The 225928-nt window shown below is 64.9% G+C and carries 200 protein-coding genes, 2 tRNA genes, 1 CRISPR repeat array and 2 riboswitches (2 of these 205 only partly in view); of the genes, 113 read left to right on the top strand and 89 right to left on the bottom strand.

What is annotated here, in order from left to right; genetic code table 11:
* The 3 genes from AB1Z25_RS07055 to AB1Z25_RS07065 all read right to left on the bottom strand — a co-directional run.
* A protein-coding gene (locus AB1Z25_RS07055; protein WP_486636886.1) for an amino acid adenylation domain-containing protein crosses the window boundary here: on the bottom strand, nt 1-345 show its start. It extends 3546 nt beyond the left edge of the window; only the first 345 of its 3891 coding nucleotides appear in the window; it begins with the start codon at nt 343-345; its stop codon lies off the left edge, out of view.
* 703 nt (nt 346-1048) lie between these two features.
* Nucleotides 1049-1522, bottom strand: coding sequence for a single-stranded DNA-binding protein (locus tag AB1Z25_RS07060; RefSeq protein ID WP_107800189.1), 474 nt, complete (start codon nt 1520-1522; stop codon nt 1049-1051).
* Nucleotides 1523-1569: 47 nt separating this feature from the next.
* Entirely contained in the window at nt 1570-2931 is a 1362-nt protein-coding gene (locus AB1Z25_RS07065; protein WP_253314424.1) for an MFS transporter, read from the bottom strand.
* Between the two features lie 177 nt (nt 2932-3108).
* On the opposite strand from AB1Z25_RS07065, the gene uvrA reads away from it, so the two are divergent.
* Both uvrA and AB1Z25_RS07075 read left to right on the top strand, forming a co-directional pair.
* Nucleotides 3109-5940 (top strand): excinuclease ABC subunit UvrA, encoded by a 2832-nt coding sequence (uvrA, locus tag AB1Z25_RS07070; RefSeq protein WP_227103974.1) that lies wholly within the window; start codon nt 3109-3111, stop codon nt 5938-5940.
* Between the two features lie 142 nt (nt 5941-6082).
* Entirely contained in the window at nt 6083-6529 is a 447-nt protein-coding gene (locus tag AB1Z25_RS07075; protein ID WP_081545504.1) for a VOC family protein, read from the top strand.
* Nucleotides 6530-6584: 55 nt separating this feature from the next.
* Here the strand turns inward: AB1Z25_RS07075 and AB1Z25_RS07080 are convergent, their stop codons facing one another.
* Both AB1Z25_RS07080 and AB1Z25_RS07085 read right to left on the bottom strand, forming a co-directional pair.
* The gene (locus AB1Z25_RS07080; RefSeq protein WP_253314425.1) at nt 6585-7931 is read right to left on the bottom strand and encodes an HD-GYP domain-containing protein; all 1347 of its coding nucleotides are present in this window, start codon (nt 7929-7931) and stop codon (nt 6585-6587) included.
* 159 nt (nt 7932-8090) lie between these two features.
* Nucleotides 8091-8870, bottom strand: a complete 780-nt coding sequence (locus tag AB1Z25_RS07085) for an HAD-IIB family hydrolase (protein ID WP_253314426.1) — start codon at nt 8868-8870, stop codon at nt 8091-8093.
* Between the two features lie 183 nt (nt 8871-9053).
* Between AB1Z25_RS07085 and AB1Z25_RS07090 the strand changes: the two genes are divergently transcribed.
* Nucleotides 9054-9563, top strand: a complete 510-nt coding sequence (locus AB1Z25_RS07090; RefSeq protein WP_253314427.1) for a GNAT family N-acetyltransferase — start codon at nt 9054-9056, stop codon at nt 9561-9563.
* A gap of 83 nt (nt 9564-9646) precedes the next feature.
* Here the strand turns inward: AB1Z25_RS07090 and AB1Z25_RS07095 are convergent, their stop codons facing one another.
* From AB1Z25_RS07095 to AB1Z25_RS07110, 4 genes are all read right to left on the bottom strand, one after another.
* Nucleotides 9647-9901, bottom strand: a complete 255-nt coding sequence (locus tag AB1Z25_RS07095; protein WP_486636887.1) for a hypothetical protein — start codon at nt 9899-9901, stop codon at nt 9647-9649.
* A gap of 188 nt (nt 9902-10089) precedes the next feature.
* Nucleotides 10090-10311, bottom strand: a complete 222-nt coding sequence (locus AB1Z25_RS07100) for a hypothetical protein (protein ID WP_082151202.1) — start codon at nt 10309-10311, stop codon at nt 10090-10092.
* Nucleotides 10312-10742: 431 nt separating this feature from the next.
* Nucleotides 10743-12218 (bottom strand): protein adenylyltransferase SelO, encoded by a 1476-nt coding sequence (locus tag AB1Z25_RS07105; RefSeq protein ID WP_486636888.1) that lies wholly within the window; start codon nt 12216-12218, stop codon nt 10743-10745.
* Nucleotides 12219-12315: 97 nt separating this feature from the next.
* A complete protein-coding gene (locus tag AB1Z25_RS07110; protein ID WP_227103965.1) occupies nt 12316-14595 on the bottom strand; it encodes a YgiQ family radical SAM protein in 2280 nt (759 codons plus the stop codon).
* Nucleotides 14596-15131: 536 nt separating this feature from the next.
* Here AB1Z25_RS07110 and kdoO point away from each other — a divergent pair.
* The 5 genes from kdoO (at nt 15132) to AB1Z25_RS07135 (ending at nt 20885) form a co-directional block, all read left to right on the top strand.
* Nucleotides 15132-15986 (top strand): Kdo hydroxylase KdoO, encoded by an 855-nt coding sequence (kdoO, locus tag AB1Z25_RS07115; RefSeq protein ID WP_107800180.1) that lies wholly within the window; start codon nt 15132-15134, stop codon nt 15984-15986.
* A 98-nt stretch (nt 15987-16084) separates the two neighbouring features.
* Entirely contained in the window at nt 16085-17770 is a 1686-nt protein-coding gene (locus AB1Z25_RS07120; protein WP_107800179.1) for a glutamine--tRNA ligase/YqeY domain fusion protein, read from the top strand.
* 122 nt (nt 17771-17892) lie between these two features.
* Nucleotides 17893-19539 carry a bifunctional UDP-sugar hydrolase/5'-nucleotidase UshA gene (ushA, locus tag AB1Z25_RS07125; protein WP_486636889.1) on the top strand — a complete coding sequence of 549 codons (1647 nt, stop codon included), beginning with the start codon at nt 17893-17895 and terminating at the stop codon, nt 19537-19539.
* 60 nt (nt 19540-19599) lie between these two features.
* On the top strand, nt 19600-20148 hold the full coding sequence (locus AB1Z25_RS07130) for an RNA 2'-phosphotransferase (protein ID WP_486636890.1): 549 nt from the start codon (nt 19600-19602) through the stop codon (nt 20146-20148).
* Nucleotides 20149-20540: 392 nt separating this feature from the next.
* On the top strand, nt 20541-20885 hold the full coding sequence (locus tag AB1Z25_RS07135; protein ID WP_107800175.1) for a fucose-binding lectin II: 345 nt from the start codon (nt 20541-20543) through the stop codon (nt 20883-20885).
* 48 nt (nt 20886-20933) lie between these two features.
* On the opposite strand, the gene AB1Z25_RS07140 is transcribed toward AB1Z25_RS07135, so the two are convergent.
* The 5 genes from AB1Z25_RS07140 to AB1Z25_RS07160 all read right to left on the bottom strand — a co-directional run bounded on the left by AB1Z25_RS07140 (nt 20934) and on the right by AB1Z25_RS07160 (nt 26453).
* On the bottom strand, nt 20934-21740 hold the full coding sequence (locus AB1Z25_RS07140; RefSeq protein ID WP_486636891.1) for a siderophore-interacting protein: 807 nt from the start codon (nt 21738-21740) through the stop codon (nt 20934-20936).
* Nucleotides 21741-21944: 204 nt separating this feature from the next.
* On the bottom strand, nt 21945-22604 hold the full coding sequence (locus AB1Z25_RS07145) for a PadR family transcriptional regulator (protein WP_486636892.1): 660 nt from the start codon (nt 22602-22604) through the stop codon (nt 21945-21947).
* 289 nt (nt 22605-22893) lie between these two features.
* Nucleotides 22894-23514, bottom strand: coding sequence for an outer membrane lipoprotein periplasmic chaperone LolA (gene lolA / locus AB1Z25_RS07150; RefSeq protein ID WP_235089304.1), 621 nt, complete (start codon nt 23512-23514; stop codon nt 22894-22896).
* A gap of 110 nt (nt 23515-23624) precedes the next feature.
* Entirely contained in the window at nt 23625-24731 is a 1107-nt protein-coding gene (locus AB1Z25_RS07155) for a hypothetical protein (RefSeq protein ID WP_107800171.1), read from the bottom strand.
* 129 nt (nt 24732-24860) lie between these two features.
* Nucleotides 24861-26453: an NAD+ synthase gene (locus AB1Z25_RS07160; RefSeq protein ID WP_107800170.1), complete on the bottom strand. Its 1593-nt coding sequence runs from the start codon at nt 26451-26453 to the stop codon at nt 24861-24863.
* A gap of 74 nt (nt 26454-26527) precedes the next feature.
* On the opposite strand from AB1Z25_RS07160, the gene AB1Z25_RS07165 reads away from it, so the two are divergent.
* From AB1Z25_RS07165 to AB1Z25_RS07175, 3 genes are all read left to right on the top strand, one after another.
* On the top strand, nt 26528-27661 hold the full coding sequence (locus tag AB1Z25_RS07165; RefSeq protein ID WP_253314436.1) for a GNAT family N-acetyltransferase: 1134 nt from the start codon (nt 26528-26530) through the stop codon (nt 27659-27661).
* Nucleotides 27662-27723: 62 nt separating this feature from the next.
* A tRNA-Ser gene (locus tag AB1Z25_RS07170) sits at nt 27724-27814 on the top strand.
* Nucleotides 27815-27887: 73 nt separating this feature from the next.
* Nucleotides 27888-27978 (top strand) — tRNA-Ser (locus AB1Z25_RS07175).
* A gap of 56 nt (nt 27979-28034) precedes the next feature.
* Here AB1Z25_RS07175 and AB1Z25_RS07180 read toward each other — a convergent pair.
* Entirely contained in the window at nt 28035-28472 is a 438-nt protein-coding gene (locus AB1Z25_RS07180) for an acyl-CoA thioesterase (RefSeq protein WP_158274317.1), read from the bottom strand.
* A gap of 356 nt (nt 28473-28828) precedes the next feature.
* Between AB1Z25_RS07180 and AB1Z25_RS07185 the strand changes: the two genes are divergently transcribed.
* The 5 genes from AB1Z25_RS07185 (at nt 28829) to AB1Z25_RS07205 (ending at nt 36519) form a co-directional block, all read left to right on the top strand.
* The gene (locus AB1Z25_RS07185) at nt 28829-29590 is read left to right on the top strand and encodes a substrate-binding periplasmic protein (RefSeq protein ID WP_486636893.1); all 762 of its coding nucleotides are present in this window, start codon (nt 28829-28831) and stop codon (nt 29588-29590) included.
* Nucleotides 29591-29888: 298 nt separating this feature from the next.
* Nucleotides 29889-31031, top strand: coding sequence for an efflux RND transporter periplasmic adaptor subunit (locus AB1Z25_RS07190; RefSeq protein WP_107800166.1), 1143 nt, complete (start codon nt 29889-29891; stop codon nt 31029-31031).
* Between the two features lie 10 nt (nt 31032-31041).
* Nucleotides 31042-34176, top strand: coding sequence for an efflux RND transporter permease subunit (locus tag AB1Z25_RS07195; RefSeq protein ID WP_486636894.1), 3135 nt, complete (start codon nt 31042-31044; stop codon nt 34174-34176).
* Nucleotides 34169-35581 (top strand): efflux transporter outer membrane subunit, encoded by a 1413-nt coding sequence (locus AB1Z25_RS07200; protein ID WP_486636895.1) that lies wholly within the window; start codon nt 34169-34171, stop codon nt 35579-35581. Before AB1Z25_RS07195 ends, AB1Z25_RS07200 begins: the two co-directional genes overlap by 8 nt.
* A gap of 176 nt (nt 35582-35757) precedes the next feature.
* A complete protein-coding gene (locus AB1Z25_RS07205; protein WP_227103939.1) occupies nt 35758-36519 on the top strand; it encodes a hypothetical protein in 762 nt (253 codons plus the stop codon).
* On the opposite strand, the gene AB1Z25_RS07210 is transcribed toward AB1Z25_RS07205, so the two are convergent.
* The 6 genes from AB1Z25_RS07210 to AB1Z25_RS07235 form a co-directional block, all read right to left on the bottom strand.
* A complete protein-coding gene (locus AB1Z25_RS07210) occupies nt 36516-36923 on the bottom strand; it encodes a DUF1801 domain-containing protein (RefSeq protein WP_486636896.1) in 408 nt (135 codons plus the stop codon). The genes AB1Z25_RS07205 and AB1Z25_RS07210 overlap by 4 nt on opposite strands.
* A 7-nt stretch (nt 36924-36930) precedes the next feature.
* The gene (locus AB1Z25_RS07215; RefSeq protein ID WP_107799160.1) at nt 36931-37359 is read right to left on the bottom strand and encodes a TOBE domain-containing protein; all 429 of its coding nucleotides are present in this window, start codon (nt 37357-37359) and stop codon (nt 36931-36933) included.
* A 154-nt stretch (nt 37360-37513) separates the two neighbouring features.
* Nucleotides 37514-38221 carry an aspartate/glutamate racemase family protein gene (locus AB1Z25_RS07220; RefSeq protein WP_486636897.1) on the bottom strand — a complete coding sequence of 236 codons (708 nt, stop codon included), beginning with the start codon at nt 38219-38221 and terminating at the stop codon, nt 37514-37516.
* A gap of 45 nt (nt 38222-38266) precedes the next feature.
* On the bottom strand, nt 38267-39145 hold the full coding sequence (locus tag AB1Z25_RS07225) for an alpha/beta fold hydrolase (protein WP_486636898.1): 879 nt from the start codon (nt 39143-39145) through the stop codon (nt 38267-38269).
* A gap of 146 nt (nt 39146-39291) precedes the next feature.
* Complete coding sequence (locus AB1Z25_RS07230; protein ID WP_048411883.1) at nt 39292-39621, bottom strand: DHCW motif cupin fold protein; 330 nt, start codon at nt 39619-39621, stop codon at nt 39292-39294.
* A gap of 84 nt (nt 39622-39705) precedes the next feature.
* Nucleotides 39706-42642 (bottom strand): hybrid sensor histidine kinase/response regulator, encoded by a 2937-nt coding sequence (locus AB1Z25_RS07235; protein ID WP_486636899.1) that lies wholly within the window; start codon nt 42640-42642, stop codon nt 39706-39708.
* A 140-nt stretch (nt 42643-42782) separates the two neighbouring features.
* Here AB1Z25_RS07235 and AB1Z25_RS07240 point away from each other — a divergent pair, with 140 nt between their 5' ends.
* From AB1Z25_RS07240 to AB1Z25_RS07320, 17 genes are all read left to right on the top strand, one after another.
* Nucleotides 42783-43385, top strand: a complete 603-nt coding sequence (locus tag AB1Z25_RS07240) for a response regulator (RefSeq protein ID WP_486636900.1) — start codon at nt 42783-42785, stop codon at nt 43383-43385.
* A 294-nt stretch (nt 43386-43679) separates the two neighbouring features.
* Nucleotides 43680-44495 carry an alpha/beta hydrolase gene (locus AB1Z25_RS07245; protein ID WP_486636901.1) on the top strand — a complete coding sequence of 272 codons (816 nt, stop codon included), beginning with the start codon at nt 43680-43682 and terminating at the stop codon, nt 44493-44495.
* A gap of 154 nt (nt 44496-44649) precedes the next feature.
* Entirely contained in the window at nt 44650-45330 is a 681-nt protein-coding gene (locus AB1Z25_RS07250; protein ID WP_253315547.1) for a hypothetical protein, read from the top strand.
* A gap of 131 nt (nt 45331-45461) precedes the next feature.
* Complete coding sequence (locus AB1Z25_RS07255; RefSeq protein WP_486636902.1) at nt 45462-46172, top strand: fimbria/pilus chaperone family protein; 711 nt, start codon at nt 45462-45464, stop codon at nt 46170-46172.
* A gap of 108 nt (nt 46173-46280) precedes the next feature.
* Nucleotides 46281-48671, top strand: coding sequence for a fimbria/pilus outer membrane usher protein (locus AB1Z25_RS07260; protein WP_486636903.1), 2391 nt, complete (start codon nt 46281-46283; stop codon nt 48669-48671).
* 14 nt (nt 48672-48685) lie between these two features.
* Nucleotides 48686-49243: a DUF1120 domain-containing protein gene (locus tag AB1Z25_RS07265; RefSeq protein ID WP_486636904.1), complete on the top strand. Its 558-nt coding sequence runs from the start codon at nt 48686-48688 to the stop codon at nt 49241-49243.
* A gap of 396 nt (nt 49244-49639) precedes the next feature.
* Nucleotides 49640-50023 (top strand): hypothetical protein, encoded by a 384-nt coding sequence (locus AB1Z25_RS07270; protein WP_486636905.1) that lies wholly within the window; start codon nt 49640-49642, stop codon nt 50021-50023.
* Between the two features lie 276 nt (nt 50024-50299).
* Nucleotides 50300-51013, top strand: a complete 714-nt coding sequence (locus tag AB1Z25_RS07275; RefSeq protein ID WP_486636906.1) for a 5'-methylthioadenosine/S-adenosylhomocysteine nucleosidase family protein — start codon at nt 50300-50302, stop codon at nt 51011-51013.
* A gap of 515 nt (nt 51014-51528) precedes the next feature.
* Nucleotides 51529-51735 carry a hypothetical protein gene (locus AB1Z25_RS07280; protein ID WP_107799149.1) on the top strand — a complete coding sequence of 69 codons (207 nt, stop codon included), beginning with the start codon at nt 51529-51531 and terminating at the stop codon, nt 51733-51735.
* Between the two features lie 185 nt (nt 51736-51920).
* Nucleotides 51921-53249: an amidase gene (locus AB1Z25_RS07285; RefSeq protein WP_486636907.1), complete on the top strand. Its 1329-nt coding sequence runs from the start codon at nt 51921-51923 to the stop codon at nt 53247-53249.
* A gap of 266 nt (nt 53250-53515) precedes the next feature.
* The gene (locus AB1Z25_RS07290; RefSeq protein ID WP_146176616.1) at nt 53516-53827 is read left to right on the top strand and encodes a DUF1484 family protein; all 312 of its coding nucleotides are present in this window, start codon (nt 53516-53518) and stop codon (nt 53825-53827) included.
* 291 nt (nt 53828-54118) lie between these two features.
* Entirely contained in the window at nt 54119-54451 is a 333-nt protein-coding gene (locus AB1Z25_RS07295; protein ID WP_107799146.1) for a hypothetical protein, read from the top strand.
* A gap of 51 nt (nt 54452-54502) precedes the next feature.
* Entirely contained in the window at nt 54503-55126 is a 624-nt protein-coding gene (locus tag AB1Z25_RS07300; RefSeq protein WP_158274268.1) for a thiol:disulfide interchange protein DsbA/DsbL, read from the top strand.
* Nucleotides 55127-55296: 170 nt separating this feature from the next.
* The gene (zapE, locus tag AB1Z25_RS07305) at nt 55297-56460 is read left to right on the top strand and encodes a cell division protein ZapE (protein ID WP_486636908.1); all 1164 of its coding nucleotides are present in this window, start codon (nt 55297-55299) and stop codon (nt 56458-56460) included.
* A 12-nt stretch (nt 56461-56472) separates the two neighbouring features.
* Entirely contained in the window at nt 56473-57054 is a 582-nt protein-coding gene (locus tag AB1Z25_RS07310) for a uracil-DNA glycosylase family protein (protein WP_486636909.1), read from the top strand.
* A gap of 182 nt (nt 57055-57236) precedes the next feature.
* On the top strand, nt 57237-58130 hold the full coding sequence (locus AB1Z25_RS07315) for an alpha/beta fold hydrolase (RefSeq protein WP_486636910.1): 894 nt from the start codon (nt 57237-57239) through the stop codon (nt 58128-58130).
* Nucleotides 58131-58281: 151 nt separating this feature from the next.
* Nucleotides 58282-58761 (top strand): hypothetical protein, encoded by a 480-nt coding sequence (locus AB1Z25_RS07320; protein ID WP_235089256.1) that lies wholly within the window; start codon nt 58282-58284, stop codon nt 58759-58761.
* A 208-nt stretch (nt 58762-58969) separates the two neighbouring features.
* Here AB1Z25_RS07320 and AB1Z25_RS07325 read toward each other — a convergent pair whose 3' ends face one another.
* The 13 genes from AB1Z25_RS07325 to AB1Z25_RS07385 form a co-directional block, all read right to left on the bottom strand.
* Nucleotides 58970-60244: an MFS transporter gene (locus tag AB1Z25_RS07325; protein WP_486636911.1), complete on the bottom strand. Its 1275-nt coding sequence runs from the start codon at nt 60242-60244 to the stop codon at nt 58970-58972.
* Nucleotides 60245-60382: 138 nt separating this feature from the next.
* A complete protein-coding gene (locus AB1Z25_RS07330; RefSeq protein WP_486636912.1) occupies nt 60383-61342 on the bottom strand; it encodes a PDR/VanB family oxidoreductase in 960 nt (319 codons plus the stop codon).
* 51 nt (nt 61343-61393) lie between these two features.
* Nucleotides 61394-62416, bottom strand: coding sequence for a Rieske 2Fe-2S domain-containing protein (locus tag AB1Z25_RS07335; RefSeq protein ID WP_486636913.1), 1023 nt, complete (start codon nt 62414-62416; stop codon nt 61394-61396).
* 19 nt (nt 62417-62435) lie between these two features.
* Entirely contained in the window at nt 62436-62666 is a 231-nt protein-coding gene (locus tag AB1Z25_RS07340) for a recombinase-like helix-turn-helix domain-containing protein (RefSeq protein WP_107799138.1), read from the bottom strand.
* Between the two features lie 27 nt (nt 62667-62693).
* Nucleotides 62694-63668, bottom strand: a complete 975-nt coding sequence (locus AB1Z25_RS07345) for a VOC family protein (protein WP_227103898.1) — start codon at nt 63666-63668, stop codon at nt 62694-62696.
* 104 nt (nt 63669-63772) lie between these two features.
* Nucleotides 63773-65251, bottom strand: a complete 1479-nt coding sequence (locus tag AB1Z25_RS07350) for an aldehyde dehydrogenase (protein ID WP_486636914.1) — start codon at nt 65249-65251, stop codon at nt 63773-63775.
* An 8-nt stretch (nt 65252-65259) separates the two neighbouring features.
* A complete protein-coding gene (locus AB1Z25_RS07355) occupies nt 65260-66090 on the bottom strand; it encodes an aspartate dehydrogenase (protein WP_486636915.1) in 831 nt (276 codons plus the stop codon).
* A gap of 4 nt (nt 66091-66094) precedes the next feature.
* Nucleotides 66095-67759 carry a thiamine pyrophosphate-binding protein gene (locus tag AB1Z25_RS07360; RefSeq protein ID WP_486636916.1) on the bottom strand — a complete coding sequence of 555 codons (1665 nt, stop codon included), beginning with the start codon at nt 67757-67759 and terminating at the stop codon, nt 66095-66097.
* On the bottom strand, nt 67749-68549 hold the full coding sequence (locus AB1Z25_RS07365) for an SDR family oxidoreductase (protein ID WP_486636917.1): 801 nt from the start codon (nt 68547-68549) through the stop codon (nt 67749-67751). Before AB1Z25_RS07365 ends, AB1Z25_RS07360 begins: the two co-directional genes overlap by 11 nt.
* Before the next feature lie 12 nt (nt 68550-68561).
* Nucleotides 68562-69380 carry an IclR family transcriptional regulator gene (locus AB1Z25_RS07370; protein ID WP_107799132.1) on the bottom strand — a complete coding sequence of 273 codons (819 nt, stop codon included), beginning with the start codon at nt 69378-69380 and terminating at the stop codon, nt 68562-68564.
* Nucleotides 69373-70275 (bottom strand): alpha/beta fold hydrolase, encoded by a 903-nt coding sequence (locus tag AB1Z25_RS07375; RefSeq protein ID WP_486636918.1) that lies wholly within the window; start codon nt 70273-70275, stop codon nt 69373-69375. Before AB1Z25_RS07375 ends, AB1Z25_RS07370 begins: the two co-directional genes overlap by 8 nt.
* 12 nt (nt 70276-70287) lie before the next feature.
* On the bottom strand, nt 70288-71043 hold the full coding sequence (locus AB1Z25_RS07380) for an SDR family oxidoreductase (RefSeq protein WP_107799130.1): 756 nt from the start codon (nt 71041-71043) through the stop codon (nt 70288-70290).
* Between the two features lie 46 nt (nt 71044-71089).
* Nucleotides 71090-71974, bottom strand: a complete 885-nt coding sequence (locus tag AB1Z25_RS07385; RefSeq protein ID WP_227103883.1) for a hypothetical protein — start codon at nt 71972-71974, stop codon at nt 71090-71092.
* Nucleotides 71975-72271: 297 nt separating this feature from the next.
* On the opposite strand from AB1Z25_RS07385, the gene AB1Z25_RS07390 reads away from it, so the two are divergent.
* Nucleotides 72272-72820 (top strand): cupin domain-containing protein, encoded by a 549-nt coding sequence (locus tag AB1Z25_RS07390; protein ID WP_337881939.1) that lies wholly within the window; start codon nt 72272-72274, stop codon nt 72818-72820.
* Nucleotides 72821-72909: 89 nt separating this feature from the next.
* Here AB1Z25_RS07390 and efp read toward each other — a convergent pair whose 3' ends face one another.
* The 6 genes from efp to AB1Z25_RS07420 form a co-directional block, all read right to left on the bottom strand.
* On the bottom strand, nt 72910-73473 hold the full coding sequence (gene efp, locus AB1Z25_RS07395; RefSeq protein WP_048412240.1) for an elongation factor P: 564 nt from the start codon (nt 73471-73473) through the stop codon (nt 72910-72912).
* A 62-nt stretch (nt 73474-73535) separates the two neighbouring features.
* Nucleotides 73536-74681 (bottom strand): elongation factor P maturation arginine rhamnosyltransferase EarP, encoded by a 1146-nt coding sequence (gene earP / locus AB1Z25_RS07400; protein WP_486636919.1) that lies wholly within the window; start codon nt 74679-74681, stop codon nt 73536-73538.
* A gap of 331 nt (nt 74682-75012) precedes the next feature.
* On the bottom strand, nt 75013-76314 hold the full coding sequence (locus AB1Z25_RS07405; RefSeq protein WP_107801759.1) for a NupC/NupG family nucleoside CNT transporter: 1302 nt from the start codon (nt 76312-76314) through the stop codon (nt 75013-75015).
* Between the two features lie 276 nt (nt 76315-76590).
* A complete protein-coding gene (gene ccoS / locus AB1Z25_RS07410; RefSeq protein ID WP_019103031.1) occupies nt 76591-76770 on the bottom strand; it encodes a cbb3-type cytochrome oxidase assembly protein CcoS in 180 nt (59 codons plus the stop codon).
* Entirely contained in the window at nt 76770-79205 is a 2436-nt protein-coding gene (locus AB1Z25_RS07415; protein WP_486636920.1) for a heavy metal translocating P-type ATPase, read from the bottom strand. The genes ccoS and AB1Z25_RS07415 overlap by 1 nt, the downstream gene beginning before the upstream one ends.
* A 108-nt stretch (nt 79206-79313) precedes the next feature.
* The gene (locus tag AB1Z25_RS07420) at nt 79314-79979 is read right to left on the bottom strand and encodes a 7-cyano-7-deazaguanine/7-aminomethyl-7-deazaguanine transporter (RefSeq protein ID WP_107799126.1); all 666 of its coding nucleotides are present in this window, start codon (nt 79977-79979) and stop codon (nt 79314-79316) included.
* A gap of 169 nt (nt 79980-80148) precedes the next feature.
* On the opposite strand from AB1Z25_RS07420, the gene AB1Z25_RS07425 reads away from it, so the two are divergent.
* On the top strand, nt 80149-81135 hold the full coding sequence (locus AB1Z25_RS07425; protein ID WP_486636921.1) for an NAD(P)H-quinone oxidoreductase: 987 nt from the start codon (nt 80149-80151) through the stop codon (nt 81133-81135).
* 64 nt (nt 81136-81199) lie between these two features.
* Here AB1Z25_RS07425 and AB1Z25_RS07430 read toward each other — a convergent pair whose 3' ends face one another.
* Nucleotides 81200-82507, bottom strand: a complete 1308-nt coding sequence (locus tag AB1Z25_RS07430; RefSeq protein ID WP_486636922.1) for an enoyl ACP reductase FabMG family protein — start codon at nt 82505-82507, stop codon at nt 81200-81202.
* 119 nt (nt 82508-82626) lie between these two features.
* The gene (locus AB1Z25_RS07435; RefSeq protein ID WP_486636923.1) at nt 82627-83502 is read right to left on the bottom strand and encodes a hypothetical protein; all 876 of its coding nucleotides are present in this window, start codon (nt 83500-83502) and stop codon (nt 82627-82629) included.
* A 139-nt stretch (nt 83503-83641) separates the two neighbouring features.
* On the opposite strand from AB1Z25_RS07435, the gene typA reads away from it, so the two are divergent.
* Entirely contained in the window at nt 83642-85462 is a 1821-nt protein-coding gene (gene typA / locus AB1Z25_RS07440; RefSeq protein ID WP_107799121.1) for a translational GTPase TypA, read from the top strand.
* 260 nt (nt 85463-85722) lie between these two features.
* On the opposite strand, the gene AB1Z25_RS07445 is transcribed toward typA, so the two are convergent.
* Nucleotides 85723-86760 (bottom strand): NAD(P)H-dependent flavin oxidoreductase, encoded by a 1038-nt coding sequence (locus tag AB1Z25_RS07445; RefSeq protein ID WP_486636924.1) that lies wholly within the window; start codon nt 86758-86760, stop codon nt 85723-85725.
* A gap of 115 nt (nt 86761-86875) precedes the next feature.
* Between AB1Z25_RS07445 and AB1Z25_RS07450 the strand changes: the two genes are divergently transcribed.
* From AB1Z25_RS07450 to AB1Z25_RS07550, 21 genes are all read left to right on the top strand, one after another.
* Nucleotides 86876-87067 carry a hypothetical protein gene (locus AB1Z25_RS07450; RefSeq protein ID WP_107799119.1) on the top strand — a complete coding sequence of 64 codons (192 nt, stop codon included), beginning with the start codon at nt 86876-86878 and terminating at the stop codon, nt 87065-87067.
* 144 nt (nt 87068-87211) lie between these two features.
* Entirely contained in the window at nt 87212-87940 is a 729-nt protein-coding gene (gene rpsB / locus AB1Z25_RS07455; protein WP_107799118.1) for a 30S ribosomal protein S2, read from the top strand.
* 69 nt (nt 87941-88009) lie between these two features.
* The gene (gene tsf / locus AB1Z25_RS07460) at nt 88010-88876 is read left to right on the top strand and encodes a translation elongation factor Ts (RefSeq protein ID WP_107799117.1); all 867 of its coding nucleotides are present in this window, start codon (nt 88010-88012) and stop codon (nt 88874-88876) included.
* 92 nt (nt 88877-88968) lie between these two features.
* Nucleotides 88969-89688 (top strand): UMP kinase, encoded by a 720-nt coding sequence (gene pyrH, locus AB1Z25_RS07465; RefSeq protein ID WP_048412252.1) that lies wholly within the window; start codon nt 88969-88971, stop codon nt 89686-89688.
* A gap of 76 nt (nt 89689-89764) precedes the next feature.
* Nucleotides 89765-90322, top strand: a complete 558-nt coding sequence (gene frr, locus AB1Z25_RS07470) for a ribosome recycling factor (RefSeq protein ID WP_107799116.1) — start codon at nt 89765-89767, stop codon at nt 90320-90322.
* Nucleotides 90323-90401: 79 nt separating this feature from the next.
* Entirely contained in the window at nt 90402-91091 is a 690-nt protein-coding gene (uppS, locus tag AB1Z25_RS07475) for a polyprenyl diphosphate synthase (protein ID WP_233246784.1), read from the top strand.
* A 3-nt stretch (nt 91092-91094) separates the two neighbouring features.
* Entirely contained in the window at nt 91095-91901 is an 807-nt protein-coding gene (locus tag AB1Z25_RS07480; RefSeq protein WP_107799114.1) for a phosphatidate cytidylyltransferase, read from the top strand.
* 15 nt (nt 91902-91916) lie between these two features.
* Nucleotides 91917-93101: a 1-deoxy-D-xylulose-5-phosphate reductoisomerase gene (gene ispC / locus AB1Z25_RS07485; RefSeq protein WP_107799113.1), complete on the top strand. Its 1185-nt coding sequence runs from the start codon at nt 91917-91919 to the stop codon at nt 93099-93101.
* Nucleotides 93095-94438, top strand: coding sequence for an RIP metalloprotease RseP (gene rseP / locus AB1Z25_RS07490; RefSeq protein ID WP_227103869.1), 1344 nt, complete (start codon nt 93095-93097; stop codon nt 94436-94438). The genes ispC and rseP overlap by 7 nt, the downstream gene beginning before the upstream one ends.
* 9 nt (nt 94439-94447) lie before the next feature.
* A complete protein-coding gene (gene bamA / locus AB1Z25_RS07495; protein WP_107799111.1) occupies nt 94448-96736 on the top strand; it encodes an outer membrane protein assembly factor BamA in 2289 nt (762 codons plus the stop codon).
* An 18-nt stretch (nt 96737-96754) separates the two neighbouring features.
* Complete coding sequence (locus AB1Z25_RS07500) at nt 96755-97240, top strand: OmpH/Skp family outer membrane protein (RefSeq protein WP_107799110.1); 486 nt, start codon at nt 96755-96757, stop codon at nt 97238-97240.
* A 106-nt stretch (nt 97241-97346) separates the two neighbouring features.
* Nucleotides 97347-98411 (top strand): UDP-3-O-(3-hydroxymyristoyl)glucosamine N-acyltransferase, encoded by a 1065-nt coding sequence (gene lpxD / locus AB1Z25_RS07505; RefSeq protein WP_107799109.1) that lies wholly within the window; start codon nt 97347-97349, stop codon nt 98409-98411.
* On the top strand, nt 98404-98856 hold the full coding sequence (gene fabZ / locus AB1Z25_RS07510; protein ID WP_019100286.1) for a 3-hydroxyacyl-ACP dehydratase FabZ: 453 nt from the start codon (nt 98404-98406) through the stop codon (nt 98854-98856). The genes lpxD and fabZ overlap by 8 nt, the downstream gene beginning before the upstream one ends.
* 2 nt (nt 98857-98858) lie before the next feature.
* Nucleotides 98859-99635: an acyl-ACP--UDP-N-acetylglucosamine O-acyltransferase gene (lpxA, locus tag AB1Z25_RS07515; RefSeq protein WP_235089212.1), complete on the top strand. Its 777-nt coding sequence runs from the start codon at nt 98859-98861 to the stop codon at nt 99633-99635.
* Nucleotides 99636-99640: 5 nt separating this feature from the next.
* Nucleotides 99641-100813 carry a lipid-A-disaccharide synthase gene (gene lpxB, locus AB1Z25_RS07520; RefSeq protein WP_107799108.1) on the top strand — a complete coding sequence of 391 codons (1173 nt, stop codon included), beginning with the start codon at nt 99641-99643 and terminating at the stop codon, nt 100811-100813.
* The gene (gene rnhB, locus AB1Z25_RS07525) at nt 100810-101412 is read left to right on the top strand and encodes a ribonuclease HII (protein WP_107799107.1); all 603 of its coding nucleotides are present in this window, start codon (nt 100810-100812) and stop codon (nt 101410-101412) included. The genes lpxB and rnhB overlap by 4 nt, the downstream gene beginning before the upstream one ends.
* Nucleotides 101409-101900 (top strand): DNA-deoxyinosine glycosylase, encoded by a 492-nt coding sequence (locus AB1Z25_RS07530; protein WP_486636925.1) that lies wholly within the window; start codon nt 101409-101411, stop codon nt 101898-101900. The genes rnhB and AB1Z25_RS07530 overlap by 4 nt, the downstream gene beginning before the upstream one ends.
* Before the next feature lie 55 nt (nt 101901-101955).
* Nucleotides 101956-102168 (top strand): hypothetical protein, encoded by a 213-nt coding sequence (locus AB1Z25_RS07535; protein ID WP_166453119.1) that lies wholly within the window; start codon nt 101956-101958, stop codon nt 102166-102168.
* 83 nt (nt 102169-102251) lie between these two features.
* Nucleotides 102252-102758, top strand: a complete 507-nt coding sequence (gene mobB, locus AB1Z25_RS07540) for a molybdopterin-guanine dinucleotide biosynthesis protein B (protein ID WP_486636926.1) — start codon at nt 102252-102254, stop codon at nt 102756-102758.
* On the top strand, nt 102745-103938 hold the full coding sequence (locus AB1Z25_RS07545; RefSeq protein WP_486636927.1) for a molybdopterin molybdotransferase MoeA: 1194 nt from the start codon (nt 102745-102747) through the stop codon (nt 103936-103938). The genes mobB and AB1Z25_RS07545 overlap by 14 nt, the downstream gene beginning before the upstream one ends.
* A 3-nt stretch (nt 103939-103941) precedes the next feature.
* Nucleotides 103942-104277 carry a 2Fe-2S iron-sulfur cluster-binding protein gene (locus AB1Z25_RS07550; protein ID WP_107799103.1) on the top strand — a complete coding sequence of 112 codons (336 nt, stop codon included), beginning with the start codon at nt 103942-103944 and terminating at the stop codon, nt 104275-104277.
* A 49-nt stretch (nt 104278-104326) separates the two neighbouring features.
* Here the strand turns inward: AB1Z25_RS07550 and AB1Z25_RS07555 are convergent, their stop codons facing one another.
* The 3 genes from AB1Z25_RS07555 to dsbD all read right to left on the bottom strand — a co-directional run bounded on the left by AB1Z25_RS07555 (nt 104327) and on the right by dsbD (nt 107936).
* On the bottom strand, nt 104327-104950 hold the full coding sequence (locus AB1Z25_RS07555) for a LysE family translocator (RefSeq protein ID WP_486636928.1): 624 nt from the start codon (nt 104948-104950) through the stop codon (nt 104327-104329).
* A gap of 28 nt (nt 104951-104978) precedes the next feature.
* Nucleotides 104979-106091, bottom strand: coding sequence for an AI-2E family transporter (locus AB1Z25_RS07560; RefSeq protein WP_107799101.1), 1113 nt, complete (start codon nt 106089-106091; stop codon nt 104979-104981).
* Nucleotides 106092-106181: 90 nt separating this feature from the next.
* A complete protein-coding gene (dsbD, locus tag AB1Z25_RS07565; RefSeq protein WP_486636929.1) occupies nt 106182-107936 on the bottom strand; it encodes a protein-disulfide reductase DsbD in 1755 nt (584 codons plus the stop codon).
* 250 nt (nt 107937-108186) lie between these two features.
* Between dsbD and AB1Z25_RS07570 the strand changes: the two genes are divergently transcribed.
* The gene (locus AB1Z25_RS07570; RefSeq protein WP_107799099.1) at nt 108187-108969 is read left to right on the top strand and encodes an alpha/beta fold hydrolase; all 783 of its coding nucleotides are present in this window, start codon (nt 108187-108189) and stop codon (nt 108967-108969) included.
* Between the two features lie 96 nt (nt 108970-109065).
* On the opposite strand, the gene AB1Z25_RS07575 is transcribed toward AB1Z25_RS07570, so the two are convergent.
* The 4 genes from AB1Z25_RS07575 to AB1Z25_RS07590 form a co-directional block, all read right to left on the bottom strand.
* Entirely contained in the window at nt 109066-110010 is a 945-nt protein-coding gene (locus tag AB1Z25_RS07575) for a hypothetical protein (RefSeq protein WP_486636930.1), read from the bottom strand.
* A 79-nt stretch (nt 110011-110089) separates the two neighbouring features.
* The gene (gene dxs, locus AB1Z25_RS07580; RefSeq protein WP_227103849.1) at nt 110090-111940 is read right to left on the bottom strand and encodes a 1-deoxy-D-xylulose-5-phosphate synthase; all 1851 of its coding nucleotides are present in this window, start codon (nt 111938-111940) and stop codon (nt 110090-110092) included.
* Between the two features lie 13 nt (nt 111941-111953).
* The gene (locus tag AB1Z25_RS07585; protein ID WP_486636931.1) at nt 111954-112850 is read right to left on the bottom strand and encodes a polyprenyl synthetase family protein; all 897 of its coding nucleotides are present in this window, start codon (nt 112848-112850) and stop codon (nt 111954-111956) included.
* Nucleotides 112840-113073, bottom strand: coding sequence for an exodeoxyribonuclease VII small subunit (locus AB1Z25_RS07590; RefSeq protein WP_048412271.1), 234 nt, complete (start codon nt 113071-113073; stop codon nt 112840-112842). Before AB1Z25_RS07590 ends, AB1Z25_RS07585 begins: the two co-directional genes overlap by 11 nt.
* Nucleotides 113074-113328: 255 nt before the next feature.
* Here AB1Z25_RS07590 and AB1Z25_RS07595 point away from each other — a divergent pair, with 255 nt between their 5' ends.
* From AB1Z25_RS07595 to AB1Z25_RS07615, 5 genes are all read left to right on the top strand, one after another.
* Nucleotides 113329-114162, top strand: a complete 834-nt coding sequence (locus AB1Z25_RS07595; RefSeq protein WP_486636932.1) for an SDR family NAD(P)-dependent oxidoreductase — start codon at nt 113329-113331, stop codon at nt 114160-114162.
* Nucleotides 114163-114370: 208 nt separating this feature from the next.
* Nucleotides 114371-116176 (top strand): ABC transporter substrate-binding protein, encoded by a 1806-nt coding sequence (locus tag AB1Z25_RS07600; protein WP_107799094.1) that lies wholly within the window; start codon nt 114371-114373, stop codon nt 116174-116176.
* A gap of 48 nt (nt 116177-116224) precedes the next feature.
* Nucleotides 116225-117166, top strand: a complete 942-nt coding sequence (locus AB1Z25_RS07605) for an ABC transporter permease (RefSeq protein ID WP_107799093.1) — start codon at nt 116225-116227, stop codon at nt 117164-117166.
* A gap of 16 nt (nt 117167-117182) precedes the next feature.
* Entirely contained in the window at nt 117183-118247 is a 1065-nt protein-coding gene (locus AB1Z25_RS07610; RefSeq protein WP_486636933.1) for an ABC transporter permease, read from the top strand.
* Nucleotides 118248-118263: 16 nt separating this feature from the next.
* Nucleotides 118264-119964, top strand: coding sequence for an ABC transporter ATP-binding protein (locus AB1Z25_RS07615; RefSeq protein WP_227107757.1), 1701 nt, complete (start codon nt 118264-118266; stop codon nt 119962-119964).
* Nucleotides 119965-120010: 46 nt separating this feature from the next.
* Here the strand turns inward: AB1Z25_RS07615 and AB1Z25_RS07620 are convergent, their stop codons facing one another.
* On the bottom strand, nt 120011-120556 hold the full coding sequence (locus AB1Z25_RS07620; RefSeq protein WP_107799536.1) for a hypothetical protein: 546 nt from the start codon (nt 120554-120556) through the stop codon (nt 120011-120013).
* Nucleotides 120557-120825: 269 nt separating this feature from the next.
* A complete protein-coding gene (locus AB1Z25_RS07625) occupies nt 120826-122475 on the bottom strand; it encodes a methyl-accepting chemotaxis protein (protein WP_158274290.1) in 1650 nt (549 codons plus the stop codon).
* A gap of 683 nt (nt 122476-123158) precedes the next feature.
* On the opposite strand from AB1Z25_RS07625, the gene parS reads away from it, so the two are divergent.
* The 4 genes from parS (at nt 123159) to cas3 (ending at nt 128547) form a co-directional block, all read left to right on the top strand.
* Entirely contained in the window at nt 123159-123623 is a 465-nt protein-coding gene (gene parS, locus AB1Z25_RS07630; RefSeq protein WP_158274289.1) for a type II RES/Xre toxin-antitoxin system antitoxin, read from the top strand.
* Complete coding sequence (locus AB1Z25_RS07635) at nt 123620-124060, top strand: RES family NAD+ phosphorylase (protein WP_486636934.1); 441 nt, start codon at nt 123620-123622, stop codon at nt 124058-124060. Before parS ends, AB1Z25_RS07635 begins: the two co-directional genes overlap by 4 nt.
* Before the next feature lie 588 nt (nt 124061-124648).
* Nucleotides 124649-125605 carry a BPSS1187 family protein gene (locus AB1Z25_RS07640; RefSeq protein ID WP_486636935.1) on the top strand — a complete coding sequence of 319 codons (957 nt, stop codon included), beginning with the start codon at nt 124649-124651 and terminating at the stop codon, nt 125603-125605.
* A gap of 266 nt (nt 125606-125871) precedes the next feature.
* Nucleotides 125872-128547, top strand: coding sequence for a CRISPR-associated helicase Cas3' (gene cas3, locus AB1Z25_RS07645; protein ID WP_486636936.1), 2676 nt, complete (start codon nt 125872-125874; stop codon nt 128545-128547).
* 109 nt (nt 128548-128656) lie between these two features.
* On the opposite strand, the gene AB1Z25_RS07650 is transcribed toward cas3, so the two are convergent.
* Both AB1Z25_RS07650 and AB1Z25_RS07655 read right to left on the bottom strand, forming a co-directional pair.
* Entirely contained in the window at nt 128657-128929 is a 273-nt protein-coding gene (locus AB1Z25_RS07650; RefSeq protein WP_235089189.1) for a type II toxin-antitoxin system RelE/ParE family toxin, read from the bottom strand.
* A complete protein-coding gene (locus tag AB1Z25_RS07655; RefSeq protein WP_107799530.1) occupies nt 128926-129210 on the bottom strand; it encodes a CopG family ribbon-helix-helix protein in 285 nt (94 codons plus the stop codon). Before AB1Z25_RS07655 ends, AB1Z25_RS07650 begins: the two co-directional genes overlap by 4 nt.
* Nucleotides 129211-129431: 221 nt before the next feature.
* Here AB1Z25_RS07655 and casA point away from each other — a divergent pair, with 221 nt between their 5' ends.
* From casA to AB1Z25_RS07695, 8 genes are all read left to right on the top strand, one after another.
* A complete protein-coding gene (gene casA / locus AB1Z25_RS07660; RefSeq protein WP_486636937.1) occupies nt 129432-130982 on the top strand; it encodes a type I-E CRISPR-associated protein Cse1/CasA in 1551 nt (516 codons plus the stop codon).
* On the top strand, nt 130975-131508 hold the full coding sequence (gene casB, locus AB1Z25_RS07665) for a type I-E CRISPR-associated protein Cse2/CasB (protein WP_227103835.1): 534 nt from the start codon (nt 130975-130977) through the stop codon (nt 131506-131508). Before casA ends, casB begins: the two co-directional genes overlap by 8 nt.
* A gap of 25 nt (nt 131509-131533) precedes the next feature.
* Nucleotides 131534-132670, top strand: coding sequence for a type I-E CRISPR-associated protein Cas7/Cse4/CasC (cas7e, locus tag AB1Z25_RS07670; protein WP_486636938.1), 1137 nt, complete (start codon nt 131534-131536; stop codon nt 132668-132670).
* A gap of 1 nt (nt 132671) precedes the next feature.
* Nucleotides 132672-133334 (top strand): type I-E CRISPR-associated protein Cas5/CasD, encoded by a 663-nt coding sequence (gene cas5e, locus AB1Z25_RS07675; RefSeq protein WP_486636939.1) that lies wholly within the window; start codon nt 132672-132674, stop codon nt 133332-133334.
* Nucleotides 133309-133908, top strand: a complete 600-nt coding sequence (gene cas6e / locus AB1Z25_RS07680; RefSeq protein WP_486636940.1) for a type I-E CRISPR-associated protein Cas6/Cse3/CasE — start codon at nt 133309-133311, stop codon at nt 133906-133908. The genes cas5e and cas6e overlap by 26 nt, the downstream gene beginning before the upstream one ends.
* An 11-nt stretch (nt 133909-133919) precedes the next feature.
* Entirely contained in the window at nt 133920-134837 is a 918-nt protein-coding gene (gene cas1e / locus AB1Z25_RS07685; RefSeq protein WP_486636941.1) for a type I-E CRISPR-associated endonuclease Cas1e, read from the top strand.
* Entirely contained in the window at nt 134818-135153 is a 336-nt protein-coding gene (gene cas2e / locus AB1Z25_RS07690) for a type I-E CRISPR-associated endoribonuclease Cas2e (RefSeq protein WP_486636942.1), read from the top strand. The genes cas1e and cas2e overlap by 20 nt, the downstream gene beginning before the upstream one ends.
* Nucleotides 135154-135222: 69 nt before the next feature.
* A CRISPR array of direct repeats spans nt 135223-136595; the repeat unit is 29 nt; unit sequence GTGTTCCCCACGGGTGTGGGGATGAACCG.
* Nucleotides 136596-137294: 699 nt separating this feature from the next.
* Complete coding sequence (locus AB1Z25_RS07695; RefSeq protein WP_107799522.1) at nt 137295-137498, top strand: cold-shock protein; 204 nt, start codon at nt 137295-137297, stop codon at nt 137496-137498.
* Nucleotides 137499-137711: 213 nt separating this feature from the next.
* On the opposite strand, the gene AB1Z25_RS07700 is transcribed toward AB1Z25_RS07695, so the two are convergent.
* The 7 genes from AB1Z25_RS07700 to AB1Z25_RS07730 all read right to left on the bottom strand — a co-directional run bounded on the left by AB1Z25_RS07700 (nt 137712) and on the right by AB1Z25_RS07730 (nt 143565).
* Nucleotides 137712-138149 (bottom strand): hypothetical protein, encoded by a 438-nt coding sequence (locus AB1Z25_RS07700; protein ID WP_486636943.1) that lies wholly within the window; start codon nt 138147-138149, stop codon nt 137712-137714.
* Nucleotides 138150-138574: 425 nt separating this feature from the next.
* Nucleotides 138575-138745, bottom strand: a complete 171-nt coding sequence (locus AB1Z25_RS07705) for a hypothetical protein (RefSeq protein ID WP_486636944.1) — start codon at nt 138743-138745, stop codon at nt 138575-138577.
* 350 nt (nt 138746-139095) lie between these two features.
* Nucleotides 139096-139941 carry an aminoglycoside 6-adenylyltransferase gene (locus AB1Z25_RS07710; RefSeq protein WP_486636945.1) on the bottom strand — a complete coding sequence of 282 codons (846 nt, stop codon included), beginning with the start codon at nt 139939-139941 and terminating at the stop codon, nt 139096-139098.
* A gap of 78 nt (nt 139942-140019) precedes the next feature.
* Nucleotides 140020-141192, bottom strand: a complete 1173-nt coding sequence (gene argE / locus AB1Z25_RS07715; protein WP_486636946.1) for an acetylornithine deacetylase — start codon at nt 141190-141192, stop codon at nt 140020-140022.
* Nucleotides 141192-141866 (bottom strand): DUF1028 domain-containing protein, encoded by a 675-nt coding sequence (locus AB1Z25_RS07720; protein WP_486636947.1) that lies wholly within the window; start codon nt 141864-141866, stop codon nt 141192-141194. The genes argE and AB1Z25_RS07720 overlap by 1 nt, the downstream gene beginning before the upstream one ends.
* Nucleotides 141863-142285, bottom strand: a complete 423-nt coding sequence (locus AB1Z25_RS07725) for a RidA family protein (RefSeq protein WP_107799515.1) — start codon at nt 142283-142285, stop codon at nt 141863-141865. The genes AB1Z25_RS07720 and AB1Z25_RS07725 overlap by 4 nt, the downstream gene beginning before the upstream one ends.
* Before the next feature lie 11 nt (nt 142286-142296).
* Nucleotides 142297-143565 (bottom strand): flavin-containing monooxygenase, encoded by a 1269-nt coding sequence (locus tag AB1Z25_RS07730; RefSeq protein WP_486636948.1) that lies wholly within the window; start codon nt 143563-143565, stop codon nt 142297-142299.
* Nucleotides 143566-143662: 97 nt separating this feature from the next.
* Here AB1Z25_RS07730 and AB1Z25_RS07735 point away from each other — a divergent pair, with 97 nt between their 5' ends.
* Together AB1Z25_RS07735 and AB1Z25_RS07740 are read left to right on the top strand one after the other, a co-directional pair.
* Complete coding sequence (locus tag AB1Z25_RS07735; RefSeq protein ID WP_486636949.1) at nt 143663-144622, top strand: LysR family transcriptional regulator; 960 nt, start codon at nt 143663-143665, stop codon at nt 144620-144622.
* Nucleotides 144623-144803: 181 nt separating this feature from the next.
* Nucleotides 144804-145058 carry a type II toxin -antitoxin system TacA 1-like antitoxin gene (locus AB1Z25_RS07740; RefSeq protein WP_486636950.1) on the top strand — a complete coding sequence of 85 codons (255 nt, stop codon included), beginning with the start codon at nt 144804-144806 and terminating at the stop codon, nt 145056-145058.
* An 89-nt stretch (nt 145059-145147) separates the two neighbouring features.
* Here AB1Z25_RS07740 and AB1Z25_RS07745 read toward each other — a convergent pair whose 3' ends face one another.
* Genes AB1Z25_RS07745 through AB1Z25_RS07755 form a run of 3 tightly spaced genes read right to left on the bottom strand, consistent with a single transcriptional unit; the run spans nt 145148 to nt 149535 of the window.
* Nucleotides 145148-146530 (bottom strand): aspartate aminotransferase family protein, encoded by a 1383-nt coding sequence (locus AB1Z25_RS07745; RefSeq protein ID WP_486636951.1) that lies wholly within the window; start codon nt 146528-146530, stop codon nt 145148-145150.
* A gap of 54 nt (nt 146531-146584) precedes the next feature.
* Nucleotides 146585-147991, bottom strand: coding sequence for an APC family permease (locus AB1Z25_RS07750; RefSeq protein ID WP_486636952.1), 1407 nt, complete (start codon nt 147989-147991; stop codon nt 146585-146587).
* Nucleotides 147992-148035: 44 nt separating this feature from the next.
* Nucleotides 148036-149535: an aldehyde dehydrogenase gene (locus tag AB1Z25_RS07755; RefSeq protein ID WP_486636953.1), complete on the bottom strand. Its 1500-nt coding sequence runs from the start codon at nt 149533-149535 to the stop codon at nt 148036-148038.
* A 165-nt stretch (nt 149536-149700) separates the two neighbouring features.
* On the opposite strand from AB1Z25_RS07755, the gene AB1Z25_RS07760 reads away from it, so the two are divergent.
* On the top strand, nt 149701-150486 hold the full coding sequence (locus tag AB1Z25_RS07760; protein WP_486636954.1) for a LuxR C-terminal-related transcriptional regulator: 786 nt from the start codon (nt 149701-149703) through the stop codon (nt 150484-150486).
* Nucleotides 150487-150634: 148 nt separating this feature from the next.
* Here AB1Z25_RS07760 and AB1Z25_RS07765 read toward each other — a convergent pair whose 3' ends face one another.
* The gene (locus AB1Z25_RS07765; RefSeq protein WP_107801818.1) at nt 150635-151249 is read right to left on the bottom strand and encodes a trimeric intracellular cation channel family protein; all 615 of its coding nucleotides are present in this window, start codon (nt 151247-151249) and stop codon (nt 150635-150637) included.
* 9 nt (nt 151250-151258) lie between these two features.
* Between AB1Z25_RS07765 and AB1Z25_RS07770 the strand changes: the two genes are divergently transcribed.
* Nucleotides 151259-151525: a hypothetical protein gene (locus AB1Z25_RS07770; RefSeq protein ID WP_486636955.1), complete on the top strand. Its 267-nt coding sequence runs from the start codon at nt 151259-151261 to the stop codon at nt 151523-151525.
* Between the two features lie 43 nt (nt 151526-151568).
* Nucleotides 151569-151751, bottom strand: a riboswitch (glycine riboswitch).
* 1 nt (nt 151752) lies between these two features.
* Nucleotides 151753-151839, bottom strand: a riboswitch (glycine riboswitch).
* 136 nt (nt 151840-151975) lie between these two features.
* Here AB1Z25_RS07770 and AB1Z25_RS07775 read toward each other — a convergent pair.
* A complete protein-coding gene (locus AB1Z25_RS07775) occupies nt 151976-154519 on the bottom strand; it encodes a DUF3141 domain-containing protein (RefSeq protein WP_486636956.1) in 2544 nt (847 codons plus the stop codon).
* Nucleotides 154520-154613: 94 nt separating this feature from the next.
* A complete protein-coding gene (purU, locus tag AB1Z25_RS07780) occupies nt 154614-155480 on the bottom strand; it encodes a formyltetrahydrofolate deformylase (protein ID WP_235089152.1) in 867 nt (288 codons plus the stop codon).
* 230 nt (nt 155481-155710) lie between these two features.
* Between purU and AB1Z25_RS07785 the strand changes: the two genes are divergently transcribed.
* The 29 genes from AB1Z25_RS07785 to fmdA all read left to right on the top strand — a co-directional run bounded on the left by AB1Z25_RS07785 (nt 155711) and on the right by fmdA (nt 193113).
* Nucleotides 155711-156964 (top strand): sarcosine oxidase subunit beta family protein, encoded by a 1254-nt coding sequence (locus AB1Z25_RS07785; RefSeq protein ID WP_486636957.1) that lies wholly within the window; start codon nt 155711-155713, stop codon nt 156962-156964.
* 11 nt (nt 156965-156975) lie between these two features.
* Nucleotides 156976-157272: a sarcosine oxidase subunit delta gene (locus AB1Z25_RS07790; RefSeq protein WP_107799503.1), complete on the top strand. Its 297-nt coding sequence runs from the start codon at nt 156976-156978 to the stop codon at nt 157270-157272.
* Nucleotides 157269-160286 carry a sarcosine oxidase subunit alpha family protein gene (locus AB1Z25_RS07795; RefSeq protein ID WP_486636958.1) on the top strand — a complete coding sequence of 1006 codons (3018 nt, stop codon included), beginning with the start codon at nt 157269-157271 and terminating at the stop codon, nt 160284-160286. The genes AB1Z25_RS07790 and AB1Z25_RS07795 overlap by 4 nt, the downstream gene beginning before the upstream one ends.
* A complete protein-coding gene (locus AB1Z25_RS07800) occupies nt 160279-160971 on the top strand; it encodes a sarcosine oxidase subunit gamma (RefSeq protein ID WP_253315434.1) in 693 nt (230 codons plus the stop codon). Before AB1Z25_RS07795 ends, AB1Z25_RS07800 begins: the two co-directional genes overlap by 8 nt.
* Before the next feature lie 216 nt (nt 160972-161187).
* Nucleotides 161188-162156 carry a dipeptidase gene (locus AB1Z25_RS07805; RefSeq protein ID WP_048412289.1) on the top strand — a complete coding sequence of 323 codons (969 nt, stop codon included), beginning with the start codon at nt 161188-161190 and terminating at the stop codon, nt 162154-162156.
* Nucleotides 162157-162404: 248 nt separating this feature from the next.
* Complete coding sequence (locus AB1Z25_RS07810; RefSeq protein WP_486636959.1) at nt 162405-163466, top strand: HAD family hydrolase; 1062 nt, start codon at nt 162405-162407, stop codon at nt 163464-163466.
* A gap of 208 nt (nt 163467-163674) precedes the next feature.
* Nucleotides 163675-164523 (top strand): glycine betaine ABC transporter substrate-binding protein, encoded by an 849-nt coding sequence (locus tag AB1Z25_RS07815; protein ID WP_486636960.1) that lies wholly within the window; start codon nt 163675-163677, stop codon nt 164521-164523.
* Nucleotides 164524-164849: 326 nt separating this feature from the next.
* Nucleotides 164850-165383, top strand: coding sequence for a DUF5943 domain-containing protein (locus AB1Z25_RS07820; RefSeq protein WP_486636961.1), 534 nt, complete (start codon nt 164850-164852; stop codon nt 165381-165383).
* A 282-nt stretch (nt 165384-165665) separates the two neighbouring features.
* Entirely contained in the window at nt 165666-167726 is a 2061-nt protein-coding gene (locus AB1Z25_RS07825; protein WP_107799496.1) for an NADH:flavin oxidoreductase, read from the top strand.
* Nucleotide 167727: 1 nt separating this feature from the next.
* Nucleotides 167728-169683 (top strand): DUF3483 domain-containing protein, encoded by a 1956-nt coding sequence (locus tag AB1Z25_RS07830; RefSeq protein WP_486636962.1) that lies wholly within the window; start codon nt 167728-167730, stop codon nt 169681-169683.
* On the top strand, nt 169680-170777 hold the full coding sequence (locus AB1Z25_RS07835; RefSeq protein WP_486636963.1) for an FAD-binding protein: 1098 nt from the start codon (nt 169680-169682) through the stop codon (nt 170775-170777). Before AB1Z25_RS07830 ends, AB1Z25_RS07835 begins: the two co-directional genes overlap by 4 nt.
* Nucleotides 170774-171547 carry an electron transfer flavoprotein subunit beta gene (locus AB1Z25_RS07840; RefSeq protein ID WP_486636964.1) on the top strand — a complete coding sequence of 258 codons (774 nt, stop codon included), beginning with the start codon at nt 170774-170776 and terminating at the stop codon, nt 171545-171547. Before AB1Z25_RS07835 ends, AB1Z25_RS07840 begins: the two co-directional genes overlap by 4 nt.
* Nucleotides 171548-171573: 26 nt before the next feature.
* Nucleotides 171574-172860: an aromatic ring-hydroxylating oxygenase subunit alpha gene (locus AB1Z25_RS07845; RefSeq protein ID WP_227103771.1), complete on the top strand. Its 1287-nt coding sequence runs from the start codon at nt 171574-171576 to the stop codon at nt 172858-172860.
* On the top strand, nt 172853-173968 hold the full coding sequence (locus tag AB1Z25_RS07850; RefSeq protein ID WP_486636965.1) for an FAD-binding oxidoreductase: 1116 nt from the start codon (nt 172853-172855) through the stop codon (nt 173966-173968). The genes AB1Z25_RS07845 and AB1Z25_RS07850 overlap by 8 nt, the downstream gene beginning before the upstream one ends.
* Nucleotides 173969-174411: 443 nt before the next feature.
* Nucleotides 174412-175458, top strand: coding sequence for a quaternary amine ABC transporter ATP-binding protein (locus AB1Z25_RS07855; RefSeq protein WP_107799492.1), 1047 nt, complete (start codon nt 174412-174414; stop codon nt 175456-175458).
* Between the two features lie 80 nt (nt 175459-175538).
* Nucleotides 175539-176402, top strand: coding sequence for an ABC transporter permease (locus tag AB1Z25_RS07860; RefSeq protein ID WP_486636966.1), 864 nt, complete (start codon nt 175539-175541; stop codon nt 176400-176402).
* Nucleotides 176403-176520: 118 nt separating this feature from the next.
* Nucleotides 176521-177507, top strand: coding sequence for a GlxA family transcriptional regulator (locus tag AB1Z25_RS07865; RefSeq protein ID WP_107799490.1), 987 nt, complete (start codon nt 176521-176523; stop codon nt 177505-177507).
* Nucleotides 177508-177642: 135 nt separating this feature from the next.
* Nucleotides 177643-178581 (top strand): choline ABC transporter substrate-binding protein, encoded by a 939-nt coding sequence (locus tag AB1Z25_RS07870; RefSeq protein WP_107801816.1) that lies wholly within the window; start codon nt 177643-177645, stop codon nt 178579-178581.
* Nucleotides 178582-178712: 131 nt separating this feature from the next.
* A complete protein-coding gene (fdhA, locus tag AB1Z25_RS07875; RefSeq protein ID WP_253315230.1) occupies nt 178713-179906 on the top strand; it encodes a formaldehyde dehydrogenase, glutathione-independent in 1194 nt (397 codons plus the stop codon).
* Nucleotides 179907-179970: 64 nt separating this feature from the next.
* On the top strand, nt 179971-180600 hold the full coding sequence (locus AB1Z25_RS07880; protein WP_486636967.1) for a hypothetical protein: 630 nt from the start codon (nt 179971-179973) through the stop codon (nt 180598-180600).
* A gap of 85 nt (nt 180601-180685) precedes the next feature.
* On the top strand, nt 180686-182533 hold the full coding sequence (gene asnB, locus AB1Z25_RS07885; RefSeq protein ID WP_486636968.1) for an asparagine synthase (glutamine-hydrolyzing): 1848 nt from the start codon (nt 180686-180688) through the stop codon (nt 182531-182533).
* Between the two features lie 18 nt (nt 182534-182551).
* Complete coding sequence (gene asnB, locus AB1Z25_RS07890; RefSeq protein ID WP_486636969.1) at nt 182552-184399, top strand: asparagine synthase (glutamine-hydrolyzing); 1848 nt, start codon at nt 182552-182554, stop codon at nt 184397-184399.
* Nucleotides 184386-185591, top strand: coding sequence for an MFS transporter (locus AB1Z25_RS07895; protein ID WP_486636970.1), 1206 nt, complete (start codon nt 184386-184388; stop codon nt 185589-185591). Before asnB (AB1Z25_RS07890) ends, AB1Z25_RS07895 begins: the two co-directional genes overlap by 14 nt.
* A gap of 44 nt (nt 185592-185635) precedes the next feature.
* Nucleotides 185636-186328 carry a hypothetical protein gene (locus tag AB1Z25_RS07900; RefSeq protein WP_486636971.1) on the top strand — a complete coding sequence of 231 codons (693 nt, stop codon included), beginning with the start codon at nt 185636-185638 and terminating at the stop codon, nt 186326-186328.
* Between the two features lie 77 nt (nt 186329-186405).
* A complete protein-coding gene (locus AB1Z25_RS07905) occupies nt 186406-186891 on the top strand; it encodes a formate dehydrogenase subunit gamma (RefSeq protein WP_486636972.1) in 486 nt (161 codons plus the stop codon).
* Complete coding sequence (locus AB1Z25_RS07910) at nt 186885-188453, top strand: formate dehydrogenase beta subunit (RefSeq protein WP_235089126.1); 1569 nt, start codon at nt 186885-186887, stop codon at nt 188451-188453. Before AB1Z25_RS07905 ends, AB1Z25_RS07910 begins: the two co-directional genes overlap by 7 nt.
* A complete protein-coding gene (gene fdhF, locus AB1Z25_RS07915) occupies nt 188450-191323 on the top strand; it encodes a formate dehydrogenase subunit alpha (RefSeq protein ID WP_486636973.1) in 2874 nt (957 codons plus the stop codon). Before AB1Z25_RS07910 ends, fdhF begins: the two co-directional genes overlap by 4 nt.
* Nucleotides 191320-191556: a formate dehydrogenase subunit delta gene (locus AB1Z25_RS07920; protein ID WP_486636974.1), complete on the top strand. Its 237-nt coding sequence runs from the start codon at nt 191320-191322 to the stop codon at nt 191554-191556. The genes fdhF and AB1Z25_RS07920 overlap by 4 nt, the downstream gene beginning before the upstream one ends.
* Before the next feature lie 336 nt (nt 191557-191892).
* Complete coding sequence (gene fmdA / locus AB1Z25_RS07925; protein ID WP_486636975.1) at nt 191893-193113, top strand: formamidase; 1221 nt, start codon at nt 191893-191895, stop codon at nt 193111-193113.
* A 114-nt stretch (nt 193114-193227) separates the two neighbouring features.
* On the opposite strand, the gene AB1Z25_RS07930 is transcribed toward fmdA, so the two are convergent.
* Nucleotides 193228-194154 (bottom strand): LysR substrate-binding domain-containing protein, encoded by a 927-nt coding sequence (locus tag AB1Z25_RS07930; protein WP_107799482.1) that lies wholly within the window; start codon nt 194152-194154, stop codon nt 193228-193230.
* Nucleotides 194155-194263: 109 nt separating this feature from the next.
* On the opposite strand from AB1Z25_RS07930, the gene AB1Z25_RS07935 reads away from it, so the two are divergent.
* On the top strand, nt 194264-194872 hold the full coding sequence (locus AB1Z25_RS07935; RefSeq protein ID WP_227103750.1) for an FMN-dependent NADH-azoreductase: 609 nt from the start codon (nt 194264-194266) through the stop codon (nt 194870-194872).
* Between the two features lie 128 nt (nt 194873-195000).
* Here the strand turns inward: AB1Z25_RS07935 and AB1Z25_RS07940 are convergent, their stop codons facing one another.
* From AB1Z25_RS07940 to AB1Z25_RS07960, 5 genes are all read right to left on the bottom strand, one after another.
* Complete coding sequence (locus AB1Z25_RS07940; RefSeq protein ID WP_233246681.1) at nt 195001-195618, bottom strand: hypothetical protein; 618 nt, start codon at nt 195616-195618, stop codon at nt 195001-195003.
* 72 nt (nt 195619-195690) lie between these two features.
* The gene (locus tag AB1Z25_RS07945; protein ID WP_107799480.1) at nt 195691-196479 is read right to left on the bottom strand and encodes a substrate-binding periplasmic protein; all 789 of its coding nucleotides are present in this window, start codon (nt 196477-196479) and stop codon (nt 195691-195693) included.
* A gap of 70 nt (nt 196480-196549) precedes the next feature.
* The gene (locus tag AB1Z25_RS07950) at nt 196550-197335 is read right to left on the bottom strand and encodes a substrate-binding periplasmic protein (RefSeq protein WP_227103747.1); all 786 of its coding nucleotides are present in this window, start codon (nt 197333-197335) and stop codon (nt 196550-196552) included.
* An 80-nt stretch (nt 197336-197415) separates the two neighbouring features.
* Nucleotides 197416-198903: an aldehyde dehydrogenase gene (locus tag AB1Z25_RS07955; protein WP_235089121.1), complete on the bottom strand. Its 1488-nt coding sequence runs from the start codon at nt 198901-198903 to the stop codon at nt 197416-197418.
* A gap of 187 nt (nt 198904-199090) precedes the next feature.
* Nucleotides 199091-199636, bottom strand: coding sequence for a cupin domain-containing protein (locus AB1Z25_RS07960; RefSeq protein WP_048412316.1), 546 nt, complete (start codon nt 199634-199636; stop codon nt 199091-199093).
* A 212-nt stretch (nt 199637-199848) separates the two neighbouring features.
* On the opposite strand from AB1Z25_RS07960, the gene ald reads away from it, so the two are divergent.
* The 4 genes from ald (at nt 199849) to AB1Z25_RS07980 (ending at nt 204666) form a co-directional block, all read left to right on the top strand.
* Nucleotides 199849-200973 carry an alanine dehydrogenase gene (gene ald / locus AB1Z25_RS07965; RefSeq protein ID WP_107799477.1) on the top strand — a complete coding sequence of 375 codons (1125 nt, stop codon included), beginning with the start codon at nt 199849-199851 and terminating at the stop codon, nt 200971-200973.
* Between the two features lie 19 nt (nt 200974-200992).
* A complete protein-coding gene (locus AB1Z25_RS07970) occupies nt 200993-201787 on the top strand; it encodes a gamma-glutamyl-gamma-aminobutyrate hydrolase family protein (RefSeq protein ID WP_107799476.1) in 795 nt (264 codons plus the stop codon).
* Nucleotides 201788-201810: 23 nt separating this feature from the next.
* The gene (locus AB1Z25_RS07975; protein ID WP_107799475.1) at nt 201811-203145 is read left to right on the top strand and encodes a glutamine synthetase family protein; all 1335 of its coding nucleotides are present in this window, start codon (nt 201811-201813) and stop codon (nt 203143-203145) included.
* A gap of 138 nt (nt 203146-203283) precedes the next feature.
* Nucleotides 203284-204666, top strand: coding sequence for an aspartate aminotransferase family protein (locus tag AB1Z25_RS07980; RefSeq protein WP_235089119.1), 1383 nt, complete (start codon nt 203284-203286; stop codon nt 204664-204666).
* 154 nt (nt 204667-204820) lie between these two features.
* On the opposite strand, the gene tssE is transcribed toward AB1Z25_RS07980, so the two are convergent.
* The 16 genes from tssE to tssB form a co-directional block, all read right to left on the bottom strand.
* The gene (tssE, locus tag AB1Z25_RS07985) at nt 204821-205231 is read right to left on the bottom strand and encodes a type VI secretion system baseplate subunit TssE (protein WP_107799473.1); all 411 of its coding nucleotides are present in this window, start codon (nt 205229-205231) and stop codon (nt 204821-204823) included.
* A 2-nt stretch (nt 205232-205233) separates the two neighbouring features.
* Nucleotides 205234-205764: a type VI secretion system lipoprotein TssJ gene (tssJ, locus tag AB1Z25_RS07990; protein ID WP_107799472.1), complete on the bottom strand. Its 531-nt coding sequence runs from the start codon at nt 205762-205764 to the stop codon at nt 205234-205236.
* On the bottom strand, nt 205761-206789 hold the full coding sequence (gene tssG / locus AB1Z25_RS07995; RefSeq protein WP_253315236.1) for a type VI secretion system baseplate subunit TssG: 1029 nt from the start codon (nt 206787-206789) through the stop codon (nt 205761-205763). The genes tssJ and tssG overlap by 4 nt, the downstream gene beginning before the upstream one ends.
* Nucleotides 206786-208561, bottom strand: a complete 1776-nt coding sequence (gene tssF / locus AB1Z25_RS08000; protein ID WP_486636976.1) for a type VI secretion system baseplate subunit TssF — start codon at nt 208559-208561, stop codon at nt 206786-206788. Before tssF ends, tssG begins: the two co-directional genes overlap by 4 nt.
* 52 nt (nt 208562-208613) lie before the next feature.
* Entirely contained in the window at nt 208614-210170 is a 1557-nt protein-coding gene (tssA, locus tag AB1Z25_RS08005) for a type VI secretion system protein TssA (RefSeq protein WP_235089108.1), read from the bottom strand.
* Nucleotides 210167-210532: a hypothetical protein gene (locus tag AB1Z25_RS08010; protein WP_227103731.1), complete on the bottom strand. Its 366-nt coding sequence runs from the start codon at nt 210530-210532 to the stop codon at nt 210167-210169. Before AB1Z25_RS08010 ends, tssA begins: the two co-directional genes overlap by 4 nt.
* A 13-nt stretch (nt 210533-210545) precedes the next feature.
* On the bottom strand, nt 210546-213782 hold the full coding sequence (locus tag AB1Z25_RS08015; RefSeq protein WP_486636977.1) for an ImcF-related family protein: 3237 nt from the start codon (nt 213780-213782) through the stop codon (nt 210546-210548).
* The gene (locus tag AB1Z25_RS08020) at nt 213779-214975 is read right to left on the bottom strand and encodes a hypothetical protein (RefSeq protein WP_486636978.1); all 1197 of its coding nucleotides are present in this window, start codon (nt 214973-214975) and stop codon (nt 213779-213781) included. The genes AB1Z25_RS08015 and AB1Z25_RS08020 overlap by 4 nt, the downstream gene beginning before the upstream one ends.
* 1 nt (nt 214976) lies before the next feature.
* Nucleotides 214977-215240 (bottom strand): PAAR domain-containing protein, encoded by a 264-nt coding sequence (locus tag AB1Z25_RS08025; RefSeq protein WP_107797748.1) that lies wholly within the window; start codon nt 215238-215240, stop codon nt 214977-214979.
* 87 nt (nt 215241-215327) lie between these two features.
* On the bottom strand, nt 215328-215645 hold the full coding sequence (locus AB1Z25_RS08030; RefSeq protein WP_235089102.1) for a hypothetical protein: 318 nt from the start codon (nt 215643-215645) through the stop codon (nt 215328-215330).
* Nucleotides 215646-215656: 11 nt separating this feature from the next.
* Nucleotides 215657-217759, bottom strand: coding sequence for a DUF6396 domain-containing protein (locus tag AB1Z25_RS08035; RefSeq protein ID WP_486636979.1), 2103 nt, complete (start codon nt 217757-217759; stop codon nt 215657-215659).
* Between the two features lie 12 nt (nt 217760-217771).
* Nucleotides 217772-219049, bottom strand: a complete 1278-nt coding sequence (locus AB1Z25_RS08040; protein WP_486636980.1) for an SEL1-like repeat protein — start codon at nt 219047-219049, stop codon at nt 217772-217774.
* Between the two features lie 73 nt (nt 219050-219122).
* Complete coding sequence (locus AB1Z25_RS08045; RefSeq protein ID WP_486636981.1) at nt 219123-221285, bottom strand: phospholipase D-like domain-containing protein; 2163 nt, start codon at nt 221283-221285, stop codon at nt 219123-219125.
* Nucleotides 221282-223993 (bottom strand): type VI secretion system Vgr family protein, encoded by a 2712-nt coding sequence (locus tag AB1Z25_RS08050; RefSeq protein WP_486636982.1) that lies wholly within the window; start codon nt 223991-223993, stop codon nt 221282-221284. The genes AB1Z25_RS08045 and AB1Z25_RS08050 overlap by 4 nt, the downstream gene beginning before the upstream one ends.
* A 57-nt stretch (nt 223994-224050) precedes the next feature.
* Nucleotides 224051-225583 carry a type VI secretion system contractile sheath large subunit gene (gene tssC / locus AB1Z25_RS08055; protein ID WP_107799468.1) on the bottom strand — a complete coding sequence of 511 codons (1533 nt, stop codon included), beginning with the start codon at nt 225581-225583 and terminating at the stop codon, nt 224051-224053.
* Nucleotides 225584-225598: 15 nt separating this feature from the next.
* Nucleotides 225599-225928: the 3' portion of a type VI secretion system contractile sheath small subunit gene (gene tssB / locus AB1Z25_RS08060; RefSeq protein ID WP_107799467.1), read on the bottom strand. The gene runs 177 nt beyond the window's last position; only the last 330 of its 507 coding nucleotides appear in the window; its start codon lies beyond the right edge, outside the window; it ends in the stop codon at nt 225599-225601.

Genomic DNA, 225928 nt, shown 5'->3' on the forward strand with positions numbered 1-225928 from the left:
GTCCATATCGTCGGCCAGCAAGCCGTTCAGCATGGCGGCGTAGGCCTGCTCGGGGTCCGCTTCGGCCGATAGGTCGCGCAAGGAGAAATAGGCGTCGTGCAATTCGGGACGCAGGTGTTGCTGGTATTGGCCGGTGACCGCGTCCATCTCGAAGGCGGCGCGCAGGGTTTCCACTTGTCTGCACACGGTCTTGATGGCCTGTTCCAGCAGCGGGGCCTGCAAGTCGCCGGTGAATTCGATCACATCGCACAGGTGATAATGGAGATTACGGCCTTCCTGGCCGATGGCCAAGCAGACTTCCTGCTGGGCGGCGCTCAGCGGGCAGATCGATTTATCGTCTAGCATAATGTTTCCAATATGGTTTTTACAGTTATTGATATTTATTTAAAATAAAGTTAAGGGCGAATGAAGGCGCGACAAAAAAGAAGGACGCGTCGCCGCTATCGTTGCGGCTTTAGTACGGAATGGGTTTTACGGGCGGCGGATAGGCCCGGAGAGGGGCGGGTCGGTTGGCGACGCCGTGGATTGGCGTGGCTGACGGAGTACGGTGCGCGTTGCGGCGTTTTTCATGGGTGCCCTGCACATGTCGTATAAGACAGGCCGAATATGTCGTTTTGATAATACGTGGAAATTATATCAATACGGCATGAAATTGACACAGTAAAATTCACTCGACATATGTCGGCGAAGTGGATTTGTCTCATTTGTGCAAACGCACATTTTGAGAGCGTCGATATCGGCTCAAGTACAGCCAAAGCTAGACACGGCAGGCGCTTAATGTTCCGAGATAGTACGATGCGGCGCAGCAAGCTGCGCCCTGGCTTGGCGGCGGACAGGGGCGGCGGGAGGGAGATGCATGCCGATTGGCGAACAGAGGAGGAGGCTGACGCGCTTGCCAGCGCGGCGTTCAAGTCCGGCTTGCCTCCGGTCCGGGTAAGCGGGGCGGGCGGGAGTTAGGGCGAAACAGCAAAGAAAAAGACCGAAATCCGGCGCCATCCACTGACGGCGCCCTGTATTTCGGTCTTGTTTGACAGTGACGATCCGGTGTTTAGAACGGAATGTCGTCGTCCATGTCGTCCAGTTGCTTGGGCGCCGGGCGCTGCTCCTGGCGGCGCGGCGCGGGCGGGGCTTCCTGGCGCGGGGCCGGGGCGTTGTAGCCGTAACCATCGTCCATGCCGCCGCCGCTCATGCCGCCGCCGGAACCGCCCATTTCATTGCGGCCGCCCTGCAGGCTCAGTTCATTGACGCGCACGTCCGGGGACAGGCGTTTATTGCCTTCTTTGTCCTGCCATTCGCGCAGGGTCAGTTGGCCGTAAACGGTTACTTGCTGGCCTTTGGCCAGGTAGTTCTTCAGCGATTCACCGCGCTTGCCCCATACCTGGCAGCTGAACCAGTTGGTGCTCTTGCGCTCGCCAAAGCCGATGTCGCTGGCTACGCGGAACGACAGTACCGGCTCACCGCTGGGGGTGTAGCGCAGTTCGGCGTCGGCGGCCAGACGGCCGTCAAAGGTGATGCTGTTCATCAGATGTCTCCGAATAAAAATCTAAATATTTGGCCTGTCGCCGCAGCTCAGAACGTGGCTCCGATCAGGCGCTGCACCGTCGCCTCGTCCCACTGCCGCTGCGATACCTTCAGGTAGGCCACGCGGTCTTCCAACACGACCACGGCTTCATGCACGCCGGTCACGCCGGCCAATTGGCGGGACAGATCGCCGGCGTCGCCACGCCAGTCCTCGCCGATGTGATACATCACCGAGCGCACCGGCTTGGGCGGCCGCATGGCCAGCGACCACAGCAGCCAGGTGAGCATCAGCAGGCTGGTGAAGCCGAACACGCCGGCCGGACCGTAGCGGGTATACAGCCAGCCGCCGACGGCAGCGCCCAGGAACAGGCCAAGGGATTGGGCGGTATTATACACGCCAATCGCGGTTCCCTTGGCATCCGCCGGGGCGATCTTGGAAATCAAGGACGGCAGCGTGGCTTCAAGAATATTGAAGGCGATGAAATACAGGCCCAGCCAGGCTACGATCTGCCAGAAGCTGTCCAGCGCCATCGCCATGCCCAGTTGGGCGGCGGCCATCAGCGCGATGGCGCCGACGAAGACCTGCTTGAGCCTGGCCTTTTTCTCGCCGTAGATGATGGCCGGCACCATCAGCAGGAAACCGATCACCGTCACCGGCAGATACACCTGCCAGTGCTGGGTCTTGTCCAGATGCGCGGTCTTGATCAGCGCGAAGGGGATGGTGACGAACATCGCCATCTGCGCCGCGTGCAAGGCGAAGATGCCGTAATTGAGCTGCAGCAGCTGGGGGTCTTTCAGCACCGCCGGCAGCCGTTTGGCGTTGGCCTCGGTGTCGGAGTGGAAGCGCGAACTGACCGGGTCCGGAATGATCAGCCAGACGCCGATCAGCGCGGCCAGCGACAGCACGCCGGTGAGCGCGAAAATGCCGTTGACCCCGATGTATTTGGCCAAGAGCGGCCCCAGCACCAGGCTGGCGGCGAAGGTGGTGCCGATGGACATGCCTATCATCGCCATCGCCTTGGTGCGGTTTTCCTCGCGGGTCAGGTCCGCCAGCAGCGCGGTGATGGCGGCGGAAATGGCGCCGGCGCCCTGGATGACCCGGCCCACGGTCAGGGTGGCGATGTCGTGCGCGCCGGCGGCGACGAAGCTGCCCAGCGCAAACAGCAGCAAGCCGCCGTAAATCACCTTCTTGCGGCCTATCTTGTCGGAGAGCATGCCCAGCGGCAGTTGCAGCAGGGCCTGGGTCAGGCCGTAGCTGCCCAGTGCGATGCCGATCAGCGTGTGATTGTCCGCGCCTTCCAGGGTTTGGGCGTACAGGGCGAATACCGGCAGGATCAGGAACATGCCCAGCATGCGCAGGGCGTAGATGCCGGCGAGGCCAAGGCTGGCCCGGAGTTCTGTTGCGTTCATTCTTGTGTGCGTCGTTTGTGTTGCTGGCGGGCTGCGGCCTGCGGGCCGCGCCCCATGGTTCTAGTAACGGTCCGGCGCCGTTCCGGATGACGCCGCGCGTTAAAGACTGGTGGAGTCAGACTTGCCAAGTCAGGTATATTAACAGGTTCCCTGACCGACGGTGAGTTACGCTCCAATATGGACAGCATTCGCATTCGCGGCGCACGCACGCACAATCTGAAGAACATCAACCTGGATTTGCCCCGCCACCAATTGATCGTGATTACCGGCCTGTCCGGCTCCGGCAAATCCTCGCTGGCCTTCGACACCCTGTACGCGGAAGGGCAGCGCCGTTACGTGGAAAGCTTGTCTGCCTATGCGCGCCAGTTCCTGCAATTGATGGAAAAGCCGGACGTGGACCTGATCGAAGGCCTGTCGCCGGCGATCTCCATCGAACAGAAGGCCACCAGCCATAACCCGCGTTCCACCGTGGGCACCGTCACCGAAATCCACGACTACCTGCGTCTGCTGTACGCGCGCGTCGGCGAGCCGCACTGCCCGGAGCACGGCGTGCCGCTGTCCTCGCAAACCGTCAGCCAGATGGTGGACCATGTGCTGGCCTTGCCGGAGGAAAGCCGGGTGATGATCCTGGCCCCGGTCATCGTCGGCCGCAAGGGGGAGAATCTGGACTTGTTCGAAGACCTGCGCGCCCAGGGCTTCGTGCGGGTGCGGGTGGACGGCGAAGTGTTTGAACTCGACGCCGTGCCCAAGCTGGACAAGAACAAGAAGCACACCATAGAAGTGGTGATAGACCGCCTGAAAGTGCGCGAGGACATGAAACAGCGGCTGGCGGAAAGCTTTGAAACCGCGCTGCGCCACGCCGAGGGCCGCGCCATCGCCGTGGAAATGGACAGCGCCAAGGAACACTGGTTTTCCGCCAAGTTCGCCTGCCCGGTGTGCTCCTACAGCCTGCCGGAGCTGGAGCCGCGGCTGTTCTCCTTCAACAACCCCATGGGCGCCTGCCCCAAGTGCGACGGCCTGGGCGAAATCACCTTCTTCGATCCGCGCCGCGTGGTGGCGCATCCGGAACTGAGCCTGGCCGCCGGCGCGATCAAGGGCTGGGACAAGCGCAACCAGTTCTATTTCCAGATGCTGATGGCGCTGGGCGAGCATTACGGTTTTTCCGTGGCCGAACTCGCCTTTGAAGACCTGCCGGAAAAAGTGCGCAACGTGGTGCTGCACGGCTCCGGCCGCGACAGCATCGAGTTCAGCTATATGTCGGAGAAGGGCACCAAATTCAGCCGCGCGCATCCGTTTGAGGGCATCATCCCCAATCTGGAGCGCCGCTACCGCGAAACCGACTCCTCCGCGGTGCGCGAAGAACTGGCCAAGTACCAGAACAACCAGCCCTGCCCGCACTGTCAGGGCTCGCGGCTGCGCCTGGAGGCGCGCCATGTCTTCGTCGGCGACAAGACGCTGTACGAGATCAACCAGATGCCGCTGAAGGACACCGCCGGCTTCTTCGCCCAACTGGCTTTCAGCGGCCAGAAACAGGCGGTGGCGGAGAAAATCGTCAAGGAAATCAGCGAGCGGGTGTCCTTCCTCAATAATGTGGGCCTGGACTACCTGAACCTGTCCCGTTCCGCGGACACCCTGTCCGGCGGCGAGGCGCAGCGCATCCGCCTGGCCAGCCAGATCGGCTCCGGCCTGACCGGGGTGATGTATGTGCTGGACGAGCCGTCCATCGGCCTGCATCAGCGCGACAACGACCGCCTGCTGGCCACCTTGATGCGGCTGCGCGACCTAGGCAATAGCGTGATCGTGGTCGAGCACGACGAAGACGCCATCCGCGCCGCGGACTACCTGGTGGACATGGGGCCGGGCGCCGGCGAGCACGGCGGCGAAGTGCTGGTGGCCGGCACCCCGGCGGAAGTGGCCGCCTGCGCCCATTCCGTCACCGGCGATTACTTGTCCGGCCGCCGCCGCATCGCGCTGGGCGGCGAGCGCCGCGAGGTGGATCCGGAGCGCATGCTGCGCCTGATCGGCGCCAGCGGCAACAACCTCAAGGACGTCACCCTGGACCTGCCCTTGGGCATGCTGGTGTGCATTACCGGCGTGTCCGGCTCCGGCAAGTCCACATTGATCAACGACACCCTGTACAAGATCACCGCGCGCGAACTCAACGGCGCCAGCGAAGAACCGGCGGCCTACCAGGACATCCAGGGCCTGAAGCAGCTGGACAAGGTGATCAACGTAGACCAGAGCCCGATCGGCCGCACCCCGCGTTCCAACCCGGCCACCTATACCGGGCTGTTCACCCCCATCCGCGAACTGTTCGCCGGCGTGCCGCTGTCGCGCGAGCGCGGCTACGGGCCGGGGCGCTTCTCCTTCAACGTCAAGGGCGGCCGCTGCGAGGCCTGCCAGGGCGACGGCGTGATCAAGGTGGAAATGCACTTCCTGCCGGATGTCTACGTGCCTTGCGACGTATGCCACGGCAAGCGCTACAACCGCGAAACCCTGGAAGTGCAATACAAGGGCAAGAGCATTCACGAAGTGCTGGAAATGACGGTGGAGCAGGCGTTGGACTTCTTCAGCGTGGTGCCCACCGTGGCGCGCAAGCTGAAAACGCTGATGGACGTGGGCCTGGGCTATATCCGCCTGGGGCAGAGCGCCACCACCCTGTCCGGCGGCGAGGCCCAGCGCGTCAAGCTGGGACTGGAATTGTCCAAGCGAGACACCGGCCGCACCCTGTACATCCTGGACGAGCCCACCACCGGCCTGCATTTCCATGACATCGACCTGCTGTTGCAAGTGCTGCACCGCCTGCGCGAAAGCGGCAACACCGTCGTGGTGATCGAGCATAATCTGGACGTGGTCAAAACCGCGGACTGGCTGATAGATTTGGGGCCGGAAGGCGGCGCCGGCGGCGGTCAGATCATCGCCACCGGCACGCCGGAACAAGTGGCGGCCAATCCGGTCAGCCATACCGGGCGCTACCTGCAGCCTTTGTTGCAGCGCGAGCAAGGCTGATGGCAATCAAGTACAATGCGCGGATAGACAGCTTGCTGTTATAAAGAAATACCGGCGGCGGCAAGGGGCGAACGGCGTCGCCAGCCCAGCTGGACGGCGCGTCGCCCAAGGGCCATCGCATCAAAAACAATATGAGGAAGTCATGCTGACTTTAGGCAAGATCGATCACATCCACATTCGTGTGACTGACGTGCCCAAGGCCCTGAAATGGTATCAGCGCGTGCTGGCCATGGCCCCGGACCCGCGCTACAAGCACATGCGCGAAGGCCCGCACGGAGCGGTGATGTTGGCCAACGCCAACGGCGCGGTGCGCCTGGCGGTGAGCGAAGACAAGAGCGGGGCGGCCAATCATCAGGGCGACATCGCCTTTGTGGTGAGCGGCCAGGATTTTCTGGAGTGGATAGACCAGTTGGCCGGCGAGCGCGTCACCAATCGCGACGGCCAGACCATCGCCCGGGACTCCGTGCGCGATCATCGCTTTTTCTGCTCGCTGTCCTTTGTCGATCCCTTCGGCAATCCGTTCGAGATCGTCAGCTACGATCACACCTGGCTGGTGGGCAAGCTCAAGCTGAACGAACAGCTGGAGTGACAACCGTCATCCGCAACTAAAACCGCCGGTCTTGCGCCGGCGGTTTTTTATGCGCTCAAGACAGCGCGCCCTCCTGGCGCAGCACTTGTTCCAGCGCGGCGAAGCAGGCGGGGTCGATGGCGCTGCCCAGGTGCCGGCGCATGATGTCCAGCGTTTGCGGCGCGGGGGTGGCCGGGTGGTAGGGGCGTTCCGCGTTGATGGCGTCGAAGATGTCCGCGGCGGTGATGATGCGGGTTTCCAGCGCGATGGCGTCGCCGGACAGGCCGCGCGGGTAGCCGCCGCCGTCCGGGCGCTCATGGTGGGCGCCGGCCACCCAGGCCAGTTCGGCGAAGTGTTCGATGCGGCCCAGGATGGCTTCGGTGTAAGCGGCGTGGCGTTTGACCGCCTCCCATTCGTCCGCCTCCAGCTTGCCGGGCTTGTCCAGTATGGTGTTGCTGACGCCCAGCTTGCCCACGTCGTGCAGGAGCGCGCCGCGTTTCAGCCAGCGTCGCCGTTCCTGGCCCAGTTCCAGTTCCGCGGCGATCTGGTCGGCGTAATGGCCCACTCTTTGGCTGTGGCCGGCGGTGAACGGGCTTTTGGAATCCACCACCTGGCCGAAACCCTCGGCGATCTCGTCCAGATAGTCCTCGTCCAGCGGCACCGCGTATTGGGCCGGCTCCAGCCTCAGCACCGCCTGGTCGATGTCGTCGGCCTCCAGCTGCCGCCAGAAGTCCGGCCGGGCGCCTACGCGGCGGAAGGCGGCCACCAGTTCCGGATCGAACCAGCCGCCGGCGCGGCGCAGCGCCTGCTCCAGAGCCGCCTGGCGGCCGTGGGTGATGTGGAACACGTCTATCACCTGGGCCAGCAGCGCGATGCGCGAATTCAGCGGAATGGCGTCGCCGCGCAGCCCCAGCGGCCGGCCGGAGCCGTCCCAGTGTTCGTCCAGCGATTGAATGCCGCGCGCCACGTTTTCATTGAAACGCAGCTGGCGGGCGATGTCGGCGCCGCGGTGGCAGCGGGTGTTGATCAGTTCGTCCGCCATCGTCCTGCCGTGGCGCAGCACTTTGAGAACGGAGGCCGCGCGCCGCGCCCAGCCCTCGCTGTGGGTGCCGGTGTTCTTGAACACAAAGCCCAGTAGCTGCGGCAGGCCGGCACCCACTTGCTTGAAGTCCTGTTTGAAGCTGCGATCGTCGGTTTGGTACAGCTCGCAAATGCGCGCCGCATTGCTGCTGCAGCCCAGGTCCTTGAGCAGGATGGCGTAGTACAAATCCCATAGCCGCTGCGGCGGCAGATCGATGTATTGGCCGATATGCATGCCTATCCAGCAGCTGCGGATGCAGTGGCCCTCGGGCTGGCCTTCGGTGATGTCCAGCGCGTAGCTGAGCGAGCTGATCAGTTCGGACAGCTTCAAGGTGGCGGCCATGGGCGCTCCACGGGGTTGAGGCGGGCAGGGAGACTGCGGGAACCTATTTGGAGCCGCTCACAAAATTTCGCAGAGCACCTGAGGCAAGTCGGTACAACGCGGCATCAGGGTTTTTGTGAGCGGCTCTTACCTTCTTTATCCTCGGCGGAGCGCGTTTTTTCAATCCCGCCACGCCGGCGCGTGCTCGCGGCTCAGCCGCGCGATGGCGTCCACCAGCCGCGCTTCAATGTCCTGGTCCAGCGGCAAGCGCTCGCTGGCCAGTTCCGCCAGCCGCGGATGGGCGCCCACCTGCACCGAGTGGCCGGCGTCCAGGAACATGCTGACGTCGTTGCTGTCGTTGCCGAAGCAGATCAGCTCCTCGGCGGCGATGCCGCATTGGCGCAGCGCGGCCATCTTGCTGACGCCGGCGGCGGTGATGTCGAAGATCTGTTCGTCGGAATGGTGGTGCAGCTCCACGCCGGCGTGGGCGTCCAGTTCCCGGCGCAGGCCGGGGACGTCGGCGCAGGCGGTGATCAGCAGCTTGGCCGGCTGGCGGATGTCTTCGGCGCCGACATGGCTGGCCAGTTTGCCGGGGTCCACCTTGTTGAGGAAGGGGTGGCTGGCGTCGCCGTTGTAGTGGTAGTTCCAGCTCAGGTCCACCAGATAGGACGCGGCGAAGCGTTGCGCCAGTTGGGTGACGTCGGCGAACACCGGGTCCGGGATGGGGTTCAGCCGGTGCAACTGGCCTTGCCGATGGCTCATCGCGCCGTTGGCGCCGATGATCAGCACATCGTGGAAGCGGGCATCCAGCAAGGGCAGGATGTCGCGGTAGGGGCGGGCGGAAGCGAAGCCCAACTGGTGGCCGTGCCGGCGCAGGCTGTCCAGCGCGTCCTGGATGGCCGGGCTGATGGTCCTGCCGTTGAAGCAAATGGTGCCGTCGATATCAAAGATGAAGTGCATGGGGTCTCGCTGCGGGAAGGTGGCGACGGCGGGTTTTTAGCGTCGTTTTATGATGTTTGTATTCTAACTGTCTTGGCAACTCGGGTGAAGCCGCCGCGCTGAATCGAATGCCTCCGGACTTGTCGGCGAGCGGTATCGCCCACATTTTCCTTTTATGACTGTTCAACCTGGAGAGTGCCGCGCATGAGCCAAAACGTTTGTTTGGACCCGTTGACCGCCGCCGATTTTTCCGCCCTGGCCGAACTGGCCGGCGAGATCTGGCATCAGCATTTCATCAGCATGATTAGCCGCGAGCAGATCGAATACATGCTGGCCGGCCGTTATGTGCCGGAAAAGCTGTCCGCCTATCTGGACGCGCCGGACCGCTGGTTTGGCCTGTTGAGGCTGGACGGCAGGCTGGTGGGTTATTGCAGTTACGCGCTGACGGCGACGCCGGGGGAGATGAAGCTGGAGCAGTTGTATCTATTGGCGGAGACGCGCGGCCGCGGCCTGGGCGCTTATATGCTGGACGCGGTGGAACGGGCGGCGCGGCAGCGCGGCTGCCATACCCTGGTCTTGACGGTGAATAAGCACAATGCCGGCGCCATCGCGGTGTACAAGCAGCGTGGTTTTACCTTGCGGGAGCAGGCGGTGTTCGACATCGGCAACGGCTTTGTGATGGACGACGACGTGATGGAGAAGCGCTTGGCTTGAAGGCCGCTGCGTAGTCTTCAAGAGTGGCCAACTGAAGGGCGCAAGGCGGAATGCCTTGCGCCTTTTCCGTTTAGGGGCCGGATTCAGAACCTTAGGGTTCTGTCACGGGTCTCCTCCTGCCACATCGCCTCCAGATAGCTGTGGTACTCATCGGCAATCCAGCCGGCGGCGTGACACAGGCCTTTAAGTTGTACTAGATCCGGGCGCGGCAGCGCGATCTGCTGGCGCATGCTGACCAGCAGCGGGCGCAGTAAATCCAACGCTTCCAGGCCGTTGGCCAGCGCGTCCGCGGTTTCTAGTTTGGAGAGGGGGGCTGCGGGGAGGGGATGTTTATCCATGATGAACTCCTGACATGGCGTTCCGAGGTCACTTTAGCGGTGCGTTCGGAATAGGGCTGAGAAGCCGCGACTGACGAGCGCGGGTTTCGCCTGACAGGTGTGTTCAGCACCAAGAGGGAATCTAGCAGAATGAATAGGAATGGGTAAAGCGATGGGAGGCAATATTTTATCGCCTCCATCAGGTGCAGCTATTTCACCTTGGTTGGCTTGCCCTGAGTTTCCATTAGTTGAGCAAATTTTGTCCACGAGAGACGATGTTTGTTAACCGAGTTACCTGAGGGAAGCCATTCGATGTTGCCTTTGCTGATCAATAGCTTGCCAAGTCTTGTGCTATCAACCTTAACTTCGATCTCAACGTCTTTGTGAAGGATAATTTTTTCACTCAGGTTTAAAAGTACTTGATGAGCCATAAACCATCTCCATTTTTTACGAGGCTAAGTTTAAGTAGGCTGGTTTTAAAGTGTGGTGCACTTAGAGGTAGGGTACCTCTTTGGTAAGCTTTTTGTCATATTTTGATGGTCGGAAGGTTCATCCCGCTCACGTTTTTTAGAGGTGGGTGATCAGCTGCATGGTTGATGAACTAGGCTAAACGCAAAGGAAGGCATGCTTTCGATGTGGCCCAACTCCCTTCATGCCTGCTGACGGGTCCCGGCGGGTAGCCGTAGGCCAGGCTTGCAGGGTGGCCTTTAAGTGAAAAGGATATTTGGCCAAGCAAATACCCTCCTCCTTCTTGCCGGGCAGCCCCGGCAATGAAAACCATCATCCGCGTAGAGGATTCGATATCTTGCCTTGAGCAATACCCTCGGGCCGCAAAGATCGGGAATAGGTTCTAGGGAGTTGCTCAGGTGCCGCAGAAGGTCCGATACCCTTGCGCCACTTCCGGCGCGGCCGGCAGCGTGTAGCGCTCCAGGCCGGCGCGTTCGGTGAAGGGCTGGCGCAACACGTCCAGCAGCGCCAGCGTCGGGCCCATGTCGCCGTGGTCGCTGGCGGCGGCCAGCGCTTCTTCCACCAGGTGGTTGCGCGGGATGTAGAGCGGGTTGGCCTGGCGCAGCGCGGCGGCGCGTTCGGCGGCGGCTTGCGGTTCGGCGTCCAGCCGCTGGCGCCAGCGCGCCAGCCAGGGCGCGGCGGCGGCCGGGTCGTTGAAGAGCTGAGTCAGTGCCTGGTCTTGGCCTTCGGCGGCGTCGGCCAGCCGGCGCCAGGCCAGAGTGTGGTCGGCGTCCTGGCGCGCCAGCAGCGCCAGCCAGTCTTCGGCCAGTTCCTGGTCGATGTCCTGCGCCTGGCTCAGGCCCAGCTTGCGGCGCGCCTGTTGCAGCCAGTGGGCTTGGTAGCGCTCGGCGAAGTCTTCGATGACGGCGGTGGCCGCCGGCACCGCGTTCTTGGGCTCGTCCGGGTCCAGCAGCGGCAGCAGGGTTTCCGCCAGCCGGGCCAGGTTCCATTGGGCGATGGCCGGCTGGTTGCCGTAGGCGTAGCGGCCGCCGCTGTCGATGGAGCTGAACACGGTGGACGGGTGGTGGACGTCCATGAAGGCGCAGGGGCCGTAGTCTATGGTTTCGCCGCTGAGCGCCATATTGTCGGTGTTCATCACGCCGTGGATGAAGCCGGCGTGCATCCAGCGGGCGATCAGTTCGGCCTGATGTTCCGCCACCGCTTGCAGCAGCGCCAGATAGGGTTGTTCGGCGTCGGCCAGTTCGGGGTAGTGGCGCGCCAGGGTGTAGTCGGCCAGCCGGCGCAGCATGTCGCGTTCGCCGCGGAGGGCGAAGTACTGGAAGGTGCCGACGCGCAGATGGCTGGCGGCGACGCGGGTCAGCACCGCGCCGGGCAGCGCTTGTTCGCGGTAGACGGTTTCGCCGGTGGCGGTCACGGCCAGCGCGCGGGTGCTGGGGATGGCGAGCGCGTGCATGGCTTCGCCGATGATCAGTTCGCGCAGCATCGGCCCCACCGCGGCCTTGCCGTCGCCGCGGCGGGAGAACGGAGTGCGGCCGCTGCCCTTGAAGGCGATGTCGCGGCGTTGGCCGTTGCGGTCGATGATTTCGCCCAGCAGCAACGCGCGGCCGTCGCCCAGCGACGGCGACAGGCCGCCGAACTGGTGGCCGGCATAGGCTTGGGCCACCGGCTTGGCGCCGGCCGGCAAGGCGGCGCCGGAGAAGGCGGCGGCCAGCTCGGCGGCGTCGGCCTGGGCGCTGTCCAGGCCCAGCTCTTGCGCCAGTTCGGCGTTCCAGTACAGCAGGGCCGGCGCGGGCGGGAACTCGGGCTTGACCGGCGCGCAGGCGTCGGGCAGGTCGCGGGCGTAGCTGTGGTCGAAGTCGATGTGGATCATGGCGGGCTCGCTGGGCGGGGTATTGGATTGAGACGCCGGCGGCGGGGCAAAGTGCCCGGCCGCCGGCCGGCAAAAAGCCGCCCGTGGGCGGCTGGATTTAACGACTGCGGCCCTTGCCGGCCGGTTTGCTGCCGGGTTTCGCTGGTTTGCCGCGTCCGGCCGGCGCTTGGCCGGCGCCGGGCTTGGCCATGGCTTTGGCCTGCGCGGGCTTGCCGCGCTGTCCGTGACCGGCGGGGGCGGCGGCGCGCTGGCCTGGGGCCTTGTTGCGCGACAGCGGCGCGCCCATGCGGTGGCGCACGGCGGCGGCCTTGTCGCCCGGCGGCGTCGGCGGAATCAGGCAGTGCTTGCTGTGGCCGATCAGATCGCTTCGGCCCATCTGAATCAGCGCGTCGTGGAGGATCTGCCAGTTGTCCGGGTGGTGGTAGCGCAGGAAGGCCTTGTGCAGTTTGCGGCGGTAGCCGTCGCGCACCACGTCCACTTTTTCCGAGCTGCGCGACAGGCGCTTGAGCGGATTGCGGCGGGTGTGCCACATGGTGGTGGCCATCGCCATCGGCGTGGGGGTAAAGGTCTGCACCTGGTCCAGGCGGAAGTTGTTCTTCTTCAGCCACAGCGCCAGGTTCATCATGTCTTCGTCGCTGGTGCCGGGGTGGGCGGCGATGAAGTAGGGGATCAGATACTGTTCCTTGCCGGCCTGGCGGCTGAAGCGTTCGAACAGTTCCTTGAACTTGTCGTACGCGCCCATGCCCGGTTTCATCATCATGGACAGCGGACCGTCCTCGGTGTGTTCCGGGGCGATCTTCAGATAGCCGCCCACATGGTGTTGCACCAGTTCCTTGATGTATTCGGGCGAGCGCACGGCCAGGTCGTAGCGCAGGCCGGACTGGATGTTGATCTTCTTCACGCCCGGCAGCGCGCGCGCCTTGCGGTAAAGCTGGATCAGGTGGCTGTGGTCGGTGTTCAGGTTTTCGCAGATGTCCGGGAACACGCAGGACAGCTTCCTACAGGAGCGCTCGATCTTCGGGTCCTTGCAGGAGAGGCGGTACATATTCGCGGTCGGGCCGCCCAGGTCCGAGATATGGCCGGTGAAGCCCGGGGTCTTGTCGCGGATTTCCTCGATTTCCTTGAGGATGGACTCCTCGGAACGGCTCTGGATGATGCGGCCTTCGTGCTCGGTGATGGAGCAGAAGGTACAGCCGCCGAAACAGCCGCGCATGATGTTGACCGAGTACTTGATCATTTCCCAGGCCGGGATATTGGCGTCGCCGTAGCTGGGGTGCGGGTTGCGGGCGTAGGGCAGGCCGTAGACGTGGTCCATTTCCTCGGTGGAGAGCGGAATCGGCGGCGGGGTCAGCCACACGTCGCGCTCGCCGTGCATCTGCACCAGTGCGCGGGCGTTGCCGGGGTTGGATTCCAGGTGCAGGGTGCGGCTGGCGTGGGCGTACAGCACCGGGTCGTGGGCCACGGCCTCGTAGGCCGGGATGCGGATCACGGTCTTGGCGCGTTCGGCGCGGCGCTTGGCCAGGCGCTCTTCGCGGGATTCGATGCGGATTACCTGCGGCTTGGACGGGTCCTGGTCCTTGGTGGCTTCGGCCGCCTGTTCCGGGATTTCCTGGTAGGGGTTGAGGTGGACGTCCACCTTGCCCGGCAGGTCCACCACGCTGGAATCCATTTCCTGCCATTCTTCATCCGGGCGCCAGCCGTGTGGCACGATGAAGGCGGTGCCGCGCACGTCGCGGATCTCGCTCAGCTTCTCGCCCCTGGCGGCGCGGTGCGCCACTTCCACCAGCGCGCGTTCGGCGTTGCCGTACAGCAGCAGGTCGGCCTTGGAGTTGATCAGCACCGACGGGCGCACTTTCTCGCTCCAGTAGTCGTAGTGGGCGATGCGGCGCAGGCTGGCCTCGATGCTGCCCACCATCACGCCCACGCCGGGATAGGCTTCGCGGCAGCGCTGGGCGTAGACGGTGACGGCGCGGTCCGGGCGCTTGTTGGCCGCGGCGTGCGGGGTGTAGGCGTCGTCCGAGCGCGGGCGGCGGTCCGCGGTGTAGCGGTTGATCATGGAGTCCATATTGCCGGCGGTGACGCCGAAGAACAGATTGGGCTTGCCCAGTTCGCGGAAGGCGTCCGCCGAGTGCCAATCCGGCTGGGCGATGATGCCCACGCGGAAGCCCTGGTCTTCCAGCAGCCGGCCCACCAGCGCCATGCCGAAGCTGGGGTGGTCGATATAACCGTCGCCGGTGATCAGGATGATGTCACAGGAGTCCCAACCCAGCTGCTCCATTTCGGCGCGGGTCATCGGCAGGAACGGGGCGGCGCCGAAGCGGCTGGCCCAGTACTTGCGGTAGGAGGTGATCGGTTTGGCGGCGTGTGCGGTCGTCATGCTGGCAAAAGGCTGAAGTTCAGACAACCCGCTATTATGCCATAGTTGCCGCTTGCTTGTGGATTAAGCGCTTGTTTTTTATTGGAAATTGCCTTGGTTGCAGTAGGGTTTTGCCGCAAGGGCGGTTTTGCCCATCAAAATCAAGGCGCTGCGCGCCCTGGCCGCAGGAACGGGGCGCCGGGGTTCCCACATGACATTCCCCGGCCGCAGGCGTATCCTAGCGGCCCGCTTGCAGGGCCGGTAAACGGCTTGGCGGGGCGGGGCGGCTGCTTAGGGCCTGTTCAAAGTCTGCTGCGCTTCCGTGAGACGCGGCACGGTGAGCGCCGCTGCGAAATGCTCCCGTGCCACGAGCGCATGCCGGGTTCTCAGCGATTTTCGCCAAGTTATGTCTCGCGCGTGCTCGCGGGACTTTATGGACAGGTTCTATAGACGCGGCCGAGGGTGAGCGACTTGTAAAGCGGGTCTGGCCTCGGGCCAGTCGGCTTTGTCAGCCGCTCCTTGCCGCGTGGAAATCATTGTTTCAGCTAGGAGCTCAGATGACGAGCCAGATCGTATGGGTGGACGGCGCGGCGCAAGGCCGCTATGTGGATGAGTTGGAGCAGGGCAAGGTCTTGTATCTGCCCAGCTTCGATTTCAAGCTGCTGGCCGAGGAGGGCCGCTTGCTGGACCCGGCCGTCGCCGATCCCAAACGCAAGAACATCAGCCTGGAGCCGGACAACGGCGCCTTGCACGGCGTGGTGGGCGGCGCGGAACGGGAGGCGGAGGTGCGCGGCTTGATCGCGCGCTACCAGCGGGCCGCCGCGGATCTGGCCGCGCGCTTGTTGCCGGAATATCAGGGCAAGCTGCGCGCGGCGCCCACCAGCCTGCGGCTGATGCGGGTGGAGGACCGTCGGACGTCCTGGCGCAAGGACGATAGCCGGCTGCATGTTGACGCGTTTCCGTCCCGTCCCAATTACGGCGAACGCATTCTGCGGGTGTTCTGCAATATCAACCCCGATGGCGAGCCCCGGGTGTGGCGGGTGGGCGAACCGTTCACCGATATGGCGCGGCGCATGTTGCCGCGGGTGCCGCGGCAGTGGCCGGGTTCGGCGGCCTTGCTGGCGGGCTTGAGGATCACCAAGCGCAAGCGCAGCGCTTACGATCACATCATGCTGCATCTGCACGACGCGATGAAGGCGGACCTGGATTATCAGCGCCAATGTCCGCAGGAAACCATGCCGTTCCCGCCCGGTTGCGCCTGGGTCTGTTTCTCGGATCACGCGTCGCACGCGGTGATGTCAGGCCAGTTCATGCTGGAGCAGACTTTCTGGCTGCCGGTGGCGGAGATGGCCCAGCCGCAGCAGTCGCCGCTGGCCTTGCTGGAGCAGTTGTCGGGCCGGGCTTTGTTGTAAGGCGGCCAAAGGCGGGGCGGGCGAGGCCGGCCCGCTCCCAGCGGGGGCGAAATCGGTTACAATCTTCGATTAGTCATAAACTCGCACCGCACAAAACAATGAGCACGGAAAACAACGCGCCGGTTGTCAGCAACTTCATCCGCAACATCATTGACGAGGACCTGGCCTCCGGCAAGCACAGCAGCATCGTCACCCGCTTCCCGCCGGAACCCAACGGCTTCGCCCATATCGGCCACGCCAAGGCCATTTGCCTGAACTTCGGCCTGGCCGAGGACTACCAGGGCAAGTGCAATCTGCGCATGGACGACACCAATCCGGAGAAAGAATCGCCGGAGTACGTGCAGTCCTTCATCGACGACATCAGCTGGATGGGTTTCAAGTGGGACGGCGACGTGCGCTTCGCTTCCGACTACTTCGACCGCCTGTACGGTTATGCGGTGGAGCTGATCCAGGCCGGCAAGGCCTATGTGGACGATCTGTCCGCCGAGGAAATGCGCCAGTACCGCGGCAGCCTGACCGAGCCGGGCAAGAACAGCCCCTACCGCGAGCGCAGCGTGGAGGAGAACCTGGACCTGTTCTCCCGCATGAAGAACGGCGAGTTTCCGGACGGCAGCAAGACGCTGCGCCTGAAGATAGACATGTCTTCCGGCAACATCAATCTGCGCGATCCGGCCATCTACCGCATCCGCCGCGCGCATCACCACCGCACCGGCGACAAGTGGTGTATTTACCCGATGTACGACTACACCCATTGCATTTCGGACGCCATCGAGGGCATCACCCACTCCTTGTGCACGCTGGAGTTCGAAGACCATCGTCCCTTGTACGACTGGGTGCTGGACAATATCAGCATCGGCTGCCATCCGCGTCAGTATGAATCGTCGCGCCTGGAACTGCTGTATACGCTGACCTCCAAGCGCAAGCTGCTGGCGCTGGTAAACGAGGGCGCGGTGAGCGGCTGGGACGATCCGCGCATGCCCACCGTGGCCGGCATGCGCCGCCGCGGCTACAGCCCGGCCGGCATCAAGCTGTTCGCTCAACGCATCGGCGTGTCCAAGAGCGAAAACATCATCGACATGACCATTCTGGAAGGCGCGGTGCGCGAGACGTTGGAAAACGATTCGCCGCGCGTGATGGCGGTGGTGAATCCGCTGAAAGTGACGCTGAGCAATTACGACGCCGCCGTCACCGCCAGCCGCAGCGCGCCCTTCCATCCGCATCATCCGGAGTTCGGCGAGCGCGAAGTGCCGATCGCCCGCGAGATCTGGATTGAGCAGGACGACTTCGCCGAAGTGCCGCCGCCCAAGTGGCAGCGCCTGACCGTTGGCGGCGAAGTGCGCCTGCGTTACTCCTACGTGATCAAGTGCGAGGAAGTGGTCAAGGACGCGGCAGGCAAGGTGGTGGAACTCAAGTGCAGCATCGACCACGACACGCTGGGCAAGAACCCGGAAGGCCGCAAGGTCAAGGGCGTGATCCACTGGGTGTCCGCAGAACACGCGATTGAGGCCGATGTGCGCTGGTACGAGCGCCTGTTCACCGAGCCGCGTCCGGACGCGGTGCGCGGCGAGGACGGCGAATATCTGGACTTCCGCCAGTTCCTGAACCCGGAATCGCTGAAGCTGGTGCCGACCTATGTCGAGGCCTCGGTGCTGCAGGCGGCGCCGGAATCGCGCTTCCAGTTTGAACGCCTGGGTTATTTCGTCACCGACCGTTACGAGCATCAGCCGGGGGTCAAGGCGGTATTCAACCGCAGTGTGGGCCTGAAGGACAGCTGGAGCAAATAAGCTTGGACGCCCGGCCGGAAGCTGTGCGCGTCCGGCGAGGGAATGACTTTCAGCAATGGCGGGCCCGCGGGTCCGCCATTTTTGCGGCGTGCATGCATTCCAATAAAAACCAAGGATCAACGATGAAACTATCCGTGAAACCGCTTGCCCTGTCCCTGCTGGCCGCCGGCCTGCTCTCCGCCTGCGCCGCCACGCCCGGCAAGGGCAATTATGTCGAAGACAAGACTTACAAGATCACCATCCTGCACACCAACGACCACCACGGCCGTTTCTGGCCCAATAGCGACGGCGAATACGGCCTGGCCGCGCAGAAGACCCTGGTGGACCAGGTGCGCGCCGAGGTCAAGGCCGACGGCGGCTATATGCTGCTGCTGTCCGGCGGCGACATCAATACCGGGGTGCCGGAGTCCGATCTGCAGGACGCGGAGCCGGATTTCCGCGGCATGAGCCGCATCGGCTACGACGCGATGGCGGTGGGCAACCACGAGTTCGACAAGCCGGTACCGGTGTTGATGAAACAGCGCAAGTGGATCAACTTCCCCATGCTGTCCGCCAACATCTACCAGGACGGCAAGCGAATGTTCGACCCGTACGCGATGTTCAATCTGGGCGGGGTGAGGGTGGCAGTGCTGGGCCTGACCACCGACGACACCGCCAAGATGGTGAACCCGGAGCAGGTCAAGGGCATCGAGTTCCGCAGCCCCATCGCCGAGGCCGGCAAGCTGGTGCCGGAGCTGCGCCAGCAGGCCGACATCGTCATCGCCGCCACCCATATGGGCCATTACACCGACGGCCAGCACGGCGTGAACGCGCCGGGCGACGTGGAGATGGCGCGCGCGGTGAAGGGGCTGGATCTGATCGTGGGCGGCCACAGCCAGAACCCGGTGTGCATGAAGGCGGAAAACCAGCGCGACGACGCCTATGTGCCGGGCGCGCTCTGCGCGCCGGACCGCCAGAACGGCGCCTGGATCGTGCAGGCGCACGAGTGGGGCAAATACGTGGGCCGTGCCGATTTCGAGTTCCGCAACGGCAAGCTCAAGCTCTCCAAATACCAGCTGATTCCGGTCAATCTGAAGAAAAGCGTCAAGGGCGCGGACGGTAAGGATCAGAAAGTGCCGTACACCCAGTTGATCGAGGAGGACGGCAAGCTGCGCAACTTCCTGCAAAGTTATCAGAACAAGGGCCAGGCGGCGCTGGATGTGCCGGTGGGGCGGACCAGCGCCAAGCTGGACGGCGACCGCGGCGTGGTGCGCAGCCAGCCTACCAATCTGGGCGTCTTCGTCGGCCGGGTGATGATGGACAAGGTCAAGGCGGACTTCGCCGTGTCCAATTCCGGCGGCATCCGTGATTCGCTGCCGGCCGGCGCGATCAACTACCGCGACGTGCTGAAGGTGTTCCCCTTCGGCAGCACCCTGGCTTATGTGGACCTGAACGGCCAGGAAGCGCTGGATTATCTGAAGGCCGCCGCGCGGATGACGCCCGGCGCCGGCGCCTTCGGCCAGTTCGCCGGCGTCAAGCTGAGCATCGTCGGCGGCGAGCTGCGGCAGGCGCTGATCGGCGGCCAGCCCATCGATCCGGCCAAGACCTACCGGATGGCGATCAACAGCTTCATCGCCGCCGGCGGCGACGGTTACCCGCTGATGAACAAGCATCCGGGCTACGTCAACACCGGCTTCGTCGACGCCGAAATGCTGCGCGAGTACATCGCCGCGCATTCGCCGATAGACGCCGGCGCTTACGCGCCCGGGGACGCGGTGACGCGTAACTGAGCGGCCGTCAACTAGACAGTTCTGCCGCGGCCCAAGGCCGCGGCTTTGAGAAAGAGCCACATGGATTACCAAAACCTAAGCCGAACGGTGTCGCACGCGCTGCGTCACGAGCCCTGGCTGTATGAGTTGGAGTTGGACGAGGCCGGCTGGGTATCGTTAACGGCCTTGCTGGCGGCCTTGCGCCCGGAGCGCGGCGAGTGGCGGGATCTGGCGCTTGTCGACCTGCTTGAGATGATCGCGCGTTCCGATAAGAAGCGACATGAGATCGATGGCGACCGCATCCGCGCGTTTTACGGCCATTCATTGCCGGGAAAATTATCAAAACGGCAGAGCGCGCCGCCCGCGTGGCTCTACCATGGAACGTCGCCGGAAACCGCCGCGTTGATACGGCAAGGCGGCTTGCGGCCGATGGGGCGGCAGTACGTGCATTTGTCGGTGGATACGGAAACCGCGATGCAGGTGGGCGGCCGCAAGGCGGCCGCGCCAGTCTTGCTCAAGGTGGACGCCGCCGCCGCGCATGCGGCGGGAACGGCGTTCTATCACGGCAATGAGATGGTGTGGTTGGCGGATGAGGTGCCGGCCGACTTCATTCTGTCGACAGTCGAGTGAAGGGGGCGATTGGCCGGGCCTGCTAGGCGGCCGTAGACCGCAACCGCAGCCAGGGCTGCGGTTTTTTCTTGCAGGCCTTGCCAGCCATGGCTTAGCGGCTTGCTGACCTTTGGGCCCGGTGAATACGCGGGCGCGCTTGCCTACGGTAATGGAGGCAGTGGCAGCTTGAGACGGAGGGCTTCTTCTGCGCGTCGGCGCGCGGAAACCGGCCTGGGAGCCTGTTCAATGACTGCTGCGCGTCGGCGATACGGCGTTGAAAACAGTTTCGAAGCGCTCATGTGCCAGGAGTGCATGCCGCTTTTTCCGCCGCAACGCCTTGTCTCGCTCTAGTCCGCGAGACTTCAAACAGGCTCTGAGAAGTTTGGCGTTTGAACCCTTACAGGAGAACGACGATGGCTCAGCAAGGCGTATTCACTCTTCCCCCGCGCATCAACTTCGGCGTGACCGCGTTGACCAATGCGGCTTATCAGCAAAACATCACCGTATACGTGGACAACGAGCCGCGCGCCACGTTCAGCGGCAGCGGCGTGGACGACCGCAATCTGGGCACGCGGGTGATCAACTCCGGTTCCGGCGCGGTGAGGGTGGCGGTGACGGTCAACGGCAAGCAGTCCGACCTGGTGTCCAGCCAGGTGGTGTTGGCCAATCGCCTGAACCTGGCCTTGGTGGGCGCGGAGGACGGCGCGGACCAGGACTACAACGATTCCATCGTGGTATTGAACTGGCCGCTGGGTTAAGCGGGTCCGGCGGATGAACAAAGCCCCCATCTCGGGGGCTTTGTCGTGTCAGTCTTCCAGGGTTTCGTGGCTGGCGGCCTTGCCTTCCCGCCAGTAGCTGGCGGCGCGGATGCGGCTCTTGTCTATGCCGCGCTCCTCGCGCAGGTATTGGCGCACCGCGCGGATGGCGTGGTATTCGCCGGCGGCCCAGACAAAGCCTTCGCCCGCCGGCAGCGTCAGCGGCTTGAGCGCGGAGAGCAGCGCGGGCTCGGCGTCGGCGCCTTGGTGCACCCAGCGGATGTCGGCATTGGGATGGGCCGGCAGTTCGCAGCTTTGACCCGCCTCGCTGGTTTGCAGCAGGGCGATGACCTTGGCCGCGGGCGGCAGCTCGGCCAGGCGGCGGCGGATGGCCGGCAAGGCGGACTCGTCTCCGATCAGCAGGTGCCAGTCGAAAGCCGCCGGAATGACCAAGGAGCCGCGCGGGCCGCCTATGCCCAGGTATTGGCCGGGCTTGGCCTGAGCCGCCCAGCTGGTGGCGGGGCCGGCCTCGTGCAGCACGAACTCCAGCTCCAGCTCCAGCCGCTCCGGGTCGAAACGGCAGGGGGTGTAGTCGCGCGCGGTGGGGCGCGGCTGGCCTTCCGGATAAATCAGGGTTTCGTCCACCAGCGCCGGCAGCGCGGGTTTGGCGTCCGGATGCTCGGGGAAGAACACTTTGAGGTGGTCGTCGAAGGAGGCGGTGGCGAAGCCCGCCAGTTCCTCGCCGCCCAGGGTGACGCGGAGCAGCTTGGGGCCGAGCGGGCGGATGGCGCGCACTTGCAGCAGGCGGAAGCGCAGCGGGTGGCGCAGGCGTTGCACGGTCAGATCGGGTGTGGTCATAGAGAATCCTGTCTTGAAATCATGGCTGGGCGGCTTGGGGGCGTGAACAGCTTCTTGGACGCTGTTTACGGCCATGCGAGCAAGAGCGGGGGACTTTGCGGCAGAGAAAGCGGAATGCGCGTACGGCGCATAAGCGTTTCAAAGCGGGTTTCAAGGCCTTGCTGAATCCCTCTCGCCGGTGCGTAACTGGCCGTCAGCACCTTATTAGCCGGTGTCGCCCAGAATTTGCTCACAGGCTTGCCTCAGGATGGCGGCAATGCGGCGTTGTTCGTCCTCGTCGACGTTGGCGGTGCGCATCAGCGCTTGCTTCAAGTCGCCGCGGGCCCGGGTCAGTTCCGGAATCCAGCTGCCGACGGCGTCGTCCGGCGGCGGCATTTCCCCGGTCAGCGCGCGGCGGATCGAGTTCATCTTGCGCGCGATGTGCTGCAGCCGCGCCATCATCCATTCCACTTGTTCGCGGTTCTGTTCCAGATAGTCGCGGCCGGCCTCCGTCAGCGCATAGCATTTGCGCTTGCCTTCCTCGCTCACCGAGATATGGCCCAGTTCTTCCAGATAGGTCAGCGCCGGGTAGACCATGCCCGGGCTGGGGCTGTAAAAGCCGTTGCTGCGGCTTTGCAGCGCCTTGATCAGTTCGTAGCCGTGGCTGGGGCGTTCTTCCAGCAGAGCCAGCAACAGCAGCTGCAATTCGTCGGAGCTGAATTTGCGGCCGCGGGTCATGCTTTCGTCGTCGCCGCCGCCAAAGCCGCCGAATCCTCCGTGTCGGCCATGGCCGCCGTCGTGGCCGTGCCGGGCCATCGCGTGGAGACGATGATGCGCGTTGCGTCCGCCCAGGCGGCGCAGCAGGGTGTCGAGACGGTGAGGCATGGCGGCTCTCCTGAAAATATATCTTAAGATATGTTTTTAGATAGGATAAAGTCAAGCCGGCTCAGCAAGGACGATGAGAATTTGTGGTGTTTTTGGCACGATGCCCGCATCGGCCCACGTCTCGCGAGCAAGAGCGGGACCAGGCGAAAGCGGCTGAGGAGGCGGAGTGCGCAAGAAGCACATGAGCGCTCCGAAGACGTTTTCAAGGCCGCAGCGCTGAAGCGCAGCGACTTTGAACAGGTTCTAAAAGAAAAGCCGCCCGGAGGCGGCTGGAGGGCGGCGGGGCGGCTTAGTCGCCGCTGACCACGTCCACGCCCTTGGGCGGCACGAAGGCGAAGCGGGAGGCGGCCAGCGGCGGGTTCTGCTGCGGCGCGCTGAAGCTGACCTTGGTGTGGTTGCCGAAGCTGTCGGTCAGCTCCATTTCCACCAGCATATTGGCCTTGAAGCCCATGCGGATGGCGCTGAAGCTGTTGTCGGCCTGCTTGGGGCTGGCGGACAGCCATTCCACTTCGCCGGTTTTGCCGGCTTCCTGCAACTGGTAGTTCCGCTCGATGGCGTTGTTGCCGGCCAGCAAGGCCGCCGGGCTGGAGCCCAGCGCCGCGCCCTGGGCCTTGCGGGTGACTTGCGCCAGATCCTTGTCGTAGACCCACAGCGTCTTGCCGTCGCCGACGATCAATTGTTCATAGGGCTTGCTGTACTCCCAGCGGAATTTGCCGGGACGGGCGATTTCCAGCCGGCCGCTGGCTTCCTCGCGCTTGCTCTTGTTGCTGACCACTTGCTTGAAGTCGGCGCTCAGGGTTTTGTTGCCGGCGACGAAGGCCTTGAGCTGGGCGATGGCGGCGGCGTGGGAGGCGGCCGGCAGCGCCAGCGCGGAGAGGGCGACTGCGGCTGAGATCAGTTTCATCTTCATGCGGGGAAATCCTTGCGGTGGGCGGCCCGGGCCGCGTGACCAAGATGGGACCGCCGGGACGGCGCGCGGTTTCCGCGCGCGCGTCGACGGCGACGCCGTTTTGTTAGCGATTATTGCGCGGCGGTTTCTTCCGCGGCCGTCGCCTCTTCGTCGGCCGCCGGCGGCTGGTTGAGCGCGTGCAGCGCCAGGCCCAGCGATTTCAGCCACTCCGGCTTGTCCAGGCGTTCCAGGTCCAGGATGTCGGCCTCGGCGGGCTGGTAGGCGAACACCGGCTTGCCCTGGTTGCTGTAGCGGATGTCGGCGTGGGCCTGACCGCGGAAGCCCGGGCTGTTGAAGCGTATGGTCTGGCGGATGGCCAGCAGGTCGCCGCCGCGGCTGACGTAAAGATCGCTGACGGTGTTGCTGTTCAGCGGATTGGCCTCGGAGGCCTTGATCAGGCTGTCGATCATCTGCAGCAGGCTTTCGCTGCCCAGCGGGCCGGGTTTGATCTGCGGCTTGCGCGCGGCTTCCTGACGCGCGACCTGGATCAGGCCGGCGATGATGTGGGAAGCCAGCTGGTTTTCCTGGGCGCGGTTCATGGCGATGCGCAGCCGGTAGCGCGCGCCCAGTTCCGCGGCGCGCGAGTCCAGCGGCTGGAAGCTGAACGCCTGCTTGTCCACCTTGGCGTAGGCTTCGTCCAGCAGTTTCGGCATCGCCTGGTACATGGCCTGCAGCGGGAAGTTGTCGGCCACGCGCTGCGGCAGCCGCACGCGCAGGAACTTGCCTTCGTAGGCTTGCATTTCCGGCACGAACAGATAGGCGGCGGACGGGTCCACCAGCAAGGACAGGTCCTTGGCGTGGAATTGCAGCGGCAGTTGCACGCTGGTCAGCAGGTTGCGGCGCTCCAGGCGCAGCGCCGGAATCAGTTCCAGTTTGCCGCCCGGCACGTCCAGCGCGGCCTTGATGTTGAGGCGCATGCTACGGGCGATTTGATCGGCGGCGGAGGCGGCGGCCTGTTCCAGCGTGCTGCCGTCTTCCTTGGCCTTGTCGACGTCGGCGACGCTCAGCTCATCGAAGCCGATGTCGGCGTCCAGGTTGTAGCCCTTGCTGTTCCAGTTTTGCAGCATGATCTTGCGGGCTGCCTGGTCGGCGCTTTTGTTGGCGATCGGCGAGACGCAGCCGGTCAGCAGCGCGATGCCGCACAGCGCGGCGCATAGTCCCAGTTTTTTTAGACGCATTATTGTTTCCTTGAGCGAGATTCTGCGCCGGGCGGGTGGGGTCGGTCCGGCGCGAGCCGGACAGTTTAACGCATCCGGCATCGCCTATGTCATGCGCGGGGCCGGGGCGGGGCGGCCCCGGCTGGGGGATCAGCTGAATTTATTGGTGATGGGGTAGCGCCAGTCCTTGCCGAAACCGCGGTGGGTCACGCGCGGGCCCACCGGCGCCTGGCGGCGTTTGTACTCGTTGATCTTCAGCAGCCGCACCACGCGGCGCACATCGGCCTCGGCGTAGCCTTCGGCGATGATGGCCTCGGCGGACAGGTTTTCCTCCACATAGCGCGCCATGATGGCGTCCAGCACCTCGTAGGGCGGCAGGCTGTCCTGGTCGGTCTGGTCCGGGCGCAATTCCGCCGACGGCGGCCGGGTGATGATGCGTTCCGGGATGATCTCGCCTTGCAGATTGCGCCAGCGGCACAGTTCGAACACCAGGGTCTTGGCCACGTCCTTGAGCACGGCGAAACCGCCGGCCATGTCGCCGTACAGGGTGCAGTAGCCGGTGGTCATTTCCGATTTGTTGCCGGTGGTGAGCACCAGCTTGCCGCTCTTGTTGGACAGCGCCATCAGCAGGGTGCCGCGGATGCGGGCCTGCAGGTTTTCCTCGGTGGTGTCCTCGGCCAGGCCGGCGAAGCTGGGCGCCAGCGCCTGGACGAAGCTTTCGTACATCGGCCAGATTTCGATCTCGTCGTACTTCACGCCCAGGCGCTGCACCATGTCGCGGGAATCGGTCACCGAGATGTCCGCGGTGTAGCGCGAGGGCATCATCACCGCGTGCACCTTGTCCGCGCCCAGCGCGTCCACCGCCACCGCCAGCGTCAGCGCGGAGTCTATGCCGCCGGACAGGCCCAGCAGCGCGCCGGGGAAGCCGTTTTTGCCGATGTAGTCGCGCACGCCGGCCACCAGGGTGCGGTAAACGCTTTCCAGCGGGCCGGGCAGAGCCGCCTTGGCGCCGGGCAGCAGATCGCCGCCGTCGAAATCGACGATCAGCAGTTCGTCGTCGTAGGCGGCGGCCTGGGCCACCACCTCGCCGGCGCGGTTGACGGCGAAGGAGGCGCCGTCGAACACCAGTTCGTCCTGGCCGCCGGTCAGATTGACGTAGGCGAAGGGCAGGCCGGTTTCCTCGGCGCGGAAGCGCACCACGTCGTGGCGGGTTTCAATCTTGTTGCGATGGAAGGGCGAGGCGTTGAGCACCACCACCACGTCGGCGCCGGCGTCGGCGGCCTCGGCGGCCGGGTCGACGGACCAGACGTCCTCGCAGATCAGCACGCCCACCTTGGCCTCTCCCTGCTGGAACACCAGCGGCGCGGCGCCCGGGGTGAAGTAGCGGCATTCGTCGAACACTTCATCGTTGGGCAGCAGCATCTTGTGATACTGGCCCAGACGGTTGCCGTCGCGCAGCACGGTGGCGGCGTTGAAGCGATCCGCGCCCATCCGGGCCGGATGGCCCACCACCAGGGTGATGCCGTCCAATTCCAGCAGTTCGTCCAGCGCCTGGCTGCAGGCGCGGTAGAAACTGTCGCGCAGCAGCAGGTCTTCCGGGCTGTAGCCGGTCAAGGCCAGCTCCGGCGTGACCAGCACGTCCGCGCCCTGGGCGATGGCCGCGTGGGCGAGGTCGAGGATTTTGCGGGTGTTGCCGGGGATATCGCCGACAACGGGGTTGAACTGGGCGAGCGCGATACGCATCTTGATAGGGAACCGAATGTTTCGAGATAGATGGAATTTTACCTGATAGACGGCGCAAACGCCCGAGAGGAATCATGGTGTCCTTGCAATTGCACGAGAGAGTGGGCGCCTGGAGCGCGGAACAATGGGCGGGCCTGGGGGAAGGCGGCAATCTGTTCGTGGGCCGGCCGTGGCTGGAGGCGCTGGAGCGGGCGGCTTGCGTGGGCGAGGCCAGCGGCTGGCTGCCCTTGCCGCTGGGTCTGGAGCGGGACGGCCGCTTGCAGGCGCTGGCGCCGGCCTATTTGAAGCGGCATCCGCGCGGCGAATACGTGTTCGACTGGGCCTGGGCGGAAGCCTATGCCCGCGCGGGCCTGCAATACTATCCCAAGCTGGTGGTGGCCTCGCCGTTCAGCCCGGTGGGCGGCCGGCGGCTGCTGGGCGACGCGGCGGCCTGGCCGCAATTGATCGCCGGCCTGGAGCAGGTGGTGGACGAGCACGGCCTGTCGTCGGCCCACGTGCTGTTTCCCGCGCGGGAGGAGGCGCAAGCCCTGGACGAGGCCGGCTGGCTGCTGCGCGAAGGCGTGCAGTTTCACTGGCGCAACCGCGGCTATGCCGACTTCGACGCCTTCCTGGCCACGCTGAGCCGCGACAAGCGCAAGAAGATCCGCCAGGAGCGGCGCAAGGTGGCCGAGGCCGGCGTCAGCGTGCGGGCATTGCGCGGGGAGGCCATCGCCGCCGAGGACTGGGCGTTTTTCTACCGTTGCTATCGGCAGACCTATCTGGAACGCCGTTCCGCGCCCTATCTGAATCCGGCCTTCTTCGCGCTGCTGGCGGAGCGGCTGGGTTCGCATTGCCTGATGTTCGTCGCCGAGCGCGACGGCGCGCCGCTGGCGGCCAGCCTGTGCCTGGTGCAGGACGGCGTGCTGTACGGGCGATACTGGGGCGCGGTGGCCGATATTCCCTGCCTGCATTTCGAACTGTGCTACTACCAGGGCCTGGAGTACGCGATCCGCGCCGGCCTGCAATGCTTCGAGGGCGGCGCCCAGGGCGAGCACAAGCTGGCGCGGGGTTTTGAGCCGGAGCGCACCTGGTCCGCCCATTACATTGCCGATCCGCGTTTCCGCGCGGCGATTGCCGGCTGGTTGCGGCGCGAGCGGGAAGGGGTGGGCGAGTATGTCGACGCCCTTTTTTCTCATTCCGCTTACAAAACACTTGCGCCGGATGAATAGGGCTTATATACTGCGCAGCCTCTGTGAACGAAACGCCAAGCGCCTTGTTTCACGGGGATTCTGGAGAGGTGGATGAGTGGTTTAAGTCGCACGCCTGGAAAGCGTGTTTAGGGTAATACCCTAACGGGGGTTCGAATCCCCCCCTCTCCGCCAGAATCGACAAAAACTGCCCTGGCGGTTTTTTTATTGCTCCGGCCCGACCGGCGCAAACAAGCAAGACACCTCCGGAGAGGTGGATGAGTGGTTTAAGTCGCACGCCTGGAAAGCGTGTTTAGGGTAATACCCTAACGGGGGTTCGAATCCCCCCCTCTCCGCCAAAGCAAGCAAAAAAGCCCTGACTGCATTGTCAGGGCTTTTTCGCGTCCGGCATGCCTCAATCCAGCGCCTGGAAATCCTCGGTTCGCTCCGCCCAGGCGAAAATGGCGCTCAATTCCGGCGGCGGTGCGGTCAGCTTGCGCAGCGTCAGGTCTATCCAGGAGCCGCTGACTTCGTGACGCGCGGCCAGGCGGCCGTCCTCCTTGTAAATCTCGTGGCGGATGCAAAAGCGCTTGCCGTCCTGGCTCAGGCCGGCGATGGCCAGGCGTACGTGAATGCGCTCGCTCAGCCGCAGTTCCTTGAAATACTCGGTCCACTCCTTGAAAATGACCGGGCCGAACCCCAGCGCCTGAAATTGTTCAAAGCCAAAGCCTTGGCCGCGCAGCCATTCTATGCGGGCATGGGTACAGAAATCGGCGTAGGCGGTATGGCGGACGTGCTGGTTAGCGTCGCAGTCGGACCAGCGCACTTCCAGCGGATGGCAAAACGGTTCCAAACCAATCTCCTCGGGCGGCAGCGGTTAGCGTGAAGGCGGGGCGGTTCATGATCTTGGCATTGCCCGCGCGCGGGGGTCAAGCGCTTTGCCGCAAGCCCGCTTGGGCTCAAGTGGCGACGCGGAAAGCCGGCCGCTTGTTCTATGCAGCCCCGCGCATCGAGAAACCGCGCGATCCGCGGCGCGGCGGCTTGGATGGCGCGCCCACGCCGCGTCGCCGTCCCGCAGCGTGACACGAGTCCAGCCGCAGGCGAGGCGCCTTCATGCGCGGTTTGTAGTGTAAAGTTGTCGATATTAAGCATTGGCGCGCGCGGCGTTTGTCCATCTCCGGCTCGCGGCTTCTCGGCGGGAGGGTTCAGATGCAAGCGTGGTTTCGACGAGCCCTGTGCGCGGGCCTGTTGGCCGTTGCGGCGCAGGCGGCCGATGCGGCTCCGGCCCTGCTCATCGCCGTGGAGGACGATTGGCCGCCGTATTCGGCGCGCGGCGCCGACGGCGCCGCGCAGGGGCTGGCGCCGCAACTGGCGCGCGAGGCGTTCCGTCGCCGGGGCGTCGAGGTCCGCTTTGTGCTGGTGCCGTTTGCGCGTTGCCTGATGCTGGCGCGCGTCGGCCGCGCCGACGGCTGCCTCAGCGCCACCATTACCGATGATAATCGCGAGCAATTCTGGTGGCATCAAACGCCGATGTTCACCGAAGAACTGGCCATCTTCGCGCTCGCCGCCGGCGGAGCCGGGCTGGGCCTGAGCGATTTGGCCGGCCGCAGGGTGGGCATCACCCAGGATTACACCTATCCCAGCGTTTTCATGCGCGATCCCAAGATCGTCAAATCGGTGGCTCATTCCGATGAGGACCTGATTCGCATGCTGTTGGCCCGGCGCGTGGACTATGTGTTGATGAACGCGCGCCCCGGACAACTGCGCATCCGCGGCAACCCGTTCGCGGCCGGGCGGGTCCGGCAGGCGGGGCGGATCAGCCAGGATGGTTTCTGGCTGGCTTTCTCCAAGGCGCGGCCCAAGGGCAGGGCGTACGCGGACCAGTTCGAGGCCGGCCTGCGCGCCATGCGCGGCGACGGCAGTTACGAGCGCATGCTTCGCCGCTTTCAGCCTGCGCCGCCGGCGAAATGAGGGCGGCGCGGCGGGCAGGCCGGAGGCCGGCCGCGGCGGCGTCCACGCCGCGCATTTGATTCGCATTCACAACTCTTCACATCGTTTTCCCGCGAATTTACCCGCAATTTACAAAAACGCCGATTTTTAAAAAACACCCTTCACAAGCGGCTGTTTTAATAAGGCACTGCTAAGCCATCCCTAATAAGGCACGGCCCGCGCCTCGCGGGACCGTCCGCGTCTTTGTCGACAAGGCTGCTTGCTTGCGCCCTGGGTTTGCCCGCCATTCCCGAATACCCGCTCATATGGAGAAATAATAATGCGCTATCCGTCGCGGCAGCTATTGTCGCTTGCCCTGCTATTGTCTACGCCGGTCTGGCTGGCCGCTTGCGGCTCGCCGCAGCAAAAGGCCGCCGCCGTCCCGCAAGTCACCGTGGAAACCGCCGCGCCCGGCGATGTGCCGATGACCATGGAACTGGTGGGCGAAACCGCCGGTTACCGCGATATCGAGGTGCGCGCCCGCGTGGGGGGCATTCTGCTCAAGCGCACTTATGTGGAAGGCCAGCCGGTGAAGCAGGGACAGACGCTGTTCCAGATCGACCCCGCGCCGTATCAGGCGCAGCTGGAACAGGCCAAGGGCGCGCAGGCGGTGCAGTTGGCCGCGCTGCAAAAAGCCGACGCCGATCTGACGCGCATCCGCCCGCTGTACCAGGAGCAGGCGGTGTCCAAAATGGATTACGACAACGCGGTGGCGGCGCTGAACTCCGTCAAGGCGGCCAAGCAGTCCGCCGACGCCAAGGTCAAGGAAGCCCAGCTCAATCTGGACTACACCCGCGTCACCGCGCCGATTCCGGGCCTGACCAGCAAGCAGGTGCAATCCGAAGGCAGCCTGATCCGCGTGGACGCCGCCGAGCCGCTGACCACCATTTCCCAGCTCAATCCCATCTACGTCAATTTCTCCATTTCCGAGCAGGACAGCCTCAATTACGAACACAGCCTGTCCACCGGCAAAGTGAGCGCGGAAGACGGCAGCCGCCATCCGGTGCGGATCCGTCTGGCGGACGGCCGCGTCTTTCCGCAAAGCGGCAAGCTGGACTTCCGCGACAACCGCGTGGATCCCAAGACCGGCACCATCAGCGCGCGCGCGCAATTTCCCAATGAAGACGAGCGCCTGCTGCCCGGGCAATTCGTGCGCGTGATGCTGGACCTGGGCGTGCGCAAGAACGTGCTGACCGTGCCGGAACAGGCCGTTGTCCAGGCCCAGGCGGACAATCAGCTGATGGTGGTGGGCGCGGACAACAAGGTGCAGGCCAGAATGGTCAAGCTGGGCGCCCAGGTGGGCGGCCGGGTGGTGATCGAATCCGGCCTCAAGGCTGGAGAGAAGGTGATTGTGGACGGCCTGATGCAGGCCCGCCCCGGCGCCGTGGTCAAGCCAGTGGCCGCCGCGCCGGCCAAGGCGTGAGGAGCTAGCCATGTTCTCGCGTTTCTTCATCAACCGCCCCATTTTCGCCAGCGTGCTGTCCATCGTCATCGTGCTGGCCGGCCTGGCGGCGATGCGCGCGCTGCCGGTGGAGCAGTACCCGCAGATCGTTCCGGCCGTGGTGTCGGTGTCGGCCAACTATCCGGGCGCCACGCCGGAAACCATCGCCCAGACCGTGGCCGCGCCCTTGGAGCAGCAGCTCAACGGCGTGGAAAACATGCTTTACATGCAATCCAGCGCCGCCTCCAACGGCCAGCTCAGCCTCAATGTCTATTTCGCCGTGGGCACGGATCCGGACCAGGCCACCATCGACGTCAACAACCGGGTGCAGGCGGCGATGAAACAGCTGCCGGACGAAGTGCAGCGCCAGGGCGTCACCGTGCGCAAGAAATCCACCTCGGTGCTCAGCGTGATCTCCATCGGCTCGCCCACCGGCCAGTACGACCGCAACTATCTGTCCAATTTCGCCCTGCTCAATGTGATGGACGAGCTCAAGCGCATTCCCGGCGTGGGCGACGTGGCGATGATGGGCGGCACCGACTACGCGATGCGGCTGTGGCTGCGGCCGGACCGCATGGCCCAGCTGGGCCTGACCCCGTCCGACGTGGCCAAGGCGGTGCGCGAGCAGAACGCCCAGTTCGCCGCCGGCAAGATCGGCGCCCAGCCCACCAGCGCGCCCATCAGCTTCACCTACACCGTCAACGCCAAGGGCCGGCTCAGCGAACCCAAGGAGTTTGAGAACATCATCGTGCGCTCGATGCCGGATGGCTCCAAGATCCGCGTCAAGGACGTGGCGCGGGTGGAGATGGGCGGCAACGACTACGATGTGATCGGCACCCGCAACGGCAAGCCCAGCGTGGGCATCACCACCTATCTGCAACCCAGCGCCAACGCGCTCAAGGTGTCCGCCGCCATCGCCGCCAAGATGGAGGAGCTCAAGGTCCGCTTCCCGGCCGGCGTGGACTACACCATTCCCTTCGACACCACCAAATTCGTCAAAGTCTCCATCGACGGCGTGGTGGAAACCCTGGTCGAGGCCACCGTGCTGGTGTTCCTGGTGGTGTATTTGTTCCTGCAGAATTTCCGCGCCACGCTGATTCCCTGCATCGCGGTGCCGGTGTCGCTGATCGGCACCTTCGCCGGCATGCTGCTGTTGGGTTTTTCCATCAATCTGTTGACCCTGTTCGGCATGGTGCTGGCCATCGGCATCGTGGTGGACGACGCCATCGTGGTGCTGGAAAACGTAGAACGCATCATGAGCGAACGCCGCTGCGGCGCCAAGGAAGCCGCGGTGCTGGCGATGGGCGAGGTGTCCGGCGCGCTGGTGGCCATCGTGCTGGTCTTGTGCGCGGTCTTCCTGCCGGTGGCCTTCATGGGCGGCATGACCGGGGTGATGTACAAGCAGTTCGCCGTCACCATCGCCATGTCGGTGATCATTTCCGGCATTGTCGCACTGACGCTGACCCCGGCCTTGTGCGCCTTGCTGCTCAAGCCCGGCCATCACCAGCCGCCGCGCTTTTTCCAGTGGTTCAACCGCGCTTTCGAACGACTGACCGGCCGCTACGTGCTGGGCGTGCTGTTTCTCAACCGCCGTGTCGGCGTCGCCTTCGGCCTGATCGCCGTCGTTCTGGCCGCCACCGTCGGCCTGTATCAGAAAGTGCCCGGCTCGCTGGTGCCCAATGAGGACATGGGCACGCTGTTCGCCAACACCGCCTTGCCGGACGCGGCCGCGCTCACCCGCACCGCCAAGGTCACGGCGGAATTCGACCGGCTGATGATGGCCAATCCCAATGTGGAAAGCGTCACCACCTTCACCGGTTTCGACATCCTGTCCGGCTCCAAGCAGACCAACCGCGGCACCAGCTTCGTCACCCTCAAGGACTGGGGCCAGCGCAAGGCCAAGGGCGAGGATTCCTTCTCCGTGGCCGCCGAGTTCAACCGCCTGGGCCGCACCGTGCAGGCCGGCGTGATGAGCGCCTTCAACCCGGCGCCCATCATCGGCATGTCCACTACCGGCGGCCTGGAAGCCTATTTGCAGGACCGCGGCGACCAGGGCGCGCAAAAGCTCAGCCAGGCGGCGGAAAAACTGCTGGCCGCGGCGCGGCAGCGGCCAGAGTTCGCCAGCGTGGCCACCACCTTCCGCGCCAATGTGCCGCAGAAGTATCTGGACCTGGACCGCGAAAAGACCAAGGCGCTGGGCGTGGACATCAACCAAGTGTTCGACACCCTGCAAGCCACTTTCGGCCAGCTCTACGTCAACGACTTCAACAAGTTCGGCCGTACCTACAAGGTGCAGCTGCAGTCCGAGGCGGACTTCCGCGCGCGGCCGGAAGACATCGCCAATATCTATGTGCGCTCCGCCGAGGGCGTGATGGTGCCGCTGTCCAGCCTGGTGGAGGTCAAATCCAGCTACGGACCGGAGCTGGTGGACCGCTTCAATATCTTCAACGCCGCCAAAATCCTGGCCCAGCCCGCGCCCGGCGTCAGCTCCGGCCAGGCCATCCAGGCGCTGGAAGAGGTGACCCGGCAAGTGTTGGGCAACGATTACGCGCTGGCTTGGAGCGGCAGCGCCTATCAGGAAAAACTGGCCGGCGGCACCGCCGCCACCGCCTTCCTGTTCGGCATCCTGATGGTCTTCCTGATCCTGGCGGCGCAGTACGAGCGCTGGAGCCTGCCGCTGGCGGTGGTGACCTCGGTGCCCTTCGCCTTGTTCGGCGCCTTGCTCGCCGCCGTCATCGGCCATCAGGACAACAACGTCTATTTCCAGATCGGCGTCGTCACCCTGGTGGGCCTGGCCGCCAAGAACGCCATCCTGATCGTGGAGTTCGCGGTACAGCAGCGCCAACAGGGCCTGCCGCTGATGGACGCCGCGCTGGAAGCGGCGCGGCTGCGCTTCCGTCCCATCGTGATGACCTCGCTGGCCTTCATCCTGGGTTGCGTGCCCTTGGTGATTTCCAGCGGCGCGGGCTCCGCCAGCCGCCGCGCACTGGGCACGCCGGTGGTGGGCGGCATGCTGGCCGCCACCTTTATCGCCACTTTCTTCGTGCCGCTGTTTTTCCGCTTGATCATGCAGGCGTCGGAGCGGCGCAAAGCGCCGACTGCGGCGGAGGAGGCCGACAATGTTTAAACGCGCGCTGATGCCCTCATTGGCGGCGCTGGCGCTGAGCGCTTGCGCGGTCGGCCCCGACTACAGCCGCCCCAAACTGGAGCTGCCGGACAGCGGACAGGTCCACATTGCGGCCCAGAACCCGGCCATCGCCCTGGACTGGTGGAAGCAGTTCAACGATCCGGTGCTGGATCAGTTGATCGCCCAAGCCCTGGAACACAACCAGGACCTGGCCGCCGCCTCCGCCCGCGTTGACGAAGCCGCCGCCCAGGCCGGCATCGCCCGCGCCCAGCTGCTGCCGGCGCTGAACGCCAACGCCGGCTACCAACGCGGCCGCGCTTCCAGCACGACAAGCACGCCGGGCGCGCCGCTGGTCAGCGACGTGCGCAACGCCAACCTCACCGCGTCTTGGGAACTGGACCTGTGGGGCAAGCTGCGCCGCGGCAATGAAGCGGCCCGCGCCGACTTTGCCGCCAGCCGCTTCGCCCGCGACAGCTCGAAGCTGGCGATCGCCGCGCAAACCGCGCAGACCTATTTCCAGCTGCGCGCCTACGACGCCCAGCTGGACATCGCCAAGCGCACGCTGCAAAGCCGCGAGGAATCGCTGAAGCTGCAGACCAAGCGCTTCAAGGGCGGCTTGATCTCGGAGCTGGACCAGCAGCAGGCCGAGGCCGAGGCGGCCTCCGCCCGCGCCAAGGTGCCGCAGATCGCCAGCGCGCTGGAGCAGACCGAAAGCGCGCTGGGCGTGCTGCTCGGCCACTCCCCCAAGCAACTGGTGGCCGGCGGCATCCAGCGCGGCCAAAGCCTGGACGCGCTGTCCGCCCCGCCGGAAGTGCCGGCCGGCCTGTCCTCCAGCCTGCTGGAGCGTCGGCCGGACATCGCCGCCAGCGAGCAGCAACTGGTCGCCGCCAACGCCCGCATCGGCGTGGCGCGCGCGGCCTACTTCCCCAGCATCAGCCTGAGCGGGGCGCTGGGTTCGCAAAGCCTATCGCTGGACACCCTGTTCACCGGCCCGACGCGGACCTGGAGCTTTGTCGGCAATCTGGCGGCGCCGGTGTTCAACTTCGGCCAGACCGGCTACGCGGTGGACGCGGCCAGCGCGCGGCAGAAGCAGGCGCTGGCGCAGTATCAGAAGACGGTGCAAAGCGCGTTCAAGGACGCGCTGGACGCGCTGTCCGGCTACGGCGCGGCGCGGGAGATCCAGGCGGCGCAGACCACGCAGTTCCAGGCCTTGAACAAATCGCTGCGCCTGGCCAATCTGCGTTACGACAACGGCTACGCCAGCTATCTGGACGTGCTGGACGCGCAACGCAACAGCTTCCAGGCGGAGCTGGGCCTGGTCAGCGCCAAGCTGGACCAACTGAATGCCGTGGTGGGCCTGTACAAGGCGCTGGGCGGCGGCTGGGAAGCCCCGGCCAAGTCCTGATCCGCTATGTGCAAAGACAAACCCCGCCTTGGCGGGGTTTTTTCATGCTTGGCCTGGGCGCGGGCCGGCGGTCTTGAGTGAATTAAAAACAACATTGGCATATCTGTCAGTGGTGATGTCCGGACCCGCTGCTTACCATGCGCTGCGTTTCGACGTCCCACCCCGCGCGAGGACCCATGGGCACCATCACTCACTCAGACACCCTATATCCGCACTTGTTGACCATGGCCGGGCGCGAGCGCCTGGTGGATGAAGCCTATCAAGTGCACGACGCCGTTTTCAGCGGCATGGACCGGGCGGCCTTCCGCAAGATGGTGTTGCCGGAGTCCGAGCACAGCAGCATCCTGCTGCATCGCGGCGAACACGGTCAGGCGGTGGGCTATTGCGCCGTCCACCTGTTCCAGCGCCGCGCGGCGGGGCGCGAAGTCAAGGTTCTGCGCGGGCAGGCCGGGCTGCTCAAAGACTACCGCGGCCGCAACAGCAATATGCCTTTCCTGGCCGGCTGCATGTTGCGCTACTGGCTGCGCAGCCCGTGGCGGCCCATGTATTTCCTGGGCGCGATGATCCATCCGTCCAGCTTCATCCAGATGCACAAGTACGCCGCCGGCATGTGGCCCAGCCCGGAGCGGGGCATGGAGCAGCCGCTGGCGCGGCTGGCGGCGGAGTTGTGCGGCAGTTTCGGCATGGCGGCGCCCGCGGCGGAGCGCCCCTTTGTGGTGAAGCTGGGCATTTTGACCCGGGACAGCCAGACCGATCGGCAATTCTGGCTGCAGCACCCGCGCCCGGCGGCCCGCTATTTTGTCGAGCACAACCCGGACTACCATGAGGGCCACGGCTTGCTGGCCATGGCCGAGCTGTCGCCGACGGCCATTCTGAACGGCGTGTGGCGTTATCTGCGAGACAGGCGGCGCGCGGCCGCGGAGCGGTCGAGGCTCTAGGCCGGCTTGCTTTTGCCGCCGCCGGCATTGAGCGCGACGGCGGCCAGAATCAGCGCCTTGAACGCCTCCGCGTCCACGTCCTCGCCCTCGCGGATATCGATCGCCCGCCTGGCCTTGCCGTCCAGGCTGGCGTTGAACAGTTGGGCCGGGTCCGGCAGCGCCGCGCCTTTGATGAAGGTCAGTTTGACGACGGAAGTGTAAGACTCGCCGGTGCAGAGGATGCCCCGCAAGGACCAGACCGGGGTGCCCATCCATTTCCATTCTTCGATCACGTCCGGGGCGGCTTCCCGGATCAGCCGCCGCCTCCGCGCCAAGGCCGCGCCGCGCCAGTCGCCGAGTTCGGCGATTCTGCGGTCTATCAGGGCGGAGGCCGGCGCGCGCTCGGCCGCGGAAGAGGGCTTCATGCCGGGCTCAGATCCGGACGCCGACAATCACGTGGGAGGCCTTGAAGAAGGCGACGATGGCTTTGCCGACGGCCAGGCCAAGGTCGTCCGCGCTCTCCTGGGTGACGATGGCCACCAGGGCGTCGCCGCCGTTGAGACGGATTTCGACCTCGGCGTTGACCGCGCCTGGACGCAGCGCGGACACCCGGCCTTCCAGGCGGTTGCGGGTGGAGAGCTTGATGCCGGCTTCGGGATTGGCCAGGATCACCCAGGGGGCCTTGATGATGGCCAGCGCGTCGCAGCCCACGGTCAGGCCCAGGTTGGCGGTGCTGCGCTGGGTGATGACGGCGGTGATCACCTCGCCGCCCGGCAGGGTGAGGTCGATCTCGTCGTTGACCGCTCCGGGATGGATGGCGGTGACTTTGCCGGCGAACTGATTACGGGCGCTGGTGAGCATCGGAGGTCCTTGATGTCGGATGGGTGGGGGCGTCATTGGCGATGTGCGGACAGTATATGCGGAAGCGGGCGGCGCGTTGGCAGCTATTTCGGCCTATGGTTCGTCCAAGGTCTCGCCTGGGTCCGCGAGACCGAGAACAGCCGCGGCTCGGCGTCTATCGCCGGCCAGCGGCGTCCGTGAGCGCGAACTCAAGCGCGGCTTCGACATGAATCCGGGTGGTGTCGAACACCGGCACCGGCACGTCGGCCTGGCTCAACAGCAGCGGAAGCTCGGTGCAGCCGAAGACGATGCCCTCGGCGCCGCGCGCTATCAACTGTTGGATCGCCTCCAGATAAGCGGCCTTGGTGGCCGGCGACGCCACGCCGCGGCCCAGCTCGTCGCGCAGGGTGCGCTGAATGAAATCGCGGGTGTGCTGAGCCTCCGGGATCAAGGTCTCAATGCCGTTTTGCCGCATCTTGTCCCGGAAAAACGGCAGCTCCATGGTGAATTGAGTGCCGAGCAGGCCGACGGTCCGCAGCCGCTGCTTGGCGACTTCCCGCGCCGTGGCGGCGGCGATATGGAGGATGGGGAGGTCCGCGGCCGTTTCCAGTCGCTCGGCCACGACGTGCGCGGTATTGGCGCACAGCACGATGGCCTCGGCCCCGGCGGCTTTTAAATGCAGGCAGCCTTTGAGCAGCAGCGCATAGGTGTGCTCCCAGTCGTCCCAGCCGCGCTGCTGGATATCGTTGAAATTCAGCGAGTAGACGACGCACTCGGCAAAATTGAGGCCGCCCAGGGCCGTGTTGACGCCTTCGTTCAGATAGCGATAGTAATCCAGCGTCGATACCCAGCTGATGCCGCCCAGCAGGCCGAGGGTTCTCATGGCGTTCCTTAAGCTGTTTATAAAAGATATGGAGCGAGGGAGGGATCAAGTCGCTGCGGCGAGCGCGCGGGCCTCGGGTTTTTCCAGCCAGTCCAGCAGCAAGGGCCACACCTCCTTGCTGGCGGAGGAGGAGTGCATCACCCTGGCATGGTTGTAGCCCGCGCTGAACCCGGCCGCGACCGAGCAGAATAGCGCCTGGTTCTCTTGCCCTTTAAAGGCCGCCAGAAACTGCCGGCAGGCGGAGGGCGGGGCAATGAGAGAGTCGTTTTCGGCAAAGACCGCGAGGATGGGCGCTGAGATTTGCGGTAAACGCCGCAGATAATCAAAGCCGTCTGCGCCATTGAAGCGTCTGTGGATGTTCCAGTCAAACCATTGACGCATCATGTGCCAGGACTCGTCCTGAACGCCGATTCCCAGCCTTTTCCCGGGCAGCCTGCCCGTCAGGCGACAGGCTTCCCTCATGCCGATAAGGCGCAGCCGTCGCCAGGGCGTCTGGGCGGCATAGCCTGCTTGGCAGGCGAAGAGCGCTATTTTCCCGATGACTTGGTTGAAATGAGGATGGCGCAACAAGCACATCGCCAGCGCCAATCCCCCTCCGCTGTGGGTCACGCAGTGGAGGCGGGCGATCCCTTCCTCTTCCAGCAGGTAGCGCAGCGCCGCGGCCACGTCAAACAGCGCGACGGTCTCAAAATTAAAAGGAGGCGGGTCCCGCTGGCTGTCTCCGTGGCCGCGCCATTCAAGAATCCAGCAAGTGAATCCCCGCTCCGCCAGATGTCTCGCCAGGCCCAGGCAGATGCGCCTATCCGAAAAAGTGCCGTGCGTCATGAACAGATGACGCGGCTGGGAGGCGGGGCTGGAGATCTTCCACAGCGCCAGGGAGACCTGATCTTGGCTGAGCAGCCGGATGAGCACCTCGTTTGTCATTGCTGGATGTCCCGGTTCCGACGAGCCGCCGCGGCAGGCGCTTGTGGCGTGATCTTTTCAAAGGAAATGGCGTTCGGCGCTTCCTCCCCTTGCCGCAAGCCCGTTCCGAGGGTGCGGCAAAAGGGCGGGAGCCGGCGCGCCCGGCCTTAATCGACGATGAACAGCTTGGCGCCGGTTTCGGTATGGGACAGATGCGGTTCCGCGTCGTCGGCCACCTGGTAGCTGAGGCCGGGCGTCAAGGTGAAGCTGCGGCCGTCCGCCAGCGTGGTGTGCAGCACCCCTTCCAGACACAGCAGAATGTGGCCTTTGACGCACCAGTGATCCGCGCGGTAGCCCGGCGTGTATTCCACCATGCGGACGCGGATGTCCCCGAAGCGCTGGGTGCGCCAATAGGCGCAGCCGGTTTCGCCGGCATGCTGGGTGGGCTCCAGCGCGGACCAATCGCTGATGCCGAATGGAAGATCGGATATTTTCATGGCGGCTCCTCTTGGGTAGGGGGTCTAAGCGCCTGGCCATTGTCGCCGATGTCCCCGGGCCGCGATAGCGGTCTTAGAGCCTGTTCAAAGTCTCGCGTGCGCCAGCGCCTCCAGCCGATCCAGCAGCGCGCCGGTTTCTTCGCGCAGGCCGGCCGCCACCGCTTGCTCGATTTCCGTACACAGCTCCGCCACCGGCGCCAAGCCGGCCATGGCGAAAGCCCCCTTGGTGGCGTGCAACTGCTGCGTCAGCGGGGCGGAGTCCATCTGCTCCAAAGCTTGCCTCATCAGCCGCAGGGAATGATCCAGCGCGTCCAGCAGTTCGGCGCGCCGGGCGGTGGACAAGGGCGCGGGCGGTCTGGCGGCCGGGCGGTCTTCGGCGGGGCGCAAGGCCAGGCGTTTGCGGATCACGCGGTCCAGCTCCTCCAGGGTAAAGGGCTTGAGCATGAGCTCGTCGATGCCGGCCTGAGCGCAGAGCGGCTGTTCCGCGCTGCCGGCCTGCGCGGTGATGGCGACGATGGGGGCGGCGAAGCCGCTGTCGCGTAGCGCCCGGGCCAGGCTGTAACCGCTGATGTCCGGCATGCTCAGATCGGTCAGCACCAGGGCGTAGGCCTGACGGGCGGCCAGCGCCAGCGCTGCGGCGCCGTTGGCGGCGGTGTCCGCCTGATGGCCCAGCTCGCGGAGCTGGTCCTGGATGAGCGCCCGGATCGCCGGGTGGTCGTCCACCACCAGGATGCGGGCCGCCGGCGCGGCTGGTCCGGTCGCGACGGCGGGCGGCTCGGCAGCCGGCGCGGCGGCGCAGGGCGGCAAGGGCAGGGTCACGACAAAGGTGCTGCCCACCCCGGGAGTGGAGGTGAATTCAATTGTGCCCGCCAGCAATTCCGCCAGTTTCTTGCAGAGCGACAGACCCAGGCCGGTGCCGCCGAAGCGGCGGGTGATGGAGGCGTCCGCCTGGGAAAACTCAGTGAACACCTGATCGTGGTACTCGGCGGGGATGCCCACGCCGCTGTCCGTCACGCCGATGCGCACCGGCGAATCCGCGTGGTCGTCATCCTGCGGATAGACCTCCAGCAACACCTCGCCGCTGAGCGTGAACTTGATCGCGTTGCCCAGCAGATTCAGCATGATCTGCCGGACGCGGCCGGGATCGCCCAGATAAGCCGGCGCCAATTGCGCGTCTATCATGCAGGAGAATTCCAGGCCCTTGGCGCGGGCCAGCGGCTCCATGCTGGCCGCCGCTTCGCGGCCGAGCGCGGCCAGATCGAAGGGAATCCGCTCCACGCTCATCAGCCCGGATTCCACCTTGGACAAGTCCAGAATGTCGTTGATGATGGCCAGCAAGGCCTGGGACGAATGATTGGCTACCGCCAGGCGCTGTTGTTGCGGCGCGGCCAGTTGGGCGCGGCCGAGCAAATCCAGGCTGCTGACGATGGCGTGCAGCGGGGTGCGGATTTCATGGCTGACCATGGCCACAAAGGAAGATTTCGCCTGGCTGGCCGCCTCCGCCGTTTGGCGCGCGCTTTCCAGCTGGCGCTCCAGCGCCTTGCGCGGGGTAATGTCCACCACATTGCACAGCAGAACCCGGATGCCCTGGTAATGGGTGGCCATGGTGGTGCTGTGCAGCTCCATGGCGCTGCCGTCCGCCAGCTCAAACTGGATGTCCCGGTGGCAAGGCGTGGTGCCGAGCGGGGACGCGGTCTGGTGGGTGTCCAGCAACTGCAGGTGCAGGGACGAGCGGGCAATTGAACCCATCCGCGTCCATTGCCGCATCACCTCGTTTTCCAGCAGCACCGTGCCGTCCGCGATGGACAGCAGCGTCAGGCCCGAGGGCGCGGTGTCCACCATGATGCGGTTCAGGTTCTCGCTTTCAAAAATGCGCTGGGCGTTGGAAAAAGCCGGTTTGAAGATCTTGCGATCCAGCAACAGAATGAAGGTCCATAAGCAAGTCAAGGCAACCAGCAGCGTGCTGAGATCAATGATCAGCGGCAGCCTCAAATCATTCAGCAGGCTATACCATGGGAAGACTTGAATATGAACCCAGCCCGGGGTGGGCAGACGGGCGCGCAGGATGAACAGGCCGTCGCGGTACTGGATATCGGATACCGCGTCGTTGATTACGGGCAGGTCCATGGCGCGGAGCCTTGCGATCAGCTTCACGCCTTGCTGCGCTTGCCAGCCAAAACTGATGTGAAGCGGCCCCATAGGACTGGCGAGCAAGGTGGTTTCATCGCTGATGTCCGGCCGCCAGGTATTCAGCAAGTTATCGATGCGGATATCCCTGACGAACACGGCGACAGGCGCGCCGTCCACCACGGCGGCCTGCGCCAGACGGATGGCGGGCCGGCGGGTCAGCGGCGCGGCGACGGCGGCCAGCCAAGCCGGCTGACGGCCGGCTTGGCCGTTGGCGGCCGTTGGATTGGGCATATTGGTGAAAGTCCTTTGCCAGAGCGTTTCTTTGCTGCCTAGCTGGGCGGGCGCCGCAGAGGAGAAGCTGGGGGAGATAATCGCCAGAAACCGCTGGTCCGGGCTATACAAAGAAACGGTTACCGATTTTCTCAACTCGCAATCGCCGCCGCACATCGCGCTGGCGGCATGTTCCGCCAGCGCCAGATAGGGCTCGAAACGGGGGGCCGGGTAGGGGGCGGAGAGCTTGCCCAAGGCCAGCATCGGAGGGTGAGCCTGGGAGGCTTGCAGCCAGGCTTCCCCATTCTGCGCGGTGAATTGGCGCTGCAGCGCCGGGCTGGCTTTGGGCAGCGCCTTCCATGCCGTCTCGGCCTGGCTGACCTGGTGGTGGAGATCGATCGCATGCCCTCTGAGCAGTACCTTCAGCGTCGTATTTTCCGCATCGAACATCCGGTGCCGGTCCGCCAGCATTTCCTTGCCGGCCAGCCAGAGCGTCAGCAAGGTTAAAGCCAGCAGCGCCAGAGAAATGGCGACGCCCCCGCCAAACAAAGTAATGCGCTGGATGCGCTGCAGGCGGCTGAGCGGCTGGCTTTGAGGGAAGTTTGAGTTTGAATTGCGCATGCGGTTTCCGGCGGGGGGCTTGGCTGGGCGGTTGACGATTTTCAGGATATTTGCTTAGCTATAAAAATAGAATGTCTTGAAAACAATTGTTTAAATTTCATGTGAACGACATGGCGACAGCGGAAATAAAAGTCTTCTTAGTGGATGATCATCCCTCGGTGCTCAGCGGCTTGGAGCACGCCTTGCAAGGGCAGCGCTCCATCCGCGTGGCGGGCAAGGCCAATAGCGCCACCGCTCTGTGGGACATGCTGGCCAGCCAGCCTTGCGACGTGCTGGTGTCCGATTACTCCATGCCCGGCTGTGAATCCGGCGACGGCGCGGCCATGTTCGAGCGCTTGCGCCGTCTGTACCCGGAACTGGGCATCGTGGTGCTCACCATGATGGACAACGCCCTGGTGGTGCGCTCGCTGCGCAGCCTGGGCATTCACTGCATCCTGAGCAAATCCGACGCCATCGAGCACCTATTGCCGGCGGTGTACGGCGCCATGGCCAAAACGGCCTACTTCTCCCCGGCGGTGGAGCGTTTGCTGGAGGCCGACCACCTGGCCCAGCCCGCCGACAAGCGCGCCTTGACCGCGCGCGAAGCCGAAGTGGTGCGGCTCTTCGTCGCCGGCCTGACGGTGAACGACATCGCGGCCAAGCTCAAGCGCAGCAAGCAAACCATCAGCACCCAGAAGGCCAGCGCCATGCGTAAATTGGGCGCGGAGCGCGACGCGGACCTGCTGCTGCTGTTCAAGCCCTGATACCTTTCTTTTCTCCCGGCGGCCCTTTCTTGGTGCCGCTTCCCCGCCGCGGGTTCCCGCGCATCCTGCGTGTCTGCTAAGGCATAGGCCGGCCAGTATAGTCGTTTTAAGGTGTGATCCCCGCCGCGCGGCGCGCATTTCGTACTGGTCAAATATCCCCCTGCACCGAGCATGGCTAAGCTGCCGGATTGGATTTCGCCTGGGCCTGAAAGACGGCAAGCAGGCGAGCATGGCGTTTATATTGAACTGGGTGCTCTGTAGATGGCGGGTGGCGTTTCAAAGTCTGGTGTGCGCATGGGCGCGTTTAAAAAAATCCTGGCCTTGTTGGCCGCCGTTTTGCTGGCGCTGAGCTTATGGGAGCTGGCGCAGCGATACTTCATCCTCAGCCCCTCGTATCAAACCGGCAAAACCCCGCAAGATTACGGGGTGACTTACCAGGAAACCTGGTTGCCGGTCGCCAAGACGGAAGGCGGCGGCCTGGTGCATGCATGGTGGTTGCCGGCCGAATCGCCCGCCGCGCCGGCGGTGCTGTTCTTGCACGGCAACGACAGCACGCTGCACACCGATGTCGATTTAATCCTCAGCCTGCGCCGGCTGGGCCTGGCGGTGATGGCGATCGACTACCGCGGCTACGGCGACGGCGCCTGGTATCTGCCCTCGCAGCGTTCGGTCTACACCGATGCCAGGGTGGCCTGGCAGGCCTTCAAGAAGCTGGCGCCGGAGGCGTCCAAGCACCTGGTGTACGGCCACTCGCTGGGCGGGGCCATCGCCATGGATATGGCGGCGGTGTCGCTGGGCGTGGACGGGGTGATTATCGACGGCGGCTTCTTGTCCGTCGCGGACATCGCCAAATCCTATACCGCCTCATGGCTGCCGTTTGACGCGCTGATCCGCCATAACTTCTCCTCCTATTCCAAACTGCCGGCCATTGCCGCGCCGAAACTATTCATCCATTGCTCCGGCGACGAGGTGGTGCCGATGGAGTTGGGCGAACGCCTATATCAGCTCAGTCCTCAGCCTAAAGCCAAGTTGTTTATGCAAGGGGGTGATCATGATGCTTGTTATCGGCGTGATAGTGCTGCGTGGGGTGGTGCAATTAAGGGTTTTTAAAAAATGCTGAATCTTATGAGTCTTGAATAGGGCGCTTCAGTGGTGTTTTATGTGAAGTTGAATGGTTTTTGTTGGTTTAGTACTGGTCAGATGTTTTGTTTTGAACTAGAGGAGTACAGTATTTGCTCCTATTAGTTTTTATATTGAGATTGTTATGTTGAATTCAAAAGGTGTGGTTTGTGTGGCAGCTACCTTCTCTATTTTTTGTGCGGGTCTGGCTAAGTCTGAAGGTCCATTGGCGCATGGGCAGTTTGTTTTAAAAGGCACTATTGAGCCGGCGGCTTGTGCCGTGGAATTTTCTGGGGATTCGGTTCAAGATTTTGGAGTGATTGATTCAAAGAGCTTGCAAGGAGGCGAGGGGTTTTGGGCGAAAACTGGTAGCCCTATGCCTTTTAAGGTAAAGTGCGATGCTTTGCAGCAGATGTCTGTTAAATTTTTGGATAGTAATGCCGCCTCCGTTCATGACGAAGTTACAGTGAAGGAAGACAAATTTGGTCTAGGTTTTATTGGGGATGCTAAGGTGGGGTATTTCAATTTTACTGTTTCGGATGCTCATAATAAGGTGAAGGCTGACGGTGAGGAGATGGTTGCGGTTAATTATGGTAGGTCTAAAACCAATGAGGCCGGCTCTTGGAAGCTGGAGCCTACTTCAGACAAGGTTTTCGCTGAGCATTATTATACACCTATAGCGAAAGGTGATGCCTCAGCAACTCCTGTGGACTTTAAGGAGTGGTATTCTGCGGTGAAACCTACTATTTATATTGATAGGAAGTTGGCGGTAAAAGATAAGGCGGAGTTCGAAGGTATGGTGACATTGGAGTTGCATTATCTTTAATGGTTTTTGAGTGATTTTATTGGTTGATGCACAAATGTCTGGTTTGTGAAAAATAGATATTTTGCATGAAATAATTTGACACCCCGGTTGCATAAATTTATGTGCGGGGTGTTGTTTTTGAGAGTGTGTGTATGTACAAGTTGAGAGAAAAGGCAGCAGTGGGTGGGTGTATGGTTATGTTGGTGGCTGCTGCTAATTGTATGGCTGGGGGTATGGAGCCAGAGACCTCAATCTTGTTGCTAAATGAAGCCGACACGGCTGGCGCCATATTGTTGAAAAACACTGATGAGCGGCCATTGCTTCTGTACTCGAAGATTGAAAATCTGCCGGAGGATGGGGATGAGAAACCGCTGGTGATGTTGACGCCACCGGTGGCACGGGTTGAGGCTGGAGAGAGGCAGCAGGTACGTTTTATGCTGCAGCTTAAACAACCCTTAAAAACGCAGCGTTTGAAGCGAGTAATTTTTGAGGGGATACCACAAAAATCAAGAGCGGATCGAGCGCAAGTGGCGATTGCAGTACGGCAAAATCTCCCTTTGGTAATTCATCCAAAAGGCTTGTCGGAAAACCGCGAGCCATGGAAATTATTAAAGTGGTCTTTGAGTGACGGCCAACTGACCTTGGCTAACGACAGCCCTTATGTGGTCCGGATGGCTCAGGTCGTGAATCTCCAGCCGCAGGGCACCGCGGTGCAATTGGAGCGCAGCTATGTGTTGCCGGGGCAGACGCTGTCGTTTCCGGTTACGGATACCGAGGTCGAGGCAGTCAGGCTGTACCCGGCTACTCTGTACGGCTTTAGCGTGGACAGCTACGACGCGCCGTTGACGGCCAAGGCCGGCTAATTGGCGGTTTGGCAAGAGCTCCCTGCCTATTGTGGGCGTGGGGAGACGTGGACGGGCACTCAGCTGCCGGCGAGGCCCTGGAAACGCCGGCCGCTGGCGGCGGCCCTGTTGCTGGCCTTGGGCACGACGCCGTCGCTGGTGCTGGGCGCTGAGGCGGCTGAAGACATGATGTTCAACGCCGATGTTTTGCGCGCGCGCGGTCTGGACCCGGCCTTGGCCGAGTACTTCCGCGGCAAGCCGCGTTTTGCCGAGGGGCGTCAGCCAGTGAGTTTGTCGCTCAATGGCGAGGCATTGGGCGAGGTGGAGGCGGAGTTCGACGCGCAAGGCCAGCTTTGCTTCAGCCCGGCTTTGTTGGAACAGGCGCGCTTGCAAGGGCCACCGCCGGATGAGGCGGAGGGCGTCTCCGTGGCGCCGGCCTGCTACGACTTTGTCGGTGCGTGGCCGCAAACCCAGGTGCAACTGAACCCCAATCTGAACCGAGTGGCGCTGTTGGTGCCCACCGCGGCCATCCTGCCGCAGCCGCAAGAAGAGATTCAGCTGGAAAGCGGCGGCGTCGGCGGCATGCTGAACTACGACCTCAGCGCGAGCAGCTATCAGGGCTTGGGCAGCGGCAGCCGCAGCTTGTCGCTGGACACCGAGGCCGGCGTCAATATTGGCGACTGGATTGTGCGCAGCCGCCAGTTCTACTACTCCAATAACGGACAAGGGCAGTTCAGCGACTTGGGCGCTTACGCCCAACGCTCCTTCGTCTCCCAGCGCGCGCGTTTGCAGTTGGGTGTGATCAATGTCGACAGCCCGCTGTTTGCCGCCGGCCAGTTGCTGGGCGCGCAGTGGACGCCGGAGAGCGGCCTGGAGCAGGGCGGCCCCGGCGCGCGGGTGGAGGGCATCGCCAATAGCGTGGCGCGGGTGGAGGTGCGGCAGGCGGGGGTGTTGATCCATGTTGCGCAAGTGCCAGCCGGGCCCTTCTCTTTTGACCATATCCGCCTCAACAACCGCCATGTCGATCTGGAAGTGACGGTGGCGGAGAGCGACGGCGGCGAGCGGCGCTTCACGGTGCCGGCGGCAAGCCTGGCGCTGGATACGGCCGCGCCGCTGGGCTATTCGCTGGCCATGGGCCGTTTGCGCGACTATGCCGACGATGGCCTAGAGCCTTTGCTGCTGACCGGCTCCGGCAGTTGGGCGCTGGGACAACGGGCGCACGGGAGGCTGGGCGCGCTCGGCACGCCGCAATACCAGGCCCTGGGCCTGGGGGCGGATGTCGGCCTGGGCGTCGACACGACCTTGAGCGCGCGCGGCGTGGCCTCCATGGCGCGGGAAGAGGGCGTGTTCGGCCATCAATCCAACTGGGCGATGAGCACGCGGATGAGCGAGGCGATGAGCGCCTCCTTGTCGGCCTCGTTTCAATCCGAGGGCTACCGCGATCTGGGCGAGGCGACGACGGCTTATGGTCGAGAGCAAGCCGGCCAAGAGCGCAAGCGCCGTCCCCGCGCCCAGTATTCCGCCTCCCTGGGCTGGAGCCATCAGCGCGCCGGCAGCTTCCGGCTGTCCTATTCCACCAGCCGCAGCTTTGACGGACATGTCAGCAGCCGCTGGCTGGGCAGCTGGGGCAAGTCTTTCAAGCGGATGTCGCTGAATCTGAACGTGGAGAACGGCCGCAACTCCTTTGACGGCCGCCGTTATCAAGCCTGGTATCTGAACTTCAGCCTGCCGCTGGAAAAACGCCGCATCAACAGCACGGTGCGTAGCAGCGGCGGCGACACCAGCTTGAATACCTCGGTCAGCGAAACCGTCAACGAGTATTGGGGCTATCAGTTGAGCGCGGAACAGAGCCGCCGCGGCACCGGGGTGAGCGCCAATGTCAACGTGCAGCCGCGTTACGCCAGCGCCCGGCTGGGCATGGGGCAGAACTACGCCGGCCGCCATTTTTCCGCCGGGCTGAGCGGCGGTCTGGCCTTCCACCGCGACGGCGTCACCGCCTCCCCGGCGCAGATCCAGGACAGCTTTGGCGTGTTGTCCACCGGCAAGGTGTCCGGGGTACGGGTCAACACGCCGGGCGGCGCGGTATGGACCGACGCCGGCGGCCGCGCGGTGATCCCCAGCTTGACGGCTTACGATGTCAGCCGGCTGGAAGTGGATGTGAAAAGCCTGCCGCGCACGGTGGAGCTGAAAAACGGCTACAAGGAGTTGAAAGTCAGCCGCGGCGCGGTGCGTCATGTGGAGTTCGACGTGTTCCAGACTCGCCGCGTGTTGTTGGAGGTCAAGGATAGCTTGGGCCAGCCGCTGAGCGCCGGCGGATCGGTGCTGACGGCGGACAACCGTTTCGTCACCACCGTGGTGGAGGGCGGCAAGGTGTTTCTGGACAATGCCGAGCCGGGGCAAGTTCTGACCGTGACCACGCCCAACGGCAACCGCTGCCAGCTGGATTTCGCGCTGCCGGAGACGGCGGACGAGCAGGTGTTTTACGAGCAGTTGAACGCGGTATGCCGGGCGGAAGCGTGAGCGAGGAGCAAGGAATGAAGTCGATGATTAAGCGGGCAACGGCCGGTCTGGCCGGCCTGCTCTTGTGCCAGGCCGTGTTGGCCGACAACTGCGTGATGCGCTTGAGCGGCGAGCAGTTGGATTACGGCGTGTTGAACAAAGGCCAGTTCAAGAGGGCCAAGTCCGGGGTGTTGGCCTTGGGCAAGCGGCGGATGACGCTGAGCGTTCAATGCGAGCAGCCAAGCGCCATCCGGCTGCGGCTGGAGGCGGAGCCGGCCGCCAAGGGTATGGCCTTGTGGAACGGCAAGGGCCACTACCGGATGAGCATGGGCGCGGCGCAATTGGACGGCCAGCCGGTGCTGCTGGCCGCCGTGCGTACCGGACAGGCGGCGCTGGAGCAGGCTGCGGCGGAGGTGGCGGTGGACGCCGAACATAAAATATGGGCGGTGGCGGACGGCAAGCCGGCGCGCGGCAAGCTGTTTACCGCGCAAATTTGGGTGGACGCCCAGGTGACGGCCGATGCGCTGCGCGCGCGCGATGTGGAGCATTTGAGCAGCGGCGGGCGCCTGTTGCTGGAGAGGGACGACCGTTAAAGAGCGGTTAATAAAAATCAGCGTTACGGCTGAGGCAAGACCCGCCGACGCAGCCTCAGGGGTTTGTTAGCCGCTCCAGGCGTCGTTCCTGTTTGGGCGGGCCTGAACCGATTAAGCGCTTGGGCTGAGCCTGACTTTTTCTCCGCCCACTGATGTCTCAAGCCTGTAGGGCCGCCAACAGATTCCCAATCCCGCCTTGCGTCTGCCGGGCCTTGCTGGCGAGAAGAGAACGCTGTCAAAAACGGTATCGATATGAAATATCCTTTGCTGCCTTAATTTAGTACCCGTCCTATTAAAATCCGGAAAAATTAAGCGTAGCGTTGCGCCTAGCATTATTCCTGGCCGTGAGGCATGTCAGTTGTGATTTCGGCTTGTCTCGCTCTTGCTGGCCAGGTCATGAATACGCTCTTAGGCAAAGGTATAGAAATCATGCTGAAGTCATTTCAGGTCGCAGTCGACGACTCTTTACTCAACGCGTTTTCCCATGAGAACCAGCACATTCAGCTAAGCATCGGCATTGGCCATCATAAAGTCAGCGACATCACCTTAAGCCAGGGCGATATTGAAGGCATTGTCACCCATAGCGCGGCTTTTTCGGTGGAGGGGGTCAAGGCGGACAATGGAATGACCACCATTGTCTTGCGGCTTGCTTCTGGTTTGTGCGAGCAGGATGTTCTGAGATCCATGCATGCCCCATGGCGCGCTTACGCCTTGCCGACAGAAGCGCGTAAGTCCCCTCAGCACACCGTGCTATCCGGAGCCTCCGGAGATCATTGGTAGGTTTGCGTCTGCGGGCTCAAGATCAGCCGATGAAATCGGTCTTGAGCAAGCCGGCGCCGGCAGGCTGTTCACGGCCTGGCTCCAGGGGCGCAGGCGTATCCGCAATAGGCTCTCTCAGAACCTGTTTACGCTCTGCCGCGCGTCGTGAGACGTGACACGGTGAGTACCCGCTCAAAATACTCATGTACCACGAGTACATTCCGCTTTTTCGCTCATTTTCGCCTTGTCTCGCTTTTGCTCGCGAGACTTTGAACGGGCTCTTAATTAGGGCACAACATGAATATCTTGCTATTGTCGGCCTTTCCCGCCGAATCCGCCCGGCTGTCGCAACAGCTGTCCGCCGCGTGGGAGCCTGAGCCCATGCTCGGCGCTTTGTCCTGTCGCAGCCTTCAATACAAGCTCCACCAGCTCTATCTGGCCGAAACCGGCGTGGGCACGGAAGACGCCGCCTTGACCACCCAAGCCGTGCTGCTGCAACGGGATATCGATCTGGTCTTGTTGCTGGGGACTTCAGGCGCAGTGGGAGATCATTGGGAGATAGGCGATGTCGTCGCCGGCAGCAAAGTCGTGCAGATGGATCTTTACGGCATCGACAAGATCCTGAAAGGCACGCTGTTTGAATCCTGTCTGTTTAACAGCAATACCCATGCTCCGCTGGAGACGGAATGGGACGTGGACCGCTATTGGCTGGAGAAGCTGACAGCGCTGCCTGGGGTGAAGCCGGGGCTGATCTTCAGCAGCAACCAGTTCCCAGTCCCTTCCTCCCTTTTTCCCTTGATGTTGGAGTTGGGAGGCGGCGTGATTGAGATGGAAGCCTCCGGCGTGATGCGCGCCGCCAGCCGGCTGGGCTCCACGCCGGTGCTGGTGCTGCGGGCGGTCAGCAATATCATTGACAGCCGATGGCACGATACGGGTACGCCCGAGCATGGCATTGAGTTGCGCGCGGAGCGGCTGTCCGCCGCCGTGTTGAAGCTGCTGTCCGCCATTTGAAGCTTGCCAAGAGGCTGTTCAAAGTCCCGCTTTGGCTTGCCGGGCTTTGAACCGCTTCTTCATTTCCCCCGTTTGATCTCCCGCCTGGCCGGGCGGCCGTCTCCGGCTTGACGCTCCGCCCCCGTCTCAGTACTCTTTGCCTCGCGCTGCGCCAAATAACGCCGCGCCAGGCAGGCAAGCCTATCAATCTCCGTGATCGCAGTCATGTTGCGTCCACCCGGGCGCCGCACGTCTGTTGCCACGCATCTGCATCTGGGCAGGGCGTGGCAGGGAGCCTCTCGGGGCTGCCGGTCGACATCACGGAGAACCGGTCTTGCCACCTTGTCACGCTCCTGCTCGTATCCGAGCAGGCTTCCAAAGCTGACTTGGAGACTGCAATGACTCCTTCTGATTTTTCCCCCGCTTTTGCCAAACCACCCCCGGCCACTTGCCAAGAACGCCAGTACTTGCTGTCCCAAACCGCGTTTGCTTGCGCGCAGGCCTTGAATTGCTTCACTGTATTGCGTTCCGCGCTCATGGCGATCCAAGCCAAGCGCAGCGGCAGCGAACCGTCCCATCTGCAATTGTTGGCGCGCCTCTCGCTTGAGGTGCTGGACGATTGCGCCGCCCGCCTGCAAACCCTTTACATCGAAACTGATGAGGCGCTCAAGACCGCGCCGCCCGCGCCGGCCCATTCGGAGGCCGCCGCCGCGCCGTGCTTGAAGCCGGACGCCGCCCGTTAAACAAGGGCGGCCCGCGCCTGCGCGCGGATTTCACATTTTCACGAGGAGTTCACTTTAGCCATCGCATGTAGTCGGGAGATCGTCATGTCGCAACATCATGAGTTTGGGGCGCGCCGCAGCCGGGCGTCGGTGGAGAAACCGCAGGGGAGAGATGCCCGCCGCGTCAACGCCGGGGAGGGCACGGCATGAAAGCGACCGTGATGCAGTTGCATCGGGATTTGCAATTGGGCAGAACCAGCAGCGTGGCGCTGACGGAGCAGGCGCTGACCGTCATCGCCGGCCATAGGGCGGCAGGAGGCGCGGCGTTTACCCATGTGGACGCCCAAGCTGCGCTGGCCGCCGCCCGGCACATCGACGCCGTCGGTCTCTATCCCACGCCGCTGGCGGGTCTTCCCCTGTCGGTCAAAGACCTGTTCGACGTCCAGGGCCAGATCACCACCGCCGGCTCCGTGGTGCGGAAGCAAAATCCGCCGGTGCAGCAGGATGCAACCGTGGTGGCGAAGCTGCGCGCGGCCGGCGCGGTGCTGCTGGGGCGCACCAATATGAGCGAGTTCGCTTGCTCCAGCCTGGGCTTGAATCCGCATTACGGCACCCCGCGCAATCCCGGCGATCCGGAACGCGTGGCGGGCGGGTCCAGTTCCGGCGCGGCCGTCAGCGTGGCCCTGGACATGAGCGTTGCCGCGCTGGGCTCGGACACCGGCGGCTCGGCGCGCATTCCCGCCGCCTTTTGCGGCCTGGTCGGTTTCAAGGCTACGGCGAAGCGGGTGCCGATGCAGGGCTGCCTGCCCTTGTCGCCGTCGCTGGATTCCATCGGAACGCTGGGGCGCTCGGTTTCTTGCTGCACCATCCTGGACGCGGTGCTTTGTAGCGGCTGGACGCCCTCTCATGCGCGCGGTCAGCCCCCCGACGTGAAAAAACGCCGGCTTTACGTGACCGAAGACTATCTTGCAGACCATCTGGACCCCGCCGTGGCCCAGGCTTTTGACGAGGCCCTGGCGCGTTTGTCCCAGGCCGGCGCCCGCATCATACGTTTCGATTTCCCCGAGCTTGGCTGGATTGCGGACATGGATGCCCAGGGCGGGCTGGCGGCGGCCGAGGCCTGGCACGAGCATGGCGAGCGGCTAGAGAGCGAGGACGGCGCTTACTACGACCCGCGCGTGGTCCGACATCTGCGGCAGGGGGCCGGTCAGAGCGCGGTCAGGTATCTGGAGCTGCTGGAGCGTCGCCGCACGCTGCAAGCCGTCGCCGCGCATCGCCTGTCCATGGCCGACGCCTGGCTGATGCCCACGGTGGCGATTCTGCCGCCCAGGCTGGCGGAGCTGGACGACGACGAGGACTACGGCCGTTTGAACCGGCTGGCTCAGCGCAACAGCGCTGTGGCCAATCTGCTGGACGGCTGCGCGCTCAGCCTGCCGCTGACGGCTCAGATCGGTTTGAGCGTGTGCGGGCTGCATGGCCGCGATACCCATACCCTGAAAATCGCCGCCGGCATTGAGCGCGTGTTGGAGTGTTGAACCGGGCCGGTTCAAGGTCTGGCGCGTGAGAGGGAGACAAGGCGAAAACGGCTGAAGAAGCGGAGTGCGCAAGTGGGGCATGAGCGTTCTGAAGCCGGCACTCATCATGCAATGTGGCAGACGTTGAACAGGTTCATTAAGAGCCGCGAACAAAACCTCGCAGAGAACCTGAGCCAAGGCGCGCCGACGCAGGCAGTACAAGTCGTACGGCAAGGAGGCGCAACGCAGGATCAGGGGTTTTGTTAGCGGGTCTAAGGAGAACGGTGATGAAAGGCCAATTACCCATGATGGAGCAACTGAAGCTGTTGAACCAGGATTTGCTCGACGCCCAGCCGGATCAGCACGCGCTGTTTCATCTTGGCCGGCAGATGGCTTTGCAGTGCGCGGAGATGGACGCCTGCCTGTTGCAGGGCTTGATGGAGATCCGCTCAGCCCATGTCGGTTTGCAAGCCATTCTGACCGTGCTGCAACGTCGCGACGAACCCTTGCTGTTCAGCAGCGAGGAGGCGGCGGCCTTGCTGGAGCCGGTGCAGCAGCGGCTGAGCCAGGGCTTGAACGTTCTTAACCGCCTGGTTTGAGCCCCGCCGCGGCGATGCGCGCGCAACAGCGCGTCGGGGCCGGCTTTTCGTACTGGTCAGATATTTTTTGACGGCGCGCTTGCGCATACTTGCCTCATCTTGTGCGGCGCCCTGCCGCATAGGGTCTCACGCCGATCCCCCGGTGTTGAGCTGCCTAGTGTCTATTGCAAACCCATTATGTTTGCCTCCCTCTCCCTGCGTGGAGAGGGATATTTTTTTAACCGGAATCCCGCTCCGGCCTGTCGGCACGAGCTGATCGCGCCGTTTGCGAGCCATCTGCTAGGAGAAAGCATGAACTTCAATATGAATGTCGCCCAGTTCCAGCACAAATTGGCCGAAATGGAGGAGGAAAACCTCATGTTGCGTTTGCAGCTGGATGTTTACCGCGATGAGTTGTTCAAAAAGTACGAATCGTTTCTCGATGAGAAGTTGACGTCGGAAATGGACAAAAAACTGAGCCTGGACGTACGCAAGGCGGAGGCGGACATGCGCCAGAAAATGCAGGAAGAAATCAAGCTGTTGAGGGAAGAGTTGCAGCGCCTGCGCTCGCTGGGCAAGACCGAGCCCAAGCTGAACAAGGTGGAAAAGACGGCCGAGGTGCCGACTTTGCTGGCCACGGCCTGAATCTGACTGGGGCGGCCGGCCGGCGGCGGATTCCATATGAGCGGAGTTTTCATGAGAGCATTTTTGCTGTTGTGCTGGTTTTTATTGGCCTTGGGCGCGGCGCAAGCGCAGCCGACGGTGGGCAAGGATTACCTGGTGCTGCCCAAGCCGCATCCGGTGTCCAGCGGCGACAAGATCGAGGTGGCGGAGTTTTTCTCCTATCCCTGTCACTATTGTTACGCTCAGGACGCCGCGATCACGGCCTGGTTGAAGGCTCAGCCCAAGGATGTGAACGTGGTGCGCAAGCATGTGGTGTGGGGCCGGCCGATGGAAGGCTTCGCCCGGGTGTTCGCCACCCTGAACGCCGCGGGTTTGGCCGATCGTTTGCATGTGGCCGCCTTCCGCGCGGTGCAGCACGACAAGATCAATCTGGGCAAGGAGGCGGAGTTTGAGAAATGGCTGCGCCGCCAGCCGGGCGTGGACGCCGCCAAGACCATGGCGGTATACCATTCCTTCGCGGTCAAAGCCCAGGTGGAAGCCGCCGCCAAGTTCACCAAGGATTACCGGATTAGCAGCACGCCCATGCTGGTGGTGGACGGCAAATACGTGCTCGCCGCGGCCCAGCCGGTGCAGACGCGGAAAGTGCTGGACGCGCTGCTGGCCAAGGTGAGGGCGCAAAGAAACGGCCAGGTCTGAATGTTTCGACAAGCGGTTCAATGCCGCATCGCCATGCGCGGCGGGCATTGAGCCGCTTCTTGAGAGCACGCAGCCGCCTTCTCGGGCGGCCGCATCGTTTTTGCCCGCAGGTCCAAACGGGGTATGATGGCGGACCGTATCGTTTATAGCGTTTGCACACTCCGCCGCCCATGTCCCAGCATACTTTCTCCCCGGATGGGAACGCCCATCTCAGCCCCAAGGCCTGGTATCAGGCCGCCAGCGAAAAACCCGGCTTCATCCACGACGCGGCCCAGGCGGCGGCGATCGAGGAGCTGGACCTGCTGTGGCATCAGCTGGTGGAGTTCAAGAACAAGCGCAATCGCTTCCTCGGGCGCAGCCTGCGCAGCCCGGACGTGCCCAAAGGCCTGTATTTCTGGGGCGGGGTGGGGCGCGGCAAGAGCTTTCTGATGGACGCCTTCTACGCCTGCGTGCCTTACCGCCGCAAGCGCCGCATTCATTTCCACAATTTCATGGCCGAGGTGCACCGCGAGTTGCGCGCGCTGGCCGGCAGCAAGGATCCCTTGCTGGCCTATGCCGACAAGATCGCCCGCGACACCCGTCTGCTGTGCTTCGATGAATTCCACATCAGCGACATCGCCGACGCGATGATGTTGGGCCGGCTGCTGTCGGCGCTTTTCGAGCGCGGCGTGGTGCTGGTCACCACCTCCAACTACGCGCCGGACGGCCTCTATCCCAACGGCCTGCAAAGGCAGAACTTCCTGCCCACCATTGAACTGATCAAGCGCGAGCTGAAAGTGCTGAACGTGGACGGCGGCAACGATTACCGGCTGCGCGAGCTGACGCGCGAACCGCTGTTCATGGTGCCGGCGGACGCGGCCAGCGAGGAGAAGATGGAGCAGCTGTTCCAGCGCCTGAGCCACGGCGTGGAGCAGAAAAAACGCGCCATCGAGGTGCTGGGCCGCGAGATTCCGGTCAAGCGCCTGGCCGCCGGGGCGATCTGGTTCGATTTCCTGGCCTTGTGCGACGGCCCGCGCGCGCAGACCGATTATCTGGAAATCGCCACCGAATACCATACCGTCTTCGTCAGCGGCATCCCCAAGATCACCGCGCGCGAGGCGTCCATCGCCCGCCGCTTCACCTGGCTGGTGGACGTGTTTTACGACAACCGCGTCAAGCTGGTGGCCTCCGCCGCCGCCGAGCCGGAGCAGCTGTACACCGAGGGGCTGCAGGCCGGCGAATTCTTCCGCACCGCCAGCCGGCTGACCGAGATGCAATCGCGCAGCTATCTGGAGCTGCCGCACCAGTCCGTCGGCCAGACCCACGACCAGCCGCCGGTCGGCGTGGTGCTGTAAACGGCCGCGGACATGGACGCCGCCGGCCTGCTGCAAGCAGTGCGCGCCTGCCGGCTGTGCGCGGACAGCCTGCCGCACGGCCCGCGCCCGGTGCTGCAATGGCATCCGGACGCGCGCATCCTGATCGCCGGCCAGGCGCCGGGGCGGCGCGTGCACGCGTCCGGCCTGCCTTTCGACGACCCCAGCGGCGAGCGGCTGCGCGATTGGCTGGGCGTGGACAAGACGGTGTTTTACGATGAAACCCGCATCGCCATCCTGCCGATGGCTTTCTGTTATCCCGGCACCGGCCCATCCGGCGATCTGCCGCCGCCGCCGCAATGCGCGGCCGCCTGGCGCCGGCCCTTGCTGGCCGGCCTGCCGCATCTGCGATTGACGATTTTGCTGGGGCAGTACGCGCAGCGCTATCACCTGCCGGGCCGCTATCCGCGGCTGACCGAGGCGGTGGAGCGTTGGCGCGAACATTGGCCGGCCTTGCTGCCGCTGCCGCACCCCAGCCCACGCAATCAGCTGTGGTTCCGCCGTCATCCCTGGTTCGAGGCCGAGCTGCTGCCGGCTTTGCGGCAGCGGGTGGCCGAGGTGTTGGAGCGCGGCTGAGAAGCTGTTTACGATCTGCCGCGCGTCGGCGGGATGGATAGAAATGGGCGTTGAAACCGAGCTCAAAATGCTCATGTGCCACCTGTACATTCCGCTTTTTCGCTCGTTTTCGCCTTAGCTCGCGAGATCGTAAACACGTTCTAAGCACTATTCACCATCGATGTTTCTCCAAGGAGGCCGCAATGTGGCGACGCTGGATCTGGAACGGCAAGCAATGGTTGTTTGACTGGGGCGTGCGCCAGCAGCGGCGCTGGGCCGGCTTGAGGCCGCGGCGGCTGCGGCTGGAGCAGGGCGAGTTGAGCTGGCTGGAGCGTCCGGCGCCGGCCGGCGCGCCTACGGTGCTGATGTTGCACGGTTTCGGCGCGGAGAAAGACCATTGGGCGATGCTGGCGCGCTGCCTGCCCAAGACCTTCCGTTTGATCCTGCCGGACTTGCCCGGTCACGGCGACAGCATGTCCGGCCTGGACATCAGCTACCGGGTGGAGGCGCAGGCGGACCGGCTGCGCGTTTTCCTGGAGGCCTGGGGCGTGGAGAGCGTCCATCTGATCGGCAATTCCATGGGCGGCGCCATCGCCGCCAACTTCGCCGCGCGCTATCCGCAGTCGGTGGTCAGCCTGACCCTGCTCAACGCCGCCGGCGCCGGCGTCAGCGCCAGTGAAATGGCCGAGTCGTGGCAGCGCAGCGGGGACAACCCGATGCTGGACATGACGAGCGCGGACGGGGTGAGGGCGATGCTGGACTGGGCGATGTACCGGCCGCCGCCGGTGCCCGGCTTCGCCATCGAGGTGGCGGCGGCGCGCAAGGCGGAACGCGCCGAGGTGGAGCGCAGGATTTTCGACGATTTGTTCGACAGCGTGGATCAGCGGCCGGTGCTGGCGAGCATCCAGGCGCCGACGCTGATTGTCTGGGGGCGCGAGGACCGCATCCTGCACGTGGAGGATGCGGACTGCTTCGCCACCGCCATCGCCGGCAGCGAAAAGCAGGTGCTGGAGCAGGTGGGCCATCTGCCGATGATGGAACAGCCGCGCCGGGTGGCGGAGCTCTGGCTGGATTTTGCGCGGCGGCGGGCTGGGTAATGGCGGGGCGGACCTCGGAGCCGTCCCCCGAGGCGGCTTTTAGATTGATTTGAGAATGTTTTCCTCTTCAGAATCACTCCATTAATCTGGATTTGCCAATCGATTTGCATTCTATTTTGGCTAAATAATTCATTTTAATTTTGGAGAGATTATGAAGTTTCAACACTTGGCGATCAGTGCCGCGCTGATTTTGGGCAGCGCTCATGCCATGGCTGCGGATGCCTATACGTTTGAGTTGGTCAATAACGGCTCCTGTCCAATTCAATACACACTAAGCGGAGAGGGGCCGCAAACGCCGGTGGAGCCAGGCAATAAAATCCTCAAAACGATAAGCAATGACAGTGTGGCGATTTATCCGGGTTTCAACCTCTCCGCCGGCAGGTGTCACACCGATCAAACTCTGGAATTGGACATGGTTGGCGAAGGTGCGGCTCAATTGCTAAGTTCCAACTGGGAGGGGACCAGCAGGCCATTGCTGATCAAGGGTAATCTTGGGGTGATGACTTTTCTGTTTGACAAAGAAGTCAAGCAGGGCAGCAGTAGCGCTATTGGTGTGATCAATCGCAGCTTTAATCAGAAGAATGGCAATACCCGCCATGTGAAAATCGAGGTGGCGGCGCCGGCACGCTGATGTCTTTGCCAATGGCGCGGCTTGCCTGTCGCGTTGAGCCTTGCGCAAGCAAGGCTTTTTTGCATTGCGGCCATAAAACAAAAGCCACTCGGCACATGGTGTCGGGCGGCTTTGGGCTCTGCGAAACAAGAGGATGCTTAAGTGCATTTAGCGGGTTTCGCGTGGTTTCGTATTAGCTTGCCAGGGCGGTTCCGAGTGCGCTTGATGCTCAAAGAGTAGGGCTGGCTTGCGCCTGCACTACCACGGTCTGATCTCCGCGCAGCAAGGCCAGACCGCAGGCGATCACCACCACCTGGGTGCCGATCAGGCTGGCGAAGCCCATGGCGAAGCCGCCGCCGCTGTCCCCGCTCAGGCTGATCAGCCAGCCCATCAACACCGGCATGAGGCCGGCCGTCAGCCCGCCTACGCCATTGGTGATGCCGAAGGCGCAGGCCACGTGCTCGGCCCGCGAGTAGTACTGGACGGTGCTGGGAATGGCCGGGCTTTGCAGTCCCCAGCACAGCCCGGCGGCGGTCAGGCAATAGGCGGCGGTGTAGCGGTCCGCGCTGTTGATGGCCAGCAGCACCGCCAGCGCCACGCCCATACTGGCGAAGACGAAGATCAAAGGCACGCGGCGGCGCGGGGTCAGGTCCAGCAGCAGGCCGCCCAGCAGCACGCCCAGCACCACCGCGTATTGCGGCAGCGAGGCTAGCCAGCCCATTTCACGCAGGGAGAAGCCCCGGGCCTGCTGCAAATAGGCCGGCAGCCAGTTGCTGCTGCCCCATAGATAGGCGAGAAAAGCGGCGGTGAGCAGGGTCATGGTCAGGATGTGGCGGGTGTGGAAGGCCCCCCGGAACAGATCGGCCACGGTGGCGAGCGCGGCGCGCGGGGACTCCGGCCGCGGCAAGGCGGCGTAAGAGAGGGGCATGCGCACGAAGGCCAGCACCAGCGGCACGCCCAGCAGCACATTGAGCAGACCCAGCAGGTGGAAGGACGATTCCCAGTCCAGCAGCGCCACGGTGTAGCCGATCAGCGGATAGCCGACGGCCAGCCCGAGGCCGGTGCCCATATTGAACAGGGCGTTGGGCTTGCCGCTTTCCCCGCTGTCGAAGTGGGCCTTGATATAGGAGGAGCCCAGCGCGAACAGCGGCCCTTCGGCGAAGCCGAGCAGCGCGCGCGACGTCAGCAACATGCCGTAGCTGTTGAACCAGGGTGAAACAAAGGTGATCAGCCCCCAAAGGCACAGCCCGTAGATCAGGCTGCGGCGCACGCCGAACAAAGCGGCGCAAAATGGGGTGAACAGGATGGCGGACAGGCCGTAACCGGCCATGAAGGCGGTGGCCAGCAAGCCTTGCGCGCCGCGATCGTGCACGGTGATGCCCAGGTGGCGCAGAAAGTCGTTCTGGGTGATCAGCACCGCGATATTGATCCGGTCGACGTAGGAAATGGCGACCACCAGGAACAGCGTGGCCACGCCCAGCCAGCGTTGATTGCGTGTGTTCATTGCTCTTTCTCCTATTGCGTGGGGCGGTCTTGTCGCCGCTCGAGGCGCGCCGGCTGCGGGCGCAAAGGCTCCCCGCCGGCCCGCTTGGGGCCGGTTGTGGTGAAGGGGGAGACCGTCGCGCCCATCGCGGGCGCGCGTTTAGAGATCCAGGACCAGCTGCCGGCTCTTGCAGCCGGAGACGCAGATCATCATGGTGTTGCCGGCCCGGCGCTCGGCCGGGCTCAGCACCGAGTCGCGGTGCTCCGGCTCGCCGTCCAGCACCCGGGTTTCGCAAGCGCCGCAAATGCCTTCCCGGCAGCTGCAGTCCACCTTGACGCCGTGGGCCAGCAAGGCGTCGAGCAGGGATTGGCCGGCGGCCACATTGAGCTTGCGCCCGCTTTGGGCCAGCACCACTTCGTAGGGCGCTCGCTCGGCGGCGTCGGCCTGCGCGGCGGGCTTGGCGGCGAAGCGTTCGATGTGGACATGGGGCAGGGCCAGGTCCGCGCATATTTGCTCAAAGCTGTCCAGCATGGGGCCGGGGCCGCAGCAATAGAAATGGCTGTCGGCGGGGAAGCGCTCCAGAAAGCCGGCGAGCTTGGGCGGGCAGCCGGCTTCGGCGTCGATATGCCAGTCTATCGGCTGGCCGCCGCGGGCGATGTCGTCGGCCAGGGCCGCCTGTTCGCGGGCGCGGGCGCAGTAGAGCAGGCTGACCGGCCGGCCCAGTTCGCGCATCCGCGCGTACATGCTGTAGATGGGGGTGATGCCGATGCCGCCGGCGATCAGCACGGTTTGGCCGGCGCTTTCTTCCAGCCGGAAATGATTGCGGGGCGCGGAAGCCGGCAGTTCCGCGCCGACGCGCAGCTGCTGATGGATGTAGAGAGAGCCGCCGCGGCTGGCGCGGTCCAGCTGGACGGCCACCACGTAGGCGCGCGGCGCGCAGCGCGGCGTGACCAGCGAGTAGCTGCGCGCCATGCCGTTGGGCAGGTGCAGATCGATGTGGGCGCCGGCCTCGGCTTGCGGCAGCGGGCCGCCGTCCGGCCGGGCCAGCTCCAGGCTGAGCACGCCGTCGGCTTCGCGACGCATCGCCTCCAGGCGCAGGGTGAGCAGGGTTTGAGTCATGGCGGGATCTCGTTGCGGGCGCGGAGCGGCATGGCCGCTCCGACGCGGGGTTCAGCCTTGAGCGGCGGCCATTTGTTCGGCGGCGAGGCGGCGCAGATAGCGGCGCTGACGCACGATGCCCATATCGTGCTGGTACAGGAACTCCCGGTCCCAGGCGTCCAGCTCCATGTTTTCCAAGGCTACACGGTCTTGTTCCAGCACCTGCCAGTGGCGCGCCTCCAGCCGGTTTTTATACAGAAAGCGCCAGGTGTCGCGCTGCCAGCCGCTGACCTTGCGGCAGCGCCAGAACACCACGGCGCACAGTTCGCGGCTGATCGGGGTGTACATGCCGATGATGGTGAAGTTGCCGCCGGGGCCGCCGGTCTTGGGATAGGGGATTTCCAGCCGGTGCCACATCGCCGTGCCGTTGTCTATGAGTTCGGTCCAGTCGAAGTTGACGTTTTTTTGGCCGGTTTTTTCAAAGACGAAACCTTGCTCCAGGTCCCGGATGGCGAATTCGGCCTGGCTGGCGCCCTCGGACATGGTGTGGGATTGCTTGTGCAGGAAGGCGCCGTGCATCGGGTCCATCACATTGTCGGCCACGTAGCGGTAGTCGTTGCCCCATTCCACATAGCAGGGAAAGTGGCTCCATTCGTCGGAGTTCAGATACTCCGGCAGCCGCAGCGGAGGCGGCGCGGCCACCTCTTGGCTGGCGTTGTAGATGAAGATCATGCCGGCCTGCTCCTCCACGTGAAAAGCGCGAGCGGCCTTGGCGCCTTCCAGCTTGCAGCCGGGGCTGCCCGGCACCCGGGTGACGGTGCCGCGGCAGTCCACCTCCACGCCGTGATAGGCGCAGCCCAGGCGGTCTCCCAGCACAAAGCCCATGGACAGCGGCGCGCCGCGGTGCGGGCAGTGGTCTTCCAGGCAGTGGACCTTGCCGTTGGCCGGCTCGCGCCACAGCGCCAGCTTGTATCCGAGGCGGCGCAGGCTGACGGCGCGGTCGCCGACGAAGCGGGACGGACAGACCATGTGCCAGCGGTCTTTGAGGCCCTTGGCCAGATAGGCGTCGATTTGTTCCATGCTGAAATCGCTCATGATGTTCTCCTCGATGGGTTTATTGAGCCAGGCGCGCCATTTCGGCGCGGAACAGCGCTTCGTTCCAGCTGCCGCCGTTGGGCGCGGATGGGCCGTGCTGGTTCAGGTGGGCAAGCAAGGCGTTCAGATCGTGGATTTCCTGCGCGTAAGCGCGCTCCAGGGCGTCGCCCAGCAGATCTTCGTAAGGCGTGGGGGCGGTTTGCTGCGCCTGGCGGGGCTCCAGGTAGCGGGACGGGATGACTCGGCTCATGGGGTTCTCCTTGGGACGGGGTGCGGTTTAGCGGTCGGTTTCGCCGGTTTTGTCGGTGAGAAAGCCCCGGCGCGGCGTCTCTGCGTGTTTGGGGCGGCGGGTGTGGCCGTCCAGGCCGCCGGTCACCGCCCATTCCGCGAAGCGTTCCGGCCCGGGCTCGAAGTCGCGCGGCTGCCAGGCTTCGGTCAGTTCGTCCTCGTCGCTGTAGTACTCGACCAGGCCACCGGCCGGGTTCTCGAAGTACCAGAAGTAGGCCGAGGAGATGGGGTGGCGGCCCGGGCCCAGTTCGGTTTTCCAGCCGAGCCGGTCCATGGCCAGGCCGCCGCCTATCACTTCGTGTATGTCGCGCACGGCGAAGGCCACGTGGTTGAGGCCTTTCTTGCCGCTGGGCAATTGCAGCAGGAATAGGTCATGGTGGCCGCCGCGCGGCGCGCAGCGCAGGAAGCTGCCGCGTTGCGGGTATTGGTCGGACAGGGCGAAGCCCAGCCGGTCGCAGTAAAAGCGCACCATGGCTTCGCGCTGGTCGACGAAGAGCACCACATGACCCACTTCTATCGGTTGGGCGCGTTCGTAAACCGGGGCGCGCTGATCCACGCGCGGCCGTTCGCTCCAGCTGTTGAAGCGGGCGCAGTCCAGTTGCAGCGGGCGCTTGCGGCTGACTTGCAGCGCGATGCTCAGGCCGCAAGGGTCCTGGCAGCGCAGCCGCTCCGCTTCGCGCCGGAAGCCGGGCAGATTGCGCAACTGCGCGGCGTATTGATCCAGATCGCCGGCGCTTTCCACGCCCCAGACCACTTCCACCAAGGTGGGCCCTTCCTCCAGGCCGGCGGGCAGTCCGGGCAGGTCCGGGTGGGAGACGCGCACCACGCAGTCGTTGAGGCTGCGGAATTCCAGTTGCTGATCGCTTTCCCGCTCCAGGCGCAGTCCCCAATCCAGGAAAAAGCGTTTGCAGGCGGCCAGATCGGCCGCGCGATAGTTCACTTCGTCTATGCCAAGCACCGCCATGGCGGATCCTCCTCTTGTTGTGAAGCCGGTGGAATGCGGTTTAGAGCCGCTGGCAAAACCGCGTAGAGAGCCTGAGCCCAGCTAGGGGTTTTGTGAGCGGACTCTTAGTTGGTCCAGGGCAGCGGTTCCGGATTCAGCCCCCAGTACACGCCTTTCTGCTCCATGTATTGCAAGATGCCGTGCCGGCCTTTTTCGCGGCCCAGCCCGCTGTCGCGCCAGCCGCCGAAAGGGGTGGCCGCCGAGAACTGCTTGTAGGTGTTGATCCATACGGTGCCGGCCTGCAGCGCGCGCGCCAGGCGCCAGGCGCGCTGCGCGTCGCGGGTCCAGACGCCGGCCGCCAGCGCGTAGACGCTGTCGTTGGCCTGGGCGATCAGATCGGCCTCGTCGTCGAAGGGCAGCGCCGCCAGCACCGGGCCGAAGACTTCGTCCCGGCATAGCCGCGCCTGGTTGTCCAGGCCGTCGACGATGGTGGGCGGGTAGTAATGGCCGCGATCAAACAGGGCGCCGCGCGGACGCTCGCCGCCGCAGAGCAGGCGGCCGCCGTCCTCCAGCGCGCGCGCCACATGGGCTTCCACCTGTTCGCGGTGGGCGGCGCTGATCAGCGGTCCCATCTGGGTGAGGGGGTCGGCCGGGTCGCCCAGGCGCAAGCGCCGGGCGCCGGCCGACAGCCGGGCGATGAAGTCGGCGTACAGCGGGCGGGCGATGAAGAGCCGGGAGCCGGCGACGCAGGATTCGCCGGAGGAGCTGAAGATGCCGTAGAGCACGCCGGCCATGGCGTGGTCGAGGTCGGCGTCGGCAAACACGATGGTCGGGGACTTGCCGCCCAGCTCCAGCGAGACCGGCATCAGTTTTTGCGCCGCCAGCGCGGCGATGTGGCGGCCGATGGCGGTGCCGCCGGTAAAGGCCACGCGCCGCACCAGCGGATGACGCGCGATGGCGTCGCCGATCAGCGAGCCCTTGCCGGGCAGCACGCTGAGCAGGCCCTTGGGCAGGCCGGCCTGTTCGCAGATCCTGGCCAGCTCCAGCGCCAGCAGCGGCGTGGCCTCGGCCGGTTTCAGCACCACGGCGTTGCCGGCGGCCAGGGCCGGAGCCAGTTTTTGCGCCTCGCTGGCGATGGGGGAGTTCCAGGGGGTGATGGCGGCCACCACGCCCATGGGCTCGTGCAGGCTCAGGCTCAGATAATCGCCGCGCGAGGGGGTGACGCTGTCTTCCAGCGTTTCGCAGGCGGCGGCGAAGAATTGAAAGGTGTCGGCGGCGCTGGCCACCAAGGCGCGGGTTTCCCGGATGGGTTTGCCGTTGTCCAGCCTTTGCAACTGGGCCAGTTCTTCGGCGCGCGCGCGGATGCCTTCGGCCACGCGGTAGAGCACCCGCGCGCGTTGGTGCGGCTTCCACTGCGGCCAGCCGCTGGCGTCGAAGGCGCGTTGCGCGCCCTGGACGGCTTCTTCCACATCGTCCAGGCTGGCGGCGTGCAGACAGGCCACGGCTTCGTCGGTGGCGGGGTAGCGGCTGTGATAGAGATCGCCGCGGCCTGGCCGCCACGCGCCGGCAATGCAAATGGGCAGGGGGGAGGAGAGTGTGCTCATGATGGCTCCTAGATGGCGATGGCCCGGACATGGTTGAGCAAGGCTCGGACCACGCTGTAAACCGTGAGGGCGGAGGTTTTCGGATTGCCGGGCAGCGCTTGGCCTTGCAGGCTGAGACTGAGCTCGCCGAAGCCGCCGCGGGCGTCTATGCAATGCTGGTTGCCGTGGGCGGCCGGGTCGGCGTAGAGCCGGACCTGCACCCGGTCCAGGCCCAGGCTGGCCAGCGCCACGGTGGCGGCGACGTTGGCGTTCTTGGGAAAACGCCGCGCCGCTTCCCGCGCGCTGCCGGAGAAGATCAATTGCGCCTGGCTCAAGGCCGCCAGATCCCAATCCCGTTCCGCCGGCGTGCCGCGCCAGGCCAGCGGCGGCTTGCGGCCGGTGTAGCTCACCTGTTCCAGCCCCCCCAGACGAGCGGCGGCCAGCGCGTCGATGGCGCCGACGGCGCCGGAGAGCAGTCGCGCTTGCGCGCCGCCGCGCCGGGCCGCCTGTTCCAGCCGTTCCGCCAAGCCGTCTTCGGTCAGCGCGCCGGCGGAGACGATCAGGCAGTCGATGCCGCGCTCCAGCGCCGGCAGCACGTGTTGGGCGACGGCGGCGTGGCCGGCGCATTCCACCAGCAGATCCGGCGCGGGCGCGTCCGGGTCCAGCGCGCGCTGCGGTCTCGCCTGCGGGGCGAGGCGGGCCAGGGTGGCGCGGACGCGGGCGTCGTCCGGCGCGGGCACCAGCACCTGGCCGACGCGCAGGGCCGGCTCCGCCGCGATCCCTTCCAGCACGCCGGCGCCGACGGCGCCGCAGCCCACCAGGGCGATGTCCAGCACGGGTTTGGGATGAGAGCGGTCCATGGGCTCAGTCCTGTTGCTTGGTGGGCGGGCCGGCGAAGACGCTTTTGAAGCGGCCTATCGCCAGCATGTCGATTTCCAGCAGGAAGGGGCCGCTGTGTTCCAGCGCCGCGGTCAGCGCCTGATCCAGCTCCTCCAGCCGGCTGACCTTGCGGTGCGGCAGCCGCAGCGAGGCGCACAGCTGGGCGTAGTCCGGGGTGTGCAGGTCCACATAGCAGCGGCGGCCGCCGTAGTGGGCGTCCTGGATGTTCTTGATCACGCCGTAGCCCTGGTCGTTCATCAGAATCATCACCAGATCCGCCTGCTCCTGAACCGCGGTGGCCAACTCGCCCAGATTGAGGATGAAGCCGCCGTCGCCGGCCAGGCCCAGGGTTTTGCGGCCGCTGCCGTAGGCGGCCGCGCCGATGGCGGCGCCTATGCTCATCGCCAGCCCCTGGCCGATGCCGCCGCCCAACGCGTGGACGCCGGCGGTGGCGGAGAACAGCCGCAGCTGGCGGTTGCCCCAGGTGCTGTTGGAGACGGTGACGTCGCGCACCCAGTTGAAGTCGCGGCCGATGCGGGCTTGCAAGGTTTCCACCAGGCGGCGATAGGGCCCCAGCCCGTCCAGCAGCGCGTCCACGGCGGCCTGGCGCGCGCGCCACAGATCGGCGGGCAGGGCCGGGTCCACGCGCAGCCGGCCTTCCAGCCGCCGCGCCAGCCCGTCCAGCGCCAACGCGGCGTCGCCGCAGACGAAGACGTCGTCGACGTAGCCGCGGCCTTCCGCCGCGGGGTCCGCGTCGATGCGGTACAAGGGGCGCGGCAGCTTGAGCTGGTATTTCAGGGTTTCATTGCCGCGCAGGCGGGAGCCGACCACCAGCATGGCGTCGCAGCTTTGATAGAGGGCTTCCACCGGCGGGTGCAGGTTGTAAGCGCCCAGGCTGCGTTCATCGTCTTCCGGCACGATGCCGCGCCCCTGGGTGCTGCTGACCACGCCAAAACCCAGGCGCAGCAAGCGTTGAGCCGCGTCGGCCGCGCCGCGCGCGCCGCCGCCCAGCCACAGCAGCGGCCGGCGCGCCGCGGCCAGCCGGTCCGCCAGCGCGTCGAGCGCGGCCTCGGACGGGACGGCGATCAAGGGCGGCAGCGGCGTAAGATCGGCCGGCAGCGGGATGCGCTCGGCCTGGATGTCGATGGGGATTTCTATGCTGACCGGTCCGCAGGGCGCGCTCAGCGCGGCGCGCGCCGCCTGTTTGAACACGCCGACCGCGGTTTGCGCGTTGCGCACGCGGAAGGCGGCCTTGGACACGGCGCGCAGCATGCCGAGCTGCTCGGGCGCTTCATGGATGTAGGCCAGCTCCTGGTCCAGATAGGGCGTTTCGATCTGGCCGGTGATGTGCAGCAGCGGCGTGCCGGCGGTCAGCGCCTCCACCATGCCGCCGGCGGCGTTGCCGGCGGCGGTGCCGGTGCTGGTCAGACAGACGCCCAGCCGCCCGGTGGTGCGGGCGCAGGCGTCGGCCATATTGGCGGCGCCGGCCTCTCCGCGCGCCGGCACGAAACGGATGTGGCCGCGTTGGTTCAGCGCGTCGAGTATGGGCATATTGTGGATGGAGATCACCCCGAAGGCGGCTTTGACGCCGCAGTTTTCGAGGAAGATCGCCAGCGCTTCGCCGACGGTGACGGTGTGTTTATCGGGCATGACGCGACAGGCCTCCAGAGATGTCGAGATGGCTTCCCGTGGTGTAGGAAGAGAGTGGGGATGCGAGGAAGAACACGGCTTGGGCGGCCTCTTGCGGCAGGCCCAGCCGGCCGAGCGGAATCTGTTTGCGCGCGGCGAGCGCGGCGCTCCATTGGTCCCAGTCCTGCGCCGGGTCCTCGCGCTCGGCGAAGCGCCGCCGCCATTGTCCGGAGTCGACCAGGCCGATCAGGATGCCGTTGACGCGCACGCCGCGCGGGGCGAACTCGGTGGCCAGCGAGCGAACCAGATTGAGCACGCCGGCGCGGGCGGCGGAGGTGGCGACCATATGCGGTTCCGGCTGCAGGGCCAGCAGCGAGTTGACGCAGACGATGGCGGCCGGCGCGCGGCGCTCCAGCTGCGGCAGGAAGCCGTGGGTGGGATGGATGACCGACAGGAATTTCAGCCGCAGCTCGTCCAGCCAGTCTTCATCGCTGGTGTCGGCGAAGGTGGACACGCGGCCCTGGCCGGCGTTGTTGACCAGGATGGACGCCGGGCCCAGCTCGGCCTCCGTTTCCGCGGCGAAGGCGTTCACCGCTTCGCGGTCGAGCACGTCGCAGGCGCGGGCCAGCAGCCGGGCGGCGGGGAAGCGTTGCCGCAGCAGGGCTTCGGCCTGAGCCAGCCGGGCGGGATCGCGGCCGCAAAAAGCCACTGCGGCGCCGGCGGCGAGAAATTGCTCGACGCAGGCGAGGCCGATGCCGGAGGAGCCGCCGGTGACGACGGCGACGGACTGATCAAGATCGCAAAAGCTCATCGGAGGCTCCGTTCACAGGTGGATGACTTTGCCCATGCCGCCGCCGGCGTGGCCCAGCGCGCGGGACAGTTCGGCGGCGGCGGCGCGGATGTGGCCGGCCAGCGCATCGGCTTGGCCGGGCTCCAGCCTGGGCATGGGGAGGGTGGCGCCGATGGCGGCGATGATGGCGCCGCCGTGGTTGCGCACCGGAGCCGCCACGGTGGAGATATTGGTTTCGAAGAAGCCTTCGCCCACCAGGCAGGTGCGCTCCCGGTCTTGCTGCAGCAGGTGGAACAGCTCCAGCGTGTTGCGCGGGGTCTGGCTGGAATGGATGTCCAGATGCTCTTCCGGATACAGCTCGCGCAGTTTCTCCAGCGGCAGTTCCGACAGCAGGATGCGGCCGAACACGGTGGCGTGAGCGGGCAGCCGGGCGCCGATATTGATGTTGGAGGCGATCCAGGACGGCGGGTTGACCTTGGCGACGTAGACGATGGAGCGTCCGTCGCGCACCACCAGGCTGCAGGCGTGGCCGATCCGGTCGCGCAGCCGGCCCAGCACCGGCAGGCCCAGTTCGGTCAGTTCCAGCGAGGACAGGTATTCGAAACCCAGGCGCAGCACGGCGATGCCCAGCCGATAGTCGCGGCCGCCTTCCGCGCGTTCGATGAAGCCCAGCTGTTCCAGCGTGGCCAGCATGCGGAACACGGTGGAGCGCGGCAGCGCCAGCCGGCGCGCCAGCTCCGGCGCGCTCAGCGTGGGCTCGCCGCGGCTGAATTCGCCCAGCAGGCGCAGGCCGCGCTCCAGGGCCGGCACGGTATAGCGGGCGGCCGCGTCGTTGAGGTTCTGCTCATCCATGATGGGCTTCCTTGGTGTGGGGGTGGGACGGGGCGAGAGCGGCGCTGAGCAAGTCGGCGAGCGCCGCCGGCGCCTCCACGTGACAGGCGTGGCCGCAGCCGGGAATCAGATGGAAGGGCGCGTTGAAGGCGGCGGCCACGGCCTGGCAATCCGCCGGCGGCGTGGCCAGATCGCGCTCGCCGCAGAACACCGTCACCGGCAGCGGCGACGGCGCGTAGCGGGCGATATCGTCGCCAGTCAGCAGTTCGACGGCTTGGCCGTAGCCGTCCTCCTTGAGTTGGGCCATATTCCAGCGCACCCAGGCGCGCGCGGCGGCGTCGGCGGAGGCGGAGAGCAGCCTGGCCGGCGCCTGGTCCGCCACTTGGGCCAGGCCCTGGGCGTGCAGCGCGCGCAGCCGTTCGCCGCGGATGCGCGCGCCGTCGGCGCGCCGATCGGCCGCGCCGTAGCCTTGGGCCGGCGAGACCAGCAGCAGTCGTTCCAGCCGCTGCGGATGCCGGCGCGCATGGGCGGCGGCCATCAGTCCGCCCAGGGAATGGCCGACCAGGGCGCAGCGGGTGACGCCGGCGGCTTTGAGAAAGCCTTCCAGCGCCTGCGCGTAGTCGTCGGCCTTGGGGCGGGACTGCGGCAAGGGGCTGGTGTCGCCGTAGCCGGGGGCGTCCCAGGCCAGCACGCGGGCGCGGGGGGCGAGCGCGGCGGCCACCTCCATCCAGCTGGCCGAAGTGGAGCCTATGCCGTGCAGCAGCACGACGGTGGCGTCGCCGGCGCCGCATTCGCGGTAGGCGACGACGCGGTCGTTCACCTGGAGCCGGCGTTCCGGAAAACATTGGCGCAAGCGTCGGCGCAGTTTGAGGAGCAGGGTTTTATCGGCGTTAGCGGGCAGGTCCAGTGCGCTCATGGCGGTTTTCCTTCAGTGCATGACGAAACCGCCGTTGACCGCCAGCAATTGGCCGGTGACGAAGCGGGACAGGTCGGATAGACAGAACAGCACGGCGCCGCAGACGTCGTCCGGGGTTTGCGGCCGTTCCAGCGCGCGTTGCGCCACATAGTGGCGGTGGCGCTCGGCCGCCACCTGCTCGGTGGCCTCGCCCAGGGTCAGCCCGGGCGCGACGGCGTTGACGGTGATGCCGGCCGGCCCCAGTTCGCGGGCCAGGCTGCGGCTCATGGCGATGACCGCGCCCTTGCTGGCGGCGTAGGCCAGCAGCCGCGGCGCGCCCCACAAGGCGGTGTCGGAAGCGAGGTTGACCACCGCGCCGCGCCCGGACGCGCCCAGCGCCTGGGAACAGGCCATGGTCATCAGCCAGACGCCGCGCACGTTCACCGCCATCACCCGGTCCCAGCACTCAATATCCAGCTCGGCGGCGGAGACGCCGCCGGAATCGGTGACCGCGCCGTTGTTGACCAGGCCGTCCAAGCCGCCCAGGCGCTGGACGGCGTCCTCGGCGCAGCGGCGGATGGCGTCCGGGTCGGCCAGATCCAGCGGCAGCGCCCAGGCTTGATGCCCGGCCGCGCGCAGTCGTTCGGCCTGGGCCTGCGCCTGTTCATGGCGCAGGTCCGCTATCGCCACCGCGGCGCCTTCGCGCGCCGCGCTTTCGGCGAAGGCGAGCCCCAGGCCGCGCGCGCCGCCGGTGATCAGAATGCGTCTGTCCTTGAGGTTGTCCGGCATGAAATCTCCTTGAAAGGGTTAGCGTGGGCGCGAGGCCGTTTGCGGATTAGAAATGCCATTCCAGATTCAGGCTGGGCGTATTGGTGTCGATGCCGGGACCGCCGCTGTTGCCGTAGGTGTTGCGGCGCAGCTCGTAACCCAGGCCCAGCCAGAGCGCGTTCTTGGCCTTGAAGGCCAGCAGGCCGATATCGGCCATCAGCGAGGGGCGGATCAGGTATTCGGCGGCGGTGTCCCGGTTCTGGTAATCCTTGCCCTTTTTGGCGTTGTAAAAGGCGTAGCCCTGGAATTTCAGCGGCAGCCCGGCCCACTGGAAGGGCAGGCCCCAGGCCAGTTCCAGGCGCGGAAAGGGATCGAAGGCGACGCTATTGCTGTTGCCCGCCTGGCGGCAGGGGTTCAGGCCGCATTCGCCCCATTCCCGCGCGTAGAGCAGGGCCAGATTGAGGTAGCCGGGCACGTCGAACTGCGCGGTGGGGCCGATGACCAGCATGCGTTTGGCCGGGGAAAAGGCGGAGTTCTTGGTTTCCACGTCGAAGCCGGCTTGCAGCGAGAAGTCGCGGATCGGGCCGAAGTCGGCGGTGCTGCCGCTGAGCTTTTTCCATTGCAGCTGATGGCGGTAGGCGAGATAGAACTCCGTGGCGCCGTTGTCCGCGCCGGAGCTGGACGGGTCGGCGCCGTTGGAGCGCAGGTAATCCAGCACGAAGAAATTGCTGCCTAAGCGATAGGCGGAACTGTGGTTGAGGGTGAGGATTTGTTTGCGGATGTCCCGGTTGTTGCCGGGCTCCTGATAGGCGTTGCCGAAGCGGTAGCCGATGAAGGTGTCGGACCAGTCCGCGGCGTAGGCGGGCGCGGACAGGGCCAGGCAGAGCGCGGCCAGCGTCCGGGGGCGTCGGACGCGGGACGGTCGAGTACAGGGCAAGCGGATAGGGGGCATTGCTGTTTCTCCTCATAAACCTGGTCGTCATTGAATGCGCCGGTTTTTATTTTTGTTCCACCTATAAAACAAGGATTTATTTGTGGAACATGATCGACTTTATGAGGTGAAAACCGAGCAAAATATTAGGGTTTTCCCTAATGTTTGGCCTGGGTTCGGCTTGCCTAGGCTATAGAAGATTTCATTAATGAAATCATGTTTCATAGACGGAACAAATGGGGCGCCCAGCGCCGCGCCCTGCGTTCCGGTTTCGACATTCCAGCCTGCGAGCAGGCTGCCCGCCGTTGAAAGACCACCATGAACAATGATCGTTTGAATGAATTGGTGCGGGAGGCTCTGCCTTCCTTGGCCAGGCCGGCCGACAAGAGCTTTGCCGAGTGGATGGCGTCGCGTTGCGTGTTGCGTTCCACCCGCCGTTACGACTGGGACGCCTTGAAGTTTCAGGCGGATTTCAAGCCGGAGTACGGCCGCGCGCAGATGCGATATGTCGGCACCGGCGCCACCGGGGTGGCCGCCGACGGCAATACCGTGCCGGCGGTGCACTTCACTTTTTCCACGATGAAGATTCCGCCCGGCCATATCGGCCCCCTGCATCTGCACACCGACGCGGAGGAGATCTTCTTTGTGTTGCAAGGCACGGTGAAGCTGTTTTGCGAATCTTTGGAAGGGGAGCGTTGGGAGGCGGTCGTCGGCCCGCGGGATCTGATCTCGATTCCGCCGGGGATCTACCGCGGCGAAGAGAATGTGGGCGACGACGACGCCTTGCTCTGTGTGATGGTGGGATCGCCGCGGCCGATGACGCCGACTTACCGGCCGGACGACCCCTTATCCAGGATCAAGCGCTGATGGCCTGTCGCTGACACGTTGCGCTCAAAACAAAAGCCGCCCGGCGCATGGCGCCGGGCGGCTTTGGGCACTGCGAAGCAAGAGGGCGCTTAGGCGCGCTTCTTGAATTCGTTGGTGCGGGTGTCGATTTCGATCTTTTCGCCGGTGTTGACGAAGGCCGGAACCTGAACTTCGAAGGTGGTGCCCACCAGGCGAGCCGGCTTCAGCACTTTGCCGGAGGTGTCGCCGCGTACGGCCGGTTCGGTGTATTCCACTTCGCGAACCACGGTGGTCGGCAGTTCAACCGAGATGGCCTTGCCGTCGTAGAAGGTCACTTGGCACACTTCTTCCATGCCGTCGACGATGAAGTTCAGCGTGTCGCCCAGGTTGTCGGCTTCCACTTCGTACTGATTGAATTCGGTGTCCATGAACACGTACATCGGATCGGCGAAGTAGGAGTAGGTGCAGTCCTTGCGGTCCAGCACGATGACGTCGAACTTGTCGTCGGCGCGGTATACGGCTTCGCTGCCGGCGCCGGTCAACAGGTTCTTCATCTTCATTTTCACAACGGAGGCGTTGCGGCCGGATTTGCTGAATTCAGCCTTCTGCACGACCATCGGGTCGCTGCCTACCATGAATACGTTGCCGGCGCGGAGTTCTTGTGCGGTTTTCATTACTAAAAGTCCCAAACTCTTGATTGAAGTCGGAAAAAAAGGTTTCCGAAAAACGGCGTATTCTAGCCGATTTCCCGGACAAAGTGCAGCAGTCTGTCGCCCAGATCGCCGTCCGCCAGCAATTTTTCCGGCCAGGCGGCGGCATGCTCGCGCCAGGCGGGCAGCCAGGCGGCCAGTTCCGTCCACGCGGCGGCCATGTCGGCGCCGTGGTTCCAGGCATGGCTGGCGGCGCTCAGCGCCTGCGCCGCGCCGGCGGGCAGCGCCGCGCCGTACTGTGACAAAAAGGCATCAAGCTTGGCCAGATGGGCGGCGTCGTCCTGCGGGTAGATGTGCCACAGGAACGGCCGGCCGGCCCATTGCGCGCGCACGAAGCTGTCTTCGCCGCGCACCAGATTGAGGTCGCAGGACCACAGCAGCAGGTCGTAGCTGTCCTGGTCGGTCATCGGCAGCACCTTGACCGTCAGCTGGCCCTGGCGCGCCAGCATGCCGGCGCGCAAGGGGTAGCCGAAGACGCGGGCGGCGTCCGGCAGCGCCTTGCCTTCCGGCAGCAGGCAGGTGATCGGACGCTCGCCCAGCGCCCAGGCGGCCAGCAGGCTGGTGACCGCCGGGTTTTCATAGGCGAACAGGCTGACCCGCCACTCGTCCGCGGCCGGCTCGGGCAGTTCCAGCAGCTGCCAGTAGGCGCGGCGCGCCAGCGCGTCGTCCTGCCATTGGCGGCGGACGTCGAGCAGGCCTTGCTCGCAGATCAGGCCGCCGGTGTCGGCCTCGAAGCCGGGGAAGAAGAAATGCTTGGTCAGCGGCAGCCGCGGATGCGGCGAGGGCTGGCGGTGGCAGCCGCGGGTCCAGTCTTCCGCCGACAGGTATTCCAGATTGATCCACACCGGCTTGACCGCCTTGGCGGCCATCGCCTGTTCAAAGTGCTCCGGCAGCCGGCAGCCGAAGGCCTCGATCACCACCTCGGCGGGCACGGTGTCCGCGGGCGGGCCGTCCGCCGGCCAGTGGCGGACGTCGATGTCGGCCAGACGCTGGGCCGGCAGGGCCGGGTCCAGATCGGGCGCGATGCGGGCGAAGCTGGCCAGGTCGTCCACCCATAGCCTCACCTCCAGGCCGAAGTCGTGGGCCAGCCGGCGCGCCAGCCGCCAGGCGACGCCGATGTCGCCGTAGTTGTCGACCACGGCGCAGAAAATATCCCAGTGTTTGCGTTCCATTGGCGGTGCCGCGCGTGAAAATGGCGGCAGCTTAGCACGCCGCCGCGGGTTCATGAAAAACCCCGCGCCGGAGCGCGGGGTGGCAAAAAAATTAAGACGCCGCGGACAAAGGCCTGAGTTCGTAGCGTGGGCAAGTCCTTTGGGCTTGTCCACGCTACAACTAGATCAAAACGCGGTGATTGCTTTTAGAACCGGTTTACGATCTCGCGAGCTAAGGCGAGACAAGGCGAAAACGGCTGAGAAAGCGGAATGTACGCGTGGTACATGAGCATTTCGAAGCTGTACTCACCGTGTGACGTCTCACGACGCGCAGCAGATCGTAAACAGGTTCTTAGAAAATGGACATCCACAGGCCGGCGGTGGTCGCGGTCATGAAGCCCGCCATCACCGCGGCGGCCAGCGCGCGCATGCCGATCTGGGCCAGTTCCTTCTGCCGCGACGGCGCCAGCGCGCCGATGCCGGCGACGCAGATGCCCACCGAGCTGAAGTTGGAGAAGCTGGACAGCGCGAAGGTGGAAATCAGGATGGCTTGCGGCGACAGGGTGCCGGCGGCTTTCATCTTGGCCAGGTCCAGATAGGAGATGAACTCGTTGACCACGATCTTCTGGCCCAGCAGGCTGCCCACTTCCAGGGTTTCGTGCCAGCTCACGCCCATCATGAAGGCGAACACGCGGAAGGCCTGGCCAAACAGGTATTGCAGCGTCAGGCCGTCGAACACGCCGTTGGTGGAGGCCTTGATCATCTCGTTGACGCCCAGCGCGGCGCCGATGCCGTCCTTCACCACGAAGTTGGCCAGCGCGATCATGGACACGATGGCCAGGATGATGGTGGCCACCGCGGCGGCCATCTTCATGCCGGACATCGCGCCGTTGACGATGGCGTTGATGAAGCTGCCCTGATCGTCATCCTGGCTGTAGTCCAGCTTGTCGCTGGAGGCGTGGTCGCGGTCGGTTTCCGGGTAGATGATCTTGGCGAACACCGCGGCCGCCGGCGCGTTCATGAAGGAGGCCATCAGCAGATAGGTGGCGAACTTGGCTTGCTCCGCCGGATTGCTGCCGCCGAGGAAGGCGACGTAGGCGGCCAGCACGCCGCCGGCCAGTGTGGACATGCCGGCGATCATCACGCAAGCCAGCTCGGAGCGGCTCATGTGCTGGATGTAGGGGCGGATCAGCAGCGGGGCCTCGGTCTGGCCGAGGAAGATGTTGCCGGCCACGGTCAGGCTTTCCGGGCCGGACAGCTTCATGCTGCGCTTCATCACCCAGGCCATGCCGGCCACCACGCGTTGCAGGATGCCCAGATGGTAGAGCAGGGCGCTGAAGGCGGAGAAGAAGATGATGACCGGCAACACCATGAAGGCGAACAAAAAGCCCATGCTGCCGCTGGGTTTGGCCAGATCGCCGAACACGAAGCTGGCGCCTTCGCCGGAGAAGGTCAGCACTTTGGCGAAGCCGGAGCCGAAGGCTTCGAACACCGCGCGCGCGGCGGGCACGTAGTTGATGACCAGGAACAGCGAACTTTGCATGATCAGACCGATCAGCACGATGCGCCAATTGATGGCTTTGCGATTGGTGGACAGCGCATAGGCGGTGCCCAGCAGGAACAACATGCCGACAAGAGCTTGTAAGGTATTCACGAACAACCCTGAGATGATGGTGCGGAAGTTGACAAGCCGGCGCGCGGCGCCGGACAAGGCGGATCCAACGATTATTAGATGATGATTAGCTAATATTGCTCAAGGGGCGCGATTTTACAGCAAAAATCGGATAACGAAAGCGATTGCGACGCTTTGTCCTTGATTTTATTCGATTTGGGTGAAGATTGGGCCGGCGGCGGGACATGCGGGCGCGCCGCGTCGGAGCAAAAAAATCCCGGCGCGGGGATGCGCCGGGAGGGGGGCGAGCGCGGGGCTTCAGTCGCGCCGCGGCGTCTCGTCCTTGGCGTCCTTGGGCTTGTCGTCGTCCATCAGGATGCGGTGGGCCGGGCCTTCCATGTCGTCGAACTGGCCGTTGCGGGTGGCCCACCAGAAAATGCCGCCGATGACGAAGGCCAGCACCAGGCTGAGCGGGATGAGCAGATACAGGCTTTCCATCAGGGTCTCCGTTTGACCAGTCGGAGGGCGTTGCCGACTACGATGAGGGAGCTGGACGCCATGCCCAGGCTGGCGATCCACGGCGTGACATGGCCGGCGATGGCCAAGGGCAGCGCCACGATATTGTAAGCGGCGGCCCACCACAGGTTTTGACGAATCACAGACAAGGTCTTGCGCGACAGCTCGAAAGCGCTGGCGATCAGCCCTAGCCGGTCGCCTATCAGCACCATGTCGCCGCTGGCGCGCGCCACGTCGGTGCCGCCGCCCATGGCGATGGATACGTCGGCCTTGGCCAGCACCGGCGCGTCGTTGATGCCGTCTCCCACCATCAGCACGCGCTTGCCGGCGGCTTGCAGCCGGCCGACATAGGCCAGCTTGTCCTCAGGCGCGGCGCGGGCGATGTGGGCGTCCATGTCCAGCTGGCGCGCCAGGCTGGCCACCGCGCCGGCGCCGTCGCCGCTGAGCAGGTGCACGCGCAGGCCGCGCTGTTTCAGCTGGCGCAACAGCGGCGCCGCGTCGGCGCGCACCGCGTCGCCGATGGCGAACAGCGCCACCAGTTCGGTTTCGTCCGCCAGCGCGATCAGGGTCTTGTCGCCGTGCCAGTCGGCGGCGGGCAGCGGGCAGTCGCCCAATTGGGCGGCGATGAATTCCGGCGAACCGATGCGCCAGGCGCGGCCATCCAGCTGGCCGGTCACGCCCTGGCCGGGGTGGTTGCGCAGCGCTTCCGCGGCCTGCTGCGGGCCGTCTCCGGCGGCGGCCAGCAAGGCGCGCGCCACCGGGTGTTCCGAGCCCTGTTCCAGCGCCGCCGCCGTGGCCAGCGCCGCCGCCGCGTCGCGGCCGGGCGCGGTCCAGCTGTCCAGCAGCCGCATATCGCCATGGGTCAGGGTGCCGGTTTTGTCGAACACCACGTCGCTGATCTTGGGCAGGGTTTCCAGTGCATGGCCGCGGGTGGTCAGCACACCCAGCGCCGCCAGGTGGCCGGAGGCGGCGGTCAGCGCCGCCGGGGTGGCCAGCGACAGCGCGCAGGGACAGGAAATCACCAGCACCGCCACCATGATCCACAGCGCGCGGTCCGGCTCGATGTAATGCCAGCCGATGTAAGTGCCGGCGGCGGCCAGCAGCAGCAGCGCGACGAACCAGCTGGCGAAGCGGTCGGCGATCACCGCCAGCCGCGGCTTCTCCGCCAGCGCCTGGTCCAGCAGCCGCACGATGCCGGCCAGCCGGGTGTCCTGACCGGTCTGGTCCACTCGCACCACCAGCGGGCTGGCGGCGTTGACGCTGCCGGCGATCACCGCGGCGCCGACGTCCTTGCTCACCGGCCGGCTCTCGCCGGTCAGCAGCGCCTCGTTGCTGGCGCTGTGGCCGTCCAGCACCACGCCGTCGGCGGGAATGGTCTCGCCGGGCTTGATCAGAATCACGTCGCCGGGACGCAGCTGCGTCACCGTGGTTTCCTCGCTTTGACGGCTGGCGGGCCAGCCGGCCAGGCGGTGGGCGAAGGCGGGGATCAGCTTGACCAGGCTTTCGGTGGCTTCGCCGGCCTTGCGCCGGGCGATGCCTTCCAGATAACGGCCGCCCAGCAGCAGGAACACGAACATCGACACCGAGTCGAAATAGACGCCGTGCTCCACCTTGTTGATCAAGGCCCAGAAGCTGGACAGGAAGGCGGTGAGAATGCCTATGGTCACCGGGGTGTCCATGCCCACGCGCCGGGTCTTGAGGTCGCGCCAGGTGGCGCGGTAGAAGGGCACGGCGGAGTAGAGCACCACCGGCAGCGTCAGGATGAAGCTGGACCAGTGCAGCAGCCACAGGAAGTCCGGCGAAATCTCGCCGTCCGGCGCCAGATAGATGGGCACCGCGTACATCATCACCTGCATCATGGACAGGCCGGCCGCCCACAGGCGGTTGATCGCCTGCTTGCGCTCTTTCTGGTTCAGCGCTTCCTGGCGTTCGGCGTCGTAGGGGTGGGCGCGGTAGCCGATGGCGCTGACCGCCTCCAGGATGGCGGACAGTTGGACCCGGCTATTGTCCCAGCGCACGCGGGCGCGGTGATTGCTGTAATTGATGTCTACGCTGACGATGCCGGGCAGCTGGCGGATGTGCTGCTCGTTGAGCCAGACGCAGGCGGCGCAGGTGATGCCTTCCAGCATCAAGGAGGCCTCGCGCAGGTTTTCGGCCTCGAAGCGCACGAAGCTGCGCTGCAGCTCGTCGGAATCGTAGAGTTTGATCTGCTCCAGCAGTTCGAGCGGCACCGGCTCGGCCTGGCGCGCGCCCTCGGTGCGGTGCTGATAGTAATCGGACAGGCCGGACTGGATGATGGTGACGGCTACCGCCTGGCAGCCGGCGCAACAGGTGGGCTGATCGACTTCGCGGTATTTGACCGGGAACCGGACGTCGGGCGGCACCGGCAGGCCGCAGTGGAAGCAGTTTTCACTCATGATGGCCGATTGTAATCAATCCGGCCGCGTTTGGCTTGCGCTAGCGTGTTGGAATCAGCCGCGGCAGCCCCCATTTGCTGGGGGCGTCCGGCCCGGGCTTGGAGTCGTTTAAGCCGCGTGCAATTGAGCTTCCACGCCGCGCAAACTGAGCTGCTTGAGGATGCGGTTCAGGATCACGCCGTACATGGGCAGGAAGAACAGCAGGCAGATCAGCAGCTTGAAGCTGTAGTCCACCAGCGCGATCTCCACCCAGTTGGCGGCCATGAAGGGATCGCTGCTCTTGTAGAAGGCGATGAAGAAGAAGGCCAGCGTGTCGCTGATATTGCCGAACAACATGGCCGAGGCGGGGGCGATCCACCAGGTTTTCAGCTGGCGCAGGCGGTTGAACACCTGCACGTCCAGCACCTGGCCCAGCGCGTAGGCGGCGAAGCTGGCGACGGCGATGCGGGCGACGAATACATTGAAGCTGGCCAGGGCCGACGCGCCTTGCCAGGCGCCCTGGTAGAACAGGGTGGAGATCAGGTAGGAGATCGCCAGCGCCGGCAGCATCGCCGCGAAAATGATGCGGCGGGCCAGCGGCGCGCCGAATACGCGCACGGTCAGATCGGTGGCCAGGAAAATAAAGGGAAAGGTGAACGCGCCCCAGGTGGTGTGGAAGCCGAACACGGTGATGGGCAATTGCACCAGGTAGTTGCTGGACGCGATGATGGCGATGTGGAACAAGGACAGCCACAGCAGCGCGGACAGCCGCTGTTGGCGGGTAAAGCTAAACATGATGTCGGCCTTTTTATTGGATTGGGGTGAGGGAACCCAATGCAGATTCGGTTGGCCCGGTCCGGCGAGGCTGGAACAGGGCAAGGGCGGAGATGATACGCGCCTGCGTCCGCCTTGGCAAAGGTATTTGACATTGCTAATCAGTCGCTTGAGAGCGAAAGGAGGGGGTATGTTGGCAGTTGTGCAGTCGGCTCCGGGCGGAGTCGACACCTTGCGTTTGGACGAGATCGCGCCGCCGGTTCGCGGCGCCGGGCAATTGCTGTTGCGGGTGATGGCGGCGGGCGTCAACCGCGCGGACCTGGCGCAACGCGCCGGGCAGTATCCGCCGCCGCCGGGCACCAGCCCGATTCTGGGGCTGGAAGTGGCGGGCGTGGTGGAGGAGGCTGACGCGGATTCGCGTTTCCAGCCCGGGGATGCGGTGTTCGGCCTGATCGGCGGCGGAGCTTACGCCGAATACGCGCTGCTGGACGAGGCCTTGGCCATCGCCAAGCCGGACTGGCTGTCCTGGGTGGAGGCGGCCAGCCTGCCCGAGGCCTGGATGACGGCCTGGTTCAATCTGGTGGAAAAGGCCGGCTTGCAGGCCGGCGAGACTGTGCTGGTGCACGCCGGCGCCAGCGGCGTCGGCGCGGCGGCGATCCAGCTGGCCGGCCTGTTGGGCGCGCAGGCTTTCGCCAGCGCGGGCAGCGAGGAGAAGACCGGGTTCTGCCGCGAGCTGGGCGCGGCGCGGGTGTTCAACTACCGGCAAACGCCGGCCTTCGGTCCCATGGTCAAGGACTGGGGCGGCGCCGACGTGGTGCTGGACCCGGTGGGCGGGGCCTATCTGAACGACAATCTGTCGGCCTTGAAGCCGGATGGGCGGCTGGTCAATATCGGCCTGCTCGGCGGCGCCAAGGCGGAGTTGAACCTGGGCGCGCTGCTGATGAAGCGCATCGCCTTGATCGGCTCCACGCTGCGGCCGCAGCCGCTGGAGGTGAAGGCGCGCTTGGCGCGGGCTTTGGAAACCCGGATCTTGCCGGCGCTGGAGCAGGGCAGGCTGCGCCTGACGCTGGATTCCAGCTACCCCTTGGCCCAGGTGGCCGACGCGCATGCCTATGTCGAGGCCAATCGCAATCTGGGCAAGGTGGTGTTGACGCTGTTTCCGGTGCTGGCTGGGTGACACCTTAAAAAAAGCGCGCCCGAATGGGCGCGCCGTTTTGTGTCAGCCATCGGCCGAGGCGGTTTTAAGCATGCATCCGGTTCAACTGGCGCGCGATGATGTCATGGTTCAGCCACAGCACCGGGCCGGCGGGCGCGGCGGCTTCGTGGAACATCAGCGGACCGGTGGCGTCGATCACCAGGCTGCTCAGATGGTCGGTGATCAAGGCCTTCTTGTCCTGATGCAGGTCCACGATGGCGTCGGAGGTGCCTATCATCACTTCGGCCAGTTCCGGGCTGTTCGGCATTGGCCAGGCCTCGAAATTGCGGAAGCCGCGCATCACCTCGCCGCTATTGAGCGCGTCTATCTTCCCCAGCACCTCTTCCAGCGTGTGGCCGTCCTGCAGCAGGGCGGCGCAGGCCTGCCATTGAGCGTCGGCCCAGGCGCCGCCGTCCTCGCGCTTCAGCGCGCGCAGCAGCGCCAGCAGCGGCAGCTCCACGCCGACGAAGATGTCCGAGGAGTTGGTGCGGATTTCCGGGCAGTTGAATACCGTGGCCTTGACGCCTTGCTCCCAGGCGGCGCGGGCGACGTTTTCCAGGCGCATCTTGGCGTAGCCCTGGGTGTAGTTGGTATAGGTCTGCCACTGGTAATCGCCGTCGATCAGGATCTCGGTGCCGTGGTAGCCGTAGGCGGTGTAGCGTACTTGGCCGCCGGCGGCTTCCAGCCGGCCGCGCAGCGCGGCGCTGCCGTCGATCAGGTGCTGGAAGGTGTTGGCGGTGACTTCGTCGAAGTTTTGCAGGATCAGCTTGCCCAGATCGCTGTCCAACAGCGCCTGGGTGGACAGGAAGCGCTCGCCGCGGCCCTTGTAGACGCGGTTGGCGATGGCCAGGAAGACCTTGGCCTTGGGAATGCCGCCGGCCATGGTGTGGGCGAAGAACACATTGCGGCCGTCGGCTATCATGCCGTCCAGCTGCGCCATCGCCTGGGCGACGCCGTCCTTGAAGCGCTGCACGCCGATTTGGCGGCATTGCTCGATGTGTTCCCAGTCCAGCTTGTCGTCCTGCCAGCTTTTCAGCGTCAGGGAGGCCAGCAGCTCGGTCGGCGTCGGCGCGCCGTCCTGGTCGAAGCCGGCCATCAGCGGCACATTGATCACGCGGCCGCCGAGGTTGGCTTCGGCCGCGGCCAGTTCTTCCTCGTTCAGCGGGCGCAGCTGGTTGTTCTCGTCGCGGCGGCCCACGGTCATGCCGATGATGTCCATGCCGGCCTTGCGCGCTTCATTGATCAGGCCGTTGGCGTAGCCGCGGCCGAACAGTTCGCCGAACAGGACGAAGACGTCGCCGGGGCGGAACAGGGTGCTTTGCGGAAGCTGTCTCAGGGCGCTGGTTTGAGCCATGTCTTTATCTTTCTCGATGCGGACCGGCGCGGCGCGTGATGGCGGGGCCGGTCACTTGGATGTGTTTGGAGTGATTGCTCGGATCGGGGGCATTCTACCCGCGATCCGGTTTGAGGTGTTCAGTCGGACGTCAGCGGCGACAGCGCTTCTATCAAGGCCACTTCCTGCGCGTAGCTGAGCGCCTTCATCTTGGTCAGGAGTTTTTCGCCGTCCACTTTCCATTGCTGGTCCAGCTCTTCCTCGATGATGCGCGCCTCCACCGCCAGCCACACGCCGCGGCAGGAGGCCGCGTCGTCGAAGCGCACGCCTTTTAGTACCTGGGCGATCAGGTGCAGTTCCGGATCGCTGAACTGGCGCGACAGCAGCGCCTGTTCGCGGCGCACGATCTCGGCGTAGCGGTCGCATATCTGCTGTACCCGCGGGGCGTCGCCGTAATGGGCCGGCTCGTCGGCCGGCGCGCTCAGCGCGCCGTGCTGGAACCAGGCTTCCAGTGCCGGCTTCAGTTGCGGCAGGTCTTCATGCCAGACTCGGGTCAGTTCTTCGCGGAAGCGGGCGTTGTCGGTGAAGGACAGTTCGTCGAAGGGCATGGCCGGCACCACGCCTTCGTCCAGCGCGCGCTTGCCCACCCAGATCCGGCCTTCCTCGTCGCGGCTGACCGCGGCGCGCCAGACCGCTTGCTCTTCGGTGGCCAGGTTGTCGACGTGGATTTCGATATAGGGCGGGGCGATGTCCTGATCTTCTTCCTCGGTGACAAAGCGCAGCGTGATGTCGAACAGGCTGTGTTTGGAGATGTCCAGCAATTGCAGGCCGTCCTTGTGGCCAGCCAGCAGGTAGCGGTCGCCATCGTCGTAAACGGCCACGTCGTCTATGCCGGCGGCCGGCTTGATCAGTTGGGCGGACAGGGCGTCGGCCAGTTGGTTGGCGTCGTTGTGCTGAACGGCGTAGCCGGTGCGGTAGGCTTCGTGTTCATGCCATAAGGCGTTCCAGTCGTACATGGAGCGTTTCCTCGTCGAAGTCGGTTTGCCGCGCAGTGTACGCAAAAGCCCAGCGCTTGTCGCCCGCTGGAATTTTTGGTATGGACAGTTTTTTGTGCTATTATCCAGCGATTTTTCTGTATCCATCCTCCTTCCTAAAATGACCCGACAAATTCGCAATATCGCCATCATCGCCCACGTCGACCATGGCAAGACCACGCTTGTAGACCAATTGCTGCGCCAATCCGGCACCTTCCGCGAGAACCAGCAAGTGGACGAGCGTGTAATGGACAGCAACGATCTTGAAAAAGAACGCGGCATTACCATTCTGGCCAAGAACACCGCCATCGAATACGAAGGCGTGCACATCAATATCGTCGACACTCCGGGACACGCCGACTTCGGCGGCGAAGTTGAGCGCGTGTTGGGCATGGTGGACGGCGTGCTGCTGCTGGTGGACGCCGTAGAAGGCCCGATGCCGCAAACCCGTTTCGTTACCAAGAAAGCGCTGGCGCTGGGTCTGCGCCCGATCGTGGTGATCAATAAGGTGGACCGTCCGGGCGCGCGTCCGGACTGGGTGGTGGATCAGACTTTCGACCTGTTCGACAAGCTGGGCGCGACTGACGAACAGCTGGACTTCCCGATCATCTACGCTTCCGGCCTGAACGGCTTCGCCAAGCTGGAGCTGGAGGAAGAGTCCGACAATATGCGCCCGCTGTTCGACACCGTGCTCAAGCACGTGCCGACCCCGCCGGGCAGCGCCGACGCGCCGCTGCAGCTGCAGATTTCCGCGCTGGATTACTCCACCTACACCGGCCGCCTGGGCGTGGGCCGCGTGCTGAACGGCCGCATCAAGCCGGGTCAGCAAGTGGTGGTGATGAACCACGACGATCAAGTGGCCACCGGTCGCATCAACCAGGTGCTGGGTTACCAGGGTCTGGACCGCGTGCCGGTTGAAGAAGCCGAAGCGGGCGATATCATCATCATCTCCGGCCTGGAAGACATCGGCATCGGCGTGACCATCTGCGACAAGGAGCAGCCGGTAGGCCTGCCCATGCTGTCCGTGGACGAGCCGACGCTGACCATGGACTTCATGGTGAACTCCTCGCCGCTGGCCGGCACCGAAGGCAAGTTCGTGACCTCGCGTCAAATCCGCGACCGTCTGACCAAGGAACTGCTGACCAATGTGGCGCTGCGCGTGGAAGACACCGGCGACTCCGACGTGTTCCGCGTGTCCGGTCGTGGTGAATTGCACCTGACCATTCTGCTGGAAAACATGCGTCGCGAAGGCTTTGAAATGGCCGTGGCCAAGCCGCGCGTGGTGTTCAAGGAAATCGACGGCCAGAAGAGCGAGCCGTACGAGAACCTGACCATCGATCTGGAAGACGATCACCAGGGCGGCGTGATGGAAGAGATCGGTCGTCGCCGCGGCGAACTGACCAATATGGAATCCGACGGCAACGGCCGCACCCGCCTGGAATACCATATTCCGGCGCGCGGTCTGATCGGCTTCCAGTCCGACTTCATGACCATGACCCGCGGCACCGGCCTGATGAGCCACGTGTTCGACGACTACGCGCCGGTCAAGCCGGACATGCCGGGCCGTCACAACGGCGTGCTGATCTCGCAAGAGAACGGCGAGGCCGTGGCTTACGCGCTGTGGAAGCTGGAAGACCGCGGTCGCATGTTCGTGGCTCCGGGCGAGAAGCTGTACGAAGGCATGATCATCGGCATTCACAGCCGCGACAACGACCTGGTGGTGAACCCGGTCAAGGGCAAGCAGCTGACCAACGTGCGCGCCTCCGGCACCGACGAAGCCGTGCGTCTGACCACGCCGATCAAGCTGACGCTGGAATCCGCCGTTGAATTCATCGACGACGACGAGCTGGTGGAAATCACGCCGAAGTCCATCCGCATCCGCAAGCGTTACCTGAACGAATCGGATCGTCGCAAGATGGCCAAGGCCAACGCCGCGTCCTGATCGACGCCGGTCTGGCAAAAACCGCCGTACCCTTGATGGGGCGGCGGTTTTTTTATGTCTTGAGTGTGTGCTCGCCGTGCGGCGCTTCATGAGGCGCGGCGGGCATTGAGCGGGTTCTTAGAGCCTGTTCAAAGTCTCGTGAGCAAGAGCGAGACAAGGCGAAAACGAGCGAAAAAGCGGAATGTACACGTGGTACATGAGCATTTTGAGCTCGGTTTCAACGCCGTATCGCCGAAGCGCAGCGGACTTTGAGCAGGCTCTTAGTCGCTTAAGGCGTTCAGCCGTCGCCGGCAGGCGTCCGCCTCGGCTAGGATGCGTTCGAACAGCTCGGCCACGCTGGGCGCGTCGTCGATCAGGCCCTGGGCCTGGCCGATCAGCTGTACGCCCTTGTCGAGGTCGCCGTCCTCTATCGCCAGGCGGATGGACTCGGTGGCGGCGCCGAATTGCGCCAGCTGGCGCAGCGCTTGCGGCTGGCTCAGCAGGCCGCCCAGCACCACTTTGGCGATGGGCATGTCCAGCTTGCGCGCGGCGGCGCTGGCGCGCCAGGCGGCGGCGAGCAAGCTTAGCGGCTTGCGCGTGGCCTGGCGGGCGGCCGGGGTGTCCATCACCCGGCACCACAGGCCGTCGAAATTCTTGGAATACAAGGTGTCGGCCACGCCGCGCTGACGGATCATCTCCTTGGTGCGCTGGTGCACCGGGCTTTCCCGGCTCATCGCCAGTCGCGTGCCCATGGCCACGGCGTCGGCGCCCAGCGCCAGCGCGGCGATCAGGCCCCGGCCGTCGGCAAAGCCGCCTGCGGCGATGATGGGCAGCTCGCTGGCCTTGCGGATGGCCGGAATCAGCGTCAGCGAGGTGACGGCGCCGCCATGGGCGGCGGCCTCGTGGCCGGTGACCAGCAGGGCGTCGGCGCCGGACGCCTGCGCCGAGCGCGCGTGCTTCTCCGTCACCACGGTGGCGATGACCTTGCCGCCGTAGGCGTGGGCGCGTTCAATCAGCCAATCCCCCTTGCCCAGGGAAAAATTGATTACCGGCACGCGCTCTTCCAGCGCGACCATGGCGTTTTCCTTGGCGCCGGGCATCATCAGCGTGCAGCCGACGCCGAAGGGGGCGTCGCTCAGCTCGCGCACGCGGCGTATCGCTTGTCGCGTCAGCTCCGGCGTCAGCGGGCCGGTGGCGAGTATGCCCAGGCCGCCGGCGTTGCCGACGGCGGCCACCAGTTCCGGGGTGGCGATATAGCTCATGCCGGGGCAGATCAGCGGGCGCTGGATGCCGAGCAGGCGGGTGATGGCGGTTTGCATGGGGCGGGGCTCGCTTTACAATGTCTGTCGGTCTGGGGTTGGCGGGCGCAGCGGGTTTGACCCGGCGCTGTCATTGTTGTCGGCTTTGCCGGAAAATTCAAACGATTGTTTAAATATGTTGCTGATCGTGTTGCTGGGCTGGCTCTATGTGGTGCTGATGCTGGCGGTGGCGCAGCACAGCGTGCTGGCTTCGCTGTCCACCGTGTTCTTTCTGGGCGTGCTGCCCACCTTCTTTGTGGCGCGGATGACGCGGCGCAAGCTGCGCCGTCAGCGGGAAAAAGCCCGCGAGGCGCGCGAGGAGGCTTGAGCGCTCCGCCGTCTGGTGTTAGAATCCCGCGTCCCTTGCCATCCTGGCGGGGGAAATCATCTATTACGCACATCCGCGCCAAAGGGTGCCTCGTTTCGAGGTTGTCTGCGCGGATGGAGGCTTAACCCTTTAAGGAGTTTTTGCATGTCCACCAACGTTACCATGCGTCAAATGCTTGAGGCCGGCGTTCACTTCGGCCACCAAACCCGCTTCTGGAACCCGAAGATGGCCAAGTACATCTTCGGCAGCCGCAACAAGATTCACATCATCAACCTGGAAAAGACTCTGCCGCTGTTCGTAGAAGCCCAGGACTATGTGCGTCGTCTGGCCGCCAACAAAGGTTCCATCATGTTCGTGGGCACCAAGCGTCAGGCTCGTGAGATCGTACGTGAAGAAGCTGCCCGTTGCGGCATGCCGTTTGTTGACCACCGCTGGCTGGGCGGCATGCTGACCAACTACAAGACCGTGAAGCAGTCGATCAAGCGTCTTGAAGAGAAGCGCGCCATCCTGGAATCCGCTGGCGATACCGGTTACAACAAGAAAGAACTGCTGGACCTGCAACGCGAAGTCGACAAGCTGGAGCGTTCGCTGGGCGGCATCAAGGATATGAAGGGCCTGCCGGACGCCATCTTCGTTATCGACACTGGTTACCAGAAGGGCACCATCGTCGAAGCCAAGAAGCTGGGTATCCCGGTTATCGGCGTTGTTGACACCAACAACACCCCGGACGGCATCGATTACGTGATCCCGGGCAACGACGACTCCAGCCGCGCCATCCGCCTGTACGCTCGCGGCATGGCCGACGCGGTGCTGGAAGGCCGCGCCCAGTCTCTGCACGAGATCGTGGCTGCTGAATCGGCTCAAGCCGAGTAAGCAGACGAAAAGGGGCGTAAGCCCCTTTTTTTAGACCCACGTAATCAAAATCATTCAGGAGTACGAAGTATGGCGGACATTACCGCAAAAATGGTTTCGGATCTGCGCGCGGCCACCGGCCTCGGCATGATGGAATGCAAAAAAGCCCTGGTGGAAGCCGAAGGCGACGCCGCCAAGGCTGAAGAAATTCTGCGCATCAAGTCCGGCAACAAGGCTTCCAAAATGGCCGGCCGCGTGGCTGCCGAAGGCATCATCGGTTCCTTCGTTGAAGGTGGCGTTGGCGCCCTGGTGGAAGTCAACTGTGAAACCGACTTCGTTGCCAAGGACCCGACCTTCCTGGCCCTGGCCGCCGCCGCCGCCAAGGCTGTGGTCGTAGCCAACCCGGCCGACGTGGAAGCGCTGTCCGCCGTGGAAATCGACGGCCAGTCCGTTGAAGACATCCGCAAGGCTGCTATCGCCAAGCTGGGCGAGAACATGACCATCCGTCGTTTCGTTCGCTACCAGACCGAAGGCGCGATCGCCACCTACCTGCACGGCGCCAAGATCGGCGTGATCGTCGACTTCGCCGGCGAAGAGCAAGTGGGCAAGGACGTGGCCATGCACATCGCCGCTTCCAAGCCGATCTGCGTGTCCAAGGATCAGGTTTCCGCCGACATCCTGGAACAAGAGCGCAAGATCTACACCGCTCAGGCCGCCGAATCCGGCAAGCCGGCCGACATCGTCGCCAAGATGGTTGAAGGCCGCGTCAACAAGTTCCTGGCCGAAGTGACCCTGATGGGCCAACCCTTCGTCAAGAACCCGGACCAGACCGTGGAAAAACTGTTGGCCGAGAAGAAAGCCTCGGTCAAGGCGTTCGCCATGTTCGTAGTGGGCGAAGGCATTGAGAAGAAAGTAGTAGACTACGCCGCTGAAGTGGCTGCAGCCGCCAAGCTGTAAGCGCCCAGTCGCGAGACGTATTGACGGCACCCTGCCTGCAGGGTGCCGTTTTGCAAACTGAAAACCGAATATCCAGCCAAACCGAGGTTACCATGAGCCAAGTTCCTGCCTATAAACGCATCCTGCTGAAACTTTCAGGCGAGGCCCTGATGGGCGATGACAGCTATGGCATCAACCGTGCCACGATCGAGCAGATCGTCGGTCAGATCAAGGAAGTCGTGGAGCTTGGCGTGGAAGTGGGCGTGGTGATCGGCGGCGGCAACATCTTCCGCGGCGTCGCGCCGGCGGCCGCGGGCATGGATCGCGCCACCGCGGACTACATGGGCATGATGGCCACGGTGATGAACGCGCTGGCGTTGAAGGACGCGATGACCAAGGCTGGGTTGATCGCGCGCGTGCAGTCGGCGCTGACCATGCAGCAGATCGCCGAGCCCTATGTGCGCGGCAAGGCGATGCAATACCTGGAAGAGGGCAAGGTGGTGATCTTCGCCGCCGGCACCGGCAACCCCTTCTTCACCACGGACACCGCCGCGGCGCTGCGCGGCATGGAAATGAACGTGGACATCATGCTGAAAGCCACCAAGGTGGACGGCGTGTACACCGACGATCCGAAAAAGAACCCGGACGCGATACGTTACCAGACCCTGACCTTCGACGAGGCGATCTCGCGCAACCTGAAAGTGATGGACGCCACCGCCTTCGCGCTGTGCCGCGACCAGAACCTGAACATCAAGGTGTTCAGCATCTTCAAGAGCGGCGCGCTGACCCGGGTCGTGCTTGGCGAAGACGAAGGCACGCTGGTACACTGCTGAGTTTGAAAATTGCTGAAGGCGAAAGCGGCAATGGCCGTTTTCGCCTTGTCTTTTTAAGTTTCGATTTGGAGTGGACATGATTAACGACATCAAGAAATCGGCCGAGCAGAAAATGCAGAAGTCGCTGGACGCGTTCAAGACCGACCTGAGCAAGGTGCGCACCGGTCGCGCCCATACCGGCATTCTTGATCATGTCATGGTGGACTACTATGGCAGCGACGTGCCCATCAGCCAGGTGGCCAACGTGACCCTGGTGGACGCGCGCACTATCGGCGTGCAACCCTGGGAAAAGCCGATGCTGGCCAAGATCGAAAAAGCGATCCGCGACTCCGACCTGGGCCTGAACCCGGCCTCCATGGGCGAGATCATCCGCGTGCCGATGCCGATGCTGACCGAAGAGCGCCGCAAGGATCTGATCAAGGTCGTGCGCGGCGAGGCCGAGGGCGCGCGCGTGGCCGTGCGCAATATCCGCCGCGACGCCAACAACGAATTCAAGAACCTGCTTAAAGACAAGGCCATTACCGAGGACGACGAGCGTCGCGGCCAGGATGAGATCCAGAAGCTGACCGACAAGTACACCGTCGAAATCGACAAGGCCCTGGCCGCCAAGGAAGCCGACCTGATGGCCGTCTAAGGAGCGCCGTACCTTGTTTGCAAGCTCTACCAAGGATGTGCCGGAGGTGCGTTCCGTGCCTCGGCATATCGCCATCATCATGGATGGCAACGGCCGCTGGGCCAAAAAGCGTTTTCTGCCGCGGGTGGCTGGCCACAAGCGGGGCCTGGACACCGTGCGAGAGATCGTCGGAGCCTGCAAGGAACTGGGCGTCGAATGCCTGACCCTGTTCGCCTTCTCCACCGAGAACTGGCGGCGTCCGCAGGAGGAAGTGTCCTTTCTGATGGACCTGTTCATCCGCGCGCTCGAGCACGAGGTCAGCAAGCTGCACAGCAATAATATCCGCTTGCGGGTATTGGGTTCGCGCGAGCGTTTCAGCGCGGACTTGCAGGAGCGCATCCTGCGCGCCGAGGAAAAGACCGCCGGCAACGACGGTCTGGCCTTGAACATCGCCGCCGACTACGGCGGCCGCTGGGACATCCTCAACGCGGTCAACGGCCTGATCGCCGAGGGCGCCACCCATATCGAGGAGGAGGCGCTGAGCCAGCGCCTGTCGATGCCGTGGGCGCCGGAGCCGGATTTGTTCATCCGCACCGGCGGCGAACAGCGCATCAGCAACTTCCTGCTGTGGCAGCTGGCTTATTCCGAGCTCTACTTCACCGAGACGCTGTGGCCGGACTTCGACCGCGCGGCGCTGGAAACCGCCATTGATTCTTACCAATGCCGCGAGCGCCGCTTCGGACGCACCAGCGAGCAACTGCCCGAGCATCTGCGTCGGGACGGGCGCTAAGCCATGCTGCTGACACGCGTTCTGACGGCTCTGGTCTTGCTGCCCCTGATGCTGGCGGCGCTGTTTCTGTTCCCGGCCGAGGCCTGGGCGGGCTTCTCCTGGCTGATCGTCGTTTTGGCCATGTGGGAGTTCAGCCGCATGGCCGGCATGACCGGCGCCGGCAAATGGCTGTATCTGGCGGCGAGCAGCGGCCTGGCCGCGGCCGCCTGGTTCGGCCATTACCGGTTGGGCCCGCTTGAGCACGTTCTGACGCTGGGTTTCTGGCTGCTGCTGGTGCCGTGCTGGCTGGCCAAGCGCTGGCGCATTCCCCCGGGCCCGTTGGCCTGGCTGCTGGGTTGGCTGCTGATGCTGCCGGCCTGGTTCGCCTTCCTGGAGTGGCGGCCGCAGCCTGGCGCGGCGGACGCCTTCGCCCTGCTGGCGGTGATGGGCCTGGTGTGGGTGGCGGACATCGCCGCCTACTTTTCCGGCAAGGCTTTCGGCCGGCGCAAGCTGGCGCCGTCCATCAGCCCGGGCAAGAGCTGGGAGGGCGTCTACGGCGGCGTGATCTGCGTGGCGCTGTACGTGGCGCTGGTGGACCATCTGGGCTGGATAGACACCGGCTTGCCGGTGTGGGCGCTGCTGTTGCTGGCCTTGCCGCTGACCGCGGTCAGCGTGATGGGCGATCTGCTGGAATCCTGGTTCAAGCGCGCGTCGGGCATCAAGGACAGCAGCCGCTTGCTGCCCGGCCACGGCGGCGTGTACGACCGCATCGACAGTCTTATCGCCGTCCTCGCCGTCAGCAACGCGCTGCGCGTTCTGGGCGGCATGTAACCGCAGGAAACTCAAATGACGAAACCGCAAGGGATTGTCGTTCTCGGCGCCACCGGCAGCGTGGGCGTCAATACGCTGGACGTGGTGGCGCGCCACCCCGAGCGTTACCGGGTGGTGGCGCTGACCGGCAACCGCCAGGTGGATCGCCTGTTCCAACAGGCTTTGCAATTCCGGCCTGCCTACGTGGTGACCGGCGACGCCGCGTCCGCCGACGCTCTGCGCGGCCGGCTGGCCGAGGCGGGGGTGAACGCCGAGGTGCTGCACGGCCCGGCCGCTCTGGTCCAGGTGGCGGCCTTGCCGGAGGCCGAGGTGGTGATGGCCGCCATCGTCGGCGCCGCCGGTCTGCCGTCCGCCATGGCGGCGGCGCGCGCCGGCAAGCGCATCTTGCTGGCCAACAAGGAATCCCTGGTGGTGGCCGGCCGTCTGTTCATGGACGCGGCGCGCCGCCACGGCGCGACCCTGCTGCCGGTGGACAGCGAGCACAGCGCCATCTTTCAATCGCTGCCCCACGACTACGCCGGCAATCTGGACGCCGCCGGCATCCGCAAAATCATTCTCACCGCTTCCGGCGGCCCCTTCCGCCAGTCTTCGGCCGAAGACTTGCTGCGCGTGACCCCGGACGACGCCTGCCGCCACCCCAATTGGGTGATGGGGCGCAAGATTTCCGTCGATTCCGCCTCGCTGATGAACAAGGGCCTGGAGGTGATCGAGGCGCACTGGCTGTTCTCCGCGCCGCCGGAGCGCATCGATGTGGTGGTGCATCCCCAAAGCGTGATTCATTCCATGGTGCAGTATCGCGATGGCTCGGTGATGGCCCAGCTGGGTTCGCCGGACATGCGCACGCCCATCGCCTGCGCGCTGGCCTGGCCGGAGCGCATCGAGGCGGGCGTGGGTTCGCTGGACTTTTTCTCGCTGTCCAACCTCACTTTCGAAGCGCCGGATCTGGAGCGCTTCCCCTGTCTGAAGCTGGCTTTCGACGTGCTGCGCCTGGGCGGCGACGCGCCGGCGGTGCTGAACGCGGCCAACGAGGTGGCGGTGGACGCCTTCCTGCATGGGCGGCTGCGTTTCGTCGACATCCCCGCCGTGGTGTCCGCCGCGCTGGACGGCGTCAGCCTGGCCGGCAGCGGCTCGGTCGAGGCCTTGCTGGCCAAGGATGAGGAAGCGCGCGCCTTCGCGCTGCAGCGGGTGGCCGCATGCTGACCCTGCTCGCCTTCCTGGTGGCCATCGGCGTGCTGGTGACCTTTCACGAACTGGGCCACTACTGGGTGGCTCGGCTGTGCGGCGTCAAGGTGCTGCGTTTCTCCATCGGCTTCGGCAAGCCGCTGTGGACTTACTGGCGCAAGGGCACCGAGTGGGTGATCTGTCCGATCCCGCTGGGCGGCTATGTGCGCATGCTGGACGAGCGCGAAGGCCCGGTGACGGAAGAACTGCGCCCGCAAGCCTTCAATAATCAGCATGTGTTGAAGCGCATCGCCATCGTCGCCGCCGGCCCGCTGGCCAATCTCTTGCTGGCGGTGCTGCTGTACTGGGTGGTGATGGGCCAGGGCGTGACCCAGGTCAAGCCTCTGGTCGGCACCGTGGTGGCGCAGACGCCGGCCGCGGCGGCCGGCTTCGCGCCCGGCGACCGCATCCTGAGCGTGGCCGGCCAGCCGGTGGCCAACTGGCAGCAGATCCGTCTCGCCCTGGTGGAGGCGGCGATGTCGCCGGACGCCACCGTGGTGCAAGTGGAGACCGCGGCCGGCGCCAAGGCCGATCGCCGCATCGACCCCGCCCGCTTCGGCGACAAGGCGGTGACCGCGATGCAACAGGGCAACACCGGCCTGACGCCGGGGCGTTTCCTGCCGGTGATAGGCGCGCTGGAGGAGGGCGGCGCCGCGCAAAGCGCCGGCCTCAAGCCGGGCGACAAGCTGCTGGCGCTCAACGGCCAGGCGCTGAACAGCTGGGAAGGCTGGGTGGCGCAGGTGCGCAACAGCCCGGGGCGCGATCTGGACGTGAAAGTCCAGCGCGGCGCGGAGACGCTGAACATCAAAGTGCGGCCGCAGGCGCACCAGCAGGACGGCGAAGTGGTGGGGCGCATCGGCGCCGCGCCGCAGCCGGACGCCGGCTGGGGTCGTCAGTTGCTGTACACCGAACACTATTCGGCGGCGCAGGCGGGTTTGGCCGCCTTGGCCAAGACCTGGGACACCAGCTGGATGAGCGTCAAGTTCATGGGACGCATGCTGATGGGCCAGGCCTCGCTGGATAATCTGTCCGGCCCGCTGACCATCGCCAACGTCGCCGGCCAGACCGCGCGCGAGGGCCTGACGCCTTATCTGGAGTTCCTGGCGCTGATCAGCATCAGCATAGGCGTGTTGAATCTGCTGCCGATTCCAGTTCTGGATGGCGGGCACTTAATGTATTATGTCGCGGAGTTGATCAGAGGCCGCCCCGTCAGTGAGCGGGCGCAATTGTTCGGACAAAAAATTGGCTTCATCTTGCTGGCGTCTTTGATGGCGTTCGCTTTGCTGAATGATTTCAGCCGCCTATTTGGGGGTTAAAACCGATCTATGAAATTGAAATTGCTTGCAGCAGCCGTACTGGGCCTGACTTCGGCCTCCATGGCCTGGGCTGCTGATCCTTTTGTCATCAAAGACATTCGCGTTGAAGGCTTGCAGCGCACCGAGCCCGGCACCGTATTCAACTATCTGCCGGTCAAGGTGGGCGACACCTTCAATGACCAGAAGGCCAACGAGGCGATCAAGGCCCTGTTCGCCACCGGCTTCTTCAACGATGTGCGCATCGAATCGCGCGACAGCGTGGTGATCGTGGCCGTGGCCGAGCGCCCGGTGGTCAGCCAGCTCAACATCAACGGCGCCAAGGAGTTCAGCAAGGACCAGCTGAAAAAGGCCTTGAAGGACAACGGCTTCGCCGAATCGCTGATCTTCGATCAGGCGCTGCTGGACGGCGCGGTGCAGGAACTCAAGCGCCAGTATTACAGCCGTGGCAAGTACTCGGTGGAAGTGACCCCGTCGGTGACCAAGCTGGAACGCAACCGCGTGGCGGTGACGCTGGACATCAACGAGGGCGTGACCGCGCGCATCAAGGAAATCCGCATCGTCGGCGCCAGCGCCTTCAAGCAGTCCGACCTGGTGGACCAGTTCAGCCTGACCACCGGCGGCTGGCTGTCCTGGGTGACCAAGGACGACCAGTACTCCAAGCAGAAACTGACCGGCGATCTGGAAAAGCTCAAGGCCTTCTATCAGAACCAGGGCTATCTGGAATTCAACATCGACTCCACCCAGGTGTCGATCAGCGCCGACAAGCAGGATATGTTCCTGACGGTGAATATTCACGAAGGCAAGAAATTCACCATCTCCGACATCAAGCTGGCCGGCGACCTCAAAGTGCCGGAAGCCGATCTGCGCAAGCTGATCCAGGCCAAGGCCGGGGACACTTTCAACAATGAAAGAATCACCGAGTCGGTCAAGTCGCTGAGCGACCGCCTGGGCCAGGCCGGCTACGCCTTCGCCAACGTCAACGTGCTGCCCGACATCGACCACGACAAACAGACCGTGGCCTTCACCTTCTTCGTGGATCCGGGCCGCAAGACCTATGTGCGCCGCGTCAACATCGCCGGCAACACCAAGACCCGCGATGAAGTGATCCGCCGCGAACTGCGCCAGCTGGAAGGCGCGCCTTACGGCGCCGACAAGATCAAGCGCAGCAAGGAGCGCGTGGAGCTGCTGGGTTATTTCGAGGATGTCAACATCGAAACCCCGGCGGTGCCGGACGCCGCCGACCAGGTGGATATGAACATCAGCCTGAAGGAACGCTCCACGGGCAGCGTGTCCGCCGGCATCGGCTTCGTGCAGGGCGAGGGCGTGCAATTGTCCGCCAACCTGTCGCAGAGCAATATCTTCGGCTCCGGCAAGTATATGTCGCTGGGCCTGTCCACCGGCAAGGTGAACAAGAACCTGTCGCTGTCCTTCACCGATCCGTACTTCACGCCGGACGGCGTCAGCCTGGGCTACGACCTGTACAACCGCGTCTACAACCCGGACGCCACCAATATTTCCGCGTACAAGACCAGCACCATCGGCGGCGCGGTGCGCTTCGGGGTGCCGGTGACCGAGTACGACCGCATCAACTTCAGCATCGGCGCGGAAAACACCAAGATCAGCACCTACGACAACAGTCCGCAGCGTTACAAGGACTTCGTCAACCAGTACGGCGCCAGCAACAACACGCTGCTGGGCACCATCAGCTGGGGCCGCGACACCCGCGACAGCGCGCTGTGGCCGACGCGCGGCGCGGTGATCAAGGTGGGCGCGGACGCCGGCCTGCCGGGCGGCGATCTGCAGTACTACCGCCTGACCCATCAGCAGACCTGGTTCTTCCCGCTGACCAAGACCTTCACGCTGATGCTGAACGGCGAGCTGGGCTATGCCGACGGCTACGGCAAGACTTCGCGTCTGCCGTTCTTCCAGAACTTCTACATGGGCGGTCTGGGCTCGGTGCGCGGTTACGACACCAGCAGTATCGGCCCGCGCGACACCAACGGCGACTACCTGGGCGGTACCCGCAAGGCGGTGGCCAACGCTGAAGTGCTGTTCCCCTTCCCGGGAATGAAGGACAATAAGTCGGTGCGCACCAGCCTGTTCTTCGACGCCGGCACCTTGTGGGATCCGTCGGTGGCCGGCAGTTCCGCCGGCGACGGCATGCGCTACTCCGCAGGCGTGGCGTTGACCTGGCTGTCTCCGATCGGACCGATGAAATTCAGTATCGCCAATCCGCTGAAGAAGAAGGACAACGACAAAGTCCAGCGCTTCCAATTCCAGCTGGGTACCGTGTTCTAAAATTGACGGGGTTGTTATATGAAAGCATTGCAATGGGCGGCCGTGCTCTTATCCATGGCCGCCATGTCGGCCCAGGCGGCCGATCTCAAAATGGGCTATGTCAACACCGAGCGCATCTATCGCGAAGCGGCGCCGGCGATCGCCATCCAGAAACGTCTGGACAAGGAGTTCTCCGAGCGGCGCAACGAGCTGAAGAAGATGGAGGCGCGCGCCAAGGAGCTGGAGTCCCAACTGGCCAAGAGCAGCTTGAATTCCGACGACCGCAAGCGCTACGAGCGTGAATACGCGGCCTTGGACCGGGATTACCGGGCCAAGGGCCGCGAGCTGTCCGAAGACTTCAATCAGCGCCGCAACGAGGAGTTCGCTTCGGTGCAGGAGCGGGCCAATCGCGCGCTCAAGCAGCTTGCCGAGCGCGAGCAGTACGACCTGATCCTGCAAGACGTGGTGTATGTGAACCCCAAGTACGACCTGACGCCCAAGGTTCTGAAAGAACTGGACCGCTGAAGGCAGGGCGGGGCGGCGCAAGGGCCGTTCCGAATGCGCGCGGCCATGGCCGCGCGCCAACTCACATTACGGGAGCAAGCCGACCCCAGGTCGGCTTTCGTTTTTGATGGCTTATACCCTCTCATTCATTACCGGGCAGCTGGGCGGCGAACTGGCCGGCCCGGACCTGACGGTGGGCCGCCTGGCGCCGCTGGAAGCGGCCGCGGCCGGCGACATCGCCTTTCTGGCCAATCCCAAGTATCGCAAGCAGCTGGACGACAGCGCCGCCAGCGCGGTGATCGTCGCGCCCAAGATGGCGGAAGAGCTGGCGCAGACCGAGGTCTGGAAGCAGCGCTCCTGGATCGTCGCCGCGGACCCTTATCTCTACTTCGCGCGGCTGGCCGCGCTATTCCACCCGCAGCCGCTGGCCCGCGCCGGCGTGCATCCCAGCGCGGTGCTGGGCGAGGGCGCGCGGGTGGCGGCCAGCGCGGAGGTGCGCGAGCACGTCAGCATCGGCCGCAACGCGGTCATCGGCGAGCGCTGCCGGCTGATGCCGGGCGTGGTGGTGGGCGACGACTGCGTGCTGGGCGACGATGTGGTGCTCTATCCCAATGTCACGCTTTATCACGGCTGCGTGCTTGGCCACCGCGTGGGCGTGCACTCCGGCAGCGTGATCGGCGCCGACGGCTTCGGCCTGGCCTGGGATAAGGATCACTGGTTCAAAATTCCGCAAACCGGCCGCGTCATCATTGAGGACGACGTGGAAATCGGCGCCAACACCACGGTGGACCGCGGCGCGATGGCGGACACCGTGATCCGCAAGGGCGCCAAGGTGGATAATCTGGTGCAGATCGCCCATAACGTGCAGATCGGCGAGCATTCCGCCATCGCCGGCTGCGTCGGCATCGCCGGCAGCGCCAAGATCGGCGCTTATTGCACCGTGGGCGGCGCGGCGATGTTCGTCGGCCACATCGAGATTACGGACAAAACCCATATCGGCGGCGGCACCCTGGTGTCGAAGTCGATCAAGACGCCGGGCACCTACGCCTCGTCTTACCCCTTGCAACCTATGAAAGAGTGGCTGGCCAACGCCGTGCACGTCCGTCATCTGGACGATATGGCCAAGCGGCTCAAGCAGCTCGAGCGAGAGCTCAAAGAAATGAAGAATCAGGAGGAATCCCCCAATGTCTGAACACGCCGTCACCATCGATGTCCGCGAGATCATGCGCTATCTGCCGCATCGCTATCCTTTCCTGCTGGTGGACCGTGTCACCGAGTTCGAGGAAAACAAGCGCATCAAGGCGCTGAAGAACGTCACCATCAACGAGCCGTTCTTCGTCGGCCACTTCGAGCAATACCCGGTGATGCCGGGCGTGCTGATCATCGAGGCGATGGCCCAGGCCGCCGGCATCCTGGCCATCCGCAGCCAGGGCGAGCGCGCCGAGAACGAGCTGTATTTCTTCGTCGGCATCGACAACGCCCGCTTCAAGCGCCAAGTGGTGCCGGGCGACCAGCTGACCTTCGAAGTGGAACTGATCACCAGCAAGCGCGGCATCGGCAAGTATTCCGCCCGCGCGCTGGTGGACGGCCAACTGGCTTGCGAAGCCGAAATCATGTGCGCCAAGCGCGAGGTGTGATCATGGCCATCCATCCAACCGCCATCGTCGACCCCAAGGCTCAGATCGCCGACGACGTGGAAATCGGCCCTTACACCATCATCGGCCCCAACGTCAGCATCGGCAGCGGCAGCTGGGTGGGCCCTCACGTGGTGATCGAGGGCCACACCGCCATCGGCAAGAACAATCGCATCTTCCAGTTCTGTTCGCTGGGCGCCCAGCCGCAGGACAAGAAGTACGCCGGCGAGCCGACCCGTCTGGAAATCGGCGACAACAACACCATTCGCGAATTCTGCACCTTCAACACCGGCACCGCCCAGGACGCGGGCGTGACCCGCGTCGGCAACGACAACTGGGTGATGGCCTATGTGCACGTCGCGCATGACTGCCAGGTGGGCAATAACGTGATCCTGGCCAACAACGCCACGCTGGCCGGCCATGTGCAGCTGGGCGACTGGGTGATTCTGGGCGGCTTCACCAGCGTGCACCAGTTCGCCATCATCGGCGAGCACGCGATGACCGCCTTCGCCAGCGCCGTGGCCCAGGACGTGCCGCCTTTCGTCACCGCCCACGGCAACCGCGCGGTGCCCTCCGGCATCAACGCCGAAGGCATGAAGCGCCGCGGCTTCAGCGCCGAGCAGATCCGCCGCGTGCGGGGCGCCTACAAGACGCTGTACCGTCAGGGCCTGTCGTTTGAGGACGCCAAGGCCGCCATCCTGGCGGAAGCCGCCGCCGGCCACGATGAACTGGCTCCGTTCACCCGCTTCTTTGGCCAGTCCGCCAGAGGCATCATTCGCTGAGATCCATGCCCGACACTTTGTTTAAAAGCAAGCGGGCACTGAAGGTCGCCATGGTGGCTGGGGAAGCCTCTGGCGACCTTCTTGCCGCCCACCTGATGGACGCGCTGCTGGCGCGCTATCCCGACATCGAGTTCGCCGGCATCGGCGGCCCGCGGATGGAGGCCAGAGGCTTTGTCAGCCACGCGCCGCAAAGCCGGCTGGCGGTGATGGGTTACGCCGAGGTGCTCAAGCGCCTGCCGGAACTGCTGCGCATCCGCCGCACCCTGCGCGACCGCCTGATCGCGGAAAAGCCGGACGTTTTCATCGGCATCGACGCGCCGGACTTCAATCTGGACCTGGAGGCCGCGCTCAAGCGCGCCGGCATTCCCACCGTTCACTACGTCAGCCCCTCTGTCTGGGCCTGGCGGCCGGAGCGGGTGCAGAAGATAGGCCGCAGCGTCAGCCATATGCTGTGCCTGTTCCCGATGGAGCCGCCCTTATACCGTCAGGCCGGGGTGCCGGTCACCTATGTCGGCCATCCGCTGGCCAGCGAGATTCCGCTGCGCCCGGACCAGGGCGCGATGCGCGAGCAGCTGGGGCTGCCGCAGCGCGCGCCGGTGTTCACCCTGATGCCGGGCAGCCGCATCGGCGAACTGGAGCACATGGCGCCGCTGTACATCGAAACCGCCAAGCTGTTGCTGAAAAGCTATCCGGACGCCCAGTTCCTGGTGCCGCTGGCCACCCGCCCCACCATGGAGCTGTTCGACCGCATGTTGAGCCGCTGCAAGGGCTGGGATCTGCCCTTGCGCAAGCTGTTCGGCCACGCGCAGATGGCGATGATCGCCAGCGACGCGGTGCTGGTCACCAGCGGCACCGCCACGCTGGAAGTGGCGTTGACCAAGAAGCCGATGGTGATCAGCTACAAGCTGTCCCCGCTGACCTACCGCCTGGTCAAACGCAAGATCCGTCTGCCCTACGTCGGCCTGCCCAATATCCTGTGCGGCCGCTTCGTGGTGCCGGAACTGCTGCAGAAACAGGCCACGCCGGCCAAGCTGGCGGCGGAGATGCAAAGGCTGTACGAAGATCAGGACGCGCGCCGCGAGATGGTGCAGACCTTCACCGAGCTGCATCAGTCGCTGCGCCAGGACACCGCCGCGCTGGCCGCGGACGCGGTGTTGCAAGTGGCGGGGCGGCAATGAGCGGGCTGGATCTGGAGCGGATCGCCGGCGTCGACGAAGCCGGCCGCGGTCCGCTGGCCGGCGCGGTGTTCGCCGCCGCGGTGATTCTGGACCCGGCCAAGCCCATCGCCGGCCTGGCCGATTCCAAAGTGCTGAGCGAGGCCCGTCGCGATGAACTGGCGCCGCTGATCAAGCGCGACGCGCTGGCCTGGTGCATCGCCAGCGCCAGCGTCGAGGAAATCGACACGCTCAACATCCTGCACGCCACCATGCTGGCGATGACGCGGGCGGTGCAAGGCCTGCAGCCGCAGGCGACGCGCGCGCTGATCGACGGCAACCGCGTGCCCAAGGGCCTGCCGGTGCCGGGAGAAGCCATCGTCAAGGGCGACGCCAAGGTGGCGGCCATCTCCGCCGCCTCCATCCTGGCCAAGACCGCGCGCGACGCCGAACTGGTGGCGCTGGACGCTCTGCATCCGCAATACGGCTTCGCCCGCCACAAAGGCTACCCCACCGCCGAACACCTGGCCGCGCTGGAGCAGCACGGCGCCTTGCCGGCGCATCGCAAAAGCTTCGGCCCGGTCAAGGCCTGGCTGCTGCGTCAGCAGGGACAGCTGTTTTGAGCGGCGCGGCCGCCAAATCCTGTTTCCCGCCGGTGGCGCGGCCGGACGCCCGCGTCTTGGTGCTGGGCTCCTTGCCCGGCGACGCCTCCTTGCAGGCCGGCCAGTACTACGCTCATCCCCGCAATCAATTCTGGCCGCTGCTGCAGGCGATCACCGGCCGGCCGCTGGTCGAGCTGGCCTACGCCGAACGCCTGAACGCGCTGCAACAGGCCGGCGTGGCCTTGTGGGACGTGATCGCCAGCGCGCGGCGGCGCGGCAGCCTGGACGCCGACATCCGCGATCAGCAGGCCAACGATCTGCGCGAACTGGCGCAAAGCCTGCCGCGGCTGCGCGCGGTCGCCTTCAATGGCGCCACCGCCGCGCGCGCGGCCGCACAGCTGGATGGCCTGGGGCTGGACATCCTGGCCTTGCCTTCTTCCAGCCCGGCGCATACCCTGGCCTTTGACAGAAAACTTGAAGTTTGGCGGCAACTGGGACGATATTTGTAGTTGACGGCGGGACAATGCGTCGGCCGTCGCGATGAAACCACCTGGGGGAGCGAATATGGGCCATTACTGCATATGGTTTGTCACGCCGGACGACAGCGTGATGCGCCGGGCCGAAGTGGTGATCAACGGCGTGATCCATTGCCATCAGGTGCTGGAGGAAATCGAGGCGCAGCTGGCGGTGGACTGCGGCCTGACCCAGGTGATGATCGTGGACTGGAAACGTTTTGAGACGCCGGAACCCGCCAACAAGCTCGCTCACGCGGCTTAGGCGGCTAGCTCTTTGGTAGGAGTCAAGCCTACAGGCGGCCATGCTATCATGGCCGCCTGAATCTTTATGGGGGCGTCGGCGCTATGCATGTATTGGGTTTCGCCGGCTATTCCGGCAGCGGCAAGACCACCTTGCTGGAAAAACTGATTCCCCGTCTGAGCGCGCGCGGCCTGCGCGTCGCCGTGATCAAACACACCCACCACGACGTGGACTGGGACACGCCGGGCAAGGACAGCTGGCGGCATCGCCAGGCCGGCGCCGCGCAAGTGCTGCTGGCCTCGGCCCGCCGCCGCATGCTGGTGGAGGAGTTGGCGGACAGCAACGATCTGCCGCTGGCCGCCCACCTGGCCATGCTGGGCCCTTGCGATCTGGTATTGGCCGAAGGCTTCAAACACGAAGCCATTCCCAAGATAGAAGTGGTCAACAGCGCGCTGGCCGCGCCGGCCTTGCATCCTGTTGATCCGCAAGTTCTGGCCGTGGTCGGCGATCTGCCGCAAACGCTGGACCTTCCCTGGTTTCACCGCGACGACGTCGACGCCGTCGCCGCCTTCCTGATTTCACGATTGGATCTGCCCCATGCTGAGCTTTGAACAAGCCCGTGACTGGCTGCTGGAGCGCGCCCAGCCGCTGAGCGCCACCGAACAAGTCGAATTGCTGGCCGCCGCCGGCCGCGTGCTGGCCGAGCCTGTGCTGGCCACGCTGGACGTGCCGCCGCACGACAATAGCGCGATGGACGGCTACGCCTTGCGCGCCGACGAACAAGCGGCGGCGATGCCGGTGTCGCAGCGGGTGCCGGCCGGCAGCGTGCCGCAGGCGCTGGCCGCCGGCAGCGTGGCGCGCATCTTCACCGGCGCGCCCATTCCGCCCGGCGCGGACGCCGTCATCATGCAGGAACAGGCGGAAACCGCCGCCGACGGCACGGTGAGCTTCAGCCAACCGGCCAGCGCCGGCCAGAACATCCGCCGTCGCGGCGAGGACATCCGCGCCGGCCAGGAAATCCTGCCGGCCGGCAAAGTGCTGAACCCGGCCGACATCGGCCTGGCCGCGTCCATCGGCGTGGAAACGCTGACGGTGCGCCGCCCGCTGCGGGTGGCGGTGTTCTTCACCGGCGACGAACTGGTGGAGCCGGGCCGGCCGCTGGCCGCCGGCCAGATCTACAACTCCAACCGCTACTGGCTGGCGCCGGCGCTGATGCGCCTGGGCTGCGAGGTGATCGATCTGGGCATCGTCCGCGATTCCCTGGGCGCCACCCGAGAGGCGCTGCGCGATGCCGCCGACGCCGCCGACGTGATCATGACCTGCGGCGGGGTGTCGGTGGGCGAGGAAGACCACGTCAAGGCCGCGGTGGAGGCCGAGGGCTCGCTGGACCTGTGGAAACTGGCGATCAAGCCGGGCAAGCCGCTGGCTTACGGCAAGGTGGGGCAGGCTGACTTCATCGGCCTGCCGGGCAATCCGGTGTCCGGCTTCGTCACCTTCCAGGTGCTGGCGCGCGCCTTCCTGGAACGGCGCGCCGGCCTGCCGGTCTCGGCGCTGGCGCCGGAAGGCCCGTATCCGGCGGCCTTCGACTGGACCCGGCCGGACGCGCGCCGCAGCGAGTTCATCCGCGTGCGGCGCGTGTGCGTCGACGGCCGCTGGCAGCTGGAACTGTACCCGCAGCAAGGCTCCGGCGTGCTGATGTCCTGCGCCTGGGCCGACGGCCTGGTGCGGCTGGAGCCGGGCCAGGCGGTGGCGCGCGGCGACATGCTGGCCTATCTGCCGCTGGTGCAGTAAGCCGTGCCCACCATCCGCTTCGTCGATGACAAGGGCGCGCTGCTCGGCGAGCAGCAGGCCATGCCCGGAGACAATCTGCTGGACCTGGCGCGGCTGGCGGACGTGCCCCTGCATTGGCGTTGCGGCCAGGGCACTTGCGGCACCTGCAAGGTGAGGCTGGCGACGCCGGAGGCGGAGCAGCGGCCCAGCCGCAAGGAACGCAATGTGCTGCTGCGCGCCGGCGCCATAGACGCTGCCCAGGCCGCCAGCGAATGCTGGACCGAGGCGCGGCCTTGGCGGCTGGCCTGCCACCTGCATCTGAGCGAGGACGATTGGGAAGTGGAGTGTCCGGCGTTTTGAGCGCCAACAAAAAGGGCCCGTAGGGGCCCTTGTTTATGGCATTGGGCGCTCAAGCGCTCCTGCGGTACAGCGCGATCGACCCCGCCAAGGCCAGCAAGGCGCCGCCGCTGATCCGGTTCAGCCACTTCACGCCGTTTTCCCGCCACAGTTGCAGAGACTTCGCGCCCAGCAGCGCGTAGCCGCTCATCGCCAGCACGTCTATCGCCACGATCACGGCGGCCAAGGCCAGGTACTGGGGCAACTGGGCTTCGGCCGGCGAGACGAACTGAGGCAATAGCGCGGACATGAAGAAATAATACTTGGGGTTGCCCATGGCCACGGAAAAGCTCTTGGCGACGGCGGCCCAGCGCGAAGGCTGGCGCGCGGCGTCTCGGAACAAGGCCGGCCCGCCTTTGGCGCGTAGCATCTGCAGGCCGACATAGGCGAGAAAGGCCACGCCCAGCCATTTGACGATCTGAAATAGCGTTTCGGACGCCGCCAGCAGCGCGCCGAAACCCAGACCCACCAACAGCACCAGCAGCAAGTCTGCCAAGACCGCGCCCAGCATGCCGTACAGCGCGTAGCGCAGGCCGAAGCGGGAACCGTTGCTCAGCGCGAGCAACACCGTCGGCCCCGGGGTGAGAATGCCGACGGACATGATGAAGGCGAAGGCGAGCAGGGTGGCGAAAGTCATGAACAAGTCTCCGTCCGGTATCGATCTCTTAATCCGCGGTCTGCCGCTCGCCGCGCGCTTCGGCCTCGCCGGCCTTGGGTTCCGGACATTCCGGGCGCAGCCAGTGGCGCAGCATGGTCAGGGCCACCGCCAGCAGGGTGGGGCCGATGAACAGGCCTATCACCCCCCAGGCGATCAGGCCGCCGATCACGCCCAGGAAGATCAGCGACAGCGGCATCTGCGCGCCCTGGCTGATCAGCAAGGGCTTCAGGATGTTGTCTATGGTGTTGATCAGCAAAAAGCCCCAGACCAGCAGAAAGATGCCCAGGCCGGTGTTGCCGATGTAAAACACCCAGGCGGCGGCCGGCAGCCAGACGATCAGCGTCGGCATCTGCGCCACCGCGACGATGAAGCAAAGGAAGCCCAGCACCAGCGCGCCGGGCACGCCGGCGATCAAGAGGCCGATCACGCACAGAATGGTCTGCGCCAGCGCGGTGCCCACCACCCCGGTGGTGACGCTGCGTATGGTGCGGGCGATCACGTCCGGCAGTTCGCCGGCCGGCGCGCCGCCCAGCTTGATCACGATCAGCTCCACCATGTCCCACAGCCGGTCGCCGTTGATCAACAGCAGGCCGGACACGATGATGGCCAGCACGATCTCCAGCAGGCTCAGGCTGAGATTGGCGCCGCCGGACAACAGCCACAGCGCGCCCTGGTTCACCGCCGGGCGGATCTTTTCGAAGAAGCCGGGCAAGTCGGCCTGCACGCTGCCCCACAGCTTTTGCAGGCTTTCGCCCACCACCGGGATATTGGCCAGCCAGGCCGGCGCGTTGGGCAGGGTCAGCTGGGTCAGATCATGGGTGAGGCCGGACAGATGGGGCAGGGTGTCCGCCAAGGTCAGCGCCATCAGGCCGATGGGAATGGCCAGCGCCAGCGCCAGCGCCAACACGATGAGCAGGGCGGCCAGCTTGTGGCGCTCCCCCAGTTTTTGCCGCAGCCGGCAATGCAGCGGCCAGGCGGAAATGGCGATGATGGAGGCCCAGGTCAGGGCGCCGAGAAAGGGTTGGATCACGCGCAGGCAAGACATCACCAGCAGGGCGATGATGGCGATCTGGAACACGGCCAGAATGCTGACATTGGAGAACGCTTTATTGATGGCCATGGGGCTCTCGGAAAATGAAAACGGGCCGATCGGAAGATCGGCCCGCTGATTCTGCAATGCAATGGGCGTGAATGCAATTGGCGCTTGCGGCTATTGCGGATTCGCCGCCGCCAAGGTCTTGGCGAAGGCTTCCGCCGGGGTGAAGCCGATCACGCGGTCCGCCTCCTGGCCCAGCTTGTCGAACAGGATGATGCCCGGCGGGCCGAACAGGCCGAAGCGCTTGAGCAGCGCCTGGTGCTCGGCGTTGTTGGCGGTCACGTCGGCCTTGGCCAGCACATAGCCCTGCATCTGGCGGCTGACCGCGGCGTCCGGGAAGGTTTCCGCCTCCATCTCCTTGCAGGACACGCACCAGTCGGCGTAGAAGTCCAGCAGCAGCGGCTTGCCTTCCGTCTTGGCCCTGGCCAGCAGCGCGTCCAGCTGAGCGCTGTTCGCCACCGGCTGGAACACGGCGGCGGCCTTGGCTTCCGCCTGGCCCTGGCCCAGCCAGCGCAAGGGGTAGCGCGGGTTGTCGGCGCCGGCCAGCAGGCCGGCCAATTGGGCCGCGCCTATCAGCAGCAGCGCCACGCCGGCGGCCTTGCCCAGCCGCCGCGGCGCGCCGGCGTTGCCGGGCAGCGCTTCCAGCGCGCCCAGGGACACCGCGCTGCCTATCAGCAGCAAGGCCCACAGCAGCATCACCAGCGCGCCCGGCAGGAAGGGCGTGGCCAGCCAGACGGCCAGGCCCAGCATCACCACGCCGAAGCAGGCCTTGACGGTTTTCATCCAGCCGCCGGCGCGCGGCAGCACCTGGCCGCCGAAGGTGCCGATCAGGATCAACGGCAGGCCCAGGCCCAGCGCCATCGCGTACAGCGCGGCCCCGCCCAGCGCGGCGTCGCCGGTGCTGCCGATATAGCCCAGCGCCAGCGCCAGCGGCGGCGCGACGCAGGGGCCGATGATCAGCGCGGATAGCGCGCCCATGATGAACACGGTGGCGAACTTGCCGCCGGACATGCGGTTGGAGGTGTCGGCCAGCCGCGACTGCAGCGCCGACGGCAGCTGGATGGTGAACAGGTCGAACATGGACAGCGCGAACACCACCATCAGCGCGCTGGCGCTCAGCACCACCGCCGGCTGTTGCAGCCACACGGTCAGCAGCGCGCCGGTGAGGCCGGCGACCACGCCGACCAGGGTATAGGTCAGCGCCAGGCCCTGCACATAGGTGAAGGACAACAGGAAACCGCGGCGGCGGGTCAGCGTTGCGCCCTGGCCGGCAATCAATGAGGAAACGATGGGCAGTAGCGGATACATGCAGGCGGTGAAGGCCATGCCTATGCCCGCCAGCAGAAAGGTGCCCAATGTGGTCAGCCAACCCTGGGCTGCCAGCTCATTGTTGCCGGCCGAGGACTTTCCCTGCGGGGAGGCCTCCGACAGCCATTCGCCCAGCTTGCCGCCGGCGGCCGGCGTGCCGCCCACCTTGAGCTTGTGGGTGTAGGGCGGGTAGCACACGCCGGCGTCGGCGCAGCCTTGCAGTTTGACCTGCAGTTCGAATTCGGCCGGCGCGTTGGGCTGCAGGGGCACGGTCACCACGTTCTTGCCGATGAACACGGTCTGCTTGCCGAAGTACTGGTCGTTCTTTTCCTTGCCGGCGGGGAATTGCGGCGCGCCCACCAGATTGGCCGGCTGGCTGCTGATCTGGGTGCGGTCGCGGTACAGGTAGTAGCCGGGGGCCACGTCCAGCGTCAGCTGAAGCTGGTCGCCGGCGCGCTCAACCTTGGCGGCGAAGGCTTGTTCGGCCGGCAGCAAGTCGTCCTGGTTGACGGCGTGCGCGGGCAGGCTCAAGCCCAGGCAGGCCAGCGTGACCGCGAGCAAGCCCACGATCCGGGATGAGAGTAGCGATAAGTTGATTGGCACGGGATGACTCTATGGTTTATGGTCGTTAGCGTTTGAATGACCGGCGCGCGAAGGCTTGGTTCCATGGCGGCCGGGCGGGGTGCGGAAGGCGGCGGACTTGGTCGCGGCCGCGTCTTGCTATGCGAAAACAATATGCATTAAATTCAAATAACGGGCAAACGGTAAGATAGAATATTTATATAAAAACTAGGGCGCAATACCAGACATCATGCGAGAAACGATTCACTTTGCTCATGCCAACAGTTTCCCGGCCTCGGTTTACCGCAAATTCCTGGACGCGCTGGGCGAGCGCTGCCAGGTGGGCTTCCTCGACGCCATCGGCCACGATCCGGCCTATCCGGTCACCGACTGCTGGCCGCATCTGGTGGAGGAAACCATCGCCCACATCGAAAGCCACTATCAGGGCCCTATCGTCGGCGTCGGCCATTCTCTGGGCGGCTTCCTGATGTTCTACGCCGCCTTGCGCCGGCCGGAGCTGTTCAAGCGCATCGTGATCCTGGATTCGCCGCTGATGGGGCCGTTCCGCTCGCGCGGCATCTGGCTGGCCAAGAAGCTGGGCTTCATCGATCGCATCACCCCGGGCGGCAACACCCTGAAGCGGCGCGACAACTGGGCGTCGGTGGCCATGGTTCACGACTACTTCGCCCGCAAGTCCATGTTCGCCCGCTTCGATCCGGACTGCCTGGCCGACTACGCCGAGCACGGCACGGTGGACGACGGCCAGGGTGGACGCAAGCTTAAATTCCGTCCGCGGATCGAACATGACATCTATTGTTCGCTGCCGCATGATTTTCCGCGTTATCGCGGCCAATTGAAAGTGCCGGCGGCTTTTATCGCCGGCGTCGGCTCCGACGTGTTGAAACCGGCGGACCTGCGCTTCATGCGCAAGCACTTCAATATCCAGGTGCAGATGCAGCAGGGCAGTCATCTGTTTCCGCTGGAACGGCCGGTGGAAACGGCGCGGCGCATCCTGGATCTGCTGGAGGCCTGAGCCGGGATCCCGCGGCGCAAAAAACGGAAGCCCGGGGGCTTCCGTTTTGACTGCGGCTTGCGTTTGAGCGGCGAAGCGCCGCCGCTTCCAGGCGGGCTAGATGGGGCGGATCTCTTGCGGGTAGAGCAGGGCGATATGGGCTCTACCTTCGGAGCGGTCGGTCAAGAACAGCTGGGCCAACAACAGATGCTGTTCCGGCAGGGAGTTCAGGTCGGTCTTGATCTTGTCGAACAGTTCGGCCTTGTAGGTGGCTTGGTCGCGGCCACCGGCTTTGCTGGAATAGGTTTTCAGCGCCCAAGCATGGCCGACATGGGCCAGCTCGGGGTTGCTCAGTCCCAGTTTGTTATAAATGACGCCTTTGGCGTCCGAGCCGTCCTCGTCGGAGTAAGCGAGCAGGGAGAAGCTAGGGCCGCTGAGATTCAGGGCGGAATTCAGCTTGTCGGCCACGTTTTCGATATAGGGCTCGAAGTAGCAGGTGTATAGCCAGGCAGGCAGCGGGATGGGCGGCTTGATGACGGGCAGTTTGATGTGGGTGGTGGGATAGAACAGGGTGATGGTGGCCTTGCCCTTCCTGCTGTCCGACAGCAAGAGCTTGGCGCCGAAAGCCTCGGCTGGCGACAAGCTGTTCAGTTTGTTGCGAATCTTGTCGAATAATTCTGTATTGTAGGCGGCCTGATCGTCGCCTTTGGGCTTGGCCTCGATATAGAGTTTCTGCCAGCCGGCATTGTTCTTCTGGATATTGCCCTGGTTGGCCGGCGCATAAAACACCACGCCCTTGGCCGGATTTTCTTTCTCGTCGGCCACGGCGGCGATAATGTGATGATTGGCCCGCGACAGTTCATCGGTGCGCTGCCTGATCTTCTCCAGCAGCTCATCAATATCATTCTTAAACTCGGCAATATAATCCCAATAGTTCGACATTGAATGACTCCATTGCAGTGAATGGCGCGGCGGCGTCGCGCTCTGAATGGATTGTATGTCGGTGGCAAATGTGCGCGGCTGACAAAAGCTGAACGCCGCTTCAGCGACGGCGGGCGGCATGGGCGCTTGGCGTGGGTTCTCAGGGGGCAAAGCAAAACGCCCGGCGGAGCCGGGCGTTGAAGTTGGACGACAAGTTTTCTTACAGCATCGCCAGCCGCTGGCGTACGCTGCGCTCGATGCCGGCGGCGTCCAGGCCGCAATCGGTCAGCATGCCGGCCGGGTCGCCGTGCTCCACGTAATCATCCGGCAGGCCCAGTTGCAATACCGGCTTGAGGATGCCCATCGCCTGCATCGCCTCCAAACAGGCCGAGCCGGCGCCGCCCATCACCACGTTTTCCTCCACGGTGATGATCAGATCGTGGCTCTCCGCCAGCCGGCATACCAGTTCCGCGTCCAGCGGCTTGACGAAGCGCATATCGGCCACGGTGGCGTTCAGCGCCTCGGCGGCGGCCAGGGCCGGCGTCACCATGCTGCCGAAGGCGAGGAAGGCCACTTTCTCGCCCTGGCGGCGCAGCAGGCCCTTGCCCAGCGGCAGCGCCGTCATCTCGGCCTGGATCTCGGCGCCGGGGCCGGTGCCGCGCGGATAGCGCACCGCGGCCGGGCTGTTCATCTGGAAGCCGGTGTACAGCATCTGCCGGCATTCGTTCTCGTCCGAGGGCGCCATCACCGTCAGATTGGGAATGCAGCGCAGGAAGGACAGATCGAAGGCGCCCGCGTGGGTGGGGCCGTCCGCGCCCACCAGGCCGGCGCGGTCGATGGCGAACAGCACCGGCAGATTCTGCAGCGCCACGTCGTGGATCAGCTGGTCGTAAGCGCGCTGCAGGAAGGTGGAGTAGATCGCCACCACCGGCTTGACGCCGTCGCAGGCCAGGCCGGCGGCGAAGGTGACCGCGTGCTGTTCGGCGATGGCCACGTCGTAATAGCGGTCCGCGTGCTCCTGCTCGAAGCGCACCAGGCCGGAGCCCTCGCGCATCGCCGGGGTGATGCCCACCAGACGCGGGTCGCGCTTGGCCATGTCGCAGATCCAGTCGCCGAACACCTGGGTGTATTGCGGCTTGCCGCCGCCCTTGCCGCTGGCCAGGCCGTTGCTGGGGTCGAACTTGGTGACGCCGTGGTATTTGACCGGGTCGCTCTCCGCCAGCTTGTAGCCGTGGCCCTTCTTGGTGACGATGTGCAGGAACTGCGGGCCTTTGAGGCTGCGGATATTGCTCAGGGTGTCCACCAGCACGTCCACGTCGTGACCGTCGATCGGGCCGATGTAGTTGAAGCCGAACTCCTCGAACAGGGTGCCGGGGGTGAAGAAGCCCTTGACGTGCTCCTCCACCTTGCTGGCGATCTCCTTCAGCGGCGGGGCGATGCCCAGCACCTTGCTGGAGCCTTCGCGCATCGCCGCGTAGAAGCGGCCGGACATCAGCTTGGCCAGGTAATTGTTCAGCGCGCCGACATTGGGCGAAATCGACATCTCGTTGTCGTTGAGCACCACCAATAGATCGGTGTCCATCGCACCGGCGTTGTTGAGGGCCTCGAAGGCCTGGCCGGCGGTCATGGAGCCGTCGCCGATGATGGCCACGCACTTGCGCTCAATGCCCTGGGTCTTGGCGGCCACCGCCATGCCCAGCGCCGCGCCGATGGAGGTGGAGGAATGGCCGACGCCGAAGGTGTCGTACGGCGATTCGTCGCGCTTGGGAAAGCCGGCCAGGCCGCCTTTCTGGCGCATGCTGCCCATGCGCTCGCGGCGGCCGGTCAGAATCTTGTGCGGGTAGGTTTGATGGCCCACGTCCCACACCAGGCGGTCGTCCGGGGTGTTGAACACATAGTGCAGGGCGATGGTCAGCTCGATGCTGCCCAGGTTGGAGGCGAAGTGGCCGCCGGTCTTGCTGACGCTTTCCACCAGGAAGTCGCGCAGTTCCGTGGCCAGCGGCGCAAGCTGCTGGCGCGACAGCTTGCGCAGGTCGGCGGGGCTTTGAATGGTCTCGAGCAAGGGATACATAGTTTTCTGCTTCTCAGAACGAGCGCGCGACGATGTAGTCGGCCAGTTCCTTCAATCGTTGGGCGGAATCGCCAAATCCTTCCAGCGCGGCAAACGCCTCGTCGCGCAAGTCGCGGGCAAACTGCTTGGCTTCGGACAGCCCCATCAGGCTGACGTAGGTGGGCTTGTCGTGGGCGGCGTCCTTGCCGGCGGTCTTGCCCAGGGTGGCGGTGTCCGCTTCGCAGTCCAGCACGTCGTCCACCACCTGGAAGGCCAGGCCCATGCGCTTGGCGAATACGTCCAGGCGGGCGGTCTCGTCTTCGCTCAGCGGCCGGCCGGCCATGGCGCCCAGCAGCACCGACGCGCGGATCAGCGCGCCGGTTTTCAGCAAATGCATATACTCGAGCTCAGGCTGATTCAGCGCCTTGCCCACGCTGGCCAGATCGATGGCCTGGCCGCCGGCCATGCCGGCGTGGCCGGCGGCGCGCGCCAGCGTGTGCGTCATCGCCAGCTGAGCCGTGGCTTCCACCCCGGTCATGGGCGCGGAGAGCACGTCGAAAGCCAGGGTTTGTAGCGCGTCGCCCACCAGGAGCGCGGTGGCCTCGTCGTAAGCCACGTGGCAAGTGGGCTTGCCGCGGCGCAGCACGTCGTCGTCCATACAGGGCATGTCGTCGTGCACCAGGGAATAGACGTGGACCATCTCCAGCGCGGAGCCGATGCGGGCCAGATTGTCGGCCGAGGCGCCTACCAGTTCGCCGGCGGCGAATACCAGCAGCGGGCGCACCCGCTTGCCGCCGCCCAGGCAGACGTAGCGCATCGCTTCGTGCAATTTTTGCGGCGTGTGCTGGGGGGAGGGCAGCAGGCGCTCCAGCGCGCCTTCCACTTGCTGCTGGATCTCGGTCATCCAGGCCATGAACGGTTTATTGTCCATTGGACAATTCCAGCGGTTTGAGTTCGTTGTTTTCCAGGATTTTCAGCTGCTGTTCCGCGTCGGCCAGTTTGGTCTGGCAGAACTTGATCAATTCTATGCCCTGCTTGTAGGAGCCGAGCGCCGTTTCCAGCGGCATGTCGCCGCTTTCCATCGCCTGGATGATGTCTTCCAGTTGGGCCAGTGCGGTTTCGAAACTGGCCGGCGCTTTGCTGGCTTTAGCCATGGCGTTTTCCTTATTGTGCTTTGTGGTGGCCGGGCCGTGCGTGTTCTATCGGTGTCGCGAGGGCGCGGGCGGCTCTTTAAGGCCGTCATTCTAGTCCAATTTCCCGGTGCGGCGACAGAGGCGATTGAGCGCTTTTGGCAAGCGCGAATGCCGTGGAGATGCCGGCGGCGCGGAAAGTGAACGCGCCTAGCGGACAATTCCCCGCCGCCCGCATTTGCGGTAGGGTGTCGCCAATTGAAAACGACAGGGGCCAGCATGCATTCGCAACCATCCATTCTGATCACCGGCTGCTCCAGCGGCATCGGCTACCACACCGCCGTCATCCTGGCCCAGCGCGGCTGGCGCGTGATCGCCAGCTGCCGCGCCGCCGCCGACGTGGAGCGCCTGCGCAGCGAGGGCATGACTTGCATCCGGCTGGACGTGGACGACGCCGACTCCATCCGCGACGGCCTGGCCCAGGCGGTGGAACTGGCCGGCGGCCGCCTGGACGCCTTGTTCAACAACGCGGGCTTCGGCCAGCCGGGCGCGGTGGAGGACATCAGCCGCGCGGCGATGCGCGAGCAGTTCGAAACCAATCTGTTCGGCCCCTGGGAGCTGAGCAACGCCGCGCTCAAAGTGATGCGCACCCAGGGCCATGGCCGCATCGTGTTCAACAGCTCCATTCTGGGCTTCGCCGCCATGCGCTGGCGCGGCGCTTACAACGCCAGCAAGTTCGCGATGGAAGGCCTGTGCGACACCCTGCGCCACGAGCTGCACGGCACCGACATCCATGTGTCCCTGGTGGAGCCGGGGCCGATAGAAAGCCGTTTCCGCCCCAATGCGCTGGCGCGTTTCCTGAAGAACGTGGACATCGACGCCAGTTTTCACCGCGAGGCCTATCAGCAGCAGCTGGCGCGTCTGAAGAAAGAGGGCCACGCCGCGCCGTTCACCCTGCCGGCCAGCGCGGTGGCGGAGGCGGTGCACCGCGCCATCACCGCGGCCAAGCCGGCGGCGCGCTACCGGGTGACTTTCCCCACCAAATTGTATTGGTGGCTGCGTCGCCTGCTGCCAACCCGTTGTTTTGACTGGGCATTGCGCGCGGCCACCTGAGGCGGCGCCAAGTCCTTGGCTTAGCATGAGTTTTTCTATGCATAGACATGTATTTTCTTTGATGCCATTTTGATAGTTTCTTGTTGATCTAGCCCGCGGATTCGCTTTACAGTCACGGCACTTGCTCATGGCATTTCCTCATGCCGGAGCAGGCATAACAATAGAGACGCCGGGTTTCCCGGCTCCGTGACACAAAGGAGTAAGCGAGATGAATCGCTGGAAATGGCTGCCCCTGCTGCTGGCGGGGGCGGGCCTGCTCGCGTCCGCGCAAGCGGCCGATATGAGCAAGACGCTAAAGGTGTCCTTCCTGGCGCCCGAGACCGGATTCGACCCGGCCAAGATGAGCGATATTTATTCGCTGGGCGTGATCGAGAACATTTTCGACAATCTGCTCAGGTACGACTATCTGGCGCGGCCGCTCAAGCTCAAGCCGGGCACCGCCGTGGCCCTGCCGGAGATATCGGCGGACGGCCAGGTGTTCACCTTCAAGGTCCGGCCCGGCATTTATTTTGCCGACGACCCGGCCTTCAAGGGCAAGAAGCGCGAGCTGACCGCGGCGGACTACGCCTACAGCATCAAGCGCTTTGCCGACCCCAAGGTCAGCTCGCCCAACGCCACTTCCTATACCGACTACGTGCTGGGATTGGCGGAGGCGGGCAGCGCCGCCAGCAAGAAAGGGCGCTTCGACTACGACAAGCCTATCGAAGGCATCAAGGCGCTGGACCGCTACACCCTGCAGCTGACGCTGAAAAAGCCCAATTACAACTTCCTCTACACCGTGGCCGCCAAATTCAGCGGCGCGGTGGCGCGCGAGGTGATTGAAACCTACGACAGCAACACCAACGCCCACCCGGTGGGCACCGGGCCGTTTGTGCTGAAGGAATGGAAGCCGGGCAACCGCATCATCCTGGAAGCCAATCCTGGCTACCGCAAGGAAGTGTTCGCCGACGAGCCGGCCGCCGACGCGCCGCCGCAGGACCGCGAAATCGCCGAGCAACTGCGCGGCAAGACCCTGCCTGTCATCGGCCGCGTGGACATCAAGGTGATAGAAGAAGAACAGCCGCGCTGGCTGTCCTTCCTCAACAAGCAGATCGACTACATCGGCGTGCCCAAGTCCGCCATCCCGTCCACCGTGCACAGCAGCGAGGCCAACCCCTTCCAGGCCAGCCTCAACCCGACGCTGGCGCAGCGCGGCATCCGCCTGCACCACAATCTGGGCATGGACCTGACTTACGCCTTCTTCAATATGCGTGACCCGGTGGTGGGCGGCTACAGCAAGCAAAAGATCGCCTTGCGCCGCGCCATCGCCATGGCCTACCCCAGCAAGGAAGTGATCAAGCTCTTGTACAGCGGCCAGGCCATCCAGCTGCAAAACCTGGTGCCCTTGAACATGGTGGGCAACGATCCGCGCTTTCACGGCGCGGCGGACTTCGATCCGGCGCTGGCCAATGCGCTGCTGGACCAGGCCGGCTACAAGATCGGTCCGGACGGCTACCGCCGCCAGCCCAACGGCCAGCCGCTGCTGATCACCCAGGCCACCCAGGGCAGCGCTTTCGACAAGCAGTTCAACCAGATCTGGCAGAAGGCCTTTGACAGCATCAAGCTGCGCGTCACCTTCAAAGTGGCCAAGTGGAATGAAAACCTCAAGGCCGCCTACGCCGGCAAGGTGCAGATGTGGTCCTTGGGCGGTTCCGCCGCCATTCCGGACGGCGACGACTTCGTCACCGGCCTGTGGACCAAGCAGATCGGCATCGGCAACCTGCCCTTCTTCAGCCGGCCGGAGTTCGACAAGGCCTATGAGGCGTCGCAAGTGCTGCCCAACGGGCCGGAACGCGACGCGCTGTTCGACCGCATGAACCGGGTGGTGGCCGCTTACCAGCCCTATGTGCTGGGCGTGACCCGCTTCGAAAACGTCGTCAGCCACGACTATCTCAAGGGTTACAAGCCGCATCCGCTGGCCACGATTGGGGTGTCCTGGCGTTATGTCGACATCGACCTGAGCAAGCGTCGCTAAGCGCCTTGATCCGGGGCGCAGCCGCGCCGCTATATTCTGGAGAAGCAGATGTTCAATTTCATCATCCGCCGAATCTGGCAGATGGTGCCGACGATGTTCGGCGTCATGCTGCTGGTGTTCGTGCTGTTCAACTGGGTGGGCGGAGACCCCACCTACATCCTGGCCGGCAAACGCCTGACGCCGGAAATCATGGCCAATATCCGCGCCCAGCTGGGCCTGGACCTGAGCCTGCCGCAGCAGTTCTGGCTCTTCGTCAAGCAAGTGGCCACCTTCGACTTCGGCACCTCCTGGTCCACCCAGCAGTCCGTCACCGCCACGCTGGCTTCGCGCATCGGCCCCTCGCTGACGCTGACCGGCACCTTGCTGGTGTTCGAACTGCTGACCGCGCTGCCCATCGCCATCGTCGTGGCTTACTACCGCGGCACGCTGACCGACCGCATGGTGACGCTGATCTGCACCGTGGCCATGTCCGTCAGCTCGCTGGCCTACATCATCGTCGGCCAATACCTGCTGGCCTTCAAACTGGACTGGTTCCCGGTGATGGGCTGGGACGACGACAGCCTGCTGCGCAGCTTGCTGATCTATGTGCCGCTGCCGCTGATCCTGGGCATGCTGGTGTCGCTGGCGCCCAATGTGCGCTTCTACCGCAGCTTCGTGGTGGAAGAACTGGGCCACGACTACGTGCGCACCGCGCGCGCCAAGGGCTTGTCGGAAAAAACCGTGCTGTTCAAGCACGTGCTGCGCAACGCGCTGATCCCGGTGGTCACCGCGGTGATGATGTCCTTGCCCTTCCTGGTGCTGGGCTCGATGCTGCTGGAGCGCTTTTTCGGCATTCCCGGCATGGGCAATGAACTGCTGATGGCGGTGGACAAGAGCGATTTCCCGGTGATCAAGGCCATTACCGTGACCATCGCCGCCGCCGCCATGGTGTTCAACCTGCTGGCCGACATCATCTACAAGTGGATCGATCCACGCGTGCAACTCAAGTGAGCGCGGAGCACAAAACATGACAACATTGCAAAACACCGCCGGCGTGCCGCCGGCCGCCCCCTCGCGCAGCCTGTGGGCGCTGGGCTGGCAACGCTTGAAGCGCGACCGCATCGGCTTCGTCTCCCTGTGGGTGGTGGCCGCCTTCATGCTGCTGGCCGCCGCCGGCTGGCTCAATCTGGCCGGCCGCGGCTGGAACGACGAAATCGCCGCCTCCTACGCGCCGCCCACTTTATTGCTGGAGAAATACCGCCAGCAGGAAACGCCGGCCGCGGCCGGCGGCCAGTCCACCGCCATTGTGCCCACCGAACGCTTGAAACCGTCGGAAGATCCCATCCACGACTGGCTGGAAGCCGCGCGTCCGCACGCCGCCCAGTACGCTGTGCCGGAAGTGAAGAAAGTGGCGTCGCTGACCTTCGGCGCGGATCAGCGCGGCCGCGACATCCTGGACAAGGTGATCAAGGGCACCGCCACTTCGCTGCTGGTGGGCTTCTTCGGCGCGCTGCTGTCCATCCTGATCGGCACCTCGCTGGGCGCGATGGCCGGCTATTTCGGCCGCAAGGTGGACGACTTCCTGATGTGGTTCTACAGCGTGTTCACCTCGGTGCCGGACATGCTGCTGCTGCTCGCCTTCGCCGCCGTGGCCGGGCGCGGCATCGCCACCGTCATTCTGGTGCTGTCGCTGACCAGCTGGACCGGCACCTTCCGCCTGGTGCGGGCCGAGTTCATCAAGAACCGCTCGCGCGAGTACGTGCAGGCGGCGGACGCGATCGGCGCCAGCCACAGCCGCCGCATGTTCATCCACATCCTGCCCAATGTCTCCCACCTGCTGCTGGTGCAGTTCTCCCTCTTGATGGTGGGCCTGATCAAGTACGAAGTGATCCTGTCCTTCCTGGGCTTCGGCGTGGACGTGCGCCAAGTGAGCTGGGGCTCCATGCTGGCGGAAGTGCCGGAAGAGCTGTTGCAGGGTTATTGGTGGCAGCTGGCCATGGTGGTGGTGTTCATGTCCACCCTGGTGACCGCCTTCAGCATGTTGACCGATGCGCTGCGCGACGCGCTGGACCCGCGCGCGGCGGCGAAGTGAGCGGGGAGAACAGACTATGACTCAGAACCAGACCCTGCTGTCGGTGCGCAATCTCAAAGTGGCGTTCCGTCAGGAGAACGGCGGCGATTTCCAGGCGCTCAAGGGCGTCAGCTTCGACATCCCGGCCAAGCGCACCGTGGCCTTGGTGGGCGAATCCGGCTCCGGCAAATCGGTGACTTCCATGGCCATCATGCGCCTGCTGTCGCCGCAGCACGCCAGCATCCACCCGGACAGCCAGATCCTGCTGCAAGGGCGGGATCTGCTCAAGGCCGGGGGCGCCGAGATGCGCGCGCTGCGCGGCAAAGACATCGCGATGATCTTCCAGGAGCCGATGAGCTCGCTGAACCCGGTGTTCAGCGTGGGCGAGCAGATCATGGAAGCCCTGATGCTGCACGCCAAGCTGGGCCGCCGCGCCGCGCGCCGGCGCGCGATCGAACTCTTGCGCGAAGTGGGCCTGCCGGAACCGGAAAGCAAGGTGGACAGCTATCCGCACCAGCTGTCCGGCGGCCAGCAGCAGCGGGTGATGATCGCGATGGCCATCGCCTGCGAACCCAAGCTGCTGATTGCCGACGAACCCACCACCGCGCTGGACGTGACCATCCAGAAGCAGATCCTGCAACTGATCGCGGACCTGCAGAAGAAACACGATATGGCGGTGCTGTTCATCACCCACGACCTGGGCGTGGTGGGCGAGTTCGCCGACGAAGTCATCGTCATGCGTCACGGCGAAATCCGCGAACAAGGCAGCGTGCAGCAAATCTTCGACGCGCCGCAGGACGCCTACACCAAGGCGCTGCTGGCCTGCCGCCCGCACCTTGACCGCCGGCCGCAACGGCTGGCGGTGATCGACGACTTCCTGCAGCCGGGCGGCTATGTGGAACCGCCGCAGCGCGAGCGCGGCTACCGGGACGACGACGAAATCATCCTGGACGTGCGCGGGCTGAGCAAATCCTTCGACGTGCGCGAAGGCTTGTTCGGCAAACGCCAGTTCCACGCGGTCAAGGACGTGTCCTTCAAACTGGCCAAGGGCAAAACCCTGGGCATCGTCGGCGAATCCGGCTCCGGCAAGACCACGGTGGGTCTGACCCTGGTGCGGCTGCACCAGGCCAGCGGCGGGCAGGCGCTGTTCCACGGCCAGGACCTGCTGGGCATGGACGCCAAGGCCTTCCACGCCTACAAACGGCGCATCCAGATCATCTTCCAGAACCCCTACGCCTCGCTGAACCCGCGCTTCACCGTGGAGCAGATCCTGAGCGAACCGATGCAGCTGCACGGCATCGGCCGCGACGGCGGCGAGCGGCGCAAGCTGGCGCAGGAACTGCTGGACAAGGTGGGCATGCCGGCCGGGGCGCTGCAGAAATACCCGCACGAATTCTCCGGCGGCCAGCGTCAGCGCATCGCGATTGCGCGCTGCCTGACCTTGAAGCCGGAAGTGCTGATCTGCGACGAATCGGTGTCGGCGCTGGACGTGTCGGTGCAGGCGCAAGTGCTGAACCTGCTGCAAGACCTGCAGGACGAATACGGCCTGTCCTATCTGTTCATCTCGCACGATCTGGCGGTGGTGAAGCATATCTCCGATCAGGTGATGGTGATGAACAAGGGTGAGGTGGTGGAGCAGGCGGACGCGGATCAGATTTACCGCGAGCCGCGGCAGAGCTATACCCGCAAGTTGTTGGAGTCCATCCCGCAAGGCTGGGTGGGCATGGCGCCGGCCTAAGCGCTGACGGCCATTCGCACAAAACCGCCGGGAAACCGGCGGTTTTTTATTGTCCGGCCAGCGCGCGGAAACCGTAATGCAGCAGCGCGTAAGCGCCAAACAGGATACAGGCCAGCGCGCCGTAAGCCAGGGCGGAGCGGCCGGCGTGGCTCAAGTCCGTGCTGCTGGGCAGGCAGCCGTCCCAGCACTGCGCCGCCAGAAAGCCCAGTCCGGCCGCGGCCGGGCTCAGCCACGGCCAGCGCGCCGCCAGCGCCAGCAGGCCCCAACCCAGCGGCAGCAACAGCAAGGGCGCAATGCCGATGGGCAGCGCGTTCCACCACGTCAGCCGGTTGAAGCCCACCTGACCCAGCGTCAGCTGCCGGCCGTTGCGGCGCGGCCACACGCTGAAGCGGCTGGGCCGCGCCCGCAGCAGCCAGCCCACCAGGAAGTGGCAGAGCTCGTGCAGCACCGTGCCCGGCAGCGACAGCGCCACATAGGGCCAGAACCAGGCGCGGCGGCGCAACTGACGGCTGAGCAACAGGAACAGCGCCGGCCACAGCAGCACGGCGGGAGAGGGGGCGAACGGCGCGTACAGCGGCTCGAGGACGGACATGGGAAGAAGAGGGCGGGCGAAAACCTGGATTGTGGCATGAGAACCTGTTTACGATCTGCTGCGCTTCGGCGATACAGCGTTGAAAACGCCCTCAAAATGCTCATGTACCACTTGTACATTCCGCTTTTTCGCTCGTTTTCGCCTTGTCTCGCTCTTGCTCGCGAGATTGTAAACACGTTCTGCGGGCGCGCCCGGACCAAGCCGGACGCGCCCTCAAGCTTGAGAGGCTGGATGTTTAGAAGGCGTTCAAGGGCTGGAGCTTCTTGTTTTTAATCCGCGCGGAAGCGGTTGATCGCCGCATCCAGCCCATGCGCCAGGCCGGACAACTGCTGCGCCATGGCGGAGGATTCCTCCACCGACAAGCCGTTTTCCGTGCCCATATTGGCGATGCGCTCCACGTTCTTGGCGGCGTCGTTGCTGGCCGTGCTCTGCTCGCGCATCGCCTCGGCGATCTCGCTGGTTTTCTCCAGCAGACGGGTGGACAGCACGCGGATCTGTGCCAGGCGCTCGGACAGCGTGCCGCTCAGCGCCACGCCGGTTTCCACTCGTTCGGTGGCCTCGCGCATGCTGGCCACCGCCGTGGTGGTGTCGCCTTGCACCGCCTTGATTTTTTCGGAGATTTCGCCGGTGGCTTGCGCGGTGCGTTCCGCCAGCTTGCGCACCTCGTCCGCCACCACGGCGAAGCCGCGGCCGGTTTCGCCGGCGCGCGCCGCCTCGATGGCCGCGTTCAAGGCCAGCAGATTGGTCTGCTCGGCGATGTCGTGGATCACGTCCACGATGTTGCCGATCTCATCGGAACGCTGGTTCAGGCCGATGATGATGGTCTCGGAGCGGCTGATTACGCTGGCGATCTCGGACATCTGCTGCGCGGCCTGGCCGGCCACCTCGCTGCCGCTCACCGCCTCGTTCATGCTGCTCTTGGCCTCGCCGGCCATTTCCACCGCGTGCTCGGCCACCAGATTGATGCTGACCGTCATCTCCTCCACCGCGGCGGCGGTGGACGAAGAAGCGTCGGTCTGCACCTGGGACGCCTCGGCAATGCGCTTGGACACGCCGGACAGCGCGTGGGCAGTGTCGTTCACCTGCTTGGCGTCCTCGCGGGTCTGCTGCAGAAAGGCGCGCAGATTGCCCAGCAGCTGCGCCAGCGCGCGGCCGGTTTCGCTGACTTCGTCGCGGCCGGTTTGATCCACCGTCACCGTCAGATCGTTCTTCTCCGCCGCGTGGCGCATGGTCTGCTGCATGGCCTGCAAGGGACGGGTGATGGAACGGACGATGGCGAAGGCCAGCGCGACGCCCACCACCAGGGCCAGGCCCAGAATGGTCAGCATCATATTGCGGGTGTTCTTCATGCTGACCGCCAGCGCGTCCTCCGCGGACTGCGCGGACTCGTCCGCCAGCTTGCTCAGGCTGTTGAGCGCGTCGCGCGCCTCGTAGAGCTTGGGCTTGAACGGGGTGATGCCGGCGTCGCCGACATTGGCCCGGCTGATCTCGCCGCTGGCGATCTTCTGATACAGCCCGTTCATGCCCTGCTCGTAGCCGGAGATGCCGGTCAGCATGCTGTCGAAGGTTTTCTGGTGATCCGCGGCCATGGCCATGGACTTGGCGGTGGCCGCCTGGTTCTTGAACTCGGCGATGTGCTTGTCCAGCAACTGCTTATTGGTCTGGATGCTCTGATCCGAGTTGTCCGGATTGCCGATGCTGATGAAGATGTTCTTCTCATCCTGGCGGATGTGCAGCATATTGCTTTGCATGGCGTTCATCTGGTAGCGGAACGCGATTTTCTGGTCAAACAGCGAGGTCAGCTCGCCATCCATCTGGTTCAGCGACCACCAGCCGGAACCGCCCACCAGAGCCACTGCAAACAGCAGGCTGCCCGCCAGCGCGGCGATGCGCTGCCCGATCGTGAATTGACTTAACATAATGCCCCCCATAGGCGCTGATATTCATCTTTTTTCATAGCAAACGCCTATGAATTGGCGATTGCATCAATGTGTGAAGACGCAGCGCTTCGTGCCGGCACGGACTCCAGCTTGGGCCGGGACTCTGGAACATCGGGAACGGGCCCACAGGCCGGAATGACGGAGTGTTTCAATGCCAGCGCCCCTCCTCGTGCGGAGGCGGAAGCGGTGCGACGTTCATTGAATAGGCGCAATCATAATTCACGCCGCGCCGATAGTCCTAATGGTTATTTTTGCATCGCAAAGCGGGAACATAGGGTGTATGTCCGGGCAAGCGGGGCAAGGCGGGGTGCCAAGGCCGGGCATGGGGCCGATATGAGGTTTTTTCATGTCCTGTGCAATGTAAAAGACATAAAATCCGCATTGCCGCTTTCAAACGTCAAGATCGGGTCGGCCTAATCCAAGCGTCCGGCGTGCAGCTTCTGTTGCGTTTAGACCCGCTAACAAAACCCCTGATCCTGCGTTGCGCCTCCTTGCCGTACGACTTGCACTGCCTGCGTCGGCGCGCCTTGGCTCAGGTTCTCTGCGAGGTTTTGTTAGCGGCTCTTAGAGTCAGAAGAGGGAAGCCGGTCAAGCCGCGCCCTTGTTTTGTTTTGGCAAAATGCCGATAATAAGTGAGCAAATTGCCAAATCAAGGAGGGGCCATGAAAGCGCTGCAAGTATTCGTGCCGGAGACGCCGGTCCCGCCCATGGTGGAACACAGCCTGTTGCAGGAACTGAGCGTGTTGGTGGGGCAGGAAATGCTCAACGATTTCGACGTGGCCAAAGTGGTGGAGCTGGGCGTGGACACCGGCATGCTGGAACGCCTGGTGGACGCCGGCCTCAGCCGCGGCGAACTGGAGTTCGTCATCCCGCCGCGCACCCTGTCCCATCGCATCAAGAAGGGCCAGACGCTGAACACCGAGGAATCCGAACGCGGCGTGCGCGTGGCCAAGCTGCTGTTGCTGGCGGAAGACCTGTTCGGCGACAAGGACGCCGCCGCCCAATGGCTGCGCAAGCCGCTGCACCGCTTTGAGGGCAAATCGCCGCTGGACATGGCCCATACCGAGCCCGGCGCGCGGCTGGTGGAGCAACTGATCGCCCAAGCCAACGAAGGCTACGCGGCGTGATTGCCTGGCGCATCAGCCGCTACGCAGACCTCAAGGGCCTGGGCGGGCTGCGCTGGCCCGGCCGCTGGCATCCCGCCGGCCAGCCCATCGTCTACCTGGCGGACCACCCGGCCAGCGCCATGCTGGAAGCGCTGGTGCACCTGGAAGTGGCCGTCCTGCCCGCCACCTTCACCCTGCTGCAAGTGGAACTGCCGGACCGCCTGGTGCAGACGCTGGACCAGGCCAGCCTGCCGGCTGACTGGATCCTGCAACCCGCGCTCACCCAGGGCCTGGGCCACCACTGGCTGCAACGTCAGGCCTCCGCCGCGCTGCAAGTGCCCAGCGCGGTGGCCCCCAACGCCCACAACTACCTGCTCAACCCCCTCCATCCGGACGCCGGCGCCTGCCGGATACTCAGCGTGCGGGACGTGCCTTGGGATGCGCGCCTGAAGTCTTGATGAAGACTCCGCCGTGCCTACCTTCCGCTTGTCCAACGGTCTGTGCCTTGTCTTGCTGTTTTTAAACTTTTCGATGTAAACAATTGTAAACAAATTCTTGGCCTAAATCCGTCTTGCCGCGCTTTTGCGCGCAGGACTGCGCGAGTAGAGTCGGAGAACGTGTTTACGATCTCGCGAGCCAGAACGAGGCAAGGCGAAAGCGGCCGAGAAGACGGAATGTACAAGGGATACATGAGCATTCTGAAGTTGTTTTCAACGCCGTATCGCCGACGCGCAGCAGATCGTAAACCGATTCTTAGAGCCTGTTCAAAGTCTCGCGAGCAAGGGCGAGACAAGGCGAAAACGAGCGAAAAAGCGGAATGTACAGGTGGTACATGAGCATTTTGAGCTTGTACTCACCGTGCAACGCTTCACGAAGCGCAGCAGACTTTGAACAGGTTCTGAGAAAACTAGCCAAGGGCTCACGTAGGCCCAAGGCAGCCGGGGCAATTCAACCCACTTACAGAGCGGCTGACAAACCCCTGATGCCGCGTTGCGCCGACTTGCCGTACTCAAAGTACTGCCTGCGCGGCGCGCTTGGCCTCAGACGTGAAACTGAGTTTGTTAGCCGCTCTTATTGAAGATGCGAGGAATGCAATGACAGTTTGGAAATGGGCTGGCAAGACGGCCGCGGCGGCGCTGCTGTTCAGTATCGCCACGGCCACATGGGCGGACGCTGTCCGCAAGGATATTCTTCCCGCGGATACCGATGGCGGGATTGTGGCGAACAGCGGGCCGCACATCGTTTTCTCAACGGAAAGGGGCGGACACGCGCCGCTGCTGGTCTTCCTGCCTGGAACCGGCGGCGAAACCACGCGTACCGTGGTGGGCGAACAGGCTTTCATCGACACCGCCCTGGCTCAGGGCTACCGCTTCATCATCCTGTCCTATATCGACACGCCGGCCGTTTCCCAGGTTTGCACCCGGCCGGTGCTGGCGACCAATCCGGACTGCGCGGCACACATGCGCCAGAAGCGCGCCTTTGGGGAAAACGCCACCCCGCTGATCCAGGACAAACCCAAAGACGCCATTGTCCATAGACTGACCGCTCTGCTGCGCTACCTGGCCAAGACCGATCCCCAAGGCCGTTGGGAACAGTATCTGGACAAACAAGCCGTGGACTGGAGCAAGATCGTGCTGTCCGGTCAATCCCAAGGCGGCGGCATGGCCGCCTATATCGCCAAGCGCGTGGCCGTCAGAGGCGTGATCGACTTTTCCGGCGGCTGGGACATGCGCGCCAACAATCGCATCGCCTCCTGGTACGCCTCTCCCGGCGCCACGCCGCCGGACAGGTTGTTCGGCACCTATCACGTGCAAGAGCGCTTTGCCGATCTTATCCGCACTTCCTATAACGCGATGCGCATCCCGGCCGACCACCAGTTTGCGCTGAATAAACCGATACGCCGCCCCAACGCCGACAACCCCGGACATGGAGAAGGCGCCAGCAATCCGGTGTACCGGGAGCTGTGGCAGGAGATGTTGGAGCAGCTTAAGAGAGGGGAATGAGGGGCAGGGGCTGCTTGGGTGGCCGCGTCTTGCCTCCATGCCTAAATTGCCTGTCTATGCGAACGCCAGCGTTAGAACCGGCCTGATCGACTCGCGTCCGGCTTGCCTTGCGCAATGTCAAACGCGTTCCTTCGCTTATCGGTGTTGCTTTCGGCATAATTGAGCACTCATCAAGGCGGCTATCCGTTTCCGCTTTGTCTTGAGTTCCAAGGCGGCCCTGAAGCGCTGCCGTTGTTTAGGTACGAGCGGCAGCAAGGGTTGAGTGCATGGAAACATCATTGAGTGTGGCGGTGCGCAGCTTATGGGCCAAAAGTGGCGAAGAGGGTGGGCATGGCCTGTTGTGTCACATGTTGGATGTGGCTGCCGTGGCCTCCGTGCTGTTGGAGTGGTGTCTGGCTGCGCCAGAGACGGCTCCGGACTGGTTTGGCCTGCCGTCAGAGTCCCTGAATGGGTGGCTGGCCGCCTTGGTGGGTTTGCATGATCTCGGCAAAGCCACTCCGGGGTTTCAGGCCAAGTGGGAAGCCGGGCGCTTACAAGTTGAGCGCGCCGGCTTGCCATTCTCATCGGTGGTGGCGCTGGCGCAAGACCGGCATGACTTGGCCAGTGTGGCCTTGCTGCCGGGCTTGTTGCAGGCCGAGGGCGTACCGAGATTATGGTCGCAGGATGCGGCACAGGCTGTCAGCGCCCACCACGGTTTCAACTTTACCTCCTTGGGCGCTGGTGCTCCGCTGCGTGAACCGGCCATTTGGAAGCAGACAAGGCAGAGTCTATTCCAGGCCTATTGGCACACCCTGGCGCCGTCTGATGTTCCGCCGGATCATCCATTGCCGCTGCTTGCAGTGGAGTGGCTGGCCGGTCTGACTAGCGTATGCGACTGGATCGGCTCTAATGCGGACTGGTTTCCGCCTGGAGAGCGGGGCGATACGCCATCCGCCCACTATCACGCCGCCAGACGTCTGGCGGAATCGGCGCTGTCTTCCCCTGACAAACTGGGCTGGCCATCCAGCCGGCCCTTATTGCATCAACAGGCCTGTTCTTGTGACGCGATATTGGCGCGGCTGCTGAGCGCGGAGGCCTCTGCACAGGCGAGGCCGCTGCAACTAACCGGCGACGCCTTGTTGATTCAGGGAAGCGGCCCGGCGCTAATGTTGGTGGAAGCGCCGATGGGAGAAGGCAAGACCGAACTGGCCTTTATTGCGGCTTTGCGTTTGCAGGCGCGCCAACATCACCGTGGCTTCTATCTGGCGCTGCCTACCCAAGCCACCGGCAATGCCATGTTCGAGCGGACCTTGGCCTTTCTGCGCGCATTCGCCTCCGGGGAGCGGCAGGATATCCAGCTATTGCATGGCGGGGCCGCCATGAATCAGACCGTTGCGCATTTGCGCGAGATCTGGGGCCAGCATGGTAATGACGCGGTGGGCTCCTCCGGCTGGTTTGTCCAACGTCGGCGGGGCTTGTTGTCTCCCTATGGCGTGGGCACTGTGGACCAGGCCTTGTTTTCTGTATTGAACGTCAAACATCACTTTGTCCGGCTATGGGGGCTGGCCAATAAGGTGGTGGTTTTGGACGAGGTGCATGCCTACGACACCTATACCGGTCGCTTGATTGAAACCTTGCTGGCTTGGCTGAAAGCCTTGGGTTGCTCGGTCATCTTGATGAGCGCCACTTTGCCGGATACACGGCGCGCGCGTTTATTGCAGGCCTGGGGCGTGGATGAGCGCGAGCTGCCGTCGCCGGCCTATCCGCGGATATTGCTGGTGGATGACGCCGGAGCGCGTGGCGCCACCTTTAACGCGCGTGAACAGCAGCCTATCGCCGTGACCGGCCTCCCGGAGGGCTTGGACCACATCGCCGCCGCCGCGCGGCTTGCCTTGGAGCAGGACGGGTGTGGCGTGGTCATCGTGAATACCGTGGACCGGGCACAGCAGCTGTACCAGCTATTGCGGCCATATTGTCCGTCAGATGGCATGCTGTTGCTGTTTCATGCCCGCTTCCCCGCCGAGCAGCGTCGGCAGCTAGAGCAGCAAGTGTTGTCCACTTTCGGCTCCTCTCCCGCCATGGGCTCGCGTCCCAAGCGTGCTTTGCTGATTGCGACGCAAGTGGCGGAGCAAAGCCTGGACATTGATTTCGATTTCATGATTTCCGATCTCTGTCCCGTCGACCTTCTATTGCAACGCGCCGGCCGCTTGCACCGGCATCAACGCAAACAACGCCCGGCGGCGCACGCGCAACCACGATTGCAAGTGGCCGGCTTGCTAGCCGATGTGGTGCCCGAACTGGAACAGACCGGCTGGGGACGGGTGTATGGCGATTACCTCTGCCTGGTGACCTGGGCCGTGCTGCAAAACGAGCCAGTCTGGCGGCTGCCGCAGGACATCGACCGCCTGGTGCAGGCGGTGTACGCGCCCTGGCCGGATTTGGATCATTTGCCGGAGGCCTTGCGCGAACGGCTTGAAATGGTGGAACGCACCCGTCATGGCGCCAAGGCCAATTTTCAGGCGCAGTTGGCGCAGCAGATTGCGCTGGATCTACAGAGTGAGGCCGCCATCGCTTACATCGGCAAGCCGCATGGCGCTGATGAAGACGATACCTTGGCCTTGCGCAACCGCACCCGGCTGGGGGATGACAGCCTGACCGTGATTCCGGTCTGGGTCGATGCCGATGGGCGCTGGCGGCCTGAGCCGGATGGCGCATCGCTCGATCCGCAGCAAGCCGTGTCGGATGCGCTTGCCCAAAGACTGTTTGAACGGCACATCAAATTGTCGCGCCGACAGCTGGTCCTGCATTTACTGGAGCAACCTGGGTATCCGGCTTTGAGCGAACATCCCTTGCTCAGTCATTGCCATGTATTGCCGTTGACAAAGGACGGCGATTACCAGATGGGAGAGGTGCGCGTATCGCTGGACCCGCGCTTGGGGCTTGTTTATGGGAAACAGAAATAAGGGAGGAGGCATGGCTGCCGCACTTCCATGTCATGATTTTGCCATGAGCAGAGATTTGTCTAGCGTAGCGGCAAAATAAACGTCAACAGACCCTAAATAAATCTAATATTCATGGCCATTGTCGGGCTACATGCAAAATTCGGAGTACCCGAAGTTGATCTATTGTCACATCATAAACGCAGATATAGTGGCGATGAAGCACCCACTCCCGTGTGCCGGCAACACACCCTGCACGGCCCAACTCTGGGTGCTGAAGCAGCCGAAGAATTTGCTGCTCAAAATGCTTATCAAGATCAAGAGCGGCTACTGGATTGTCGGCTGCAATATAGTCAAAAATAGCCTCGCGATCTGACACCGCCTCAAGCGTCCACACCAATTTCATCGTTCAGCCATTCTTCGGCGCAACGCTGCTCTTTTAGCTGCAAAACGCGCGTCTACCTCATCACCTTCTACCAGCTCTCCGGAGTTTGCCTGGTCCAAACCCTGCTGGACCTGATGACGGAACCACTGCTCATATTCAGCAACCTCCTTATTTTCCCGTACGACATCACGCATAAAGTCACGGAGCAACTGAGCCCCAGTGCGGTCTCGAAGCTTGGCTATTTTGGCAAATTCTTGTTTTAGTGACTCATCGACACGAAAAGTAAAAGTCGTTTCGCTCATGGCGTTCCTTATTTGTGTTACAAGGCACTTAAAAAGTAATGAAATCATACATATAGCTAGACTGCAAAACAAGTTGCCTTTAAGTGTTACTGGCATTGTCGTTCTCAATTGGTGAGAGAAACGAAGATGGCGTACAGCTCAGGCAGGGAAGCCATCTAGTGGCCGGTCCTTCCCGCCATCTGTTAGATTGATGTCCATGGCATTCGCGAAGGGGGGTGTTTATGAATAAAACCATCAGTCTGCTGGACGCCGCCTGGCTCCCGGTCCGCTACCTGGATGGGCGCGTGGCCGATATCGGCCTGGTGCAGCTATTCGCCGATGCCGACCGCATCGCCGCCCTGGCCGACACCGCGCCGCCCAGCCTGCTGGCCGAGTACCGTCTGCTGCTGGCCATCCTCAATCGTGCGCTGCGGCGCGGCTTTGGGCGCTGGGATAGTGCCGATCTGGCGCGCTGCTACCGCGAAGGCCTGCCGGTGGTCGCCATTCACGACTACCTGGAGCATTGGCGCGGCGTCTTCAATCTGTTTGATCCGCAACGCCCCTTCATGCAGGTGGCGGCCCTGGCCCAAGACGAAGCCACTCGCGACAAGGCCAAGCCCTGGTCGCAGATTTCCCTGGCCAGCAGCATCGGCAACAGCCCGGTGCTCTTTGATCATTCTATTGATAGTCAACCCTCCGCCATTCCCGCTGCCGAAGCGCTACGCCATTTGCTGGGCTTTTTGCAGTTCACCCCAGGTGGCTTGGTGAAAACCCTGCGCGACTCCGACAAGGCCGGGCCGCTGGCCAATACCGCCGCCAGTCTGCCCCTAGGGCAAACCCTGGCGCAAACCCTGTTGTTGGCCCTGCACCCGTCGGGGCCGGATGATGACCTGCCTGCCTGGGAAAAACCCCAGCCCACCATAGCCCAATTACGCGCCGAACCCACGCTGGCCAGCGGCCACAACGACCGCTACACCCGGCTGAGCCGTGCCGTGTTGCTGCTGCCCGAGCCCGATGGCGTCACTGTGCGGCAGCTGCGTTTTGCCGCTGGGTTGGCGCTGGCCGACAACGAACAAGCGCCGGACGCCATGGCCAGCTATCGCATGGGCGTCAACAATATGGTGCGGCTGAGCTTTGGCGAGGGCCGGGCGTTTTGGCGCGATTTGGGCGCCTTGCTGCCGCCGAACCCCGCCGACGACAAAGCGCATTCGCTGGCGGCGGCCACCCTGGGCTGGGCCCGGCATTTACAGCACAGGCTGGGGCAGGCCGAGCCGCTGAGCGTGATGATCTTGGGTCTGTCCAGCAATCAGGCCAAGCTGGAGCGCTGGCGCGCCGAGCGTTTTGAACTGCCGCAACGCGTGCTGGAGCAAGCGGAGGGCGCGGAAGAAGTCCGCGGCAAGCTGCGCGAAGCCGAAGAACTGTACAGCAAGCTGCGCCTGGTCATGGCCGGCATGTTGGCCGCCGTCATGCCAGACCCGGGCCACAAGGACACGCGAGGCCGGGCGCGGGCGCAACTGGACGCCGGCCCGGCGCCGGCGGCCTACTTCAGCGCGCTGGAAAGCCGCTGGCCGCAGTTGTTGGAGCGGATAGGCGCGGAAGCGTTGGAACACGCCGACGCCTATTGGCGGGACGCGCTGCGCCGTGCCGCCAAGCTGGCCTGGGACGCCGCTTGCCGCCAATTGGGCGGCAACGCCGCCGCGCTGAAAGCGCTGGCGCTGGCCGAGCCCGGTTACCTGGCTTTGATCCGTCCCTTGACCCAAGCATCCACGCAAGAGGAGAACAATCATGTCTGAACTGGCGCAGGACTTCGTCAAACACCTGCAAACCCTGGCGGAGCGCAACCGCGGCGCACTGGCCGAGCTGCGCCGCAGCGCCGGTTTCGCGCCGGGCGCCTACCCGCCGGCCTACCCCCATGTCGAGCGCTTTGTGCCAACGGACAGCCATGCCGAGGATAGCTTCCGCCGCGCGCTCTACCTGACCGCCGCGCTGTTTGCCCAACTGCCCAAGCAACAAACCGGCCGCAGCTTTGCCCAGGCCTTTGGCGCGCTGTGGCGGCAGCGGGACAGCGCCAGCCTGGAGCAGCGCTTCGTCACACTGCTGGACGCCGAACCGGAAACACTGCCCAACTATCTGAGGCAAGCCTTCTCGCTATTGGCGGCTGAGCAGCAAGGCTTGGACTACGCCGCGCTGCTGCAAGATCTGGCCCGCTGGCTATCGTCCTGGCAGCCGCAGCGCTACGACGGCGTCAGCGGCCGCGATCTGGTGCGCCGTAACTGGGCGCGAGACTTTTATCGCCAATCCGCCCCCCTGAACGACTGAACCCCAGCCCCGTATGGAGAGAGCCATGAGTCTGTTTATCGAATTTCATCTGATTCAGAACTTCGCGCCGTCCAATCTTAACCGCGACGATACCGGCGCGCCCAAGGACGCCGTTTTCGGCGGCTACCGCCGCGCGCGCGTCAGCAGCCAGTGCTTCAAACGCGCGGTACGTCTGCAAGCGGATTTTCCCCCCGCCAATCAAGGCGTGCGCACCAAAAAACTGCTGGAACTGCTGCGTGAGCAACTCCAGCAGCGTTTCGGCCTGGCCGGGGAAGAACTGGACGGCCGCATTGAAAGCGCATTGGCCGCCGCCGGGCTCAAACTCAAGGAAGACGGCAAGACCGAATACCTGCTCTTTTTGGGCCAACAGGAGATAGACGGCTTCGCCAATCTGATTCACGCCCACTGGGATGAGCTGGCCCCGTCGGCCAATGGCGAGAAAAAGAGCAAGAAAGACGTCAAGGCCAATGTGCCGCCGGAACTGGCCAAACAGGCCAAGGCCATCATGAACGGCGGCAAGGCGCTGGACGTAGCCTTGTTCGGCCGCATGCTGGCGGACCTGCCGGAAGTCAACCAGGATGCCGCCTGCCAGGTGGCGCACGCCATCAGTACTCATCAAGTGGTGCGTGACTTCGACTACTTCACCGCCGTGGACGACAAAGGCAGTGCCGATGAAACCGGCGCCGGCATGATAGGCCAGGTGGAATTCAACTCCGCCACCTTCTACCGCTACGGCGCGCTGGACCCGGCCAAGCTGGCTGGCAATCTGCAAGGCGACCGTGAGCTGGCGCTCGCCGGCGTGCGCGCGCTGGTGCAAGCCATGGCCCGCGCCATTCCCAGCGGCAAGCAAAACACCTTTGCCGCCCACAACCCGCCCAGCTTCATCGGCATCGCCGTCCGCCATGCCAGCCCGCTCAACCTGGCCAACGCTTTTGAAAAACCTGTTTACGCCCGCAACGGCGAAGCGCTCACCGGCCAATCCGTGGCGGCGCTCGCGGGTTACGATGACAAGCTGGCCGGTCCCTATGGCGACGCGCGCGACGCCTGGGCCTATATCGACCTGACCGACGCCTGGCCGCAGGCCAAAGGCGAGCGGCAAACCAGCCTGGCGGCGCTGGCGGATTGGGCCGCCCAACAGGCCGGCGCCGCATGGGAGCGGTGATATGGCCACCCTGCTGCTCAGGCTGGCCGGCCCCATGCAAGCCTGGGGCACCACCAGCCGCTTCGACGAACGCGACAGCGGTCTGGAACCCTCCAAGTCCGGCGTTATCGGCTTGATCTGCGCTGCGCTGGGGCGCGACCGCGCGCAAGCGGTGGACGATCTGGCCGCGCTGCGCATGGGGGTCCGGGTGGATAGAGAAGGCCTGCTGATGCGCGACTACCAAACCGCCACCGGCGTATTGCTCGCTTCAGGCAAGGCCGATCTCAAGCGCACCGTGATCAGCCCCCGCTACTACCTGGCCGACGCGGTGTTTCTGGTGGGGCTGGAAGGCGACGCCGGCCTGCTGCGCCATATCCAGCAAGCCTTGCGTCAGCCGCATTGGCCGCTGGCCTTAGGCCGCAAATCCATGCCGCCGTCGCAGCCGGTTTGGCTGGAAGAGGGCGTGCAGGAGCATGGCCTGGAAGATTGCCTGCGCCATCGTTGGCCGCGCTTGGCTCCGCCCCAGCGCGAGCAAGCCGGTCAGCCGCTGCGCCTGATGTTGGAACATCCGTCGGAAGGCGCGGTGAGGCTGGACCAACCTGTGGCGCCGTTTGCCGAACGCCGCTTCGGCCCCCGCTTTGTCAAATCGGAGGTGGCGGATGTACCTGACACAACTGACGCTTGACCCCGGCCACCCCGCCGCGCGGCGGGATCTGGCCAATGCCTACGACATGCACCGCAGCCTATGCCGCGCCTTCGTCGCCGCGGCCGACGATATCCCGCCGCGCTTTCTGTGGCGGCTGGAACGCTGCGACGCAGAAGCCGGCGTAGCCGTATTGCTGCTGCAATCGCCGGAGCCTGGCCATTGGCAGGTACTGGCGCAAGTGCGAGCCGTACAATGCAAGCCGCTGCCGCTGGAGCAACTGATCGAGACGGATCGCCGCTATCGTTTCCGCCTGCTGGCCAATCCCACCGTCACCCGTGGCGGCAAACGCTATGGTCTGCTGCGGGAAGAAGAGCAACTGGCCTGGCTGACGCGGCAGTTGCAGCAGGCCGGCGCCGTGCCGCAGCGGGTGGAGCGCAGTCTCAGCCAGCAGTGGCGGCTGCGCAAGCCGGGCGGCGTCATCACCCTGCAAGCGGCGTGTTTCGACGGCGTGCTGGCGGTGGACAACGCCCAACGGCTGCGCGCGGCGGTGGCCGCCGGCCTGGGGCACGCCAAGGCCATGGGCCTGGGCCTGCTGTCCCTGGCTCCGGCTTAAGGACGGCGGCGATGGCGCAATGGCTGCCGCCGCTCAAGCCGCTCCCCATCAAGGAGCGGCTGTCGGTGCTGTTTGTCGAACGCTGTCAGTTGGACGTGCTGGACGGCGCCTTTGTCGCCGTGGACGCGGGCGGCGTGCGCACCCACATCCCGGTGGGCGGCGTGGCCTGCCTGATGCTGGAACCCGGCGTCCGCGCCTCCCACGCCGCCTGCAAGCTGGCAGCCCAAGTGGGCACGCTGCTGGTGTGGGTGGGCGAGGCCGGCGTCCGGCTCTATTCCGCCGGCCAGCCCGGCGGCGCGCGGGCCGATCGCCTGCTCTATCAGGCCCGGCTGGCGCTGGACGACGACGCCCGGCTCAAAGTGGTGCGGGAAATGTACCGCCGCCGGTTTGGAGAGGAACCGCCGCAACGGCGCAGCGTGGAGCAATTGCGCGGCATTGAAGGCGCGCGGGTGCGCGCCCTATACCAGCAACTGGCCCAGCACTATGGCGTGAAATGGCGGGCGCGCAATTACGACCGTGAAGACTGGGACCAGGCCGATGTCCCCAACCGCTGCCTGTCGGCCGCCACCGCCTGCCTGTATGGCGTGGCCGAAGCGGCGGTGCTGGCCGCCGGCTACGCTCCCGCCATCGGCTTCATCCACAGCGGCAAGCCGCTGTCCTTCGTATACGATGTGGCCGACATCTACAAATTTGAAACCGTGGCGCCGGTGGCGTTTGCGGTGGCGGCCAAGCCGTCGGCAAATGTGGAGCGGGAAGTGAGGCAGCGCTGCCGCGACATGTTCCGCAAAACCAGGCTGTTGGAGCGCATCATCCCGGACATTGAAACGCTGCTGGCGGCCGGTGGTCTGGACGCGCTGCAGCAGCAGGGCGTGGTGGAAGCCGCTTTCCCTGAGGAGGAAGGGTTGGGAGATGCTGGTCATCGTACTTGAAAACGCTCCCCCCAGACTGCGCGGCCGGCTGGCCATCTGGCTGCTGGAAATCCGCGCCGGCGTTTATGTGGGCGCTTACAATCGCAAGATTCGCGACTACTTGTGGCAGCAAGTGGAAACCGGGCTGGAAGACGGCAATGCCGTCATGGCCTGGCAAACCGTCAATGAAGCCGGCTTCGATTTTGTCACCCTGGGCGTCAACCGCCGCATGCCGGTGGCTTTCGACGGCGCACAGCTGGTTTCTTTTCTACCTCTGCCAACCGATGACGCCGTCGAGGCATCGGCCTCATTTCCCGCACCGCGAGAACCCGGCTAGCAAGCGATAAAAGTTGGTGGCTTTTTGGGTGTCATTTTTCGTATTTAAAATCAATCTCTTGTAAATGGTGTGTTCCCCACGGGTGTGGGGATGAACCGGATGGAACAATAATTCTTGGCGCGCTGATTGGGTGTTCCCCACGGGTGTGGGGATGAACCGACAATTTGGAAGTTACGGCATCGTCCTTTTGCGTGTTCCCCACGGGTGTGGGGATGAACCGGTCTTACCGCGCTGCGCATCACGCCAGCGGATGTGTTCCCCACGGGTGTGGGGATGAACCGCTGGGGCAGAGCCGGCACCAACTACAACACTAGTGTTCCCCACGGGTGTGGGGATGAACCGATTTTGATTGGTTTTGCGCCGCTGTTTCGCTGGTGTTCCCCACGGGTGTGGGGATGAACCGACCTGGGCGACGCCTCTTGGGATATCCAGCACGTGTTCCCCACGGGTGTGGGGATGAACCGCCGATCCGGTTCATGGAGCCGATGGGCGGCGTGGTGTTCCCCACGGGTGTGGGGATGAACCGTCACCGCCATGCCTAACCTCTCTTCAATGTGAGTGTTCCCCACGGGTGTGGGGATGAACCGTTGGTAGCAGACCAAGAAAGAGGCCCTCGGGTGTGTTCCCCACGGGTGTGGGGATGAACCGCCCCAAGCTGTGTTGGTGAATGCGCAGGCTGAGTGTTCCCCACGGGTGTGGGGATGAACCGCTGGTGTCAGTCGTGGCCTGATCGGCGATCTTGTGTTCCCCACGGGTGTGGGGATGAACCGAGCGTGGTGATGAGCCGCGCTATCGCGCTGTGGTGTTCCCCACGGGTGTGGGGATGAACCGAAATTTGGATTATCAATCGCCGCATGTCTGACGTGTTCCCCACGGGTGTGGGGATGAACCGCAACAGTTTTGAATTTGCCAGAGCAGACAGATGTGTTCCCCACGGGTGTGGGGATGAACCGCTGGCGCTGTTGCTGGGTTGTTTGCTCTTGCGGTGTTCCCCACGGGTGTGGGGATGAACCGTAGTGCGCAACCATATTGCGAAAGTCGGTCACGGGTTCCCCACGGGTGTGGGGATGAACCGTTGCCGCAGGCGGCCCAAGCTACAGATCGACCGTGTTCCCCACGGGTGTGGGGATGAACCTCGGGACACAGGAAAAGGCCCGTGTCGCGGTCCGTGTTCCCCACGGGTGTGGGGATGAACCGACAACTTAATCATGCTTACTTTGATAACGGGTGTGTTCCCCACGGGTGTGGGGATGAACCGCCCGGCTTGAGTTTCAGGAGGCTGAAATGAATGTGTTCCCCACGGGTGTGGGGATGAACCGGAGGTCACACCGTCTTTGACGGTCTGGAACAGCGTGTTCCCCACGGGTGTGGGGATGAACCGGTTTCGATGCGGTCGCGCTTGGGGTTGTCGATGTGTTCCCCACGGGTGTGGGGCTGAACCGCCGCCATTGCCGCTGCCCTGCTCGCCGTCCTTGTGTTCCCCACGGGTGTGGGGTGACGCGTTCGCCGTAGTAAAGGAGGAAGCACCGCGCAGGCAGGACGCCACTTCCTGCGTGGGCACTCCTCTGAAGGCTTGCCATACGTACAGGCGAATTTCACGTATTCCTGCACGGTGCTTAATCATTATTGAGTGAAAACCGTTTTGGAATCAAAGCGGTTAGCAATGGGGCCTGGCAATCTCTGGAGCAACTGGTGTGCAGTGAGGCCAAAGCCTGTGGTTGGCGTTGCTGGCTTTGGTATCGGAATGAACCGGACTTGCCAGATGACCTCTCTGAGCAACTGATGTGTTCCCCACGGGGTGGGGGTGAACCGCCCCCGCGTGTCAGCAGGCCGGCTGCCGCCCAGTGTTTCCCACGGTTGTGGGGATGAAGCCATGCCCACATCTAGCAAACCCAGCGCGGTTTGTCTTTGGCTACTGCTCGCTTTTTGGCAACAAATTCCTGCTCAAATTGCAAAATTCAAATATTGCTATTGACCAAGCCGGTGTTTTGCGAGTATTCTTGTCGCGATTTTCAAGCGCTATATCTATCGATACCTCAGTTGTCCATACAAGTTGGTCTGCTTTGTTTCCTTATCTATTCCTTGACTATCATGCTTTCAGGCAATTTATTGCCCTTAATCTGAACACCAAGGAGTGAATTATGGAAACTGGTATCGTTAAATTTTTCAATGACGCAAAAGGTTTTGGCTTTATTACCCCGGACAATGGCGGCGATGATCTTTTCGCTCACTTTTCCGAAATTCGCGCAGACGGCTTCAAGTCCCTGCATGAAGGTCAAAAAGTAAGCTACACCCGAGCAATGGGCCAGAAAGGCCCGGCTGCAACCGCGATCCAGCCGCTCTAAGCATTATCGCTGCAATAAAAAAGCCCCGTATGGGGCTTTTTGCGTATGCATAGATGTCGAGCAAATGAAAAAGCCGGTCTTAAAGACCGGCTTTTTTTATTGCTCAGCAGCAATGTGCGTATCGGCGAGCTAGCTGTCGCATGGCCGTTGGATGCTTGTTTGGGCAGGACGCCGTGTAAGCCCATGCCCCCGGCTCCCGCCGGGGGCCTCCCTTTACGGACTCTTCTTCAACACCTGTCGCTCCAGCAAGGAGCGCTCCACCTGCGCGTCCATCATCCGGTGCTGATGGTCGGTGTAGGCGTAGACATTCATCCGCCTTGCGCTGAGCGAGATCAGCCGCTCAAGGTGGTTGAAAAAGCCCAGCCAGTAGCCGCGCTGCTCGGTGCGGCTGAAGTCGATGTCGCGGGCGATGCGGCTGAGCAGGCCCTGGCCCACGTAAGCCGGGTTGTCCTTGAGCCATTGCAGCAGATGGGCGGCGCATTCCCGGCCGTAGGCCTGGGCCTGGGCGGGGGTGGCCGGCGCGGACGGCATGTGCCAGTAATGCGGGTAGGTGCGTCCGGGAAGGTAGCTGACGAAGGGCAGCAGGATTTCCTGGGTTTCTAGGGCCGGGGTGCGGTAGCGCCGTCGGCGCGGAAAGAGAGATTGCGGCATGTCGTTACTCCTGCGATGAAACAAGATTAACAAGCTGCCTATCCAGGAATGGATTTGGCAGGCGCGTGATGGGATTGGCATTACCGGCACGTCAACGGCGAGCGCATAGCGCTCTCCCACCATGCACCTGCCGTCAGGTCATGGCAAAACACAAGCATGTACGTGAACGTACATGCCTGCTGTTGACGCGCTGCGAGATGCCAATCTCGGTGCCGTTTTTTGCGGCACGCGGGGATTGTCGCCGACTATGCGGGCAGGGTCAAGGCGTGGTGGTCGCGGGTTTGTGCCGGCGCGTGATTCAAGCCGCAGGTGTCGGTTTCCACTGCTTCCGGCGCGGGCGGCCACTTGGCTGTGCAACTGCAAGATGGCGTGGAGGATGCGTTTGGCGTCGGCTGCGTCGAAGCGGCCAATTGGGACAGAGCTTGTTATTCGCTATCCGCCTGCTCATCAGGGCGTGGTTGCGGTTGCGGCGTCATCACCGGCTTAGCCTGCCGGCGATCAACCTTCTCCACCTCGTCCTGAGGCGGCGATGCTTCTTTGTTCTCTCTCTTGAACATATCGGGCGGGTTTGGCATCCGCATCAGTTGTTGCTGCATGCGCAAACTGTCCGTCATGGCCTTGTGTATTTGGGTAAAAGCCGGGTGAGAGGGGGAGAGTGAATCCGCGGAGACCGCCGCGCTATATAGCGCTAGCGGCAGCAGAAGGGCGTGGATACGCATCTTGTTCCTGACAAAGTATCTGGCCGCGGGGGACGCGGCGCTTGGCTGTATGGCTTGGCTGGCGCGCTTCCGCTGCGAGGAGGCGCGTGGCTGGACTGAAGACAGGCGGACGGAAGCGAACGCCTGAAAGATAGAGGATTCTATCTAACCATGGCCAAAGGTCAATCCCAACAAACAATCCCCGCCTGGCGCGGCGCGTGGGAGGGGGGCATCGTGGGATCGTTGCTTTACGCCGGCGCGCGGATCAAGTCGCGGATGCCGGCTTCCACCGCTGCCGGGTAGTCAAAGCCGGCGCGGGCGGCCACTTCGCGAGCCACTTGGCTGTATAGCCGCAGCGTGGCGTGGAAGGCGCGTTCGGCGTCGGCGGCGTCGAAGCGGCCAAAGGCTTGATGCAGCGCCTGCCAGTGTTCAGGCTCGGCCCAGTGTTGCAGCCGGGTGCCGATATGCCAGCAGTCCGCCGCCATGCCGGGGCGGCTATGGGCGTGCCATTCCAGCATTTCCAGCAGCAGTTCCTTCATGGTCCAGTCGCGGAGTTTGACGACGAACAGCTCGCCGCGCGCCAGGTATGTGGGGATGTGAAAGGCCTCGAACCAGAATTCCTCCACCCGTTCGCGGAAGCGCTCCTCGCTGGGTAGGGCCGGCGCGGTGGGGCGGCTTTGCGGCGCGGACAGGCCTTGGGCCGCGCCGGTTTTGTCCAGCAGCACGCGGTAGCCGCGCTGGTACAGCGGGTCCAGCCCATGCTCGCGCATGGCGTGCAGCCGGGCGGGGCCGGCCAGGGTGAAGTCGATTTTGACGCCGTCGCCGTAGATGGCCAGGCGGGTGGGCCAGGCTTGGCCTTCGCCCAGGCGCAGCACGGTGAGCAGGGGGCCGATGTCGCGCAGCCAGCCGTCGTCCGCGGCCAGCGCTGCCGGGTTCGGGCCGATGATTTCCAGGTCCAGATCGGAATGGATGTCGGCGCTGCCATCATCGCGGGCAAAGGAGCCGGTGAGGATCAGCGCGTCCACGTCCGGGCGGCTGTGCGCCCAGGCGATGGCGGCGTTCAGACGCTGGGCCTGTGGGGTATCGGGGTTCATGCGGGGCTTTCCGGAACGGGATGTAAGCGTGGTAGGCCCCCGCAAGCGCAGGAAGGTTCCGACGCGGCCAGATTAGGGTCAGGGCACGGGCTCGCTCAGCCGCCGCCGCAGGGCGTCGAGCAGCTTGTCGCAGGCGCTCAGTTGTTCCAGCGCCAGCCATTCGTCCGGCTGGTGCGCCTGGGCGATGCTGCCGGGGCCCAGCACCACGGCGGGGATGCCGGCTTGCTGGGAGAACAGCCCGGCTTCGGTGCCGAAGGAAACCTTGGCCGGCGCGCGGGCGTCGCCCAGCAGCGATTGCGCGAAGCGCACCACGTCGGCGTCCGGTGCGGTGAGCAGGCCGGGGTAGGCGCTGCGTTCGGTGAAGACGATGTCGGCGTCGGGGTCCACCGCGCGCATGGCGGGCAGCAGTTGTTGGCGGGCAAAGTCCATGATGGCGTTCAGCAGCGTTTGCGGCTCGTCTTCCGGCAGGTGGCGGATTTCAAATTCGAACTCGCCGTGCTCGGGGATGATATTGAGCGCGGTGCCGCCGCGCATGGCGCCCACGTGCAGGGTGGTGTGGGGCGCGGGGTAGAGCGGGTCGAACGGGCCTTCCTCCGCGCGCCGGCGCGCCAGTTGGCGGATGAAGACGATGAGTTCCGCCGCGTATTCCACGGCATTGACGCCGGCCTGGGGCAGGCTGGAATGGCCGGCCTTGCCGCGCAGGCGCACATGGTAGGCGAGCTTGCCCTTGTGGGCGGCCACCACGCGCATGAGGGTGGGTTCGCCGACGATGGCCATTCTGGGGAGAGCCGGCAGCCCGCCCAGCACGTCCAGCAGCCGGCGCACGCCGATGCAGCCGATTTCTTCGTCGTAGCTCAGCGCGATGTGCAGCGGGGTGCAGAGCCCGGCGGCGGCGAAGTCCGGCACGGCGGCCAGCACGGCGGCGATGAAGCCTTTCATGTCGGCGCTGCCGCGGCCGTAGGCGCGCTGCTTCCGTATTTGGAGGCGGAAGGGATCGCCGTTCCAGGCTTGGCCGTCCACCGGCACCACGTCGGTGTGGCCGGCCAGCATCACGCCGCCCCGGTCCGCGGGGCCGATGGTGGCGTAGAGGTTGGCCTTGCCGCCGTCTTCGCTGCGGATCAGCTGGCTGGAGATGCCCCAGCCGGCCAGGTAGTCGCGCACGAAGTGGATCAGTTCCAGGTTGGAGCGGTGGCTGACGGTGTCGAAGCCGACCAGCCGCTCCAGCATGGCCAACGAGCTGTAGCGTTGCATCATGGGTCTCCCGCCACGCCGTAGCTGGGCGCATGCTGCGGGGTCAGCGCCCGGGCAAGATAGGCGTCCATCTGCGGCTGGTAGCGGCGCCATAGCTCGGCCAGTTCCGCCACCGGCTGACCGTCGCTCCAGTCTATGCGCAGATTGATGGCCGGCCATGCGGTATCGGCTGTGGCCAGCAGGCCGGCGGAATGGATGGGGCCGGCTTCTCCGCCGGCGTCCACCGCGGCTTGCAGCGCCGCCAGCAGGCGTTCCGGCAGGCCGCCGCCGGCGGCTTCGTAGGCGGCCACCATGGCTTGGGGCAGCTCGGCCGTGGCCAGCAGGTTGCCGCCGGCGGCGCAGTCGCGGCCAATGGCGGCGCCATGCAGGCCCAGCGCGTGCCGGCCAGTGATGACTTGCGGGCGGCCTTGAAGCGGGGCCAGCACCAGTTGCCGCCACTCCAGGTGAGGGTCCGCCGCCAGCAGGCCGGCGCGCAGCGCTTCGTCCGCGCCGCCCGTCGCCATCCGTTCCAGCGCCAGCGGGCCCAGCAGCGGGTTGCTGACGTTCTGGCTCAGCGCGGCGCCCACGCCGGCGCGCACATGGGCGCAACGGCTGGCCACGCAGATGCTGGAGGAGGCGATGGCGACGCCCACCATGCCGCTGTCCCGGCAGCGGGCCGCGATGGAGAAGGTCATCGGCGGCGCTCCTCGGGGATGACGGCGGTAACGTCGATTTCCACCAGCCATTCCGGGCGCGCCAGCGCCGACACCACCAGGCCGGTGGACACCGGGTAGACGCCTTTCAGCCATCGGCCCACCACTAGATAAACGGCTTCGCGGTAGCGCGGGTCGGTGAGGTAGATCACGATCTTGCAGATGTCGCCCAGCTCGCTGCCGGCTTCTTCCAGCAGCAGTTTCACATTGGCCATCGCTTGTTCGGCCTGGGCGGCCACGTCGCCTATGCCTACGGATTCGCGGCTGTCCAGGTCCTGGCCGATCTGGCCGCGCAGGAAGACGAGATTGCCGGCCACCACGGCCTGACACAGATCATTGTCCAGATTTTGCTCCGGATAGGTTTGCCGGGTGTTGAACGGGCGGATGCGGGTGTGGGTCATGGCGGGCTCCGTTAGGGCTGTGCGCGCTGGCCGGCGTCGCGGTAGGCGGCGTATTGGCGCTGGGTGGCGATGTGGTCGGCAATGAAGCGGGCGTCGTGCCATACCCCCCAGAGGAAGGAGGAGCCGCGGTGAGACAGCCAGGGCAGGCCCAGGAAATAGACGCCCGGCTCGCTGGACACGCCGCGCAGGTGTTGCGGCTGGCCTTGTTCGTTGAAGGCCGGGACTTGCAGCCAGCTGTAATCCGCGGCGTAGCCGGTGGCCCAGACGATGCTGGCGACGCCGGCCGCGGCCAGGTCCAGCTCAAGGATGGGGCGGGTCACGCATTCCGGGTCCGGCGGTATATGGCGCGCGGCCGGCTCCTCCGGCAGGTCCAGCCGGTTGCGTTCGATATAGGCGTCCGCCGCCGCCAGCAGGGCCAGGTAGTTGGCGTCGCCGCGGGCGAGGTTGTCGGCCAGATCCGGGGCGAAACGGGCCACGCCGCGTTCAAACGCTTGGGCGCTGCCCAGCAGGGTGAGGCCTTGTTGCGCCAGCGCGCGGAAGTCCACGGTGTGGCCGCCGCGCGCGCCGCTGACGGCGATGGTGACGTGGGCGGCGTCCGGTTTGGGGGCGGTGGCGGTCCATTCGCCCAATACGCCCAGCCACCAGCAGAAGTCGCGCTGGCGGTAGGCGCGCGGCGGGCGGTTGTGCGCGCCCACGGAGAGATAGACGCGCTTGCCGGCGCTTTGCAGTTCGTCGGCGATCTGCACGCCGGAGGAGCCGGCGCCCACCACTAGCACCGCGCCCTCCGGCAGCTGTTCCGGCGCGCGGTAGTGGGCGGAGTGGATTTGCGTCAGCGCGTCGTCCTTGGGCGCGATGGCCGGGATGACTGGCTGTTGGAAGGGGCCGGTGGCGGCCACCACGCGTTCGGCCTGGAAGGCGCCGGCCGAGGTTTCCACGATGAAGCCGGACCGGTCCGGGTGGCGGCTGACTTTCAGCACCTCCACCCCGGTGCGGATGGGCGCGTTGAATTTTTGGGCGTAGGCGGCCAGGTAGTCCGCCACGCGTTCCTTGGGCGCGAAGGCGTCCGGGTCCAGGCCGGCGAATTCCAGGCCGGGAAAGCGGTCATGCCAGGCCGGGCCGTTGCAGACCAGCGAATCCCAGCGTTGGCTGCGCCAGCGTTCGGCGATGCGGTGGCGTTCCAGCACGATGTGGGGCACATCGTGGCGGCTCAGGTGTTCGCTGATGGCGATGCCGGCCTGGCCGGCGCCGATGATCAGCGTGTCTGTCGTTTCGATTGCCATCTTGACGCCTCCTGTCGCGTGCTTGACAAGGGCAGTCTACGAAGCCAGTCTGGATACGGAAAATAGTTATATCTTCTGCATTGGATAATTTTTAATTATGCAATACACCCTGAGACAATTGGCTTATCTGGTCGCCGTGGCGGATCACGGCAGCGTCACTGAGGCGGCCAAGGCGCTGCACACGTCGCAGCCCGGCGTGTCCAGCGCCATCGCCCAGCTGGAGGAGGTGTTCGGCCTGCAGCTGTTCATGCGTCACCACGCGCGCGGGGTGTCGCTGACGCCGGCCGGGCGCAGCTTCATCGCCGCCGCGCGTCAGTTGCTGAAGCAGGCGGAGGATTTGACGCCGCAAGCGCAGGAGATCAGCCAGTCCTTGCGCGGCCGGGTGACGCTGGGCTGTTTCACCACCATCGCGCCCATCTTGCTGCCGCGGCTGTTGTCCGCTTTGCGCGACGTTCACCCGGAGCTGGAGGTTGATTTGCTGGAGGGCGACGCCCGGCAGCTGCGGGAGGCGCTGGCGGACGGGCGGATCGAGCTGGCTTTGGCCTATGACCTGGGCCTGCCGGAGGGCTTGCACAAGTTGCCGCTGTCCGGCGCGCGTCCTTACGCCTTGGTGGCGGCGGATCATCCGCTGGCCGGGCGCGGCAAGGTGGCGCTGGCGGAGCTGGCGGCGGAGCCCTTGGTGCTGCTGGACCTGCCGCACAGCCGCGAGTATTTCCTGTCCTTGTTCCGGCAGCAGCGGCTGGAGCCGAAAGTGGGGCTGCGCACCATCAATTTCGAGCTGGCGCGCGGGCTGGTGGCGGCGGGTTTCGGCTACGCCTTGCTCAATTTGCGGCCGGAGGTGGACCTGGCTTACGGCGGCGGCAAGCTGGCCTGCCTGGACATTGCCGACGAGGTGCCGCGGCTGCCCATCATGCTGGCCTGGCCGCAGGCCTTGAGGCTGACGCGCAAGGCGGAGGCGGTGCGTGAGCTGTGTTTGCAATTATTGGGAGGCGCTGCCGACGAGGGACGCCCTAAGAACCTGTTCAAAGTCTGCTGCGCTTCGGCGATACGGCGTTGAAACCGAGCTCAAAATGCTCATGTACCACTTGTACATTCCGCTTTTTCGCTCGTTTCCGCCTTGTCTCGCTCTTGCTCGCGAGGCTTTGAACAGGCTCTGAGGGGACTTTGACCGTTTGTTCATCCACAAAAACACATTTGTGATAATGTGGTACTGATCTATCTATCTGGAGTAACAGGCCATGAGTCGTTTGACCATTGATGTGACCGAGCAGCAGCACCAGGCTCTCAAGGCGGCGGCCGCGTTGCAAGGTAAAACGATCAAGCAGTACGCTCTTGAGCGGCTGTTTCCTTCGGCATCCGACGAGGGCCAGGCGCTTGAAGATTTGAAAGCGCTGCTGGCCCTCCGCATGGCCGAGGCTCAGAGCGGGGAGGTGATCGACCGCAGCATCACCGATATTGCCGGAGACGCGCTGGCATCGAGCAAGCCTGTGTGAGCAGGTCTTATCTTTATTAAGTTTTTTCCAAGTTTTCAAATGAAAAGGCCAGGCAGCCGCCTGGCCTACCCGCGCGCTCATCCATCCCGCTAGCGCAGGCCCATCTCCTCCGCGGTGCGGTCCACGGCGATGCGGGTCTTGTCTATGAGTTCGTCGATCTCGCTCCGGCTGATCACCAGCGCCGGCGCCATGATCATGCGGCCAAGCGTGGAGCGTAGGATCACGCCCTCATCAAAGCCTATGCTGCGGCAGCGCCAGCTGATGTCGGTTTCGTCGGCGAAGCGCTGCCGCGTGGCTTTGTCGCGGCAGAACTGCAAGGCCGCTACCAGGCCGGCGCCCTGGATTTCGCCCACCAGCGGGTGTTGGCCAAACACCTCGCGCAGGCAGGCTTGCAGATAGGGGCCGGTGTCCGTCCTGGCGCGCTCGACCAGTCCTTCGTCTTGCAGCACGCCCAGGTTGGCCAGGGCCACGGCGGCGGCCACCGGGTGGCCGGAGTAGGTCAGGCCGTGGGCGAAGACGCCGCCTTGCTCCACCAGCGTTTCGCCGATGCGGCGCGACAGCACCAGGCCGCCCATGGGGATGTAGCCGGAGGTCAGACCCTTGGCGATGCTGAGCGTGTCCGGCTGAAAGTTGAAATGCTGGTGGGCGAACCATTCCCCGGTGCGGCCAAAGCCGCCTATCACCTCGTCGGCGCATAGCAGCACCTCGTATTGGCGGCAGATGCGCTGGATTTCCGGCCAATAGCTGTCCGGCGGAAAGATCATGCCGCCGGCGCCCTGGAAGGGTTCGGCCACGAAGGCGGCCACCTTGTCGGCGCCCAGCGCCAGAATCTTGTCTTCCAGCTCTTGCGCGCATTGACGGCCAAATGCTTCCGGACTCAGCCCGCCGCCGTGGGCGAACCAGTACGGCTCGCCGATGTGCTCCACGCCGGGGATGGGCAGGTCTCCCATCTCGTGCATGAACTTCATGCCGCCCAGGCTGGCGCTGCCCACGGTGGAGCCGTGGTAGCCGTTGTGGCGGCCGATGAAGATTTTCTTGTCCGGCTTGCCCATCACGTCCCAATAACGGCGCACGCAGCGGATCAGCAACTCGTTGGATTCGGAGCCGGAGTTGGTGTAGATCACGTGACGGTAGTCGCCGGGCAGCAGGGAGAACAGCCGCTCGGAGAGTTCGTTCACCGCCGGGTGGGTGGTGTGGAAGAACACATTGTAGTAGCTGAGCTGTTGCAGTTGCCGGGTGGCGGCGGCAATCAGCTCCTGCCGGCCGTAGCCCACCTGGGTGCACCACAGGCCGGACATGCCGTCCAGGTAGCGCTTGCCGTCGGTGTCCCACAGATACACGCCCCGGCCCTCGGCCATCACCCGCGGGCCTTCCTGGTTCAGGGCTTTCTGATCTAGAAAGGCGTTGATGTGGTGGGCGGCGTCCAGTTGCTGGTAGTCGAGGGTGCTGCGGTGGAGCGTGGAAGCGGTCATGACGGTCTCCTTGTCGGGGATGAGGCCGGGCCAGGCCCGGCGTTAGGCGTTTGGCTAGTGCCGGGTCAGCGCCTGGTCCAGCGGTTCCGGGCGGAACAGCGGTTTGCGCATCACCAGCTTGATCCACAGGACGGCGATCAAGGACACCAGGCCCAGCACGAGGCCGGCGCTGGCGAAGATGGCGGCGCTCATGTCCGGGCTGGGCGACACGTGGTAGATGGCGATCAGCATGCCGACGATGCCCAGGCATTGCGGCAGCGGATAGAGCGGGGTTTTGAAGGGGCGGTCCAGCGTGGGGTAGCGGCGGCGCAGGGCGATCACGTCCAGGTGGCAGATGATGTAGGCCAGCAGCCAGGCGATGGCCGCCGCCAGCAACAGCAGGCCTATGGTGTCGGGGTCGTCTCCCATCAGCAGCACCGGCGCGCCGGTGATCAGCGCGACGAAGAGCACCGCCACCCATGGGGTGCGGTAGCGCCGGCTCAGCTGTTTGAACTGGGGAAAGACCTGGCCGTTGCACGCCATGCCGTACAGCATGCGCGGCACCGCCGCCAGGGAGCTGTTGAGCGTGCTGCAGGTGGCGGTGAAGGCGATCACCACCACGGTCAGCTTGCCGGCCTGGCCCAGCAGCGCGGTGGCGTATTGCAGGTGCGGCAGCGGCGTGGCGGTCAGGGCGGCGCGCGGCAGGTGGTAGAGCGCGCCCACGCAGTACAGGGCGATGGTGATGAAGATCACGCTGAGGCCCAGCATCATCGCCAGCGGGATGTCGCGTTGCGGGCGGCGGCTTTCCTCCACCAGCGGGCAGGTGAATTCCGCGCCGACAAAGCCCCAGATCGCCAGCGCTCCCAGCGTCAGCACGCCGGCGCCCAGCGGGTTCCAGTCGCTGTTGGCGGCCAGGGCCAGCGCCGGCGGGCCGCCGCCGCTCAGCGCGGTGGTGCCCAGCGCCAGCAGCGCGACGATCATCACCAGGGCCAGCGCCGATTGCAGGCGGGCGAACACATCGATGCCCAGCAGATTGAGCAGGGTGAAGATCAGCAGCACGCCGTAGGCGACGCCGTTGAGGGGAAAGACGCCGGGGTAGACCTGGTTGACGATGCGGTCGAGCAGCAGGAGTTCGGCCGACAGCGCGAACATCGCCACCACCACATAGCCGGAAAAGGTGGCCAGGATGGCGGGGAACTGGCCCAGGGCCACCTCGGTGTAGCTGCTGAGGCTGCCGGCGCGGGGGATCATCAGCGCCAGCTCGGAGAAGGATACGGCGTAGCAGAGCGCCAGCAGGAAGGCCAGGCTCAGCGGGATCAGAAAGCCGATGCCGGCCATGCCGGCGCCTTGCAGCATCAGCACCATCACGCCTTGGGATACGACGAGGCCGATGGCGACGGCGAGCAGCGGGGCGAGTCCCAGGCTGGCGCGAAAAAGGGCGGGGGCCGGCGGCGGAGCAAGGTGGGTTTGCGGTGTGCGCATGGTGGGTCTCCTACTATCTTATTGTGTTGACAGCGAGGCGGCGGCTACTCGTTTTGCCATTGCACCCAGGTGGTTTTGAGGTGGGTGTAGTGGTCGATGGCGTGTAGGGACAGGTCGCGGCCAAAGCCGGACTGCTTGCAGCCGCCAAACGGCAGGCCGGGGTCCAGCGCGTCCACGGTGTTGACCGAGACGGTGCCGGCGCGTAGCCGGCGCGCCACGCGGTGGGCGCGCGACAGGTCCCGGGTCCACACCGAGGCGGCCAAGCCGTAAGGGCTGTCGTTGGCGATGGCCACGGCCTCGGCTTCGCTGTCGAAGGGCATCACCGCCAACACCGGGCCGAAGACTTCCTCGCGCGCCAGCGCCATGTCCGGGCGGACATCGGTGAAGACGGTGGGGCGGATGTAGCAGTCGCCGCCGTCCAGGCTGAAGCGCTCGCCGCCGCACAGCAGGCGGGCGCCTTGGCGGCGGGCTTGGTCGATGTGGGCTATGATGCGCTCCGCCTGGCGGGCGTCGACGATGCAGCCGCTGCGGGTGGCCGGATCCAGCGGGTTGCCCGGTTGCAGCGCGGCCGCCTCGCGCAGCAGGCGTTCCAGGAAGACGTCTTGAATGGAGCGTTGCAGCAAGAGCCGCGAGTTGGCCGAGCACACCTGGCCCTGATTGAAGAAAACGCCGAAGGCGGCGCGCCGGGCGGCGGCGTCCAGGTCGCAGTCGTCGAACACCAGATTGGGGCTTTTGCCGCCGCACTCCAGCGCCACTCTTTTCATATTGGAGTCCGCCGCGTAGCGCAGAAAGGCTTTGCCCACTTCGCTGGAGCCGGTGAAGCTCAGGCAATCCACGTCCGGGTGCAGGCCCAGCGGCCGCCCCACCTCATCGCCGTAGCCCGGCAAGACGTTGAGCACGCCGTCCGGCAGGCCGGCCTCTTGGGCCAGTTGGGCCAGGCGTAAGGCCGACAGCGGGGATTGCTCGGCCGGCTTCAGGATCACGCTATTGCCGGCCATCAGCGCCGGCGCCAGCTTCCACGCGGCCATGTCCAGCGGGAAATTCCACGGGATCACCGCCGCCGCCACGCCCAGCGGTTCCCGGGTGATCAGGGCCAGCGCGTCGTCGGCGCCGGGGGCGGCCTCGCCGTACAGCTTGTCGGCGGCTTCGGCGTACCAGTCGAACACGCCGGCGGCGCCCGGCACATCGATATGGAGCGCATCGGCAATGGGCTTGCCGATGTCCAGGCAGTCCAGCAGCGCCAGTTCGTCGCCATGCCGGCGGATCAGCACCGCCAGTTTTTGCAGCACGGTCTTGCGCTGGCGCGGGTGACAGCGCGACCAGAGGCCGGATTCGAAGCTGGCGCGGGCGGCCCGCGCCGCTCGCTCGACATCGGCCTCGCCGCAGCGGGCGATCTCGGCCAGGGGCCGGCCATGGATGGGGCTGGTGTCGGTGAAGGTGCGCCGGTCGGCGGCGGGCACGAAGCGGCCGTTGATGAAGGCGAGGCAAGGCGGGCGCAAATCGGCGGCGCGGCCTTGCCAGTAGGCCAGATCCTGCATGGGCATGGCGATCACTCCTGTTCAGGCGGCGCGACGGGGTGGGGGAAGCGCTCACATCACGGCTGGTCTTGTCGCGCAGGCTGGAGCCATACTAGTCAGTCGCCTTGGCGGCGGACATCACGCGAAAGCGTTAGAGCGGAAGGCGGGACTAACCTGATCGGGGTAGCTGGCATGCAGCTGAATGTGGCGGATCTGGTGTTTCACCAGCAATTGGGGCGCTTGTTGGACGGCGTCGACAACGCGGCCTTTTGGCAAGGGTTGGCCGCGTTTCTACGGGAACGCCTGAGTTTCGATACCTGGGTGGCGGTGCTGTTTCGCCAGGAGGCGCCGCCGTGGGTGCTGGCGGATCACGCGGCCAATTACGCCGCCGACGATTTGTTCGCCGACTACCGGCGCGGCCTGTATCTGCTGGACCCGTTTTACGGTTTTGCGCTGAAGCGCCCGGCCGCCGGCGTGTACCGGCTGGACGAGGTGGCGCCGGACCGTTTCCGGGAGACGGAGTACTTTCGCCGTTACTTTTCGCGCAATGTGGTGGCGGATGAAATCCAGTTTCTGCAAGTGTTGCCGGAGGGCGTGCTGTCCCTGTCGCTGGGCAGCAAACGCCGCTTCAGCGAGCAGGAACTGGGCGTTTGTAATCTGTTCGCGCCCTGGTTGCTGCCCTTGTCGCGGCTGGCCGCGCGTATGGACGAAGGGCTGCGCCAGCCGGCGGCTAACGCGGGCAGGCAGAGCCGCCGACAGCTGGAGGAGGCGCTGCGCGCGCAGGGCTCCTCGCCGTTGACCAAGCGGGAGGTGGAGGTGGCGCTGCTGATACTCGGCGGCCACTCCACCAAGGGCGTGGCGCGCGAGCTGGGCATTTCGCTGGAAACCGCCAAGGTGCACCGCCGCCATCTGTACGCCAAGCTGGGCGTGTCCAGTCAGGCGGCCTTGTTTCTGCTGCTGGCGGGGATTCAAGCCTGATGCCGCAGCGCAGCGGTAAACAGAGGCGCTTAGACCCGCTAACAAAACCCCTGATCCTGCGTTGCGCCTCCTTATCGTACGACTTGTACTGCCTGCGTCGGCGCGCCTTGGCTCAGGTACGCTGCGCGGTTTTGTTAGCGGCTCTTAGTCAGTGCAGGTCGTGCCGATACATGAACACCGGCAGCCGCCATTCGCGCCAGATGGCGGCCAGGCGGATGGCGAGGCCGACGGCGAAGCTGGCCAGCACATTGAGATCGTGCGGCACGCCCAGCTTTATCAGGCCCAGGTAGAGCAGGGCCACGGCGAAGGAGACGCTGGCGTACAGCTCCTGGCGGAAGACCACCGGCACGCGGTTGCACAGCACGTCGCGCAGGATGCCGCCGGCAATGCCGGTGATCATGCCGGCCATCACCACCACCACCGGGTGGTAGTCCATGGACTGGGCCACGCCGCAGCCTATGATGGTGAAGGCGATCAGGCCCAGCGCGTCCAGCACCAGGAAGACGCGGCTCAGGCGTTTCATATAGCGGGCCACGAACACGGCGGCCAGGCCGCCGGCGATGACCAGGCCGACGTATTCCGGGTGTTGGGTCCAGCCTATCGGGTAGCGGCCCAGCACGATGTCGCGCACGGTGCCGCCGCCCAGGGCGGTGAGGAAGGCGATGACGGTAACGCCGAAGATGTCCATATTGCGGCGGCCGGCCGCCAACGCGCCGGTCATCGCTTCCGCGGTGATGGCGATCAGATAGATCAGGGTAAGCATGTAGTTGCAATGGTCAAACAGGCTGGCGCCGAGGTGAGCGGCGAAGCCGGGTGGGAAAATGGGTTGGCAATGGGCGGGCCATGCCAGGTGGCGCGCAGCCTGGGCAAGAGTTTCGAACACGGGTTTTCCTTGAGAGCTGGTGCACGATCTGCTGCGCTGCGACGATACGGCGTTGAAACCCGCTTCGAAATGCTCATGTACCACGAGTACATTCCGCTTTCTCAGCTGTTTTCGCCTTGTCTCGTCCTTGCTCGCGAGATCGTGAGCACGTTCTGAGCACGGCCGGCGGGCCGCGCATGGGCGCGGCGCTGCCGGCATTGCCTCTCCCCTTGTCCTTTTACCTGAGAGTTAGATGACGGGCGCGGCCTGTGTGCGGGCCTTGCCGGGTGTCACTTGCCCCTTCGGTGGGCGGCTAAGGGCCGGTCACATCATCCGACGCGCTCTGGCTGAAGCGTAGCAGATGATGAACGGGCGCTTAGGGCCTCTCTCCAATCGGCTGGTATCCATGGGCTGCGGTACTGTTGCCTGAGCGATTATGGGAGTTTGCGTCTTCGGCGGGGGCGCATGCCCCTCTCTCCCGCAGCAGGCAAGGATATTAGCGTTTGCTGTATTGTTCAGTCAACGACTGTATACATGGGGCGAGGCAAAAATGTTGCAGTGCGATATCAACATGAAAACGCCCGGACGGCGGTTTGGCTGTCCGGGCGCTTTTGCGCTGGCTGATGCTTAGTTGCTCGGCGTTTTGGGCTTGGCCGCGTCCTTGCCGGCGGCGGGTTTGCGCGCGGCCGGGGTTTGGGCTGCGGGGGCTTTGACCACGCTGGCTTTGCCCGCTGGCGCTTTGGCGGTTTTGGCCGCCGGGGGCTTGCCGGGCGCCGGCTTGGCCGCGGCCGGTTTGCTGCTGGCGGGTTTGGCGGCCGGAGCGGGTTTGGCGGCAGCGGCGCTGGGCTTGCCGGCGGTGGGCTTGGACGGGGCTTTGGCGGCCGGCTTGCGCGGCGGCGCCGCTTTCTTGGCGGGCGCGCTGGCCTTGGCGGCGGGGGCCGCGGCGGGAACGGTTGAGGCTGCCGCTATGGCCGGCTCGGCGGGCGGCAGGATGGCCGGCGCCGCCGGCGCGCGCGTGTCCAGTTGCAGCGCGTGGGCCGCTTGGTCCAGCCTGAGCTGTTGTTCCGGGGCGATGTCGCCGCTGAGCGCCAGCAGTTCATGCGCCAGCTGCCAGGCCTGGCGGCGGCGGTGTTCTTCCGGCAGCAGCTTGGGCAGGCCGGCCAGCGCGCGGGCTTCGTCCAGCCGCACCAGGAAAACCTGTTTGCGGGCGATGTCTTTCAGCTCCATCAGGGTCAGCGGGTATTCGTGGCGGATGTCGCGCATGATGCGGCGGATGGCGTTGAACGGGCGCTCGTCTATGATGCCGCGGCCAATCGCCACATAGGTGAGCAAGCGCACGAAGCCGTCGGCCAGGGAGCCGCTTTCGTAAGCGGGGTCCAGCACCTGGCGCTTGAGTTGCAGCCTTTCCTGTTTGTTCCAGCTGTCGCAGCGGGCGGCGCGGGCTTCGCGCGCGGGCTGCACGCCCACGACGGAGGCCAGCCACGGGGATTCGTACACGGCTTTGAAGCAGTGTTCGGTGGCGGCGTCGCGCAGGTCGCGGTAGCGGTCCAGGCTTTGCGTCATCCAGCCGGACCACTGTTCTTGCAACCGCCACAAGGGGTTGTCCGCACTCACCGGCTGGCGGTGGGCGCGCACGTATTCCGCGGCGGGTTTGAGCCAGCCGAGCCAGGGATTGAGCGGGGAGATCAGCGTGCGTTCCAGCCGCGCCGGGTTGAGCTGGCGCAGCCATTGGGCGCTGGCTTCGTTGCTGACGGCGCGCACGGCCGGGGAAACGAAGCGGTTGTAAATGCCCTGGTTGATTTCGGAGACGCGGCGCACCGCTTCAAAGGCGCGTTCGTCTTCGCGGCCGTCGTCCAGCGCCAGGATGTCGGCCACTTCGCGGGCTTCGAAACGGATGATGTAGCGGCCCTTGATGTATTCCTGGCCGGGGGTGTTGGGCGCCACGTCCTCGATGACGGCCTCGTACAGGCCGGGGGCCAGCACGTCGATCAGGTCCAGCGCGCTGGCGAACTCGCTGTGTTCGCGGTTGGCGATGCCGGCGGAGACGAAGATGCCCAGGTGGCCCACCTTGTTGTGCAGGCAGTAAATGATGGTTTGTTCGTTGTCGCGGATGTCTTCCGCGTTGTCGTACAGGTCCGGTATCCAGTTCAGCGCTTGCTGCGGCGGGGTGATGTTGTCGCCCCAGGAGGCGAACACGATGATGGGGGAGCGAATGTTGCGCATGTCCACGCGGTGCTGGTCGCTGCTGACGATCTTGCCTTCCACCAGGTGGTTGCCCACAAACAGCTGCTGGGAGATCCATTCCATTTCCTGCTTGTTCAGCAGGTAGTGGCCGCCCCACCAGCGTTCAAAGCCCAGATAGCGTTCGCGCTCGGTGTCCACCTTGGCGTACAGATTGTAGGGCTTCTTCCACAGGGTGTTGGCCGGGTCCAGCTTTTCAAAGTTGTTGACCAGGTGGGCGCCGTCGAACTTGCCGTTGCCCAGATCGCCGGCCAGGGAGGCGGTCCAGGTGCCGCCCAGCATGCCGCCGGAGTAGCGCATCGGGTATTTGCCGGTGATGCCGGCCCAGTAGGACAGCGGGGTGCCGGCCAGCAGGATGGGGCCGCACAGCTCCGGCGCCACCGAGGCCAGCATGGCCAGCGCCCAGCCGCCCTGGCAGTTGCCGATGACGAAGGGCTTGCCGTCGCTGTCCGGGTGCAGTTCCCTGACCTTGCCGAGGAAGACGTATTCGGCGCGGCTGACGCTTTCTATGGTCTGGCTGGGCACCGGCTGGGGGAAGAACATGATGAAGTAGCAGGGGTGGCCCTGTTGCAGCGCGATGCCGATTTCGCTGTCCATCTTGAAGCCGCCGATGCCGGGGCCATGGCCGGCGCGCGGGTCTATCACCACGAAGGGGCGCAGCGCCGGATTGGTGGCCGGGCAGCCGGCCGGCGGCAGGATGGCGGCCAGCGCGTAGTTGGCCGGGTCCGGCAGGCTGCGGCCGTCCAGGATGATTTTGTAGTCGAACACCAAGACCGGCGGCTTGCCGCTTTGCACGTGTTGCAGATAGTCCGCGCCGCGGTCATGCAGCACGTCCCAGTAGAGGATGCTGCGCTCGCAGGCGTCGCGCCAGTAGTCGGCGACCGGGTTGGAGGAGAAGAGCTTGGACCAGACGGCTGTTTGCGACCACATACGGCACCTCTTGGTTGGTATGACGGATAACTGGCTACTGTACCCTGCTTTTGTTGCGTTGCAATAGACAAAGTTCCTGCCAGGCGAACAACTGTCAGCGCAACACCACAGTGCGCCGCTCGGTGATGAAGACGCGCCGCTCCAAGTGGCTGCGCACCGCGCGCGCCAGCGCCTGGCACTCCATGTCGCGGCCGGCGGCCTGCAATTGCTCCGGGCTGTAGGCGTGGTCCACCCGTTCCACCACTTGTTCGATGATCGGGCCTTCGTCCAGATCGTCGGTGATGTAGTGGGCGGTGGCGCCTATCAGTTTGACGCCGCGCTCGTGCGCCTGCTGATACGGCCGCGCCCCCTTGAAGCCGGGCAGGAAGGAGTGATGGATATTGATGGCGCGGCCGGCCAGTTTTGCGGCGGCGGCGCTGGAGAGCACCTGCATATAGCGGGCCAGCACCAGCAGTTCCGCCCGGCTGTCCTCCATCAGCGCCAGCAGCGCGGCTTCCTGGCGCGGCTTGTTGTCCGGGGTGAGCGGCAGGTGGTGGAAGGGCAGGCCGTAGGCCTCGGCGATGGGGGCGAGGTCGCGGTGATTGGAGACGACGGCGGCCACCGTCATGTCCAGATCGCCCATCTTCTGGCGATAGAGCAAATCGTTCAGGCAGTGGTCCAGTTTGGACACCATGATCAGCACCCGCGCGCGCTGGCGCCGGTCGTGCAGCCGCCATTGCAGGTCTTGATAGTGGCCGCTCATCCGCGCCATGCCGTCGGCCAGCCGTTCCGGGGCGAAGTCCGGCCGCTCCGGGTGGAAGACGCAGCGCACGAAGAAGCGCCGGCTGCGGGCGTCGTCGAACACCGCCAGTTCATCGATATAGCAGCCTTGCTGTTCCAGCAAGGCGGAGAAGCCGGCCACCTGGCCGGAGGCGCTGCGGCAGGCGAAGCTGAGCACGTAGGAGGGGGCATCTGAGGTCATTGGCGTGTCCTGTTTGTGGGGCGGCACGGGCCAATCTAGGCCTTGTCCCGCGCGCGCGCTGTCCGCCATGCGTCCGCTTTGCGTGGATTTTGGACATCGCCGTGTCGCGTGCGGGCAAGAGGCCGTCCTTTCCAGCCAAATGCGCCGGCGGCGTCGCCCTGAGAATGAGGCCTTCCTCAACCTCGACAGCAGCGGCGCGGGCCCATGGCGGCCCGGCGGCGGGAGCGCAGATGGCAAACCGATATTCGCTGTGGAGCCTGATCCGGCACGGGCTTGGGCATCACCAGGGCTGGCAGCCGGCCTGGCGCAGTCCGCAGCCGGAAAGCAGCTACGACGTCATCATCGTCGGCGGCGGCGGCCACGGCCTGGCTACCGCCTATTACCTGGCCAGCATGTACGGCGTCCGCAAGGTGGCGGTGCTGGAAAAAGGCTATCTGGGCGGCGGCAACACCGCGCGCAACACCACCATCATCCGCTCCAACTATCTGTGGGACGAGTCTTCGCAGCTGTACGAGCACGCGCTCAAGCTGTGGGAGGGCCTGTCCCAGGAGTTGAACTTCAATGTGATGTTCAGCCAGCGCGGAGTGATGAACCTGGGCCACAGCCTGCAGGACATGCGCGACATCGAGCGCCGGGTCAACGCCAACCTGCTCAACGGCGTGGACGCCGAGGTGTTGTCCCCGCGCGAGATCAAGGAGCGGGTGCCCTTGATCGCCATCGGCGGCGACGTCCGCTATCCGATCCTGGGCGCCAGCTATCAGCCGCGCGGCGGGGTGGCGCGCCATGACGCGGTGGCCTGGGGCTTCGCCCGCGCCGCCAGCGAATTGGGCGTGGACATCATCGAGGAATGCGAGGTGACCGGCTTGTTGATCGAGGGCGGCCGGGTGCGCGGGGTGCGAACCGGGCGCGGCGAGATCCGCGCCGACAAGGTGGGCTGCGTGGCCGCCGGCAACAGTTCCACGCTGGCGCGGATGGCCGGCTTGCGGCTGCCGCTGGAAAGCCACCCCTTGCAGGCCTTTGTGTCCGAATCGCTGAAACCCTGCCTGGACACGGTGGTGATGTCCGGCGCGGTGCACGGCTACATCAGCCAGTCGGACAAGGGCGAACTGGTGATAGGCGCGGGCATAGACAGCTATCTGGGCTACGGCCAGCGCGGCAGCCCGCATGTGATCGAGCACACGGCGGCGGCCATCGTCGAGCTGTTTCCGTCCTTCTCGCGGCTGCGGATGAACCGGCAGTGGGGCGGCATCGTGGACGTGTCGCCGGACGCCTGCCCCATCATCGGCAAGACCCGGATCCAGGGCCTGTATTTCAACTGTGGCTGGGGCACCGGCGGCTTCAAGGCCACGCCGGGTTCCGGCCACGTATTCGCCCACACCATCGCTCATGACCAGCCGCATCCGCTGAACGCGGCTTTTTCGCTGGAGCGCTTCGCCTCCGGCCGCTTGATAGACGAACACGGCGCCGCCGCCGTGGCGCATTGAGGGAGACGCCGATGCTGCTGATTCATTGCCCGCATTGCGGGGAGGCGAGGGAAGAGGAGGAGTTCGACTACGCCGGGGAGGCCTTCATCGTCCGCCCGGCGGCGCCGGAGCAGGTGGACGACGAGGCCTGGGGCGATTACCTGTTCTGCCGCAAGAACCCGCGCGGCTGGCATTGGGAGCAATGGCAGCACGCCGCCGGCTGCCGCAAGGTGTTCGCCGTCCGGCGTCACACCGTCAGCTACGAGATCGCCGGCAGCTGGACGCTGGCCGAGGGCAAGGCCCGTTATTTGCAGGAGGATCAGACGTGAGCGGCTATCGCATCCATCGTCCCGGCGAGCGCATCGACCGCAATCGGCCGCTGGCCTTTACCCTGGACCGCGCGGCCTATCACGGCTTCGCCGGCGACACCCTGGCCTCGGCGCTGCTGGCCAACGGCGTGCGGCTATTGGGCCGCAGCTTCAAGTACGGCCGGCCGCGCGGCATCGTCGGTTTTGGCGCGGAAGAGCCCAACGCCTTGATCCAGCTGGAAAGCGGCGCCTTGAGCACGCCGGATCTCAAAGCCACCCAGGTGGAGCTGTACCAAGGCTTGCAGGCCTTCAGCGGCTTGGGGGACGCGTCCTGGGGCATGCGGCTCAAGGGCGCGCTGGGCCGGCTGGAGCGTTTCATGCCGCCGGGCTTTTATTACAAGACCTTCATGCAGCCGGCGGGGGCCTGGCCGTTTTACGAGCGCCGCATCCGCGAAGCCGCCGGTTACGGCCAAGCGCCGCGGCTGCCGGACCCGGAGCATTACGATCATCTGCACCACCACGTGGACCTGCTGGTGGTGGGCGGCGGCGCGGCCGGCTTGTGGGCGGCCACGCTGGCGGGGCGCGCCGGCCTGAAAACGCTGCTGCTGGACGAACAGGCGGAGATGGGCGGCTGGCTGCTGAGCGAGCGCCGGCTGCGCATCGACGGCCTGGAGGCGATGGAATGGACGCAGCAGCGCTTGCAGGAGCTGGCGGCGCTGCCCAATGTCCAGCGCTTGCCGCGCGCCACCGTCTTCGCCTTGCATGAGGGCAATCTGGCCTTGGCGGTGGAGTTGTTGCAGGACCACCTGCCGCCGTCGGAGCGCGATCCGGCCCGGCCGCGCCAGCGCCTGCACAAGATACGCGCGGGCCAACTGGTCTTGGCAAGCGGCGCCATCGAACGGCCGCTGGTGTTCGGCAACAACGATCTGCCCGGGGTGATGACCGCCGCCGCCGGCCACAGTTATTTGAACCGTTACGGCGTGGCGGTGGGGCGCCGGCTGCTGCTGCAGACCCAGAACGACGCCGCCTACGACGCGGCGCTGGAGCTGGCCTTGGCCGGGGCGGCGGTGACGCTGGCCGATGCTCGCCCAGCCGGCGCGGCGGCCTGGCGCAGCCGCGCCGCGCAGAATGCCGGCGTGGAACTGCTGGCCGGTTACGGCATCGCCCGGGTGAACGGCGGCGCCGGCGTCAGCGGCGCGGACTTGGTGAAGCTGGCCGCGGATGGCCGGAGCGTGGCCGGCAAGGGGCCGCGGCTGGAGCTGGACGGCGTGCTCTCCTCCGGCGGGCTCAGCGCCACCGTGCATCTGTTCTGCCACAACGGCGGCCGTCCGCTGTGGCGTCCGGACCGTCTGTCCTTCGTTTGCCCGGACGCGGGCCGGCCCGGCGTCGTCTGCGTGGGCGCGGTCACCGGGCGCTGGGAGCTGGGCGAGGCCCTGGCCCAATGCCATGCAGCCATGCTGGCCCAGCTTGGCTGGGGAAGCCAGCGCGGTCTGGGCGCCGCGCCGCGGGTGGAGGCGGAGGAGGTGGCCGCGCCGCGTGAAATCTTCCGCTTGCCGGACGGGCGGCGCGAAGGCGTCGGCGCCAAGGCCTTCGTCGATTTCCAGAACGACGTGGCCGCCGCCGACATCCATCTGGCGGTGCGCGAAAACTACCGCTCCATCGAGCACGTCAAGCGCTACACCGCGCTGGGCTTCGGCACCGATCAGGGCAAGCTGTCCAACGTCAACGGCTTCGCCATCGCCGCCGAGGCGCTGGGCAAGCCCATCGCCGAGGTGGGCACCACCACCTACCGGCCGGCCTACACCCCGGTCAGCTTCGGCGCGCTGGCCGGCGCCCATGTCGGAGAAACTTTCGACCCGCGCCGCTACACCGCCATGCACGACAGCCATACCGCGCGCGGCGCCGAATACGAGCTGGTGGGGCAGTGGCTGCGGCCCTGGTATTTCCCGCTACCGGGCGAGGACCTGCACGCGGCGGTGCGCCGCGAATGCCGCGCCGCCCGCCAGGGGGTGGCGGTGATGGACGCCTCCACCCTGGGCAAGATCGATGTGCGCGGCCCGGACGCGCGCGAGTTTCTGGGCCGCGTCTACAGCAACGCCTGGAGCAAGCTGGAGCCGGGCAAATGCCGCTACGGGCTGATGCTGGACGAAAACGGCATGGTGATGGACGACGGCGTCACCGCCTGCCTGGCGGACGACCATTTCCACATGACCACCACCACCGGCGGCGCGGCCCGGGTTTACAGCTGGCTGGAGCGCTGGCACCAGACCGAATGGCCGGAACTCAAGGTGCGCTTCAGCTCCATCACCGATCACTGGGCCACCACGGCGCTGGTGGGCCCGCAAAGCCGGGAGGTGCTGCGCAAGCTGTGCACGGATATTGATCTCGACCCTCAGGCCTTCCGGTTCATGGAGGGCCGCGTCGGCACCGTGGCCGGCGTGCCGGCGCGGGTGTTCCGCATCAGTTTCTCCGGCGAACTGGCTTACGAGATCAATGTGGACGCCGGCTACGGCCGTTATCTGTGGGAGGAGGCGATGCGGGCCGGGGCCGAGTTCGGCATCACGCCCTACGGCACCGAGGCCATGCACGTCTTGCGCGCCGAGAAGGGCTTCATCATCGTCGGCCAGGACAGCGACGGCTCGATGAGCCCCAACGATCTGGCCATGGGCTGGGCGGTGGGCATGAAAAAGCCGTTCAGCTTCCTCGGCCGCCGCTCCTTGCTGCGCGCCGACACCGCCGGAGCGGGCCGCAAACAGTTGGTGGGCCTGCTGACGGAGGACCCGCGGCTGGTGTTGCCGGAAGGCGCGCAAATCCTCAACGACGGCAAGGACGTCGCGCCGGCGGCGATGCAGGGCCATGTCACCTCCAGCTACCACAGCGAATGCCTGGGCCGCTCCATCGCCATGGCGGTGTTGAAGGACGGCGTCCGCCGCGAAGGCGACACCGTGCACGTGTGGTGGCAGGGCCATAGCGCGCCGGCGCGGGTGGCGTCCGCGGTCTTCGTCGACAAGGAAGGAGAGCGTCAGCATGTCTGAATCCACATTCAAGCCTGTGCTGGAATCGCCCTTGCGGCATCTGGATTTGCCGGAAGCGGCCGAAGCGCGCCGCGCCGACGGCCGCGTCTGGGGCAATGAAGCGCCCAATCTGGGCTACGCGCTGCTGCGCGGCGACGGCGCCGAGGCCGGGTTTTTCGAGCTGACGGCGCGGATCACCGGGCTGGAGCCGCCGCGCCGGCCCAAGACCTTGAGCCAGGGGGAGGGCGGCGCGCTGCTGTGGCTGTCGCCGGACGAATGGCTGCTGATCAGCCGCCGCCAGCGCCTGGCCGGCTGGCTGCCGGCGCTGGAGCGGGGCTTCGCCGAGCAGCGCCTGTTCGCCCAGGCGCTGGACGTCAGCGGCGGCTTCACCGCCGTCTACCTGTGCGGCGAGCCGCACCTGGCCGTGCTGCGCCATCTGGGCGGCTACGATTTCGAAGCGCTGCGTCCCGGCCAGGGCGTCGGCACCTTGCTGGGCAAGGCCGCGGTTCAAGTGCTGCGCCTGGACGGCGACGGCGTGTTCGTGGTCTGCCGCCGCAGCTTTGCCGACTACGTCTGGCTGCTGTTGCGGCGCGCGGCCCGGCCTTACGGCTTCGCGGTGTGCGAGCTGCCGGAAGACGCCGGCCATCCGCTGTGGGCGCAACTGGCGCGGCCGGCATTGGCGGCGGTCCTGAGCGAGAGCTCTTAGAACCTGTTTACGTTCTGCTGCGCGTCGGCGATACGGCGTTGAAACCGAGCTCAAAATGCTCATGTACCACGAGTACATTCCGCTTTTTCGCTCGTTTTCGCCTTGTCTCGCCTTAGCTCGCGAGATCGTAAACAGGCTCTTGGAAGTTATTCAAAGTCCGCGGCGCTGCGGCGGGATAGTTGGACCGAGGCGTGGACAAGCTAGAAGGAGATGGCAATGGATTTGCACGCAGACGCGCTGGTGATAGACGGACTGATCATCGCCAAATGGGCGCGGCCGGTGTTCGAGGACATGCGCCGCGGCGGCTTGAGCGCCGCCAATTGCACCGTGTCGGTGTGGGAGGGCTTTCAGGACACCGTGAACAATATCGCCGAGATGAAAGGGCTGATCCGCGAGCACGGCGACCTTTTGACCCTGGTGCGCGGCGTCGAGGATATCCGCCGCGCCAAGGCGGAGGGCCGCACCGGCGTCATCCTGGGTTTTCAGAACGCCCACGCCTTCGAGGACAGGCTGGAATCCGTCGAAGCCTTCGCCGACATGGGCGTGCGCGTGGTGCAGCTGTGCTACAACACGCAAAACCTGATCGGCACCGGCTGTTACGAACGCGACGGCGGCCTGTCCGGCTTCGGCCGCGAAGTCATTGCGGAAATGAACCGCGTCGGCATCATGGTGGACCTGTCCCATGTGGGCGGTCTGACTTCGCGCGAAGCCGTTCTGGAATCGAAAAAGCCGGTCTGTTACTCCCATTGCCTGCCCTCGGGCCTCAAGCCGCATCCGCGCAACAAGAGCGACGAGGAGCTGCGCTTCATCGCCGATCACGGCGGCTTCATCGGCGTCACCATGTTTCCGCCCTTTCTGCGCCGCGGCATCGAAGCCACCGTGGACGACTACGTGGAAGCGATGGATTACGTGATCGCGCTGGTGGGCGAAGACTGCGTTGGCTACGGCACCGACTTCACCCAGGGCTACGATCAGGGCTTTTTCGACTGGATCACCCACGACAAAGGCCGGTATCGCCGGCTGACCGATTTCGGCACCATCCTCAACCCGGAAGGCATTCGCACCATAGGCGAAACGCCCAATCTGACCGCGGCGATGCAGCGGGCCGGCTGGCCTGAGCGCAAGATCCGCAAAGTGCTGGGCGAGAACTGGTTGCGGGTGTTCGGCGAGGTATGGGGGGCTTAGCCCCCCGGCCACAGCCCTGATCCCGCGTTGAGCCTCCTCGCGGCAAACAGCGCATGGGTATTTCTTAAGAGCCGTTCAAAGTCTCGCGAGCAAGGGCGAGACAAGGCGAAAACAAGCGAAAAAGCGGAATGTACACGTGGTACATGAGCATTTTGAGCTGGTTTTCAACGCCGTATCGCTGAAGCGCAGCAGACTTCGAACAGGTTCCAAGGCGGGCCCGCCGCATCCGAAGCACATCAGGAGGACTTATGAAGCAAGTTAAAGTATTGGGGGCTTTGCTGTTGTCGGCCGCGCTTTGGACCCAGCCGGCGGCGGCGGAGACCGAGCTGAAGCACTGGCCGCCCAAGATCGCGGAACGGCTGAACGCCATGATCAAGGCCAATGCCCATAAGGGCGAATACGCGGTGTTCGACATGGACAACACCAGCTATCGCTACGATCTGGAAGAAGCGCTGCTGCCTTATATGGAGGCCAAGGGCTTGCTGAGCCGCGAACGGCTGGACCCGTCCCTGAAGCTGATCCCCTTCCGCGACGAGCCGGACCGGCCGGAAAGCCTGTACAGCTACTATCTGCGGCTGTGCGAGATAGACGAACTGATCTGCTACCCCTGGGCGGCGCAGGTGTTTTCCGGACTGACGCTGCGCCAACTCAAGACCCAGGTGGACGCGCTGATGGCCAGCGGCGCCCCGGTGCCGGTCAGGTACTTCCATCAGGGCAAGCCGGTGGAGGGCAGCGTGCCGGCGCCGCGCGTGTTCACCGGCATGGTCGAGCTGTACACCAAGCTGCAGGAGAACGGCATCGCCGTCTACGTGATGACCGCGGCCAGCGAAGAACTGGTGCGCATGGTGGCCAGCGATCCGCGCTACGGCTACCGGGCGCCGCCGCAGAACGTGCTGGGCGTCAATCTGCTGCTGAAAGACCGAACGAACGGCGCGCTGACCACCTCGCGTTTGCAGATCAAGCGCGGCGGCTATGAGCCGGAACGCAATCTGGACCTGGAACTGACCCCCTATCTGATGAACCCGATGACCTGGTACGAGGGCAAGGCCGGGACCATCCTGGGCTGGATAGACCAATGGCGCAAGCCGGTGCTGGTGGCCGGCGACACGCCGCAGTCCGATGGCTACATGCTGCTGAACGGCACCGACACGGCCAAGGGCGGCTTGCGGCTCTGGGTAGACCGCAAAGCGGGTTATTGGGATCGGATCCGCAGCTGGAGCCGGGAAGCGGCCAGGCAGCAGCGCAAGCTGGGCCTGCCGGCGACGGCGGACCGCAACTGGCTGGTGGTGAAGCCGGAGCAGATTCAATAAGCGCTGGAAGACGCGGAATGGGGCGCATGGGCATTCTCACGCCGCTGGCAAGCTTGTATCGCCGAAGCGCGGCAGACCTTGAACCGCTTTAGAACCGCTAACAAAGCCTCGTAGAGACGCTGGACCAAGGCGCGCCGACGCAGGCAGTACAAGCAGGCGCAACGCAGGGTCGGGGTTGGCTTAGCGGGTCTTAAGGGAGGAAACGAATATGTTGAGGCAATGGTGTTGCATCCTACTGCTGCTCTTGTGCGTGTCGGCCCACGCGGCCGAGGCCACGCCCGGCAAACCGCTCATCAAGATCGGCTACGTCGAAGGCTGGGCGGACAGCGTGGTCACCACCCAGGTGGCGGCCCAGATCATTCGCGGCCGGCTGGGCCACCCGGTGGAGCTGATGCCGGTGGCCGCCGGCATCATGTGGCAGGGCGTGGCGCGCGGCGATCTGGACGCCACGCTGTCGGCCTGGCTGCCGGTGACCCAGGGCGCGTATTACCGGCAGTTCAAGGACAAGGTGCTAGACCTGGGGCCCAATTACGTCGACGCCCGCATCGGCCTGGTGGTGCCGGACTATGTGGCCGCCCGCGCCATAGGCGATCTCAACGCCGAGCGCGCGGCGTATCAGGGACGCATCGTCGGCATAGACGCCGGCGCCGGGGTGATGCAAAAGACCGAGGCGGCGATCAAGGCCTACCGGCTGAATTTGACGCTGATGCCCAGTTCGGGGCCGGGCATGACGGCGGAACTGGCGCGTGCGATCAACGCCCGCAAGCCCATCGTGGTGACCGGCTGGGTGCCGCACTGGATGTTCGCCAAATGGAAGCTGCGTTTTCTCGACGACCCGCAAAAAGTGTTCGGCGAGGCCGAGCACGTCAACAACGTGGCCCATCCCGGCCTGAGCGCCAAGGCGCCGCGAGTGCTGGCCTTTCTGCAGCGCTTCCGCTGGCGGCCGGAAGAGATCGGCCCGCTGATGCTGGCGGTGGAAACCGGCGCCAAACCCGCGGCGGCGGCGGCCTCCTGGATTCGGGCCCATCCGGAGCGGGTGGCGGAGTGGGCGCCCTGAACCACTGCGCGTTCAATGACATGCCTCCCCTTGGCGGACCGTGGTCCGCCTTTTTTGCGCCCGCGCCGCGAGGTGTCGGCAATGGGCAAAAACCGGTCGCGCCGACGGCTCCGGCCCGGAATGGCCTGCGGCAAGATGCCGGCAATGACGGGCTGCGCCCGACTTGCTCAGAGCCGGTTCACCGTCTGGCGAGCAAGGGCGAGACAAGGCGAAAACCGCTGAGGAAGCGGAAGGGTCATGCGGCATATGGGCATTCTGAAGCCGTACTCACCACGCCATGTCCGACGAAGCGCAGCAGACCTTGAACAGGCTCTCAGGAGAACGGCATGCAACCGCAACTTCCCATCGACGTGGACCCCGACAGCGGCGTCTGGCGCACCAACGGCCTGCCCATGTTGTATGTGCCGCGTCATTTCTTCATCAACAACCACCTGGCCATGGAGGCGGCGCTGGGCCGTTACCAGTACGCGGACGCGCTCTACCAGGCCGGCCATCGCTCCGCCCACTTCTGGTGCGCCAGCGAGGCGGCCACCCACGGTCTGGCCGGCCTGGCCGTGTTCGAGCACTACCTGAGCCGGCTGTCCCTGCGCGGCTGGGGCCGCTTCCGCTTTTTGGAGGCCGACGTGGTCAGCGGCAACGCCCATATCCGGCTGGACCACTCCTGTTTCGTGCTGGCCCAGGGCGAGGCCGGCGCGCCGCAAAGCGAGCACATGGCCTGCTATCTGTTCGCCGGCTGGTTCGCCGGCGCGATGGACTGGGTGGGGGAAAGCCTGGGGCGCGACTACCGCACCGTCTGCCGCGAAAGCCAGTGCGCCGGGCAGGGCGCGCCGTACTGCGCGTTCACGGTCCACCCCTTGTAGTCAGGGTCTGTTGACGTATGTTTTACCGCTGCGTTCGTCCCCAGCCGGATGCGGCGCGCGAAGGCCGCCTCGCCGCAGTGTTATTCACTGCTAGAGGCGGTCGACAAAGCGAGGCACAGGCTGGGGACGAACCCGGAGGGCTGACCGAGGAAAGCCCCCTCTACGGCGTTGTCAGGCTTGGCCTTGGTTTGCCAAGGCCTGCGCCCTCCGCCTTGTAGAGCGCACTTTTCTCGGTCAGCGCGGCGGGGAAAACATACGTCAACAGACCCTTAGGAGCCGGCCATGTCTTACCCGCATTTATTCGAACCCATCACCCTGAACCGGCTGACCTTGCGCAACCGCATCGTCAGCACCGCCCACGCCGAGGTCTACGCCGAAGCCGGCGGCCTGCCGGGAGAGCGCTACATCCGCTACTACGAAGAAAAAGCCAAGGGCGGCCTGGCGCTGGCGATTTGCGGCGGTTCCAGCCCGGTGTCCATCGACAGCCCGCAGGGCTGGTGGAAATCGGTGAACCTGGCCAGCGACGCGGTGATAGAACCGCTGGCGCGGCTGGCGGAAGCCATGCACCGCCACGGCGCCAAGATCATGATACAGGCCACCCACATGGGGCGGCGCTCCAGCTATCAAGGCGAACACTGGCCGCATCTGCTCAGCCCCTCCGGCGTGCGCGAGCCGGTGCACCGCGGCAACGCCAAGATCATGGAGACGGAGGACATCCATCGCGTGATCGCGGATTTCGCGCTGGCGGCGCGGCGGGTCAAGGCCGCCGGCCTGGACGGCATCGAGATTGCCGCCGCCCACCAGCACCTGATCGACCAGTTCTGGAGCCCGCGCACCAATCAGCGCGAGGACGAATGGGGCGGCAGCCTGGACAACCGGCTGCGCTTCGGCATGGAGGTGCTGCAGGCGGTGCGCGCCGAGGTGGGCGCGGACTTCTGCGTCGGCCTGAGAATGAGCGGCGACGAATTCCACGAAGACGGCCTCAGCCACGACATGCTCAAGGAGATTGCCGCCGCCATGTCCGAAACCGGGCTGATCGACTACCTGTCGGTGATAGGCTCCGGCGCGGACACCCACAACAGCCTGGCCAACTGCATGCCGCCGATGGCGCTGCCGCCCGAGCCTTTCGTGCATCTGGCCGCCGGCATCAAATCGGTGTCCAAGGTGCCGGTGATGCACGCGCAGAGCATACGCGACCCGGTGCAGGCGGAACGCATCCTGGCCGCCGGCATGGTGGACATGGTGGGCATGACCCGCGCCCACATGGCCGACCCGCATCTGGTGATCAAGATCCGGGACGGCAAGGAAGACCAGATCCGCCAGTGCGTGGGCGCCAATTACTGCATAGACCGCCAGTACTACGGCCAGGACGTGCTGTGCATCCAGAACGCCGCCACCAGCCGCGAGTCCACCATGCCTCATCTGATCTCCCGGGCGGCGCGGCCGCGCCGGGTGGCGGTGGTGGGCGCCGGGCCGGCCGGGCTGGAGGCGGCGCGGGTGGCGCGCGAGCGCGGCCACGAGGTGGTGCTGTTCGAGCGGCAGCCGCAGGTGGGCGGTCAGATCCTGCTGGCGGCGCGCGCGCCGCAGCGCGAACAGATGGCCGGCATCGTGCGCTGGCTGGACATGGAAACCCAGCGCCTGGGCGTGGACCGCCGGCTGGGCGCGGCGGCGGACCGCTCCATGATCATGGACGAGCGGCCGGATATCGTGGTGCTGGCCACCGGCGGCCGGCCGCACACCGGCCAGGTGCCGGCCTGGGGCGTGGCGGAGGGACTGGCCGTCAGCAGCTGGGACATCCTGTCCGGCCAGGTGGAGCCGGCCCGCAACGTGCTGGTCTACGACGCGCTGAGCACCCACGCCGGCTTCGGCGTCGCCGACTATCTGGCCAGCCGCGGCAGCACGGTGGAAATCGTCACGCCGGACGTGAAGGTGGGCGACGACACCGGCGGCACCACCTTTCCCATCTTCTACCGCCGCCTGTACGCCCAAGGCATCATCCCCACCCCCAATGTCTGGCTGGAGGCGGTTTACGCCGAAGGCGACAAGAAAATCGCCGTGCTGCGCAACGAATACACCGAAGCGCTGGAAGAGCGGGCGGTGGACCAGGTGGTGATAGACAACGGCGTGCTGCCGGACGACGCCCTGTACGGGCAGCTGAAGCCCTTGTCGCGCAACCGCGGCCAGACCGATGTGCGGGCGCTGTTCGCCGCCGAGCCGCAGCCCTGTCTGGACTGGCCGCTGGCGGCCGGGGAATTCCTGCTGTTCCGCGTCGGCGACTGCGTTTCCATGCACAACATCCACGGCGCGCTCTACGACGCGCTGCGGCTGGCCAAGGATTTCTGACATGAGTTTTCCCTATCTCCTCAGCGGCCTGTTCTGGTTGGGCGCGCTGCTGCTGAGCGCCGGGCTGCTCCGGCGCGCGCGGCTGTGGCGGCGGGGGCGCGCCGCGCCTGCGTCCTGGCGCGGCCTGCTGGCCGCGCCCAAGCGTTACTTCGTGGACCTGCACCGCGTGGTGGCCCGCGATCCGGCCGCGGCGCGCGCCCATGTGGCGGCGGCCGGCGGCGGGACGGCGGCGCTGCTGCTGATCGCGCTCAATTACGGCCTGCTGTTGCATCAGCGCTGGCTGGACCTGCTGCTGGCGGCGTCGGCCGTTCTGATGCTGGTCGGCGCGGCCTTGATGCGCGCGCGTCGCCGCGCGCCGCCGGCCCGGCTGTCGTTGGGAGAATGGCAGCGGCTGCCGGCGCGGCTGGCCTGTTTTGCGCTGGGCGCGCTGCTGGCGGCGGCCCTGGCCGGCGGCGAGGTCTGGCTGAGCGCCGCCGGGCAAGGGCTGGCCGCCGTCGCGTTGTCGCTGCTGGCCTTGGGCGGAGCGGAGCTGGCCCTGGGCATAGGCCTGGGCCGGCCGATGAAGCACGCGGTGGCCGGCTTGCTGCACCTGGCCTTCCATCCGCGCGCCGAGCGCTTCGCCGGCAAGTCCGCCGATCTGAAGCCCTTGAACCTGGCCGCCGGCGAGCTGGGCGCGGCGCGGGCGGCCGATTTCGCCTGGAACCGGCTGCTGTCCTTCGACGCCTGCGTGCAATGCGGCAAATGCGAAGCCGCCTGTCCGGCCTTCGCCGCCGGCCAGCCGCTCAATCCCAAGCGTCTGATCCAGGACCTGGTGGCGTCCATGGGCGGCGGCGGTCCGGCCTACGCCGGCAGCCCGCATCCGGGCCGGCCGGCGGCCGCGGCCGCGAGCGCGGACCGGGACATCGTCGGCGGCGCGTTGGCGGCGGACACCTTGTGGTCCTGCACCACCTGCCGCGCCTGCGTGGAAAACTGCCCGATGCTGATCGAGCACGTCGACGCGGTGATCGATCTGCGCCGGCATCAGACCCTGACGCGGGGCGAACTGCCGGGCAAGGGCGCGGCGGCGCTGGCCAATCTGCGCCATACCGACACCGTCGGCGGCCATCCGCTGCGCGCGCGCTACCACTGGGCGGCGGACCTGGACCTGCCGCTGCTGCGGGAGGGCGAGTCCGTCGATTGGCTGTTGCTGGCGGGCGAGGGCGCTTTCGACATGCGCTATCAGCGCGCCTTGCGCGCCCTGCTGGCCGTGCTCAAGGCCGCCGGCCTGCGCGTGGCGGCGCTGGGCGAAGCCGAGCGCGACTGCGGCGACCTAGCGCGCCGCCTGGGCGACGAGGCGGGTTTTCAGCGGCTGGCGCTGGCCAATATCGCCACGCTGGGCCGTTATCGCTTCACCCGCATCGTCACGCCGGACCCGCATGTTTTTCATTGCCTGGCCAATGAGTACCCGGCGCTGGGCGGACATTACGAAGTCTGGCATCACAGCCGGCTGCTGGACCAACTGCTGGAGACGCGGGCGATCCGCGTGCGCTCCCGCGACTCGGCCGAGCCGCTGAGCTATCACGACCCCTGTTATCTGGGCCGCTACAACGAGGGCTACGGCGCGCCGCGCCGCGTGCTGGCCGGCATCGGCATCCAGGTGGTGGAGATGAGCCGCTCCGGCCGCGACGCTCGCTGCTGCGGCTGGGGCGGCGGGGCGGCCTTCACCGACGTGCCCGGGCCGCGCCGGATTCCGGACATGCGCATGGACGACGTCCGCGCCGCCGGCGCCGGCCGCGTCGCGGTGGCTTGCCCCAACTGCACCGCGATGCTGGAAGGCGTCAGCGGCGCGCGGGCGGAGGTGGTGGAATTGGCGGAACTGGTGGCGGAGCGTCTGGAGACCGGCCCGGAGGCCGGCCAAGAGCGGGGCGATGCGCGGCGCGCGGCGGCGCAAGGCCGGCTGGCGAAGGAGGAGGCATGAAGATGATGCAGACCGCGCCGCGGGTGGACCCGCGCCGGCCCTGGGTGCGTTCGCCGGGCGGGCTCAAGCGCATCGTGCTGGGCGAGGACGGCGGCCTGCGCGACGCGTCGCCGGCGAGCGCGGCCAAGCTCAAGCCGCTGCGCAGCGCCGGGCCGTTCGATGGACGGCTGTTGGTGGTGGCGCACGCCGAGCGCGGTCAGCTGGACGAGGCGGCGCGCGAGGCCATCGCCGCCGCCGCCCTGCTGGCCGGCCCGCGCGAGGAGGTGCTGGCGGTCTTGTACGGCATGGAAGGCTGCGCCGACGCCGAACTGGCGGAACTGGCCTTGGACCGCGTCTTGACGCCGGCCGATCCGGGCTTTGCGCCGGAAGCCAAGCTGGCCTTGTTGCGGCGGCTGTGGCGGCGGGAGCAGCCGCGCCATGTGCTGTTCGCCGACCGCGGCGAGGACGCCGACCTGGGCCGGCGCTTCGCCTGCCGCGAGCGCCTGTCGGTGCTGACCGACGTGGTGGAAATCGCCGCTGACGGCGTGCGCCGCCGCCGGCCGGGCGCGGGCTTCAGCGTGCACCCGCGCGCCCAGGCGCTCTTGCTCGCGCGCGGCGTGGCCGACGTCCGCCTGCCCTTCGTCGGGCGCGGGCTGCGGCAGGCTTGCGCGCCGGAGGCGGCGGCGGAGCGGGTGCGGGACCTGGGCGGCGTCGCCAGCCCGGCCTCGCAACTGGCGCTGGAAGAGGCGGACCTGATCCTGGCCGCCGGCAACGGGGTCAGCGACGTGCCGGCCTTCCTGCGGCTGGCGGAATCCATGGGCGCGGCGGTGGGCGCCTCGCGGGTGGCGGTGGACGACGGGCGTTTCCGCCGCGACCAGCAAGTGGGCGCCACCGGCCGCAGCGTGCAGGCCAGCGCCTATCTGGCGCTGGGCATTTCCGGCGCGGTGCAGCACCTGCAAGGCATCAAGGCCTGCCGCCATGTGATCGCGGTCAATCTGGACGCGGCCGCGCCCATGGTCAAGCGCGCGGACCTGAGCGTGATCGACGACTGCCAGTCCTTCATTCAGGCCTTGCAGGCCTTGCTGGAGCTTGAGAACAAGGAGGTCGAACCATGAGCGAGACGGCGCTTTCCGCCGGAACGGCGGCGAAAACGGCGGTGCTGGTGGCCCCGGCGCCGCATCCGGTCAGCGGGCGGCCCTGCGCCGGCCCGGGCGATCTGGCGGCGCTGGCGCTGGCGCGCCGGCTGGGCCGCGCCTTCGTCGTCTTGCACGCCGGGGACGCGGACAAGGAGGCGCTGGCCGACTACCTGGCCCAGGGCGCGGCGGCCATCGCCGTGTTGCAGCCGCCGGCGGACAGCGACCCGACGCCGGCGCTGATCGCCGCGCTGGGCGATTTCGAACTGATTCTGTGCGGCGAACGCTCCGGCGGCGGCGAGGCGTCGGCGCTGCTGCCCTATCTATTGGCCGAAGGCCTGGACCGTCCGCTCTTGCCCGGCGTGCTGTCCTTGACGGAGGAGGACGGAGAATGGCGGGCGCTGCAAGGCCTGGCCAGGGGGCGGCGGCGACGGCTGGCGGCCCAGGCGCCGCTGCTGGCCAGCGTCAAGCCGGACGGCGCGGAGCCGCGCTGGTCCTGGGCCGGCTTGCAACGAGGCGTGGTGACGCGCCGCGCGGCGGCGGGGGAGCCCGTGCCCGCGCCCAGGCTGGAGCCGGCGCGGCGCGCGCGGGCGCTGGCGGCGCAGCGCGGCAGCGGCCTGGAGCGCCTGCTGGGGGCGATTGCCGGCGACGACGCGGCCGCCGGGGGGCGCGTCGTAAAACAGGGGGATTCCGTCGAGAAAGCGCAAGCGGTGCTGGATTACCTGCGTCAACATCGGCTCGTCGATTTTTGAGCCGCCCGCCATCAAAGGAGCGAGACATGTCCCACAGCGTCATTCCCTTCCCGGCAGCGACGACGGCCCCGCTGCGCGAACTGCTGGCCCGCCGCCGTCCCGGCCACAGTCTGGAAGCGCCGTTCTACCGCTCGCCGCAGGTGTTCGAGGCCGATCTCGAATACATCTTCCGCCGCCACTGGATCTATGTCGGCGTCAGCGCGGAAATACCCGAACCGGGCGACTACCTGACCGTGGAGCTGGGGCGCGATCCCATCCTGATCCTGCGCGACGACGACATGGCCATACGCGCCTTTCACAATGTCTGCCGCCACCGCGGCTCGCGGCTGTGCGCCGAGCGTCAGGGCTCGGTGGGCAATCTGGTCTGCCCCTACCATCAATGGACTTACGATCTGTCCGGCCGGCTGATCTTCGCCGACCACATGGCGGACGGCTTCGATCCCTCGCATCACAGCCTCAAGCCGGTGGCGCTGAAAAATCTGGAAGGGCTGCTGTTCATCTGCCTGGCCGAGCGGCCGCCGGAGGACATCGACGAGATGATGGCGCGGATGGCGCCCTATATCGCGCCGCACCGCATCGACGATTGCAAGGTGGCGGCCCAGGTGGACATCGTCGAGGCGGGCAACTGGAAGCTGACCATGGAGAACAACCGCGAGTGCTATCACTGCACCGCCAACCATCCGGAGCTGACCGTCTCGCTGTACGCCTACAGCTACGGCTTCGCGCCCCGGGCCGAGCAGGCCTCCGGGCTGGCCGATTACCAGCGCGTCGTCGCCGAGCACCACGCGCGCTGGGAGGCCGGCGGTTTGCCCTCGGCCGAGATCGAGCGCCTGTCCGAGGTGTCCGGCTTCCGCGCGATGCGCATGCCGCTGGACCGCAAGGGCCAGTCCCAGACCGTGGACACCGGCGCGGCCTGTCGCAAGCTGCTGGGCGATCTGCGCGACCCGGCGTCCGGTGGCCTGTCGTTCTGGACCCAGCCCAACTCCTGGCACCATTTCATGGCCGACCACATCGTCACCTTCACCGCCTTGCCGCTGTCGGCGGAAAGCACGCTGGTGCGCACCACCTGGCTGGTGCGCAAGGACGCGGAGGAGGGCGTGGACTACGAGGTGGACAACCTCACCCGGGTATGGAAAGCCACCAATCAGCAGGACCGCCGGCTGGTGGAGGAGTCGCAGCGCGGCATCAACGGCTCCGCCTATCGGCCCGGTCCTTATTCGCCCTACACCGAGGCCTTGGTGGAGAAATTCACCCACTGGTACGCGCAGCGGCTGGGCGATGGCCTGGAGCGGGAACGGCGCGACCATGAATAGCGCGCCGCCGGCCAGCCCATTGGATGATCTCCCGCCAGCCGCCGAGCTGCCGCTGTGGCGGGCCGGCGAGGACAGCCTGCTCGTCTGCGTTCAGGCGCGGGAGGAAACCCACGATGTCAAAACCTTCGTGTTCCGCGCCGAGCCGCCGCGCCGCTTCCCTTATCTGCCCGGCCAGTTCATCACGCTGGAACTGGACATCGACGGCGCCGCGGTCAACCGCTGTTACACGCTGTCGTCCACGCCCACCCGGCCGGACCGGGTGTCCATCACCGTCAAGCGCATTCCCGGCGGCGTCGTTTCCTCTTGGCTGCACGAGCATCTGCGCCCGGAAATGGCGCTGCGGGTCTTGGGGCCGGCCGGCGAGTTCAGCTATGCGCGCCACGCCGCTTCGCCCTATCTGTTTCTGTCCGCCGGCAGCGGCATCACCCCGCTGATGTCGATGACCCGGGCGCTGACCGATCTGGCCTCCGGCGCCGACATCCTGTTCGTGCACAGCGCGCGCTCGCCGCGCGACATCGTGTTTCGCAAGGAATTGAGCCTGCTGGCCAGCATCCACCCCACTTTCAGCCAGGCGGTGATTTGCGAAAACCGGGCGGGAGAGCCGGATTGGGCCGGCCTGATCGGCCGGCTGGACCGGACGCTGATCGAGCGCATGGCGCCGGATCTGCACGCGCGCCAGGTGTTCTGCTGCGGTCCCGCGCCCTATATGGCCGCGGTGCGCGAGCTGCTGCGCCAGTGCGGTTTCGACATGAGCCGCTATCACGAGGAAAGCTTCAATTTCGCCGAACTCAGCGCGGCGCCGCCGGACGAGGCGGTGCGGACGCCGCAGCCCGGCGTCGAGGGCCGCGGCTTCAATGTGCGCTTCGCCAAAACGGGGGACGATTTATCGGTGGCGCCGGGGCAGACGGTGCTGGCGGCGGCGCTGGCCAAGGGCATGCGCCTGCCGGCCTCCTGCACCCGCGGCGTGTGCGGCAGCTGCAAGAGCCGTCTGCTGGAAGGCCGGGTGGACATGCGGCACCAGGGCGGCATCCGGCCGCGCGAAGTGGAGCAGGGTTATTTCCTGCCTTGCTGCAGCCTGCCCTTGAGCGATCTGGTGGTAGATCGCTGAGCGCCTGTCCAAAGTCTCGCGAGCCAGGCTGAAACAAGGCGAAAACGAGCGAAAAAGCGGCATGTACAAGCGGCATTGCGCGTTTTGAGCGAGTACTCACCGTACAACGCTTCACGAAGCGCCGCCGTCTTTGACCGCTTCCGCGCGCGCGTCCGTCGCCTCCCCGTCCTTCACGCCTGCCCGGCCGCGGCCGGCGTTTTTGTTTTTGCCGCCGGCGGCGGATTGCGGTTTTTTTACGACACAGGCCGGCCGGGCCGGAGACGAAAGCCGGCGCTGGATTTGGCGGCCAGGCCTATGCCGGCCGGTTTTGCGCGCGGATGTCGGATTTGGACGGCTTGTTGTCGGAATACCCTTACTTGGCCCAGCCCTTCCTTCCTATCTTGAACCTTGATTTACATTAAACATTCTTCGAATTGTCAGCGGCCGCGCCGAAGGGAGCCGGGATGCAAACGATCAAGGTCGAGGTCAGAAACCTCCACAAGGTGTTCGGCGGCAAGCCGGCGGAAGTGATGTCCTTGCTGCGGGCCGGCGAGAGCAAGGACGAAGTGTTTCGGCGCACCGGGGCGGTGGTGGGCGTCAACGACGTGTCGTTCTCGGTGCGCGCCGGCGAAATCTTTGTGCTGATGGGCCTGTCCGGCTCCGGCAAATCCACGCTGATCCGCCTGATCAACCGCTTGCTGGAGCCCAGCGCCGGCCAGATCCTGCTGGACGGCCAGGACCTGACCCGGCTGTCGCCCAGGCAATTGGTGGCCTTGCGCCGCCGCGACATGAGCATGGTGTTCCAGAGCTTCGCGCTGATGCCGCACCGCACGGTGCTGGACAACGCCGCCTTCGGCCTGGAAGTGGCCGGCCTCGGGCGCAAGGCCCGCGAGGCGCGGGCGCGGGAAGTGCTGGAGCAAGTGGGGCTGGCCGCCTTCGCCGGCAAGTACCCGCATCAGCTCTCCGGCGGCATGCAGCAGCGGGTGGGCCTGGTGCGCGCGCTGGCGGTCAATCCCTCGCTGATGCTGATGGACGAGGCCTTCTCGGCGCTGGACCCGCTCAAGCGCGCCGAGCTGCAGGACTTGCTGCTGCAATTGCAGCGCGAGCAGCGCCGCACCATCGTCTTCGTCTCCCATGATCTGGAAGAGGCGCTGCGCATCGGCAGCCGCATCGCCATCATGGAGGGCGGCCGGCTGGTGCAGGTGGGCAGCCCGCGCGAAATCATCGAATGCCCGGCTGACGACTATGTGCGCAACTTCTTCAAGAGCGTGGACACCTCGCGCTATCTGCAGGCCAAGGATCTGATCGAAGCCGCGCCGCCGCCGCGCGCGACGGCCGCTCCGCACGTGGAGCCGTCCTGTAGCCTGTCCGATGTGCTGTTGCGGCTCCAGGGGCAGGCCGAACCGCTGCAGGTGCGCGACGACGACGGCCGCTGCCTGGGCGTGATCACCCCCAGCAGCGTGCTCAACAAGCTGTCCCAGCACCGCCCTAGCGCGGCCGCCCACCACTGAACCCCAACGGGCGTCGCCGGCGCGGGGGCGTGTGGCTCTCGCCGTCCTGAGCGCGTCCGGCGAGACGAGGAGCACGCCGCATGGCCGACACCAGTCCCCAGTCCCCGCTGCCGATAGGCAGCTGGGTCAACCAGATCATCCATTTTCTGCTGGAAAACAACGCCGGCGCCTTCGACGCCGTCGGCGGCGGCATCGACTGGTTCGCCACCCAGGTGGAGACCTTGCTGCAGGGCGTGCCGCCATGGGCGCTGGCCGGCGTGTTCGCCGGCGTCGGCCTGTGGCGGCTGGGCTGGAAGTTCGCCGTCTTCGTCTGCGCGGCGCTGGGCCTGATCTGGGCCACCGGCTTCTGGAGCCAGACCGTCGCCACGCTGGCGCTGACCCTGTCCGCCACCTGCGTCAGTCTGATGCTGGGCGTGCCGCTGGGCATCTGCTGCGCGCGCTGGCGCTGGGTCAACGCCCTGGTCCGGCCGGCGCTGGACTTCATGCAGACCATGCCGGCTTTCGTTTATCTGATTCCCGCGGCAATGTTCTTCGGACTGGGGCGGGTGCCGGGCATCCTGGCCACGGTGGTGTTCGCGGTGCCGCCGGCGGTGCGCTTGACCAATCTGGGCATCCGCCAGGTGAACCGGGAGCTGGTGGAGGCGGGCAACGCCTTCGGCTGCACCTCTTGGCAATTGCTGTTCAAGGTGCAGCTGCCCATCGCGCTGCCGTCCATCATGGCCGGGGTCAATCAGACCATCATGATGGCGCTGTCCATGGTGATCATCGCCTCCATGGTGGGGGCCGGCGGTCTGGGCAACGATGTCCTGGCCAGCATACAGCGGCTGGACGTCGGCCTCGGTTTCGAGAGCGGGCTGGCGGTGGTGCTGCTGGCCATCATCCTGGACCGGATCACCGAAAGCTTTGGACGCGCGCCGGAAGCGGGCGCCGCGGCCGATGGCTGAGGATGAAACAGGAGGAAACCAGGGACGAAACAATACCTGCGCAACGGTTTTCAAGGCCGGCTGCGAACCGCTTCGGAGCAGAACAACAATTCTTGCAACGCACACATTGGAGGTCGTGATGGGACCGCAACAGATCGCCTCGTTGTCGCATATCGCCTTTTTGCTGCTGGACCGGTTTTCAATGATCGCGTTCTCCAACGCGGTGGAGCCGTTGCGCATGGCCAACTACCTGTCGCGCAAGAAGCTGTACCGCTGGAGCCTGCTGTCGGCGGACGGCGAGCCGGTCAGCGCCAGCAACGGCCTGAGCCTGTCGCCGATCTCCGCGCCGGGCCCGCCGCAGCAGTACGACATGCTCATCGTCTGCGGCGGCTGCCAGGTGCGCGAGGCGGCCACCGACAAGGTGCAGGCGCTGATCCGCCGCTTCGCCGCCCAGGGCGTGCCGCTGGGATCGATCTGCACCGGCACCTTCGCGCTGGCCCGGGCCGGGGTGCTGAACGGCTACCGTTGCGCCATCCATTGGGAAAACCTGCTGTCCATCAGCGAGGAATTCCCCCGCACCCGCTTCACCTCGGACCTGTTTGTGCTGGACCGGGACCGCTTCACCTGTAGCGGCGGCACCGCGCCGCTGGATTTCATGTGCCATCTGATCCGCCACAAGGGCGGCAAGAGCCTGGCGGCCGACGTCTCGGTGCAATTCATCGTGGACCGGCTGCGCGACGACGGCGACCGCCAGCACATCCCGCTGCTGGCGCGCATCGGCACCGGGCACGAGGCCTTGCTGGACGCCGCCTTGTCGATGGAGAGCAATATCGAGAACCCGCGCTCGCTGGAACATCTGGCGGCGGAGCTGGGCGTGTCGCTGCGCCATCTGGAGCGCTTGTTCAAGCGTTATCTGAGCACCACGCCGGCGCAATACTATCTGGACCTCCGCCTGCGCCGGGCGCGCGAGCTGCTGCTGCAAACCAATATGAGCGTGATGGAAGTCACCGTGGCCTGCGGCTTCCTGTCCTCCTCGCATTTTTCCAAGTCCTACCGCGGGCTGTTCGGCTACCCGCCCAGCCGCGAGCGGCAGCAATACCTGGTGGCGGCCGGGGCCATCGCCTGAACGCCTGTTCAAGGCCGGCCGCGCCTTGTCTCGTTCCGGCTCGCGAGACCTTGAACGGGTGCTGGAAACCTAATGGGCGGCGCGGCAGCGGCCGCCGGGCGGACTTTCGCCATCATCGCTGCCCGGGAGGAAGGGATGAATCGATTCAAAGCAATGTCCGCGGCGCTGCTGCTGGCCATCGCCGGCAGCGCGGCGGCACGGGAGCCGGCCGCCTGCCGCAATGTGCGTTTCGCCGATGTCGGCTGGACCGACATCGCGGCCACCACCGGCATGGCCAGCGTGGTGTTGGAGGCGCTGGGCTACCGCCCCAGCGTGACCATGGCCTCGGTGCCTATCGCTTTCTCCGGGCTGAAGAGCCGGCAGATCGACGTGTTCCTCGGGTATTGGAGCCCGTCGATGACGCCGCTGATCGAACCCTATCTGAAAGCGGGCCAGATCAAGGTGCTGACCGAGCCCAATCTGAGCGGGGCCAAGTACACGCTGGCGGTGCCGGACTACGTGGCCGCCGCCGGCCTGCGGGATTTCAAGGACATTGCCCGTTTCAAGGCGCAGCTGGACGGCAAGATCTACGGCATTGAAGCCGGCAACGACGGCAACCGCCTGATCGACGACATGATCCGCAAGCAACAGTACGGCTTGGGCGGCTTCAAGCTGGTGGAGTCCAGCGAGGCCGGCATGCTGGCCGAACTGGAACGCGCCGAGCGGAGGAAGAAATGGATGGTGTTCCTGGCCTGGGAGCCGCACCCGATGAACGTCAGGCACAAGCTGCGCTATCTGTCCGGCGGCGACGCGGTGTTCGGCCCCAACTTCGGCGCGGCCAGGGTCTTCACCGCGCTGCCGCCGGATTACGAAGCGCGTTGCGCCAATGTCGGCCGCTTGCTGCGCAATCTGCGCTTCAGCACCGATATGGAAAACCGGGTGATGGGGCCGATCATGGACAAGATCAGGCCGGAGGTGGCGGCGCGGGAGTATTTGAAAAAGAACCCGGCGGTGCTGACGAGCTGGCTGGCGGGAGTGGACACCTTCGACGGCCGGCCTGGGCTGAGCGTCGTCGGCCAGGCGCTGGCGCGCTGAGAACCTGTTTACGATCGTGGCGCGTTTGATCGCAAAGGGGTCGCTTTGACTCAAGGCCGGCGTCGCTTTCTTTCCTAGCATCGGGAGCAGATGTCGCCGGTATCCGCCGGCGCGGCAGCGAGGAGACGATGATGACAGGCAATCGCGGAGTGGTGTACCTGGCGCCGGGCCAGGTGGAAGTGCGCTCCATACCCTTTCCGGAACTGGCGTCCCCGGCCGGGCGCAAGCTCGGCCACGGCGTCATTCTCAAGGTGCTGAGCACCAATATCTGCGGCTCGGACCAGCATATGGTGCGCGGCCGCACCACGGCGCCGGCCGGTCTGGTGCTGGGACATGAAATCACCGGCGAGGTGATAGAGACGGGCGGCGATGTGGAAACGCTGCGCATCGGCGATCTGGTGTCGGTGCCGTTCAATGTGGCGTGCGGACGCTGCCGCTGCTGCAAGGAGCAGGATACCGGCGTGTGCCTGTCGGTGAACCCGGCGCGGGCCGGCGGCGCTTACGGCTACGTCGACATGGGCGGCTGGGTGGGCGGCCAGGCGGAATACGTGATGGTGCCCTACGCCGACTTCAACCTGCTGAAATTTCCAGACCGGGATCAGGCGCTGGCCAAGATCCGAGACCTGACCTGCTTGTCCGACATCCTGCCCACCGGCTATCACGGCGCGGTGTCGGCCGGCGTGGGGCCGGGCAGCACGGTCTACGTGGCCGGCGCGGGTCCGGTGGGTTTGGCGGCGGCGGCTTCCGCGCGCCTGCTGGGCGCGGCGGTGGTCATCGTCGGCGACGTCAATCCGGCGCGGCTGGCCCATGCCCGCGCCGTCGGCTTTGAAACCGCGGATCTGTCGCTGGACGCGACGCTGGGCGAGCAGATCGCCGCCATCCTGGGCGTGCCGGAGGTGGATTGCGCGATCGACGCCGTCGGTTTCGAGGCGCGCGGCCACGGCCACGCCGCCTCGCGGCAGGAGGCGCCGGCCACCGTGCTCAACGCCTTGATGGAAGTGACGCGCGAGGCCGGGCGCATCGGCATTCCCGGGCTCTACGTGACTGACGACCCTGGCGCGGTGGACGCGGCGGCCAAGCAGGGCAGCCTGTCGGTGCGCTTTGGCCTGGGCTGGGCCAAGTCGCACAGCTTCTTCACCGGCCAGACTCCGGTGATGAAATACAACCGCGCGCTGATGCAGGCGATTCTGTGGGACCGCATTCCCATCGCCGAAGTGGTGGGCGTGGAGATCATCAGCCTGGACAATGCGCCCAGAGGCTACGCCGAGTTCGACGGCGGCGCGCCGAAGAAATTCGTCATCGATCCGCATGGGCAGTTGCGCTAAAGCAAATTTATTGTCCATGACTTTAATGTCGGAATGGAATGTTGCAAATAGAAGGGAGACTATTGTGAATGAATATAAGGCGCCAATACCCCTTAATGAAAGTCAACAAGCTCAGTTGTGGAGTCAAAGACTGTTTGAGGCCGAAGCGGGCTTAAATAAATTTATTGTTGAGCAGAAGGGGGGTAAATTTTTTTATGTGTGGCTACAGGTTAAAAAGGAAATATTTATGAATGTTCCTGTGATGCCGAAGGCCGATTTGTGGAAAGGGGCTTTTTTTTACGCGCAAGCACTCATGGAGAAATTTGTTATTAATCAATTTGGTTATGAGGCGCTTGAGCAATGGGCAAAGGCAAATGCAGTAGTTCATGGTTTAGTAGAGCGTCCACGTGCACCTGGGGTGCTTGGCCCATTAGAACGTTTTCGACAGCAGCTTGAATTATATGGCTCAAGCATAGAGTTGTTGGAGCCAAGTGTTGATGAGGCCGAGCTAATCGTGCGTCGCTGCGGTATATGGGATTATCGAGAGAGCGCCCGCTTACGTGGGGTGGTTATTACATTGAAGTCCCCCTGCGAATACTGTACTGCTGCTACCTCGGCTAATATAGAGGTAAAAGGATTTAAACCAAATTTTCAATTAATGGCTAAGGATGGTGTGAATGGTTGTCGCTGGAGTGTGAGAATGCTTAGTGTTTAATTTGGGTTAAGTTAATGGTGGTTTGGTTGTCGTGTCTGACTGTGAGTGGCGACGTGATGAAATAAATTTTTGTGCGGAGGATGTCGTGTGTGGAATTGGTGGTTGGGTTGATTGGGGAGAGGACCTGAGACAGTTAAGGTATACCTCTGTAATAGAAAAAATGGAGCAATCCATGACTGTTAGAGGGCCAGATGGAGGGGGGGTTTATAGAGGTGAAAATATTGCCTTGGTGCACCGAAGATTGTCAGTGCTACAAGATGAATGTGAAAAACAACCTATGGTTTTGCAAGATGAAGGTAATGAATGCTGTGTTGTTTCATGCGATAGTGAAATTTATAATGCCTCTGATGTTCGAAGGGAGTTAATTGAGCTGGGGTATTTTTTTGATGGTAGTTCGGATGCAGAAGTTCTGCTAAAAGCTTATCAGCAATGGGGGGTGGGAAGTGTCTCTCGTCTAAGTGGTGTATATGCTTATGCGATATGGGATTTCCGGGTGCGACGTCTTATATTGGTGCGTGATAGATTGGGGGCTAAGCCACTCTATTATTTTCCCTATATGAAAGGGGTTTTGTTTTCCTCTGAACCTAAAGGTATTCTTGTTAACCCTATTTTTAATCCAAGCATTGATGAGACAGGTCTTATAGAGCTCTTTGCTTTAGCCTCTGCCCCAACGCCAGGGCATGGAATTTATCAAGGTCTGTATCAGGTGAAGGCTGGCCATATTGTTTCCATGTCATGCCATGGTATGGAGGAGCTCTGCTATTGGAGGCTTGGACCGTGTGAGGATGATGTGGACTATGATAGTTCTTGCCTTCAAATCCGTAGTCGATTGGAAAGTGTTGTCGATCATCAATTGGTAAAGGGAGGAAGGGTTGGGTCGCTTTTGTCAGGAGGGCTAGACTCAAGTGTTCTTGCTGCCTTGGCCGCACAGCGTGGTTTAAGCATGGGGTGGCCGTCACTAAGAACTTATTCTATGGATTTTAAAGATTCTATAGAGCATTTTAGATCAACAGAGTGGCATACTTCACGTGATGAGCCATTTGCCAGAGAAGTAGCTGAATACATAGGTGCTCAGCATGCAACTGTTGTTGTTGATCCAGAAGCACAACTGGAGAACGAGCATGTTGCATTGGTCGCTCGTGATTTTCCGGGGTGGGGGGAAATGGATGTGTCATTGTACCTTCTCTTTAAAGGAATTAAACCCTTTTCTGCGGTTGTACTTTCCGGGGAGTGCGCGGATGAGATTTTTGGGGGATATCCTTTTTTACAAAATGCCAGTCAGCGCCCAACACATACCTTTCCCTGGCTTGAAGGTAAGGTGCTTTTCTCTTCACTCCTTCGCTCTGATCTTATAACTCAGCAGCGAGTTCAGGAGTATATCTCGGATCAGTACAGCGACACGCTCAAGGGCGTTGTGGCTATGCCAGGAGAGGGAGTGTTTGAGGCTGCCGCACGTCGTGTAGAGCATCTCATGCTTGTCCGGTGGGTTTCTGCGCTTCTTGATAGGAGTGATCGAATGAGCATGGCGGCGGGAGTAAATGTCAGAATTCCTTTCTGTGATCACCAGTTGATTGAAATGCTTCATGGCACTGCCCCGAGGAAAAAATATCAAGCAAATATCGAAAAAATGCTCTTGCGAGATGCAGCGAAAGGGCTTCTTCCCACACACTTACTAAATCGTAAAAAAAGTGCGTTCCCTGCGCAGGTTGACCCGCATTACACGAGACAGCTACGTCAACGTGTCGAAAACTTGTTGAGTGATGGCAGTGCTCAAATATGGGAGTTGATCGACGCAAAAAAGCTTAGGTCCTTGCTTGCATCTGCCGCTGCTATTCCTGGGCCGAGAGCCGCCCCAAGCATGACCAATGGCTTGGGTTATCTCATTGGCATTGATGCTTGGTTGCGGCGATATACCCCACAGTTCGTAATCTAAGGCTATAGGAGCAAATCTATGGGCGGAATTGCCGGCTTTTTGGATATATCGATCCCTGCACATCGTCGCCAAACATTAGCAGGCATGACTAAGGCTCTACAGAGGCGAGGGCATCATGCCAATGATGGTTTTTTTGATGGTCCAGTAGCTTTGGGAGAGTGTAAATTTACATCGTGTGAGATTGGAAGTAGTACCCCCGTGGGGCAGCCTGCAAGCGAGAACCGTTTAGCAATGGTTTGTTGTGGTGAGATTTTTAATCATTGTAGTTTTGGTGGCGATATAGGGGAGATAAACACTCTGCTTATGGTGGATAATAGAGGTTTTTTGTCGCGACATTGGATGTGTCAAGGTGAAATGGCTGTGGCAGAGTTGGATGGATTTTTTGCATTAGCCGTTTGGGACTCCCTGACTAAAACTTTACACTTGGTACGAGATCGTCTTGGTGTTAAACCGTTGTACTATTATCAAACAGCGAGGCAGATTTTATTTGGGTCGGAAATTAAGGCTATTCTTGCTCACCCTGATGTGATGCCAGTAGTGGATAAGGTTGGTATGATTCAGCTTGTTCTTCCATTGCATAAGACAATAGGAGCTACCCCTTATAAGGGTATTCATGAAGTACCTCCAGGGACAATTCAATCCTTTCAGATTGTAGAGGGACGGGTAAAAAAAACAGAGAGGCGATACTGGCAATTTTTGCCAGGATTTCGTGTGTCAACCTATGGCAATGCGGTGGAAGAGTTGCGGGAGCTATTGCTTGAGATTGTCAATGTACATGTGATGGCAGATGTTCCTGTAGGCTGTTTGCTTTCTGGTGGATTGGATTCAACTATTATAGCGGCGCTCGCCCAGCGTGCTATTAGAAAATCAACCCTTAAAACGTACCAAGTGGATTTTCAAGCTCAGGATGAGAGTGGGCAGTGGGTGGAGGGGAGCGAAGACACTCCCTTCGCTCGAGCGGCTGCTCACTACCTTGGAACTCAACATCACCGCTGGTTGTTGGATGGAGATACGCTTTCTCAACCAAGTCTAAGACTTGAGGCATTGCAATCAAGGGACCTTCCCAATGGTATTGGCGACCTTGATTTAAGTCTATTGTCACTTTTTCATTCGGTTAAATCTACCTCAAAAATTGTTTTGACAGGTGAGGCTGCTGATGAAGCTATGGGGGGCTACCGTTGGTTTCATGAGCCAGCAGCAATAGCATCTGGCACTTTTCCTTGGCTTGCGGATACTCCTGCCCATGGCAGACTACATCAGCGTATTTTGAAAGTGTTTCGGCAGGACCTAATAGACTCTCTTGATCTTTCTGGATATTTGCAGGCTGACTATGCACAGGCGCTTAGCGAGTTGGGTGTGCGTTCATTCACGCAGATGGACAATGAGGAGCAGCTTCAGTTTATTTCGTACCTAGCGTTGACACGTTTTCTGCCTACTTTGCTTGAGCGTAAGGATCGTTTATCTATGTCAGCAGGTTTGAAAGTCAGAGCGCCATTTTGTGATCATCGGTTGATGGAGTTCGCGTTTTCTACTCCTTGGCATCTTAAAAATCATAAGGGTGTTGAGAAGGCATTGTTGAAATCGATGTCAGTGGATCTGATTCCACATGAGATCATCTCAAGGTCCAAAGCACCCTACCCGTCGACCCATGATCGTAAATATGCCATGGCAGTCTGTAAACAGCTTGATCGTGCACTGAGGCAAAAGAACTGTCGCTTAGGTGAGGTGTTTAATCTTCCCGTACTGGAGCAGGTTTTGCAAGAGCCGGCCTCTGGGAGCTTTATTGCCAATGTGGCTACTGAACTAGCCTTGAATTTTGATACGTGGTTTCACCTCTATGAGCCGAGTCTTTATGCGAACGGCTGAAGAGAAGGCTGCTCCTAAGCTGATGCCGCAATTCTGGCCAATTTATGCTGTTCTATTCTTGGTTGGTGCTGAAATGTATGTGGTTGCTCCTTTATTAGGAAATATTTCTTCCGATTTGGGGGCGTCATTATCCGCGGCGGCGCAATTGATAACAGCCTACGTGCTTGTGCAGGCAATTGGAGGACCTTTCATTGGCCTGCTCTATGAAAAGCTTGGTCCACGTGCCATGGTTGTCACGGGAATCTTTATTTTTGCCATTGGCAATATGGCATCAGCCCTAGCACAGAACTATGGGTTGGTGTTGGTTTTTCGAGGGCTGGCTGGATTGGGGGTGAGCTTTTTTGGGCCTGCGGCCTGGATATGGATGAGCCAGACCGCCGCCGCGCATTTGCGGGGCAGATCTATTGGCTATGGCATGGCTGCATTTGCATTGGGGCAGGTGTTTGGAGTACCTATTGGCGCATTCTCGTCAGCTTTTTACTCATGGCGTATCGTAGTCGCGGTGTTAGGAGGCGCTGCGCTGCTGGTCCTGCCCTCGATATGGAAAAAAATTGGGGCTCTTGCCAGCCGGGGCGCCGGAGGGGGGGCGTTGCCGTCTCCCGATCATTGGTTGCGCAGCTTACTGATGCCATGGCGGATAAAGGAGCTGCAATGGAGTTATCTACTTACCTTTTTATTTCATGCGGCTAGTTTGGGCGCTTATACATTTTTGGCTGTGAGGCTCATGCGAGATTTTGCGCTGTCGGAAATGCTTGTCGGTGTTGTCGGTGTGCTCAGCGGAACCGGCACCTTGCTTGGCTCCATCGCTGCAGGGCATTTATCCGATAAGAGCGCTAAAACGGGGGCTTCATCAGTTTTGTTGTTAACCTACTGGGCGCTGGGCGCTTCGGTGGCGATTCCCATTGCGCTGGGTTCGCCATGGCTTACGCTGTCGATTTTTGCGGTGCTGGCCTGGTTTATATTCTCAGGCGCCTTCGATAGCAATCAGCAGGACTCGGTGATCCAACTATCGGGCAAGAGTCCGGCCCCGACTTTGGCATGGAACACCTCCATGCTCTATGCCGCAGGCGCCGCCGGTATTTGGACTCTCGGCATCGCGCCGGACAGCTCGGTGTTCATCGCGACTAGTGCATGCTTGCTGGCATTGCTTGGTGTGTTGGCCGCGTTACGCTTGCGTGCGCTGGTGCGTTAATAGAATGCGGCTTGGCGTAGAAGGGGGCTATATTGAGTCATTTCATGGCGATTCTGCGGCTCTCGGTATTATTATGGCTTGGCTCTGCTTTGCTTGATGCGAAGGATCGGACTGAATTCAGTCCAGTCTCGGGTTTGGAACCAGGAAAGCTAACGGTTATCTCCATTGATAAATTGCCAGCGGCACTGAAGAAAAATTCAGAGGAGGATCTAAAGCGAGATGTTAGAAACAAATCTATGGGTGGTGGGGGAGTGGATTATGAGAAGATTTCGGATGAAGCTGTTCTATACGCCACAACTTATCAAAATAGATTGAGAACCCTGCAGGATGCCTCTGCCAATGCCAAATCCAAACTTGCTGATATTGGTGCTAGTAAGTTGAATACTTATCGTTTTGAGGGGGTGGTGCCGCAAGGGCCTAGCTTGCGCGGGCCATGGAGCAGTTTTGATCGAATATTCAGGCGTCCGGATGGCGTTCTGTTGATTTTGCACGAATGGGATTTCGTGGCGGATGGAGGAGGGGTGATGGCGGTTAAAGAACTCATGAATATTAAAATTCAGGGTGTGCCTGCTCGATTCGTGGTTAAAAAATCGCCTTCAGGTAAAAAAGTATCAGAGTTGATTTGGGTCAGCTCCAAAAAATATTACACCCTTGCGGTGTGGGATGAGGTCGGCAATAGCCCACGGCAGACCTACAACTTAGCCTGGTTGATGACCTTGGCTGAGCCGATTAAATAAGCACGCTTGGAAGAGCGCGCAGATTTCCTGATTGACGCAGGGCAAGTCGCGCAGGGTAAGTCGATTGAGGAGTAGTCATGTTCTTGACCGCGGAACAACAGGCGCGCATCGCCGCGCTGGTATCGGATCATCAAACGCAGCCGGGCGGTTTGCTGCCCTTGCTGCACGCCGTGCAGGACGAGTTGGGCTATGTGCCGGACGCCGCGACGCCGGACATCGCCCGCGCCTTCCGCCTGAGCCGCGCCGAAGTGCGCGGCGTGCTCAGCTTCTACCACGATTTCCGCGACGAGCCGCCGGCGCGCCATGAGCTGCGGCTATGCCGGGCGGAGGCCTGTCAGAGCATGGGTTCGGAGGCGCTGGCGCAAAGGCTGCGGGCGCGCACCGGCCTGGACGACGCCGGCCGCAGCGCCGATGGCGGCCTGGAACTGCGGCCGGTGTACTGTCTGGGCGCTTGCGCCTGCGCGCCGGCCTTGCTGCTGGACGGTGAATTGCACGCGCGGATCGACGCCGCCGCGTTGGACGCCTTGCTGGCCGGCTGTCTGGAGGAGGGCGGCGCATGCTGACCTTCCATCTACCCTGTGATTCCGCGGCGCGGGCGCTGGGCGCGGACCGGACCGCGCGGGCGCTGGCCGAGGCGGCGGCGCGACGCGGCCTGGAAGTGGACATCCGGCGCAATAGTTCGCGCGGCCTGTACTGGCTGGAGCCCTTGCTGGAAATGGACACGCCGCAAGGCCGCGTCGGCTTCGGGCCCTTGACGGCGGCGCAGGCGGACAGCGTGCTGAGCGCCGTGCTGGAGGCGGACGGCCAGCATCCGCTGGCGCTGGGCTTGCTGGAGCGCCTGCCCTATCTGGCCGGCCAGCAGCGGCTGTTGTTCGCGCGCGCCGGGCTGACCCGTCCCTTGTCGCTGGACGATTATCTGGACCACGGCGGCTATCGCGGTCTGGCCCACGCGCTGGAACTGGGCGGCGAGGGCACGCTGGACTGCGTGCTGGAATCCGGCCTGCGCGGCCGCGGCGGCGCGGCCTTTCCCGCCGGTATCAAATGGCGCACCGTGCGCGAGGCGGCGGCGGACGGCAAATACGTGGTGTGCAACGCCGACGAGGGCGATTCCGGCAGCTTCGCCGACCGCATGCTGATGGAGGGCGATCCCTTTTTGTTGATCGAGGGCATGACTATCGCGGCGCTGGCGGTGGGGGCGACCCGCGGCTACCTCTATGTCCGTTCCGAATACGCCGCTGCGGCGGAGACGCTGCGGCGGGCGTTGGAGATCGCCCGCCGGCGCGGCTATTTGGGGCCCGATCTGCAAGGCAGCGGCCGCGAGCTGGAACTGGAGCTGCGCTTGGGCGCGGGCGCGTATATCTGCGGCGAAGAAACGGCCATGCTGGAATCGCTGGAGGGCCGGCGCGGCGAAGTCCGGGCCAAGCCGCCGCTGCCCGCGCTCAGCGGCCTGTTCGGCCGTCCCACCCTGGTGCACAACGTGTTGACCCTGGCCTCGGTGCCCACCATCCTGGCCCGCGGCGCGCCGTACTACCGCGATTTCGGGGTGGGCCGCTCGCGCGGCACCATGGCGTTTCAGCTGGCCGGCAATGTGCGGCGCGGTGGCCTGGTGGAGCGCGGCTTCGGCCTGAGCCTGCGCGAGTTGATCGAGGACTACGGCGGCGGCTGCGCCAGCGGCCGGCCGGTCAAGGCGGCGCAGGTGGGGGGGCCGCTGGGCGCCTGGCTGAGCCCGGCGCAGTTCGACACCGCGCTGGACTACGAGGCTTTCGCCGCCGTCGGCGCCATGCTCGGCCACGGCGGCGTGGTGGTGTGCGACGACAGCGTCGACATGGCGCGCATGGCGCGTTTCGCCATGCGGTTTTGCGCCGAGGAGTCTTGCGGCAAGTGCACGCCCTGTCGCATCGGCTCCACCCGCGGCGTGGAGGTGATGGACCGGCTGTTGGCGGCCGGCGACGCCGCGGAGCGGCGCCGGCATTGGACCCTGTTGCGGGATTTGTGCGAGACCATGCGGCACGGTTCGCTGTGCGCGCTGGGCGGTTTGACGCCCTTGCCGGTGCTGAGCGCGGCGCGGGGTTTCCCCGCGGATTTCGGCCTGGACCCGGCCATCGTCGAGGAGGACGCGCCATGAGCTGCCAGTTTGACCCCAAGCCGGTCCCGACGGCGGACCTGGGCACGCCGGCGCGCGAGGGCGCGCCGGTGAGCCTGAGCATAGACGGCGTCGAGATCACCGTGCCGGCCGGCACCTCGGTGCTGCGCGCCGCCGCGCTGCAGGGCGCGCGCCTGCCCAGGCTGTGCGCCACCGACAGCCTGGAGCCGTTCGGCTCCTGTCGCATGTGCCTGGTGGAAATAGACGGCCAGCGCGGCTATCCGGCCGCCTGCACCACGCCGGTGAGCGCGGGCATGGCGGTGCGCACGCAGAGCGAGGCCTTGGCCAGGCTGCGGCGCGGCGTGATGGAACTCTATGTGTCCGACCACCCGCTGGATTGCCTGGGCTGCGCCGCCAACGGCGATTGCGAACTGCAGACCGTGGCCGGCCAGGTGGGACTGCGCGAAGTGCGCTACGGTCTGGCCGGGGCCAATCATCTGGCCGATGCCAAGGATGAGTCCAATCCTTATTTCGATTACGACCCGGCCAAGTGCATTGTCTGCAACCGCTGCGTGCGCGCCTGCGAGGAAACCCAGGGGACTTTCGCGCTGAGCATCGTCGGCCGCGGTTTCGATTCCCGCGTCCGCGCCGCCGGCGGCGCGGACTTCCTCGGCTCGGAATGCGTGTCCTGCGGCGCCTGCGTGCAAGCCTGTCCCACCGCCACGCTGGTGGAGAAAAGCGTGGTCGCGCAGGGGCAGCCGGAGCGCAGCGTGGAGACCACCTGCGCTTATTGCGGCGTGGGCTGCGGTTTCCGCGCCGAACTCAAGGGCGAGCGCGTGGTGAGAATGACGCCGGACCGGGACGGCCGCGCCAATCACGGCCATTCCTGCGTCAAGGGCCGCTTCGCCTGGGGCTACGCCACCCATCCGGACCGCATCGTCAAACCCATGCTGCGCGCCGGCATCCACGAGCCCTGGCGGGAGGTGAGCTGGGAACAGGCGCTGGAGCATGTGGCCGGCGAGTTCCGCCGCCTGCAGACGCGCTACGGCCGCGACGCCGTCGGCGGCATCAGCTCCAGCCGCTGCACCAATGAGGAAACCTATCTGGTGCAGAAGCTGGTGCGCGCCGCCTTCGGCAACAACAATATCGACACCTGCGCCCGCGTCTGCCACTCGCCCACCGGCTACGGCCTCAAGCAGACTCTGGGCGAATCCGCCGGCACCCAGGATTTCGATTCGGTGCTGAGCGCCGACGTGATCCTGGTGATAGGCGCCAACCCCAGCGACGCCCACCCGGTGTTCGGCTCGCTGCTGCGGCGACGGCTGCGCGAGGGCGCGCGGCTGATCGTCATCGACCCGCGCCGCATCGATCTGGCCGATTCGCCGCACGCGGCGCCGGCGCTGCATCTGGCCTTGCGGCCCGGCAGCAATGTGGCCGTGCTCAACGCGCTGGCCCATGTGCTGGTGAGCGAAAACCTGTTGGATCAAGACTTCATCGCCCAGCGCTGCGAGACCGAGGCCTTCCTGCTCTGGCGCGACTTCGCGGCAGAAGCGGACAATGCGCCGGAGCGCGTCGCCGAGGCCAGCGGGGTGCCGGCGGCGCTGATCCGCGAGGCGGCGCGGTTGTACGCTAGCGGCGGCAACGCCGCCATCTACTACGGCCTGGGCGTCACCGAACACAGCCAGGGCAGCACCGCGGTGATGGCCATCGCCAATCTGGCCATGGCCACCGGCAATCTTGGCCGCGCCGGCGTCGGCGTCAACCCGCTGCGCGGCCAGAACAATGTGCAGGGCTCCTGCGACATGGGCTCTTTCCCGCATGAACTGCCCGGCTACCGCCATGTGTCCGACGACGCGGTGCGCGCGCGCTTCGAGGCGGACTGGGGCGTGGACTTGCAGCCGGAGCCGGGGCTGCGGATTCCCAATATGCTGGACGCGGCGCTGGACGGCGGTTTCAAGGGCTTGTATTGCCAGGGCGAGGACATCGCGCAGAGCGACCCCAACACCCAGCACGTGGCCGCCGCGCTGACGGCGATGGAGTGCGTGGTGGTGCAGGACCTGTTTTTGAACGAAACCGCCAAATACGCCCATGTGTTTCTGCCCGGCAGCTCCTTCCTGGAAAAGGACGGCACCTTCACCAATGCCGAGCGGCGCATCTCGCGGGTGCGCCGGGCGATGCGCCCGCTGGCCGGCATGGCGGACTGGGAGGTGACCGCGGCGCTGGCGGCGGCGCTGGGCTATCCGATGGCTTACACGCACCCGTCGGAAATCATGGACGAGATCGCGCGGCTGACGCCCAGCTTCGCCGGGGTCAGCTACGCCAAGCTGGACCGGCTGGGCAGCCTGCAATGGCCGTGCAACGAGGCGGCGCCCGAGGGCACGCCGGTGATGCACGTCGACCGTTTCTCCCGCGGCCTGGGGCGCTTCGTCGTCACCCGCTACGTGGCGACTTCGGAGCGGGCGGGCAAGCGCTTCCCGCTGTTGCTGACCACCGGGCGGATTCTCAGTCAGTACAATGTCGGCGCGCAGACCCGGCGCACCGAAAACCGGCTCTGGCACGCCGAGGACAGGCTGGAAATCCATCCGGTCGACGCCGAGGCGAGGGGCGTCGTCGACGGCGACTGGGTGGCGGTGCACAGCCGCGCCGGCGACACCGCCTTGCGCGCCAAAGTGACCGAACGGGTGGCGCCGGGCGTGGTGTACACCACCTTCCACCACCCGGAGTCCGGCGCCAATGTGGTGACCACCGACAACTCGGATTGGGCCACCAACTGTCCAGAGTACAAGGTCACCGCGGTGGAGGTGAGGAAGACCGCTCGGCCGTCGGAGTGGCAGCGCCGTTTCCATGGTTTCGGCGACGAGCAGCAAAGACTGCTGGCCGCCGGACGGCGGACGGGGAGCCAGACGGAATGAGGCCGGAGCCGCTGGTGAAGATGGTCAACGAGATCGCGCGCTTCTTCGAGGACGCGCAGGGGGAGGACGCGGCGGCCGAGGTCGCCCAGCATCTGCGGCGTTTCTGGACGCCGGCGATGCGCGCAGGCCTGCTGACGCATTGGCGGAGCGCCGGCGTGGCAAGCGGGCTGGTTCCGCTGGCGGCGCGGGCCTTGGGCTGTTTGGAGCAGATGTCCGACAAGGCCGCTGGCTAAGAGTCTGTTTACGATCTGCTGCGCTTGGCGAGACGTCTCAGGGTGGGTACCGCTTCGAAACGCTCATGTGCCACGAGTGCATTCCGCTTCTTCGCTCGTTTTCGCCTTGTCTCGCTTTTGCCCGCGAGACTTGGAACAGGCTCTTAAGAGCTTGTTCAAGATGGCCGGCGCGGCCTGTCGGGCGGCGCCGGCGATACGCAAAAACACGCGGTGCAGGCCGCGGATCGCCGCGGCGTCAGCGCCGCCGGCGCGGGGACGGGCCACAGCCGGCGGCGGCCGGTTGCGGACTTTCGCAAGCGGGGCCCGCGTGGTCCTGACCGTGCCGGAGCAAGCGCCATGACGACTACCCTGATCAAGATCGATCTCGATCAATCCCCTTACGACAATCCGCAGATCCACAACCGCTGGCATCCTGACATTCCCATGGCCTGTTGGGTGCTGCCCGGCGACGACTTCGTGCTGGAGTGCTACGACTGGACCGGCGGCCAGGTGCGCAACGACGATTGCGCCGAGGACATCCGCGACCTGGATCTGAGCGCCGTGCATTTTCTGTCCGGCCCGGTGGGCGTGGCCGGCGCGCAGCCCGGCGACTTGCTGGTGGTGGATTTGCTGGACATCGGCGCCTTGCCGGAGCGGCAATGGGGTTTCAACGGCATTTTCTCGCGCAGCAACGGCGGCGGTTTTCTCAGCGAGCATTTTCCGCACGCGCAAAAGACGATATGGGATTTCCAGGGGCTTTACGCCCGCAGCCGCCATATTCCCGGCGTCCGTTTCGCCGGGCTGATCCATCCCGGCCTGATAGGCTGCCTGCCCAGCCGGCCGTTGCTGGAGGAGTGGAACCGGCGCGAGGCCGAATTGCTGCGCGAGAATCCGCGCGCGGTGGCGCATCTGCCTTTCGCGCCCAGCGCGCATATGGGGCGCTTGGGCGGCGAGACGGCGCGGCGCGCGGCGGAGGAGGCGGCGCGCACGGTGCCGCCGCGCGAGCATGGCGGCAATTGCGACATCAAGGACTTGTCGCGCGGCGCCCGCGTGTTTCTGCCGGTCTATGTCGACGGCGCCGGCCTGTCGGTGGGCGATCTGCACTTCAGCCAGGGCGACGGGGAGATCACCTTTTGCGGCGCCATCGAGATGGCGGGTTGGGCGCATCTGAAGGTGGATCTGATCAAGGGCGGGGTGGCGGCCTACGGCATCCGCAATCCGGTGTTCCAGCCCAGCCCGCTGGCGCCGCGTCACGGCGATTACCTGATTTTCGAGGGCGTGTCGGTGGACGAGCGCGGCGGCCAACACTATCTGGATGTGCAAGTGGCTTATCGCCAGGCCTGCCTGAACGCCATCGACTACCTGGGCAAGTTCGGCTATTCGCGCGCCCAGGCCTACAGCATTCTCGGCTGCGCGCCGGTGCAGGGGCATATCAGCGGGGTGGTGGACGTGCCCAACGCCTGCGCCACGCTGTGGCTGCCGACGGACATCTTCGATTTTGACATCCGGCCGCAAGCCGGCGGGCCCCGGCCGCAGCCGCTGAACGGCGTGCCAGTGCCCTTATCCTATGATCTGTAAGAGTCTGGCAATGTCTGCTGCGCTTCGGCGATACGGCGTTGAAAACATCCTCAAAATGCTCATGTGCCGCGCCTACCCTCCGTTTTTTCGCTAGTTTTCGCCTTGTCTCGTCCTTTAAGGCGCGACTTGATAGACCGGGTGGTCTGGCGGAATCAGCTCGGTGGCGAGGAAATCGATGAAGGCGCGCACCGCCGGCAGCAGGCCGCGGCGGGTGGGGAAGGCGGCGTGCAGAATGCCCCAGGGAATGTCGTAGTCCGGCAGCAGCCGCACCAGCTGGCCGGCCTGCAGCGCCTCGTGGCAGACGAGTTCCGGCAGCGCGGCCACGCCCAGGCCGGCGATGGCGGCGTCGCGCAGCACGATCAGGTCGTCGGTCATCAGCCGGGGGCTGTCTATCTGCACGGTGTAGGCGTGGCCGGCCTGATCCAGCAAGGCCCATTGGCCGCGGCCGTCGGGCCGGCTCATGGTCAAGGCCGGCCAGCCGGCCATGTCGGCCGGATGCCTGGGCGCCGGGCGCTCGGCCAGCAAGGCCGGGCTGGCCACCAGGGAGGTCTGGGCGGTGGCCAGCCGGCGCACCACCAGATTGGCGCTGTCCTCGATCACATTGCGCACGCGGATGGCCACGTCCACCCCTTCTTCTATCAGGTCCACGCGCCGGTTGCTGGAATCCAGCTGCACCCGCAGCAGCGGGTGGCGGGCCATGAAGCGGGGCAGGGCCGGGGCCAGCAGGGTCTTGGACAGCAGTTCCGGGCAGCTGACCTTGATCAGGCCGCGCGGCTCGGCGCTGCTGCGGGCGATGGCTTCGTCGGCGGCTTCGGCTTCCTCCAGCATCGCCTGACAGTGTTGGTAGTACTGCTGGCCGATCTCGGTCAGCGACAGGCGGCGGGTGGTTCTTTGCAGCAGGCGCACGCCCAGCCGCTGCTCCAGCTCCGCCACGCGGCGGGACAGCCGGGATTTGGGGATGCCCAGCACGCGGCCGGCGGCCATGAAGCCGCCGTGCTCAACCACTTTGGCGAAGTAGAGCAGATCGTTCAGGTCCTGCATGATTGTCTCGCTGATGGAACAATGTTTCCGATTTTTGCAGTCTAGTGCGGATTGGTTCGGAAAACTATCATGCAATCACTTTCTCTACCCAGACACCAAGGACCCGACCATGAAACTGTTGCATCTCGACTCCAGCATCCTCGCCGCCAACTCGGTTTCCCGCCAACTGACCGCCGTTGTCGCCGACACCCTGCGCCAGCGTCACGCCAATGTGGAAACCGCTTACCGCGATCTGGCCGGCCAGCCCATCGCCCACCTGTCCGGCGAAATCATCGGCGCCAATTTCACCGCCGAGGCGGACTGGACCGCCACCCAGCGCAGCGAAGCCGCGCTGAGCAATGAGCTGATCGAAGAATTCCTGGCCGCGGACGTGGTGGTGATCGGCGCGCCGATGTACAACTTCTCCATCCCGTCGCAATTGAAAGCCTGGGTGGACCGCGTGGCCGCGTCCGGCCGCACGTTCAAATACACCGAGAACGGCCCGGTGGGCCTGGCCGGCGGCAAGAAGGTGATCGTGGTGTCCTCGCGCGGCGGCGTTTACAGCACCGAGCAGGGCCAGCTGATGGACTTCCAGGAAGACTACCTGAAGACGGTGATGGGCTTCCTGGGCGTGAACGACGTGGCTTTTGTCCGCGCCGAAGCGGTGAATATGGGCGAAGACAAGCGCGCCACCGCCATCCACGCGGCCAAGGACGCCATCGCCAAACTGGCGCTGTAATTCTCCTGCCGCAAACGAAGACAGCCGGCCCTTGATGGGCCGGCTGTTTTGCGTCTGGCGCGAGCGGAGAATCTGCTCAATGCCTTTGTCGGGTTAGCCCGCCGACGCGCAGCAGATCGTAAACGTTCTCAGGGCAGCTTGCAGCTGTCCGACAGCTTGTCCAGCCCCTGCTGCTCGTGGCGGAAACTGGCCTTGGGCGGCGTGTGGCTGTAGTCGAGGGTGACGACGTAGAGGCTGTCGAAGTCGTTCTTGTCCCATTTGGGCACCTTGTCCGCCGAGCCCTTGTCGCCGTAATCCTGCATCAGGCTGACGGCGAGTTCGCGCAGCAGCTTGTGCTCCCAGGCGATGTAGACGGTTTTGCCGTGCTGCAGCGGGTTGACCAGTTGCTGTTGCAGCGCGTCGATGGCCTCCATGTCGAAGTTGCTGTTCACCGGCAGGCCCAGGGAGATGGCGGTGGGCTCGATGGTGGCCAGCGGGCGGATGTAGTTGAAGGTGCCGGCGGGGTCCCGGGTCTGGCTGGCGGTGGAGGGCGCGAAGATCTGGTCGGCTCGCCCGTATTTTTTGGGCAGCAGCTTGGCCAGTTCCAAAGAGCGGTTGAAGCCCTTGCAATTGAGCTGGCCGTAGCCGCCCTCGGGTTTTTCGCCGTGGCGCAGCATGACCAGCGTCTGGGTCTGCGGCGCCGGGGCGGCGTGCAGCAGGGGGCTGGCCAGCATGGCCAACAGCAGGCTGAGGCGGGAGAGTTTCATCGCGGGGTCCGTTGAGTCGAAACCCGCTCAGTGTCCCGCAGCGGACGGCGGCGGCGCAAGCTGGGACAAGGATCAGGGTTGCAGCTGCAACTGGGCCACGCTGTCCGCGCTCAGGTATTTGCCGAAGATCTTGCGCAGGGCGCCGTCCTTGAGCATTTGCTGCAGCTGGGCCTGCCATTGTTCCGCCTGCTGCGGGCTGAAGGCGCTGTGCGCCAGCATCAGGCCGCCGGCGATGCGTTCCGAGTTGGGGAACAGGTCCAGCACCGTCACCTGGCCGGACAGGGCCGGGGAGTTGAGCCAGCTGTCGTAGCTGAAAGGGTGGGCGAAGGCGGCGGTGACGATGCGTTGGGACAACATGGCGTAGAGATCGCGTTCGTCATTGGCCATCACCACCTTGCCGCGTTTGGCCAGTTGTTCGATGAAGGCGTCTTGCTCCGGGCTGTGGCGGTAGCCGCGGATCACGCCCCATTTGACCGCCGGTTCGGCCAGCAACTGCTCCAGGGTGCGCGCGCCGATCTGCTTGGACAGCAAGATCATGTTCTTGCTGTAGAAGTAGGGATAGATCCAGGCGTATTTGCGGCGGTCCGCGGTGGGGATGGTGGAGGTGCCCAGATTCAATTGGCCGTGCTCCAGCATTTTCAGCACGCGGATGCGGGGATAAACGTCTTCCTGGACGATATTGCAGCCCAGCCGGCGCGCCAGCTCGTGCACCAGGTCCACATCGTAGCCGTGGCCGTTTTCATAGGCGCTGCCAATCAGGTAGTAACCCACTTTCAGGCCGTCGGCCGGGCAGGGCGAATCGCCCAGCGCCGCCGCCGATGCCAGCGCGCCGCCAAGCAGCGCCGCCCAGTGTGCTTTCATGCCGTTCTCCCGTACGCGTTCCGTTTAGCTATAGCCGGATTCGTCGGGTCTTGCCGCATGCGAGTGATTGTTATTCCAGCATGCCGCGCACGCTGTCTTCGCTCAGGTATTTGCGCAGAATGCGCTGCAGGCTGCCGTCCGCGCGCATCGCGTCCAGTTCCGTCCGCCAGCGGCGCATCTGGGGTTCGCTGAAGCTGCGGTGGGACAGCACCAGGCCGTTCTCCAGGCTGCTGTCGCGGAAGGGGTCCATGACCTTGACTTGCAGCCGGGCGCGCGGCTGGCCGTTGAGCCAGTGGTCGTAGACCTGGGGCTGGGAGAAGGCGGCGGAAATGGAGCCGCTGCGCAGCATGTCCAGCAGGTCTTCCTCGTTGGCGGCGCAGATCAGCTTGTCGCGCTTGGCCATCTGCTGCAGGAAATAGTCCTGCAAGGGGCTGTTGCGGTAGCCGATGACGGCGCCCCATTTCAGTTTGGGGTCGTTCAGCCATTGTTCCGGCGTCTTGCCTTGCACCGCCGGGCTGAGCAGGGTCATGTTGCGGTCGCGGGTATAGGGCAGCACCCAGGCGTAGCGCAGCCGCTTTTGCAGCGGGATGGTGGAGGTGGCCAGATTGAGCTTGCCGTGTTGCACCAGCAGCAGCACGCGCAGGCGCGGGTATTCGCGTTCTTCGCGAATCTTGCAGCCCAGCCGGCGCGCCAGTTCGTGGACCAGGTCCACGTCGTAACCCTTGCCGCCTTCATAGGCGGTGGTCGTCGGGTAGTATCCAACCTTCAGCCCCTCCGCCGGACAGGCGGGCGCGGCGGCGCCGGCCTGTGCCGCGGCGGCGCAAAGGCAGAGGAGGGCGGTCAGGTGCTTGCTCATGGCGCTTCCTTTGCCGAGGGTGGACGAAAACAAGACAGGCTGCCGGAAGGGCAGCCTGTCGGCGGCGCTGTAAACGCGGTTTACAGCTTGATCAGCGTGCTCTTCAGCTCAGTGTATTTTTCCAGCGCGTGCAGCGACTTGTCGCGGCCGTTGCCGGATTGCTTGAAGCCGCCGAAGGGGAAGTTCATGTCCCCGCCTTCATCATAGCAATTCACCCACACCGTGCCGGCGCGCAGGCGGCGCGACACCTGGTGCGCGGTGCTGACGTTGGAGGTCCACACCGCGGCCGCCAGGCCGTATTCGGTGTCGTTGGCGATGCGGATGGCGTCTTCCACGTCGTCGAAGGTGATGACGGACAGCACCGGGCCGAAGATCTCCTCGCGGCAGATGGTCAGATCGGCGCTGGGGCAGTCAAACGCCGTCGGTTCGATGAACAGGCCGGTGTCGGCGTGGGCCGGTTTGCCGCCGAACAGCTTCTTGGCGCCCTCGCTGTCCCCCTTGCCGATATAGGACAGCACCTTGTCGTACTGGATGCGGTCCACGATGGCGCCCATATTGGTGGCCGGGTCCAAGGGGTCTTGCGGGTAGTAGCGGGCCGCGGCCGCTTCCAGCTCCTGCAGGAAGCGCGCCTTGATGTCGCGGTGGACCAGCACGCGGGAGCCGGCGGTGCAGACTTCGCCCATATTGTAGAAGATGCCGCCGGCGGCGGCGCGCGCCGCCTGGGCGACGTCCGGGCAGTCCGGCAGGATGATGTTGGGCGATTTGCCGCCCAGCTCCAGCCAGACGCGCTTGAGGTTGGATTGCGCGGCGTAGCCGGCGATCAGCTTGCCCACGCCGGTGGAGCCGGTGAAGGCGACGCAGTCCACGTCCATGTGCAGCGCCAGCAATTTGCCCACGTCGCCGGCGCCGGGCAGCACCTGGAACACGCCGTCGGGGATGCCGGCCTGTTTGGCCAGCGCCGCCAGGCGGATGGCGGTGAGCGGGGATTTTTCCGAGGGCTTGATGATCACCGGGTTGCCGGCCGCCAGCGCCGGGCCAAACTTCCAGCTGGCCATCATGATGGGGTAGTTCCACGGCACGATGGCGGCCACCACGCCGATGGCTTCGCGGGTGACCAGGCCCACCACCTTGGGGTCCACCGGCGCCACTTCGCCGCCTATCTTGTCTATGGCTTCGGCGAACCATTCCACGCAATAGGCGCTGCCGGGCAGGTCCACGCTGAGGGTGTCGCTGATGGGCTTGCCCACGTCCAGGGTTTCCAGCAGGGCCAATTCATCGCCGTGCTCGTAGATCAGCGCGGCGAAGCGCTTGAGGATGCGGCCGCGCTCGCGCGGCGGCAGGCCGGACCAGGCGCCGGAGTCGAAGGCTTGGCGCGCGGCGCGCACCGCGCGCTCCACGTCGGCCTCGCCGCACCAGGCCACGTCGGCCAGCTTCTCGCCGTTGGCGGGGTTGTTGCAGGCAAAGCTTTTGCCGTCTTGCGCCGCGCAGTACTCGCCGGCGATGAAGGCGCGCCCTTCGATCTTCAGTTGAGCGGCGAATTGCTTCCATTCGGCATGCGTTCTAGCCATTTACTCTCTCCTTTGATGATCCTGCGCCGTCCGTTGGCGGCGCCGGTATCGCTTGACGCGGGTTTGACTGCTTTGTCGTCTGTCGTGGGCTTGGAGCCGGCGGGGCGGGCAAAGCTCCCCGGCCTGGCCTTATGGCCTGCTGGTCGCCGGATGCGGTCTTGCCGGCGCTTCTTGTTCTTAATGGTTCTTAGAATGTGGGCGGCGAACTGGCGCTGACCACCTCGCAGGTTTCGGCGCCGACGTTGCGAAAGCGATGGGGCAGCCGGCTGTCGAAGTAATACGCGTCGCCCGGCCCCAGGATGCGGCTCTCGTTGTTCACCGTCACTTCTATACTTCCTTTGATGATGACGCCGCCTTCCTGGCCGTCGTGCGTCAACATGTCCGGCCCGGTGTCGGCGCCGGTTTCGTAGACTTCGCGCAGGATGGCGATGTCGCGCTTGTCGTGGGCGGTGCCCACCAGCAGCAGCCGGATCTGCTCATTGCCCAGATTGGGTAATTCGTGGGCCTGGTAGAACACGCGCGCCTGTTCCGGGTCGGAATCAAAGGTGAAAAAATCCGCCAGCGTCATCGGCAGCCCTTCCAGCACCTTTTTCAGCGAGCTGACCGATGGGCTGACCCGATTTTGTTCGATCAGCGAAATGGTGCCGTTGGTGACTCCGGCTCGTTTGGCCAGTTCCCGCTGCGACAGCCCGAAACGATCCCTGACCATGCGTAATCTCGCGCCAACGTCCATGGATTCCTGCTCCGTCAGTATGTTAATAATTTTAGACGCTTTATGATAATTATTTTGTACGGACTCTGCACTACTTGCTGCGACGCAAAATCGAATATCTTTGCATCGGTGGGGGTTTATAGTCAGAATCAGAAACAAGGGGCAAGCGTATTGTGAATTTTCTTAAACGCTTGCGCGGCACTTCCGCAACAAATCTAAGTGAGGAGAGCGACATGCTGATCGGTGTTCCCAAGGAGATCAAGAACCACGAGTATCGTGTTGGCCTAACCCCGTCTGGAGTCCGGGAGTTAGTCGCCAACGGTCACAAGGTTTTGGTCCAGACCCAGGCCGGCCTCGCCATCGGTTTCACCGATGAACAGTATATCCAGGCCGGCGCCTCCATTGCCTCCAGCGCCGAAGAAACCTTCGAACGCAGCGACATGATCGTCAAGGTGAAAGAGCCGCAGCCGGTGGAATGCCGGATGCTGCGCCGGGATCAGCTCCTGTTCACCTATCTGCATTTGGCGCCGGACCCGGAGCAGACCAAATTATTGCTGGAATCGGATGCCATCGCCATCGCTTATGAAACCGTCACCGACGAGCGCGGCGGCCTGCCGTTGCTGGCGCCGATGTCGGAAGTGGCCGGCCGCATGGCGATACAGGCCGGCGCGCACGCGCTGGAAAAGGCCCAGGGCGGCCGCGGCGTCTTGCTGGGCGGCGTGCCGGGCGTGGCCCCGGCGCGGGTGGTGGTGATAGGCGGCGGCGTGGTGGGACTGAACGCCGCGCGCATGGCCATGGGCGCCGGCGCCGAGGTCACCATTCTGGACAAATCGCTGCCGCGCCTGAAGGAAATCGACATGGTGTTCGGCGGCCGCATCAAGACGCTGGTGTCCAACTCCGCCAATATCGAAGACAGCCTGCGCGAGGCGGACCTGGTGATCGGCGCGGTGCTGATTCCGGGCGCGGCGGCGCCCAAGCTGGTGACGCGGCCGATGCTGAAAATCATGAAGCCCGGCGCGGTGCTGGTGGATGTGGCGATAGACCAGGGCGGCTGCTTCGAGACCAGCCGGGCCACCACGCACCAAGACCCCATTTACGTGGTGGACGGCATCGTCCATTACTGCGTGGCCAATATGCCCGGCGGCGTGGCGCGCACCTCCACCCAGGCGCTGACCAACGCCACCTTGCCGTACACGCTGGAGCTGGCCAACAAGGGCTGGCGCCAGGCTTTGCTGGACAACGCCCATCTGCGCAACGGCCTCAACGTCTGCCGCGGCCGGCTCACTTACCAGGCGGTGGCCCAGGCGCTGGGCCACCCGTTCATCGACCCGATCGAAGCCATCAAGGCGGCTTCCTGACCCGTATCAAGGATTCGAAATGTTGCAAGCTATCATCGGCATACCCTGTGACATCAAGATGGTAGGCCCGCTGCCCTTCCACTCCGTGGGCGAGAAATACATCGCCGCCGCGGCCGGCGGCGCCGGCGGCGTGCCGGTGCTGCTGCCGGCGCTGGGCGACAAGACCGCGCTGAGAGACGTGCTGGAACTGGTGGACGGCGTGTTGCTGCCGGGCTCCCTGTCCAATGTCGAACCGCACCGCTACGGCGGCGCGCCCAGCCGGCCCGGCACCATGCACGACCCCATGCGCGACGCCACCACGCTGCCGCTGATCCAGCAAGTGCTGGAGCAGGGCATTCCCCTGCTGGGCATCTGCCGCGGCTTCCAGGAAATCAATGTGGCGATGGGCGGCGAACTGTACCAGCACGTGCAGGAAGAAGAAGGCAAGCGCGACCACCGCGAGCCGGACACGCCGGACCTGGACGCGATGTACGCCCTGTCCCACCCGGTGCGCTTCGCCGAGGACGGCCTGCTGCGGCAATGGACCGGCCAGGAGTCCGCCATGGTCAACTCCCTGCACCAGCAGGGCATCAAGCGGCTGTCCGATCGCCTGATCTGCGAGGCCGTCGCTGACGACGGCCTGGTGGAGGCCTACCGCGTGCGCGACGCCAAGGGCTTCGCCTTCGCCGCGCAATGGCATCCGGAATGGAAGTACTGGGACAACCCGCTGTCCATGGCCATCTTCAAAGCATTTGGCGACGCCTGCCGCCAACGCCGCGAACAGCGGCAACGCGGGCCGCAATTAACCGAGACCTTGTGTCACCACTCGGAATAACACACACAGAGGAAGAGAACATCATGACCCATCAGATCAATGAATGGCTGCGAGAGCACCGGATCACTGAAGTCGAGTGTATCGTCCCCGACATGACCGGCGTGGCGCGCGGCAAGATCGTGCCCAAGGACAAGTTCGTGTCCGACCCGGAAATGCGCCTGCCCGAAGTCGTGCTGATCCAGACTGTGACCGGGGACTACCCCGACGACAGCATGCTGGACCTGACCGACCCGGACATGGTGCTGGCGCCGGACCCGAACACCCTGCGCTTCGTGCCCTGGGCCGTGGATCCCACCGCTCAATTGATCTACGACTGTCTGCGCGCCGACGGCAGCCCGGTGGACGTGGCGCCGCGCAATGTGCTCAAGCGCGTGATCGGCCTGTTCGACGAGATGGGTCTGGAGCCGGTGCTGGCTCCGGAAATGGAATTCTACCTGCTGTCCCCCAATCCGGACCCGGACATCCCGCTGGCCGCGCCGGTGGGGCGAACCGGCCGCGCCGAGTTCGGCCGCCGCTCCTACTCCATCGACGCGGTCAACGAGTTCGACCCGCTGTTCGAAGACATCTACGACTACTGCCATGCGCAGAATCTGGAAGTGGACACCCTGATTCACGAGGTGGGCACCGCGCAGATGGAAATCAACTTCCTGCACGGCAACCCGCTGGAACTGGCCGACCAGGTGTTCCTGTTCAAGCGCACCGTGCGCGAGGCGGCGTTCCGCCACAATATGTACGCCACCTTCATGGCCAAGCCGATGGAGAACGAGCCGGGCTCCGCCATGCACATGCACCAGAGCCTGGTGGACAAGAACACCGGCCGCAATGTGTTCACCAATGAGGATGGCAGCCCGTCCGACCTGTTCTTCCACTACATCGCCGGCCTGCAGAAATACGTGCCCAAGTCCATGCCGTTGTTCGCGCCGTATGTGAACTCATTCCGCCGTTTGTCGCGCTACACCGCGGCGCCGACCAACGTCGAATGGGGTTACGACAACCGCACCGTGGGCCTGCGCGTGCCGCATTCCTCGCCGGCGGCGCGCCGCATCGAAAACCGGGTGCCGGGCGTGGACGTCAATCCCTATATCGCCATGGCCGCGACGCTGGCCTGCGGCTACCTGGGCATCATCAACAAGCTGCAGCCCAGCGAGCCGCGCCAGACCGACGCCTACGAGCTGCCTTACCAGTTTCCCAACTCCTCGGAGGAGTCCTTGCAGCAGCTGGCGTCCTGCAAGGAAATGGCCGAGGTGCTGGGTGAGCGCTTCGTCAGCATGTACGTGGGCATGAAGGAGAAGGAGTTCTCCGAATACTTCCGCGTGATCAGCCCGTGGGAGCGCAAGTTCCTGCTGCTGCACGTGTGATTTAGCTATGACATTGGGCTGATTTGTCCGTTAGAATCAGCCCGGACAGCCAGGATAAGCACTGAAAATACGCCAATGGCGAAGGAGGGGCGGCAGAGAACATCTCCGCCCCGTTGGAGAATACTGGAAGGAAGTCCTATGCAGAATCAACAACGCACGACCGAACAATGGCGCCAACTGGATGCAGCGCATCATCTGCATCCGTTTACCGATACCCAATCGTTGAACCAGCAGGGCGCGCGGGTGATGACTCGCAGCGAGGGGATTTACCTGTGGGATTCCGAGGGCAATAAGATCATCGACGGCATGGCCGGCCTGTGGTGCGTCAATATCGGCTACGGCCGCAAGGAACTGTCCGACGTGGCCAAGAGCCAGATGGACGAACTGCCCTTCTACAACACCTTCTTCAAGACCACCCACCCGGCGGTGGTGGAACTGTCCCACCTGCTGGCGCAAGTGACGCCGGCCGGCTACGAACATGTGTTCTACACCAACTCCGGCTCCGAGGCGGTGGACACCATGATACGCATGGTGCGCCATTACTGGGACGTGCAGGGCAAGAAGGAGAAGAAAACCCTGATCGGCCGCTGGAACGGCTATCACGGCTCCACCATCGGCGGCTCCAGCCTGGGCGGCATGAAGTATATGCACGAGCAGGGCGACCTGCCGATTCCGGGCATGGCCCACGTTGAGCAGCCGTGGTGGTACAAATACGGCAAGGATCTGAGCCCGGACGAGTTCGGCGTGGTGGCCGCGCGCTGGGTGGAAGAGAAAATCCTGGAAATCGGCCCGGAAAAAGTGGCCGCCTTCGTGGGCGAACCCATCCAGGGCGCCGGCGGCGTGATCATCCCGCCGGCCACTTACTGGCCGGAAGTGGAACGCATCTGCCGCAAATACGATGTGCTGCTGGTGGCTGACGAAGTGATCTGCGGCTTTGGCCGCACCGGCGAGTGGTTCGGCTTCGAGCACTTCGGCTTCCGTCCGGACATCTTCACCACCGCCAAAGGCCTGTCCTCCGGCTATCTGCCCATCGGCGCGGTCTTCGTGGGCGAACGCGTGGCCCAGGGCCTGATCGCCGGCGGCGACTTCAACCACGGCTTCACCTACTCCGGCCACCCGGTGGCCAGCGCGGTGGCGCGCGTCAATATCGAGCTCCTGCGCGACGAAGGCATCATCGACCGCGTCAAGAACGAAACCGGTCCCTATATGCAGAAGCGCTGGCGCGAGACCTTCAGCCAGTTCGAGCACGTGGACGATGTGCGCGGCGTCGGCCTGATCCAGGCGTTCACCCTGGTCAAGGACAAGAGCAAGCGCGAGCTGTTCCCGGAGTTCGGCGACGTCGGCCTGATGTGCCGCGACATCTTCTTCAGCAACAACCTGATCATGCGCGCCTGCGGCGACCACATCGTGTCCGCGCCGCCGCTGGTGATCAGCAAGGCTGAAATCGATGAAATGCTGGGCGTGGCCGCGCGCTGCATGGAGACGTTCGAGCGCAAATTGAAGGACAGCGGTCTGGTCTGAGCGGAATTCGCGCACGGGCCGGCATCAAGCCGGGGCGGTCAGCCCCGGCTTTTTTCTTGGGGCCAGGCCGCTGCGGCTTGCGGCCGCAGGGTGACGGGCGTTCCCGTGCGGCGCTCGCCGTGTCGCTGAGGCGCAGCGGGCTTTGAACGGGTTCTCAGTGCCGGTAGGTGCTTAGCCTGACGCCGCCCTCGGGCGTGAAGCTCGCATCCAGCAACAATTCGCCGTGCGGTTTCAAGCGGCAACGCAGCCGGTAGCGCAACACCATTTGCTCGTGGTCGCCGCGGAAATCGACCTCGACCGCGTCCAGCCTGGGTTCGTAGCGCAGCAGGGTCTGCTCGATGCTGCGCATCAGCTGATGGGCGCTGGCGGGCAAATGGCGATAAACGTGGCCCAGGTCCGGCAGGCCGTAATCGGGCAAATGCTTGAGCGAACCGGCGCGCGCGTTCAGGATGCGCCGAATGCTGTCCACCACGCTGCGGGAGAACTGCTGCTCCGGCGCAAGGCGATCCAGCGCTTGGCCGTCGGCAAACTGCCCGGTCAGCATTTCATACAGTGAAGCCCCCATGCTCAGCCCTCCGCCCGACGGCGTTCCAGCGCATAGCCGCGCAACTCCAATTGCAGCGGCTTGTCGTTGTCCAGCTCCTTCTTGTCCAGCAGCAGCCGCCATTGCCGTTCCGGGCCGGCTTGCCGGAACAGCGCGATCACGCCGACATAGGCCGCGTCCTGGCGGTAAGGCTCGCGCAGGCTGACCGCCGCGCCCGGCCGCAGCAGTACTTGGTGGCTGGCCAACAAGTCATCGGCGAGCACGGACTGATCCTGCTCCAGCAGCGTCGGGTAGGGCGCGGCCAGAAAGGCGGCCTTGTCCTTCAGCTGATACACCCTCACCACCACCGACAGCGGCCGCTGCCCGGCTTCGGTGTTCAGCTCCTCGCTCGCGATCAAATCCAGGTTCAGACGCTCGACGCGGGTGAGGAAGATCTTTTGAGCGGCGCTGACGGTGACGTTCTTGGTGCTTTGCCACAGGCCGCAGCCGCTCAGCGGCAGCGTCAGCCCCAGCCAGACCAGTCCGGCGCTCAGGGCGGGAAGGCGATGTTTCATCCGGGTTCTCCTGGCTGCCGGTCGCAGACGTCCGACAGCGGTTGATAATGACCGATGCGCAAGCGGCGCCAGCGCCGTCCCGCCTCACCGGCCAGGGCGGCGCCCAAGCCCAGCCTGGGCCGGGCGCGGGTGTCCAGGCGGCTGGCCGGCAACCAGTTGGCGGGCAGCTCCAGCCAGATTTCCGCCTCCAGCCGCCATCCCAGGTAAACGCGGGTCAGCGCCAGCACATCCCGGTGCAAGGGGCCGCCGGGCAACAGGGCGGGCACGCAGTCGGCCTGAGCCGGGCGGACGGTCACGGCGATCGCGTGATTGGCGGCGCGCAGCCGGCGGCCCAGGACGAATTCGCCGGCGCGCAGCGGCGGCCGGGCGGAAAGAGGGGGCGGCTCGTCCAGCGCCGCCCAGCGGGGCAGGAACTCCCGCACCCGGATGTCGGCCGCGGGCAAGGCGTGGCGGATCACGCTGGCCAGGCCGGAAGCCGGCCGGGTGCGTTGGCCCAGCAAGGCGAGCAAGCCCAGCATGCGCCCGGCGGGCAGCTGCCGGCGCTCAGCCGCCTCGCCCACGCCCATGCCGATCAGGCCCAGCAGGGCCTTGGACAGCGGGTCGCGCGCGCCGGGCCGGAAGGCCAGCGGGTAACGGTATTTGCCCCAGGCGCGATAGAGCAGGGCGGTGAGGCGATGGCTGAACAGATCCAGCATCGCCGCCAGCGCTTCGTGGCCCTCGCGGCGGGCGGCGATGTCGTCCAGAAAGTAATAGGGCAGCACGGCATCGACTCCGTAAAGCCCCATGAAGGCGGTGCGCAGCACCGGAGGGCGGCCGGTGTCGGGGTCGGCCGGTTCGGCGCGGACGATCTCGCCGGCGGGAAAGCCCAGAGACGGCGAGGGCAGCAGCCGCACCGGCTCGTCGGCCGGACTGTCGGCCGCGCCCAGGCGCCGGTCGCCGGGCAAGCGCTCCAGCACGCGGCAGAATTGAAAAAAGTTGTACGAGGGAGCGGATTGCAGCCAGGCGTAGAATTCGGCTTCTGTCATAGCGGAGGCGCCTCCGTCTTGCTGTCCGGCCAAGAAACCCGTTCGTTTTCCGGCAGGATGCGCAGTTCGAAGCGGGTGAACAGATTCATGTCGGCGTAGGCGGCGAAGAAACGGTGCATCAGATCCCCGAACAGGTGGAGGTCGCCCGGTCCGGCGAAGCAGGTCCGGTCCACCGCCAGCTCGATGCGGACCCCGCGTTCCATGCAGCCTTGCTTCACCCGGCTGACCAGTTGATGCCTGACCTCCAGCAGTCCGTTCAGCCGTTGGCGGTTCAATTCGTCCTCGGTCCAGTCGTACAGCGCCAGCGTGCCGCGCAGCACTTCCACGTCCAGCAGCGACAGAAAGTTGGGCGCCAGGTGCGAGAGCACCCGCCATTGATAACGGTCTTCCGCCGGCGGGTAGCAGGGAAGGGTGGGCGGGGTCAGATTGGCGATCCGGGTCAGCGGCGTGGACGGCGAGCGCTCCAGGATTTGCGCCTCGCGCAGCGCTTTGCGCGGCAGCATGCCGTTGGTGCCGGTGACGCGCAGCGACAGGATCTCTGCACGCATCGCCGCCGACGGCGAATCCCATAGATGGCCGCCCAGCACCAGCCAGGTTTCCGGCCTGCCGGCCGCGCCAAGCCGGGTTCGGGCATGGTAGAAGCGTTCCGGCGCCTCGTCGCGCAGCATGCCGCCCCGGTGCTGGAAGCTGGAGAACGGCAAGTAGGCGTGGCGGCCGCCGTTTTCGGTGTCCATGGAGACGACCTCGTCCACCGACCAGGCCTCGATCTCCGGCCCCTGGCTCGCCAGCGGTACCACCCGGTATTCATGGCTCAAGTGGTCGACATGCAGCGGTTCGGCTTCCAGCGGGAACAGATTGATCGCTGGCACGCAGTGCAAGCGCAGATTGTCGGCAGTGAACGGCATGTCCGCCGGATAGCGTTGCGTCAGGGTCAACTCCAGCGCAAAGCCGGTTGCGTCCCCGGGCAGCAGGGCGGCATCCAGCCCGGCCAGATCGAGAAACTGGAACTTTTCGCGGAAGCAAAAGTACTCCAGCAGCAGCTGATAGCCGCCAAAGGCGTTGTCGGCCTTGGGCCAGAGCCGGTCCGCGTCGTCGAAGCCCGCCGGCTCGAAGCGCAAGGCCGGCGCTTCCCGGGGCGGATGCGGGGCCTGGCCCAAAGGCCGCAAGCGCGCGCGGCCCAACTGCCGGGTCAGCGCGTGACGCAGCGCGAAGGCGATGGGCGGATCGGCGGCGAGGAACAAGCGCAGGCGGGACAGGTCCAGCGCCTCGCGCTTGGCCGCCGCGCCCAGCTCAAAGCGCAGCTCCAGCACCGAGCGTCCTTCGCTGTCTAGGCGCGCGCCAGCCTGGCTCAGCAGTAAGGGTTGAATCGTCGCCGGCTGGGTGGTGCGGTAGGCGCAGCGCACCCCGCTCGCGCCCAGCGGCGCGGTGCGCACGCTTAATCCGGCTTCCACCGGTTTGGCCTGTTGCAGCGCATGGGCGTCGGCGCGCAGCTCCAGCACGGTCAGCGACGGCACCATGCGCAGATAATGCGGCCACAGCATATTGACCAGGCCTTCGGTCAGTTCCGGGAAGTCGTCGTCCAATTTCTGGCGGATGCGGCCGGTGAGAAAGGCGAAGCCTTCGAACAGACGCTCCACATACGGATCGCGCTTGCCCACCCGGTCGATATTCAGCAGGGCGGCGCGGTCCGGGTGGGCGCGGGCGAACTCCTTGCCGGCTTCGCGCAGATAGCGCATTTCCGCTTCGTAATAGCGCAGGGTCAGGTCATCCATAGACGGCTTTCATCGGCGGGTGGGAAAAGCGCCGCTCGCGGCGCGGACGGCTTCACGGCAAGGCCCCGGACAGCGCCCGGGCCGGGTCCAGCGCGGCCAGGCGCGCGTTGAGCCGTTCCAGTTGCTGGCCCAGGCCGGCGCGGTCCGCGTCCTTGCGCTGCATGCGTTGGCGCAGCAGCCGCGCCAACTGCGCCAGCAGTTCGAAGGCCAGCTCCGGTTCCCAGACGTCCAACTGGTGGCCGTCCGCCTGGCGCAGCAGCGCCTCCAGCAAATGGACGGCCATTTCGGCGCGGCCGTGGCGTTCCGCCAGCCGGGCCAGCAGCAATTGCCGCAGGCAGCGTTCGCGGCCGCCCGCGGCGGCGGGCAGGGCCTGCACCCAGGCGAAGGCGGCGGGCAAGCCCTGCTGCGCGGCGATGGCGTGGGCCTGGGTTTCGGTTTCCGGCCAGTCCGCGCGGTCGTCCGCCGCCGGCGCGGCGAGAGCGGCGGAGTCCGGCCGCCGCCATTGCGCCAGCCATTCCAGCGTGGCGTCCTCCGCGAACGGACTGCCGTCGCTGAAGCTCAGTTTCTCCACGCCGGGCAGCCGCTGGCACAGCCGTTGAATATCGTCGCGGATCAGCTCCGCCAGCGGCGCGGTCATTTCGCCGCCGTGCTGGTAGGCCAGCCAGGCGTAACGCTGCAGGTCCAGCCACCAGTGATTGGCTCCTTCCGCGAAGGCGCTTTCCGCCCGCTCGCTCAAATCCCGCCATTGTTGTTGCAAGAGCAGGCGCTTCAGTTGCTGGCGCAGCTCGGCGCGCGGCGGCGGCAGCCGGCTGCGGCCGTCGGCGTCGCCGGGCGGCGGGCTGCTCAGCGCCTCCCAGCGCACGGCGCGCAGCAGGCGCAGGGCGGCGGCCTGGCCTTCCGGCTGTTGGCGCAGAAACACCGCCATCCGGCGCGCCTGCTCCAGCAGTTCGCGCCAGGAGCCGACATCGTCGGCGCCCGGCGGCGGCGCGTCGGCCGTCGCGGGGGCGGGGGCGTCCATGGCCGCATTGCCGGCGGGGGGGCTTGGCAGGCGCGGTTGAAGGCTGCGGCCCAGGGCATCCAGCCGCAGCGGCGGCGCCGGGCTGTCGGCCGCGAGCCGCTGCAGCAGCAGCAAGGCGGCCGCGGCCCGCCGCCACGCTTCGCCGTCGTCGTCTGCCAGCACCGCCAGCTGATCGGTGAAGCGTTCGCTGGCCAACCACTCCAGCGCATTGCGCCGCCGCGCCGGCTGGCGCGGCCAGACCGCGTCCGGGTAGCGCTCCAGCAAGGCGGCGCTCAGCTCCAGCCCGTCCGCCAGGCCGGCCACGCCGTCCTGGCGCAGCCGGGCGCAGGCGTAGTAGGCCGCCACGCGCAAATCCTTGCCGCGGGTTTTCAGCAAGGTTTCCGCATGCGCCAAGGCCAGCGGCGCGTTCATGCCGGAGAGGCGGGTCACTTCCTCTTTCAAGGCCTGAAACTCGTCGTCGTGGGACAGGTCCTCGCCGCAGGGCGCGGCGTCGGAAATCGGCTTCAGCCAGGCGGCCCAACGCGGCAGCCGCTGGCGGGCTTCTTCTTCCGGCGCGGTGTTCAGGCCCAGCAGCGCGCGCACCCAGCTCACTGGCACCCTCGCGGCGTCTTGCCGGACGGCGTTCGGCGCGCGGACAGCGTGGCCGGCCGCAAACCCATCCGGTAAGCCTGGACATTGATGGCGAGCGCGCCGCGGCCCGGCAGCATGGCGCGGCAGGCTTCGCCTCGCAGCGGATATTCGCGCCGGAGAATGCTCAGTTCCTCCTCGCTCCAGCGGTGCGGCGGCCTCAGGCCCAGAGCCTTGGCTTGAGCGTGGATGGCGGCGGGGCTGCGATCAGGCAGCAAGCTTTGACAGGCGGCGCCTATCAAGGGGTACTCCTGGCGCAGCACTTCCAGTTCGCGCGCGTTCCATTCGACGAGAGGTTTGTGTGTCGGCAAGGACTTGGGCGTCATGATTCGCGTCTCCTCAAGGTTGGGGCCGCCGGGCCGGCTTGGCCGCGGCGGGCGGCGAGTTAGGCTCCACGATAAAAATCCGCGCCGGCAGCTGGAACTGGATCAGCTGCAACAAGGCCAGCGGGCCGGCTCCGGCCTCGCTGCGCAGCTGATAGCGTGCCTGATGCCCGTCCGGCAAGGCCCAGCTCAACTGCCAGCTGGCGCGGTCAATCTGTTCGCGCTGGGCCTGCTCCAGCAGGCGCAGCACGCCCCAGCGGCCGGGATGGTCCTGGGTCTGGCGCAGGCCGGTCTTCTCGGTCTGCCATTGCAGGCTGGCGCCGGCCTTCAGCGGATCGCCGGGCCAGCTCAGCGCCTTCCAGCTTGTCATCTGATTGAAGTAGTGCAGGCTGTGCTGATCCAGTTGCAGCCGGATTTCCTCCAGGCCGATGGTGGCGGTGGGCTTCAGTTCGAAGCGGATGCCGGCGTCGCCCTGGGCGTAGAGCAGGCTGGACAGCCGCGACAGGCGGTTCAATTCGTTGAGGAAGTTCAGGTCGAAGCGCAGCGCCTGCGCCGCCGCCGGGTCCGGCGACCATTGATCGCCTTGTTGTTCCAGCACCCCGCCCAATTGCTGGCGCACGAACTGCTGCACCAGGCCGTCGCCGGGGTGCAGGAAACGGCCCAGCTCCGGCAAGGAGGCGTCGGCGTCGCTGCGGTGGAAGGGGTAGCGGCCGGCGAAGCTGGCCTGCCACGGCCGGACAATGCTCTGGTCCCACAGCTGGTTGAGGCTGGCCGCCGCCGGTTGCAGCAGGGTGTGCCAGGATTGGTCCAAGGGTTGCAGGAACAGGTGCCGGCCCAGGCCCTGCCAGTCTTCGCCCAGGCTGGCGGCCAATTGGGCGGCGTAATCGCGGCTCTCGGCCAGTTCGCCGCCCTTGCCCTGGAACACCGCCTGCGCCAGCGCGCGGGCGGCGGCGTCCGGGTCCGGCGCGGCGGCCACTTGCTGCAACTTGAGCCGGGTGGCCGCCACCCGCTCCAGATAGCGTTGCAGGCTGAGCGCGGAGCCGTCCTGGCGTTCCTCCAGCAGCCGCAGCAGCGGGCCGAAGCTTTGCGCCAGCGGCGCGGCCTCCTGTTTGCCCGTTGCCCCCTCCAGCTGCGGCGCGCTGGCGTCGGCCTTGCCCAGCAGCGCCTGGGCCTTGTCCACCAGATTGGCGCCCAGGCTGTCCACGCGCTCGCCGGCGCGGGCGTTGTCGCGCACCAGCGCCATCAAGGCGCGCAGCGGCGAGCGTTGCGGATCGGCGTAGACCTGCAATTGCTGGGCGTTGGCGGCCAGCTTGGCCTCCGTCTGCCAGGACACCGCGTTGAGGAATTGTTGCCAGGCGCGGGCGTAGTCGGCGAAATAGCGCTGGCGCAACGCGGCTTCCAGCGCCTTGCCGGCGCTGCCCTGACCGGCTTCGCCGGCGCCCAGCACCCAGTCGCCGGCACTGCCTTGGCGGCGGTGGGCGTTGGCGAAGGCGGCGCGCAGATGCTCGTCCCAGGCTTTGCGGGTGAACACGCCGGGCAGGCTGGATTCGCTGCGCCACAGGCCGCGCAAGTCCTGGCCCGGCAGCAAGGCGGCCAGCGTCTGCGGCGGATGCTTGGCTTCGGCTTCGGCCAGTATCTGCTGATAGCGGGTGTCGTCGGCCTGTTGGCGGCCCAACTGGCCGATCAGGGTCTGGCGGCTGGCCCCGGCCAGCGCCGCGTCGGCGGGGATGCGCCAGGCGGGCTGGCCGGCCAGCCGCTCGGCGTAGAACTGCGCCATGGCGCGCAGCAGCGCCGGGGAGAAACCGTCATTTCGCGCCGTCAGCTGGGCGGCGAGGAAGGCCGGTTCGGCGCGCGCCGGCTGGTCCAGCGTCAGATAGGCTTTCAGCGCCTGATAGCCTTGTTCGGTCCGGGCCGGATCGGCGGCCAGTTCCGCGCTGGGGGCCTGGTTCAGCGCTTGCAGCTGCTGCGCCCAGCGGCCGCGCGCCGGCGTGATCAGCGCCTGGCCGATGGCGCGGGCGTAATGCGGCCGCAAGCGCTCCAGCAAGGCGGCGTCGCGGTTCAGGCCGAAGCGGGCCGACCACGGCGCGCCGAGCGACTGGCGGGTTTCCAGTTTTTCCAGCAACCGTTGCAGCCGCAGCGCGCTGTCCAGCGTGGCGGTTTTGGGCTGGGCGTTGACGGCGGCCTGGGCCTCGGCGATCAAGCCGTGGTTTTGATAGGTGGAAACCAGCATGCCGGCCAGCCAGAACAGGCATAGCGCGCCGATGACGGCGGCCAGCCGGCGTTGCCAAGGGCGGCTGCGGCGGCGCGGGGCAAAGGTGGAGCCCTGGCTGATCGCGCCGCTCCACAGCCGGACGTCGGCCGGCCAGGTGGCCAAGGCCAGCGCCTTGACGGCGGAGGGCGCGGCCAGGCCGTCGCGCCAGCGCTGCCAGGCGGAGGCGAGTCCCTGAAGCTCGCGTTCCAGCCACTGCGAGCAGCGCAGCAGAAAGGGCTGGGCCGCTGCGCCGGGGTGACGCGGAATGCCGCGCAAGGGAAGCTGATCGGCCCAGGCCCTGGCCTGAGCGGCCCAGCCGTCGGCGTTGGCGGGAAGCGTGGGCAAGGGCCAGCCGGCGATGCCGGGGCCGGCGTTGTCGGGCGCGCGCTGACACAGGGTCAGCGGCAGGGTCCAGCCGCAGGCGATGGACAGCTGTTCGGCGCGCTCCGCCAGCGCGGCGGCGTCGGCGGCGTCGGGGAGCAGGGCGATGACGGCGTCGGCGGGCGTCCGCCAGCGTCCGCGCAGCCGCCGCCAGCCGCCTGGAGGCGGGGCGGCGGAGGCGTCGATCAAGACCATGCCGTCGGTTTCCAGCCAGGGTTGCCGGGCCAGCGCCGGCACCGCCTGGTGGACGACCTCGGGCGCGCCGCAGAGCAGCAGCCAGTGCGGACGCTGCCGGGCCGGGCGCTGGCGCCAGTCTTGGGCGATGAGCGCCAGGCCGGCCCAGTTGGCGCTGGGCGCGGACGGCTCCAAGCTGGCCGGGCGCGAAGATTTGCGGCCGGGCCAGCGCGCCAGCAAACTTTGGCGGGCGGCGGCCAGCTTGGCCCGGTAACGGTTGAACAGCAGGATGAGCAGCAGCAGGGCTGTAGCGGCCACGGCGCTCCACAATACCGTGTCGCCCAGTTGCAGTTCGCTTAAGTCGATAAGCTTGCCTTGCCACAGGGCGAACAGGCCAAGGCAGATCGCCAGGCCGGCGATAATGAAAACCCAGATGCCGAATTTCATGCCGCTTTCTCCATGGCGCCGCTGGGAGGTGAGTTGATGATGGCCTGAATCCAACTGCTTTCTTGCTGCTGCCAGGCCAGCACTTGCGCGCCGGGCAAGCGAAGCTGGCATAGCAAGGCCAGTTGAAGCGGATAGCCCCAGGCGCCGGTTTGACCCAGCCATGAGTCCAGGGCGTGGCAACGCGGGGGCTGGTTTTTCAGCCACTGCAAGGCGGGCAGTTCGGCGATCCGGCCCCAGGCGGCTTGCGCGGTCTTGTCCAATTGGCTGTGCCAGCCGCGCGGCGCGTCGGCGCCCGGCAACTGAATCTCTTGCAGCGTGGCGAAGTCGGCCATCATCTGCGCAGCGTCGGTTGGCATCGGCCGCGGCAAGTAAACCAATGGCTGTGCGGCATCGGGCTGCAATAAGAGCGCGAAGCCGAGTTCGCACTGCGCCGGCGCGGATGCGCCCAGCGTCAGCTCGGGGTGCAGGTGGGCGGCTAACAACAGGGCGGGCTGCCGGAGCCGGCCCTCCCCATCCGGGCCGCCATGGGCGGCCAGCAGCCAGGCGCGGGTCTGCTCCGGGTCCAGATCGAGGCTGCCCGCTTGCCAAGCCTGGCCGGCCGGGAGCTCGCTCAGGCGCGACCAACACAGCGAGCGCCAGGATTCGGCGTGGCGCGCCGGCGCGCACAGCAGCAGCTGGCAGTGGTCCAATCGCGCCAGCGCCTGTCGCAATTCCGGGGTCAGCAACTGATCCAGCAAGGCCAATAGCCGTTGCGGCAAGGGTTTGCCCGGCAACAAGGCGTCCAGCGCCAGGGCTTGGTCCTGATGCGGCCCGTTCTGGCCGCTGAGCGCGCCGTTCAGCGGCCGCTCCTGCGGATGGATCACGCTGACGGCGGTCACCGGCAGCGCCGCGCGCGCCCATTGCACCCAGCCGGCGCGCAGTTCGTCCTGAGCCTGATGCTCGGCCCGGATGTTTTCGCGCTCGGTTTCAAACAGGTAGTAACGCAGCCCCCACAGCATCAGCCAGACCAGCCAGGGCATGAGCAGCGCCCAGCCCCAGAAGCGCCAGCCCTGGCCCAGGCTGGCGCGCGGCCAGAGCAGACTGGCGGCCGTCAGGCCGATGGCGAAGGCGGCCAGCAGCAAGGCCAGCCAGCGGGCGGGGGAAGGCGGCTCCGGCCAATCCGGGCGCTTGAGTTGCGGCAAGGGCCAGGCCATCTCAAACCTCGCCGGCGTTGGGCAAGGTGGAGATCAGCGTGCAGCCGCAGCCGGCCTGGAAGCCTTCCAACGCGAAGGCCGAGCCATGGGCGGACATGCGGGTGGGGCCGGGCAAAATGGAGCTGACGCCATGACCCGGTTGGGGGCAACTGACTTGATCGCCCACCCGGGCGGCCGCCTTGCCGTAGACAACCGGGCCGGAAGCGCTGATCACGCTGCCGCCATGGCTGGTGGGGTCGCCTAAACGAATGATTTTGCCGGGCATGAATAACTCCTTAATTTATTTAATAAATGACAAATCCGCCATGTCATGAGCTTGTGACAGCGAGGCGCGCTAATCAGGGTCCGGCGGCTATAAAGCGCTCAAAAAAATGCATAGCGGCGGCACAATCAATAAGAGGCTTGCAGACAGGACAATGACTCCCCTGGGCTTGCCTTGCTTGATTTGATGGCGGATAACAAGCACCAGCACGGCAAGCCAGATCAGCAGAAGCGCTAAGGCAATCAAGATGAATATCTCCACCAGCCTCCCCAGATTTCCTGGCGATGCGAAACCAGACGCGGCGAGTGCCAGCCCGCTTAATCCAAACAAGTATTGGGTGTGGCGCATAAAGTATTTCTCCATCAAGCCAGCGTCCGCTGCCGCGGCGCATGCGTTTTTTGCCGTCATGGCCGCAAAATCTAAAACCGTGGTGGTTCCGTGGGCTCCGTGCCGGGGGCCGCCTCGGACAGGCCGGTGGCGGGGTCGAGCTGCTTGGCCTTGGCCAGCTGGCTAATCAGTTCTTCGCTGGGTTGGTCCGGTCCCGGACCACTAAAAGCCTTCTGCCACTGGAGGCTGCCATCCCAGGGCGGCAAGGGCGCAGGCGGCAGCGGCACGATTTGGTCTATGTTGGTTATTTCCGGCTGTCGCTGGGCATTGGCGCGGAGGAGTTCTTCGATCTTCTGGTAGCGGCGGCTGCGTTCCGGGTCCCGAGCCAGCCCCATGGAAAACAAACTGTCGTAGGGAGGTGGGTTGAAACTGTTCCTCAGGAAGTAAGCGGCGGCCGGATCGCCAGCCTTGACCCCCAGCTGGAAGATTTGCAAGGCTGCTTGGTAGTCTCTGGCCTGCCTCAAGTGACGTCCGGCGATCCTGACCGCCTGCGCCAGCCCCTGCTCTGCCGCACAGCGGTACATTTGATGCGTGAGTTCAGGGGCCTCACCTGCTGCCGTCAACACATTGGCGACATGAAACAGCGCCTCAGGCGAGCCCAGATCGGCTGCCTTGCGGAAAGCGCGCAGCGTCTGCTCTCGGTCGCTTTGGAGCATTTCCTTGCTGCGGATGCGGTTGCCGCCGCGGGCGTAGTTGTAAGAGGCGAAGTTGTAGTATCCGGGAGCCAGGTTTTGATCCACCAATTGCTGGTTGAGCGCCATGGCCTCGCGCAGGCCGCTGCGGGCGGGGGTGATGGCGAGGTAGCCGCTGAGCAAATGGCTTTGCAAATTGATATTGGCCTGGACATGGCCGTGGGCGGCGGCGATGCGGTATAGCCGCAGTGCTTGCCGCGCAACCGCCGGATCGAGCGTTTGCGCGGCGCCTTGCAGCAGGTGCCGGGCGTACAGGAACAAGTGTTCGGCTTCCGGCATGGGCTCGGGCAGCCGCTGATGGATGCAGCGGAATGCGGACGTCGTCAACAGCGGGGCGTTGGCTTTGGAAGGTTTGCGTGGGCGTTTAGCCGCGACGGGCGGCGGCTCGCGATAGGAGGTGACGGCCAGGCCACGGGCCTCGGCAAGTTGCTGGATCAGCGCTTCGCTGGGCTGAGCCGGTCCCGGCCCGCGCCAGGCTTTCAGCCAGCGGAAGCCGCCGTCCCAGGGCGGCAAGGGGGCCGGCGGCAGCGGCACGATCTGGTCGACGTCTTCGACGGTGGGTTGCAGGTAGGAGTGCGAGGACAGGAATTGCCGGATTTGCTGGTAACGGCGACTGCGTTCGGGGTCCAGTTTCAGAGCCATATAATATGCACCATCATCGGGGGGAGAAGTCTTGAAGCCTTCTCCAAGAGCAAGGGCAGAAGTAGAGTCTCCCGCTTTAACCCCAAGCTGATGAGCCTGTAATGCCAGTGGGTATTGCTTAAGATTGCGCTGCCGAATGCCTAGTGTTGAAGCCGCTTTGGCATGGCCTTGTTCGGCGGCACATTGCCACATCTTCACTGCGATATCAGGAGCTTTGTCGTAGGGGCTGAGTAGCTCGGCGACATAGAACTGTGCCTCGGGATTGCCCAGATCGGCAGCCTTGCGGAAATAGCGCAGCGCCAGCTCGCGGTCGCGCTTGATGCCATAACCCAAGCTGGTGTAGTAGGCGAGGTTGTAATAGCCGGGGGCCGGCGCTTGCTCCAGCAATTGTTGGTTCAGCGCCAGCACCTCGCGAGAGCCGCCAAGAAGATCGCCATCGGTCAGCCCATTTTGCAAATTGATATTGGCTTTGACGTGACCATGGGCGGCGGCAATGCGGTAGAGCAGCCGCACCTGATGATTGACCGCTGGGTCGCGCTTGACCAGATTGTGTTTTTGCAGATAACGGGCGTAGAGGAAGAGCTGATCCGCTTCCGGCGTCGGCGCCGGCAATTGCTGGTGGACGCAGCGGAAGGCCAAGGCCTCCTGTTGCTTGGGGCTGAGGGTGCTCATGCGGGGCTCCTGGGCCAGGGCCGGGGCGGCGATGCTCACGGCTAAAGCCGTCAGCCACAAGGTCACGGCCGCCTGCTGGATCAGCGGGCGGTTTGCCGGGTTCTGGCGCGTGCTGGCGTGGCTGAACATCGGGTGCTCCTTTCAAGCCTCGGGCGGCAGTTGGTAGCGCACCAGCTCCCATTCCACCTCGGTGGGCCGGTAGACCTTCCATTCCTTGCTCAGCCATTGCTGCCACCACGGTAGCGGGAAGGCGACATCGAGCAAGGGCAGCGGCTGGCCGGCGGTGCAGTAACTGGTGGGATGGGTGCTGCCCCAGGGTACGCAGCCCTTGGGCGGCCGCGGCCGCCAATGGGCGTTGACATTGGGCACGTCGCCGCTGCGGCGCAGCGCGCCGATGGGCAGCGCGCCGGCGAAGGGCGGGGTCAGCTCGGCCCGTTCGCGGGCGGCTTTGGCCTCGGCTTCGGCGGCGGCCTTGCGTTTGGGATCGAACAGGCCGGTGGCGGGGTCGAGCTGCTTGGCTTCGGCCAGCTGCTGGATCAGTTCTTCGCTGGGCTGAGCCGGCCCGGGACCGCGAAAGGCCTTCAGCCAGCGGAAGCCGCCGTCCCAGGGCGGCAAGGGGGCCGGAGGCAGCGGCACGATCTGGTCGACGTCTTCTACCGTGGGTTGCAGGTAGGAGTAGTCGTAGAGGAACTCCCCTATCTGTTGGTAACGGCGTTTGCGCTCGGGGTCTTGGGTTAGTCCAAGGTAATACATTCGACTATTCGGTGGGGGGGCATTGAAGCCTTTTTCCAAGAAACCGGCAGCAGTTGAACTGCCCGCCTTAACTCCAAGTTGATAGGCTTGCAGGGCTTCTTCGTAGCGCTTCTTGCCTGATAAGTTAACACCTAAATCGGCACCCGCTTCGGCATGGCCTTGCTCGGCTGCACAAAGGCGCATTTGCCGGGCAATATCAGGCGCTTTGCTACGCGGTGCTAGCAGCTCCGCCACATAGTATTGCGCCTCCGGGTTGCCCAGATCGGCGGCCTTGCGGAAATAGCGCAGCGCCAGCTCGCGGTCGCGCTTGATATTGCCGTAGCCGCGGCTGGTGTAATAGGCGAGGTTGTAATAGCCGGGGGCGGGGCTCAGGTCCATCAGTTTGTCGTTCAGCGCCAGCACTTCGCGGAAACCGCCGGCGAAGTCGCCGTCGGTCAGGCCATTCTGCAAATTGATATTGGCTTTGACATGGCCATGGGCGGCGGCGATGCGGTAGAGCCGCTGCACTTGCCGCGTGACGTCGGGCTGGCGTTTGAGCAGATTGTGCTTTTGTAGATGGCGGGCGTAGAGGAAGAGTTGATCCGCTTCCGGCGTCGGCGCCGGCAGTTGCTGGTGGACGCAGCGGAAGGCCAAGGCCTCTTGCTGTTTGGGGCTGAGGGTGCTCATGAGGGTGTCCTTGGCAGGGGCCGGGGCCGCTATGGCGGCGAGGATGGCGATCAAGAATAGGGCGCGCATCGGCTTAATCCAGATTGGACAGCTTGTCGCTGTCGCGGCGGAATTCGACCAGGGAGGCGATCGGGGATTTTTCTTCGGCCTTTTGGTCTTTATTTCGTTTGAGAAGCTCAGCCCAGTTTTTGAAGGCGCTTGGCATTTGTTCATCAAACGGCAGGCTAGTGTCTTCCAGTCCCATCACCTCTCCAGTTTCCGGGTCGCGGGTGTGCAAGGACCACAGCTCGCGGCGCAATTTGCCGCTGATGTCGCCGCGTTCGTGGCAGATGTTCAGTTCGCTGTCGACGCGCATGCTGCGGGTGTTGATATTGGCCGAGCCCTGGGTCATGAACACGTCGTTGATGATCATCAGCTTGCTGTGGATGTAGACAAAGGGCCAGTCATAGCCCTGGCCGGCGGCGGCGGGGCGGTCGGCCTCGCGCTGGTTGCGGCGCATCATGGCTTCCCAGCCGGCGGCGTCCAGCGCGTCGGGCGCCACCAGCGTGCAGACGTGGATGCGCAGGCCGGGGATGTCGCGCGGGCGGATCGGGTTGCGCGATTCCGGATCGGCGGGGTCGGCCTGTTCGCGCCGCGCCCGGTTCAGGCGTTCGCGCAGCTCGTCGTAGCTTTGTCCCGGCGGCAGGGTCTGGCCGGCGCGCTCGGCGGCGGCGGCGCGCTCGCAGGCGCGCTCCAGCTGCTGGATTTCCTGGCTGTCGCTCACTTCGTCGATCTTGGCCTGGCGGGCTTCTTCCAGTTGCGCGGCCAGGTCGGCGGCGCTCTGGCCGGGCGGCAGGGTCTGTCCGGCGCGTTCGGCCTGGCGGGCGGCTTCCAGCCGTTGTTCCAGCTGCTCCAACTGCTTGGTGCGGGCGGCGGCGGGGAGGGTGTCGGCGCGGCCGAGCGCGTCCAGCATGCGGTAGGTGTTGACGCCGCCGCGGCCCATGCCGTCGTCGCTGGCGTTGGTGACCACGAACAGGTGTAGCTGGCCGTGCTGGGTGCAGTCGCGGCCGCACTCGGTCTGGGTCCGCACATTTTTGAGGATGCGCTCGGCCAGCACCGGCCAGCGGAAGTACTGGTTCTCGATATAGATGTATTGGGTGGCGTTGCCGACGGTGTGCAGATACAGCGTTTCGATGTCCTGGACGTTTTCCTGGGGCTGGGTGCGCAGGATCTGGGCCATCACGCTGTTGGCGGTGGGCAGCTTTTGTTGGCGGAAGACGCGCTCCAGGCACTCGCCGACGGTTTGGGCGTCGCGCTCGCCGAGCAAATCCTCGCCGGTTTCCTTCTGCCAGGCCTGGGCGAAGTTGAGATGCAGGTATTCGAGGATGGGGCCGCTGAGCTGGCAGGAAAGGTCCTGCATCGGATAGGCCCCGTTGCGGCCGCGGTTATGGGGCTGGCGCTGCCGGCTGTGGGCGTCGTTGTCCCAGTAGCCGTCCAGCATATTGTGGCCCATGACGAAGCCGATGGCGGCGGTGTCGTCCTCATAGTCGACCAGCACCATTTTTTGGTGGTGGGACGGGACGCCGGCCATGACGAGGCGGCTGCTGAGGCCGAGGTCGCGGTCCAGGGTGTTGCTATCGTCGTCCAGCGCCTTGAGGTCGGCGCGGCTGACGTTCTTGAAGATCTTGATGCGGTCCTTGAGGCTGAAGCCGCGGCCGACGAAGCGCAGCGGCAGCGCGGGCTGCTTGCGGTCGTAGGCGCGGAACCAGGCGCGGTCGACCTGGAGCTGGGCGTCGTACTCTTGCTGTGCCTGTCTTTGCTCATCGGGATCGAGTTCGGTGCTTTGGCGGCGGTCCATGATGGCGATGGGGTTCTTGCCGGGCATATTGGCTTCGCCGGCGGCGCCGGTGACGCTGATGCCGAAGGGTTCGAGGGTCCATCCCAGCACGCGGACCTGAACGCCGGCGCGGGCTTTTTGTTCGAGCAGGGCGCCGATGGCGGGCGCGCTGCCGACGCGGACGAAGCGCATGGAGGGCTGGAAGCCCCAGCAAACGATGTCGACGGAGCGTTGCGCGTTGGCGATGGCCTGGTGTACGGCGGCGAAGGCGCGCTCGCCGTTGACGAGCGGGGTGTAGTTGGCGAAGTCGGGCGGGTATTCGGTGCCGCAGATGAACCAGCTGGCGTGGGCCTGCACGGTGCGGCCGTCCTTGAATCGCATCGGGATGGTGTCCACCGGGGGGGTATAGGTGGTGCTCATGTCGGGTCCCCCTTGCCTGGGGCGGCGGAGCCACCGCTCAGGGTTTGGTAATGGTCGCGGAAGTTTTGTGTGGCGCGGCTGGCGCGCGGCGACAGCGGCGCGATCAGCTGGGCGAAGTGGCGTTGCAGGCCGCCGCGCGCGGTCTGGCCGCTTGCCGGATTGCGGTATTCGGACACCACCGGCAGTTTCAGGCTTTTGCCATTGGCCAGTTGCAGCACATAGTCGCTGGTGGTGGGCGCGTGTTCCAGCGCCAGCGAGCCGCTGGCGTCCAGCACGCCTTGCCCCACCGGCATGCCTGCGGCGAACAAGGTGTAAGGCATGCCGCTCCACTGCGAGAGCGAGCCCTGAGGCCCCTGGCTCAATTTGATCCGCAGCGCTTCCTTGAGCAGGGTTTTGGGGTAGGCCGGGTGCTCCGCTTGCAGCTGGTCCGGCCCGGTGACGGTCCAGTTCCGCGCCTTGACGGTGTGGTTGCCGGGGCTGCCGATTTCCACCGTGCCGTCCTGCTTCAGGCGCAGGTAGGCGCCGCCGCAGAGCAGGGTCAGCTCCTCTTTGGCGGCGATCGCGATCTTGCCGCTGCTGCTGCTGATGTTCAGGCTTTCCAGCGCGTGCAGCTGCATCGGGCCGTTTTGCGCCTGCATCGTCACCGCGCCCTGGTTGGCGATCAGCTTGAGACCGAGTTTTTGCGCGAACAGGCTGATGCTTTCGCCGGCGGCCACGGTGAAGCGCTTCAGCGCCGACACATCGGCCTGGGCGCCGGCGCTGAAGGCCAGGTTTTGCCCGGCTGCCAGTTGCAGCTGGGCCGGGGTGGCCAGCGCGATGCCGGCCGGCGCGTGCGCCAGCAGCGCCGGCTGCTTCAGTTCGGCCAGCGTCTGTTGCAGCAGCTGTTTCTGCGCGTTCAGGTCGGCCAGTTCCGCCTGGGCCTGCTGAGCCGCCTGGCGCAGGCTGTCCACCAACTGGGCCGCTTCTTCCAGCTGATCCAGCGCCGCCTGCATGTCCAGTTGCTTGCCGCGCGCCTTGGGTTGGGCGTCGGTGCTGAGGAACAGCCCCTTGGCGGCGCGCAGCGCGCCCCAGCCGTCGGTTCTGAGTTCAAAGCCTTCGCCGCGCGGCGCACGCTGGCCGTCCACGGCGTGGCCCAGATTGAGCTGGCTCTTGTCGAACTCGGTGGCCAGCTTGATGTGCTCCTGGCCCTTGCGGTCTTCCAGCCGCAGCTTGTTGTTGGCCCAGGTGCGGATCAGGTTGCGGCTGTCCCAGTGCGCGCCGGGGTTGCTGTCGGTGAGTTCGGAGTTGTGCAGGCAGCCGCTGATATAGGGCCGGTCCACATCGCCCAGCACAAAGCTGACCAGCACCTCGGTGCCTGGGTGCAGCGGGAAGTGCAGACCGTATTCCGGGCCGGCGTAAGGCCGGGCCAGCCGCAGCGGGCGGCTGTCGCCGCCGGGCGACCATTCGTCCAGATCGAAAGGCAGGCGCACGCAGTAGCGGCCTTGCAGGTCGATGGCGCCGTAATGGGTTTTTTCCGGGGCGACGACGCGGGACGGCAGCGCGCCGGAGAGGCGCGGCACCGGGGTCAGTCGTTCCTGGCGATAGGGCCGGTCGGCGGGCGTGGCGGTGAAGGCGTTGCGGTAGGCGTCGCGGCGGCCGCCCTGATGGCGGACGGAAACCAGCAGCCAGCCGTCCGGGGCCGGAGCCAGCGCCGGGCCGTCGTGCTTGAAGATTTGGCCGGGGGCGAAGGCTTGCAGACAGTTGCCGTCTCCGGCGGCGATCCACTGGCGGCAATGCTCGCGCTGCAGGGCGATCAGCACCGCGCGCTGTCCCTGCGCCGGGTCTTTGTAGTGTTCGCCCCACTGGTAATCGACGCCGCGGGCGCCGGGGGTCTTGGCCGGCGGGCCGCCTTCGGCCAACAGCGGCTGGTTGGCGTCGCGGTAGTTGTAGTCCTTGCGCTGGAGGCGGGCGCGGATGGGCTGGGCGGCCAGTTCAAAACGGCTCAGGGTTTCTTCGTTGTCGGCCATGCCGGCCTGGGGGCGGAGCTTGAGCTTGACGCCGCCCTGGGGCGGCTGGGTGGGATCGCGGCCGGTGCGGACGTAGGCGTCGATGTCGTCGCCGAAGACGATGGTTTCCCAGGCGGCGTTGTCGGGTTCGGTGAGCAGGTAGTAATAGAGGCCGGCTTTCTCGGCCAGCCGATGGATGAAGTCCAGATCGGACTCCTGATACTGGGTGACGAACTCCAGCTTGGGATAGGGATTGGGGTCTTGGCCGAACAAGGGGCGCAGCCGCCAGGCGACTTCATGGCCGCGATAGCCGTGGCGTCGCAGCACGGTTTCGATGATGTCCGGCACGGTTTGCTGCTGGAAGATGCGGGAGAAGCGGCCTTCGGCCAGGCGGGCGAGCTGGGATTCGACGCGGACCTGATACAGCGCCTCGTCACGGCTGGCGCTGAGGCGCTGGGCATGGCTGACCACGCCGCGCCAACGGCGCAGCAGCTGGGGCGGGGTGTCGGGAAAGAGGGCGGCGTCCGGGTGGGGTCCGTGGATGGAGAACAGCGCGTAGCGGTCCAGCAGGGAGACGAGGTCGATGTCTTGCTGGGCGGAGGTGAAGCGGATGTCGGCGGAGAAGGGCCGGCCCAGGGTTTCGTCCAGGGTGAAGGATTCGACCGACAGCAGCTCGGCCGGCAGTTCGGCGATCTTCAGGTGATAAAACTGTTGCGGCGGCATGGCGGAGTCTCCAGGTGGACTTGCCCCTCGGGCCGTGGAGGCGGCCCGAGGGAGCGCTTAGTTCTTGGCCTTGGGCATTTGCGAGACCAGGGACAGGTTGATGTCCAGGCCTTCCACCTGGAAGTGCGGCACGATGAACAGCTTGACCTTGAAGAAGCCCGGATTGTCTTCGATGTCTTCGACGACGACCTGGGCGTCGCGCAGCGGGTGCGAGGCTTGCAGTTCGTCGCTGGGGTCGGTCATCTCCGTGACCAGGAGCTTGATCCAGGTGTTGAGCTCCAGTTCCAGCAGACGGCGGTCCTTGGTGGCGCCGATGTTTTCGCGCTGGATCAGCTTCAGGTAGTGCGCCAGCCGCGACAGCAGGAAGATGTAGGGCAGCCGCGCGTTGATGCGGCTGTTGGCGCTGGCTTGCTTGGTGTCGTACAGCGCCGGTTTTTGCGTGGAGTTGGCGGAGAAGAAGCAGGCGTAATCGCGGTTCTTGTAGAAGGACAGCGGGATGAAGCCCAGGTTGGCGAATTCGAATTCGCGGGTTTCCGGTATCAGCACTTCGGTGGGGATCTTCACCTGATTGCCTATGCCCAGGTCGTACAGATGAATGGGCAAGTCTTCCACCAGGCCGCCGGCCTGCGGGCCGCGCACTTGCACGCACCAGCCGTTGCCGATGAAGCTGCGCACCATATTGGCGGCAAAGGCGAAGCCGGCGTTGGTCCATAGGTAGCGCTGATGGTCCGGGCCTTTGACGTTTTCGGCGTAGTTGAAGCTGCGCACCGGCACGGTGTCGGGGCCGTAAGGCAGGCGGGCCAGGAAGCGCGGCAAGGCGAGACCGATGTAGCGGGCGTCGTCGCTATCGCGGAAGCTGCGCCATTTGATGTATTCCGAGCGGTCGAAGTAGTTGGCCACGTCCTGGATGGCGGCGACTTCGTCCATGCTCTCCTTGCCGAAGAAGGCCGGTCCCACGGCGCCGATGAAGGGCATGTGGGCGGCGGCGGACACTTTGGCGATGTCGCGCAGCAGGGCGATGTCCTGCGGGCCGCGGTCGAATTCATAGTTGGAGATGATGGCGCCTATCGGTTCGCCGCCGGGGGTGTCGTATTCCTGGATGTAGGTGTGTTGGTACAGGCCGCTCTGAATCACTTCCGGCGCGTCGTCAAAGTCGTTGCGCAGGTCTTCCTTGCTGACGTCCAGCACTTCGATCTTGACGTTTTTGCGGAAGTCGGTGCGGTCCACCAGGAAACGCAGTCCGCGCCAGGCGGATTCGATTTGCTGGAAGGACGGGTTGTGCATCACCGCGTCCAGCTGACGGCTGATTTGCGCGTCGATGCGGGCGATGTGAAAGTCCAGCAGGCTTTTGTCCAGGCGGTCCACTTTTTGCGAGGATTCCTGAATCATTTTCAGGAATACGTTCACCGCCACGGCGATGCGCTCGTCCAGCGGCGCGTCCGACATCGCTTCCGCGGTTTGGTAAGCCTCGATGGGCTGGGCGCTGGCCACCGGGGACAGGTTGATCTTGGCGCATAGCGATTCATACACGCTGGCCGGGGACTCCAGCACGATGGTGTCCTCGGGCTGCTGTTGTTTTTGGGTCGACATGAGCGGGCTCCTGATTTAGTGGGCGGCTTGGCTGAGCGGGATGATGCGTTCCAGTTCGCTGCGCAGGTTGGCGGAGAGGGAGTCGTCGCGCAGGATTTTTTCCAGCTCGCGGCGGAAGGAGGCGTTGTCCAGCAGATTGGCTTTGAGGTCGCGCAGCAGATTGCGCATCGCCAGCAGCGCGCGCAGTTCCGGAATCCGCGCCGCCACCTGTTCCGGGTGAAAGTCCTTCATGGCCTTGAAGTCCAGTTCCACCGCCATTTCGGAACCGTCGCCGGCCAGCGTGTTTTCCACCACCAGCTTGGCCTTGGGGTTGAGTTCGGCCAGCACAGCGTCGAAATTGTTTTT

Source organism: Chromobacterium sp. HL1 (assembly GCF_057418835.1).

Bases quoted from the DNA above. Each gene is read 5' to 3' on its own strand.
- AB1Z25_RS07060 (WP_107800189.1), bottom strand. From the start codon at position 1,522: ATGAACAGCATCACCTTTGACGGCCGTCTGGCCGCCGACGCCGAACTG.
- AB1Z25_RS07065 (WP_253314424.1), bottom strand. From the start codon at position 2,931: ATGAACGCAACAGAACTCCGGGCCAGCCTTGGCCTCGCCGGCATCTAC.
- uvrA (WP_227103974.1), top strand. From the start codon at position 3,109: ATGGACAGCATTCGCATTCGCGGCGCACGCACGCACAATCTGAAGAAC.
- AB1Z25_RS07075 (WP_081545504.1), top strand. From the start codon at position 6,083: ATGCTGACTTTAGGCAAGATCGATCACATCCACATTCGTGTGACTGAC.
- AB1Z25_RS07080 (WP_253314425.1), bottom strand. From the start codon at position 7,931: ATGGCCGCCACCTTGAAGCTGTCCGAACTGATCAGCTCGCTCAGCTAC.
- AB1Z25_RS07085 (WP_253314426.1), bottom strand. From the start codon at position 8,870: ATGCACTTCATCTTTGATATCGACGGCACCATTTGCTTCAACGGCAGG.
- AB1Z25_RS07090 (WP_253314427.1), top strand. From the start codon at position 9,054: ATGAGCCAAAACGTTTGTTTGGACCCGTTGACCGCCGCCGATTTTTCC.
- AB1Z25_RS07095 (WP_486636887.1), bottom strand. From the start codon at position 9,901: ATGGATAAACATCCCCTCCCCGCAGCCCCCCTCTCCAAACTAGAAACC.
- AB1Z25_RS07100 (WP_082151202.1), bottom strand. From the start codon at position 10,311: ATGGCTCATCAAGTACTTTTAAACCTGAGTGAAAAAATTATCCTTCAC.
- AB1Z25_RS07105 (WP_486636888.1), bottom strand. From the start codon at position 12,218: ATGATCCACATCGACTTCGACCACAGCTACGCCCGCGACCTGCCCGAC.
- AB1Z25_RS07110 (WP_227103965.1), bottom strand. From the start codon at position 14,595: ATGACGACCGCACACGCCGCCAAACCGATCACCTCCTACCGCAAGTAC.
- kdoO (WP_107800180.1), top strand. From the start codon at position 15,132: ATGACGAGCCAGATCGTATGGGTGGACGGCGCGGCGCAAGGCCGCTAT.
- AB1Z25_RS07120 (WP_107800179.1), top strand. From the start codon at position 16,085: ATGAGCACGGAAAACAACGCGCCGGTTGTCAGCAACTTCATCCGCAAC.
- ushA (WP_486636889.1), top strand. From the start codon at position 17,893: ATGAAACTATCCGTGAAACCGCTTGCCCTGTCCCTGCTGGCCGCCGGC.
- AB1Z25_RS07130 (WP_486636890.1), top strand. From the start codon at position 19,600: ATGGATTACCAAAACCTAAGCCGAACGGTGTCGCACGCGCTGCGTCAC.
- AB1Z25_RS07135 (WP_107800175.1), top strand. From the start codon at position 20,541: ATGGCTCAGCAAGGCGTATTCACTCTTCCCCCGCGCATCAACTTCGGC.
- AB1Z25_RS07140 (WP_486636891.1), bottom strand. From the start codon at position 21,740: ATGACCACACCCGATCTGACCGTGCAACGCCTGCGCCACCCGCTGCGC.
- AB1Z25_RS07145 (WP_486636892.1), bottom strand. From the start codon at position 22,604: ATGCCTCACCGTCTCGACACCCTGCTGCGCCGCCTGGGCGGACGCAAC.
- lolA (WP_235089304.1), bottom strand. From the start codon at position 23,514: ATGAAGATGAAACTGATCTCAGCCGCAGTCGCCCTCTCCGCGCTGGCG.
- AB1Z25_RS07155 (WP_107800171.1), bottom strand. From the start codon at position 24,731: ATGCGTCTAAAAAAACTGGGACTATGCGCCGCGCTGTGCGGCATCGCG.
- AB1Z25_RS07160 (WP_107800170.1), bottom strand. From the start codon at position 26,453: ATGCGTATCGCGCTCGCCCAGTTCAACCCCGTTGTCGGCGATATCCCC.
- AB1Z25_RS07165 (WP_253314436.1), top strand. From the start codon at position 26,528: ATGGTGTCCTTGCAATTGCACGAGAGAGTGGGCGCCTGGAGCGCGGAA.
- AB1Z25_RS07185 (WP_486636893.1), top strand. From the start codon at position 28,829: ATGCAAGCGTGGTTTCGACGAGCCCTGTGCGCGGGCCTGTTGGCCGTT.
- AB1Z25_RS07190 (WP_107800166.1), top strand. From the start codon at position 29,889: ATGCGCTATCCGTCGCGGCAGCTATTGTCGCTTGCCCTGCTATTGTCT.
- AB1Z25_RS07195 (WP_486636894.1), top strand. From the start codon at position 31,042: ATGTTCTCGCGTTTCTTCATCAACCGCCCCATTTTCGCCAGCGTGCTG.
- AB1Z25_RS07200 (WP_486636895.1), top strand. From the start codon at position 34,169: ATGTTTAAACGCGCGCTGATGCCCTCATTGGCGGCGCTGGCGCTGAGC.
- AB1Z25_RS07205 (WP_227103939.1), top strand. From the start codon at position 35,758: ATGGGCACCATCACTCACTCAGACACCCTATATCCGCACTTGTTGACC.
- AB1Z25_RS07210 (WP_486636896.1), bottom strand. From the start codon at position 36,923: ATGAAGCCCTCTTCCGCGGCCGAGCGCGCGCCGGCCTCCGCCCTGATA.
- AB1Z25_RS07215 (WP_107799160.1), bottom strand. From the start codon at position 37,359: ATGCTCACCAGCGCCCGTAATCAGTTCGCCGGCAAAGTCACCGCCATC.
- AB1Z25_RS07220 (WP_486636897.1), bottom strand. From the start codon at position 38,221: ATGAGAACCCTCGGCCTGCTGGGCGGCATCAGCTGGGTATCGACGCTG.
- AB1Z25_RS07225 (WP_486636898.1), bottom strand. From the start codon at position 39,145: ATGACAAACGAGGTGCTCATCCGGCTGCTCAGCCAAGATCAGGTCTCC.
- AB1Z25_RS07230 (WP_048411883.1), bottom strand. From the start codon at position 39,621: ATGAAAATATCCGATCTTCCATTCGGCATCAGCGATTGGTCCGCGCTG.
- AB1Z25_RS07235 (WP_486636899.1), bottom strand. From the start codon at position 42,642: ATGCGCAATTCAAACTCAAACTTCCCTCAAAGCCAGCCGCTCAGCCGC.
- AB1Z25_RS07245 (WP_486636901.1), top strand. From the start codon at position 43,680: ATGGGCGCGTTTAAAAAAATCCTGGCCTTGTTGGCCGCCGTTTTGCTG.
- AB1Z25_RS07250 (WP_253315547.1), top strand. From the start codon at position 44,650: ATGTTGAATTCAAAAGGTGTGGTTTGTGTGGCAGCTACCTTCTCTATT.
- AB1Z25_RS07255 (WP_486636902.1), top strand. From the start codon at position 45,462: ATGTACAAGTTGAGAGAAAAGGCAGCAGTGGGTGGGTGTATGGTTATG.
- AB1Z25_RS07265 (WP_486636904.1), top strand. From the start codon at position 48,686: ATGAAGTCGATGATTAAGCGGGCAACGGCCGGTCTGGCCGGCCTGCTC.
- AB1Z25_RS07270 (WP_486636905.1), top strand. From the start codon at position 49,640: ATGAATACGCTCTTAGGCAAAGGTATAGAAATCATGCTGAAGTCATTT.
- AB1Z25_RS07275 (WP_486636906.1), top strand. From the start codon at position 50,300: ATGAATATCTTGCTATTGTCGGCCTTTCCCGCCGAATCCGCCCGGCTG.
- AB1Z25_RS07280 (WP_107799149.1), top strand. From the start codon at position 51,529: ATGGCGATCCAAGCCAAGCGCAGCGGCAGCGAACCGTCCCATCTGCAA.
- AB1Z25_RS07285 (WP_486636907.1), top strand. From the start codon at position 51,921: ATGAAAGCGACCGTGATGCAGTTGCATCGGGATTTGCAATTGGGCAGA.
- AB1Z25_RS07290 (WP_146176616.1), top strand. From the start codon at position 53,516: ATGAAAGGCCAATTACCCATGATGGAGCAACTGAAGCTGTTGAACCAG.
- AB1Z25_RS07295 (WP_107799146.1), top strand. From the start codon at position 54,119: ATGAACTTCAATATGAATGTCGCCCAGTTCCAGCACAAATTGGCCGAA.
- AB1Z25_RS07300 (WP_158274268.1), top strand. From the start codon at position 54,503: ATGAGAGCATTTTTGCTGTTGTGCTGGTTTTTATTGGCCTTGGGCGCG.
- zapE (WP_486636908.1), top strand. From the start codon at position 55,297: ATGTCCCAGCATACTTTCTCCCCGGATGGGAACGCCCATCTCAGCCCC.
- AB1Z25_RS07310 (WP_486636909.1), top strand. From the start codon at position 56,473: ATGGACGCCGCCGGCCTGCTGCAAGCAGTGCGCGCCTGCCGGCTGTGC.
- AB1Z25_RS07315 (WP_486636910.1), top strand. From the start codon at position 57,237: ATGTGGCGACGCTGGATCTGGAACGGCAAGCAATGGTTGTTTGACTGG.
- AB1Z25_RS07320 (WP_235089256.1), top strand. From the start codon at position 58,282: ATGAAGTTTCAACACTTGGCGATCAGTGCCGCGCTGATTTTGGGCAGC.
- AB1Z25_RS07325 (WP_486636911.1), bottom strand. From the start codon at position 60,244: ATGAACACACGCAATCAACGCTGGCTGGGCGTGGCCACGCTGTTCCTG.
- AB1Z25_RS07330 (WP_486636912.1), bottom strand. From the start codon at position 61,342: ATGACTCAAACCCTGCTCACCCTGCGCCTGGAGGCGATGCGTCGCGAA.
- AB1Z25_RS07335 (WP_486636913.1), bottom strand. From the start codon at position 62,416: ATGAGCGATTTCAGCATGGAACAAATCGACGCCTATCTGGCCAAGGGC.
- AB1Z25_RS07340 (WP_107799138.1), bottom strand. From the start codon at position 62,666: ATGAGCCGAGTCATCCCGTCCCGCTACCTGGAGCCCCGCCAGGCGCAG.
- AB1Z25_RS07345 (WP_227103898.1), bottom strand. From the start codon at position 63,668: ATGGCGGTGCTTGGCATAGACGAAGTGAACTATCGCGCGGCCGATCTG.
- AB1Z25_RS07350 (WP_486636914.1), bottom strand. From the start codon at position 65,251: ATGAGCACACTCTCCTCCCCCCTGCCCATTTGCATTGCCGGCGCGTGG.
- AB1Z25_RS07355 (WP_486636915.1), bottom strand. From the start codon at position 66,090: ATGGACCGCTCTCATCCCAAACCCGTGCTGGACATCGCCCTGGTGGGC.
- AB1Z25_RS07360 (WP_486636916.1), bottom strand. From the start codon at position 67,759: ATGCCCGATAAACACACCGTCACCGTCGGCGAAGCGCTGGCGATCTTC.
- AB1Z25_RS07365 (WP_486636917.1), bottom strand. From the start codon at position 68,549: ATGAGCTTTTGCGATCTTGATCAGTCCGTCGCCGTCGTCACCGGCGGC.
- AB1Z25_RS07370 (WP_107799132.1), bottom strand. From the start codon at position 69,380: ATGGATGAGCAGAACCTCAACGACGCGGCCGCCCGCTATACCGTGCCG.
- AB1Z25_RS07375 (WP_486636918.1), bottom strand. From the start codon at position 70,275: ATGAGCGCACTGGACCTGCCCGCTAACGCCGATAAAACCCTGCTCCTC.
- AB1Z25_RS07380 (WP_107799130.1), bottom strand. From the start codon at position 71,043: ATGCCGGACAACCTCAAGGACAGACGCATTCTGATCACCGGCGGCGCG.
- AB1Z25_RS07385 (WP_227103883.1), bottom strand. From the start codon at position 71,974: ATGCCCCCTATCCGCTTGCCCTGTACTCGACCGTCCCGCGTCCGACGC.
- AB1Z25_RS07390 (WP_337881939.1), top strand. From the start codon at position 72,272: ATGAACAATGATCGTTTGAATGAATTGGTGCGGGAGGCTCTGCCTTCC.
- efp (WP_048412240.1), bottom strand. From the start codon at position 73,473: ATGAAAACCGCACAAGAACTCCGCGCCGGCAACGTATTCATGGTAGGC.
- earP (WP_486636919.1), bottom strand. From the start codon at position 74,681: ATGGAACGCAAACACTGGGATATTTTCTGCGCCGTGGTCGACAACTAC.
- ccoS (WP_019103031.1), bottom strand. From the start codon at position 76,770: ATGGAAAGCCTGTATCTGCTCATCCCGCTCAGCCTGGTGCTGGCCTTC.
- AB1Z25_RS07415 (WP_486636920.1), bottom strand. From the start codon at position 79,205: ATGAGTGAAAACTGCTTCCACTGCGGCCTGCCGGTGCCGCCCGACGTC.
- AB1Z25_RS07420 (WP_107799126.1), bottom strand. From the start codon at position 79,979: ATGTTTAGCTTTACCCGCCAACAGCGGCTGTCCGCGCTGCTGTGGCTG.
- AB1Z25_RS07425 (WP_486636921.1), top strand. From the start codon at position 80,149: ATGTTGGCAGTTGTGCAGTCGGCTCCGGGCGGAGTCGACACCTTGCGT.
- AB1Z25_RS07430 (WP_486636922.1), bottom strand. From the start codon at position 82,507: ATGGCTCAAACCAGCGCCCTGAGACAGCTTCCGCAAAGCACCCTGTTC.
- AB1Z25_RS07435 (WP_486636923.1), bottom strand. From the start codon at position 83,502: ATGTACGACTGGAACGCCTTATGGCATGAACACGAAGCCTACCGCACC.
- typA (WP_107799121.1), top strand. From the start codon at position 83,642: ATGACCCGACAAATTCGCAATATCGCCATCATCGCCCACGTCGACCAT.
- AB1Z25_RS07445 (WP_486636924.1), bottom strand. From the start codon at position 86,760: ATGCAAACCGCCATCACCCGCCTGCTCGGCATCCAGCGCCCGCTGATC.
- AB1Z25_RS07450 (WP_107799119.1), top strand. From the start codon at position 86,876: ATGTTGCTGATCGTGTTGCTGGGCTGGCTCTATGTGGTGCTGATGCTG.
- rpsB (WP_107799118.1), top strand. From the start codon at position 87,212: ATGTCCACCAACGTTACCATGCGTCAAATGCTTGAGGCCGGCGTTCAC.
- tsf (WP_107799117.1), top strand. From the start codon at position 88,010: ATGGCGGACATTACCGCAAAAATGGTTTCGGATCTGCGCGCGGCCACC.
- pyrH (WP_048412252.1), top strand. From the start codon at position 88,969: ATGAGCCAAGTTCCTGCCTATAAACGCATCCTGCTGAAACTTTCAGGC.
- frr (WP_107799116.1), top strand. From the start codon at position 89,765: ATGATTAACGACATCAAGAAATCGGCCGAGCAGAAAATGCAGAAGTCG.
- uppS (WP_233246784.1), top strand. From the start codon at position 90,402: ATGGATGGCAACGGCCGCTGGGCCAAAAAGCGTTTTCTGCCGCGGGTG.
- AB1Z25_RS07480 (WP_107799114.1), top strand. From the start codon at position 91,095: ATGCTGCTGACACGCGTTCTGACGGCTCTGGTCTTGCTGCCCCTGATG.
- ispC (WP_107799113.1), top strand. From the start codon at position 91,917: ATGACGAAACCGCAAGGGATTGTCGTTCTCGGCGCCACCGGCAGCGTG.
- rseP (WP_227103869.1), top strand. From the start codon at position 93,095: ATGCTGACCCTGCTCGCCTTCCTGGTGGCCATCGGCGTGCTGGTGACC.
- bamA (WP_107799111.1), top strand. From the start codon at position 94,448: ATGAAATTGAAATTGCTTGCAGCAGCCGTACTGGGCCTGACTTCGGCC.
- AB1Z25_RS07500 (WP_107799110.1), top strand. From the start codon at position 96,755: ATGAAAGCATTGCAATGGGCGGCCGTGCTCTTATCCATGGCCGCCATG.
- lpxD (WP_107799109.1), top strand. From the start codon at position 97,347: ATGGCTTATACCCTCTCATTCATTACCGGGCAGCTGGGCGGCGAACTG.
- fabZ (WP_019100286.1), top strand. From the start codon at position 98,404: ATGTCTGAACACGCCGTCACCATCGATGTCCGCGAGATCATGCGCTAT.
- lpxA (WP_235089212.1), top strand. From the start codon at position 98,859: ATGGCCATCCATCCAACCGCCATCGTCGACCCCAAGGCTCAGATCGCC.
- lpxB (WP_107799108.1), top strand. From the start codon at position 99,641: ATGCCCGACACTTTGTTTAAAAGCAAGCGGGCACTGAAGGTCGCCATG.
- rnhB (WP_107799107.1), top strand. From the start codon at position 100,810: ATGAGCGGGCTGGATCTGGAGCGGATCGCCGGCGTCGACGAAGCCGGC.
- AB1Z25_RS07535 (WP_166453119.1), top strand. From the start codon at position 101,956: ATGGGCCATTACTGCATATGGTTTGTCACGCCGGACGACAGCGTGATG.
- mobB (WP_486636926.1), top strand. From the start codon at position 102,252: ATGCATGTATTGGGTTTCGCCGGCTATTCCGGCAGCGGCAAGACCACC.
- AB1Z25_RS07545 (WP_486636927.1), top strand. From the start codon at position 102,745: ATGCTGAGCTTTGAACAAGCCCGTGACTGGCTGCTGGAGCGCGCCCAG.
- AB1Z25_RS07555 (WP_486636928.1), bottom strand. From the start codon at position 104,950: ATGACTTTCGCCACCCTGCTCGCCTTCGCCTTCATCATGTCCGTCGGC.
- AB1Z25_RS07560 (WP_107799101.1), bottom strand. From the start codon at position 106,091: ATGGCCATCAATAAAGCGTTCTCCAATGTCAGCATTCTGGCCGTGTTC.
- AB1Z25_RS07570 (WP_107799099.1), top strand. From the start codon at position 108,187: ATGCGAGAAACGATTCACTTTGCTCATGCCAACAGTTTCCCGGCCTCG.
- AB1Z25_RS07575 (WP_486636930.1), bottom strand. From the start codon at position 110,010: ATGCCGCCCGCCGTCGCTGAAGCGGCGTTCAGCTTTTGTCAGCCGCGC.
- dxs (WP_227103849.1), bottom strand. From the start codon at position 111,940: ATGTATCCCTTGCTCGAGACCATTCAAAGCCCCGCCGACCTGCGCAAG.
- AB1Z25_RS07585 (WP_486636931.1), bottom strand. From the start codon at position 112,850: ATGGACAATAAACCGTTCATGGCCTGGATGACCGAGATCCAGCAGCAA.
- AB1Z25_RS07590 (WP_048412271.1), bottom strand. From the start codon at position 113,073: ATGGCTAAAGCCAGCAAAGCGCCGGCCAGTTTCGAAACCGCACTGGCC.
- AB1Z25_RS07595 (WP_486636932.1), top strand. From the start codon at position 113,329: ATGCATTCGCAACCATCCATTCTGATCACCGGCTGCTCCAGCGGCATC.
- AB1Z25_RS07600 (WP_107799094.1), top strand. From the start codon at position 114,371: ATGAATCGCTGGAAATGGCTGCCCCTGCTGCTGGCGGGGGCGGGCCTG.
- AB1Z25_RS07605 (WP_107799093.1), top strand. From the start codon at position 116,225: ATGTTCAATTTCATCATCCGCCGAATCTGGCAGATGGTGCCGACGATG.
- AB1Z25_RS07610 (WP_486636933.1), top strand. From the start codon at position 117,183: ATGACAACATTGCAAAACACCGCCGGCGTGCCGCCGGCCGCCCCCTCG.
- AB1Z25_RS07615 (WP_227107757.1), top strand. From the start codon at position 118,264: ATGACTCAGAACCAGACCCTGCTGTCGGTGCGCAATCTCAAAGTGGCG.
- AB1Z25_RS07620 (WP_107799536.1), bottom strand. From the start codon at position 120,556: ATGTCCGTCCTCGAGCCGCTGTACGCGCCGTTCGCCCCCTCTCCCGCC.
- AB1Z25_RS07625 (WP_158274290.1), bottom strand. From the start codon at position 122,475: ATGTTAAGTCAATTCACGATCGGGCAGCGCATCGCCGCGCTGGCGGGC.
- parS (WP_158274289.1), top strand. From the start codon at position 123,159: ATGAAAGCGCTGCAAGTATTCGTGCCGGAGACGCCGGTCCCGCCCATG.
- cas3 (WP_486636936.1), top strand. From the start codon at position 125,872: ATGGAAACATCATTGAGTGTGGCGGTGCGCAGCTTATGGGCCAAAAGT.
- AB1Z25_RS07650 (WP_235089189.1), bottom strand. From the start codon at position 128,929: ATGAAATTGGTGTGGACGCTTGAGGCGGTGTCAGATCGCGAGGCTATT.
- AB1Z25_RS07655 (WP_107799530.1), bottom strand. From the start codon at position 129,210: ATGAGCGAAACGACTTTTACTTTTCGTGTCGATGAGTCACTAAAACAA.
- casA (WP_486636937.1), top strand. From the start codon at position 129,432: ATGAATAAAACCATCAGTCTGCTGGACGCCGCCTGGCTCCCGGTCCGC.
- casB (WP_227103835.1), top strand. From the start codon at position 130,975: ATGTCTGAACTGGCGCAGGACTTCGTCAAACACCTGCAAACCCTGGCG.
- cas7e (WP_486636938.1), top strand. From the start codon at position 131,534: ATGAGTCTGTTTATCGAATTTCATCTGATTCAGAACTTCGCGCCGTCC.
- cas5e (WP_486636939.1), top strand. From the start codon at position 132,672: ATGGCCACCCTGCTGCTCAGGCTGGCCGGCCCCATGCAAGCCTGGGGC.
- cas6e (WP_486636940.1), top strand. From the start codon at position 133,309: ATGTACCTGACACAACTGACGCTTGACCCCGGCCACCCCGCCGCGCGG.
- cas1e (WP_486636941.1), top strand. From the start codon at position 133,920: ATGGCGCAATGGCTGCCGCCGCTCAAGCCGCTCCCCATCAAGGAGCGG.
- cas2e (WP_486636942.1), top strand. From the start codon at position 134,818: ATGCTGGTCATCGTACTTGAAAACGCTCCCCCCAGACTGCGCGGCCGG.
- AB1Z25_RS07695 (WP_107799522.1), top strand. From the start codon at position 137,295: ATGGAAACTGGTATCGTTAAATTTTTCAATGACGCAAAAGGTTTTGGC.
- AB1Z25_RS07700 (WP_486636943.1), bottom strand. From the start codon at position 138,149: ATGCCGCAATCTCTCTTTCCGCGCCGACGGCGCTACCGCACCCCGGCC.
- AB1Z25_RS07705 (WP_486636944.1), bottom strand. From the start codon at position 138,745: ATGCAGCAACAACTGATGCGGATGCCAAACCCGCCCGATATGTTCAAG.
- AB1Z25_RS07710 (WP_486636945.1), bottom strand. From the start codon at position 139,941: ATGAACCCCGATACCCCACAGGCCCAGCGTCTGAACGCCGCCATCGCC.
- argE (WP_486636946.1), bottom strand. From the start codon at position 141,192: ATGCAACGCTACAGCTCGTTGGCCATGCTGGAGCGGCTGGTCGGCTTC.
- AB1Z25_RS07720 (WP_486636947.1), bottom strand. From the start codon at position 141,866: ATGACCTTCTCCATCGCGGCCCGCTGCCGGGACAGCGGCATGGTGGGC.
- AB1Z25_RS07725 (WP_107799515.1), bottom strand. From the start codon at position 142,285: ATGACCCACACCCGCATCCGCCCGTTCAACACCCGGCAAACCTATCCG.
- AB1Z25_RS07730 (WP_486636948.1), bottom strand. From the start codon at position 143,565: ATGGCAATCGAAACGACAGACACGCTGATCATCGGCGCCGGCCAGGCC.
- AB1Z25_RS07735 (WP_486636949.1), top strand. From the start codon at position 143,663: ATGCAATACACCCTGAGACAATTGGCTTATCTGGTCGCCGTGGCGGAT.
- AB1Z25_RS07740 (WP_486636950.1), top strand. From the start codon at position 144,804: ATGAGTCGTTTGACCATTGATGTGACCGAGCAGCAGCACCAGGCTCTC.
- AB1Z25_RS07745 (WP_486636951.1), bottom strand. From the start codon at position 146,530: ATGACCGCTTCCACGCTCCACCGCAGCACCCTCGACTACCAGCAACTG.
- AB1Z25_RS07750 (WP_486636952.1), bottom strand. From the start codon at position 147,991: ATGCGCACACCGCAAACCCACCTTGCTCCGCCGCCGGCCCCCGCCCTT.
- AB1Z25_RS07755 (WP_486636953.1), bottom strand. From the start codon at position 149,535: ATGCCCATGCAGGATCTGGCCTACTGGCAAGGCCGCGCCGCCGATTTG.
- AB1Z25_RS07760 (WP_486636954.1), top strand. From the start codon at position 149,701: ATGCAGCTGAATGTGGCGGATCTGGTGTTTCACCAGCAATTGGGGCGC.
- AB1Z25_RS07765 (WP_107801818.1), bottom strand. From the start codon at position 151,249: ATGCTTACCCTGATCTATCTGATCGCCATCACCGCGGAAGCGATGACC.
- AB1Z25_RS07770 (WP_486636955.1), top strand. From the start codon at position 151,259: ATGGTCAAACAGGCTGGCGCCGAGGTGAGCGGCGAAGCCGGGTGGGAA.
- AB1Z25_RS07775 (WP_486636956.1), bottom strand. From the start codon at position 154,519: ATGTGGTCGCAAACAGCCGTCTGGTCCAAGCTCTTCTCCTCCAACCCG.
- purU (WP_235089152.1), bottom strand. From the start codon at position 155,480: ATGACCTCAGATGCCCCCTCCTACGTGCTCAGCTTCGCCTGCCGCAGC.
- AB1Z25_RS07785 (WP_486636957.1), top strand. From the start codon at position 155,711: ATGGCAAACCGATATTCGCTGTGGAGCCTGATCCGGCACGGGCTTGGG.
- AB1Z25_RS07790 (WP_107799503.1), top strand. From the start codon at position 156,976: ATGCTGCTGATTCATTGCCCGCATTGCGGGGAGGCGAGGGAAGAGGAG.
- AB1Z25_RS07800 (WP_253315434.1), top strand. From the start codon at position 160,279: ATGTCTGAATCCACATTCAAGCCTGTGCTGGAATCGCCCTTGCGGCAT.
- AB1Z25_RS07805 (WP_048412289.1), top strand. From the start codon at position 161,188: ATGGATTTGCACGCAGACGCGCTGGTGATAGACGGACTGATCATCGCC.
- AB1Z25_RS07810 (WP_486636959.1), top strand. From the start codon at position 162,405: ATGAAGCAAGTTAAAGTATTGGGGGCTTTGCTGTTGTCGGCCGCGCTT.
- AB1Z25_RS07815 (WP_486636960.1), top strand. From the start codon at position 163,675: ATGTTGAGGCAATGGTGTTGCATCCTACTGCTGCTCTTGTGCGTGTCG.
- AB1Z25_RS07820 (WP_486636961.1), top strand. From the start codon at position 164,850: ATGCAACCGCAACTTCCCATCGACGTGGACCCCGACAGCGGCGTCTGG.
- AB1Z25_RS07825 (WP_107799496.1), top strand. From the start codon at position 165,666: ATGTCTTACCCGCATTTATTCGAACCCATCACCCTGAACCGGCTGACC.
- AB1Z25_RS07830 (WP_486636962.1), top strand. From the start codon at position 167,728: ATGAGTTTTCCCTATCTCCTCAGCGGCCTGTTCTGGTTGGGCGCGCTG.
- AB1Z25_RS07835 (WP_486636963.1), top strand. From the start codon at position 169,680: ATGAAGATGATGCAGACCGCGCCGCGGGTGGACCCGCGCCGGCCCTGG.
- AB1Z25_RS07840 (WP_486636964.1), top strand. From the start codon at position 170,774: ATGAGCGAGACGGCGCTTTCCGCCGGAACGGCGGCGAAAACGGCGGTG.
- AB1Z25_RS07845 (WP_227103771.1), top strand. From the start codon at position 171,574: ATGTCCCACAGCGTCATTCCCTTCCCGGCAGCGACGACGGCCCCGCTG.
- AB1Z25_RS07850 (WP_486636965.1), top strand. From the start codon at position 172,853: ATGAATAGCGCGCCGCCGGCCAGCCCATTGGATGATCTCCCGCCAGCC.
- AB1Z25_RS07855 (WP_107799492.1), top strand. From the start codon at position 174,412: ATGCAAACGATCAAGGTCGAGGTCAGAAACCTCCACAAGGTGTTCGGC.
- AB1Z25_RS07860 (WP_486636966.1), top strand. From the start codon at position 175,539: ATGGCCGACACCAGTCCCCAGTCCCCGCTGCCGATAGGCAGCTGGGTC.
- AB1Z25_RS07865 (WP_107799490.1), top strand. From the start codon at position 176,521: ATGGGACCGCAACAGATCGCCTCGTTGTCGCATATCGCCTTTTTGCTG.
- AB1Z25_RS07870 (WP_107801816.1), top strand. From the start codon at position 177,643: ATGAATCGATTCAAAGCAATGTCCGCGGCGCTGCTGCTGGCCATCGCC.
- fdhA (WP_253315230.1), top strand. From the start codon at position 178,713: ATGACAGGCAATCGCGGAGTGGTGTACCTGGCGCCGGGCCAGGTGGAA.
- asnB (WP_486636969.1), top strand. From the start codon at position 182,552: ATGGGCGGAATTGCCGGCTTTTTGGATATATCGATCCCTGCACATCGT.
- AB1Z25_RS07895 (WP_486636970.1), top strand. From the start codon at position 184,386: ATGCGAACGGCTGAAGAGAAGGCTGCTCCTAAGCTGATGCCGCAATTC.
- AB1Z25_RS07900 (WP_486636971.1), top strand. From the start codon at position 185,636: ATGGCGATTCTGCGGCTCTCGGTATTATTATGGCTTGGCTCTGCTTTG.
- AB1Z25_RS07905 (WP_486636972.1), top strand. From the start codon at position 186,406: ATGTTCTTGACCGCGGAACAACAGGCGCGCATCGCCGCGCTGGTATCG.
- AB1Z25_RS07910 (WP_235089126.1), top strand. From the start codon at position 186,885: ATGCTGACCTTCCATCTACCCTGTGATTCCGCGGCGCGGGCGCTGGGC.
- fdhF (WP_486636973.1), top strand. From the start codon at position 188,450: ATGAGCTGCCAGTTTGACCCCAAGCCGGTCCCGACGGCGGACCTGGGC.
- AB1Z25_RS07920 (WP_486636974.1), top strand. From the start codon at position 191,320: ATGAGGCCGGAGCCGCTGGTGAAGATGGTCAACGAGATCGCGCGCTTC.
- fmdA (WP_486636975.1), top strand. From the start codon at position 191,893: ATGACGACTACCCTGATCAAGATCGATCTCGATCAATCCCCTTACGAC.
- AB1Z25_RS07930 (WP_107799482.1), bottom strand. From the start codon at position 194,154: ATGCAGGACCTGAACGATCTGCTCTACTTCGCCAAAGTGGTTGAGCAC.
- AB1Z25_RS07935 (WP_227103750.1), top strand. From the start codon at position 194,264: ATGAAACTGTTGCATCTCGACTCCAGCATCCTCGCCGCCAACTCGGTT.
- AB1Z25_RS07940 (WP_233246681.1), bottom strand. From the start codon at position 195,618: ATGAAACTCTCCCGCCTCAGCCTGCTGTTGGCCATGCTGGCCAGCCCC.
- AB1Z25_RS07945 (WP_107799480.1), bottom strand. From the start codon at position 196,479: ATGAAAGCACACTGGGCGGCGCTGCTTGGCGGCGCGCTGGCATCGGCG.
- AB1Z25_RS07950 (WP_227103747.1), bottom strand. From the start codon at position 197,335: ATGAGCAAGCACCTGACCGCCCTCCTCTGCCTTTGCGCCGCCGCGGCA.
- AB1Z25_RS07955 (WP_235089121.1), bottom strand. From the start codon at position 198,903: ATGGCTAGAACGCATGCCGAATGGAAGCAATTCGCCGCTCAACTGAAG.
- AB1Z25_RS07960 (WP_048412316.1), bottom strand. From the start codon at position 199,636: ATGGACGTTGGCGCGAGATTACGCATGGTCAGGGATCGTTTCGGGCTG.
- ald (WP_107799477.1), top strand. From the start codon at position 199,849: ATGCTGATCGGTGTTCCCAAGGAGATCAAGAACCACGAGTATCGTGTT.
- AB1Z25_RS07970 (WP_107799476.1), top strand. From the start codon at position 200,993: ATGTTGCAAGCTATCATCGGCATACCCTGTGACATCAAGATGGTAGGC.
- AB1Z25_RS07975 (WP_107799475.1), top strand. From the start codon at position 201,811: ATGACCCATCAGATCAATGAATGGCTGCGAGAGCACCGGATCACTGAA.
- AB1Z25_RS07980 (WP_235089119.1), top strand. From the start codon at position 203,284: ATGCAGAATCAACAACGCACGACCGAACAATGGCGCCAACTGGATGCA.
- tssE (WP_107799473.1), bottom strand. From the start codon at position 205,231: ATGGGGGCTTCACTGTATGAAATGCTGACCGGGCAGTTTGCCGACGGC.
- tssJ (WP_107799472.1), bottom strand. From the start codon at position 205,764: ATGAAACATCGCCTTCCCGCCCTGAGCGCCGGACTGGTCTGGCTGGGG.
- tssG (WP_253315236.1), bottom strand. From the start codon at position 206,789: ATGACAGAAGCCGAATTCTACGCCTGGCTGCAATCCGCTCCCTCGTAC.
- tssF (WP_486636976.1), bottom strand. From the start codon at position 208,561: ATGGATGACCTGACCCTGCGCTATTACGAAGCGGAAATGCGCTATCTG.
- AB1Z25_RS08010 (WP_227103731.1), bottom strand. From the start codon at position 210,532: ATGACGCCCAAGTCCTTGCCGACACACAAACCTCTCGTCGAATGGAAC.
- AB1Z25_RS08015 (WP_486636977.1), bottom strand. From the start codon at position 213,782: ATGAAATTCGGCATCTGGGTTTTCATTATCGCCGGCCTGGCGATCTGC.
- AB1Z25_RS08020 (WP_486636978.1), bottom strand. From the start codon at position 214,975: ATGGCCTGGCCCTTGCCGCAACTCAAGCGCCCGGATTGGCCGGAGCCG.
- AB1Z25_RS08025 (WP_107797748.1), bottom strand. From the start codon at position 215,240: ATGCCCGGCAAAATCATTCGTTTAGGCGACCCCACCAGCCATGGCGGC.
- AB1Z25_RS08030 (WP_235089102.1), bottom strand. From the start codon at position 215,645: ATGACGGCAAAAAACGCATGCGCCGCGGCAGCGGACGCTGGCTTGATG.
- AB1Z25_RS08035 (WP_486636979.1), bottom strand. From the start codon at position 217,759: ATGTTCAGCCACGCCAGCACGCGCCAGAACCCGGCAAACCGCCCGCTG.
- AB1Z25_RS08040 (WP_486636980.1), bottom strand. From the start codon at position 219,049: ATGAGCACCCTCAGCCCCAAACAGCAAGAGGCCTTGGCCTTCCGCTGC.
- AB1Z25_RS08045 (WP_486636981.1), bottom strand. From the start codon at position 221,285: ATGAGCACCACCTATACCCCCCCGGTGGACACCATCCCGATGCGATTC.
- AB1Z25_RS08050 (WP_486636982.1), bottom strand. From the start codon at position 223,993: ATGCCGCCGCAACAGTTTTATCACCTGAAGATCGCCGAACTGCCGGCC.
- tssC (WP_107799468.1), bottom strand. From the start codon at position 225,583: ATGTCGACCCAAAAACAACAGCAGCCCGAGGACACCATCGTGCTGGAG.